The following is a 230,686-nucleotide window of genomic DNA, read 5'->3' on the forward strand; positions in this document are numbered from 1 at the left end:
TGATAATTGTGGTGCTGGTGAAGTTACCCTTACAGCCAGTGGTTGTAACGGTGGTACACTTAACTGGTATGATGCTGCTGAAGGTGGCAACCTGGTATATACTGGTGACAGTTATACTGTTGCACTGACAGAGACTACCAGCTTCTGGGTATCCTGTACCTCTGCCGATGATTGCGTTAGTCCAAGGGCAATGGTAACCGGAACGATCTATACAGCTCCTATTTGTTCAATTGAAGGAGAAGATCTGACATGTAGCAATGCATCAACAAGCTTCACAGCTTCAGGTGGTGTATCGTACAGCTGGACTGGTCCTGAAGGATTTGAACCAACTACTGGTGCAACAATCAGTGGTTTGACAATTCCAGGTGAGTACACAGTTGTTGTTACAGATGCAAATGGTTGTACAAGTACTTGTAGCAAAACCTTGAATGTAGGTGGTGAACTTATCCTTACCTATAAGAAATGTGATGTAACATGTAATGGTGGAAAGAATGGTTGGATTAATCTGACCGTTGAAGGTGGTTCAGGAACTTACACTTATTTGTGGAGTAATGGTGCAACAACTGAAGATATCAATGGCGTAGCTGCTGGTGTTTATTCAGTAGAAGTAACAGACTCAAGAAGTGGATGTAAAGGAACCACAACAGTGGTTATCACACAACCAGCTGAGATCGTTTGTAATTTCAGTCCATCTTCTAATATCAATGTTTATGCAGGTGGAACAACAAAAGTTAGCGTGAACCCAACTGGTGGCACTGGTCCATATACCTACTGGTGGTGGATTGCAAGTGGTTCTGGTTCAATTGTTGGCGGACAAGGTACCAATGAAGTATCTGTTAAAGCTGGCAGCACTGTAGGAACAATTGTGCTGAAAGTAAGTGTTACTGATAGCAAAGGTTGTTGTAAGGTTTGTGAAATCAGCATTAAGGTGAACGCTTGTGTTTGTCCTTCTAAGCCGGTAGTACATTGTTCTTACACCCAGGGCTTCTATGGCAGCAAGAATGGTAAAGCCTGTACCCCACAGGGTAATAAGGTTAATGCCGTTGAGCTGATCACACAGAGCATTAATAATATGCCTGGTCAGATCCTGTTCCTCGGATCTAATACTAAGAACTTCTCTGTTCCGGTTCGTCATGCTGCATTGCTGAACAGCATAATGCCTGGTGGTGGACCAGCAGCGGTTCTTGGAAGTAACTATTCCGTTTACACAGTGCCTAAGAAGAATGGCAGGATCGATAATATCCTCCTGTCTCAAACAGTGGCACTAACCCTGAATATCTTCATGACACCTGATAGGAAATTGGGTCAGTTCATGCTGCAGGGTGGTAAATATCTTGTAACGCAAGCCAAGGATCCATACTCTGATTGTGGTGCACCAAAGCCACAGAATTGTATGGTCAACGGAATGGCAACAAACAGTATTCAAAGCTGGTATATGCCTGCAAACGTTGTGAATTCGCTATCGTACAAATCAGTGTATGAATTGTACAGGTTAGCAAGCAGAACTTTGGGAGGTACACCATTGCCAGCCGGCGTTTCTTTGGGAGATCTTGTTAAAGCGATAAGTGCGATCAACGAAGCATTTGATGAGTGCCGCTTCTTCCTGAGGTGGTCTAACACTGCAGTTAATTGCACAAACAATATCCTGACAGATGCTCCGATTGTAACTGCTCCTGCTAACATCTTCGGTCTTGACGGATCAATCAGCACAGTTGGTGCTACCGTTAGCCAGCCGGAAGTAAGTGCAGCTACTGTTAAAGCATATCCAAATCCATTCTCTGACCGCGTTCAGTTCCAGGTTAGGGCAGTGGAAGATGGTAAGGTTACACTTGAAGTATTCAACCTTACTGGTCAGCGTCTCGCTTCTGTATTTGATGGCATAATGCGTAAAGGAGAGGTTCAGAACCTTATCTATACGCCAAGGCAAAACGTTACAGATGGCGTATTGTACAGAATTACTTCGAATGGTAAAACGTTCACAGGTAAACTGATACATAACAGCAAGCCAGGAAATTAATACTTCCAATTCTTAACAACTTAAGGTTGCCGGATCATCCGGCAACCTTTTTTTATGTTTATTTCCTCTATTTATTCTTTTGTATATTGTCATTAAACTCTGTAGCTGATGAATAAATTCTTCCTGCTTATCTGTCTCGTTTTCCTGTCTGTTTCACTTAATGCGCAAACCGGATTTAAATGGTCGGATGATGGTAATGGTTATTACCGGATCGAGGAGGGAAACCTTGTATTATATCAATTACCAGGAATGAATAAGTCTGTTGTAATAGATAAAGTGAATCTTAAGGACGGCGATAAGAAATTGATAATACAATCCTACCAGTTTAGTAATGACAAAACGTCGATACTGATTTTTACAAATTCGGTTAAGGTGTGGCGTTATGAAACAAAGGGTGATTACTTTATCTATTCAATTGGGTCGAAACAATTACAAAAAATTGGCTCGCACTTTCCTCCATCATCATTAATGTTTGCTAAGTTTTCTCCTGATGGAAAGAAGGTTGGATATGTACATGCAAATAACATTTATGCCGAAGAAATAGCAACTCAAAAGGTTGAACAGCTCACCAGCGATGGAACAAGAAAGCTTATTAATGGCACATTTGACTGGGCATATGAAGAGGAGTTTTTTTGCAGAGATGGATTCCGATGGAGCCCTGACAGCCGCTCTATCGCTTTCTGGCAGATAGATGCCCGCGGTACTAAGGATTACCTGATGGTGAACAATACTGATTCAATCTATCCTACTGCAATTCCTGTAGAATATCCAGTAGCGGGTGAATCTCCTTCTCCATTTAAGATTGGTGTAGTTGAGTTACAAACGAAACAATTAAAGTGGATGAATATCCCATATGACCATTCAATGGGCTCTTATGCTCCGCGAATGGAATGGGTAAATGCAAATCAGCTTGTGGTTCAACACCTCGATCGCAAACAGCAGCAATCAACCTTGCTTCTGACTGATGTGAAAACAGGGGTTGCCAGCAACTTGTATAAAGAATATGACAGTGCATGGATAGATATCATGCCTTCCTGGGACCAGGATTATGCAAACGGGGGTTGGGATTGGCTCAATGGGGGCAGGGAGTTTCTTTGGGCAAGTGAAAAGGATGGATGGAGACATATTTACAGGATATCAATTATTGGGGGAAAGGAAACGCTCATAACCCGGGGAAACCTCGATGTGATGGATATTGTACGGGTTGACGAAAAAGGGAACTATCTGTATTTTATGGCATCGCCTGAGAATGCCACCCAACTCTATCTCTACCGTTCGAGGCTTGATGGTAAAGGAGTTGCGGAGAGAGTAACACCGAGAGATCAGCCAGGAACACATCGGTATGAAATTGCCCCCGGCGCTATTTATGCCAAACATTCATTTAGTAATCATTATATAAATCCTGCGGAAGAATGGATCACTTTAAAGGATCATAAGTCAATGGGGGTGGGAGAGTCGGTTGCCGCTAAGATCGCTGCAGCAGGTTCTGGCGATAAGCGTATCGAGTTTGTAAAGATCCGCACTTCTGAAGGCGTTGAAATGGATGCCTGGGTGGCTAAGCCCTCAAACTTCGATCCTTCCAGAAAGTATCCTGTAGTTTTTTATGTATATACCGAACCATGGGGACAAACTGTAAAAGATGAATATGGTGCAGGTAGAAATTTCCTTTATAATGGGGATATGGCAGCTGATGGGTATATATATGTATCAGTTGATAACAGGGGCACTCCTGTGCCAAAAGGGAGGGCCTGGCGGAAGATCGCTTACAGAAAGATCGGGCAGGTCAATATTAGTGATCAGGCCATGGCTGCAAGGGAAATCCTGAAATGGCCTAATATCGATAGTTCGCGGGTGGCAGTTTGGGGATGGAGTGGCGGAGGTTCTGCTACGCTTAATCTGATGTTCCAGTATCCGGAAATTTACAAAACAGGCATATCAATTGCTGCAGTGGGCAACCAGCTGACATATGATAATATTTACCAGGAAAGATATATGGGCCTTCCACAGGAGAACAGGCAGGATTTTGTGATGGGTTCTCCCATTACGCATGCAAAAAACCTTCGCGGGAATCTTTTATATATACATGGAACAGGAGATGATAATGTGCATTACAATAATGCCGAAATGCTTTTTAATGAACTTATCAGGCATAATAAACAATTCCAGATGATGAGTTATCCCAACCGTACCCATAGTATATCTGAAGGGGAGGGAACTTATCTGCATCTTTCAACATTGTTTACCAATTTCCTCCGGCAGCACTGTGAGCCAGGGGGAAAATAACCGGCAAATGAGTACCTATATATATGCTATAAGTTTGGGTATTGCCCTGAGCGCTTGTTGTGGTTTCAGGGTCTTCCTTCCCTTGCTGGCAGCCTCACTCGGTGCATACTTCAAATGGATCCCACTCAATGAGGGAATGGATTGGATGGGCACTCTTCCGGCCATTATTAGCTTTGGTACAGCCGCATTGCTGGAAATCGGCGGCTACTACATATCATTTGTGGACAACCTGCTTGATACGATAGCTACCCCGCTGGCAGTAGTTGCAGGTACGGTTGTTGCAGCATCATTCCTGCCAATTGGTGAACTGGATCCTTTGTTGAAGTGGGGATTGGGGATTATTGCCGGGGGAGGCGCGGCTGGAACCATCCAGCTTGGAACAGGGTTGTTGCGTCTTTTCTCAACAAAAACCACGGCAGGCACGGCAAACCCGGTGCTGGCAACAGGAGAGAATCTGGCTGCTATTACCGGTTCGATAGCAAGTATCCTGATACCAATTGTGACTGCCCTTTTGCTGGTATTGCTTGTTTTTTATATCCTTTACAGATTGCTCGGGAAGGGTCTTCGCAGCAAATAGTAGAATGGTGACAGAATTATTTTAAGTTTTTGTGCCATAAAACCAGAAAATCTTACAAAATTCTTTTGCAGGAAAGAAAACTACCGTTACCTTTGCACTCCCAATTAAAGTTTTGGGATAATAGGTATGTCACAGCGAATCAGAATAAAATTACAGTCTTACGATCACAGTCTGGTGGACAAATCAGCTGAAAAGATCGTGAAAACAGTTCGTAGTACAGGTGCCGTGGTAACGGGTCCTATTCCTTTACCAACGCATAAGAAAATCTTCACCGTATTGCGTTCTCCCCATGTGAATAAGAAAGCCCGTGAGCAGTTCCAGCTTTGTACGCATAAGCGTTTGCTGGACATCTACACTTCTTCTTCCAGGACTGTAGATGCACTGAGCAAGCTCGATCTCCCTTCCGGTGTGGAAGTGGAAATTAAGGCATAACAGGTCTGGGTTTAAACCGGATCGCTGAAAAGCAAAATTAGTTCTTATAAATAACTGCCCTATCTCTCAATCCTGTCATAAGCGGGAGAAAAGAGCGCTGGGGTTGGGTGAAAAGGCAAATCCAAAGGAAATCCTTTATCATCCATTAATTAGTAAAAGTAAATATGAACAAGCCGTTCAGGGTTTGTTTACTATTGGTACTTCCATTGACAGCCGAAGCTTTAGCATAGGCTGTCAGCAACCACCCGACTTCGCTAAAGCTTCGGCGGGTACAAAAGGAAAAGGTCAATAGCAAACGGGGATTGAAGTCCATCCTTCAGTTACGCATCGTCGTAAACAGTTGGATTGTCCTTTTAACCATGCGGCACAAATGGTAATTAAATGAAAGGAATTATTGGAAAAAAGATTGGGATGACCAGCATCTTCAGTCCCGATGGTAAGCAAACAGCTTGTACCATCATTGAAGCTGGTCCATGTGTAGTTACCCAGGTAAAGACAAAAGAATCTGACGGGTACAATGCACTTCAGCTTGCGTTCGGCGATAAGAAAGAAAAGCATGCAACCAAAGCCGAGGCAAATCACTTCTCAAAGGCACAAACCGCTGCCAAACGTTTCGTAAAAGAATTTCGCGATTTCTCAATAGAAAAAGCACTGGGTGAAACCATTACTGCTGAAATCTTCGCTGAAGGCGATCAGGTTGAAGTAGTAGGAAATACCAAGGGTAAAGGTTTCCAGGGTGTTGTTAAGCGTCATGGCTTCCATGGTGTGGGTGAGGCTTCTCACGGTCAGCATGATCGTCAGCGTGCCCCGGGTTCATTGGGTAACTCTTCAGATGCATCTCGCGTTATGAAGGGTATGCGCATGGCCGGCCGTATGGGTAATGAGCGTGTGAAAATGAAAGGTCTTAAAGTCCTGAAAATATTCCCCGACAAGAATTATATCCTGGTTAGTGGTTCAGTTCCTGGCCACAACGGTTCTATCGTTTTTATCCAGAAGTAAACCATTTAATCTGAAGTACGATGCAAGTAGATGTATTAAATATACAAGGACAGAAGACCGGCAGAACAATTGAGCTGCCGGAAGAGATCTTCGGTATTGAACCGAATGACCATGTGCTCTATCTTTCTGTAAAACAATTCCTGGCTGCACAGCGCCAGGGTACACATAAAGTGAAGACCCGTATGGAAGTTAAGGGTGCTAGCCGTAAGCTTCACCGCCAAAAGGGTACAGGTGGTTCACGTAAGGGTAACCTGCGTAACCCGCTCTATAAAGGTGGTGGTAGCATTTTTGGACCTATGCCCCGTGATTATAGCTTCAAGCTGAACCGTAAGGTGAAGGATCTGGCCAAAATGTCAGCTCTTGCTTATAAGGCTAAGGAAAATGCAATTGTAGTTATCGAAGATATTACCCTCGATACTCCAAAAACCAAAACTTTCACTGGTGTATTGAAGGCCCTGAACATTGCTGATAAAAAAGCACTGTATATCCTTCCGGAGAATGGTGAGAACCTTTACCTGAGCCTTCGCAATATTCCATCTATCAATGGAACATTGCTGAGTGACATGAATACTTACGATATCGTTAATGCCCAGGTATTAGTGATGAGTGAAAGTGCCGCTAAGGTATTCACTGAAGCAGAAGTAGAAGAAACCGCATAATTATCATTTTAATAAATAGAAAGAAATGAAACTTTCTGAAGTTTTGATAAAGCCGATTTTAACTGAAAAGGCAAACGCCCAGCAGGAGACCCTGCGTCGCTTTGCATTCAAAGTTGCAAGGAAGGCTAATAAGCTGGAGATCAAAAAAGCAATAGAATCCTTTTATGGTGTTACTGTTGTTGACGTGAACACTTCAGTTATCCCTGGAAAAAATAAGACCCGTTTTACAAAAGCAGGTTTCATCCAGGGCCGCAAGCCTGCCTATAAGAAGGCATTGGTAACCGTTGCAGAAGGTGAAACCATTGACCTTTACGGAGCGGCATAATTAGCAAACAAATTATAGTATTGCGACGCTGAAAAGTTCGCAGAAAAAAGAAACGAAAATGGCATTAAGAAAGTACAAACCGATGACAGCCGGTACGCGTTGGAGAATTGGAAACGCGTATGCTGAGATCACATCTGATACTCCTGAAAAAAGTCTCCTTGAGAAGAAGACAGGAACTGGAGGACGTAACGCCCAGGGACGCAGGAGCATGCGCTACATTGGTGGCGGTCATGCACAGAAATATCGTATAATAGATTTCAAGCGTAATAAGAAGGATATACCTGCAAAGGTTGCTTCTATTGAATATGATCCAAACCGTTCAGCTTTCATCGCACTGCTTAATTATGTGGATGGAGAGAAGCGTTATATCATCGCTCCGCAGGGTTTACAGGTTGGTGCTGAAGTGATCAGTGGTGATACAGTTGCCCCTGAACTTGGAAACGCATTGATGTTTAAGAATATGCCTCTTGGTACTGTTGTTCACAATATTGAATTGCAGCCAGGGCAAGGTGGAAAGATTGCACGTAGTGCCGGTACTTCTGCACAGCTGAGCAACAAGGAAGAGAAATATGCGGTATTAAAAATGCCTTCAGGTGAGTTGAGGAAAGTATTGATCAATTGTTATGCAACAGTTGGAGTTGCTTCAAACAGTGATCATAGTCTTCAAAGCATGGGTAAGGCTGGTAGGAATCGTTGGAAAGGCATCAAGCCACGTACTCGTGGTGTTGCGATGAACCCGGTTGATCACCCGATGGGTGGTGGTGAAGGAAGGGCTTCAGGAGGTCATCCAAGGAGCCGTACCGGTAAATATGCAAAAGGTCTTAAGACACGTAAGCATAAGGGTTCTGACAAACTGATCATTCAGCGTAAGAATGGTAAGAAGTTAGCCAATTAATCCACATTCAACAACTACAAGCTAAAATTTAGATATGGCTCGTTCAATTAAAAAAGGTCCTTACGTAGACGTAAAACTGGAACAGAAGGTACTGGGAATGACCGAAGGCAAATCCAAGAAAGGTGTTATCAAAACCTGGAGCCGTCGTTCAACTATTACTCCGGATTTCGTGGGTCACACTTTTGCTGTTCATAATGGTAACAAGTTTATCCCGGTTTATGTAACGGAGTTCATGGTAGGGCACAAGCTCGGTGAGTTTGCTCCCACGCGTAACTTCAAAGGACACTCAAGTAAGAAAATGTAATTCAATAACGATTCGGGTAGCCTGAATCAAGAATAGTATAAACATGGAAGCAGTAGCTAAACTTAAAAATTACCCCACATCACCCCGGAAAATGCGTTTGTTGGCTGACCTGGTGCGTGGAATGGAAGTAGAAAAGGCGCTGGCAGTACTGGAGCATAATGCCAAGCATCCGGCTGTTCCTTTGCGTAAGCTGGTGGTAAGTGCTATCAATAACTGGAAACAGTCTAACGAAGGTGGAGATGAATCTACACTGGTGGTTAAAACCATTTTTGTTGACGGTGCCCGGATGTTGAAGCGTATGCGCCCGGCACCACAAGGTCGTGGTTACAGGGTACGTAAGCGTAGCAATCACGTCACTGTAGTAGTAGATTCTAAATAATTCAATCGTATAAACTTAATATACCAAACAAATGGGTCAGAAAACAAATCCTATTGGTGCAAGGTTAGGAATCATCCGCGGTTGGGAAAGCAATTGGTTTGGCAGTAAGAAAGATTACTCCACGAAATTGATCGAGGATCATAAGATCCGTACTTACCTGATGGCGCGTATTAATAAAGGAGGTATCTCCAAGATAGTTATTGAGCGTACGCTCGGTAAACTGATCGTTACCATCCATACGTCCAAGCCTGGTATCATCATAGGAAAAGGTGGTGGTGAGGTTGATAGGATCAAGGAAGAGTTGAAGAAACTAACCGGCAAGGATGACGTTCAGATCAATATCCTCGAGATCCGTCGCCCTGAACTGGATGCGAACATCGTTGCTGATACCATCGCTAAACAAATTGAGAACCGTATCAACTATAAGCGTGCTATCAAGATGGCGATTGCTTCTGCTCTCCGAATGGGTGCTGAAGGAATCAAGGTTAAGGTATCAGGCCGCCTTGGTGGAGCTGAGATTGCTCGTTCTGAAGAAATCAAGCAGGGTCGTACCCCGCTGCACACTCTAAGAATGGATATCGATTATGCCAACCTCTTTGCACAGACCGTGTATGGTAAAATAGGTATTAAAGTATGGATCTGTAAAGGTGAAGTACTTGCCAAGCGTGATCTCAATCCGAATTTCCTTGGTGGAAAGGAGGGCAGTATGGGAGACAGGAGGGAAAGCCGTGGTGATGACCGCAGAGATTTCCGTGGTGGTGGCGACCGCAATCGTGGCGGTGGTGGTGGTGACCGTAATCGGGGTGGTGGAGAGAGAAGAGATCGTAGAAACTAAACAGTTTGATGGTCAATGGTCAATGGTGAATGGAAGCCATGTGCCAGGCAACCATTTAACCATGATAACAAAATTGAACATTTTCAAATAGAATAAAAGATGTTACAACCTAAAAGAACGAAACACAGGAAGCAGCAGAAGATGCCTGTAAAAGGTAATGCAAAACGTGGTACCAGCCTGTCATTTGGTTCATTCGGTCTGAAGGCTTTGGAAACGGTATGGATGACCGATCGCCAGATTGAGAGTGCCCGCCAGGCGATGACCCGCTCCATGAAAAGAGAAGGTAATGTCTGGATCCGCATTTTCCCTGACAAGATTGTTACCAAGAAGCCTGCCGAAGTGAGGATGGGTAAAGGTAAAGGTAACCCGGATCATTGGGCTGCCGTGGTGAAGCCGGGAAGGATCCTTTTCGAATGTGATGGTGTTACAGAAGAAATTGCAAAAACAGCAATGGAACTGGCCGCACAAAAGCTTCCCATCAAAACCAAGTTTGTAGTTCGCCGTGAACTGCAGGCATAAGATTATATAAATTTTAAATCGTCCATACGATGTCAAAGAAAATCGATTTCGTTACAAGCCTGAAAGACATGAGTCTGGAAGACCTGAAGGCTCGTATCCAGGAAGATGAACTGCGCCTGAAGAAGCTGGAGTTTGCCCATGCAATAACGCCGCTGGAGAACCCAATGAGCATCCGTGATCTTCGCCGTGATTTAAGTCGCCTGAAAACGGAATTAACCAAAAAACTGGCTACTGCCTGATAGCAGCAACCAGGTGTACTCAACAAGCGAATAAGCTAAAACGAATAACAATGGCTGAAAGAAATTTGCGTAAAACAAGGATTGGTGTAGTAACCAGCAACAAAATGGAAAAGACCGTTACCGTTGCAGTTGAAAGAAAGGTGAAGCACCCTATCTACGGTAAGTTCGTGAAAAAGACCACCAAGTTCCATGCACACGACGAGAAGAACGAGTGCAGCATTGGTGATACTGTCCGTATCATGGAAACCCGCCCCCTCAGCAAAACTAAGCGCTGGAGGATGGTGGAAGTACTGGAGAAAGTGAAGTAATCCCTCTGTTTTACATTACTAATTGATAAACTAATTAAAGATGATTCAGCAAGAAAGCAGATTGAATGTAGCTGATAACAGTGGTGCCAAAGAGGTGCTGGTTATCCGGGTGCTGGGTAACAGCGGACAGGATTATGCCAGGATCGGCGATAAGATCGTGGTCACTGTTAAAGATGCTATACCTGCCGGCGGCATCAAGAAGGGTACCGTTACTAAAGCGGTTATCGTTCGCACCAAAAACAAATTGCGCCGTAAAGATGGTTCTTATATCCGTTTTGATGACAACGCTGTAGTGTTGTTGAACAACTCAGATGAGCCTCGCGGTACGCGTATTTTCGGACCAGTTGCCAGGGAACTGCGCGACAAGGGATATATGAAGATTATTTCTCTTGCTCCGGAAGTATTATAATCGTACCTTTGCGCCCCGATTAGGGAGCATGGGCTAGTAACAAAAGTGAAAAATAGATAAATAGAATCTACATGAGCACAAGATTCAAAGCGAAATATAACATTAAAAAGGGCGACACGGTAGTAATAATTGCCGGTGACGATAAGGATCTGAAGAAACCCCGCAAGGTTCTCGAAGTGATCCTCGACAAAGGTCGTGTATTGGTTGAGGGTGTAAACATCATCACCAAGCATACTAAACCTTCTGCCCAGAACACCAAAGGTGGCATCGTTAAGACCGAAGCACCAATCAACATCTCCAACATAATGCTGTGGGATGCTAAAGCCGGGGCTGCTACTAAGGTTAAGCGTTCCCGCGACAATGGTAAACTAGTTCGTGTCTCTAAAAAATCAGGGGAGGTAATTAAATAATGAGTACCGTTAAATATACTCCACGCCTGGCAGACAAGTACAAGAATGAAGTTGTACCTGCCTTAATGAAGAAGTTTGGTTATGGCACTGTTATGCAGGCCCCCAAGCTCACCAAGATCTGTCTTAACCGTGGTGTGAATGGCGCCGTGGCTGACAAGAAGCTGGTAGACATTGCAGTAGATGAGCTCTCTAACATTACTGGTCAGAAAGCAGTACCTACCATGTCAAAAAAGGATATCTCTAACTTCAAACTGCGTAAGCATATGCCCATAGGTGCACGTGTTACTCTCCGTGGTGTGAAGATGTATGAGTTCCTTGATCGACTGATTGCAGTATCACTGCCACGTGTACGTGACTTTAAAGGTATTAGCGAAAAGGCTTTCGATGGTCGTGGTAACTATACACTGGGCGTTACAGAACAGATCATATTCCCGGAGATCGATATTGACAAGGTCAATAAGATCACTGGTCTGGATATCACTTTTGTGACAACAGCTAATACAAATGAGGAAGCTTACGAATTACTCAGAGAATTGGGTATGCCGTTTAAAAATATTAGAAAAGGCGAAAGCCAACAGTAAAAAATAAAATAAGATGGCTAAAAAATCGATAGAAGCCAGGCAAAGGAAGAGAGAAGCCATGGTTGCCAAGTTTGCTGAGAAACGTGCTGCTTTAAAAGCTGCAGGTGATTACCAGGGTTTGGATCAACTTCCAAAAAATGCTTCTCCTGTTCGTCTGAAAAATCGTTGCCAGTTAACAGGACGTCCTAAAGGTTACATGCGTTACTTCGGTCTTTCGAGGATAATGTTTCGTGACATGGCCCTGGCTGGAAAGATTCCTGGCATAACAAAAGCAAGCTGGTAAACTCGCTAAGGCCAGTGAGGTTCCTTGTTTTTGTAGATATCAAATAGGATATCGCATTGTAAAACAATTATCAAACAACAACTTATTAATAACAATGGTTACTGATCCTATAGCAGATTTCCTGACCCGCATTCGTAATGCACAAATGGCTGGTCACCGTATTGTGGAGATTCCTGCTTCTAACCTGAAAAAGCGTATCACCGAGATCCTGTATGATAAAGGATATATCCTGAAGTACAAGTTTGAAGATGATAACAAACAAGGTGTAATTAAAATTGCACTTAAGTACGATCCTCTAACGAAGCTGCCAGCTATTAGTAGCTTGGAAAGGGTTAGTCGCCCCGGTCTTCGCCAGTACTCTAAACCTACAGAATTTGCCCGCGTTAAGAACGGTCTTGGTGTTGCCATCATTTCCACTTCAAAAGGGGTAATGACTGATAAGGAAGCCAAGACTCAGGGTGTAGGTGGTGAAGTACTTTGCTACATTCATTAAAAACATTGCGCACTTATTAGGTGCGCAATAATAATATTACTGGTTGATGATACATTAAGTCGTCCTATACCCGACTGACCGATCCAGCCAGAAACAACAAACACAAACAAAACTTATTTGTATGTCTCGTATAGGTAAAAAGCCGATCACCGTTCCTGAAGGAGTTACTGTAACTGTAGGGAAGGATAATGTGATAACAGTAAAAGGACCAAAGGGTGAATTGAAGCAAACAATTGATCGCGATATCATTGTTGAAGTGAAAGATGGTGAGATCCTTATCAATCGTCCAACCGACCAGATCCGCCACCGTGCAATGCATGGTTTGTATCGTTCTTTGCTGAGCAATATGGTAAAGGGTGTTACAGAAGGATTTAAGGCCCAGATGGAATTAGTGGGTGTGGGTTTTAAAGCTGCTAATACCGGAAATCTTCTTGACCTCTCTCTAGGTTATTCTCACAATATCTTATTTGAGATCCCTAGCGAACTTAAGGTTGCTACACTTACCGAAAAAGGACAGAATCCAAAGATCATCCTTGAAAGCATTGATAAGCAATTATTAGGTGCTGTTGCGGCTAAGATTCGCAGCATGCGTAAGCCTGAGCCGTACAAGGGTAAAGGTGTTCGTTTTGTTGGCGAAGTTGTACGTAAGAAAGCTGGTAAGTCGGCTGGTAAATAATAAATAGTTCTAATTTCTCCCGGCAGTATCGGGAACTTAAAATAGAAAAAAATGGAAACGAAAGTTATAAGGAGACAGAAGATCCAATACCGTATCCGCAAGAAGGTGAATGGATCAGCGCAGAAGCCGCGTCTGTCTGTGTTCCGCAGCAATGCTGACACTTATTGCCAACTGATTGATGATGCAAACGGAGTAACACTTGCTTCCGCATCCACACGCGATAAAGATATTCAGGCACAAAAGGTTACCAAAACGGAAAAAAGCAAATTGGTTGGTGAAGCGATTGCCCGTAAGGCAAGTGAGCTTGGATTGAAAGAGGTTGTGTTTGACCGTGGTGGTCGCCTGTATCATGGCCGTATAAAGGCTGTTGCTGACGGTGCCCGTGAAGGTGGTCTCAATTTCTAATTCATCACCTGTTATTATAATCTATTACAAATTAATTTCTGCAATAAATGGCACAAGTAATTTTAAACAAAGTTAAAGCTGGCGACCTTGAACTGAAGGAGAAAGTGGTTGCTATCAACCGGGTGGTGAAAACAACCAAGGGTGGTAGGGCTTTCAGCTTCTCAGCGCTCGTGGTTGTTGGTAATGAAGCAGGTGTGGTAGGTCATGGCCTGGGTAAAGCAAAGGAAGTGCAGGAAGCCATTACAAAAGGTATTGAAGATGCAAAGAAGAACCTGATAAAGGTTCCGGTAATGCATGGTACCATTCCCCACGATCAACTGGCAAAAGAAGGTGCAGCCAAAGTACTTATCAAACCAGCTGCGCACGGAACAGGTGTAATTGCCGGAGGCAGTATGCGTGCAGTTCTGGAAAGTGCTGGTATCACTGACGTACTTGCCAAGAGCCTGGGTTCTGCTAATCCTCATAATGTGGTGAAAGCAACTTTTAAGGCACTCGCTACTTTGCGTGAACCAATCCAGGTTGCGAAAACACGTACTGTTAGCCTGAAGAAAGTATTTAATGGTTAATCTGTTGACAGGAATTCTGTTGACTAGAAACATAGACTAATGAAAAAGATCAAGATCACACAAGTAAAGAGTGCTATCGACAGGCCTGAAAGCCAGAAGCAAACGTTGAAGGCGCTGGGTCTTAGAAAGATGAATGCTTCAAAAGAAGTTGAAGCAACTCCACAGATCCTCGGCATGGTTCGTAAAGTTGAACACCTGATCAAGGTGGAAGAACTTGCATAATTCATTTTAAAAAGCGAGGGGTGATTCCCCGTTAAGTAAAAAATCAGAAAACGATGAAACTTCACAATCTTAAGCCTGCAACAGGCGCAACGCACAGCGAAAAACGTATTGGTCGTGGTGAAGCCTCCGGTAAAGGTGGTACTTCTACAAAAGGAAATAAAGGTGGACAAAGCCGTGCGGGATATTCAAGCAAGAGAGCATTTGAAGGTGGTCAGATGCCAATCCAACGCCGGGTTCCAAAGCGTGGTTTTAATAATATCAACAGGGTTGAGTATAAAGTTTTCAACCTTGGTCAGATCGATCAGCTTGCAGAAAAATACAGCATTACAGAATTCAGTCTCGAAACATTGTATATCAATGGCCTGATCGGGCATACAGATAATGTGAAAATACTTGGTACTGGTGAGCTTAAATCTAAACTGACTTTCAAAGTAAATGCAGTTAGCGAGAAAGCAAAAACAGCTATCGAAGCAGCAGGCGGATCCGTTGAAATTGTAAAGTAATTTTCTTTATCTTGCGCGGACGCATTTATAAATGCGTCCTTTTTATTTGAGGCTCATTTAAATCTCAGAAAACCCGTGAAGAAATTAATTCAGACACTGAAGAATATCTGGAGCATTGAGGAGTTAAGGAGTAAGATCATAACCACACTGCTGCTAATCCTTATTTATCGTATCGGTGCACACATTGTATTGCCCGGTTTGGACCCATCAAAAATTGACCTCGATAGTGCCAAGTCAGGTGCTCTAGGTCTGATTGATGCATTTGCTGGTGGAGCTTTCTCACAGGCTTCCATTTTTGCACTGGGCATCATGCCATATATATCTGCTTCCATTTTCATGCAATTGATGACCATTCTGGTTCCTCAGTTCCAGAAGATCCAGAAGGAAGGAGAAAGTGGCAGAAAGAAAATCAACCAATGGACGCGTTACCTGACAGTAGCCGTTACTGCAGTACAGGCTGGAGCTTATGTTGCCTACCTGCGCCAGGTAAATGGTTCTGCAATGCTCGAAAGCTATGCGCCGTTCTTCTGGTTATCAACAACTATCATTCTCACAGCAGGTACACTGTTCGTGATGTGGCTTGGAGAAAAAATCACCGATAAGGGTCTTGGTAATGGTACCTCACTTATAATCATGGTAGGTATTCTTGCCCGCTTACCTCAGTCAGCTATCCAGGAATGGGCAGCGAAGAGCAACCGCGGTGGTGGCGGACTTCTAATCTTCATTATTGAGATCGCTGTACTGGTTGCTATTATTATGGGGTTGATTGTTTTGGTACAAGGTGTTCGTAAGATCCCTGTTCAATATGCAAAGCAGATTGTTGGTAACAAGCAATTTGGTGGAGCACGTCAGTTCCTTCCTCTTAAAGTGAACGGAGCCGGTGTTATGCCCATTATCTTTGCACAGGCTATCATGTTTCTTCCAACTTTGTTCTCTTATACAAGTTTTGAATCAGGACAGGGTATCGCCAAAATTTTTGCTGATCCACGGGATGCCTGGCATATGGTTATATATGCAGTGATTGTAATTGCCTTCACCTTCCTCTACACTGCATTGATATTTAATCCGAAACAAATTGCAGAAGACCTGAAGCGAAACAATGGTTTCATTCCAGGTGTAAAACCAGGTCAGCCTACCGCTGATTATATTGGTGCTGTAATGGATAGGATAACCTTACCGGGTGCAGTATTGCTGGCGCTGGTAGGTATTTTACCCGGATTTGCACAGCGTATTGGAATAACCCAGGGATTTGCTTCTTTCTTCGGTGGTACATCACTGCTGATTATGGTGGGCGTTATTCTTGATACACTGCAACAGATCGAAACACAATTGTTGATGCGTCAGTACGATGGACTCATGAAAACAGGTCGTATCCAGGGCCGCCAGACAGTTAGCACTACGCCTATTTAACTTTTGATATCTATAATATTGACCCGGCAAAAGACTAACTTTGCCGGGTTTTTATTTAGGGTGAATCAATATTACACCGTATGATTTATTATAAAACAACCGCCGAAGTAGAGTTGATGCGTGAGAGTGCATTACTTGTCAGCAAAACACTGGCAACAGTTGCCAGGGCTCTTAAGCCCGGTATTAGTACACTTGAAATAGACGCGCTGGCTGAAAAGTTTATTACTGAAAATAATGCAAAGCCTTCCTTCAAGAATTATAAAGGATTTCCATTTACCTGTTGTATCAGCGTAAACGATGCAGTAGTTCATGGTTTCCCTAATGATGTTGCATTAAAAGAAGGAGATATAGTTTCTGTTGATGTGGGTGTATATAAGAATGGGTTCCATGGTGATAGCGCATATACATTCGCTATAGGAGCAATCAATGAAGATGTTCAGCGCCTGATGCGTGTTACCAAACAGTCATTGTACCTGGGTATAGAAAAGGCGGTTGCTGGTAACAGGGTAGGTGATATTTCCTTTGCCATACAGGAATTTGCCGAGCGTAAACACAAATATGGTGTAGTAAGAGAATTAGTAGGACATGGATTAGGGAAAAGCCTTCATGAAGATCCTCAGGTGCCCAATTATGGGAAAAGAGGGAGTGGTGCAAAACTGCACGATGGACTTGTAATTGCGATCGAACCCATGATCAACATGGGTGTTAAGGAAGTTTGGTATGAGGAAGATGGGTGGACTGTTAAAACAAAAGACGGCAAGCCCGCCGCTCATTATGAACATACTGTTTGCATAAGAAGGGGGAAGGCTGATATTCTGTCTTCATTTGAAGAAATTGAACTTGAAGAGAAAAACAATCCTCATTTATTTGATGCGTATTGATGTAAGTGAAAATTAATAAGTCATAGTTCTCCACTGGTATTAAAATACCGTTTTTGAACCTGGTCAGATAGGGTGTTTTCACTCCTGACCAGGTTTTATTTTTTTCCAATGTTTGTTCCAGCCAATTAATGTTATGGCTGCCATTTTTCATTATAAAATAATCAGCAATGAACTGGAACAACCTGGAAGAAGAAGACTGTTTTGATGAGGACCCTGCCTCAAATTTGCGCATCGAGAATGAGATTTCAAAACTAAAACTTCGCGCAGAATTTGGAGCAACCATTAATAGTTATGCAGAATTGCCCCCGGAAGTAGAAAAGGAATTTCTTGAGATGATTCGGGAAGTTGAAACGAATGAGTTGGTTGCGCCCATGATCTCCGTTTATAATTTTATCGGGAGCCCATCATTTATTCCTGCGGCATCCTTATCTGACCACTCTATAGCAGTTGAGCTCGAAAGGCTCTTTCATTTATTAGGTGAACATGACCTATCGTTAGTGGTTCTGAAAGAATATCATCCCAGGATAATTTATCGGTTTATTACGGAAGAGCTTTTCAACGAAGAGATCCGTGATGTTAGAATTCCTGGATTGGTTGGAGTTTTTTGTTATGAAGAATTTCATTCGCATCCCGAAATTGAAATTGAAATGCAGACTGCTTATTTCATGGATGGTTGGCAGCAGCAGAAATGGAATAGTCCGGAATGTATGTTGGCCGATTATGCTGTAATTCCCGATGGGAGGATTCTTGAATACAAACGATTTAGGGATAAGCTGTTAAATCAGGTTGGAAAATACAAAGCCGTTTTATCGCTGAAATTTGAGGTTTCCGATATTTCATACGAATGGAAAGATGGTGATTTTGGACTTGGTTACGCTGAAGGACATATACGTTATGAAGCTATAAAAGAGGATGGTAATTCCGAATTGTTGGAAGACGATTTTAAAATTTATTTCAGCAATACCGGTGACCACTGGAAAATTACCTTTTTCTTTCTGCCTGGCTTTGATTGGGACTGAAACAACAGCATTTGCCTTTATTTTTGCTGTCATGCAAAAGAGTACGCTGGTTGTGGTTGGTGGTGGTGCTGCGGGTTTTTTCTGCGCCGTGAACGCGGCAAGGAAACTTCCAAACCTGAGAGTGATCTTAATTGAAAAGAGTAGTAAGCTTTTGTCTAAAGTCAGAATCAGCGGAGGTGGGCGATGCAATCTCACACATGCATGTTTTGAAGCAGGTGTGTTAACAAAAAAGTATCCAAGGGGCGAACGTTTTCTTAAGAAAGCATTCCGGCATTTCTCGCCTGCTGATACTATTTCATGGTTTTCGGATCGTGGGGTTGAATTAAAAGAAGAAGCAGATGGCAGGATGTTTCCCATAACGGATGATTCTGCTACTATTGTTGACTGCCTGTTAAGGGAAGCTAATTTATTTGGTGTTGAGATCCTGCTCAATAATGAGGTTAAGTCAATTAAGAAGACCGGATCAAGGTGGAATATCAAAACAAGCAGGCAGGAAATTGTTGCCGAATATTGCTGTATTGCCTGTGGGGGCTATCCAAAAGATTCAATGTTTTCATGGCTCACCAGCACGGGTCATACTATTGAAACGCCGGTACCTTCTTTATTCACGTTTAACCTCCCGGGTAATGAAATTAATAGTTTAATGGGTGTAGTTGTACAAGATACCCAACTTAAGATCAGTGGAACTAAGTTGATAGAAAGGGGACCTGTTCTTATTACACATTGGGGTATCAGTGGTCCGGCGGTTTTAAGATTAAGCGCCTGGGGAGCCCGTCATTTGGCTGGTCTTAACTGGCATTTCAAGGTTATAGCTAACTGGGTGCCTTCGTATAATGAAAACAGCTTACTGGCATTTATTCAAAAGTATCGGTTTGAAAAGGCCTCCCAGAAATTAGGCAATCGAAATCCATTTAACCTGCCTCAACGATTTTGGGAATATATCCTGGTTGCGAGTGGAACCGATGCTGAAACCCGATGGAGTGATCTGCCCGGAAAGGAACAAAATCGCCTGGTAAAAAATCTTAATGCTATGGAACTGGCAGTTAGCGGAAAAACAACCTTTAAGGAGGAATTTGTAACTGCAGGAGGTATCAAATTGGAAGAGGTTGATCCGGATACAATGATGAGTAGAATTCATCCAAACCTCTTTTTTGCCGGCGAAATACTGGATGTGGATGGAATTACAGGCGGTTTCAACTTCCAGCATGCCTGGACCAGTGGCTGGATCGCTTCAGAATCAATAGCGGCAAGCGAAAATCAGGAGGTAAAAAAGGGTGATTTTATTGAATTTTAGCCTCCAAAAGCCAGTACAGAATTGGATTTTGCCTATCTTTGCAGCCCCGAATAAAACCATCGGGAATTTTTTATGTTTCAAAATCTTTTTGTAAAACAACTAAACGCTGATGATCAGGAGTCTGCAGCTGCACCAGCAGAGGCAACTACAGCGACAACAAATGCACCTGAGCTTGCGCCTGAGCCGGCACCGGAACAGGTTGCTGTTGCTACTGCCCACGATGATTTCGACTGGAGCATCGACAAGCGCAATGTATCAGCCTATAGCGCTGATGAGAAGGCAAAGTATGATAAAGTTTATGACCAAACCTTTGTCGCCATTACTGATGGTGAACTAATCAGCGGATTGGTTGTGGGCCTTACTAAAACAGATGTTGTTCTGAACATTGGTTTCAAGAGTGATGGTCTGATTTCCCTCAATGAATTCCGTGACCTGCAAGGCCTCAAAATCGGCGACGAAGTTGAGGTAATGGTTGTTGAGAAGGAAGACAGGCAGGGTCATCTGCACCTGAGCCGCAAACAAGCTCGCATTACCCGTGCCTGGGAGAAAATTGTTGAAGTACACAAAACTGGTGAGATCGTTACCGGTACTGTTACCAGCAAAACCAAAGGTGGACTTATTGTGGACGTATTTGGAATGGAAACCTTCCTTCCAGGTTCACAGATCGATGTGAAGCCGGTAACTGATTACGATCAGTTTGTTGGTAAAACAATGGAATTCAAAGTGGTGAAGGTTAACGAAGCCATTAAGAATGCAGTTGTTTCACATAAGGCACTTATTGAAAGCGATATCGAAGCACAACGTGCAGAGATTATGGGCAAATTGGAAAAAGGACAGGTTCTGGAAGGTACAATTAAGAATATCACTGATTTCGGTGCGTTCATGGATCTTGGCGGACTTGATGGTCTCCTCTATATCACTGATATCAGCTGGGGCCGTATCAATCATCCATCAGAAGTTCTTAAGCTCGACCAGAAACTGAATGTGGTTGTACTTGATTTTGATGATGACAAGAAGCGTATCAGCCTTGGTCTGAAGCAACTTACTCCACATCCGTGGGATGTACTTGCTGAAGGTGTTTCTGAAGGTAATGTAGTGAAAGGTAAAGTCGTAAACATTGAAGATTACGGCGCATTCCTGGAGATCATGCCAGGTGTTGAAGGATTGGTACACGTAAGCGAAATCACCTGGGCTAATACCCCGATCAATGCGAAGGAATTCTTCAAATTGGGTGATGAGTACGAAGCCAAGATCGTTACACTTGATAAAGATGCCCGCAAGATGAGCCTCTCAATCAAGCAAATGACTCCTGATCCCTGGAACGAGATTGAAAACAAATACCCTGTTGACAGTCGTCATAGCGGACTTGTGAAGAATATAACTCCATATGGAGTGTTTGTAGAACTGGAGCCAGGCATTGGTGGAATGATCCATATCAGTGATCTTAGCTGGTTGAAGCGATTCAATCATCCTTCTGAGTATACTAAAGTGGGTGAAAGAATTGACATTATGATCCTCGGTATTGACAAGGACAACCGTAAGCTACAACTTGGACATAAGCAACTTGAAGAAGATCCATGGAATACACTGGAAGATACTTTCGCCATTGGTACAATTCATGAAGGCACTGTTATCCGTAAGGATGATAAAGGAGCTGTTGTTCAACTACCTTATGGACTGGAAGGATTCGCGCCTAACCGTCACCTGAATAAAGAAGATGGTGGCCAGGTAAACGCCGAAGAGAACAACCAGTTCATGGTTATTGAATTCGATCGTAATGAAAAGCGTATCGTTATCAGCCATACCCGCACCTGGGAAGCTGCTAAGGCAGAAGAAAGAGAAGCAGTGAAGAAGGAAGCTAAAGCAGATGCTGATAAAACCAAAAAGGCCGTTAAGACTATCCAGGGCAAAGTTGAAAAAGCAACCCTCGGTGATCTTGGTGTTCTTGCTGAATTGAAAAAGAAGATGGAAGGTGGTGAAGGCGAAAACGCCCAATAATACATTCCCTGAAAAAGAAGAGGCTGTCCCAAAAGGACAGCCTTTTTTGTTCTTATGCAGAACTGGTTTTCAAAGAAGGCCTGCCTTGATATAACTACTGAATAAGTAAACCTAGAAGGGTAACTGCTGATTTCATAAACATTCTCCTGAATAAGGCCAAATGATACTTAATCCCCCTTCGCTACTACGCACAAGTGGCAATCAAAGCAGGCATGTGTTTTTACTGTATTCCCAATCACAGGGATACGGCCTGTTAAAATGCATCATACATCGTCAGTACTTAACGCTCTTCAGGTTTGGGGTCGGGTAGGTTTTTGGATAATGGACGGCGGTTCGGCCGGTCATTCGGTGGATATCAGAAAAAAAGAAAGTTGATTGACATTGGATTCACGGAATGTTCATAGAATATTGAAAAATAGTTCTGGACGGTTGTAATTGGACATTGGATGGTTTGAGGCTGCGATCCGTCAATCAACTTCTAATACAAATGTACAGGGTATGTAACAAGGGTACAAGAGCGGAAATGCTGAATTTCACTACTTCGGAATTTACTCCCCCTTTCGTAGATCTACCAGTTCGGAAAAGATAAGTTACGTTAGAAGGCAATCGTAAATATATTATTCCAACTCGTAATAGTATATTCCGAAACGGTATATTTACGTATTAATACCATAGTGAATGTTCAGGAATTTTCTCATTTTGCATTCCGTAAAGGTCACGCACCCGGCCTCCAATATCTCGTAAAATTCACCGTATGAAAAAACCAGACCCCAATAACCCAATTAAAGTTGCCATAGCGGATGACCATGCCTTATTCCGCGCAGGTGTAAAGACTGCTTTGTCGGCCAAAAAAGATGTGGAACTAATAGCTGAGGCCGACAATGGTATGCATCTTCTTAACCTTCTCAAGCATATTGAACCGGATGTGATCCTGCTCGATATCCAGATGCCTATAATGGATGGCATTGCTACTCTGCCTGAAATCAGAAAGGTAAATCCCCATGTTAAAGTGATCATTTTATCTATGCATAATGATCACTCCATGATATCAAAACTCATGGAGATCGGAGCCAATTCCTATCTCACAAAGAATTCCGATTCAGAAACAATCTACCAGGCAATAAAGACCTGCTACGAACAGGAGTTTTACTTCAATGAGCTCACTAATAAAGCACTACTAACGGGGCTCCGTACCCGCAAAAATGAGCCGGAAGGATTGATAGACACCCAACTCAGTGATAAAGAGATCAGGATCCTTAAATTGATGTGTGAAGAAAAGACAACTAAAGAGATCGCAGACATAGTTGATATCAGTCCCCGCACGGTAGAAGCAATACGCGACAAACTGAAAACAAAGACCGGCGCAAAATCAATGGCCGGGCTCGTCATGTATGCTGTCAAAAAAGGATTTGTACAGGAACCATAAGAGTGACCAGGTGCCTGTTTAAACCAGGTTCCTGTTTTCTATCGCTTGTAAACTTTTCCGGTACCACTTACGGTTTGTGAAAATACAGTTGGCTCACCTTTGTAATAAATATTTCCACTTCCGCTAATAGTACATTGAAGTGATTCAGTACTGCGCAATTCAATATTTCCAGATCCTGAAATATTTGCTTTCACTATTTTAGATTCCATCTCATATCCATAAAGAAAGCCTGATCCGCTGATCGTATGATCTGCATTTGTTGTTTCTCCATTCAGGAGGATTTTGCCCGAGCCGGAAATATTAGTTGACAGATCATCCATATTGCCTTGCCACCTGATTTCACCACTGCCACTGATATTCAGGAACAGATCCTCGTGGTTCCATTCTCCGGTACTTTCTATATTACCACTTGCATTATCATGAAGGCCGGTAATTTCCGGGCAGGATATCGAAATAACTACCGTCCTGTGCTTTGGCCTGGTATTGTCTCTTTCATAATAAATTTTTAATCGACCATTCTGAACACTAGTTGTGATCTCGGGTAATACATTGTCTTCACCGGTCATGGTCACTGATCGCACGGCTGCCTGTTGAACCATTATGCGGAATGGTCCACTGTTTTCGATCTCAGTAAATGCGCCTACTGATCTTTCTTCAGTGATTATTTTGCCAGACCCTTTTAATACATTCTTTGTGCAGGCAGTAAGGGTAAGAATAAGAGCTAAAACAATTAGCTGGGAAATTCGATTTAGAATCATGATGATAAGGTTGTATCACATTTGACTACATGTGATCAAAAAACGTTGCACCTCAATTAATGACCAGAGTCATCCCCGGCTTTGAGAACTGTCAGTGGTAAACAGGAAACTGAAATCGAACTTTATAGAAACGATAAAAAATGAGCCAGCTTACAAAGTCAGTACTGGAGTTACATGTAGACAATGAACTCTGGATAAATGAATTAAAGTTTTATAAGGATGAGATCAAAATTCTCGATAAATACCTTGTAGAAATCGCGGGTAAGAATAATACCAGGGATACGATGGTTGGATTGGAACAGTTCCAGAACAGAATGTTAAGACAACGTGAAGTGCTTGATGAATTGATGCATGACATCCGCATTGATGAAGATGCACTTACAGGAAATGTGCTACATGTTAATGATATACAGGCACAGAAGATGAAACTTCCTGATCATCCTGAAGCACGCGACAGGGTTATCACTTTTAAAAAGTTATATGCTGAATTCAAACAGGATCTGATGCAATTTATCGGGAAATGGATGTGAGGATTTCAGCCATATTTATCCCGGAATGACTCTCATCATAAATACAGGCTCCATTTTCGATAATAAGGATCTGGGGTGATTCGTGCCACACATCAAAATCTTTCGCTACCTGGTCTGAAACGGGCCGGTAACGTATAAGGTCGAGGTAATAAAAATCTATCCCTTCAGGAGGGCTGGATCTTTCGAGCCTCGACTTTGCCATTGAACTGATTGAGCATCGGGTGGAATGCTTGAATATTACAAGAGGCCGCTCAAATGATTTTTTATGGAGCTCCGCTAACTGAGCAGAGCTGTTGAGTTCTTTCCAGTCCATTTTATCACTTGTAACCTACCATTCCAGCTGACATCTTGCATCCGCCCTGTGAAGTGGTGCAGGAAGTGAAACCAAGCGCAAGTACAACTGCCAGAAGGGTGATGATGAATCTAGTCTTCATATATTTCTAAGTGTTTGCAGGACTAAGCAAATCCTATACCATACCCGGGGGTATTTTTTGTTGGTTTAGGGTAACGAAGGCCTTTTTTAAAAGCTGCCAAACGACAGATGATGCAAATTAATAATAAAAAATCTGAATCTGCAAGGTTTCAATCATTGGTCAGGAGAGATAAACGTACATTTGTACCTTATCTTAGGCTCATTAGAATAACTTTATCATGGCTTTACAACTTCAAAGACCGATCGCCTTTATTGACCTTGAAACAACCGGAACCAACCTGGGGACCGACAGGATAGTGGAAATTGCAATTGTTAAAATTGGAAAAGATGGCTCTAAACTGGTTAAGAGAAAGCTCATTAACCCTGAAATGCCAATTCCTGCAGGAGCTTCGGATATCCATGGAATAACCGACGAAATGGTGAAGGACGCCCCGCTTTTCAGGCAGGTGGCCAATGAGTTGAAACAATTCCTGGAAAACTGTGATCTGGCGGGATATAATTCAAACCGTTTTGACATCCCTTTGCTGGTAGAGGAGTTTCTCCGATCCGGACTCGATTTCGATATGAATAACAGGAGAATGCTGGATGTTCAACGCATCTTTCACATGATGGAGCAACGCACACTTAGCGCAGCATATAAATTCTATTGCAATAAGTCCCTTGACGGAGCTCATAGTGCCGAAGTTGACGCCACTGCCACATGGGAGGTTCTGGAGGCACAAATGGAACGCTATCCGCAATTGGGCGATACAGTAGAGTCGATTGTAAAATTTACCGGTGAAGACCAGGTTGTTGATTTTGCCCGGAGATTCATTTTGAGCAATGGAATCGAGATCTTCAATTTTGGTAAACATAAGGGTAGACCTGTTGCTGAAGTACTTAAAGCAGAACCACAATACTATGATTGGATGATGAAAGGTGATTTCCCTTTACATACCAAACAGAAACTCACGGAAATACTTAACCGAACGCTTCTTAAGAAGAATTAAATAAAGCTAATTTAGCAGGTCAATTTGCGTAGTGGAAAAGATAGTTATCATACCAACCTATAATGAGAAGGAAAATATTTCCAGTATAATAAAGGCAATATTTGACCTCAATCAGGATTTTCATATCCTCGTTATTGATGATGGTTCCCCTGATGGCACTGCATTGATCGTTAAAGATCTTCAATCAACTTATCCGGGAAAGCTTTTCCTTGAAGAGCGTAGAGGAAAACTGGGCCTGGGCACTGCTTATATCCATGGCTTCAAATGGGCGATCCGTAAAGGGTACCAGTTCATATTTGAAATGGATGCCGACTTTTCCCACAATCCAAAAGATCTGCAGCGTTTATATGAAGCCTGTAAATCAGGAGGTGCCGATGTTGCCATCGGTTCAAGATATGTGAAGGGTGGTGGTACAGTAAACTGGCCCTGGGATCGGATCGCATTATCAAAAGGTGGAAGTCTGTATACCCGGATGATCACCTGGATGCCGGTAAAAGATACTACAGCCGGATTTGTGTGTTATCGCAAAGAAGTGCTTGAAGCCATCAATCTTGATGGAATCAGGTTTTTAGGCTACGCATTTCAGATAGAAATGAAATTTGCGAGCTGGAAACTTGGATTCACCATAAAAGAGGTCCCGATTATTTTCGAAGACCGTAAATACGGTGTTTCTAAAATGCATAAAGGCATTGTTAAAGAAGGAATTCTTGGAGTACTCAAATTAAGATGGGAGAGTCTTTTCAAGGATTATCACAGCAGGATTAAGAATGTTGAAGGTGAAGAAGCCGCCGCATGAGAGCAGCATTTATTAAGCTTCACCTGGCCGTGTTCCTTGCCGGTTTCACCGGTATACTTGGGAAATTAATAACACTAAATGAGGGCTTACTGGTTTGGTACCGACTTCTTATCAGTGCGGTAACTTTATGGTTACTGTTTGGCCTGAATAATAAAATTCAAAAGGTCTCCCTCAAACAAATCCTGCAGATCACCGGTGTAGGGTTCATTGCTGCATTGCATTGGGTCACCTTTTATGGGTCAATCAAGTATGCGAATGTATCTGTAGCGCTTGTATGTTTTTCGGCAATCGGATTTTTCACCGCAATCATTGAACCATTACTTAACCGGCGTAGGATAATACTGCAGGAGATTTTATTAGGGTTGCTTGTGATTGCCGGTATCTATATAATCTTTCATTTTGATCCCAGGTTTAAAACAGGCATAATAATCGGGATGATTTCCGCTTTTCTTGCAGCAATCTTCCCTGTTATCAACAGGCAACTATTAAAGACGGTAAGCGTGGAAACACTAACCACATATGAACTTAGCGGCGGTTTCCTGACATTGTCGCTTATACTCCCATTGTGGCTTCAATATTCACCGCCAACTCACATTATTCCAACATTACCTGATCTTGGATGGCTTTTATTTCTATCATGGATCTGCACCGTATGGGCCTTCCAGTTATCTGCTCATGCGCTCAAAAAAATATCTGCCTTTACCGTGAATCTGAGCTTTAACCTCGAACCAGTTTATGGCATCCTGCTGGCATTCATTGTGTACCAGGAAAACAAGATGCTGGGATGGAATTTTTATGTGGGTTTATTTATCATCATTCTTGCAGTTTGCATACAGATGTTAAGGGTTTACCGGAACAGGGCTAAAGCTGTAGCCTGATCAGAATTCCACTATGAACCCGATTGTTGGAATAACACTTGGATCATCATTTCCGAGGAGGATCGGTATGGCATTTGATCCATCTGCTTTTACAGGCTGCCCGTCGGTAGTTTCAAATGCAGAATTGTCGGCTGTTCTCCTGAATGTATATTGTGGATAGGCGGGAGAAGCGGCTCTGTACCAGTTTGAAACATCAAGAAACAGGTTTAAACTAACCCGGTTGAAATTCCATTTCTTATCGATCCGAACATCACTTACATTAAAAGCATTCAATCGTCTCTCATTTAATAATGAATAGTCAGGAATTCCCGTTCCCTGCGAGAGGTAATTGATCCTGGATGCTATCTCATCAAATGGTGTATAAGGTGCACCACCCTGGTACCTGAACTTCAGTCCCAGTTCCCAGTTTCGCGGAAACTTATATCCCCATGTAATACTCAGTAAATGCCTGTTGTCCCAGGAAGATGGAACAAGTATTCCGTTTGATCCGCTATATCTGCTCCAGAATAAAGTGTAGGATAGAATGCCGAAAAATCGGTTGGTCAGTTTTCGTTGTGCAAAAAATTCTATTCCATAGGCTTTGCCTTTTCCGTCAGTACGAACCTCTTCATTTCCCAACACATTAAAATCACCCCCTTCATTGGATAATGAAATACCATTCCGTACAGAAACAGGAACATTATCATACCATTTATAGAAACCTTCAATAGTAAATCTTGTCACTTCATTGGGGATATATTCGAACCCTGCTGCAAGGTGATCATTGCGCAGATAATCCGCTCCCCTGTTTACCAGATAACCTCCTGCATCAGCATAACCAAGTATTGTAAATGGCGGCAGTTTAAAATATCTTCCTGCAGAAAAATTTGCTGTCCAGTTATCATCAAGTACATAGGAGAATGATACCCTTGGAGATATTGTTTTCAATAAGTTCATCCCCTCATCCGTGTAACTGTTTCCATCGGCTCTTATTCCTGCACTGATTGCAAGCCGTTCATTTGCGAATCGTTTACTGGCCTGCCCATATAACCCTGTTTTGAAGAAGGGATCGATAGGTGATTGGAAATTGATAGTATTACCCGGCTGAACAATTTCTCCATTTTCATCCTCAATTGGTTTTCGGATCACATTGAAGGTGCTGTTTTTGAAATCTACATATTGTGCCATTGCTCCATAGGTGAATTTCCAGTCACCAACCGATCTGCTCAGATCAAAGCGTAGCTTGTTTTCTGTTTCTGAAGATCGCACTCCAAGTATTCTTTCTTCTTCGCTGGGAAGATCATTGTTCTCAAATTTATCCAGCTCATTATTCAGGTAATTTCGGGAAAGCGCCAGCGTCCAGAAACCCCTCGCTATATTTTTTTTGAGTGATAAGCCCAGCGTATAACTCTGTTGCTGGATAGATGGGTTGGAATTTATCACGTACAATTTTTCAGGCGTCGCATCTTTTGGCTCAGCAAAACTGAATTCATCTAATGCACCAATGCCAAGAAAGGTCAGCGTGGTGTTTTTATTGATAGGGTAGTTGATCTTGGCCTGGAAGTCCCAATAATTTGGTCGTATTGGAAGATCGATGGCCTGGAAAAGAAATTGAAGATAGGATCGTCTCACAGAGGCCAGGTAAGTGATGGCTTTTTCTTTGTGCAGTGGCCCATCAAGCGTTAGCGCAAGTTCTGTTGCACTCAATCGCAGGTTGCCCTGCGTTCGTTGTGTATTGCCATTCTTCTGCTTGAACTGGAATACGCCAGATAAGGCATTATCATATCTTGCATCAAAGGCAGAACTGCTTAATTTGACATCTTCAATAAAAGAAACATTTAGTATGCCGGTTGGTCCGCCCGCACTTCCCTGGGTGGCGAAATGATTGATGACAGGGATCTCTATTCCATCGAGGTAATAAACATTTTCATTAGGTGCACCTCCCCGGATGATGATATCATTCCGAAAACCTCCAACGCTTCCTGAGGTACCTCCCACGCCGGGGAGCGATTGTATAACCCTGCTGATATCAAAGTTGCCGCCGGGATTGCTCTTTATTTCCTCCGTCGTAAGTCTTTGTACAGAAAGTGGCGTTTCAATGGAAGCAGCCCTTACCGTTCTTTTCCTGCCACTTACTATAACGGTACTAAGCACCGAAGCTTCAGGCTCAAGTTCAAAACTTATTACTTGTTCATTTCCCGAACTGATTACCAGGTTATACCTGGTGGTTGATTTATATCCCAGCGCTGTACAGGTAATATTATAGGAACCGGTTGGGATATCGGTTGCCCTGAACCGGCCATTACTATCAGCAACAGCTCCGCTCGTAACTTTATCAATGGTAATGGTGGCGCCCGCCACGGGTAATAGGGTAGACCTGTCAGTTACAGTGCCTGACACAGTTCCTGTGGACTGTGCGATGGAAAAAACAGCTTCAAATACAAACAGGATAAGCAGGAGTAGTTTATTTTTCATAACTATTGATCAATCTGATGCTTCAACAAAACCATCTGAACAAAGTTTGGTTTATTTTTAGTTTTAACTTCCACCTTATGCAGATACGATTCTTATTTATTGCCCTTGTATTATTTAGTAGCGTAACCCTTGCCCAGAAAAAACCACTTGATCATTCTGTATATGATTCCTGGCAGCAGGTAGGCGAGAAGCTGGTTACTGATGATGGTCGATACCTGGCTTATGGGGTAAATGTTCAGGAAGGTGATGGCGAAATGATTGTTAGGTCGGCCGACGGTAAGTATAGCCGCGTTATTCCCCGTGCCTACCAGGCTGTTTTCAGCGGGGATAGCAAATACCTCGTTGCCAGGATCAAGCCATTGTTTAAGGATACAAGAGAAGCAAGAATCAAAAAGAAACCAGCCGCTGATATGCCTAAGGATTCTCTGGTGATTGTTTACCTGGGGATGGATAGCATCAGAAAGATACCCGACATTAAATCTTACAAAATGCCGGAAGAGGGAGGGTCATGGATTGCTTACCACACAGGAAAATCTGCCGGAAAAGCAGCTGCTCCCGATTCTTTAGAACAGCTTAAAAATTTATTGAGGAAAGCAGATAGCCTGGCAAGAGTGGCTGATAGCTTAAGGAATAAAGTAGCAGAGGCTAATCAGAAAGGACTGTCTGTATTAAAACCCACGAGAACCGGTGATAATGCCGGCAGTAAAAAAGATGAGAAGATAGAAGAAGGAACGGACCTGGTTTTACTTGACCTTAATTCAGGAAAAGAGATTCGCTTTTCTTTGGTGAGCGAATTCTATTTTAATAAATATGGAAATGTTTTACTCGTTGAAACCACTGGAAAGAATGGTGATAATAAAACACCGCCTTCTTTACTACGTCATGACCTGGCCAGCGGCGTTACTAAAACCATTCTGAACGATTTCAAGGATGCAAAAGGTTATGCCATTTCAGAAGATGGAAACCGGGTGGCTTTTGTGGCTGACCGAGACAGTTCACAAAAAGCGTTAAAGAAATTTTATTCCTTGTTTATCCATGATAAAGGATCGGATACAGCAGTAAAAAAACTTGATGCCTATAGTAGTCTACTTCCTACCGGATGGGTGATAAGTCCGCATTTTACCAATTATTTCAGCAAAGATGGGAAACGATTATTCTTTGGAACTGCACCGGCTCCGTTGGTAAAGGATACTACGCTGGTAGATTTCGAAACGGCAAAACTTGATATCTGGCATTATAAAGATGATTACCTGCAACCGCAGCAATTGGTGCAGCTGAATAATGAACAAAGAAGAAGTTATCTCACGTTATGGGAAAATGATAAAATGACGAGGCTGGCGGAAGATACACTTGAACTGGTGACTCCATCTGCCGAAGGGGTGGGACGATTTGCCGTTGCCAGCAGTTCAAAAGGGTACAGGGTTCAACAGCAATGGGCAATGGATGGAATGGTGAAGCTATATGTTGTTGATCTCAATACAGGTAATCGAAAACTGATCGCTGATAAAGTAAGGGGAGGAGGGCGGATATCTCCTGCAGGAAAATATATTTACTGGTACGACCGTGATAAAAGAAACTGGATGGCTTATGATTGTAACGCATCCACAATAAGGAATATGACTAAGGGTATCACCGTGCCTTTATTTGATGAAGAGGATGATCATCCGGATTCTCCGCCACCTCATGGATTGATGGGATGGCTCGAAAATGACGAGGCAGTTTTTATCTATGATAAATATGATATCTGGAAATGTGATCCTGCCCAGGCATTGGCTCCCCTTTGTATTACCGGAGCCAGCGGACGGAAAAATCAAATAACGATACGATACGTAAATACAGATACGGAAGAAAAATTCATTAAGAAGAACCAGAAGATACTTTTGAACCTTTTTGATAACCGTTCAAAGGGTTCGGGTTGGGAGGTTCATACGCTTGGATCTTCCTTCCGCTTTAGTTCAGGAAAGCCTGCTATACAACAGGCCTACGTGGCCGGGGTAAGAAAATCGAAGAACGCTGAAACAATAATATTTGACAGGCAGACGCCTTCTGCTATTAATATTTATCAATCAACATTTACAGGCATTACAGACTCTGCAAATGCAACCTTAATCAGCGATCTTAATCCACAGCAGAAACAGTATAACTGGTTTACGGTGGAGTTATTAAAATGGAAGATGTTCGACGGGAAAATGAGCGAGGGTTTGCTGTATAAGCCAGAGAATTTTGACCCATCAAAGAAATACCCGGTTATATTTTACTTCTATGAAAAGAATGCAGATAACCGTTTCCGTTATATAGAGCCGATGCCGGTAAGGGCTTCGGTGAATATTGCCTATTACACAAGCAATGGATATGTTGTATTTGATCCGAATATTTATTACAAGACCGGTCAGCCTGGTGATGATGCATATAATTCTGTAGTATCTGCAGCAAAGCATCTGGCCCGGTTTAAATGGGTTGATTCAACCAAAATGGGATTGCAGGGTCATAGTTGGGGCGGTTACCAGATCGCCTATATTGTAACGCGCACCAACATGTTCGCCGCTGCTGAAGCCGGTGCGCCCGTCAGCAATATGACAAGTGCTTATGGAGGCATTCGCTGGGGAACGGGTATCAGCAGGCAGTTCCAGTATGAGCGTACACAAAGCAGGCTGGGAGCTACCCTCTGGCAGAAACCTGATCTTTATATCAAGAACTCACCGCTGTTCAAAGCCGATAAAATAAAAACACCCTTACTGATTTTGCATAACGATAAAGATGATGCTGTTCCCTGGTACCAGGGTATAGAATTATTCAGTGCAATGCGCAGGTTAGGGAAGCCTGTTTGGATGGTCAATTACAATGATGAGTTACATGGAATAATTGAGAGAAGGAACAGGAAAGACTGGACAATTCGCATGGCGCAGTTCTTTGACCATTACCTGAAAGATGCTCCTGCTCCAAGGTGGATGGCAGAAGGGATACCGGCAACTAAGAAAGGTATCGACTGGGGATTATCCGATTAAGAAATATACCTTACCAGGCACCTTTTGGCAATAGGTAAAAGGGTTTCTTCGAGTGGAAAGGAAAGAGCTGCTTCAATATTGTATACAGCAGGATTGGGCAGCTCTTTTTTTTCTTTTATAAGCGTCACTTTCATATTCTCAAAACTATTGCTGATTGATCGCTGCCATTCAGTTATATAAGTTGTTTTAATGGCACGGTATTGTTCATCATGCTTTTCGAATATGCTTAAACGATAGTAATAGATCTGTGTTGATTTTCCGGATCCCGTACTGAGGAAGAAATAGCCTTCTTTATTGTCGAGCGGAATGAGACCTACCGGCTCGATCTGTATCTTCTCTTCTACAAACTCATAGATCTGGGAACCATTCTGTATGGTCCCTTTTATCTGCCCTTCAGCATATCCGATTATATTTTCCAGTTCTTCCATTAGTTCATCATCCTCTATCATTTGTTCGTAGAGCAACTGAAGATTTTCAATCTGAACACCACTTAGTTTTTTGGGAAATTGTTCCTGCAGGAATTTTTTATTCTCACGGAAACGCACAAGGTTATGATAATGAAATATTACATCCGCAAGCTGGGGGTAAAGCCGGTTTTCATTAAAGTTGCGATTCACCTCCTGCAGGTAGGCCAACAGTGTATACTTTTTTAGCTCAAAGTCAATATATCCTTCTGCAAACCATGTTTGAGATAATGTTTTCATGGCAGATGATTTTTAGGATAATTTACTGAAATTGCCGTTAAAGTAAAGTTATGCGGCAATTTTTTCCTTTCCTTATCCTCTTAAGTATCCTCTCTATAACGAGCTGCACTCAGAAATATTACATAGTTCGCCATGCAGAGAAAGCACAGGCATCAGACGGAATGGTAATGAATACACCCAATGATCCACCACTTTCAGCGGCAGGCAACCAACGCGCAATTGCATTAAAAGAAAGGCTTTCTGCCGAAAAGATCGATGCCATCTTCTCAACGAATACAGTCCGCACATTAACTACCGCCGCTGGTGTTGCCTCTGACAAGAAGCTGGAAGTTCAACAGTATGCAAAAGTTGATAGTATTTTTCTCAATAAATTAAGGTCCCAGAAAGGCAATGTACTTATTGTAGGACATAGCAATACCGTGGATGATCTTGTTAATGGTCTAATGGGAAAAGAGGAGTTTAAAGATCTGCCCGATAGTGCATACGACAATCTTTTCATCGTTTTGGTAAAAGGAAAAAGGCTGACCTTTCTGCGGGAGAAATATGGTCAGCCTTCACAATAATTATATCGATCAGATACTCCTGTTAGGGTCAAAATTTTCTAGTTCCCTTGCTACGGCGGTAAGAAAAGTAGCACCCAAACTACCGTCAATGATTCTGTGATCATAACTCATGCTCAGGTACATCATGTGGCGGATAGCAATAGAATCTCCCTGTGCTGTTTCAATAACAACCGGCCTCTTCTTGATAGCACCTACAGCAAGGATGGCAACCTGTGGCTGAGGAATAATTGGCGTTCCCATCAGGCTTCCGAATGTGCCAACATTGGTGAGGGTAAATGTTCCACCCTGGGTATCATCCGGCTTGAGCCTGTTGTTGCGGGCATTCTCTGCCATCCCGTTCACCTGCTTAGCCAATCCAACAAGGTTGAGCTGGTCGGCATTCCGGATCACCGGAACTATCAGGTTTCCATTTGGGAGAGCTGTTGCCATGCCGATATTAATATCCTTTTTGACAATGATCCTGTCACCATCAACACTGCTGTTGATAAGGGGATATTTTTTAATACATCTGACAATCGCTTCAATAAAAAGAGGGGTAAAAGTTATTTTGCTTCCTTCCTGTTTTTCAAACTGGCTCTTTACTTTATCGCGCCATAATACAAGATTGGTAACATCCGCCTCTGTAAAACTGGTTACATGGGGACTTGTATGTTTACTCCTGACCATATGGTCGGCGATCAATTTTCTCGTACGATCCATTTCAATGATCTCAACATTGCCAAGGGATGCCAAAGAACTTTCAGCACGCACGGAAGGTGCCTGAGTTGCTGCTGGTTGTTGAGCAACTGGTACCGATGCAGGAGCCTGGGCTGCTTGAGGCATTGTAACAGGAGGCTGTTCCGATTGTGCTGCAGGCTGATTACCAGAACGCTTTTCCTGCACAAATTGCAGGATATCTTTTTTTGTGACTCTTCCTTCATTTCCAGTACCCGCCATTGATTCCAACTCTACCATGGAAACGCCTTCACTGGCAGCAATATTCAGTACAAGAGGAGAATAGAATCTATTGCCTGCTGACTGAATTGTATGAGGTGTGGAGGAAGGTATCGTTTCAGAATAATCGGGAGTATAGGAGGCAGGGGCTGACACCTGCTCCGCTCGTTCCGTTTCATTGATAACAGGAGGATTGGATGGCGCAGCCACGGTGTCTTCTGCGTTTGTACGCACCCTTGCTATTACAGTTCCCACGGGAACCACATCATTAACATTGTATAATAATTCTTCAATAACACCTTCGGCAGTGCTTGGAACCTCACTGTCCACTTTGTCTGTTGCAATCTCCAGAAGGGTTTCGTCCTGGGTGATTTTATCGCCGGGATTTTTAAGCCATTTCAGGATAGTGGCTTCCATAATACTTTCTCCCATTTTTGGCATCAGAAGGTCAACAATCGCCATAAATATCTTATGATTTGTGGCCAAAGGTAAGGATTTGGCACTAATGTTAATGACTGTTAGTTTTTTAGATCTTCCCCTGATCTATAATGAATTTTCGGAGAAGGTTTAAGGCATTTGCCGCTGCCATTTCAATATTTCTTTTCCTGTCATAGCGGAAATGGAATTTCTGGGTGATGATCTCATTGGCGTCACCAACAGCTATCCATACAGTACCAACGGGTTTCACCTCGCTGCCTCCATCAGGACCCATGATCCCGGAAGTTGCCAGTGCAAAATCGGTCTTCATTGTTTCAAGAACCCCAACTACCATCTGCTTTACAGTTGCCTCGCTAACTGCACCATCCTTTTCAAGTGTTTCCACAGGAACATGAAGTATGCGTTTTTTAATATCATTAGCGTAGCTGATCACCGACCCTGTATAAAACCGGCTTGATCCAGGCATGGAAGTTATCAGGTGAGCAATATAACCTCCGGTACAACTTTCTGCAGTAGCAAGGGTTTTGCCTGCAGCAACCAATTGTCGGGCTACTACCTGCTCAAGAGATTCATCCTTGTTTGTTACCAATACATCAGATAGCTGCAACTGTAAATTATTGAATTGGTCATCCACCTCTTTTGTTAAAAGCTCGGCGTCATAACTGCTAGCACTCAACCGCAGCCTCACCATGCCATAATGTGGCAGGTATGCAAGTTTAATATGATCCGGTAAAGCCTGTTCAAATTCACTTATCCGTTCTGCAAGAAATGATTCTCCAATTCCTGAAGTAAGTAATGTTCTGTGCAATATAACAGGACGCTTAAATATTTTGATCAGTTCAGGTATTACTTCTTCCGTCATCAGTCCTTTCATTTCATGCGGCACCCCGGGAAGTGAAACAACAATGCAGTTGTTTTTTTCGAACCACATACCTGGCGCAGTTCCCCTGCTGTTATGTAGTACTTTACAGACATCAGGTACTTCTGCCTGCTTTGCATTTCTCTCTATCATTGGTCTTCCCAGAACATTTTCAAACAGGTGGGTAACATGCGCCAGTACCCGCTGATCAGTGATCATCTTCCCCCCAAAGAATTTGCATAGCAGGGGCTTGGTTATATCATCTGCCGTTGGACCCAGCCCTCCTGTTATTAAAATTATTTCAGCCGATCTCATTTCTGTTTCAAGAGTATTCCAGATAGCATCCCACTCATCGCCCACCGCTACTCTTCTTCTCACACTAATGCCTGCTTTATTGAGTTCCTGGGCCATCCAGGCACTGTTGGTATCAATTACTTGTCCGATCAGTAATTCATCCCCAATTGTTATAATGGTAGCGTTGATATTTTGCATTGTGCTTTATATGGTTTCAAAGTTAATTCCATTTAATGATGCTGCTGCATCCACAGGAAATACTAATTTCCCGCCATGCAAATAAACCTGTTCAAATACCTGCTTCTATTCGTGATGGTTCTGACAACTGCCATAGGATCAGTTTATTCACAACCATCCTCACTCGCGGCAGGGGCCAAAAAGTTTTCTGCCGATCCTCAACTTAAACACGCAACCTGGGCAATGGTTGTTGCAGATGCTTCCACAGGCAAAATAGTTTTTGATCATAATGGACAAGTGGGATTAATGCCTGCCAGTACCCTCAAGGTTTTGACAAGTGTATCCGCATTTGAAATGCTGGGTAAAACTTATCGTTATAAAACAGTATTCGGGTATAGTGGTACTATAGCGAACCAGTTGTTAGATGGTGATATGATCATCAGTGGCAGTGGCGATCCGAGTTTAGGAAGCTGGCGTTATGAACAAACTAAGCCAGCCCGCATACTGGATAATATCATTGCTGCTCTTAACCGTGATGGCATAAAAAAGATAAAGGGAAACATAATTACGGATACAACGGGATGGAATCATGAAGCCGTTCCTGATGGATGGATCTGGCAGGATCTCGCAAATTATTATGGTGCGGGTGCACATAAAATTAACTGGCATGAGAACCAGTTTGATATTTTTCTGCGCTCTCCAAACCAGGTAGGCGCTGCTGTTGAGATCGTTTCAACCTCTCCCGAACTGAAAGGGATACAATTAGTTTCCATGCTTCGTGCCGGAGCTAAGGGAAGCGGCGATAACGCATATGTTTATTTTATTCCAGGTACTTCCTCCGGTTTAATAAGGGGAACCATACCTGCAGGCGAGAACCGGTTCTCTATATCAGGTGCGCATCCATTGCCACCATTGCAATTGCATGAAGAACTGCATGCGGCATTGGATATGTCCTCAATAGAAGTTGAGAAAAATAATAATGGGGTACAAAAGGAAGAGCTTAAGGAATTATATATTCATCAATCACCGCCGCTTGACAGCCTGGTTTATTGGTTCATGCGGAAAAGTATAAATCTGTATGGGGAAGCCTTTGTGAAAACAATTGGATGGAAAAATAAAGGAGAGGCTTCTACCAGTGCAGGCGTTGATTTTATAAGATCATATTGGGAAAAGAAGGGAATTGAAGCTGATGCCATCAATATTGTTGATGGCAGTGGTCTCTCACCCCAGAACAGGATCACTGCCATGGCTTTGGTTCAAAGTCTGCAGTATGCCCGCAAAGCTTCCTGGTATTCGTCTTTTTATGAATCACTCCCTGTGTATAATGGCATGAAACTAAAAAGCGGTTCAATAAATGGTGCCAGGGCCTATGCAGGATACCATAAAGCATCAAACGGTAAAGAGTACACGATCTCCATCATGGTGAATAATTATTCCGGCAGCTCCGCTACGGTTGTAAAGAAAATGTTCCAGCTTTTGGATCAGTTAAAATAACCCTCGAGTTTTTCAAAGAGTTTCTTTGGCATGGTTGTTTTCTTCATGGTGCCGGCTTCCACGAAATATAATACGATCCTTCCAATGGTCAATAGTTTCTGATCATGGTTGAACACTTCATGATGAAACTCGATGCGGTGATCTTGCGGCAATTCCTTTAACGTTGTTCGAATGGTTAACAGATCATCATAATGGGCCGGCCTCAGGTATTTAATATGTAATTCAACCAGGGGCATGATGATCCCCATTTTTTCCATATCCTTATAGGTGAATCCGAGATGCCTTATACTTTCGGCACGTGCCACTTCAAAATACTGGGCATAATTACCATGGTACACCACATTCATCTGGTCTGTTTCTGCATACCTTACCCGAACCTGCGTTTCTGTTATGTACATATTCTATGATTATTTTCCCATCATACTGTCGATGCTTGCCTTGCCCGGACCACAAAGTAAAATGGATAGAAATCCGGTAAAGAATAGTGCCGACTTTTCTCCTTCATTGAAGTCATGATTATGTGCCATGAAAAATGCAACTCCCATTGCTATAACAAGTGGGATGGCTGCAAGCCTGGTGAAAAGTCCGGCGATCAGTAAGATGGAGCAAAAAACTTCAGCAAATATCACCAATAAGAGCGACGGTTGTGAACCTATATTGAATGGATCACTGAATTTGTATTGAAGGTTAGGATATTTGACAAGTTTCTGAAATCCGTGATTTACCAGCATCAGGCCTCCAAACGTAAGCCTCAGCAGAAACATCATGGTATGAAATGCCCAGTCCTGGTAATTAGTTGAAAGTAATTTCTTCATTAGATCCTTTTTCGCCAAAATTAATGGTTGGAGACAAAGAATTGTTAATCATTTCAATTATCCACAGTTGTTTGGAATGTTATTTGGTCACTATCAAAATAATTAAAATCTTTACTAGGTTTCCATTGACCTTTGAAAATTAAATCTAATACAAGTGAGAAGAGTCGTCACAACGATAGTCTGCTGTTCGCTACTTCAGATTGCCCAGGCACAGCAAACAAGTATTTTCACTGATCCCCAGGTGGGGCTCAAACAGGCAAAAGAATTTTATCAACGCGAGCAGTACAGTTTAGCATACCCGATTTTCAAAGAACTCAGTCAGCAGTTAAGACCTTCTGACAGAAGCGGCCAGGCTTTGAATTACCAGGATATTCGGTATTATACCATCGCATGCGGATTAATGCAGAATGAAAAGGGTGCGGTAGATCAGGCGGTTGAGTTTATTGATCTCGATGATAACCAGAGCCGGGTCGAAATGATGAGCTTCCATTTGGGAGAATATCATTTCAGGCAGAAGGATTATTACCAGGCTGTATCTTATTATGAAAAAACAACTGTTGAGCACCTTAGCAATAAAGAAGTTGCTGACCTGAAGTTTCACCAGGGTTATAGTTATTTCAACCTCCAGCGATTTGCAGAAGCAAAACCATTGCTGGATGCGGTACGCCAGATCCCTGATAATCCCAATTATGCGGCTGCCAATTATTACTATGGATTCATTGCTTTTCAGGATAAGCAGTATAGTGAGGCCCTGAAGTCATTCATGGTGGTGGAGAAAGACGAGGAGTACGGCCAGGTGGTTCCTTATTATATTGCAACCATCTACTATATCAATGGTGATCAGGAAAAGGCACTTACCTACGCAGAAGACAAACTGAAAACCAGGAGTGGATTATATGACACGGAATTAAGAAAATTGGTGGGTCATGGATGGTTCGAAAAAGGAGATTACCAGAAAGCATTGCCATACCTCGAAGCTTATGCGGCCAAGGCGCCCTCTCTAAGCAGGCAGGACCTCTATGAACTTTCCTATAGCTACTATCATACCGGTAAGTATGAAAAATCAATCGACGGATTCAAGCAGCTAAGTGGTAAAGAAGATTCTCTTGCACAAAATGCAATGTACCTTCTTGGTGATGCCTACTTGAAAACCGGTCAGAAGGCAAATGCACGGAATGCCTTTTTATTCTGTGCGCTGAACAGCAGTAATCCAACACAACAGGAAATTTCAAAATTCAATTATGGAAAGCTTTCCTATGAATTAGGATATCATGATATCGCACTTACTGAACTGCAGGATTTTATTCAACGCTACCCCGCTTCTGTTTATCAAAAGGAAGCAAGGGAAGTATTGATCGGTGTAATGACAAAAACAAGTAATTACAAAGACGCCATTGTAATGCTTGAAACCATTAAGAATCCTTCTGAACAGGTAAAGGCCTACTATCCACCAATACTCTATGGCAGGGCCACAGAGCTTATTAATGATGGTATGCTCAGCGAAGCGGAGGAGTTATTGGATAAAGCATTAAGTGCTCCTCAAAACCAGCAGGTCTTACCCCTGGTACAATTCTGGAAAGGAGAACTGGCCTTCAGGAGTGGAAGGTATGATGAGGCCATACGTTACTATCGCGAGTATCTTTCTTCCGGTACCGTTAATGGAGAAGTGAACCCGGCTAATGCAAATTATAACCTGGGATATGCTTACCTGAAAAAAGAAATGTATGCTCCGGCATTTACAGAATTTGAAAAGGTTGTAAAACTTCCTTCCGCCCGTTCAACGGCGGTTGAGCAGGATGCTTTCCTGCGTTCTGCCGATGCACAGTATATGCAGCGTAGTTATGGAAAAGCTGATGTTATGTATGACCAGGTGATAAGGATGGGCTGGGCCGCCAGCGATTATGCCAGTTTCCAGCGTGCAATGATTGCAGGTATCAAGAACAGTGCTGAAAAAATCAGGTTGCTCCAGCAAATGCAACGCAACTATGCTTCCTCATCTCTCGTGCCCGATGCAAATCTTGAGATCGCCAATACACTACTTTCCAATGAACAATTCCGGGAGGCTATTCCATACCTTAATGCAGTGCTTAAAGATTCAAGAAGTGAAGCGCTCAAGCCAGGTGCCTACCTGAAGGCAGGTATTGCGCATTATAATCTCGGTAATAATACTGAAGCACTTTCGCAGTACAATACCCTTCTGCAACAGTACCCAAATTCTTCTGAGGCAGAAGAAGCGCTCGACAATGCCCGCTCTATTTATGTGGAAGAGGGCAGGAGCGGAGAGTATGTAGATTTTGCCAAGAAGATGGGACGCGATATATCTGGTGCACAAGCCGATTCATTGGCTTATGCAGAAGCGGAAGTGCAGCTTAGCAATGGCAACTTCACGAATGCTTTACAGCGCTTTGAATCTTATCTCTCACGTTATCCGCAGGGTCGTTATTTCATAGAAGCCAATTATTATAAGGCGGAAATTCATCTTGGTAAAAAAGAATGGCCAAAAGCTGCCGAAGCTTACCAGGCAGTTGCCGACAGGGCGCCCAATCGCTTTGGTGAGAAATCGCTTCTGCAGGCAGCTAGGCTTAACTTTTTCGAATTGAAGAACTATGAAAAGGCAGCCACTTATTATACCAAACTCAAAGAGTTCGCCAGCTCCGAGGAGAACAAGCTGGAAGCCGCGCGTGGCTTGTTAAGAAGTCAATACCAATTGGAACAGTGGGTGGAGGCAACTGCCAATGCCAAGGAACTGCTTCTGATGAAAGGTGCCAATGCCGATGATAAACTTCTTTCCAATATGGTGCTGGGAAGATCAGCTCAAAAAGAAGGGCAATATGATCTTGCGATATCTTATTATAAGGCAGCTGCTGCAGGCAGTAAAGGTGCATTGAGTGCAGAGGCAAGATATGAGATCGCCAACAGCCAGTTTAGTCAGTCAAAATGGAAAGAAGCAGAGAAGAGTGCTTTTGAAGTAATCAATAAAAGCGGATCCTATGAATTATGGGTTACCAAAGCATACATCCTGCTGGGAGATATTTATATGAAGCAGCAGGATTATTTCAATGCCAAGGCCACCTTCCAGAGTGTTGTTGAGAATGCAGCCATTCCTGAACTGAAAGAAGAGGCGCAAAGAAAACTTAATGAAGCATCAGAGGCAGAACGCACCCAGTCAAAAGTTTCCGGTAATGATTGATCAAACAATTGAAATGGTAGCTATGAAAAGCAAAAGATATTTCAGGTATTCATTTGGATTAATATTTTTTATAGGTGCCTGTGGTATCACCCAGGCACAGGACACAAGTAAAAGGAAAACAATAGATATCACCTCCACGTATAAGCCAGTACTCAGAGATGCGGTAAAGCTGAATTTCCCGGCTGCATTGCCAAAGCTTGATACAAGCAGGCCCTTATTGAATTATGATATTCCAAGGCAACAGGTAAGGGTACCTTATCAACCCGGAACCCTCAAACCAATTGCACTTGAAACAGATTCTATGCTCGCATGGAAAGATAACCAGTACCTCAAGATAGGTGCCGGCAATTATCACCTTCCTTATTTACAGGGTGCTGCAAGCTTTGGTGACGGTAGCCGTGCATTCATGAGCGCCTATGCTGAATATTACAGTTCAAAAGGTAAACTGCCCTTCCAGAAAAACAACCTGGGTGATTTCCAGTTAAGAGGTTCGTATAAAGTGAGTGACGATCATGAACTTTCAGGAAAGCTTGGTTTTAAAGGCGAAGACTATTTTCTATATGGTTACCAGCCAACCACCCTTGAGTTTTCAAAATCAGATCTCAAACAAAGATTTCAAACCGTTGACGGTTATATAGGATTTCGCAATACCAACCCAACGGAATATGGGATCAGCTATTCTCCCACACTAACCTTCGATGCCTTCGCCGGTAAGAATGATGGCAATAAATCAACCGAGAATAATTTTGTATTCAACCTGCCGCTGCAAAAGACTTTCGGCAAAATGTTTGGCTTTAACCTTGGGTTCATGGCCGACCTCACACGCTATAAACCCGAATCAGGTGATGATATCAAGAACAACCTGATTACGGTTTCACCCGCATTGCTTTTGAAGACGCCTAATGTATATATCCATACAGGTATACTTCCTTCATGGGATAACAAGGAATTTACCATGTTACCCAATATTATGGCTGAGCTAACAACAAATGATCAGCGCTTTACACTCCAGGGAGGATGGATCGGCTATTTCAATAAAGGATCATACCAGCGTTTTGCCGGTATCAATCCATGGATCGCCCCACCGGATGAATTACTGAACCACCGGATACGTGAAGCATATGTAGGTTTCAAAGGGAACCTTGCCAGTGGTTTTACTTTCAATGCAAAGGCTGCTTATTCAGAACAGAAAAATGTAAATCTTTTTGTGAACGACCAGGTTGATGGAAAAACATTTTTAACCGTGTATTCCCCTTCAATGGAAGTATTACAGCTTCATGGCGAGTTGGGGTATCTGAGGGGAGAGGAATTCAGTTTCACCACGGGACTGACCTATAACAACTTCACTAAAATTGGAGGACAAACAAGGGCATGGGGATTGATACCCCTCGAGGTGAAAGCCGCCCTGCGGTGGAAAGTGCTGAAAGATCTCAGCTTTAAGGCCGACCTTTTTGCCTGGGATGGCCCTGCATACAGAACTAAGGAAGGCAATGCCCGCAAGGGGGATAAGGCCTTTGACCTTAATGCGGGACTCGATTTCAGGGTTTCAAAGAAGCTCAATCTCTGGCTCCAGACAAACAATATCTTCAACAATAATTACCAGCGCTGGAACCAGTATGAGGTCTTCGGCTTTAACCTGCTGGGAGGCGTCATATTCCGCTTTGGCCAGAATTAGTAACCTTAATTTTGCCAGTCAGCCTAAATATGGTTCTTTTGCGATGGTCAACCGATTGATAGATGGAGATATTAAATAGTTATTTATTCCAGCACAAAAGTGTGAGCATACCCGGACTGGGTACTCTCCATATGGAGCGTATACCCGCGCGTACTGATTTTGTGAACAGGCAACTGCTCCCTCCCGGATTTACCTTTCGCTTTGATAAATATTTTGATGCACCTGATAAGGATTTCTTTGGATACCTGGCTTCACGTAAACGTGTTGCAGATCATGAAGCAATGAAATGGTATAATGAGTTCGCATATGAACTTCGCACCAGGATAAGAAATCGCGAAAAGGCAGAGTGGCCTGGATTGGGATTTTTTCATACAGATGATGATGGTGAGATCTTTTTCGAAGCTGATCAGGCATTGGTGAGGCCATTGAAACCAGTTTCTGCTGTAAGGATCTTAAGGGAGAATACTGAGCACCAGATATTAGTAGGTGATGTGGAAAGAACCAATACTGAAATGCCTGAGCTCTTAACCGGTGTTCATGTAGAAAGAGAATCATGGTGGACATATGCCATCATCATAGCCGCAGTAGCACTTAGTATTTGTTTCTTCCAGTTTTTCAAAAATGGTTTTAACGCAGCTGCTGCCGGTAACCAAACTGTTGTGCCCGCGAAAAAGATGCCTGAACTGAGTCGTTAATTCTTCCCCGTATTATGCCTGTAATTCATTACCAAAATTGCCCGGTTTGCGGGGATGCAGCCATCCAGCCGGTGATGGAAGCAAAAGACCATACAGTGTCAGGAGAAATCTTTTCGATCTGGCAATGTAACAACTGCAAACTTCGCTTTACACAGGATGTTCCCGATGCAGGATCAATTGGTCCTTATTATCAATCGGAGAATTACATTTCACATTCTGATACAAAAAAAGGACTGGTGAATTCGGCCTATCACCTTGTTCGTCAATATACACTTAAGCAGAAGCGTAAGCTTGTACAGAATACCAGTGGAAAAAATACAGGCAGCATACTTGACCTTGGCGCAGGCACCGGGGCTTTTCTCAACGAGATGAAAGAGCATGGTTGGACAGTAACAGGGCTGGAACCTGATGCAGGTGCACGAAAGCATGCCCATGATCGCTATGGATTGAGTTTTGCTGATGCAGAGAATCTTTTTAAACTAAATGAAAAGAGCTTTGATATCATCAGCATGTGGCATGTGCTGGAACATGTGCATGACCTGCATGCTTATATCAATCAGATCCGCACGCTGCTGGTAGAAGGAGGATTATTTATCCTTGCATTGCCTAACTATACATCCGATGATGCGGCATATTACAGATCACACTGGGCTGCTTATGATGTTCCCCGGCATCTTTATCATTTTTCACCCCTTTCTGTAAGAACCTTGCTGGCACAGCATGGGCTGGAAATAAGATCGATGCATCCAATGTGGTTCGACAGTTTTTACATCAGCATGCTGAGCGAGCAATATAAAAAAGGGAAACAGGGATATATAAGCGCTTTTGTAGAAGGGATCAGATCCAATAAAAAAGCGCTTTCAAATACTGAAAGCGCAAGCTCCATTATATATTGTGCCTTCAAATAATTTACTGCAGCGTGATCTCAAATAACTTTGGCCATAGTTTACCTGTGATATAAATTTTGTTTGTGGCAGCATCATATGCAATGCCGTTCAGTACACCTTCCCCATTATTGTATTTATCTTCTTTTGCATTCTCCTTTGCATACTTTTCAAGAAGTCCTCCCATATCTGCCCTTCCCACCACCTGTCCGTTTGATGGATCAATTTTCAGGATATAATTCGATTGATATTTATTGGCATAAATGAATCCATTGATAAACTCAAGCTCATTTAAATTATTTACCGGGCCGTTATTATCATTTACACCCAGAATTTTTACAGTTGAAAAATCTGTTGGATTAAGATAATAAAGATTACTGCTGCCATCAGAAACAATAAGATTTGTACTGTCTGTTGTAATACCCCATCCCTCAGTTTTCAATGGGAACTCCTGGATTTTTTTCATGGTGGCGAGGTCATAAATAAAGCCCTTTTTGCTTGTCCAGGTAAGCTGGTATAGCTTATCTCCCAACACCGTTATACCTTCCCCAAAATACTGGTTCTCCAGGGGAACTTTGCTGGTAACCTTGCCCGATGGCAGGTCAACCTTACCCACCCACGATTTATAGTGTGAATACTCCGGACTTCCACCGGTTCCTTCATAAAGCTGGCCATTATGAACCATCAGACCCTGTGTGTAAGAGGTAGTATCATGGGGGTAAACATTCAGTACATTATATTGAATAGCAGCCGGGGCGGCTACATTACCAAAATTATTGTCACCCTGTGCTGTGTTTCCCTGGTCAACCGTGTTGCAGGCGAGGATCATAAAGGCGGAAAGGGCGATAAAAACTGTTTTCAGACTGGACTTCATGCTGATTTAATTAGGGTAAAAATACAATGCCTGGCTCTTGATATGACCAAACAAAATCAAAAATATTGTCAGAAGGCTTTGATTTATAAAGAAAAATATGTTGCTTTACCCTCTATTCTTTGCAATATCCTACCGAAAGCGCTGAAATCTACCCAATGAATTGCTGTTGATCCAGCTATGAATGGCCGTCCACCAAATGAAAATTTTAATGAGACGGATCATTGCAGTACTCTTTTCGCTTTTCGTACCCATTTTGATGAAGGCACAAAAAACCTGTCATCAATCTGGCTCAATTTCGTACACTCTCCATTCTGACGGAACCAATGCTGTTCCGGCAATCAGCAATACAATATATTCAGGCAATTCGCAGTCAATTAATGCAAACCGGGAGATCATCATTCCTGTAGTGGTGCATATTCTTACCAACAGCATCACCAGCATTTCCGATGAGCAGGTGTATTCACAGATTGAAGCATTGAACCGCGATTTTGGTGGCCGCAATGCCGACCTGGCTAATGTTCCCGAGCGCTTCAAAGGAGTAGTTGGGAAAAGCCTGATCCGTTTCGAACTCGCCAAAATTGACCCTGCAGGAAATCCAACATCAGGAATCGTTCGAAAGAAAACAAATATCTCCATGTTCAGTCTTGATGACCGTATCAAGTATAGCTCAAAGGGTGGTGATGATGCCTGGACAAAAGATCATTATCTCAATATTTGGGTAGGCAGTCTTTTAAATAGTGTATTGGGATATGCTAGTGTTCCGGGTGCACCGGCTTCTACTGATGGAGTTGTATTGAATGAAATGGTTTTTGGTACCATCAACAAACCGGGTAGTTATAATATGGGTCGCGTAGCCGTGCATGAGATCGGCCATTGGCTTGGACTTAAGCATATCTGGGGTGACGGATATTGCGGTGATGATGGTATTGATGATACACCTTCCCAGAAAAGTTATAACAGGGGTTGCCCTTCAGGAGTTGTTCAAACTTGTGGTAATGATGCAAAGGGAGATATGTACATGAACTTTATGGACCTGACAGATGATGCTTGTATGTTCATGTTCACGGAGGGACAAAAAAGAAAAATGCGCAGTCAGTTTGAAACAGGAGCACCACGCCAGGCACTATTATCTTCAGGTGCGCTCGGTGCGCCAGGAACTGTACTGGATGCTAACTGGAACGGTGCTTCAAAAGTTTCTGAGATTGCCGTGTCTGCTTTTAAAGTATATCCTGTTCCCGCTACAAGTGAGATCACTATTGATGTTTTATCAGGATCAAAAATTACCCAGCTCACTGTTTACAACATGATCGGACAGGCAATGCTGACTGTGCCGGTTAATAAGGCACGGGCTGTTGTTGATATTTCGGGATTACGCGCCGGACAATATATGATCAGGGCCGATCAGCCAGGAGCATCAATTGAAAGATTTGTTAAGTTATGATCTTTTAGAAGCGGTAGCCAATAGATATTCCCGACCTGATACCCGGTAACAATCCTTTATATTTTCCTGTTACTGTTTTGGTAGAACCATTCACATCAACTTCTATCTTCTTACCGATCAGGGGAATATCCTGCAGTACATCTTCAATATCAGCTTCTATCTCCGTTGCATCCTGTTCAGACCAATCACTTGATGTTATATCGCGGAAACTACTGTTTATTTTTCCACTGTTCAATTCCGGTCCAAGCAGGAACCAGTCGAGCACAAGTTTCTTTCCGATAATAAATTGAACGCCCAGTTGTGCACCCAGCCCTATTCCATTATAGTCCGAATTATAATCGAGTAAAACAGATTTTGGTCCAAGTGTTCCTTCCAGAACACCTTCTCCCTTGTGATTGAGATATTTTATAAATGGTTCAATATAGAATCCTTTCATGTTCTGCTTTTTGAGGTAGTACCTGTAACCTCCCATGATGGAAAATGTTTTTGAACCAACCTTGCTCACATCTTCATCAAAGGAAACATTACCTGTTTTATTGAATGGTACACCCACATAAAAGGTGAGTGATTTTCTTTCACTATATACATATTCACCACCCAGCGATACTTTACCAAACATGATTGCTGCTGGCGCTATTTTGATGGCATAGGTGCGCAGGGGAGGGCAGGGTACCCGCGTAACCTCCTGTGAGTAGGAAGAAACAGTTATCATGATCATCAGGGAGAGGAAAAGAATTTTTTTCATATGCTGACTATTATGCCCAATAAAAAAGGTTCCATAAAAATATGGAACCTTTTTTCAATGCATATAAATTGTTTACAGGTGGATAGCTTCACCATAAGCAACCTCAATGGCATCTTTGATGCTTTCACTGATGGTTGGGTGAGGATGGATACTATTCAACACCTCATGATATGTAGTCTCCAGTTTACGCGCCACAACAGTTTCAGCAATGAGTTCGGTTACATTATAACCGATCATGTGTGTGCCCAGCCATTCGCCGTACTTGGCATCGAAGATCACTTTTACAAAACCTTCTGTTGCTCCGGCAGCAGATGCTTTTCCTGATGCACTCAATGGAAACTTACCAACCTTGATCTCATAGCCGGCTTCTTTTGCAGCCTTCTCCGTGAAACCAACGGAAGCGATCTCAGGTGTACAATATGTACAGCCCGGCACATTTCCATAATCCAGTGCTTCCGGTTGATGGTTGTATTTTTTCTCATTGTATCCAATGCTCTCAACACAGATGATGCCTTCCTTGGAAGCTACGTGCGCAAGCGCCTGACCAGGAACACAATCCCCAATGGCATAAATACCCTGAACACTTGTCTGGTAGAATTTATCAACTACTATACGACCCTTGTCTGTTTTAATACCAGTTTCTTCCAGTCCGATTCCTTCAATATTAGCAGACACACCAACTGCACTCAGAACAACATCTGCTTCAAGCGTGATCTCGCCAGTTGCTGTCTTCACCTTTGCTTTAACGCCATTGCCAGAGCTGTCGAGACTTTCAACAGATGCATTGGTCATGATCTCAATGCCCTGCTTCTTGTATTGCTTTTCCAGTTCTTTAGAGATGTCATCATCTTCAACAGGAACTACACGTGGCATGAACTCAACGATGGTAACCTTAGTACCCATGCTGTTATAGAAATAAGCGAACTCAACACCAATGGCACCACTTCCAACAACGATCATGCTTTTTGGCTGGGTTGGCAATGACATCGCTTCACGGTAACCAATAACTTTCTTTCCATCCTGCTTAAGGTTGGGAAGCTCACGGCTACGGCCACCCGTAGCGATGATGATGTACTTTCCTTCTACAGTTTCCTTATTGCCATCTGCTTTCGTTACTTCAACTTTTCCTTTCCCTTTCACCTTTCCAAAACCCATGATCACGTCGATCTTATTCTTCTTCATCAGGAACTGAACTCCCTTACTCATTTTATCGGCAACACCTCTGCTGCGCTTTATAACAGCTTCAAAATTGTGGGTTCCTGTGGCTTCTATACCATAGTCCTTTGCGTGCTTCACATATTCCATAACCTGGGCACTCTTCAGGAGTGCTTTGGTTGGGATACATCCCCAGTTAAGACAAACGCCACCCAGGCTTTCCTTTTCTATAATAGCTGTTTTAAAACCCAGCTGGGATGCACGGATAGCAGCCACATACCCACCCGGGCCGCTACCTATGACGATAACATCGTATGCCATATTGAATTATTTAGTTATTTATTGATTTGAGTATTTGCGAATCTACTTTACCGACCTCAATTGGCCAAACCTCAACGGCTGCTGGCATCATTCATACGGATCCTGCGACCCTTGTAAGTTTTGCCATCAAGTGCTTTTATCATCTTGTTGGCAGATGACTTATCGATCTCGATCCAGCTGTTCATTTCCTTCATATCGATCCTTCCAAGTGATTCTTTTTTGATCTCACTCAGGTCGAGGATGTATTGCAGGAAGCTTGCTTTATAGAAACCATCTTTCGTGCCAAGGTTAACAAAGAGCTTGGTATAATTTCCTGTTCCGGCAAACTCACGGCCACGTGTATCCCGTGTACGGGCCTGGTCGCGGCCAGCACCATCACGCATTGGAGAAACCCTTGTTCTCTTATCATCGCGGAGGTTCAGGTCTTCCGCATTATCATAATATTTCAGGAAGCGGTCAAACTCCATCGCGGCAACACGCTTAAGGATATCTTCCTTGCTGATGTCAGCGAATTTTTCTTCCAGCATGGGAACATAGGTCTCATAATTGCCATGACTGATATCGGTCTGCAACAATTTATCCATGAAATAGAAAAACTGCTTGCGACAAACATCCTTACCCGTTGGTATTTCCATTTTATGGAATGGTGCCTGGATAAGTCGCTCTATCTGTCGGAGGCGGAATGTTTCACGGCTATGTATGATCGACATACAAACGCCTGTCTTACCTGCTCTTCCTGTACGGCCACTTCTGTGGGTATAAACTTCCATATCATCTGGAAGCTCAAAGTTGATGACATGGGTTATACCCTGTACATCAATACCTCTTGCGGCAACATCAGTAGCAATCAGTAACTGGAGGGTCTTATCACGAAACTGTCCCATTACCTTATCACGCTGCGCCTGGGTAAGGTCACCATGCAATGCATCAATATCATAACCTTCCCTGGTAAGCTTCTCGGCAATATCCTGTGCATCCAGCTTGGTACGGGTGAAGATGATGCCATACATGCCCGGATTGAAATCGATAAGTCTTTTCAGTGCGTCATAACGGTGCTGGGCACTCACAACAAAATACTGATGGTCAATGTCCTTGTTACCGGTGTTCACTTTTCCAACCTGTACTTCTTTCGGATCCTTCATGTACTTTTTGCTCACCTTTTTAATTTCGGTAGGCATTGTTGCACTGAATAACCAGGTGCTCTCACGCAGGGGCGTGTTCTTCAGGATGAATTCAATATCATCCTGGAAACCCATGTTCAGCATCTCATCCGCTTCATCAAGAACAACATATTTGATCTGGTCCAGGTTGATCGCTTTGCGTTCTATTAGGTCGATCAGACGGCCTGGTGTAGCCACCACTATCTGAACGCCACGCTTGATTTCGCGGATCTGTCCGCCAATAGGTGTGCCTCCATAAACAGCTACCAGGTTAATGCCTGTCATATGCTTTTTAAAGGACTCCATCTCGTTCACGATCTGCATGCAGAGTTCGCGGGTGGGACAAACGATCAGGGCCTGTGGATATTTGTCGGTAGCCTTTATCAGTTGTAATAGGGGAAGTCCGAAGGCCGCCGTTTTACCGGTGCCGGTTTGGGCCAGACCGATAAAATCGGTTGTGCCGCTCAATAATACAGGAATTGCTTTCTCTTGTATGGTAGTAGGGTTAATGTATCCAAGTGCTGAAGTAGCTTTTACCAATCGCTCATCAAGACCTAACCCTTCGAATGTAATCATATATCAAAATTTGCGCAAAGGTAGGATAATAAACTCAGTACATTTGCACCCTATGAAACTAGATATTCTGGCAATAGGTGTACACCCCGATGATGTGGAGCTCGGATGCTCCGGAACCATCATCAATGAAATAAAAAATGGAAAGAAAGTGGGGATACTCGACCTCACCCAGGGTGAACTTGGAACCCGGGGAACAATCGAAACCCGATATGCAGAAGCAGCCGCGGCTGCAGGTATAATGGGTATCCATGTTCGGGAGAACCTCAAAATGAGGGATGGCTTTTTTACAAATGATGAAGCACACCAGATGCAACTGATCCGCGCCATCCGAACTTACCAACCAGATATAGTATTGGCAAATTCACTGGAAGACCGTCATCCTGATCATGGCAGGGCGGGAAAGCTGATAGCCGATTCCTGTTTTCTTGCCGGACTGGTAAAGATTGAAACCGTTGATCCGAATGGTAAGCCCCAGGAACGGTGGAGGCCCAAAAACATCTTCCATTATATCCAGGACCGCCTCCAGGAACCACATTTTTTAGTGGATATCAGCGATGTCTTTGAACAGCGGATGCAGGCTATTGAAGCCTATACCACACAGTTCTATAATCCTGACATGGAGAATGAAGGTCTCCAGACCTATATCTCAACTCCCGATTTCAGGGATAGCGTGGTGGCGAGGGCAAGGATGCTGGGGAAAAGAATAGGGGTGAAATATGCGGAAGGGTTCAGGACACAAAAGACATTGGGAATCAGCAAGTTAGATGCTATTATCCAGAATGAAACCTAGTGTCCGTTTACCATAATACTGTCATAAATTAATCAAAACAGGGTTTTCTGCCACCATTGCCCTTAATTTCGCATCTTAATATCCAACAAGAACTCATTTTAGTCTAATGGTTACTCCAAAATTCTCCAATTCCGCTCAGTCATTTCATGCGGAGTTAAAAAAGCGTATCAACAATTATTTCGAAGAAAGAGGTAAGTCCACTACCGGAAACATGACGCTCTATACCAAGGCCATCATATTACTGATTGCTTTCGTATTCGTATATGTTCACCTTGTGTTCTTCACCCCTGTGATATGGCTTGCCGTACTTGAGTGTGTGGCACTTGGTGGAATCGTTGCCGCTATCGGATTCAACGTTATGCATGATGGAGCCCATGGAAGCTTCAGTAAGTATAAGTGGATCAACAGGCTCGCAGCGCTCTCTCTCAATATCCTCGGAGGTAATCACTTTATGTGGAATGTGAAACACAATGTTATTCACCATGCCTATACCAATGTGGATGGAATTGATGACGATATCAATATCCAGCCCTGGATGAGAATGAGCACTACCCAAAAGAAATATTCATTTCATAAGTACCAGCACCTTTATTTCTGGTTGCTTTATTCCCTGCTCTACATCCTTTGGATATTTTTGCTTGACTATACCAAGTATTTCCGCAGCAAGATCGGCAGTATGCCCCTTAAGAAAATGAAAGTTGCCGACCATATTACTTTCTGGTCGTTCAAGGTTGTTAACCTCGCACTCTATGTAGGTATACCTATTTATATGGTTGGGTTCCAGACCTGGCTGGTTGGATTCCTTATTTTCTCAACACTTGCAGGTTTCATCATCAGTATAGTATTCCAGTTGGCACATACCGTTGAGCATACTGCGTTTCCAATGCCGGATGCTGAAACCGGAAGACTTGAAGATGAGTGGGCTGTTCACCAGTTGAAAACAACTGCCAACTTTGCTACTAACAACAAAGTGGTTAACTGGCTGGTGGGTGGACTCAATTTCCAGGTTGAACACCATCTTTTCCCTAAGATCTCTCACGTGCATTATCCTGCTATAAGTAAGATCATTCGCAATACCTGCATTGAATATGGTATTCCTTATATAGAATATCCAAAAACACGCTATGCCATCGCATCGCATGTATCTTTCCTGAAGCAAATGGGTAGGGCCTAGTAAGGAGAAGGCTTACTTCATTCACATGTCTTACATTTGGTGCTCAATTTGAGCCTTATGTCGAATGTTAAAGTAGGCCTGGTACAGATGAGTTGTACCGCCAATAAAGATGAGAATTTATCAAAAGCCATCAGCGGAATAAGGGATGCGGCCTCAAAGGGTGCGCAGATCATTTGCCTGCAGGAACTTTTCACCTCTCTCTACTTCTGTGATGTAGAGGATTATGAAAATTTCAAACTGGCAGAACCCATCCCTGGTCCCTCAACCGAATCTCTCAGTTCTGTTGCAAAGGAACTGGGCGTGGTAATAATCGCCTCCCTCTTTGAAAAAAGAACACAGGGGATCTATCACAATACAACAGCGGTATTGGATGCAGATGGTTCTTACCTGGGGAAATATCGAAAGATGCATATCCCCGATGATCCTTCTTATTACGAGAAATTTTATTTCACTCCAGGTGATCTTGGCTATAAAGTTTTCAAAACAAAATTTGCCACATTTGGCGTCCTGATCTGCTGGGATCAATGGTATCCTGAAGCAGCGCGTATCACTGCCCTGATGGGTGCTGAGATCCTTTTCTATCCAACGGCCATCGGTTGGGCCACCTCACAGGAAGAGGCCACCAATACAGAACAATATAATGCCTGGCAAACAATACAGAGAAGTCATGCTGTTGCCAATGGCATACATGTAGTGAGTGTAAACCGCGTAGGATTTGAACAGGAAGGCGCGATGAAATTCTGGGGAGGATCATTCATTGCCAATCCATTCGGTACCATTCTTTATAAAGCCTCGCATGAGCAGGAAGAAGTGCATGTAATGGAACTGGACCTCGGCAAAACAGACCAGTATCGCACACATTGGCCATTCCTGCGCGACCGTCGGATAGATTCTTACCAACCCATCACTAAAAGATTTATCGATGAAAACTGATCCGTATAAAGGTCTGCAGCAACCTGCCCCAGGCGATGCAGGATATTATTTCCCTGCTGAGTTCGATCCCCATGTTGCTACCTGGCTGAGCTGGCCACATAAGGAAGCATCCTGGCCTGGAAAGATCAATACCATCTTCCCCTATTATGCGCAATTCGTAAAGGAACTGACAAAAAGTGAGCGGGTATGCATCAACGTTAATAACGAAAAAATGCAGGCCTTCGCTGTTTCTCATCTGCAGCAGGCAGGTGTTGATTTAGATAAGGTCGAGTTTTTTATGCATCCTACCAATGATGCATGGTGCCGTGATCATGGTCCCGCTTTCCTCATTAATCCAACTGCCGATATAAAGAAAGTGATCGTTGACTGGAATTACAATGCATGGGGAGGGAAATATCCTCCTTATGATCTTGATGATATTATTCCAACCCTGATTGCAAGGCATTATGATATACCGGTTTATTATCCGGGTATTATCATGGAGGGAGGCTCGGTAGATTTCAATGGTAAGGGAACGCTGATAACATCAACAGCCTGTTTGCTTAATCCAAACCGGAACCCTGAATTAAAACAGGAAGAGATTGAAGAATACCTTGTGAAGTATTACGGTGTGGAACAGGTGCTATGGGTGGATGATGGTATTGTTGGAGATGACACCGACGGACATATTGATGATACGGTACGTTTTGTGAATGAAGACACCGTACTGGCAGTGGTGGAAGAAAATAAAGCTGATGAAAATTATGAGTTGTTACAAAAGAACCTTAAGCAACTCAATTCAATGCGACTTCTCAATGGCAAGCAGCTGAATATTGTTGAACTGCCTATGCCCGACCTCGTTATATACGATGACCAACGCCTTCCTGCCTCTTATGCAAACTTCTATATAGCCAATAACTCCGTGATCGTACCAACCTTCCGTTCGCCAAAAGATGAGAAGGCCATCAGCATCATAGCCGGTTGCTTTCCCGATAGGGAAGTAGTTGGTATTGATTCAACAGAGATCATCTGGGGACTTGGTTCTTTCCACTGTTTAAGTCAGCAGGAACCATTGATCTGAAAGAAAAGATGATCAGCAGATTTGCTGATCATCTTTATTTATTACTTCTTCTTCAGTGTAATAGTTTTAACGCGATTATTGGTGGGAGATACATTATCCCTGTAAGTAGCCACTACCATTGTATCAGCCAGTGTACTCACTTTCATGGCAACATCTCTCTTAGTGCCATCGAGGTAAAGACTGTCGGTGGTTTCATTGAATGACCATGTTCCCTTATCAAATCCAAAAACTGTTGAATCACATCCCGCAGTTGAATTGTCTTTGAGATCAAAACTCATCCCGGTATAAAGATGAATGGTTGCAGCATTGATACAATCTTTCATGATAGAGCTGTCCTGCTCAGGATTCACCGTGCTCTTGGTTGTTAGCGACTGGATCTTCCACACTTTTGAGGAAAGGATTTTTTCATCCGGACTCAGGTTGTCGTTATCATCTTTATTACAGGCAATAAGAAGTAAGCCGCCCGCAAAGGCAGATAATGTCAGTAAGGTTTTCATTATAATTTTTTTGTGATTTAAAGATTCACCGCGGCTTGCAGAAATTGACAGCGGCTATATCTTAACCGTTGCATGCTTTTTTTCGCTCCCTGAAATGAGGGTATGGATTTATTGTTTAAGCAGTCACGATTGGCCACATAATAAACTACTAAACAGAAGAAAAAATTCTGTCAATATATTTCTTTAATCCCGCTATGGACGAACCTTTTGCGCGATAGTCCGTTTATTAATTCAATACCCCACCAAGCTCTTAACCTGGAAATTTTAGTTGCACCCGGAGAACTGTTTTAATTAAAAAAATTTATCAAAAAGAATTGTATGAAAAAGATTTTTCTTTCCATGATGGTCACTGCCATGTCATTATTTTCTGTGAATCTTGCTATGGCCCAATCAGGTGATGTTGTTGACATCGCAATCGGAAGTGCTGATCATAGCACATTGGTTGCGGCAGTGAAGGCAGCTGATCTTGTTGGTACTTTAAAAGGCGCGGGTCCATTCACAGTATTTGCTCCAACCAATGCAGCTTTTGCCAAATTACCAAATGGTACAGTGGAAGGGCTTCTTAAGCCTGAAAGCAAAGCAACCCTTACGAAGATCCTTACCTATCATGTTGTTGCAGGCAATGTAGATGCAGCCGCTGTGATCAAGGCTATTGAGAAGGGTGGTGGTAAAGCATCTCTTACAACTGTAAGTGGTGGAAAGCTGGTGGCTTCACTGGATGGCGGTAAAGTAAAGCTTACCGACGAAACAGGTGCAGTTGCTTATGTAACAGCTGCTGATATCAAAGGAACAAATGGCGTGATCCATGTAGTAGATGGTGTTGTATTACCAAAGTAATTAATCCATTATTTCTCTTTTTCTATAAGGATAAATAATTCTGCGTCTTTTCTCGGATCAATGGAGTTGTAACAAGGCTCCATTGATTTTTTTTTGAATTCAGCTGAGAACAACTCTTCATATTCAGCTTTGCTTCCACCAAATGGTGGTCCTCCCACAAATTCACGATTAAATAATACACCGGCGATCTTACCCCCGGGTTTCAGAAGCCGGTGCATGGTTCTCACATAATCTTTCCTTCTATATAGGGGGAGTGCACAAAAGAAGGTCTGTTCAAGAATGAGATCATAGCTTCCCACCAGTTCAAAAAAATCACCGGTAATTATTGTTAATCTCTTGCCTTCCTCTTCCCTGAATTTTTCGCGCAATCGATCAGTCAGCAGTGGTGATATATCTATGGCTGTAATATTCCGGAACCCTTTTTCCAGGAGATAGCCCACTTCATAAGCATTGCCACAGCCGGGTACAAGGATCTTTATATCGCGGTCATGCAGTTGATCGATATAAGCCTTCATTGGTTCTGTTACCTTACCCGTATCCCATCCTGTTTCTGCATTGCGGTAACGGGCATCCCAGAAATCAGCATCCAGCCTGCTCATCTTATCATCGTTTTCATTCATGCCAGCACATTTTAAATTGAAGCTAACCACAGTGGCTTAGGAATTAGTGCAATTACACGATTTTTTTAAAATTTCCTGCTAACAGTTGTTAGTTGAATACTGTTTTCGGTTATTTTTGCTCCACTTTAATCAGGCATATGCATTTCCAGTTAAGCGAAGAACATTTGATGATCCAGCAGGCGGCACGTGATTTTGCACGGAATGAATGTTTGCCGGGGGTGATAGAAAGAGATGATAATCAGAAGTTTCCGCGTGAACAGGTAATGAAGCTTGCTGATCTGGGTTTTATGGGCATGATGGTAGATCCGAAGTATGGCGGCTCAGGAATGGATACCATCAGCTATGTGCTTGCTATGGAGGAGATCAGTAAGATCGATGCCAGTGTGAGTGTATGCATGAGCGTTAATAACAGCCTGGTTTGCTGGGGACTTGAAGCATACGGATCAGAAGAGCAGAAGCAGCAATACCTCACACCGCTGGCACAGGGGAAGAAGGATGGTGAACTCTATATTGGGGCATTCCTGCTCAGTGAGCCGGAAGCAGGCAGCGATGCTACCTCGCAGCGCACTACTGCTGAAGACAAGGGCGATCATTACCTGCTGAACGGTACAAAAAACTGGATCACCAATGGTTCTTCGGCATCCGTTTACCTCGTGATAGCCCAAACAGATGTTAACCAGGGTTCGCATGGAATAAACGCCTTTATTGTTGAGAAGAACTGGCCCGGCGTTTCAGTGGGTGCCAAAGAAAATAAAATGGGAATCAGGGGTAGTGATACACATAGTATCTCTTTCACCGATGTGAAAGTACCTAAGGAGAACAGGATAGGGGCGGATGGATTTGGATTTAAGTTTGCGATGAAAACGCTTGCCGGTGGCAGGATCGGCATTGCCGCACAAGCCCTGGGTATTGCAAGTGGTGCCTATGAACTTTCACTGGCATATTCAAAACAGCGCAAGGCTTTTGGCAAAGAGATCATGCATCACCAGGCCATCCAGTTCAAGCTTGCAGATATGGCTACTAAAGTTGAGTCTGCCCGGTTGCTATGCCTCAAAGCAGCCTGGGAGAAAGACAATAATATCGATTACACCATTAGTGGCAGCATGGCAAAAGTGTTTGCTTCAGAAGCAGCCATGTGGATCTCAACCGAGGCCGTTCAGGTACATGGAGGATATGGTTATGTAAAAGAATATCATGTTGAGCGACTGATGCGCGATGCCAAGATCACCCAGATCTATGAAGGAACTTCAGAAGTGCAGCGCATTGTTATCAGTCGATCCATCTTAAAATAAGTTTTTGGTTTTGCTTGCTTGACAGCCTCTCCGAAAGGGGAGGTTTTTTTATTTCTGTTTGAAAATTTCATTTTATATTAGTTTCAGAACAAGTAGCAAGAAGGGATTTCTCAATCCTGTTTAAGTTTTAAGGCCTGATAGATTGTTTTATTAAACAAATCTAAAAATCAGGGAATATGAAGAAGCTAATCTATGCGTGCTTTACGTTTTGTTCTATCATTTTTTTTACTAACTGTAATCCACCGCTGAACACGGGCGATACAAGCCAGAACTCACTCGACTGGAAAGGTTCCTATAGCGGCATGGTACCCTGTGCCGATTGTGAAGGTATACTTACCAGGATAACTTTAGGTGATAACAATACCTATACATTACAGACCCGCTATTTAGGTAAGAGCGAAGATGTTATTAGTTCTACCGGAAGTTTTGAATGGAATAAAGAAGGCAATCAGATCAAGCTTAAGAATATAAAGGAAGGCACTGCACCTATTTATTATAAGGTGGGAGAGAACCAGCTTACACAATTGGATCTGCAGGGTAATGCCATCACCGGGCAGAATGCCTCCATGTATGTATTTGCAAAGGAAGGAGGCAACAGCCTCAATAAATACTGGAAATTAATAGAAGTGAATGGGAATGCAGTTACTGCTTCGGGTAGTGGTAAACGTGAGCCACATATGTTACTCCATACAGCTGATAACAGGGTAACCGGCAGCGGTGGTTGTAATAGCTTCACAGGATCATTTAATATGGCTGCAAATGATCGCCTTTCCTTTTCAGGCATAGCGTCTACCAAAATGTTTTGTAACGATGCACAGCAAACGGAAGACCTGATGTTCAAAGCGCTTCAGAATACTGACAGCTATTATTTGAGTGGCGATACATTACAACTTATAAGGGCAAGAATGGCTCCGCTGGCAAAATTTGTTGCTGTCTATCTGAGATAAAATGCATTAATGTATTTTCCTCATAAACCGCTCTAACTCGCCGTTATCAATTAATACTGGACCATGTCCAAAACAAAGTATTTTAGGATTCAGTGCAAATAATTTTTTGATCGATGAAATATTTCTCTTCTTATCGGTTGTAAAAATTGCTGGAGGGTGATGAAGTCCCGGCACGGTAGTTACTAAATTCATATTTACAAGCGTGTCGCCTACAATCAATACTCTATCCTTTTCCCGGTAAAACGAAATATGCCCTCTTGAATGGCCCGGGGTTTCAATAACGGTAAAGCTGCCAACAGTATCACCTTCCTTCAGGATCTTTGAAACCTTAAGCCCTCCGCCCGCCCAGTATTTTCGCTGAAATCTTGCTATAAGATGTTTTTTATTGGGATACTCATCTGTAACATTTCCGGATTCCGCATTTTCCTTTTCAGGTTCAGATGTCCAGAGCGGGATATTCAAAGTGTTACATACAACACTGCTGCTTCCCTGGTGATCAGCATGTGCATGTGTTAAAGCATGTTTTGTAATTTTTTTTCCTTTCAGCGCTCTAAATATGTTATTGGCGGAGCTTCTGATACCAGCATCTATAAGTATATCATCTATAACATAACAATTGATACTGTTTCTTGGTAGCAAAGGGATCTGGAAAACATTTTCAGCTATTAGTTTCATTTTTCTTGTTGTTGACACAAAAATGAATCATAACTATTCCGCGCTGTTTGATAAATGTTAAGAAATTTCTTTCCTTATCCTGCTCAGCGATTCAGGTGTTATTCCCAGGTAAGATGCAACATGGATCAACGGCGTTCTTTTGACAATTTTTTCAGGCGAAGTTTTTAAAAATTCGATATACTTTTCTTTAGCCGGTACAGATTGAAGTTTTAAGAGCCGGTCTGTAAGGCAGAGAACATTTTGTTCAGCCAGTATCCTTCCTATTTTTTGCCAGCCCGGAACCAGTTCGTACAGGCTCTGCATATCTTTATAGTTGATGGAAAATGTTTCGCTGTTTTCCAGGCATTGAATATTCTCGTAAGATCTTGTTTGATAGAGAAAGCTTGAATAGGACGACACAAAACCATTATCGCTTGATAAGTAGGTCGTAACTTCCTTTCCCTCATTTAAGTGGAAGATTCTTACCAAACCGGTTTCAACAAAATGTATCTGGTTCGAAATCTGTCCCTGCCGTAGTATGAATTCTTTCGACTTAAAACTATTGTGAGCAAATTTTGATTCGATAATTTCAACGTCGGCCTCTGATAATGTACAGTAGGTATTGATCTGGTTCACTAAGTTTTCAATGCTCATTTTGCGAAAGGTTTTGTTCCTATCTATTTTCTCCATGTATAAAAATATTTGAACTCCTGCTTTCTATTTGTAAAAATTTCCTGCACCCCAAAAACCAACTATTGGAAAAACCTCCTGCGCCAGTTTTCATACCTCCCGCGCATCAATTTCTACCTCCCGCGAATTTTATTTGGATCCTATAAATCATCTCCGTATTGTTGTTATGTAAAATCCTATCATTACCTCATCAAAGCCTAAGGCCCTTATAGATCAAAGCGAATTGCCCTTATGCACCAAACCCCGTCAGAGTGCCTTGAGAGTGCCTAGAGAGTGCCTAGATACTCCTTAAAAACCCTGCAAAAACCCTATAAAAACCCCTTAGAAACTACGGTGGGAGTATTGTAAACTGTCACGAATAGCACCCCCCGTCTGGCACGAATGACCTGTTTTTACTGATTTTTCATCTCTTTTTTCCAGTTCCACCGCGGTAAGCTGTCACGAATGACCTTCTTCTCCACGGGATTTCGGCCTAAATTGCACCATGTCTGTGAACCTGGCCAACTTTAAAAATATCCAAGAACGCTGCCAGCAATCCAATGCCACCCTGGTAGCCGTTAGTAAGATCAAACCAATTGCTGATATCCTCGCCCTGTATTCAGCCTCCCAAAGAGATTTTGGTGAAAACTATGTGCAGGAACTGGTAGATAAACAATCCCGTCTCCCCGCCGATATCAGCTGGCATTTTATCGGCCACCTGCAGTCCAATAAGGTTAAATATATCGCCCCCTTTGTGCACCTGATTCATGGGGTCGACAGCCTCAAACTGCTGAAGGAAATTAGTCGCCAGGGCCAGAAGAACAGCCGCGTCATCAACTGCCTGCTCCAGGTTTTCATCGCCACCGAAGAAACCAAATTCGGACTCGATGAATCAGAATTGGAAGAGATCATCCAGGCCGTCCACAATGATCCAGCGGCATTCAGCCATGTCCAAATCCGTGGACTCATGGGCATGGGCTCTTTCAGCGATGACCTCACCCTCGTTCGGAATGAGTTTAAAAAGCTGAAAGCATTATTCGATAGCAAGAAAGAAAGCATCCCCGCACAGCCATGGGATATTCTCTCCATGGGCATGAGCGGTGATTACACCATAGCATTGGAAGAGGGCAGTACTATGATCAGGGTGGGCAGCCTCTTATTCGGGGCGCGTTTATGAGCCCGAACTGTTGCAGGGAAAGTTTTTGAAAAGGTAGTAAATTCGCCATTCCAAAGGATTCAACAGTATGAGCGAACACAAAAAGGAAGAAGAGAAAAGCCTCAATTTTATAGAAGAGATTATAGAAGCCGACCTGGCAGCAGGAAAATATGATCATATCGTAACCCGTTTCCCCCCCGAGCCTAACGGTTACCTGCATATAGGACATGCGTCCAGTATCTGTCTCAATTTCGGACTAACAAGAAAATACCCTGGTTATACCAATCTTCGTTTTGATGATACCAACCCGGTTACGGAAGAAACCGAATATGTTGAGAGTATCAAGGATGATATCCGCTGGCTTGGATTTACCTGGAAGAATGAATTATATGCATCTGATTATTTTGGCAAGCTCTATGATTTTGCCATAGTCCTGATCAACAAGGGACTTGCATATGTAGATGACTCCACATCAGAGCAGATAGCATCGCTGAAGGGTACCCCTACAGAACCCGGCGTTAATAGTCCCTACCGCGATCGCAGCCGCGAAGAGAACCTCGACCTTTTCATGCGCATGAAGAACGGTGAGTTCCCCGATGGTAGTAGAACATTAAGGGCTAAGGTAGATATGGCGCATCCAAATATGATCATGCGCGATCCGATCTTATACCGTATTAAACATGCCCATCACCATCGCACCGGCGATGAATGGTGTATTTACCCGATGTATGATTTCGCACATGGACAAAGTGATTCTATTGAAGCAATCACCCATTCACTTTGTACAATGGAATTCATTCCGCACCGTGAACTCTATGACTGGCTGATCAATAAACTGGAGATATTCCCTTCACATCAATATGAGTTTGCACGCCGTAACCTCAACTACACGGTTACCAGTAAACGAAAATTGCTGCAGCTTGTAAATGATAAACATGTAACCGGATGGGATGACCCACGAATGCCTACCATCACTGGTTTGAGAAGAAGAGGATATACGCCGGAAAGTATTGTGGATTTCTGTGACCGCATAGGAATTGCCAAGCGGGAGAACCTGATCGATGTATCGCTGCTTGAATTCTGTATCAGGGAACATCTTAATAAAATTTCGCACAGGCGGATGGTGGTGTTTGATCCGCTTAAAGTTATCATCACGAATTATCCTGAAGGCCAGGTGGAGATGCTGAAGAGCGAGGACAATCCCGAAGCTGAAAAAATTGAGTACCGCGATCTTCCTTTTAGTAGGGAGCTTTATATTGAAGCGGACGACTTTATGGAAGTGGCGCCGAAAAAATATTTCAGGCTTGCACCCGGACAAATGGTGCGGCTGAAGAGTGCATATATCATCAAATGCGATGAGGTCATTAAAGATGAAAGCGGTAAGATCACCGCATTGCATTGCAGTTATATTCCTGAAAGCAAGAGTGGTGAAGACAGTTCCGGCATCAATGTAAAGGGAACCCTGCACTGGGTTAGTATAGCCCATGCCGTTACTGCCGAAGTAAGATTGTATGACAGGCTATTCAGGGTGGAGGATCCTTCCAGCGAGGAGGGCGATTTCAAGGATTATATCAATCCCGATTCATTGAAAGTAGTGGAAACGGTATTTGCCGAACCATCTTTGATGAAATCAGGATTTGATGACAGGTACCAGTTTTTACGTAAAGGATATTTCTGCCTCGATAAAGATTCCAATGAGGAGAAATTAATTTTCAACCGGACTGTCACCCTCAAAGACGCCTGGGCTAAAGAGCAGAAGAAAAATTAAGCATTATCATTCCAATCCCATAACACCACTAACCAATCATCCGTTTGGTCGTGGTGTTTATGGATGGTCCTGAATCCCACTCTTTCATGGGCTCTTATAGATCTTGTATTGTTGACAGATATCTCTGTGATCACAAAATCATAGGATGGTGAGAACAAACGCTTATGCATGTTGTAGAGTCCATCAAAGACGCCCTGGCCGCGGTAGTTGCTATGTACACAAACCTGTCCCATTACATAGTAACTGTATGAACTCAGCGGTTTGTCTTTATATTCCAATGTATCGAACTGGCTGAACATGGGTTCCAGCATGGGGATCAACTCTCTCGCACCAACAGGCATCACCAATGCATAGCCGATAACTTCATTTTGGTCAGCAGCAATCACTGAGGGGCATAGATCATGCATCGCCTTGAGCGTGTCAAAGTCATGTTTGATAGTAAGAAATCCCTCCCGGCTTTTCACCTCAGCAGGAAGATTATCCTTTAAATTATTTTCCTGCAAAGCCAGAATACCTTTCAGCTCATCAATAGTTGAAACTGACCTGTAGGTTATCATTTTCAGAATGCTTTCTTTGATGCCGCGGCAGGTTTCATTTTAGCGTGCTGGCTGGCATAATCTACCACGAGATAGCAGAATGCTTTTACGCCTACATCAAGCTGGCTGTCATCAATGGCAAATTCAGGAGTATGATGGCCTGGTGCTTTGGCAGGATCCATTCCTTTGGGCATACCACCGAGGTTAAAGAAAAGGGCTGGAGCTTTTTCGCCAAAGAAGGAGAAGTCTTCAGCGCCTGTTGTCCAGGGCTGCGTGCTGACATTGGCAACACCTGCAGCTTTTGCAAATGATGGCGCCATCAGGCTGGTAAGTGTTGAGTCGTTTGATGTAACCAGTGTTTTGGTATCGATCGTTACTTCTGCAACTGCACCAGAAGCCTCCGCAATGCGTTGTGCAGTATTTTTAATGCGCTGGTGCACATCTTTCTGCATATTGCCATCAAGGGTCCGAATAGTGCCTTCCAGTATTGCTTCTTCCGGAATGATATTATTTCTTACACCGCTATGAAACTTGCCGACGGTAATTACCACGGGTCCTTTGATTATGTTTGACTGTCGGCTCACAATTGTTTGTAGTCCATTGATGATCTGGGTTCCTACAACTATCGGATCTATGCTTCCCCATGGGGCTGAGCCATGCGCCTGCTTTCCCTTGATGCGGATTGTAAACCAATCGGATGATGCCATGAATGGTCCGGGCTTGTATTTAATGGTACCGCTTTCGGTAGTAGAATTAATATGCAGTCCGAAGATGGCATCCACCCGTGGATTGTCCATCACACCTTCCTTTACCATCAGGGGTGCACCACCTTCCTCATCACCGGGAGGACCTTCTTCAGCAGGTTGAAAGATGAATTTGACTGTTCCTTTCAGGTCTTTTTTCATCGACGCCAAAACTTCGGCTGTTCCCATCAGGATGGCAACATGACTATCATGCCCACAGGCATGCATAACCGGAACAGTACCTCCCAGGTATTCAGCTTTTACTGTCGATTTGAAAGGTATATCAACACGCTCCTCCACTGGTAACGCATCCATATCGGCTCTCAGCGCTACAACCGGCCCTGGCTTATCACCTTTGAGCAGGGCAACCACGCCGGTTTTGGCAACATTGGTCTGCACTTCCAGTCCAAGCTTGCGAAGATGCGCGGCAACATATTCCATCGTTTTAGTTTCCCTGTTACTTAACTCGGGATTTTGATGGATATGCCGCCGCCACTCAATCACACTGGGGAGAATAGCTTTTGCTTTCGATTCAATGAATGGATTGGTAGCGGTTTGGGCCAATGCCATGCCATGGAAACTGGCGAGCAGCACCAACGTATAGACCAGACGATATAGCATATAAGAATGATTGTAGCAGGAAATTAACTAAAATCTAGCGATGCTCACCATAAACACTTCGGAGTTCATCTGCAATTTCTCCCAGGGTGCATTTATTTTCAACGGCCTCAATTACAACAGGCATAATATTCTCATCACTCGATGCCCTGTCGTTAAGGGTTTGAAGCACCCGGTCGATGATGGCGGGATCACGCCGGTTGCGGAGCGATGCCAGCTTCGCCGTTTGTACCTGCCTCAATGAGTCATCTATGCGGAACACGGGGATCTTCGCTTCATTGTTAACCTGGAACCTGTTAACACCCACAATGATCTTTTCTTCGCGCTCTATCTGGCGCTGGTAATCGAATGCACTTCTTGCTATCTCATCCTGTATAAAACCGGCTTCAATAGCACTTACACTTCCTCCCATGCCATCAATACGCGCCATGAGTGCCAGAGCATGCTCTTCTATTTCTGCGGTGAGTGATTCTATAAAATAAGATCCTGCCAGGGGATCAACGGTATCTGCAACGCCACTTTCAAAAGCCACGATCTGCTGTGTGCGCAGTGCGATCCTTGCGGCTTCTTCAGTTGGGAGACCAAGTGCCTCATCATAACCATTGGTATGCAGTGATTGCGTGCCTCCTAAAACAGCAGCAAGCGTTTGTACGGTAACCCGACTGATATTATTCAGGGGCTGTTGTGCTGTGAGGGTGCTTCCTCCTGTTTGGGTATGAAAGCGGAGCATCATGGCCTTGGGATCCGTGGCACCTAACGACTTCATGATCTTCGCCCACATGCGCCTGGCAGCCCTGAATTTGGCTACTTCTTCAAAGAGGTTGTTATGGGCGTTAAAGAAGAAGGATAGCCTTCGGCCAAATTGATTGATATCCAATCCACGATCCAGCGCGGCCTGCACATAGGCCTTACCGTTACTAAGGGTGAAAGCAACTTCCTGCACCGCCGTTGACCCGGCTTCCCTGATATGATAACCTGATATGCTTATCGTATTCCATTTGGGAAGTTCGGCACCGCACCATTCAAAGATGTCGGTGATAATGCGCATGGAAGGTTTGGGCGGATAGATATAAGTACCACGGGCAGCATACTCTTTGAGGATATCATTCTGAATGGTACCGGTTAGTTTTTTGAGGTCGGCTCCCTGTTGTTTTGCAAGCGCCACATATAGACTAAGCAGTATATATCCCGTGGCATTGATGGTCATGGAAGTACTAACCTCTTCGAGTTTTATGCCTTTGAATAGTTCCTGCATATCCTCGATGCTGTCAATGGCCACACCAACTTTTCCTACTTCCCCTTCTGCAAGTTCATGATCACTGTCGTATCCGATCTGCGTGGGAAGGTCAAATGCAACACTAAGTCCGGTAACGCCCTGCGACAGTAAATAATGATATCGCTTATTGCTTTCTTCTGCGGTGCTGAAGCCGGCATACTGCCGCATGGTCCATGGCTTGCCCCGATACATATCTGGCTGCACCCCGCGGGTAAAAGGAAATTCACCCGGGTCTTCCTGCGAATCGAATGATGCGGGAAGGTTCTCCTTTTTATAAAGTCGCTTGATCTCTATACCACTGTCGGTAAAACATTTTTTCTCAGACATGACAATCGTTTTGCAATGAACCCGGCGATCAGTTCATTAGTTTTCGGGCCTCATAGCTGAGGGCTTCCTGTACCATGGTATGCATGGAGCCCTGGGGCTGATTCATGATGAACTCAACGATCTTTTTGTTCATTTCTATTCCAGAAATATCTTCCGGTAATATGGTGGCTACCTGGTTGATGATATGGATGTTTTGTTCTTTCAGGTTGCGGATGGCTTCCCAGGCTTCGGGACTAACATAGATCTGCTGTGATAGATTATAGTCAAACTCCTGCTTAATGGCAGCAGTGAGCAGTTGCTGCATATCTCTTTTGCCGAGGGAGGGTTCATTGTTCCGGCTGATAACACTTGGGAGCGATATCCTTTCTGCCAGTATCACCAGTCTTTCATAAGCTTGCAAACGGAGTTGCTTTGAATGAATGTTTTCATTTTCCGCGCCCCCGGTGGCTACAGGAAGACTCTCCTTTTTATCCTTATTGTAATAATAGTAATAAAGTCCGCCGATAAGGCCAAGAAGTCCGGCTGCTACTAAGATCATGGTAGTTGTATCCATTCTGGTAAGATTAGGTCAGCAAATTTAACGGCTACTGATTCTTAACAAATTTTTTTATTGAGCTGGCCTCCATATTTAGCTCAGTCTCCCTATCGCTGAACCCTTTTGGTGGGGAATTGTTATTTTTGTATAAATCAGGAATCAATGGAAACTACTATATCTGCTCCCGTTCAATTAACTGAAACCGCTATTGCCGAGGTACGCCGGTTGATCCAGGAACCTGGATTTGACAGCACACAGCTCCTGCGCTTCGGTGTAAAGGGTGGAGGATGCTCCGGATTGAGCTATGTTCTCGGCTTCGATACACCCACTGCAGATGATGAGCATTTTGAAATTGAGGGTATCTCCTGCATCATGAATAAATCACATGGTATCTATCTCGCAGGAATGCAAATAGACTGGCAGGATGGACTCAATAGCAGAGGGTTCACCTTCACCAATCCCAATGCAAGCAAAACCTGCGGTTGCGGAACTTCCTTTGCTGTTTAATTTACCAGTATCGCTTTCGTGTATTGTTTACCGTTGATATCAACAACTATATAGTATTGCCCGCTAATGAGGCCGGCTGGTTTCTGCATGGTTATCCTGCGTCCATTTACCATAGGTGATGAATTTGTCTGGATAATTCTTCCGGAAATATCCGTCAGTGCTATAGATACTTTATCTGTGCTATTATAACTGCCTAATTCGATATAATAGGTGCTTTCAAAAACAGGATTGGGATATACCTTCAGGAACTGCGTATTGGGCTGATTGAAATTGATTGGCACAAAAGCTGAATAACCAACCTGCCCATCTTTCTCTATCCATTTGAGTCTGTAATAGCTCTTCCCTGATAACGGTTGCGGATCAATGGCAACATATTTATTCCCGTTACCATTTCCCTTTGATGGAATGTTTGCAACTGTTTCATAACTGCGGTTATCAACTGACCTTTCCAGCAGGAAGTGATCTATATTTTCTTCTCTTTCCGTATCCCAGTTTGCAATCACTTTATCTCCTGATTGTCTTGCAGTGAATGATCCAAGGAATAGGGGAAGGGCAGAAAAATCTGTTTCTGAGATTATTTCAATTCCGGAGATCTTGGCATTGTTTTCCAACCGCTCCAGCGTAATGGTCATAAAACCATCGGTTACTGTAATGCCGTTATATTCAACCGTGTCGGCCAGTAATCGGCCACCACGTCTGGCTACTATATCATAATTCAGTAAAGCCGCCTGGCCATTTTCCAGATTCACATTAAAGATGCGCTGTCCTGGATTCTGGAAGGTGAATATCTCGGCAAAATGTAGTCTTACTTTATAGATGCCATTTATCACCGGCACGTTATAACTGAAGTTTCCCCATCGCTCAGATTGGTATAGCAAATCATTGAGCGTGTTATTGATAGGTTGACTTACTGAATAGGTGCTGCCACCGGCAGTAAAGAACTGGTCGGCCAACCAATTCTGTCCGTTAAAATTAATGGCCCCGCCACCGCTGTTGATCCTGGTAACCCTGATCAGGTTCACGATAATATCATAGCTGGTGGCATTTCCATCTTCATCTGTTGCAACTACCGTGAGTACACTATAACCAGCCTGTGAAGCTGCAAAGGAGAGGTTGAGTTTTTTATCTGCGATGCTGGCTGATGTTACAAGGGCGGGATTAGAGTTATTAGCAAGTGAGAGGCTAATATTTGAAGGGCCTTTATCATCTGCAAAAAGATTAGCGATATCAATTGATCTTCCGCCAGTATTAATTTCAATATCCTGGATAGGTAGAGGATTCACTACGATCGGGGCTCTCGATTCAAGAATGTTCAGGTAATCCCATGCCGCGGAGAATGAATTGGGAGCCGTGCCTTTGCTGGCGATGATACCCACCGCTACCGCCTGCGGACCCTGTAGGGTAGCAAGTAAATTTCCCTGGAGCTGAACCGGACTACCGATATCCTGCAATTCATCATTGATATCGGTTATATATTTCGGTTGTACTGAACCGGTAGCCGGATCAACATCTATATAAATATAAATGCCTGATGCGGAAAGAATATTCGCTACTGGGTATACCTGCTCCGTAACAACACCATTATTCTCCATTCTTACCACGAAACCCGGGTTGCCATTATTGGCAGCCAGTGCTATCATGATATAATTATCCTGGTCACCATTTCCGATATAGATGCCATGTGTCTGGTTTTGTAATTGTTGTAAAGGAAGTCCGCCAAAGAATGGTGAAACAAGACTTGTCTGTATAGTAAATCGTGGGGTTGAAGAATTGATATTCACTCCAAACTGGAATGCATATTCCTGGTTATTGGTAAGAGCAGAACCACTGGAAGCAGGCAAGCTTGCCAGGCCAACTGCTCCGCCCATGATCAAGCCTGAATTTTCAGCTTCATAAGCATTGTCGGGGTCTGTATTTCCATTTGACATGAGTCCCGTGAAACCAAGACCAAATAGTCCCGTCCCCGGATCGGCATTCAGGAAAGGATAGATGACCGGTAAGTTTTTCGTAGTTCCATTTGATGCATCGAGGTGGAAAACATCCGTGATATCGGGTATACCGTCACTGTCATCATCCGGGTCGATCTTGTCTGATAATTTATCTCCATCAAAATCTGCCGGCTTACTCGATACCAGGCATCGGTTTGACTGGTTGAGTGTTTCATCTCCATTGCTATATCCATCGGCATCATCATCAATGGTGAAACTGTTGGGGTCGCCGGTGCAACTGATAGATGCAAGATATGTTTCCATAGAGGTCAGTTCATTACCTCCGCCCTGGCTTCCGTTACCTGAGGCAATATAAATGGATGCATTATATACCAATGCCTGTGTGCCATGTCTTCCTGTTATCAGGTTTTCTTTTTGCTCCCAGGTATTGGTTATGGGATCAAGCACTTCGGTTTCGTTATGCGCAAGGCTCTGCTGGCTTTCTCCACCTATCACCCATACACGATTATCCAGTACAACAGTGCTGGTACCTGCCCTTGGTGTGGGAAGGTTTGCGGAAGCAGGGAGGGTTGACCATGTATTGGTTGCAATATCAAATACGTCAACAGTAGGTTCTGTATTTCCAAAAAGGGTTCCATCAAAATTTGTTCTTCTTCCACCTGCGGCAAAGATTTTACCATTTGTAACAGCAGCCTGGAAGTGATCCCTTGCATGCGGCGCATCGGGTAAGCTGGTCCACTGTAATGTTGCCGGATCAAATACATCCAGCCAGTTTACCCAACCGTTAGTATGGCCATTGGTGATTCCTCCTACTATATAAATTCTATCATTGTAAACAACGGCTCCTGTTGATCCACGTCTTCTGTTAGCTGGAATCGCATTTTGCAGCACTGACCAGCTGTTTGTTTCGGAATCAAAAACATAAATATCCGCTACTGGTGTTTCAGTAGGGAAGCCTCCTGTAAACGCGCCGATGATATAGATCTTTTTTTGGTAGGCCACTGCCTGGAAATGGTTTATCTCAATATTTCCCGGCAATGCTGCAGCGGTTGTCCATGTACTTGTTTGCGGATCATAAACATTCACGGGCCTGCTGCCTCTGCCGCCAATTAGATAAAATTTGTCGGATACTTCTGTGAAAGCACATTCATGTCGCGCCACAGGTACTGATGCGTCAGCGCTGACCACTGGCTGCCATGTGTCTAAGTTTTCTGCCGGCTCAAAAATGAAAATATTGTTGGCAATGAAGTCTGCCACCCAGATGGTGCCATCAAAAATTTCATTATTACCCTGGGCGGTAACATCAAGGGGGATCTGACCAAAATTTGACGCGAGGATCTCTTTTTTGGTGACCTGGGTTCCCGCTGCATTCAATTGCATTCTCCAGAGAATTCCATCAAATGAAACTGCCAGCAGATCACCAGCCATCTGGCCACCAAAAGCATTGGTGGATGTATATTCTTTCATCCCGTTGGTGGATGCGGTAAAGGTGGTTAATGCACCATCATTTACACCGGGGTTTCTATAATCACCTTCCACCGGATTGGCCATTGAGAGGGGCAGGGGAGGCCAGTCGGCGGTTGGCGACAGACTAAAATTGGCAGTGCCTGTTATGTTATCAAACCAGTATAGTCCGGCCCCTGAGGGGTTAGCCCTCACAGGGTTTGGATGACCTCCATAAATGGGGGCAAGGCCCTGCGCCGAAACAAGGTGCAGGTTATCCAGGTTATTGACCTGTGCGTCAGATACCCCCGGACCACTTGAACCCGGTTCTCCCGGCACATAATTATTGGTGACTGATGTTGTGAGCGGATTCCCGGATGCACCTTCATTTTGCGGATAGCCACCCCATCCAAGGTTGGGACCATTATCAATGGTATACATCCTGCCTGCTTTTCCCAGGGTTCTTGTGATTACAAGGTCATATGGATTTCTATAACCGGGTGAATAGATCTGTACCGGTCCATCGGGAACAAGCCTTGCCTGGTTGAGTCCATCATTCCCCCCGAAAGGGTCATTGATATCCATTGTGGGTGATGAACCCGGGAGGGCTGCATTATAATCGGGATTGGCAATATCAGCGCGGGCGGGATCATTTAAGGTTGGCAGGTCATATTTATATTTTGTATTGCCTGATCCGCGGGTAGGTAATGATTCGATCAGATCAAGGTCAATGGAAATGATCGCGGCCGATAAAGTATACTCTGTTATAAAAGCAAAATTGGTAGATGGCGATCCTGCATTCGTATTGCCACCCATTGCGAGGTATAGTGTATTAGTGGCTGCATCAAGCTCCATTCCATTATTGGAATGGTTCTCCTCCGAGCGCGGCAATCCTCTTACCAGATCAGTTTTATCCCAACTGCTGCCATTCCAGGTCAGTTTTGATACTATACCCGAATTCGTATCAAGGTTAACATCGCCGGTAGTTGTTCCACCACCTATTCTTGGGTCACTTGAACTCACATAGATTATTGGATTGGCAGCCGTGCCGGCAATAAGTATTCCTGTGATCTGCCGGTTACTGGTGGTAGGTGCCGCTGAGCCGTTATCATTACGGTTAGGCAGTTGCTGAACCAGGGTGATCACTTCCTTTGCAGTGACAGTATAATTTCCCGGAGAGGTTTTCTGGATCGTGAAAATATAGATAAGGCCAAATTGATTGGCCACATAGAGTCGGCCATCAGGTCCAAACTGTAATGTGGTTGGGTTTATGAAATCATCTCCCACGCCGGAGAGTGTACTCGTGTTGAATACCACCTGTGCCCTTGAATCATTGGACTTAAACAATAATAACGAGAGTAAGAGGCAAAAAATTCCTGTATACTTTTTAAGTATCACATATCTGTTCATAACCCATTTTCGGATTGGTGAATAATTCTGCTTAAACAAAAGCCTGGATGGGTTATCCGTAGAGGAATTGAATAGAAAATCGATCAGATATGTTCGTTAGAAAGGGTAATGCAATATATAAAAAAAATGCAATCCTTTTCAGGGATTGCATCTTTTTTAATCTGTTAAACGGTGTTTATGATTTTGCCACAACAGGCTTAACAAGTTTACTGTCTTTTACTTCATCAATTTCGTGAGACTCACCCAGTGGTTTTGATTTTGCAAAATCCATGAGTACCGGGGTCGCTACAAATATGGTTGAATAAGCACCTGTGATAACACCGATCAACATGGCGAAGGCAAATCCTTTTGTTACTTCACCACCTACCAGGAACAATATCAGCAGGGTAAGGAATACCGTTACTGAAGTCATGATAGTTCTGCTCAATGTATCGTTGATGGATTTGTTGATGATGGTTGCTTTGCTTGCGCCTTTCATCAGGTGACTGTTTTCACGGATCCTGTCAAATACGATAACGGTATCATTCATGGAGAAACCAATTACCGTCAGGATCGCCGCAATGAAGTGCTGATCTATTTCCAGTGGGAATGGAACAACATTTTTCAGGTAAGAGAAAACGATTAGTGTCACCAATGTATCGTGCAGCAAGGCGAAGATGGTACCGATTGAGAATCTCCAGTCGCGGAAACGGATGAAGATATACAATGAGATCACCAGCAGTGACCAGAATGTAGCCCACTTGGCACCTGTCTTCAGGTCATCAGAAATGGTAGCATCCACTTTCTTTGATCCAAGCATATGCTTTGTATCAAAATCCTCTGCAGAGATACCTGCGGGAAGGAAAGGTTTCAATCCCTCAAATAATTTACCCTGCACTTCATCATCCACTTCCACGCCTGATTTTTCGATCAGGTAATCAGTAGTGATATCAAGTTGATTGTTACTACCGTAAGTTTTGATGATAGGCGATTTACCGAAGGTTTGATCAAGCGCATTCCTGATCTCTTCAATAGGAGCGGGCTTATCGAATTTCACGATATAACTACGTCCGCCGCTGAATTCAACACCCTGGTTAAAGCCGTTGAAGAAAGTTCCGATACCCAGCAACAGTATCACAGCAGAAAGCATATAAGCATACTTGCGATACTTGATGAAATCGTACTTCGCGTTCTTGAAAATGTTGCGGCTTACAGAAGTGAAATAGTTAAAGTGACGCTTCTTGTTGGTCCAGAAATCAGTAACCATGCGGCTCAGCAGGATACCGGTAAAGAGGCTCAACAAGAGACCGAGTATTTGAGTGGTAGCGAATCCAAGAACAGGACCGAGACCAAAATAGAATAATATAATCGCAGTAAGTAAACTGGTGATGTGACCATCCATAACAGGTGCAAGTGATCGGCTGTAACCATCGTTAACTGCCTGCTGGTAGGTTTTACCACGGTTGAGTTCATCTTTGATCCTTTCAAAGATCACGACGTTTGTATCAACCGCCATACCGATGGTAAGTACAAGACCCGCAATACCTGCTGCAGTAAGGGTTGCATTGAGTGCACTTAATACACCGAGTGTAAACAGGAGGTTGAGGGATAATGCTATATTGGCAACCCATCCCGCTGTATTATAATATATCAGCATGAGGATGAAGATCACTGCAAATGAGATCAGGAATGCAAGGGTACCGCCCTTGATGGCTTCATTACCCAGTGTTGGTCCAACCACCTGCTCCTGAACAATTTTAGCCGGAGCATCCAGCTTACCACTTTTCAGGATATTGGAAAGATCCTGTCCTTCCTGAACAGAGAAAGATCCTGATATCTGTGAGTTACCACCACTGATGGGTTCGTTCACATTAGGGGCAGAATAAACGATATCATCAAGCACGATGGCGATGGCCCTTCCAACGTTATCGCCGGTCATTTTAGCCCAGATCTTCTCACCCTGCTTGTTCATGGTCATATTAACCGTAACCTGGTTGGTAACGGGATTAAAATCCTGGTAAGCATCAGTGATATACTCACCTTCAAGTTTAGCCTTATCAGTTCCCGGAACTTTTTTGATTGCATAAAGGGGAACAAAATCAAGTACTTTACCATCCTTATCTTTTTCAGCCATTCCATACAGGAATTTCACATCGCCGGGCATATTGCCAAGCACTGCCGGATTGTTGAGATAAGATGATACAAGCGAAGTATCTTTTGTTGGAACATAACCAAGGTTGGGAGCATATTCCGGACGACCATCCTTATTAGCATCCTGAGGAGGAATGAACTGAATGACGCTTAAAAGCGGGTTTGCATTTTGAGTAGCAAGAGGTGTTTGACCAACTGTTTTACTTGTATCAGACCCTTTAAGAACATCGGCAAGTGATTTGTTGGCAGTATCGGCAGGCGTCTTAGCTGATGTTGTGTCAACAGGAGATGGCGTTGGCTGGGGGGCTGCAACAGTATCACCCTTAAGTACAACCGCTAATGCCTTATCAGAAGCTTCGAGACTTCTGTCGAGTTCACCAATTGTATATACTTCGTAGAACTGGAGGTTGGCAGTAGACTGCAGATATTTACGAACCCTTTCAGGATCGCTGGCACCGGCAAGTTCAACTGTAATGATACCTTTATTTTCGTCTAAACTGATATTTGGCTGGGCAACTCCGAATTTGTCGATACGCTTTGTCAATACATCATAGGTCTGCTTCATCGCTGCATTTGCCTGCTCGCGGATATAGCTCACAACAGACTCATCACTGGCATCAACTTTCAATTTGTTGCGGGTGCTGTTGGCAAACAACGGAGCCATTTTAACGCCGGCGTTCACATCTTTGAAAGACTGTGCAAACAGGGTTATGTAATCAGCATCAGAGTTCACTTTTCTTCTTGTAGCTTCATCAACGGCCTTCTTCAGGTTGGGGTCATTGGGATTATTACTCAGCCCTTTGATCAGACCATCCAAAGCAACGTCCATGGTTACGTTGATACCGCCCTGAAGGTCGAGTCCCAACAACAACTCATTCTCTTTTGCCTTCTGATAGGTATGTCCCCACCAGGTGATCTTCTGATCGCGTGTACTGTCCTGTAATCTGCTAACCCGGGCCTTCTTTATTTCGTCCAGGGTATCCTGGTACAATAACTGCATGTCTTTGTTACCGGCATACTTTTGTTCGGGTGTAGGGTAGGACTTCACATACCGCATTGCCTTTTCTTCAATCGACTTCTCGTGTTTGTTGACAAACCAGGTGAAGGAAAGCTGGTATAAAGAAATCATAATTAGGATAGCAGCAAAAATGCTTACCAGACTTCTCATCGCAATACTTGTTTCGTTTTATGTTATTTTTTAAAGAGTGGCAAATATAGGATTTACGATTAAATATTGACAGGATGGTTTGTGAATTGTAGGAAATGGCCGCAATCCTTATGCCATCTGCATTACGGCCGGGAGGAGGGGGATTTGGGAGACCATGAAAACCAGGCTGGTATTATATATAAGAACAATATGTTCTATGCTGCCGGAAGGAGTGTTGTAGAGCTATGGTCGGAAATTTGCTAACATTGCGATGAAAACCACAAAAAATGCCCACTAAATATATTCCAGGGATCATTGTTCTGCTTTTCTTGTCAGCGCTCACCGGCTGCCTCAAGCAGGATGATGACACCAAAACGGGTCCAAGGGCACAAATCGCCATTATCAATGCCTCGTTGGATAGCGAACCCCTTTTCCTGCTGGTGGATGGCGCCAAGGTAAATGAGGAAGGTGTGGCCTTTGGCGAGGTGAGCGGAACTGCAGGGAATGCTTATATCCCCCTTCGTCCCGGGGTTCGGAATACGAGCTGGATGATGGGAACCGGCCCGGCATTGGAAGAAAAGCTATTCCCCTGGGAACCGGGAGCCTACTATACCATGATCCAGTTTGATACGGCTGTAAACAAACAGGCGCCAACAATCCTCTTCAAGGATGTACTAAATATAAATGACAGTGTTGGAAGGGCAAGGTTTTTCAATACAGTTGCCGGAAATGATTCGCTAAGCCTGGTAGCGGTAAGAACAAGGGATACCGTGCGGATCGCCAGCAGGCAGCCCTTCATCGCAAATGTTTCTTCTGTGACCACCAATTTTGCCAGTACCCTTCGTGCCGGTGGATGGCGGCTCGATTTGTTGAATAAAGACAGCGTAGTCATCTACACCAATGAAATTCTCATTGAAGAAAATACGGTCTATTCTTTTATTGCCACAGGAGAAACAGGAGGGGTGGGCGAAAAGGCTCCGTCTCTTTTACAGGTGGTTCACCGTAAATGATTATTTTTACTGGTTGTCAAGCAAACGTTTAAAAAACCAACCAATTTTTACAAAGAAATGTCATTATCATCGCGATTGCAGCGTTTCGCCGAACCCGAAACATTGCGTATGGCCAAAATGGGCCGTGAATTAAGAGCCAAAGGATTTGATGTGATCGACCTTAGTTTGGGAGAGCCTGATTTCGATACTCCCGAACATATTAAGGAAGCCACCAAGAAAGCAGTGGCAGAAAACTGGAGCCATTATCCCCCCGTGGCTGGATATCCTGAGTTGAGAGAAGCTATCTGCACTAAATTAAAGAGGGATAATAATCTCGATTATAAACCGGAAAATATCCTGGTATCTACAGGTGCAAAACAAAGCATCGCGAACCTGATCATGGCACTTGTAGACACTGGTGATGAGGTAGTGATCCCTACACCTTATTGGGTATCCTATTCAGAGATCGTGAAGATGTCAGAAGGCGTTCCCGTTATGATCCGCACCACGGCTGAATCAGGTTATAAGGTAACACCTGAGCAGGTTGAGGCTGCCATTACTCCCAAGACCAAACTATTCATGTTCTCTTCGCCCTGTAATCCAACAGGAGCAGTTTATACAAAGGAAGAGTTAGAAGGACTGGCAGGGGTATTCAAAAATCATCCGGATGTTTATATCATGAGTGATGAGATCTATGAATACATAAACTATGTAGGCAAACATGAAAGCATTGCGCAGTTTGATGAAATAAAAGACAGGGTGGTGATCATCAACGGACTCAGCAAAGGTTTTGCGATGACGGGATACAGGCTTGGTTATATTGCCGGCGCTCCTGACATAGTAAAGGCCTGTGAAAAGATACAGGGGCAGATCACCAGCGGTGCAAATGCTGTTACACAAAGGGCTGCCATTACCGCATTAACATCAGACCTTTCTTCCAGCAAGGCAATGGTGAAAGAATTTGAGCAAAGAAGAAATGTGATCCTCGAATTATTGAAAGATATTCCGGGTGTTTGTTGCTATGAGCCCGATGGAGCTTTCTATGTGTTTCCTGATGTGTCATCCTATTTTGGAAAATCTGATGGAACAACCACAGTGAATAATTCGGATGAGCTTTGCTTTTATATTCTGGAGAAAGCTCATGTTACCACGGTAACAGGAAAAGCTTTTGGCGAGGATAAATGTATCCGGATTGCTTATACAAATAGTCTCCCCAAGATCAGGGAGGGGATGCAACGAATTAAAGATGCACTTTCACAATTGAAATGATAGATTATAAAAAGCTGCTCTCCGGGGCAGCTTTTTATTTTTTAGATGCTGCTAGTAGGAGTAGCTCATCGTGAAGCAGGAGTACCTGGGGTATTACCAGTTGCGCATCATCATTGATGATAACGTGATCGCATAAACGCATTTTGATCGTTTCACTGATCTGGTTATTCATTCTTTTGAGTACATCTTCCCTGGTTACATTATCACGTTGGATCACTCGTTGAATACGGATATGCCTTGGTGCTGATACACCGATCACCAGGTCGAGTTGGCCCTGTGTGCCGCTTTCAAATATGAGAGCCGCTTCCTTGATGGCATAAGGGCTCTCTTGTTTTTTCATCCATGTTTCTCCGTCACGGATGGTGACGGGATGCACCAGTGCATTGAGTGCTTCGAGTTTATTATGATCCCTGAAAACCACTGATGAAATATAAGAGCGGTTGAGCTTTCCATTCAGGTAAGCCTCTTCACCAAAAAGAAAACTGATGGAAGCCCTGAGTTCAGGATCCTCTTCCATCAGTCTCTTTGCCGCTGTGTCAGCATTATACACCGGTATACCAAGGTTTTCGAAGACCCTGGCTACAATAGATTTGCCGCTACCGATTCCACCGGTGATGCCTACGCGTAGCATTATTTTTTATCAGCGATGGTGGCAGCTGCTTTGTTGATATTCTGTGTCCACTCAAGGGAGATAGCAGATTTTTCGATCTTCATATAACTACCCGGACTGGTTTCCAGCATCAGTGTACCATCTTCGTTCACCTTATTAACTGTACCGTGAATACCGGCGATGGTAACGATCTTATCACCCTTCTGCATATTTTCCTGGAATTGCTTGGCAGCTTTTGCTTTTTTAGCCTGGGGGCGAATCATGAAAAGCCAGAATACGAGGATCATACCACCGAGTAACACTAATTGCATGGTTGCCGCAGATCCGCCGGCCGCCTGTAAGAAGAATAGATTGGTCATGTGAATTGTTGTTTGAAATATAAAGTTATTGATTAGGAAATAGTCAGTTTTTTTCTACTTCCACTTTGAATACGAGGTTATGGTTGGTGGTTCCGAAAGTATTTGTGTATACACCAATTGATTTTTGGTTTGTACCAACACGACCCTTACTGTCAAAGCTCGCATTTATTACACCTTCCGCACCCGGCAATATAGGTTCTTTGGGTGGCTCTGCCGCCGTGCATCCGCAGGCCGGGTTTACAGAATAAATGATAAGAGGTTTTTTGCCTGTGTTGCGGAACCGGAAGGCCACATCCACTTTCTGGCCTTCTTTCACTTTGCCAAGGTCGAGATCATTATCGAGCCATTCAATTTCGGTGAACATCGAGCTGTCCTCTGAAACAGTCCCGGCATTTGTGGCCATGGGAAATTCAGTTCCGTTAGCTGTTTCATTCCGGGTGATCTGGTGGCATGAACCAAGCAGGGCCGCCACCATAAATGATAAGATCAGTTTACGCATGGATTCGATCAATTTTAAGTTCACTATTTTTTGTAGGTTACTTTCTGAAATTTGTCATCGCGCAGCAGGTCTTTATGTATGCTGTCTAATATACCATTGACAAATTGTCCGCTTTGCGGAGTGCTGTATTCCTTTGCCAGGTCGATATATTCATTGATGGTGACCTTTGGTGGAATGGTTTCGAAATAAAGGAATTCACAAACTCCCATTCTCATCAGGATCATATCAAGGGTAGCGATCCTGTCGGGATCCCAGTTTTTAAGTTTGGGTTTGATAAGATCCAGTGTGAGTGCGTCTTTATCAAGAACTGTTTCGACCAGGCTTTTGGCGAATTGCCATTTGTCCGCACTCAGGATCTCATTGAAATTATAGGTGCCGGGTTTGCTGAGGTAGTTCTGAACAAGAAGGTTAACCATCTCGCAATCATCATCCCAGTTATTGAAATGTTCTTCGAGGTGGCTGGTGAAGGCCTCATTGGTGATAAGTAGATTACTATAAACATAATCTATCAGTGCCTTCTCGGTTTTTGGATCACGGCTCTGTTCAGAGATGTATTCCTTATATATATCTGAATCGGCGAGCTGGTGGTATATTTTCCGGATAAGTTCTTTGTCGAGATACCTGTCAACCATTTCTTCTTTCACTGCAGTTGAGAAAGATTGGTCTTCAAGAATTTTCCAGAGGAGGGAGTTGCCTGCGATCTTGGTATTCACAACCAGGTCGGCGGCGCTGGGAAGATGTTTTGATGCGCGGTTCCTTGAATCGGTTTCAGCATATCGGGCAACTTCTGTAAGGAAATGGATCACATAAACCAGTAACTGTCGGGTCTGGTCAAATTGTCTTTTCAGTAACCTGACCGGTTCTCCGGGTTTTGCGGCCTGGTCCATCGAATCCAGTGCATAGAGGGTTTGCATTACTTTTACCCGGATATTTCGTCTGCTGATCATACCTCTCAAGAGCTTTGTTGAAGCGGCAAATCTACAGGATTTCAGGGCAGCGACCAAACAGATTGAAAAGGGTTATTTGGGACGGATATTCAGGATCCTTACCTGCTCAAGGCCGGTGCCCTGTTCGAGGCTTGATTTTTTACCCGTTTTTTTGAATTTGACGATAACCTCGGCATCGTCTTGTTGAAAATTCGGAGGAAGTGCATCAGCTTCAAAGGCAGTTCCGTTTTCAAGCTCAATCACCCAGGCGGCAGCCTCACAGGAAGTTCCGCAGCTATATCGCCACCATTGGATGGTTGCATCCTCTTCATTGATGGTAAGGTTGGGATCATCTGCAACAGATTTGCTGCAGGAATACAGGGTAAGGGCTGTGAAAGCCAGTAGGATGTATTTCATGGTATGGGATCGGATAGGAGATAAACATACAAAAGGACTGTCGTACTTACAAGCCCACCGGAAAAATTGGCACGACTATTCCGGCATTTTTCGATAAACGGACAAAACGAGACCGACAGAAGGTGTTAAAACTGCAAATATGGCTTCTATCAGGGTTTTTTAACGTATTGGCATATAATTCGTTCTCTTTGCAATCCTTGAGGAGCAACGCTCCAATTAATAATTCACTTAATTTAAAACCAAATAATATGGCTAAGAAGTTGAACATTACTCCTTTGCATGACAGGGTGGTTGTTAAACCAGCCCCTGCTGAAGAGAAGACCGCAGGTGGAATCATTATTCCTGATACTGCAAAAGAAAAGCCCCAGCGTGGAACAGTAGTAGCTGCCGGTACTGGCAAAAAAGATGAGCCCCTTACAGTAAAAGTGGGTGACACAGTTTTATATGGCAAGTATGCCGGAACCGAACTCCAGGTTGATGGAGGCGATTACCTGATCATGCGTGAAAGCGATATTCTCGCCATCGTATAACACCAAATTCCAAATAACAAACCGCAAACAATTTAATATTATATAGTTATGGCAAAACAGATATTCTTCGATATCGAAGCACGTAACCGCATGAAGAAAGGGGTTGATACCCTGGCCAATGCGGTGAAAGTAACGCTTGGACCAAAGGGTCGTAACGTAGTTATAGAAAAGAAATTCGGCGCACCACAGGTTACTAAAGATGGTGTTACAGTTGCAAAAGAGATTGAACTGGAAGATCCGATCGAGAACATGGGCGCCCAGATGGTGAAAGAAGTTGCCAGCAAAACTGCAGATGTTGCAGGTGATGGTACAACTACCGCTACTGTTCTTGCACAGGCCATTATTACTGAGGGTTTGAAGAACGTTGCTGCAGGTGCCAATCCAATGGACCTGAAGCGTGGAATTGATAAGGCTGTTGAAAAAGTAATTGTTGCGCTGAAAGAGCAAAGCCAGACTGTTGGTAATGATACCAAGAAGATCGAGGCTGTTGCCACTATTTCTGCAAACAATGATCCTGCAATTGGTAAGCTGATTGCTGAAGCGATGGCGAAAGTTGGTAAGGATGGTGTAATTACTGTTGAAGAAGCAAAAGGAACTGACACAACTGTAGAAGTTGTAGAAGGTATGCAATTCGATCGCGGTTATATCTCTCCATACTTTGTTACCAACAGTGAGAAAATGGAAGTGGAATTGCAGAGTCCTTATATCCTGATCTACGACAAGAAGATCAGTGCAATGAAAGACATTCTTCATATTCTTGAGAAAGTTGCACAGGGTGGTCGTCCTTTGGTGATCATTTCTGAAGATCTTGAAGGTGAAGCATTGGCTACATTGGTAGTGAATAAACTTCGTGGTACGCTGAAAGTGGCTGCTGTAAAAGCTCCTGGCTTTGGTGACCGTCGTAAGGAAATGCTTCAGGATATCGCTATCCTTACAAAAGGTGTGGTGATCTCTGAAGAGCAGGGTTTCAAACTGGAGAATGCAGACCTGAGCTATCTCGGTCAGGCTTCTTCCATCACCATTGATAAGGATAACACTGTTATCGTTGGTGGAAAAGGTAAGAAAGAAGATATCACTGCACGTATCAACCAGATCAAGGCGCAGATCGAATCAACAACTTCCGATTACGATCGTGAGAAGTTGCAGGAGCGTCTTGCAAAACTGAGTGGTGGTGTAGCTGTTCTGAATATTGGCGCAGCCACAGAGGTTGAAATGAAAGAAAAGAAAGACCGTGTGGATGATGCCCTTCATGCAACACGCGCAGCGGTTGAAGAAGGTATCGTTCCAGGTGGTGGTACTGCATTCATCCGTGCTATCAGTGCGCTGGATGGTTTCCGCAGCAGCAATGAAGACGAGAAACTTGGTGCACAGATCGTTCGTCGTGCGCTGGAAGCTCCCCTCCGTATCATTGTTGAGAATGCTGGCCTTGAAGGAAGCGTTATCATCAACAAAATCCGCGAAGGAAAAGGTGATTATGGTTTCAACGCCCGCACCGAAGAATTCGAAAATCTCTTTAAATCAGGCGTTATTGATCCAACTAAAGTTGGTCGCGTAGCGCTTGAGCATGCAGCTTCTATTGCTGGTATGTTGCTTACAACTGAATGTGTTGTTGCCGACAAACCTAAGAAAGAAGATGCTCCTGCTATGCCAGGTGGTGGCATGGGAGATATGGGTTATTAATAGTCTCAGCCATTTTTATAGGAGCCCCGTTGCTTGTGCAGCGGGGCTTTTTTGTAACCAAAACTTGCACCGGTTAAATAGTTTTTATTTATTTGCCCGATAGACCCAAGAAGTAATGAGAAAATTGTCGATAGTAGTCCCGGCTTACAATGAAGGTCCAACCATACACCTGATCCTTGACAGAATTAAAGCGGTAGAATTATTGAATGGCGTTGAAAAAGAAGTGATCATCGTTAATGATTGCTCAACGGATGATACCGAACAATCCATTCAGAGATATCTGGAAGCAAATAAGGATCTTCCTCTTACCTATATAAAACACGAGGTCAATAAAGGCAAAGGTGCCGCACTGCATACTGGCATTGCAAAGGCAACCGGCGATTACCTCATTATACAGGATGCTGACCTTGAATACGATCCTGAAGAATACAACCTGCTGATAAGTACTGTAAACAGGAGTGGGGCAGATGTTGTTTTCGGCTCAAGGTTTATGGGAGGGCATCCACACCGGATACTTTTCTTCTGGCACTCATTCGGGAATAAATTCCTGACCTTTCTTTCCAATATGTTTTCCAACCTGAATCTGACTGATATGGAGACCTGTTATAAAATGTTCAGGACGCCCATTATTCAAAGTCTCGATTTAAAGGAAAAGCGTTTTGGATTTGAACCGGAGGTTACGATGAAGGTAGCCAGGATTCCCAATGTTAAGGTGTACGAGGTGGGGATTTCTTATTTCGGAAGAACCTATGCCGAAGGCAAAAAGATTGGATGGCGGGATGGTTTCAGGGCAATTTATTGCATCCTGAAATACGGGTTGTTCAAATAATTAAACTCAGTTTATGACGCATATAAAGCGGGGAGCTTTTGGAAACCCCTGGTTGGTTTTCCTTCCTTTTTTGTTATTATATGTCGTTATTGTTTTTCTTTTCCATCGTGATGCACTGGAGGGCGATGAATTACGCTATTATATGTTTGCTGAAAACATCCTCGATGGTTCTTATTACAAGCCTGAAGGGATTCAGCGATTATGGAACGGTCCGGGTTACCCGCTGCTTATAGTTCCTATCGTTTTGTTCAAACTGCCTTTTATCACGGCCGGATTGATGAATGCCTTTTTCCAGTATGCATCTGTTGTATATCTGTATAAAAATCTTCGCTTACTCACGAGGTATAAGGCCGCGTTGGGGTTATCGGTTTTCTGGGGTTTATATTTTTTGGCATATGAAGAGATCCCGGATATGTTGACTGAACCGCTTACTGTTTTCCTGATAACATTGTTCGTGTATGGAGTGCATAAGATCTACCTGCAACCACGAAGAAGGGATATCATTCTCACCGGACTTTTATTTGCCTTTTTGATTTTAACCAAGGTTATTTTTGGGTATGTATGGCTTTTACTGCTGGGTATTTTTGGGGCAATATTTCTACTTAGGAAAAAACTGCAGCCCGCCTCCCAGATCTTTAGTAAAAATATTTCTTTCCTCCTTTTGGTTGCCTTGATCGGGATTTCCCCCTATCTGATATATACATATACCATTAGCAGGAAAGTCTTTATGCTGGCGGATAGTGGGGGAATGTCACTCTATTGCATGTCAACCCCCTTTGAAAAGGAGTATGGGAACTGGTTCAATCTACCGGTGATGAGAACAAGAGACAGTTCAACGTTGTCGGAAGGGTACCGGGAGTTGTTACGGAATCATAAACCCGCAATGGATTATGTAGACAAATTTGAGGGTCTGGAAAGAGACCAGGCCTATAAAGAATTGGCGTTCAAAAATATACGCAATCATCCTGTCAAATATGTGAGGAATATCATCTCTAATGCCGGCCGGTTGTTGTTTAATTTTCCGGTTTCCTACCAGGTACAGTCCGATAAAGCAATGATACGCATCGTCCTCAATTCATTTTTCCTGGTAGGTATTTTAGCTGCTTTATTTATATATATATATCGATTCAGATTATATAATCTGTTTGATCATTACCTCTCGAGCTTTATAGGGTTTTACTTTGGTATAACGCTGCTTTTGAGCGCTTACCCCCGATTTTTCAATGTGATGGTCCCGATTTTGATATGCTGGATTATGCTGGTGATCGGGAGGGGAGTACAAGTTACCTGGCGTAAAAAAAATGGGTCCTTAATATCGTAAAAACACGATGTGGAACTACGATAAAAGATTGCTTTTCAGGCAGGATGAGATGGTTGTATAATTTGCATAATATCCGGTAATTATCCAATTGTCAATAAATACTGAAAAGCTTTTCCTGTAAGGATTTCATAATGTGAAAATTAGATATACCTTTGTATGTCTACCTATTTAATCCGTCCAACCTTCCTACCTGAATTCCATTAGCTTATTTTTTGAAATTAACAATTGACATTACGATGAGTCAGGTGAAATTTTTGTGCACGTACCTCCTGGTAACTGTACTTTTTTGTACCCTTGGAACAGGTGTGTACGCGCAATTTGAGGTGTTGGATAGCTTTCCGCAAAACCTACAACTCTATCCCAGAAATCTACAGACAAATAATGGGACGGTTAGGATAAAGGGGACTTTGGCGGTGGGCACACCATATCAATCCTTGAGGCTGCTAATAAATAGGGATAATAATAAATCAGAAAACAGCTCCAACTATTCATTCAATGTAGCCATTATAGAAATTCCTTTAAATAATCGCTCATTTAAAACAGAATTTCAATTGCCTGCAGAAATGAGGGCCTATCAGTTTCAATTATTTGGCATTCAGAATGGTGTTCAAAGCACATTACCGTTGGTTCAGGCGGACAATGTAGTAAGTGGTGACGTATTCATGATACAAGGTCAATCGAATGCAGCAGGAACTGGTCGCGCGCCATATAATAGTTCGAATAGTGCAAGTGATGATCCCGAAGTAATTGAATTTAGAAGATTTATCAGAGCATATGGGCGTTCATCTCAGATAGAAGACGGACCTTATTCAAATATGCCAAAACAATGGTTTACAGGGAATGGTAATGCAGTATTTACTATGAATGGAAATGTTGGACAATGGGCAATGTGGATGGCAACAAATATTTGTAGAACGGAGGGAATACCAGTAGCTATTATTAATCATGCAGTATCTGGAAAGCCCGTTTCATATTATAAACCAAACCTGGCCGATAAATTTGATCTTAATACGTCTTACGGCAGGGCACTAATGCGGTCAAAAGATGCCGGGGTATTGGATAGTATAAGGGCATTTTTCTGGTTCCAGGGTGAGAGTAACTGGGGTGGTGGAGGTGGTATAATTTTGAATTCAGATGAATATAAGGCAGAACTTGAAACGATCATTTCAGAAATTCAGAATGATATACCAAGCCTTAGAAAAGTTTACCTGTTTCAAACACGTTGGGGTTGTTGGGGATTAGAAAACGACGCCGCTGAAATCGCTGATGCAATACGAAGAGTCGCTATAAATACATCTTACAATAAGGTTGTTCTTATATCTACTAATGGTATTCCTCAGGCTTTTGAAGACTCATACTGCCATTATTATTACAGGTCTGGATATCGAAAAATTGGAATAAGGGCTTTCAATAATCTTGAGCGGGATATTTACGGTAAAACTTTTCCTGCCGGGTCAATAGATGCCCCCATGCCTAAAACAGTATACTTTTCAACTGATAATAATGGAAATGCAACAGAGCTAGTTCTGGAATTGAACAGTACTGATGATTTTAGTTTTAGTGCAGTCCCCATTGCACAAATAATTGCGTTGTTCACTCTGAATGGAGGTAATTATACCATTAACTCATTAGCTATTGATAATGGCCCGGTAGGTAACAATATAATTCCCACAAAAATTAGAATTAATTTTTCCCGAAATGGTGGAACGCTTAATAACCCAACGTCAATTAGTTTCAGAACTTATAGAGGAGGTTATTCAACACCTGCCTCATCAAATGAAACGTTGTTACCCGAACCTGTTGTTCCGGCAATAATAAATTCTTCAGGTATCGGGTTGGTTAGCTTTAATAATTTCACTACCGACGGTATTGGCATCCTCCCCATTGACCCATTGTCTTTATTTGTTAGGCGTACAGGAAATACCAATAATGTAAAGTGGGAAGTGGAAGAGAATAGTGATTTCGTTCGGTTTGCAGTGGAGCGTAGTACAAATGGAACCAACTTCAGCATGTTAACTGAATTATTTGGCAAGGCTACCAGTGGTAAGGAGGTTTATAATTATGCAGATGTCAATATAACCGGCCAGGTTTTTTACCGGATCAAAGCTACCCGCAAAACCGGTGGGGTTGTTTATAGCCAGGTGGTGCGGATCAATGATAATGGTTCACTCAGACCAGGTTTGACAATTTCTCCAAACCCTGTAATCAACCAGGCGTTTATCAATGTGACGGTTGCTGAGAAAACTTCTGCCTCCATTCAATTATTTAATCTGCAGGGTGCAAGGGTTTCTCAAAGAAATGTTGAACTCTTAAAAGGTTCCAACAATTTCTCCCTTGGTGAAATGCTCGATCAGTTACCCGGAGTGTATATGGTAAAAGTTGTTACACCACAAGAAGTATTCACATCGAGGCTAATAAAACTCAGATAAAAAGTTTACATATAAAATCAGAAGGCCGTCTCAAATAATTTTGAGACGGCCTTTATTGTAATGGAAAAAATAGTCGTAGACGATTTTATAATTTAACTGGCTCATCTAACAGGAGGAGGGCGACCGTTCTATTACCAGGTCGATCAAAGGCTTCTACCTGTACCTGATTTCCAGAGAGAGATAAAATGTCTTTCTGGGCTATATAACTCCATTGATTTTCCTTTTCTGTAGGCATAGCTTTGCCGGTTTCCAGTGGAATTCCGTTGGAATCCAGGATAGTGAACACAACTTCCATAACCTGGAAATTGTCCGTTGCAATTACCATTAAATTTTGGCCGGCAAGTCCTGTGTAACCATTCTGATCAATGGATTCAATTATCGGTGGCACCATTCCGTCTGTAATGGCCATAACATATTCACTTTGTTTCAGCAGTTCCCTGAAAGGAGTGTAAAATGCTTTACTGGCCGGGTCATGTGCCACCATGCGAGCATAAATGTTGGCATCTTTAAATCTTAATTGATTTTTTTCCTCGTCAGGTTTTTTCTTGTGGCCGGCGCGGTCGGGATTCTTTTTTAGGTATTGCCGATCGCCCCTGATCTGGAGATAATGTGATTTTAGGTACTTGCCACTAAAACCGTCAATTTTCTTGTTAGAGTTGTTTTTAGGCATTTTCTTGCAGGTTTTGGATTAATAATCACAGGAATTCTTAGCTATCTCCTAGCGCGAACCATACTCGGGGTCCCTATCTGGTCCCTATCTGGTCCCTATTTTAAGCCCCTTGAGGTAGTTGAAAATGGCTCCGAATTCCAGTTAATTGAAATTTACAAAAAAACATATTATCAACAAAAAGCATACCTGAATAAAAAAGGCCGTTTCATAAAATGAAACGGCCTTTTCTTTAAGAAAAACTTTCTTATCAGAGTTTTTCAATCTTAGTTGTCATAGGTGCATCACGTTCGGTAGTAGCCTTTAAAACATACATTCCCGGTATCAATTTCACGAGGTTGATCTTCTTTGTAATACTTAGCTGGTCTTTGTTGAATACTTCCTGGTGAACCAGTAATCCTACCATATTATAAACCTGGATCGTTGTTTTACCCAGAGAAGGGGTATTCAACAGTAAGGTCAGGTTATTACTGAATGGATTAGGATAGGTCTTAAACTGGGTGGTTGTATTAACGGGTGATGTTACCGTGGTGGCTGTAGTGGTCGTACTTGTGGTGGTGGTACTTGTCTGCTCCATTCCCGATGAAACTGAAGTGTTAGAACTGGAAGTGCTGGAACGAACAATTATGCTCTTGGTATCTGAACTCGACATTCCCTTATCATCTGTTATCGTTAACCGGAAGGTATAAGTGCCAGCAGCGCCAAGTCCACCTGCTGCGGTTCTTGCCAGATGAGTGTCAGTTATAGAAGCTGTTGACGGACCAGAGATCTGGGTCCAATCATACCTTACTATAGTTCCATCCGGATCATATGAACTTCTGCCATCCAGGTATGACCAGTTTGTTGGCAGGGTTATGCTTGCATCCGCACCTGCATTAGCAATGGGAGCCTGACCAATAATCTGATTAGATGGAGCTGCGAGAACGGTGATGCTCTTTTGTGCTGTAGCAGTGGCCCCACTGTTATCAGTAACCGTTATTCTGTAAGTATAGGTGCCAAGGGTTGTTAGACCTGTTACATTAGTGGTTGAGCTTGCCGGGGACTGGATAACTGATCCTGCAGGACCAGAAACAAAAGTCCAGGCATATTTACTGATTGTTCCATCAGAATCTGCAGCTGAGCTTACCAATGTAACAGAACTTGTAGGCTGTACAATATTTACATTGCTTCCAGCACTAACGGTGGGTGCCTTGTTTGCAGTAGATGTACCATTTACCACCAGCGTAAAGCTGCTGGTTCCTGTACCTCCATCATTATCCCGAACAGTTAATTGGAAAATATAAGTACCTACACCAACGAAAGTTGCTGTTGTTCTGGACGCTGTTGCACTACCGATCTGGGCTGCGCTTGGTCCCGAAACCTGCGTCCACTGGTAAGAGGTGATTGTTCCATCCGGGTCATAAGATGACCTTCCGTCCAGGTAGATCCAGTTTGTTGGTGAGGTAACCGTCTGGTTTGGACCTGCAACTGAAACCGGGCTTGCATTGCTTGAGAGTGCCTGGGCAACATTTATCTGAACATCATCAATATCAGTTGCATTCGCATTATCGCGAACAGTTAACCTATATACATATGTACCTGCTGTAAGGCTACTTATCGTGGTGGTGCTGGCGGAAGGCGATTGAATAGTACCACCTGATGGGCCTGAAATTTTAGTCCAGGTATAGCCTGCTATAGACCCATCCGAGTCTGTTCCACTACCTGTAAGAGATACAGAACTTGTAGGCAGGGAGATCGATTTATCAGCACCGGCATTGGCTGTTGGTGCATTATTAGCTACCACCGTTTGGGTGCCTACTACAATTGTTGTAGTGGCAGAGGCGGTTGCACCAGCATTATCCTTTACGGTCAGCCGAAAAGAATAGGTTCCATTTGCCAAACCACCTGCTGTTGTTCTCGCTATCGTGGGTGAGGCTATTGTGGCAGTGGTAGGTCCGGAAACCTGTGACCACTGATATGTACTGATTGTACCGTCCGGATCACTGGAAGCCCGGCCGTCGAGATAACCCCAACTTGTGCCCGATGCAAGATTCTGGTTTACCCCTGCATTTGCAATAGGAGCCAGGTTGCCGCTTGTAGTAGAGCTGGAAACTATAACCTGAACATCATCTGTATCAGTGGCGCCAGCATTATCTTTTACTGTTAGTCGAAAGACATATGTACCCGCCGCAAGAGATGTGATATTTGTACTGGCACTGGAAGGGGACTGAATTGTTCCTCCTGTTGGGCCAGACACTTTAGTCCATGCATAAGATGCAATACTCCCATTCTGATCAGTTCCACTACCCGTTAGCGTGGTAGATGTAGTGGGCAGGGTAACAGTTTTATCAGCTCCTGCATTAGCCACAGGGAGAGTATTGGTAGTGGTAGTTGATCCGCCTGCAGGTGAAACATCTGCAAGCGTAGCGGTACTATTACCAATTTTAAATTCATCGATATATACAACCCTGCGCTTGGCAATGGTATTTCCCCATGAAGTATTCCAGCTTGCAAGCCAGGGCCATTTGTAAATGCCCACCTTTATATATGGTACTTTCGCGAAATTACCACCATACCAGTTTGGACCGGTGTAATTAACTACCAGCTGGCCATTCTTATAAACTTTTACAAAACCGTTATCTGCGGTGGTCCAGTTACGGTTAACTGCCCAATCAGTCCATTTATCAAGGTCAACAGGGCCAAGATCGTACTCAATGGATTTGATAGTGCTTCCACCGTTAGCCTGCACATCATTTTTATCATAACTGATAACACAGATCCAACGGTTATTCTGGATACCAATTCGCATGGGATTTGTCCACCTTGAACTGGTTCCGCATGGCAAAGGTTTATCGTGAATATTAAAACCCAGGCTTTCCGGAGCTCCTTCTGCGTATTGGTAGCTCCATCGGGGGATATATAAGGAAAGAGCAATCCAACGCATATCCAGGGTCTGATAATTGCAGGCATTATTCCAGATCAATTCTGCGCCAGCATGCTCACGCTCCTGGTTGTAAGGTGAATAAGGTTTATCGAGTTGAAAACGCGCACTATAAGATCCGGCGCGTCGGAAGGAATCACTGCGGACCATCTTACTAAATGGCTGGGAGATACTGATACTGTTAACTTCCTGCCATGTGTTTAACCAACCGGTAGTAGGAACACCGGTGAGACTGGGAAAACTACTACTTTCAACACCGTCCTGGAAGATCAGTTTCTGACCAACCACCGGTAATTGAAAGCAAAGGATAAAAAAGAGTAAAAAAAGCTGCAAACCCATGGGTCGGGCTTTGGAATTGGGTAAATTAATCAGCGACATAACCTGGTTTTTATAGGAAAAGCCAGAAAAAGGCAAAACTCATGCCACCCATTTTTTTTTATTGTGTATGTGAATAATTTGTGTAATTATCTTGCAGATTTTTATAATGTATTCTAATTCAAGAATTTATAAAGAGAATCATTGATAATGTACATATTAAACATTAACAGTTGTTTAGCACTTATATTATGATTATAGTTAATGTTGCGACATAAAAAAGCCTGATTTCTGGTGGAAAATCAGGTTTTTTCGTTTTTAGAAAAAGTAAAAATTCTTTAGAGCTTTCGTATTTTTCCGGCTATGGGTGAGGGTTGGTCATTGATTCTTACACTCAAAAAATAAGTTCCCGATTGCAACGATCTTATATCAACAGGACGGGAAATAAGTGCTGTTTCTTTGGTGAATACTTCCTTATATAATAATACCCCTGAAACAGCGTATACCAGCACCTCGCATTTACCCGTGGCAGGGGTTTGCAGTTTAAACTGGAAGTTGCCATTATTTGGATTGGGGAATAACTTAAGCTGATTGTCAGTCATAGAACTTACGGCATTTACCACAATATTTTTATCAGCTGTAGCGCCGAGGTTATCCGTTACCGTTAGGCGGAATGAATAGTTTCCGGCCTGCAGACCACTTACTTTAGTCTCCTTTGCTGAACTCTCATGTACAAGCGCCTGGGTTGGGCCTTCCAGCAGATCCCATTTGTACCTGACGATTGTTCCATCGGGGTCATAGCTGGCACTGCCATCAAGAGTAATATCATTTATCATGCTTATATCTGCCTTAAAAGTGGAGGGCATCATAATCTGAGGCTTTTTATTGGCAATGGCTTCCGCCCTTACCTCCACCGTTACATTCGCGCTTGCGGATCCTCCGCGGTTATCAGTTACCGTTAACCGGAAGGCATATTTGCCACTGGTTAACCCGGTAATATTGGTAATTGATGAGGTAGGCTTTTCGATTTTGGTATTATTGGGTCCATTCACCTGCTGCCAATTATAAGTGTTGATGGTGCCATCCGGATCCACTGAAGCCGAACCATCTATTGTGGTCCGGTTAATTGGTAAAGCAATAACCTGGTTCTGCCCCGCGTTTGCGAGGGGATTTATATTGGCCGCAACTGCGTTTATGGGGTCTACCAAAATGCTGACTGTATCACTGTCTGCTGCACCCGTATTATCCCTTATGGTTAAGGCGAAACTATAGTTTCCTTTCAAGGGGAAGCTAACAGGTGATTTGGCCTGGCTGGTATTGGAAATTACCGCGTTGGTGGGGCCGGCCACCTGTGTCCACAAGTAGTTGGCTATAGATCCATCCGGGTCTGCAGATGCTGTTCCATCGAGGTAGGCAGTTGCTGCAATGTCATTGATTGTCTGGTCGCTGCCTGCATTTGACACCGGGGGGAGATTCACCACAGTAGCATTAAGTACAGTTAAATTGACATCATCACTGGCTTTGCCTCCCTGGTTATCTGTTACGGTGAGCCTATAAGTGTAGGAGCCATTAACGAGGCCGGAAATGGAAGTGGAAGCGTTGGTTGGGGTAGCGATTATGGAGCCGGAAGGTCCTGTGACGAGTGACCATGCGTAGGAACTGATACTGCCATCATTATCATTTGCTGTTCCGGTAAGTGTTACATTGTTTTTTGGCAGTTGAATGGTTTGATCGCTACCTGCATTAACAGAAGGTAAGGAGTTGGGCGTTGGAGCCACCTGATCAGGATAGAGAAAATCCTGCAGCGTAGCTTCACTTGTACCCATTTTTATATCATCTATATATATTGCTCTTTTCCTTGAAATCCGGCTTCCCCATGCTTCATTCCAGCTGTTTAGCCAGGGCCATTTGTAGATACCCATCTTAATATATGGGAGTTTGGCAAAATTACCTCCATACCAATTGGGTCCTCTATGATCTACAAGGAGTTTACCATTCTTATAAACTTTCACGAACCCATCATCAGCAATGGTCCAGTTGCGGTTTATGGCCCAATCTGTCCATTTATCAGTTTCGATTGGTCCCATATCATACTCCTTTGTTATCAGTGTTGCTCCCGAATTGGCCTGAACATCATTTTTATCAGCAGTGATGGTTAGTATCCAACGGTTATTTCTCACCCAGATGTTCATCGGGTTAGTCCAGCGTGAACTGGTTCCGCAGGGGAGGGGATAATCATGCACATTAAATACGACGCTTTCAGGAGCGCCTTCAGGAATTCCATAACACCATTCAGGAAGGTAAACGGATAAAGCCATCCATGCAAGATCATAATCAGGGTTTTTGCATGCATCATTCCATATCAGTTCAGAACCTCCATTGATTCTTTTTATGTTGTCGGGATATTCAGCCCTGTCGAGCTGAAAGCGAGCACTGTACTTACCTGAGCGGGATACAGAATCAGTTCTCATCAGGGTGCTGTAAGGTTGGGAAACAAACATGCTGTTGGTTTCCTGCCAGTATTTTAGCCATCCTGTTGTTGGATCTGAGGAAAGAACAGGGAAGTTAATATCTTCAACCCCCTCCTGGAAGATGAATTTCTGCGCATTAGCAGGCAAAATTTTCAACAGCACAAGGCACAACACTACAAAGGATTGCAAAATAGTTTTGCGGACCTTTTGTTCGATGCAGGGTACATGCATAAACAAGGTTTTTACAGGGATTCGGATTAAATTCTATTGGTATTAACGCCAAATGAAGCATTTTCGTATCAGAGATGGAATGGGCAATACCCAGATTCATTGATTTTTATGGTAAAAGCAATAGATTCTATATTTATTCCGTTTGAATAAGCTTGATAATCAATTAATTTTCGGTTTTTTACCTTGTTGTTAGCTATATAAATAAATAAGGCCGTACCAGTATTTTTTTTAATATTAGCAGATAATGAAGTTGCGTATGCCCTATACAGTTTTCAGTGTTAGAAATTTATTTGTTTTGAGTCTGGTTATTTTGACGGTTTCGTGTGCGAGTCCGGAAAAAGCCAGGTATTTTAATAAACTGGGGGATGAGACATTTCCCCGCCAGGAGCTGGTTTCGGCGCATGTTATACGCAAAGCTGATATACTTAGTATTAATGTTAGCAGCATCAATATTGAAGAGAACCAGATTTTCAATGCACCCAATGTAGCGGTAGTACCCGGGCTCGTAAATGAGAATCCAACACATGGTGCGGGATACCTTGTTGATAATGATGGGATGATCAGTTTCCCGATGATCGGAAATGTAAAAGTGGAGGGCCTCAATAAAAAGCAGGTTTCCGAGTTGATTCGCGAGAAACTTATTTCAGCCAAACTGATGCTCGATCCTATTATCGCAGTTCGGATCCTAAACTTCAGGGTCACCGTTCTTGGTGAAGTAGCCAGCCCCAAAATCATAAATGTTCCCAACGAAAAGATCACCTTAATGGAAGCATTGGGTATGGCGGGTGATATGACGCTGTATGCTAAAAGAGATAATGTACTTCTCATTCGCGAGGAAGGTGACGAAAAGATCACAAGAAGATTAAACCTGAATAATAAAGAATTACTTGAGTCGCCATATTATTACCTGAGAGCAAATGATGTGATTTATGTAGAATCAAATAGCGTAAAGCTTCAGAATACCAGCAGGCTAAATCAATTACTGCCTACCGTGCTCAGCGGATTGGCATTCCTCGCAATTATCATTGACCGATATCGTTAAGACTTCAACTTTAAGCTGTATACCTACAATGTCAAATGACTTTTCATACGACCCAAGAGAATCCGGATCGAACATCATAACCATAATAAAGAGGAAATTTCTTCCTTACTGGCCCCTGTTATTCCTATTGGTGGGTGTGGCACTGGTATTAGCAAACCTTTATGCAAAGAGCCTCACACCTGTTTACCAGATTTCTTCCTCCATTCTTATAAAGGATGAAAAGAAAGGGATCAGCGAGTCGAAGATGGTGGAGAGTATTGATTTTTTCGAAATGAATAAGATCGTTGAGAATGAAATCGAAGTACTTCAATCGCATACCCTTATGCGAAAAGTAGTGGAAGACCTTGGGCTCTATTGTACTTATTATGAAAATGGCGAAGGTAAATTGAAATCCGCCTATGCGACCGTGCCGGTGAAGATGAAACTTAAAGAGGTTTTGAAATCTACAGAAGGAAGCCCTATACCATTTATTATAAATGAGAATGCAACTATCGTTACTATCAATGAAAAGCAATATCCTGTAAACCAGTGGGTGCAAACAGAATGGGGCAATGCTTATTTCTACAGTGCCATCCGCGACAGTGCCGATCTTCAATGGAAGAACAAGAAATTTTACTTTACGCTGGTAGATCCTAAAGTGGTGGAGAATGGTTTATTGGCCGGCCTCAAAGTGGCAGCAATTAATAAACTTGCCACTGTAGTTCATCTGAATATGAAAGACCCTGACCCGAGGAAGGGTGAAGATATTTTGAATGGATTAATCAAGGTATATCTGCAGGCTGAAGTTGATGATAAAAACCAGGCTGCGCTTAATACACTTGCATCTGTTGAAGGCCGTCTCGACTTTGTTGTTGGTCAATTGGATTCAGTTGAAAATGCTATTCAGAAATTCAGGACCCGGTCAGGGGTAATTGATATCAGCCAGCAGGGCAGACAATATCTTGATGCAATCGGAATGTATGACAGACAGTTGCAGGATATAAATATTAAAATGTCTGTACTGGATGAAATTGAAAACTATGTTGCGGATGGATCGAATGCAAGCAATATAATGCCTTCCACTATTGGGGTAAATGATCCCGCTCTAACACAGTTGATGGGAAGATTAAACGATGCACAACTTCAGTTCGAGAAACTTAAGCATACAACTGGAGAGAATAGTCCGGTTCTACTGGCGGTAAAAGACCAGATAAAACAGATCAGACCATCTATTCTTGATGCGGTCAAGAATCAGAAAGTGAACCTTACCATTGCAAAATCAAATCTCAGTACTGCTTCCAGTAAGTATTCATCCCTGTTAAGTTCAATCCCGCAAAAAGAAAAACAATTGCTTGAGATAAGCCGTCAGCAATCTATAAAGAACCAGATATATTCCTATCTGCTGCAGCGAAGAGAGGAAGCAGCACTTTCCTATTCTACCACAGTAGGCAATACAAGGGTCATTGATTATGCAAGGTCATCGCTTGCTCCTGTTAGTCCAAACCGGCTTTTGCTGATGGTCATTTTCTCTTTACTGGGAATAATAGCATTCATTGGATTTGTATTTTTTAAGGAAGATATCTCTTCGAAGATGCTTTTCCGTAAGGATATTGAATCCATTTCTGATTATGCTGTGGCAGGTGAGTTGTGGAAACATCCGGGAGGGATGACAGGTAAAAAAAATTCACGGGTTGGGCAAGTGGTTGAGGAGCAGGTCAGGTTATTACGTAATCAGTTTTTCCTGAGTGATATTAAAGCAGACAGGTCACTGCTGATAACTTCAGCCGTTGGAGGAGATGGTAAATCTTTCCTTGCCAGGAAACTAGCTTCCAGCCTGGGTGCCATTGGCAAAAAAGTACTGTTAATAGATTTTGATACAGTAAACCAAAAGCTGACCAATGAATTCAATATGAGTGGCAGGAAGGGGCTGGCTGACTTTTTGAATAAGAAGGCAACAATGGAAGAGTTAGTTCACAGTGTTGATAATGATGGAGAGTACTATGTGCTTCCTGCTGGTACCCGTGTTTTTGAAAGTGATGAATTGCTGGTTGAAGAATTGATCCCCATGCTTCTTAAAGAACTTGAAACCCGTTTCGATAATATTATTGGTGTAACCGCCCCGCTTGAAAAAGATACAAATATGGTTTTGCTTAGCAAGCATTTTTCCAACACCGTTTTTGTATTGAAACAGGGGCATACCCCAAAGGCGCAGGCTGCCCATTATATCGGCAGAAATCAGCCTTTGTTACCCTCTGGAGCAAAGATTATTTTTAATGCAGTGCCAAAGAGAGGAATGGGTGCCTGGGGAGAAGAATTTGGATATGGATATTACTATACTACTACGTAAGTATTATAGTAAAAATCCTATTTATAAGTAATATATACGATTAAATGTCGTTTTATAATGAACCTCTTTAGTACCCTTATGTGACTGAAGTGGCGAAGCTTTTGTGTAGACTGGAATAATTTCGAATATTTATGAATTGGTTTGTTACGAAATGTGAACGTGATCAGTTAAAATCTGTATCCAGGAATCTTGAAAGGTATGGTTATGATATATTCAGTCCATACCTGATTGCGACCAGGAATAACAACAAGCACTTCATCCGTGGAAATGTGGAAAAGGATTTTTATCAGTTGTTGTTTATAGCAGGCGATAACTATCCATCGGATAAGGAACTGAAGAATTCAGGTGCCATACATCCTATGTATTATCTGAAGGAGAGGGCAATGATCACTGAGAGTGAGATCTCTATTCTCAGATTATTATTTCAAAAGACAGTACCCCTCATTGTTGAAAAATGTCCTGTAAAATTCGATAATGCTGAATTTTCATATGGTCCATTTCTAATGAACCAGGAAATTGATATTGAAGTTGATAATGTTTATAAGATATCTATTCATCGCCTGGGGTTTTGCCTCCTTATAATAGATCCGCTTAAAAATCTGGTAAATGATATTGAACAAATGATCAGAAGCAAATCGTCTGAGAACGTGATTAGGATAGTCTGATAGTCATTTATTTCAATCAAAATTACCATTAATGTTTTCAGTACTGCTTCCGGCTTTCAAGCTCACCTATCTTCGGGAAGCTATTGATAGCGTGCTGGCTCAAAGCTTCCGGGATTTTGAACTTATCATTGTTAATGACCGATCTCCGGAAGATATTGCCGGCCTGGTAGCCACATATTCAGACAATAGGATATCCTATTTTGAGAATGAGTTTAACCTGGGCAGCAAGAATCTTGTTTATGCCTGGAATCGCTGTGTTGAGCTTGCAAACAGGGAATATGGTATCATTTTCTCAGATGATGATATTTTGCATGAACGGTTTCTGGAAGAAATTTCCCTACTTATAGCAAAATATCCGGCTCATGATCTTTTTTATACCCGACCAGCAGTTATAGATAAGAATGGTGCACTGTTGCGTTTGACCACCTCATCGCCTGAGTGGGAAGATGTTTATGATTTTATCTGGCATCGTGTAAGTGGTAAAAGAGACCTGTTTGCACAGAATTTTGTTTTTCGCCTCTCAGCCTTAAAATCCATTGGTGGGTTTGTTGACTTCCCAATGGCCTGGGCTTCTGATGATGCCACCTGGTTCCTTCTTTCTAAAGCGAAGGGAGTGGTAGCTTCCAGCAAGGCCCTGGTTTACTGGAGATGGAGTGAGATCAATATTTCAAATACAGGAAATTTCAAGCACAGACTTGAAGCTGTTAAACCGTTTCAAGAATGGTGCCATAATTTTGTTGAAGGCCTGGATGATTTAAGCGGAGAACATCAGTTTATTAAAAACCAGATTCTCCGGCAATTGCCCCTTCGGACCGTTCATTCCGAGCAGTATCTTTTATCGAGATTGTTCAGAACGAAAGGATCTCTCCGGGGCATTTTATTTTATATCCGGAACAGGAATCAATTTGGATTTGGTTTCAAAGGAATGTTGAAATTAATGTTTAGGGCCTGACAACTATGTTGCAATCGCTTCAGAAAATAGTCTTTTACCTTGTATTGTTACTGACAGCTATCAATATAGGCGTGTTTTTTTGTCCCTCCCCATATATCTATCTCGCCGATGCATTGAATATTGGATTGCTTGGTTTATGCGTATGGCATAATAAAAAATTAGGTGCACTTCCTGGTACTGTAATACAGGCATGGAGTATTTTATCAGTTTATACACTTGTTCTGGTAATGAACACCGAAAATATTGTGAACTTATCCAGCGGTATTGCGGCAATGAGATCTATGTATCCATATTTTCTTTTTTATTTCATTGCTTTATTGATCAGGAAGGAGGATATACCACGATTCATTGATTATATAAATTTGTTTTGTCTTTCAGGTGTTGTATTGGCTGTTGTGCAGAGTTTTTATGGACAGGAGCCTTTATTTTCACCTGGAGGTTTCTATAATACCGGGCATTGGGCAGGACAGCAAATGATGATAAATGGGTTCATGGCAAGGGTTATGTTGCCTACGCTTTATACAATACTGATCATGTTTGTTTTCAGTGTCACATACCTTTTGGTGGTTCGATTTAAACTGAAGTATGTACTGTTAGCTTTATCATTTCTGATTGCAATTTTTATAGGATATGCCCGCTCACAATGGATTGCAACAATAGTGTCAATGATTCTGGTCATGGCACTTATATTCGGATACCGGCAGAACAGGATCATCATGGTTCTTTCAGTGTCTGCATTAAGCATAATTACTCTTTTATTCATTTTAGCGAATATTGAAATTCCAGGTTTAAGCGATCTTTCCCAAAGCCTTACGGAGCGAGTTCAAGAGTTAACCTTTGATATACAAAATAGGGAGGGAAACCTTGGCTCCAGAATAAGAACAGTTGAAAGGAGTATGCAAATATTTCAACGCAGCCCATGGTTTGGTGTAGATTATAATTTCCCTGCCATTTATGAGATGACTGAACTGACAGATGTAGGATTTACGTATGTGCTGATCACAACCGGAATAATTGGAATTTCCCTGTTTGCATATCTTTTCTTTATTGCATTGCGGGGTGCCTGGTTAATGTACAAGCAAAGCTTTCGTGCAAATGATATCCTTGGTTTACTGCTATCCATTCTGGTAATTGGGAATATCATTTTGTTTATGATTACACAATCGTTCAATCAATTTTATTTTGTTACTGCAACGTTTGCAATAAGCTTCGGGCTTTATTGTAATTATTTTTCCCGGGAGAAAAAAATAGGAATCAGCTAGAGTACAGGAATCATGCAGAATATTGAAAACATAAGCTCCGTCGGGTTAAGAGGAGTTCTCGGAAAACTATTTAAGAATAAGGTTTTTAAGAATTTCTCTGTTCTAAGTGCCAGTAACGTTCTGGTACAGGCGCTAACTATTTTTTCCAGTATTAAGATTGCGAGGAGTCTCGGACCCGGAGATTTTGGAAAATATGGCTATTTCATTACGCTGAGTGGAATTTACAGTGTATTTGCTGGTTTTGGGCTTCGTACTGTCATAACGCGTTATGTTTCAGCGAGAAATTATAATGGCATAAAGCTGGTACGGAACGTAATGTTAATGCGGGTTTTATTGCTTATTCCTATCAGCGTTATAATTTTTGTTCTAAATGCCATAAGTACTGAGTTGGTATTTGATGAACTGCTTGTATTTGTACTCATTGGCTATATATTTTCACTGCTTGCCTGGGATGCGCTTGAGGCATATGTTTTCGGACAGCAGAAGATGAGCTTTTCCTCTGTCGTAAATCTTTCCAGTGCTGTTCTATGGGTGTTAATTGTTCTGCTTATCCCTAAAGCACATATAACGGTAACACTATTATTAGTTATAACCTTTTTATTGGCATTACTGAAATCAGCATTTCTGTTTTTTCGTTTAAGGACCAATTCAATGTTGTCTGTTGCAGCAGTAAATGAAGAGATCAGTTTCATGGACCTGGTAAAAGAAGCATTTCCTTTTTTCTTACTCGCGGTATTCACAGTTTTTTCAACTAAGGTTCCATATACCTTCCTGGCAATGAACTCAACAAAGGAAGAGGTTGGATTCCTGAATATTGCTTTAAGAATTGCCAGTCCACTTCAGATGCTGGTACTTACCATGATGTCGGCAGTATTTCCAAATATTAATAAGAAATTTAATGAGGATCGGAATTCATTCATTGGAAGTGTTTCCTCATTGCTGGTACTGGTTGTGGGTGTGGGTATGGTGGGAGCTTTTGTAATAAGCATTTTCAGCAACGAAATTGCATTATTGATTTATGGAAAGCAATACCTGCCAGCAGCTGATGTAATTGCATCGCAGGTGTGGTATACCCTATTGTATGCCATTCTATGTTTTATCGGAACTATTTTTAGTGTGCTTCACGAGCAGAATCTTATGGCAAAGTTGTCGTTTGTGAATGCTGTTCTATGTTCAGTCGTACTATATATTTTCTCCTTTCAGGGGGCTGTTGGACTCTCGAATGGTTTTATCGTGGCATCAGTTATAGGAATAATTTTTCATTGGTATTATTTGCATCTGAAAATGCCGGTGAAAATTTCCATCACTCTTGTTTCAATGCTTGGAATAATTATGGCTTTACTTTATGTTGTGTCAATCCTTTTTGCAGATACCAGTTTATTAATAAGATTATTGGTTGCTGCAGCAGCTTCGGGTATTATTGGAGTTGTGCTCTATAATTATTTTATCAGGAATAGTTTAAAGTTCCGTTAATGAAGATCTGTATAGTTACTAATTATCACGAGGAAGCTACTTCCTATTTGTATAAGCATCTGGCTGAACAACATGACGTGTCTATTATTTACCTGGTTAATTCAGGAAATAAGAAGACGCATATTTTTGATTTAAGTATAGTTCCGGAAGGTCATTATGGTCTCGTGGAGCCGGCACTTGCAAAAGCTGTTCTGGAACCATATACCAGCTACCTTACGAATACCAGCAAGATCCGGTTTTACGTATTTTCTAACAAAGGCTATAGTTCAGGTATAAATTATAAGCTTTTTTCTAAGCTATCCAGGATCATTAAGCAGGAGAGGTATGAACTGGTGCATATTATAGGCCAAAACCCTTTCCTGATGGTTCTACATTTGGGATTGGGCAACACTCCCATAGTTCAAACCTTACATGAGAGTTATGCTCATCTGGGTAAAACACACTGGAGTACCCGGCTATTCATGCGTTATCTTAAATCTGGTAACGTTAAAATGATATTTCATTCTGAAAATACGCGTAATCGGTTTTATCGGGGGAATGTAAAAAGATACCATGAATCAGTTGTAATACCGCTCGGATTTCATGAGATACTAGGTGTATTCCGAAAGAATTCTTTACCCACCCTGAATAAGACAATATTATTTCTAGGATATGTGAAACCATACAAGGGTGTGGAGTATCTTATTGATGCCTTTAATCAGGTAAGAGAGCGTATAACGGAAGCGCATTTAATGATAGCCGGAAAGTGGTCGATGCCCGAACTGTATGAATCAATAAAGGACAGGAAGGATATCACTGTAATAAATAAAGTAGTTGACGTTGAAGATATGGTTGCCCTGGTGCAGCAATGTTATTTTATTGTTTGCCCATATGTTACAGCTTCACAAAGTGGCGCTCCATTAACTGCATTTGAATTTGATAAACCTATTATAACCACTGATGTAGAAGGTTTATCTGATATGGTGGAGAATGGTATTAATGGATTTGTAGTAAAGAAGGAGAATGCCGCAGCTCTTGCTGATGCTATTGAGGAGCTTTTAGTTAACGAGGGGCTTTATTCAGAATTTATTTCTAACATCAATAAGTTCAGGTTGAATTCTGGCAGTTATACTGAATCAGTAATTAATAAAACGGTTTCGGTATATAGAAACGCAATGGGGATTTCATCTTTAGATCATGACTGATTATTCTATTGCCTATATGGGCACTAAAGGTTTCCCTTTTGGCTTTGCTCAAATTGAAAGGCAAAAACTGATAGCAAAAGGATTGATCCAAAATGGTGCAGAATTGATCATTGTATCAAGGTATGGGATCCATAATTCTTTTCCATTTCAATATGAGCAAGGGGTTAATAAATATGAGGGAATACCTTTTGTTTATTGTTCGGGGCAACCCATTCGGCCAGGCGGAATGCTGAAACGCACCAGCCTTAAAATACGCGGTCTTTTAAATGAGATTCGTTTTGTTATGAAATGGAAGGGGGATAAACGCATTATGCTTGTATCAACCAATTATTTCAGGAATATACTGTACTACAGGGTTCTGGCATCATTAAGCGGAGCAACCATGGTGGTAGATAATGTTGAATATTGGTCATCACATAAGAGAAAAGCATCCATACTTACTAAAATGGATAATTTTCTATATGACAGGTTCAGTCATAGGTTGGCTGATAAGGTTATATGTATAAGTGACTTCCTGGTTAAAAAGGTACAGAAGGCGGATCCTTCAAAATTGTGGATTAAGATTCCCTGCATTGTTGACTACAGCATTTTTGATGCTTTACCCGTAAAGAGGGAAAAAAGGATTTTATATTGCGGCTCATTGAATTACCTGGAGGTAATATATTTTGTAATAGATGCATTTGAACACAGTGGCATAAATGATCATACACTTACACTGGTAGCAAATGGCTCAAAAGAAAATTCTCTACTGTTACAGGAAAGAATACAAAAGTCGCCTGTATCAGACAGTATAAAGGTTTATCAGAACATGAAATATGCCGGGCTGGTAGAACTTTATAAATCAAGTTTGGCACTGGTAATTCCATTGAGGAATTCAGCGCAGGACGTTTCCAGGTTTCCTCATAAGATCGGTGAATATTGTGCAGCTTCCGCTGCGATCATTTCCACTAATATTGGAGAGATTAAAAATTATTTTACAGATGGCAATAATGCGTTGATTGCTGCCGATTATAATACCGGGCAAATAGCTGCAAAAATGAAATATGCCACAATGTATCCCGATAAAGCCATTGAAATAGGAAAACATTCTTACTTAACGGGTAAGAAATACTTTGAGATGAACGCTCTGGGAAATGAGTTAATGGAATTTTTCGGATTAAAAGGATCCACTAAATGAAAGTGCTTTTTCTAATTCCTGATTTTCCGATGAATCCTGCCAACATAAAAGGCGGGGTACATTCATCATTGGTTAATTTACTTCAAGCTTTCAGAGAAGCAGATGCAGAAATATTGGTGATTACTTATTCAAAATCGGTAACTGTGCCTGCTACCTTACAAATGTCCAATAATGTTAAGGTGGTACATTATCCTAAAAGCTATTCATCGTTTCCCTTCATTCCTTCACTATTAGCTGCGGGAAAGGACCTTAAAGAAGCTATCCGAAGTTTTGCTCCTGATATTGTTCATTTTCAAATGGGCGGAATATTTCTTTTGTTCAGGTATTTCATTGATCCCTCCATTCCAGTGATACTCACCATTCATGGTATGTCCAAAATGGAATTAAAAGATGCGAAAGGATGGAAAAAGAGATCCCAGCTTTTTTTACATAACCAGGTATCAAAAATCACGATACCCGATAATCTGATACATCTTTCGGAGTCTTCCCGCCAATTGTCAGGATTCACTGAGGCAAAAAATCTTGCTATTATTCCAAACCCGGTAAGTCCGGTTTTTTTTAAGAATGCCAGTTCCAGTTTCAATCCTGGAAAATTATTATACCTGGGTGCAATCAATCCAAGAAAGAATTTGATTTTATTGTTGAAAGCCTTAGCAGAGTTAAGATCACAAGGGTGTTTGTACGAGCTTACTATTGTTGGTGATTACCAGGAAGAAACCTATCGGAAAGAAGTTGAGTCAGTTATAAGCAGTTTGAAATTGGAAGATAGTATTAGCTTTTTGGGATGGCAATCGCAGAAACAGATCCTTGACATCATCAGGGAGATTGCAATTCTTGTAATGCCTTCAGAACAGGAAAATATGCCAATGGCAGCGTTGGAAGTAATGGCTTCAGGTAAACCGGTAATAGCAACTAAAGTTGGAGGAATACCTGAGATCATCGATGATGGTCGTACTGGCTTTCTCTTTGAGAAAGGGGATAGCAAAACATTGGTAGAAATCCTTAAAAAATTGTATCATAATCCCGGAATGATAATAGAAGCGGGTAAAGCAGCAAAGGAAAAAATGGAAGAATCATATAAGGCTGAGAGAATAGCCTCCCGGTTATTACAATATTATCAGGATGTAGTAAAAAAAGAATCCGGACAATGAAAATGCTAAAGGATAGCTTTGGTTTCTTGCTTTATAAAATTGGAAGATTATTTCCATTTGATCATACCACTAAAGTTCTTTCGCTTTATTGTCACCGTCCTTCTGTAACATTTTTTGAAAGTCTGATATTATGGTTAAGGGAAAATGGTTTCCGATTGATCAGCCTTACGGAGTTGGAAAAATTGCTTGAAGAGGGAATTGCAAAAGATAAATGCGTGGTTATTACACTGGATGATGCGCATATATCGAATAATGAATTATTGCCCTCCATAGAGAAATATAAAGTGCCTGTTACTATTTTCGCACCTGTGGATCCTCTTTATGAGGGTTCTTATTGGTGGGACTATGTTTATGCAAATACTGAAGGCATGAAAGCAAAGCATTTGCTGAGGAAATGGAAGATGATGGATGTCAGTTCATTCGATGTTATGATGGCTGATTTGAGATCTCAAATATCAGTTCCCAGAACGTCCATGACTGTAGAAGAGCTGCAGAAAGCTGCCAATGTAAAAACAATAGAGATCGGGGCTCACACAGTATCTCATCCCATATTAACTCAATGTGAGGATGAAAGGATCAGGATGGAACTGGAAGGTGGAAGATCAAGATTGTATGAAATAATTGGAAAGCAAATTAAATATCTTGCCTATCCAAATGGAAATTATTCAGAGAAAATAAAATTAATGGCCAGGTCTTCCGGATATAAACTGGCATTTACTGTTGAACAAAGGCTGATAGATCTGAAGACTGATGACTGGCTGGCCTTACCCAGGTTTGCTCTTAATGAAGAAGGTGGACGTTTTGAAAATCTGGCTCGGGTGATGGGAACCTGGCAAAAGTTTTTTTTCTGGAAGTTCTGAAATTCTAATAGTAGTTTTTTAATAAAATAATTATGGCTTTATTGAGGAAGAGATTTTTATTTCTGGATGTAAATGAATATTGGTACACATATAAGGAAGGATTATCAAATTGGATCACTTTAACAGCATGCTGTCATATGAAAATGCCTTTCAGGAACAGTGGCCTGATGAAAGAATCCCGTTCCTGGACTATAGAGAATGATCTTACATTATCCGAAGAAGAGACATTGGCCGGATATTCAAAATCTTTAAGGCAGCAGATAAGACAGGCTAAAGAAGGCGGTGTAATTATTGTTTTTGAAAAAGAGATTAGTGAGTTTGTTGCGTTCTTCAATGATTTTGCAGAACGTCATAACCTTAACCCAACCAGTAAAAGAAGGTTGGAGGAACTGGGAGAAAATTGCCTGTTCAGCTATGCAGTTTATGAAGGGCAGAAATTATCCGCACATTCTTACCTGATTGACCGTCCCAATAAAATAGTTCGTTCATGGCAATCAGCCTCTGGCAGAAGTATAGAGGGGGCTGACAAAAATCTTGTTGGGAAAGCAAATAAATTGTTGCATCATGAGGATATGAAATATTTCAAAAGCCAGGGGTTTGAGGTTTATGATTTTGGAGGCTATGCCATGGATCCACCCACAGATTCGCTGGCGGGTATAAATAGTTTTAAAGCATCCTTCGGTGGAAAAGTAGTGGAGTGCAAAGATTACTATTCATATCCTTTTGTTTTCCTGAAATGGTTAGGAGGTTTGTTTGGGCTGGTTGGTCGGGGATGACCTTCACCTATGCAAAGATTCAAAGTAAGTATATATGCTTTTTAATTCCATAGAGTTTGTTTTTTTCTTCATAATAGTTACGGGACTTTATTTCCTGTTACCACACAAGTACAGATGGTTCCTGTTGCTGGCAGCGAGTTGCTATTTTTATATGGCATTCGTTCCGGTATACCTGCTAATACTGGCTTTTACTATTGTAGTTGATTATTTCGCCGGAATTTATATTGAGAATAGCAGGGGACATAAAAGGAAACTATTGTTGATTGCAAGCCTGATTGCCAATATTGGTGTTCTGGCTGTATTTAAGTATTATAATTTCATCAATGATAATATAACTCATATCCTGGGAAATTTCGGCATACCGAATAATATACCTTACCTGCAGATCCTTTTGCCCATCGGACTTTCCTTTCACACATTCCAGGCGATGAGTTATACCATAGAAGTGTACAGAGGCAATCAGCCTGCTGAGCGTCATTTTGGGATATATTCCCTATATGTTATGTTCTATCCACAATTGGTGGCCGGACCAATTGAAAGACCCCAAAACCTTCTTCATCAGTTTTATACCAAACACAAGTTTGAATACAATAATGTGGTAAGTGGACTAAGGTTGATGTTATGGGGATTCGTAAAAAAGCTTTTCATAGCAGACAGGCTGGCCATTTATGTTAATGCGGTTTATGGCAACCCCGAGGAGCATACAGGGATCACATTAATAGTAGCCACCGTATTCTTTGCTTTTCAGATTTATTGCGATTTTTCAGGTTATTCTGAAATAGCCATAGGCTCGGCGAGGGTGATGGGCTTTGACCTGATGAAGAATTTTAATCGACCATATCTGGCTCAGAATATCTCCGAATTCTGGAAAAAATGGCATATTTCACTTTCAACATGGTTTAAGGATTACCTGTACATTTCTCTTGGAGGTAACAGGGTATCCCTGCCGCGTGTATATCTTAATCTGTTCATAGTTTTTCTTATAAGTGGACTATGGCATGGAGCTAACTGGACCTATGTTATCTGGGGCGGATTGAATGGAATTTACCTGATCACAGCCATGATGCGCAGGAAATATATAGATCAGTATATTGAGAAAATAATACCGGTGAATAACAGGTTCATCAAGGTTATAAATATTCTCATCACATTTATCCTTATCTGTTTCTCCTGGATATTTTTCAGGGCTGAATCACTGGACGATGCAATGCTAATAATAGGTCGTGTGTTTACTTTTTCGGGCCCTTTATTTTATTACAATCCTTTAATGGCTTATTGTGTAATGGCCATTGCATTCCTGCTGATTTCTGAAATTTTGCTTGAAAGGCATGGTGCTATTATATGGAAGACCTATAATAGCAACCGCTTTCTTCGCTACTCAAGTTATATAGTCCTTGTATTGATCATTTTGTTATTTGGAGTGTTTGATGGGGGGCAATTCATTTATTTCCAGTTTTAACTCCAATGAAATTCAATAGTATTAACTCGGATATGAAAGCGTTCTTCAAGAATCTTCTGATTGTTTTATTTTTTATGGTATTGGCCGACCAGGTGGTTGGTGCAATGCTGAGATATTTCTATTTCCGGCAGGAATCTGGACTGGAGTACCAGACCATATACTCAATGAACAAAACAAGTGAAGATGTACTTATATTCGGCTCGTCAAGAGCAAGCCATCACTATATACCCTCAATCATTACAGACTCAACTGGATATTCATGTTATAATACAGGCAGGGAGGGGAATTTTACGTTGTATGAACTTGCAATATTGCGTGGAGTTTTGAAACGTTATAAACCAAAGTTCATAGTAGTTGATTTTACAGTTAAGGAGTTCCTTGAATTCCCGGGCAGCTATGATCCTTTATCAAATTTGCTACCCTTTTATAGGGGAAATCCCGATATACATGATATTATTAAATTGCGTGGCGATTATGAACCATTAAAGCTCAACTCCGCTATTTACCCTTTCAATTCTTTGATGCCTGTTATCTTAGTCGGTAATTTGGAGTATAACAAAAAGCGGAAGGCGAATGATAAGGGATATTTTGCCCTTCATGGGAAAATGAAACAGCCACCACAGGCATTACAACTGGACAAGAAGTATCCGGTGGACAGTAACAAGGTTAATGCTTTTCGTTCGATTCTTGACCTATGTAATTCTAATAACATTCCGGCAATGGTTGTGGTTTCTCCTTATTATGATAAATATTCATCACAGGATTATTCCGTTGAACTGGCAAAAGAAATTGCAGCCAAACATGATGTTCCTTTTTATGATTTTTTACAATATTCTACGATAGCAGGAAACCCGGAAATGTTTCATGATAAAGACCACTTATCATATTCAGGTGCCAGGATATTAAGTGGAAAAATTGCGACCCTAATTCGGGAGAATATTTCTAGCAGCAATGAGTGATAAGAAAAGGATTTTAATTACTGGACCTGTATTTCCCCCGGCTGGTGGTGTGAGTATACACCTGAAGCGATTATATGAATTTTTTTCGGGCAGCTTTGATATAGACTTTGCAGATGAATCCAGAACAATAAAACCAGGCATCTTTAATATTCGTTCATTCAGGCCCGGTCCTTATTTCAAGATGATCAACAAGTCTGATCTTGTATTTATTCATAGTGGAAGCCAGCTATTGCGCTTTCTTCATATTCTCGTTGCAAGGTTATTCCAAAAGCCGGTTCTGTTAACTTTTCATTCTTATCCGGCAACAAGGTATGGTTTAGCTAAAAAACTCGAATCACTTTTTTTAGCTAGTGTAAATATGATAATCGCCGTAAATGAAATAATTGCAAAACGAATAGATCTTCCGGAAAAAACCATTGTCAGGCATGCCTTTCTTCCCCCATTATTAGGTAAGGAGCCGGAATTGCCGGAAGTAGTACTAAAATGGATTAATAATAAAAGGGAAGAAGGATTCCAACTGGTATGCAGTAATGCCTCTCAATTAGTTATGTTTAATGGAGAAGATCTTTATGGTTTGGATCTCTGCATTGAATTAGCGCATAGATGGGAATTACAAAATAAGAAGCTGGCAATGGTCTTTGTAGTTTCATCGCTGGAAAAGAATGAGGAATATTATAATGAATCAGCGGCAAAGGTTAGAAGCCTGGGTATTTCAGACCGATTCCTTCTTGTTAAGGAACCAATTTCTTTTGTGAGTCTGATCAGGCAGTCTGATATCGTCTGCCGGCCAACAATGTCAGATGGGGATTCATTGACCGTTCGGGAGGCAATTGCTTTGGGAAAGCCGGTTGTGGTTTCAGATGCAGTGGAACGTCCTGAATGGTCTATCCTGTTCCGTTCGAGAGATATCAATGATCTTGAAAAAGTGATCGCCCAAACAGCAAACGAAAAGCTGGGTGGCCTCAATAAAGAAACAGTAAGTTTTGATGGATACTATAAGCCATACGAAATGCTATTCAATGAACTTACGGGTGGGAAAAAGTATGAAGAATGAAATTCTGGAAGCTTTCGCTAAGCTGAAAACTTATTGTATTAAGGAAGGATTCAAGGGCTATGATCCTTACGATGGGTTAAATAGTAAATTATTTAACTCAATACCTGTTTTTTCAAAGAATCGTTTAGCCAGGCTTGCGTGGATCCAATTTTTTAAAAGGTTTCCTTTTAATCTGAGGCCATTGGCAGGTATTGAAAAGGATTATAATCCCAAAGCATTGGGTTTATTTCTTTCAGGTTATTGCCGCATTTTCAGAAATGACCCTGATCCGGAAAATGAAAAGTTGGTTCGATTTCTTGCAGATAAATTAATTGAACTCCGTGCAGAAGGGTGGAGTGGTGCATGTTGGGGTTATAATTTTGACTGGCAGGCCCGTGCTTTTTTTCAGCCGCGCAACACGCCCACAGTGGTTGCCACCAGTTTTATTGCCCATGCCTTACTCGATGCTTATGAAATTTTTAAGGAAGACCGTTGGTTGCAGACGGCTATTTCCTCCGCTGATTTTATATTGAAAGACCTTAATCGCACAATGGGAGAAAACGATGAATTTACTTTCTCGTATTCTCCATTGGACCATTCCGTAGTTTATAATGCAGGCTTACTGGGCGCGGGGCTTTTAGCCCGGATATCAAGTTATACTGGTGATAAAAAATTGGTGGGTATATCGCGGAATGTTGTGGCATTTAATACCAGGAAGCAGCAGCAAAATGGAGCCTGGGCATACGGAGATCTCAGCTATCATCAATGGATAGATAATTTTCATACAGGATTTAATCTTGAAAGTATAGCCAAATACCGGACTTATACCGGAGATCAAAGTTTCAATCCGGCATTAGAAAAAGGTCTGGATTACTATTTGAACACATTTTTTACTCCCGAAGGCATTTCCCGGTATTATAGTCATAAAACATATCCGGTGGATATTCATGCACCTGCGCAGTTGGTTGCAACCATTGATGCACTCGAAGAATGGGAAAGGGCAGGAGGAATTATTGAGTCTGTTCTTGGCTTCACCATTAAGAATATGCAACATCCGGAAGGATATTTCAGTTACCAGTTAAACCGCTTTATCAGGTCTGAGGTTCCCTATATGCGCTGGGCACAGGCCTGGATGTTCTATGCGTTTTCGATTTACATAAATCATGAGAAAGAGGTATGCGAGTAACTATTTGTGATATTCCTATTGATGCCCTTACAATGGCAGAAACATTGGGGAAAATTGATCAGGCAATAACCAGGAATGAAAGGATTCACCATGTTGTTGTTAATGCTGCAAAAATGGTGAATGCACAGCATGATGCAGCTCTTAAAGCCAGCATTGTTGATTGTGATATAATAAATGCAGATGGACAATCAATTGTTTGGGCATCGCGTCTTCTCAACCAACCACTTCCTGAAAGGGTTGCTGGAATAAACCTGATGGAGCAATTGGTGGAGCTTGCATTTATGAAGGGTTATAAAATATTTTTCCTTGGAGCCCGAGAGGAGATAGTAAAAAAAGTGGTTACTGTTTACACCCAAAAGTATAGTTCAGATATAATTGCCGGATACAGAAACGGATACTTTGGGAGAGATGAAGATAGCGTGGTAGCAAAGCAGGTAGCAGATTCAGGGGCTCATATCCTTTTTGTTGCGATTTCATCACCCCGAAAAGAGATATTTCTCAATGAATACAAAGATATTATTCGTACACCCTTTATTATGGGAGTAGGGGGAAGTTTTGATGTTGTAGCAGGTTTTGTAAAAAGGGCACCCATATGGATGCAGGAGTGGGGACTGGAATGGTTTTACCGGGTTATACAGGAACCCAGACGCATGTGGAAACGCTATCTTGTGGGCAATACCAAATTCATCCTACTTATTCTTAAGGAAAAATTCAGAAAGAGCTGACCAATGAAAATTACAATCGTAGCAGGAGCAAGGCCAAATTTTATGAAGATCGCCCCTATTATCAGGGCAATAAAAGAACATAATAATGAGGGACCTCAAATTGAATTCAGACTGGTTCATACCGGGCAGCATTACGATAAGAAGATGAGTGATGATTTTTTTGAGCAATTGCGAATCCCTCAGCCGGATAATAATCTGGGTGTGGGAAGTGGAACCCAGGCTGCACAAACCGCGGCAATTATGGTGGGCTTTGAAAAGGAACTTCAGGAAAATCGTCCTGATCTTGTTCTGGTAGTTGGGGATGTGACTTCTACTATGGCTTGTGCAATTACGGCAAAAAAACTTTGCATTGATGTTGCCCATGTGGAAGCAGGTATCCGTTCGGGTGACCTCACCATGCCCGAGGAAATTAATAGAATAGTTACCGACTCCATTACAGATATATTCTTCACTACAACTCAGGAAGCTTCCCAAAATTTGGAGGCTTCCGGTAAAACAGCAGACAGCATATATTTTGTAGGTAATACAATGATTGATACTTTATTCCAGAACCTTCAAAATTTGCAGGCACCCGCCTGGTGGAATGAAGAGGAGTTTACTTCAAAGGAATATTTCCTGGTAACACTGCATCGTCCGGCAAATGTTGATGATATGAACAACCTTGTGAATCTGTTGCAGAATATAATGAAAGGAACATCTCCTTCCCGTGTTATATTCCCCGTTCATCCACGAACAAAAAAAGTAATAGATCAATCCGGGTATGCTCATCCCGACCTTTACTTAACTGACCCATTGCCCTACCTTGAGTTTTTGTATCTTGTCAAAAATGCTAAAGCTGTTATTACCGATTCCGGCGGAATAACTGAAGAAACTACCGTGCTATCAGTTCCATGTATGACATTGAGGAATAGTACGGAGAGACCTGAAACCATAACCATTGGTTCCAATGAACTTGTAGGAACAGATCCTGTGAAACTGGTACCTTTTCTGGTAAAGGTTAATGAAGGAAAATGGAAAAAAAATTCTATCCCTGAATTATGGGATGGCCACACATCCGAAAGAATAGTTAAGATCATTGCTGACCGTTATCAATAGCCGCTTGTTATTATGAATAAACTTTCCTTCATTTTTTACAGGTCAATATTATGGTTGTGGGACCTTATATCATTGAATGCCGCTCTGCTGCTTGTAAGCCTGAATGTTGAATGGGCCGATTTATTTGCTAAAAGGGAATACCATGTTTATATGGCCTTCTTCAATATAGCCTGGCTTTCAGCGGGGTTTCTCTCCTCCCTTTATCTTAGTAAGCAGTGGCTTGACTTCTCTGTTTTTATAAGAAAGACCATTAAGAGCTTTGTAATAACAATTGTTTTTTTACTGGTTTTTCTCTATCTGTACGAGTTCCAGTTTTCAAGATTCTATATAATCTCGTCTATTGCTTTATTTGGCCTTCTTACTCTTATCAACAGGATTCTATTCAATGTGCTTGTTATGGCACTTCGGAGTAGATTCCGCATGGAGAAGAAAGTGGTTATACTGGGATACAATGATATTTCAAAAAGACTGATCAGGTATTTTAGAAGCGAGTCAAAACTGGTAAAGGTTTCTGGTTGTTTTGAAGATAAAGAAAGAGTCAATGAGCTTTCTGATTTTCCCATCCTTGGCGGGTTACAGGATTGTCTTGAATATGTAAAGACAAATAATATTGCAGAAATTTATTCAACCCTGGCTCCGGAGAAATATCCTTATTTATATGACCTTGCCAAAGAAGCGGACAAGCTATTTGTACATTTCAAATTCGTTCCTGATTACAATGTGTTTGTGAACCGGAATATCTATGTTGACTTTGTTGATAATATTCCTGTTCTTTCCCTGCGTTCTGAACCATTAGAGGATACAGGCAACCGCATTAAGAAACGTCTTTTTGATATAGCCTTCAGCCTTTTTGTAATCATATTTATATTATCGTGGCTGGTTCCCATTGTTGCTATACTGATAAAATTGGATTCAAGAGGTCCGGTTTTCTTTATCCAGCAGCGTTCCGGTAAAAATAATCGACCCTTTGCCTGTATCAAATTCAGAAGCCTTCGTGTCAATGATGAATCAGATACCAAACAAGTAACAAGGAATGACAGAAGAATAACTTTTTTTGGGCGATTTCTGCGGAAATCAAATATTGATGAACTCCCTCAGTTTTTTAATGTATTAATTGGAGATATGTCGGTTGTAGGACCAAGGCCGCATATGTTAAAACATACGGAGGACTTCTCCAATATTTATAAGAAATACATGATCCGGCATTTTGTAAAACCCGGACTGACGGGATGGGCCCAGGTGCACGGCTTCAGGGGTGAAATCACCAACAATGAATTATTACGCCGAAGAATTGAATATGATCTATGGTACCTTGAAAACTGGACTATTTTCATGGATGTGAAAATTATATTCATGACGATAATGGTAACGATCAGGGGCGATGAAAGGGCCTATTGAGTTCTTACTCTACAATAACCTTTTTGCTGTTATAGAAAAGCTTTAACGAATCCCTGATCCGTGCGGTATCTGATGGGCTTGCCGGCAAGCTGAAGTATAATTTGTAGGTAACTGAATCACTGGTTTCCATTAAGATAGATTTACCCATTGTTTTCAATTGGTCAAATCGCCTTAGAGCCCGGCCCCTGGTTGCTTCTTCTATAATAAATTTCCAGCTTCCTGTTTCACCGGAACCAGCCAATGTTACAGGCCTTCGGCTGATAGAAGTATCTGAATTCCGAAGGCTATCAACGGGATTCATAATTGTATTAGAATCAGGAATAATTTTCAGGCTGTCCTGTACTGGTTCGGATATAGGAACTGCTGTTTGTTCAGGTAAATTAGTCTCACTATTTTGTTTGAATAAATACCATGCTCCCCATCCTACCAGACCAATCGTGAGCACTACCAGAAGTATTACAATTAATCTGGACGCAACATTTTGCTGGTCATATCTCGGTGCAGTTTCATCAAATGCCGAAGGTTGAGTTGGTCTTAGGTCTTCCAGCCTTTCTGTAACTACGCCCCCCGGGGTGAATTCAAAATTTCCTTCCTTTGTTTTTACAAGTGTTCCGATACCTTCCATGTACAATGCTTTCCCGATATTCAGAAACTGCTTATTAAGCATGATAAAAGACTCAAGGTCTGAAATGGCAAGGGATTGCATTTTTCCAGTATGTGTCTTTATGTAATTAACCAGGTCCTGGCTTAACTCCTTATCAGAATTATTATCAAATTGTACAGATCCGCCGTCAGTAGTAAAAGTTCCGATTCCAGGCAGGCTCAATCTCTTATGCTGGTATAAAAACTGGGTAAGTAAATTATCAACTTTCAAAGCTGGTTAGATTGGTTTGACACAAAATAAGGAAAAATCGGCTCTTCCTGCTATTACCCATTTAACGCAAGGTAATGGGCCACTGAATGTTCTTAATTTTGCAAAAAAAGGTTCATGCTTACACAAGAGGAAAAGGATTTCATAGTGTATTGGGAAGCAAATCGTTTGAAACAAAAGAAATATTTCCGTTCATGGTTGGTGGGTTTACCGGTGGGACTTCTTTTTGGTATACCCATCATTCTTAACTATGCAACTGGTTGGTACAAAAGAGCAGCTATGGTAGCAGGCTCCAAATTCAATCCCATGGTCCTGATAGTAGCGATTCTCCTTATTATAACATTTTCTGCCATATTTTACCGCCAACACCAGTGGGAGCAGCATGAACAGAAATACAGGGAATTAAAGCAACAGGAAGGCCTTTAGGCATTCATTTTGATGTGTGATGCAACAGATAGGTCTGAAAAGGGGTCATTATCAGGTCAACTACTATATTTGCGCATAATTTAAAAAAAATGGTGAAGAAAATCGGTTTTGTTTTTCTGGTAATGATGGTTGTGCTGGGAACCTGGCATTGTTCCAAAAGTGATACCAGCTGTAATCCTGTTCCCCCGCAAAATGAAGAATCTGCAATTTTACAATACATAGCAACCAATAATATTACTGCTGTTAAAGATCCTTCCGGCCTTTATTACCAGGTTATAGAAGAGGGTTCGGGTTCTGCCCCCACAGTCAATTCCAGGATCGCTGTTACCTACAGCGGTTACCTTACGAATGGCAATAAGTTTGATGAAATGACAAGTCCAATCCAGGATCCAACAAAATGGTGGCCATTGGGGGGATTGATACAAGGTTGGCAGATCGGAATTCCTAAAATCAAAAAAGGGGGAAAGATCAAGATGATTCTCCCATCTGCCTTAGCATATGGATGTACCGGGGCGGGATCCATTCCAGCCAACTCTATTCTTGTTTTTGATGTAACGCTGGTGGATTTCAATTAATTCCATTTACATTAATATTTCAGGGCCCCTGCTTAGCTGCAGGGGCTTTCCTTATTTTCGCATTAAACCAGAAAGCTTTGCCAAACGAACCGATCTCTGTATTCGATATTTTCAAGATAGGTGTGGGGCCATCGAGTTCACATACACTTGGACCATGGCGCGCGGCCCAATATTTCACAGCATCATTGGATGCTGCCGGCAAACTTGAACTTGTTACCCATGTGCAGGTTTTGTTATATGGCTCACTCGCTAAAACCGGGAAAGGTCATGGAACTGATATCGCAGTACAAATGGGGCTATTGGGTGAAGATCCTGTGACCTGCGATGTAGACGGGATCGCTCAACTAATTCGTAATCTTCAGAAGGATAAAGAACTCATCCTGGCAAAAAAACATTCTATCCCCTTTGATCCATCAACAGATATTATTTTCCTGATGAAGGAAACACTTCCTTATCATCCTAATGCCCTCAGTTTCCTCGCAATACTTTCTAATGGAGAGCATATTTCTGAAACATATTATTCAGTAGGGGGGGGATTTGTTCAGCAGGAAAATGAGCGGATAGATTCACGGAACCAGGTGCAACTGCCATTCCCGATCGATAAGGCAGATGACCTCCTGCATTGGTGCAGGAAAACGGGACTGGGTATTCATGAGATTGTACTGGAAAATGAATCAGCCTGGCGCTCTCCGGAAGACACACGTAAAGGCCTTGTTCGGATATGGAATGTGATGAAGGATTGTATGTACAGGGGATGTCATCATGAAGGTGTACTACCCGGTGGATTAGAGGTGAAGCGAAGAGCAGCAGCCCTCAATAAAAAATTACTTGCAGGAATAGAATACTCTGGATATGATGAATGGATCAATGCAATAAGGCAGGGAGGGAATGATTTTAAGTATATTCTTGACTGGGTAAGTTGTTTTGCACTGGCCGTAAATGAAGAAAACGCTTCTTTCGGAAGAGTAGTAACAGCGCCTACCAATGGTGCTGCCGGTGTGATTCCTGCAGTGCTTCAATATTTTGTTGTTTTCTGTAAAGGCGATTCAGAAGATGCAATTCTGCAGTTCCTGCTTACTGCATCAGAGATCGGAAGTATATTCAAAAAGGGATCTACTATTTCAGCGGCCATGGGAGGATGCCAGGCTGAGATTGGTGTGTCTTCTTCCATGGCTGCGGGAGCACTCACTGAAGCTACAGGAGGTACTCAAAGGCAGGCTTTAATGGCTGCTGAAATTGCCATGGAACACCACCTTGGATTAACATGTGATCCAATAGGCGGACTGGTTCAGGTTCCCTGCATTGAAAGAAATACTATGGGAGCCATAAAAGCTATAACTGCCTCCCAGCTTGCGTTGCAAAGTTCGCCTGATTTCGCAAAAGTATCTCTTGACGCCGTGGTAAAAACTATGTGGGATACTGCCCAGGATATGAGCAGTAAATACAAAGAAACATCCGATGGTGGCCTGGCACTTAATATCCCCCTGAGCCTTCCTGAATGCTGACCAAATCTCAATTGTGAATGGGGTTCACCTGTTGGTCAACAATGACGGAATCAGAATAATCATTTATCACATTATAAAGCGTGTCCCTTTCAACCGGCTGTCTCTTAACCTGCCTGATAAGACTCACTAGTTCTGCAGTGGTCATAGAAGGAGATTGTTCCTCTGAACCTGCCATTGAATAGATCTTTGTTGAATCGTCAATTGTGCCATCCAGATCATTAACTCCAAAGGATAAAGTAAGCTGGGCACTATTTCTCCCAAGCATGGGCCAGTAGGCTTTCAGGTGTGGGAAATTGTCCATATAGATCCGCGCCACTGCATACATTTTCATGTCTTCCACAATGGTACTTTCCTTGATATGACTCATCTCATTATCCTTATTCCGGAACTTTAATGGGATGAATGTATTGAAGCCCCTTGTTTTATCCTGCAGGTTTCTCAATCGCTCCATATGATCAATACGGTGATGGTATGATTCTATATGACCGTAAAGCATTGTAGCATTGCTATGCATACCCAATGCATGCGCCACTTCATGTATCTTAAGCCATCCTTCCGCATCAACTTTGTCGGCACAGATCTGCTCCCTGATATCAGCACTGAAAATTTCGGCCCCACCTCCCGGTAAGGATTGCAGGCCCGCATCGAGTAGATACTTCATTCCTTCTTCCACACTAACTTTCGCTTTCCTGAACATATAATCCAACTCAACCGGTGTAAAGCCTTTAATATGCAGGTCGGGTCGGTGTGATTTTATTTTACGAAGAAGATCGGCAAAGAACTCCAATGTTAATTTGGGATGTACACCACCAACAATATGCACTTCCGTAACTGGTTGACCATCATATTTTCGAACTATATTGAGCATCTGTTCGGTTGTGAGTTCCCAGCCCTCTTCCTTGTGAGCATACAATCTTGAATAAGAACAGAACTTGCAACTAAATACACAAACATTAGTTGGCTCAATATGAAAATTCCTGTTGAAATAGGTTTTTTGTCCATGAAGTTTTTCCCTCACATGATTTGCCAGACTACCCAGCCAGGAAAGGGATCCTTTTTCAAATAATATCACTCCTTCTTCAGGGGTTATTCTTTCTCCCGCAATTACTTTCTCCCCGATCTTTCTTAATGACTGATCCGTAAGAGTAATATTCAATTGCTCGAATTCTATATTGGTCATATTATCTGTTGGTCTTTATGATTCTGGTTGTTCTAACCTTATTATTGTAAATCAATCGTACAATGTAAATACCTGCTGGTTGTCGGGATATATCAGCATACACCAGGCTGGATGCATTTCCATTGTAACTGGTTGCCCAAACGCGCTGCCCCACCATATTGATCACCTCTATTTTCTTCAGATTTTCGAGATCGAGATAATGTCTTATCTGAATATTTCCGGTAGTGGGATTTGGGGTTACGAGCCAACCCTGTTCCTTCAATTTAGTTGGCAAAGTTACAGCATAGAGCCTAATATCATCCAGATAAAGATTGTTGTTGCGGTTACTGGTGTTTCGGAAGATCACCTGTATAATATCATTTTCCTGCACAATTCCGGTAAGATCTACTGAATCGGTTCGCCAATGGGCTTTTTGGGTGGGCTTAAATTCTACTGTGCCAGGGAAATTAGGGTCCTTAGCTGTCTGTAATTCAGTGCCCCATTTTTTATAGACTAGCTGGAGTGGTAAGCCACAATTTCGGGTTACAAATATTTCTAATGTATCGGTGGGGTCGCCTTCCGTCCTGGAAGCAATATGAGCCACATCAAATCGGAGAAAAACAGAATCCGGATTTGCAAAATTGATTGGCGAAGAATAGAGTTCGTCAACATCCCCTGGAACAGGATTAATATAATTACGGATAAGTGCCGATCTCGAACCATTCGTGGCAGCTTCGGTACTTAATTGCCATCCAATACCACTATCGGGGTTTGTTACATTCCAGTTAACGGGGGGGAATGAATTCTGTTCAAAACTTTCCTGCAGGGGAGGCTGTTCAATGCGGAATAAAAATACCTCCTGGGTAAGAGTATCATTTAAAGGTTGTTGGTCATCGCTTCCATTGGGTTTTGATACCCATACCCGAAATAGATTGCTTCCCAAATTAGTTGCATTAAATAAACTGTCGTAATCTAACAGGTAAAGCTGACCGGTATTGATATTTATCCCCTCAATCAGACGGCTTAGGATTTCACCATCATTCCATTGTAAACTTACCATGAAAGACTCTACCGTTTGAAGTCCGTTATTACGAATCTCAATCAATGGTTCAAAGTTTCCCCTGCACTCATTGGGTAAAGGACTAATCAGTTTATTGATACTGATGTCTAATTGAGGTAGCGTATATGCCTGCACGTTAATATCATCTAGATATATATTCTGTCCGAATTTATTGACCGATACCCATGCGAATGAAACATTTTCTGCACCCCCAAAATAACTCACCGGAAGCCGGATTGAATTATCAGCCCATTCATTGTCACCCGGTACCCAGTTAATATCTCCGGTAAATCCGGCGGTGCTTGCTAATCCTGTTCCTCCTTCTTTCCAAAGTACGTTGGTAAAGCTATTTCCACAATCAAGGGAGGCCATCAGTTTCAGTGTATCGGCAAAACTAGAGGAACCCGAATATGCTTTATAGGCATGTGAGAAACTGATAAAAACAGAATCGGTATTTATTAAAGAGATTCCCGGCGAAACCAGGTAATCCTCATCACCAATAGCATTATAATTAAACAGATTCATGTAAGCGGAGGCAATTCCGGTTCTGCTGGCATTAAGTGTTCTTGTCCAGGTAACTGAACCTGCATTTGGATTTAATACAGTCCAGCCATTTGGAGGAAACACAGGATCTTCAAATCCCTGGAAGAATGATCCGGTTGCAGGTTGACGTACAGTAATATTTACTGAAAGAGTATCATTAGAATTTCTTTGATCAATACTATTATTAGGATTGGTAATAAATATTTTTATGATAAAGGGCCCGGTACCGGTAATAGTTATCGGAAGGGTAATTTCTTCCGATTCGCCATAAGCCAGTGAACCATTCCAATTGATCATTTGAATGCTACCATTGTTGATTTGCCAGTTAATACGTGCAGAAGTGAGTGTGGTATTTCCGCTATTCCCTATACGAATTCTTGAAACTAAATCGGCGGCATCGCAAAACACTTCGCCATTGAGAGGAGACAGTATTGTATAAAGTTTGGCATCCAGATCTTTATTGGCAGCCAGTTTAACTGAAGCAACTTTTGTTCTCCACCCGCCCGGGTCACCATACATGGAGGTGAGCCAGAATATTGAATCATTTACAGGGTCGGGCGCTATCATATTATAATCCCCCCATCGTGAGGAGAAGGTGCCATATCCTGTTCCGTTCACAACCATAGTTTCATCTGCTGGCAGGCTGCCTGGCTGGTCATTTGCATTTCGGCCTGTCACTGTAATAGAGGGCCAGATGGTTGATGAAGAACTGTTGTAAACGGACATTATCTGTCCAAAAGCATTCATATTCATCGAGGGGTAAAACCGATGTGTATCATCCGGTGAATAGGTGCCTTCCTGGAACAACTGCCAATCACCTGAAGTTCTGCGTAATTCGTGCCATCGAATCCCTGCGATGCCTGCTCCACCAGCATTTACAGTGTGATAAACAAGTATCGATTCATGGGAATCGTACTTACGCCAAATGGGTTTGTCCATCACAAAAGAAGTTGTTGCCATGAGTTTACTATTATTACCAGGGGTGGTAACACAAGCCTGAAAATAACCGCCCTCATTACATAAGGTAGTGTTGAAAGGTGCTGTAAGGTGAGAGCTTAAGGTATAAAAATTACTGTTGGAAGGATTTTGAAAATCAACATCAAAAGCGAGCAACACCACACTGTCAGCATCAGCTGCAATAGTTCTTCCATCATCATTACGAAAGGTGAACAATCCCGGTGAACCCTGAGTGGGTGCGGATGGACCAAATGCATTGATTGGTGCGGCTCCATCATATTTCTCCGCATCGGTAAGCCTCACCCGCTGCAATTGCACATTGGGTTCGCCAGCTATCATTTGGGATTTATTGAATGCATAAAATGAAATCCCGGCAAAATTATTATCGGGTAAAGTAAAATCGCGACTGGTTGCGAACCAGGCATCCGTCCAAACTGAGAACTTGGGATAATCAGGGAAATAACCCGGGTCAGTGAATTTATATATATACCAGCTACCGAGTGGATTATTAGTAGCAGATACAAACATCACGATTGTATTAATGTCGGTACTTCCATCAGGTGTTCCAAATTCTGTCATAACAAATCTGTCAGCATATTGGTCGTAAAGGCAAATCCCATCACCTGCGCCACTGTAACCTGCTCCATCAACAAGGTTATCTAAATATATTGCGTCTGTAATAGCGTTTCCCGATTTGTCATACACCTGAAAATAAGCACCGGATGGCCCATTCACCATTTGAATGATATTATCTGGTCCAACACATAGGGTGGGGTCGGCCGGAGTAATTCCGGTTGATCCAATGCCCTCCCTGTTGGTGATAAATTCAGGTGATAATGTTTTGTTTTCACCAAGCGTTTGGGAAGGCCGGCGTAGAGATCGGTTCCGTAAAGGATCTTCATTAAGGTAAACAGCTTTTGGATCATTACTGATCACAGGTGTCTTTCGTTTACCACGATTCCACAATAACCCTTTGTTATCCCGGACAATGGTATTCTTTTTTCCCCTTTCCGGAACAAAGCCCCTGAGTTCACGGGTAGTACCTATCCGCTCACCATTTGTGATCACGATCTTACCTTGCTGGGCCATGAGCCATGGGGATAGCAGGATGAGGGGAAAGATAAGGAATAAAATATTTTTTATCATTGGGGCTGGGCCTGGCAGAAATACAAATATAACTGCATGTGACCAAGCTTACAACAATGCAGGAGGCTAACAGTGCGATTAAACCAAAATCTTTTATCTTTCCTGCCAGTAAAACTTCAACTGCATGGGTCGCTTTCAGGGAATCATTGGAATAATTCTGATATTAGGTATTGCTTATCTGTTCTCCAATAATAAAAAAAAGATCAACCTGAGGGTTATCGGAAGTGGTATCGCACTTCAACTGTTGATAGCTATCCTTGTTTTAAAAGTTCCGGCTGTTACTAATTTTTTCCAGATACTCGGAAAGGGCATGGAAAAGATCGAAATATTTGCCCGTAAGGGCGCCTCTTTTGTTTATGGTGGCATAGCAGTAGCACAGCCAGATGGTACTGTGGGTAATTATCTCAATTCAGGTTTTGTATTCGCATTCAATGTTACTGCCACGATCATTCTTGTTTGTGCACTTGTTGCGATCCTCTATCATTTTGGGATCATGCAAAGGATTGTAGCAGTGATCGCTAAAGCAATGAATTGGGTAATGAGGGTAAGTGGGGCAGAAGCGCTGAGTAATGTAGCGAGTGCATTTGTTGGACAGGTAGAAGCCCAGGTGATGATCAGGCCTTACCTGCAAACTATGACCATGAGCGAACTTCTTGCGAGCATGAGCGGTAGCCTGGCCTGTATTGCTGGTGGCATTCTTGTTGTTTATGCTAACATGGGTGCCCAGGCAGGGTTTGATCTTGCTCCCAAATTAATTATGGCATCGCTGATGGCTGCTCCTGGTGCATTGGTCATTTCCAAGATTGTGTACCCCGAAACGGAGGAAAGCCAAACAATGGGACGCGTAAAGCTTGAAGTAAAAAGTCATTATACCAATGTAGTTGATGCCATTTCTCATGGTGCGGGAGATGGTTTTAAGATCGCCATGAATGTGATTGCCATGTTGATCGGCTTCATTGCGGTGATTGCATGCGTTGACTGGATTCTAATAAAAGCGGGACATATCTTTAATCCCAACTTTGATTTGAGCCTCAACTTTATTTTTGGTAAAATATTCTATCCTTTTGCGTGGGCAATGGGAGTTCCCATGGATGATGTTGACAGTGTGGCCACATTACTTGGACAAAAACTCACTATCAATGAATTTGTTGCATTTCAAAATCTGACCAATAATTCGGTTCCTGTTGTTACTGATAAAGGATTATTAATAGTGAGTATTGCCATTTGTGGGTTTGCGAATTTTAGTTCAGTTGGAATGCAGATAGGCGGTATCGGAGAGATAGCTCCGGGTAGAAGGGCCGACCTGGCGCGGCTTGGAATGAAAGCACTGCTTTGCGGTACTCTTGCTTCTTACCTGAGCGCTACCATTGCAGGAATTTTAATGTAGGATCAGAATCTCCTCAATATTTTAAAATGGATGGAGAAAGGAATGATTTTTCCAGTACTACCATCCCGAAGTTTGCCTGAACAACTACCCTTTATAAATTCCCCGGGCGCTCCATAATCTGTAACTGCCATCGCTATAACACCTGATGGAGTAAACTGCAGTTTTTCCTGTCGGATACTCAATGTGCTTACAGGATAATTTCCCGGCTTGGGTGCACCAGCAAATGTAAAGCTCACTGCCTCTTTATTCTTATCAGCCTCCTTATAACAAAGTATTGTGGTCTTATTTTCCTGGTTGATTGCTGCCTGAACCAGTGAATCAGTTGGCGCTTGTAGGAGATAGTTAGTGCCATTGATTGTGTAACTAATATATTGATCGGTCTGCTTGTTACAGGCACTGATTTCTATATTGTCATAACGGCCACTGCTTACTTCCTGTTGAAATGGTTGGCTCTCCATACCTCCTGCATCATCAACAACTATAAGAGTAGCTGTTGTTATTTCTTTGGTGCATCTTGGAAGGCTGATCTCAAAAAAACCATCACTTATACTTGCCCTGAATAGTTTACCATCAAGCATTATTTTTACATATCCTGAATGAATAGGGGCATTCTTGCAATTCATCATTTTTCCGGATAGCACTACTGTAGTTGATTCGGTATTTTCTGAACCTAATTTCCCCAGCCAGATGGTGCCTGTACCGGTTCCAAATTTTTTGGTGGCAATTACTGAACCACAGTCATCTGAAACTTTCATCAGAAGCGAATAGTTGCCATGAACAGGCATATTAATATATCCCTTATCATCTGCACGAAGAATACCGGAAAGAGCACTGCCATCATTTGCATCAAATAACTGAACCCTTGAAAATGAAAGTCCGTTTCCAGACCTGTCAGTGACGTTAGCATTTAATTTTGCCATTGGTTCACCTAATGCTACCGACCATGTTGCTATTCTGCTCAGATTAGCTTTGTAGATATTTCCTTCTTTAATTGCCTTTCCTTCTTCAATCCATTGCCCCTTAACTTCATCATAATACCATAATGAAGCTGTTGCAGGCGCATTGGCTGCATCAGCAATCGGAAATTTAACAGATAAGTGGTCGCCTGCAGAAATTTCAAGTGGTTGACCGGATGATCCTGTGAGGTCAAGCAGTAGCAAACTGAAAAATCGAAGAACCGCGTCTGATTTGTCTAAACGGAGACCCCTTATTGTGGGAATAAGCGAATAGAATGATGCTGATGATGGTTCAATAATGAATCCATCCATTCTTGTATTTCCTGAATATGAGGTATTGCTGACCTTATCAATGATCACGCCCGAAGGGATAGAAATCTCTCCCTCTTTTTGAAGCAATAACGTTCCCCCGGATTCTGCACCAAACAAAAGATGTTGGTCTTTCTGCTTTAACGTTATGCTGGAATATTGTGTCGACCCATCAAGCACTTCAAGTGACTTATAATCCCGAAAATATCCCTGGGCTTCCACTTCTATCATAGTGGCGTTTGCATTTGTATAGATAGATGAGAAATTGTAATGGCCATTTCTATCTGTTTGAGTAAGCTGGTTGCCAGCTCTCACAAAAGCATTACTTACGGGTTCGTCTTTCTCATTGGTTATTCGTCCACTGAGGCCAATCCTTGCATATTTTGTAATTGATTTATTAACAGACGGGGAATCAGGGAGCGAATCTTCATTCACTCCGGTTTTGGAGCAGGCATTGGTAAGCAGCACCAATAGGGCCAGAAGCAGGCTGGCACCTGGAATTGGACGTAACATAGGCTTGGATCTAACCCTCTAACGAAAAATCATCATCTTTCGTATGTATGCCTGACCAATTACAAATAGGGGGATAAACTGCTGCTTTCAATTAAAAGCGCCGGGTATTTCCCGACGCTTAAAATAGTATCTGACTTAGGTATTTATATCTGTCTGACATCTGTCATGACGAGCGTCAGACGGATTAAATGTGTGCTTCTATTTTTTTGATGAAGTTAGCCTTAGGCTGGGCACCTACAAGTTTGTCCACAACCTGCCCGTTCTTCACAAACAAAATTGCAGGAATGGACGTAATTCCATAATTAATAGAGAGTTGTGGGTTGTTGTCCACGTTCACTTTACCGATTTTCACCTTACCATCGTATTCTTTGGAAAGTTCCTCAATAACCGGCCCGATAGCGCGGCAGGGGCCACACCATTCAGCCCAGAAATCGATTACACTGAGTTTATCTGATGCCAGTACTTCATTCTGGAAGTTGGCGTCGGTGAATTCTAATGCCATAATTATTGTTGTTTGTTTTGTTTTTATAAGAACGCAAAAATAGTTCCCTTGGTTTAAATGAGCTGTTATGACATCCCTAATTGTTAAGTGCTGTTAATTTGTATCCACTTTTACTTCCATTTCTGGCATATCCAGAAGCCAATCGGTCAATTCGTCATTCATCTCCAGACCATTCTCTATACTATAAAGGCTTGTTATTGATTGGGTCCTTTGTTCCATTAAATTTATTCGCAGGCCTGTTTTGCCCGGGAACTTTCTAATATTGCTCTCCAAAAAGCTGATTATTTCAGTGGAGAGATGCCTGGGTTCAACATAAAGCACCAATTGTTTGGTCAGAGAAACCTTAATGGTTTCCAGCAGGTTTATTCGCTCCACTTTGAATTCATATTTTTCACTATTGAATCTCGAACGAAAGCTGCCCACTACAAAAAGGTTTTTCCCTTTATCCAGGTAATCTTTGAACCTCATATAATCATCCCCCCAAAGCATTATTTCAGTTTTTCCGGAATAATCTTCCAGGGTGAGCGATCCGAAATTTCTCCCGGTGCGGGTCATGCGGTGCTGGCCTTCTATTACTAATCCAGCCAAACGGAACTGTTTTCCACTTGCCTGAAGAAGGGGATTCTCTGCGACTTCATTAAAATCGGCCAGCGACATAATATTATAATGGCGCATTTCGAACTTGAAATGATCAAGGGGATGGCCGCTCATGAAGATACCCGTTACTTCTTTTTCATGGTCGAGCCTATCGGTGAGCGACCATTGATCGCAGGCAGGGATCTTTGGTGAAGGCAGGTCTAAAACAGCTGGCAGGTCACCAAAAAGAGTATTGGTACTGCCCTGCGATTGCGCCTGGTAAACATTACCGAATTTGATTATCTTTTCTAACCCGGTAGTTGTATCACCGGCAGGAATATGAAAATACTGCGCGCGGTGCAATTCAGGGAAACAATCAAATGCTCCTGCATAGGCAAGACTTTCAAGAGTTTTCTTGTTTACTGCTCTTTGATTGATCCGTTTGATCATATCAAAAATGGAGGAGTAGGGCCCGTTTTGCTGGCGTTCACTTATAACACCCTCTACCGCAGCTTCACCTACACCTTTCAGTCCACCCAGTCCAAAACGAATAGCACCCCCTTTGTTTACTGCAAAACCCTTCAATGATTCATTGATGTCGGGTCCCAGCACTTCAAGACCCATTCGCTTACATTCCTCCATGAAGAATGTGATCTTTTCAATGCTGCCCGCGTTGTTCAGAACCGCTGCCATATATTCTGAGGGGTAATGAGCCTTCAGGTAAGCAGTCTGGTATGCTACAAATGCATAACAGGTTGAATGTGATTTGTTAAAGGCATATTGTGCGAATGACTCCCAATCGGTCCATATTTTTTCAAGTTTGTCGGCCGGGTGGCCTTTTTGAACGGCACCTGCCACAAATTGAGCCTTCATTTTATCAAGTACTGACTTTTGTTTTTTACCCATCGCCTTTCGAAGGACGTCAGCATCGCCCTTACTAAATCCACCTATCTTTTGCGCCAGTAGCATTACCTGTTCCTGATATACCGTGATTCCGTATGTTTCTTCCAGGTATTCTTTCATTTCTTCCAGGTCATAGGAGATAGCCTCTTTACCATGTTTCCTGTCGATGAAATTTGGGATATATGCCAGCGGACCCGGACGATATAAAGCGTTCATAGCAATCAGATCGGCAAACTGGTCGGGACGAAGGTCACGGAGATATTTCTGCATTCCGGGACTTTCAAACTGAAAGGTCCCAATTGTATCAGCACGCTGATATAATTCAAATGTCTTCAGATCATCCAGTGGGATTTCATCAATCTCGATCTCTACACCGTGATTGGCTTTGATCAATGCCAGGGCATTCTTGATGATGGTAAGCGTTTTCAACCCTAGGAAGTCCATCTTAATAACACCGGCATCCTCAATGATACTACCTTCAATCTGCGTTACCAGCAATTCCGAATCCTTTGCAGTGCAAACCGGAATAATATTCATCAGGTCATCTGGTGCGATGATAATACCTGCTGCATGTAAGCCTGTGTTTCTAACTGAGCCTTCTAGGCGTTCTGCTTCCTTGAGAACATGTGAGCGGATATCGGTACCATTGTAGATCTCCCGCAGCTTTTTAACATTGTCAAGGTCCTCCGACTGAAGTTGCTCTTTTTCCTCTAATGATTTTGGACCATCTTTTACTGTTAGAGGAGCTTTTAAGACACGGCGAAGTTCGATTCCGGGCTTATCAGGCACCATCTTGGCGAGGGCATTTGATTCGGAAAGAGGAAGATCGAGAACCCGAGCCACATCCTTTATACTCATTTTGGCGGCCATAGTACCATAGGTAACGATTTGAGCCACCTGGTTTTTACCATATTTCTGAACAACATAATCGATAACCTTCTGCCGGCCATCATCATCAAAATCAGTATCAATATCCGGCATGCTTTTCCGATCGGGATTCAGGAAACGCTCGAAAAGAAGGTTGTATTTAATGGGATCGATATTGGTTATGCCAATACAATAAGCTACTGCCGAGCCCGCGGCAGACCCCCTTCCCGGACCAACAAATACGCCCAACTCACGTCCGGCGCGTATAAAGTCACTCACAATAAGGAAGTACCCGGCAAACCCCATTGTTTTGATGGTGAATAATTCAAAGTCAAGCCGCTCCTGGATAGCAGGAGTGAGGTCGTTGTAGCGGTTCCTTGCCCCTTCATATGTCAGGTGACGCAGAAACTCCCACTGATTGAGGTTGGAATCTCCATGCACCTGGAATTCTTTTGGAATGGGAAAGGCAGGGAGAAGGATATCTTTTTTCAGGTTAAGCAATTCCACCCGATCAACGATCATATTGGTATTGTCAATAGCCTCCGGAACATCGCTGAAGAGTTTTTTCATCTCATCAGTGCTCTTGAAATAAAACTGGTCGTTGGGAAATTTGAATCGCCTGTTCCGGATATTGGCATCATCATTCACGAAGTCGTCAAAACCTGGAGTGCTCTGTTTTTCACCAGTATTTATGCAGAGAAGAATATCGTGTGCGTTGGCATCATCTTTATCCGTATAGTGACTGTCGTTGGTAGCAATCACGGGTACATTATATTTTTTTGCAAACCTCAGCAGGCTCTGGTTGATGATTTCCTGCTCCTTCATTGCATGACGCTGCAGTTCTATGAAATAATCTTCGCCAAACATGTCAAGCCACCATTTGAACTCTTTCTCCGCAGCATCTTCACCTTCATTTAATATTGTTTGCGGAACATATGCGCCGATACAACAGGTTGTTGCTATAAGACCTTCATGATATTTTTCTATAAGTTCCTTATCGATACGAGGGTATTTACTATACATCCCCTCTGTAAAACCCAGGGATGTCAGTTTTATCAAATTCTGGTAACCAACTGCATTTTTTGCGAGTAATACCTGGTGAAATCGCTGGTCTTTCTGTTCCTTAGTAAATGTTTTTCGATGCCTGTCCTTTACCACATAGAATTCGCATCCTACTACAGGTTTCACAAGTGGATTCCCATCCTCTCCCTTATGCTTATACGCTTCCGCAACAAATTCAAATGCACCAAACATATTACCATGATCTGTAATGGCAATAGCGGGCATTTTATCGTTAACCGCTTTCTTATAAAGTGACTGTATAGAAGCTGCACCGTCTAGCAGCGAATATTGCGTATGACAATGAAGATGTGAGAAGCTGGACATAGTCCTGCAAGTAACAAATTTTCCCCTTTCGGCCATAAAATCAGAAATCGTTATTTTTGCACCAATTCATCCCATGACAAAACAGATATCCTTAAAGAAAATCATATATGTACTGACTGTATGCATAATTGCATCAGCCTGCGGCACTGCAAAAAATGCAGAGGGCAGGGGTTCTTCCACAGTGAAACGTACCAGGCATTCAACTCCCAGATTTATCGAATCAATTAATATGACGCCGGGTGGCGAAGCACCTGGAAGCGGTAATGAGGCTAATACCGGAATGCTTAATGGGCCATCATCCAAAAATACTTCTGGCTTATATACCAATATTGAAAGCAGTACTGAACTTCAGTTTAAATATGCAGTGATGTTAAATGAGACGGTTGAGAATCTCAACAATTTATCACTACTTCAATTTATCGAGGAATGGTATGGAACAAGGTACCGGTATGGTGGTTCTACCCGAAATGGCATTGATTGTTCGGGGTTTACCTGCAATTTAGCCAATTCAGTTTATGGCAAAACACTACCAAGGACTTCACGTGAGCAATTCGAGCGAAGTCAGAAAATTCCGGTTGAATACCTGCAGCAAGGTGATCTTGTTTTCTTTAATACAAGCGGTGGTGTTTCACATGTAGGCGTTTATCTAACAAACAACAAATTCGTTCATGCCTCAACTTCAAGTGGTGTAATAATAAGTGACCTTAACGAAGATTATTACAGGCGCAGATTTATTGGTGCAGGAAGATTATAGATTAACCATAAAACCGGTTAGCTTTTTTTCACGGCAATATAAAAATTCCTGTCCGCCTTTAGGGTAGCCGGATTTCCCTTTTTCTTTTTCCAGGATGTTGTTGCTGATAACCAGGTTTCCTTACCATCAAGAATCACTTTAACAGGCATGTCAAATCCAGGCACTGCGTTTTCCCATCGGTAAAGCATCTTTTTGCCTTTTGGTTTATAAGCAAGTTGCGGAACCTGTGTTGTTCTCAGATACTGTTCAAAAATTTTCGAAAAGTCCCTTCCACAATAATCACTAATGTATCTTTCCAATACAGAAGAACTGACTGTCTGGTGGTAAAATTGCTTATTCATATCGCGAAGCAATGACCTGAACTTCTGATCATCATTGATCACCTGCCTGATATTATGTATCATATTGGATCCTTTATAATACATGTCGCCACTGCCTTCCCTGTTTACTCCGTATGCTCCTATGATTGGGATATCATTCTGAATATTTTTTCGGATGCCGACCAGGTAATCTGTTCCTGCCTCTTTTCCAAACTGGCATTCAGTGTAAAGGGTTTCACTATAATTGGTAAAACTTTCATGCACCCACATATCCGCAATATCATTTGTAGTGATATTGTTGCCAAACCATTCGTGGCCGGTTTCATGGATGATGATAAAATCCCATTTCAATCCCCAGCCTGATCCGGAAAGATCGCGTCCCAGATAGCCATTCTTAAATTTATTACCATAAGCAACAGCACTCTGGTGTTCCATTCCAAGATGTGGTGATTCAACCAACTTATAACCATCTTCGTAGAAGGGGTAAGCACCAAACCAGCTTTCAAAACATGTCATCATTGGATGTACCTGGCTGAATTGCTTTTTTGCGCTATCAAGGTTTTCCTCAAGCACCCAATAATCAAGATCGAGAACTCCTTTCTCCCCTTGATGTTTTTCACTCCAATGAATGTATTTTCCTATATATGGAATGATATTATAATTATTAATTGGATTTGTTACTTCCCAGTGCCAGGTGCTGCTACCATCGGGCATGGAATCAGTTTTGAGCAATCTACCATTACCCACACCTGTAAGCCCGGCAGGTACTGTAATAGCAAGAGATGCGCCATTATCAGGTTCATCAGACTGATGGTCTTTGCAGGGGTACCACACACTTGCACCCAGCCCCTGGCAGGCCACACTCATCCAGGGATTACCACGACTGTCCTGGCGCCAGATCCATCCACCATCCCAGGGAGGCCTGATGGCCTCAGTAGGTTTTCCAGAAAATGATAAACTGATAGATTGTGAAGAACCCTTTTCAAGGACCTCGTTTATGTTTATATGATAAACATTTCCCTCTCTGTTGAATTTCAACTCCTTTCCATTTAGAAAAGCCTCATCCAGTTGCATGGGCTGCTGCAGGTCTATCTGCATCATATTCCCTATTTCCTTGACTGTAAATTTCATGATAACCTTACCACTGATGGTCTTGCCGGCATAGTTGGGCGTAACACTGATATCATATCGTGTTACATCCCACCATGAACGTTCATTATTAATACTGCCTCTAAGACTATCCTGCCTTGTTGGAATGGCGTTCCCTGTTCCGATCTGGGCTGTAGCACCCAATGCAATAGAAAATGTGATAAGGGATGTGATAAATGATCTGGCGATTGATGTAAGTTGCATAGATGCAAAATAAACATAACTGTTTAATTCTGTTGTTCGCCGGATTGTTTGTTTTCCTGGTTTCCTGCAGTAGAACCGGGAAGCAGGAAGAAGGTTTTTTTCTATATAATGAATCATCCGGTATTGCCTCCTTAGATCCGGCGTTTGCTAAGAATCAAAGTATCATGTGGGCTGTTCATCAATTATATAGCACATTGGTGGAAGTAGATTCAGCATTGAAGATAAAACCATCTGTAGCCCGCTATTGGGAGATTTCAGAAGATGGGCTTACATATACTTTCAACCTCCGAACAGATGTTTTCTTCCATGATAATGAATGCTTCCCAAACAGCAAAGGCCGGAAACTAGTAGCAAAGGATGTCGTTTACAGTCTCAATAGGATTATGGACCCCGTAACCTCAAGCAGTGGGGCATGGATATTCAATGATCGTGTGAAGAGGGAGAATGGTTTCAGGGCTTTAAATGATTCAGTATTTCAGCTTGAACTGATCCGTCCATTTCCTCCAATTCTGGGTATACTAAGTATGCAATACTGTTCAATTATTCCACAAGAAGCTGTTGTACATTATGGTAGTAATTTCCGGGAACGCCCTGTGGGGTCGGGACCCTTCCGGTTCATAGCTTTGGAAGAAGGGCAGTCGCTAATAATGCGAAAACACGAGAACTATTTTGAAATTGACAGCGTTGGAAATAGGCTGCCTTATCTTGCTGGAATAAAGGTTAGTTTTTATGATAGTAAAGCAACTGAATTTCTTTTGTTCAGACAGAAAAAATTGCATTTCATAAATGATATTGATCCCTCCTTTAAAGATGAGGTTCTAAGCAAGCGGGGACAATTGCGGGAAGACTGGAAGGGAAGAATTATCCTTTCAAAGTATCCATACCTTAATACTGAATATCTGGGTATCCTTGTTGATAGCACAAATTCTGCAATGAAAAATTCTCCATTACGATTCCGCGAAATCAGGCAGGCAATCAATCACGGATTTGACCGTAAAAAAATGATGCTCTATCTGCGTAATTCAATTGGCCTGGCTGCTGAAAGTGGATTCATACCTGCAGGTTTACCATCTTTTAATGCGGAAAAAGTAAAGGGGTATTCATATGATCCGGAGCGATCCAAAGAATTGATTCGAAAGGCTGGATTCGCCGATGGCAAGGAACTGCCTGCCATCACCCTGCTAACCATTCCAATATATGCAGACCTTGCAAGTTATATAGCCCGTGAACTTGAAGAGACTGGTATTATTGTTAAAGTGGAAGTAGTACAGAAGAGCCTCTTGCTTGAACAAACTGCACAAGGAACTGCGGCTTTTTTTCGCGGCAGTTGGATCGCAGATTATCCTGACGCAGAAAATTATCTCAGTGTATTTTATTCAAAGAATCCAGCCCCACCAAATTATACACGGTATAAGAATAAAGACTACGACCAATTATATGAAAAAGCGTTGCAGGAACCAAATGATAGCAGTAGATATACTTTGTATCAGGAGATGGACGCTATTTTAATGAATGATGCGCCCGTAGTTCCTTTATGGTATGATGAGGTAATCCGGTTAGTACAGCCCGGAGTATCAGGATTTTATCCCAATGCACTTAATCTTTTAGAGCTCCGGACAACAGTTTTAACTAGATAAATTTATTTTAATGTTGTAACTTTGCACCTTAATTTTTGTCTTTAATAGTGCAGCATGGCAGTTATTCTCATTTTCTTCTTTACACATTGGTTCCTCTCTTTGTTTTTCCATACTTTTTTCCTGCATCGATATGGTTCCCACCAGATGTATACAACAAGTAAAACCTGGGAGAAAATATTTTATCTGGGTACGTGGATCACGCAGGGTTCATCATATCTTGTTCCCCGGGCTTATGGGGTTATGCATCGCATGCACCATGTGTATAGTGATACAGAGAAAGATCCGCATAGTCCGCATTTTTTTAAAGATGTATGGGGGATGATGATGCATACGCGGAATATCTATAACAGTTTCGTGACACGCACCAATATGCCGGAAGAGCAATTCACTAAAGAATATCTACCTGTTTGGGAAAAGCTTGATCGCTTTGCAGATCATTGGATAGTGCGCTTGAGTTTCGGGATAATTTATACGCTTATATATGTATTTTTCGCACCAAGTTTCTGGTGGTTCCTATTGCTGCCAATACATTTCCTGATGGGTCCAATACAGGGTGCAATAGTTAACTGGTGTGGTCACAAATATGGATATGCGAATTATGAGAATGGCGACCATTCAAAAAACTCGGAGCCATGGGGAATATTCCTGCTGGGAGAATTGTTTCAGAATAATCATCACAAGCAGGGCACCAATCCAAATTTTGCGCGTAAATGGTTTGAGATGGACCCCACTTTCATAGTTATGAAACTTATGAATGCGGTGGGTATAATAAGGTTAAATAAACAATAGGAGCTTTTTCCTATTGTTTATTCGTTTGAGCCTGGTTTGTACGTTTCAATTTATCGCGGAATACCTTTTCAAATTTTTCCACTTTAGGACGAATAACAAAATAACAATAGGGCTGGGCGCCATTGTTTAAATAGTAATTCTGGTGTTCGGCTTCTGCTACGTAGAATCCTGTAAAAGGCGCTATTTCTGTGACAATTGGATCCTTCCATGCACCGCTTTTATTGAGCTGGTCCTTATAGTATAATGCTTTTTCTTTCTGCTCCTCATTGTGATAAAATACAGCACTTCGGTATTGGGGGCCAACATCATTACCCTGCTTGTTGAGGGTGGTGGGATCATGTGTTTGCCAGAAAACTTCCAGGAGTTCATCAAACGTAATTACAGCGGGATCAAATACGATCTGTATAACCTCTGCATGACCTGTATTCTTTGCACAAACCTGTTCATAAGTGGGATTCTTCACATGGCCTCCGGAATAACCAGAAGTCACTTTATGAACACCGTCTAATTGCTGGAATAAGGCTTCCACGCACCAGAAACATCCTGCACCAAGGGTGGCAGTATCAGTACCGGGCCTGTATCCGGCATAGGCGACATCATTACTCATGCTTTTATTTGGGTTTTCTTTCTGTGCACAACCCGGGAGCAGTTGCGAAAGGGAGAGAAGCACTAATCCTAGGTATAAATTCAATCGCTTCATAGTGACTTTAATGATAACAATGCAATTTACGATTGCCATCCCTTACGGGATGACAGTACTTGTTAATTCCGCAACCTTTAGGAAAGCCTTAACGCAGCAAGGAAATAAAAAAAGGGAGCGGTGGTTACCACTCCCCTGAATTATGAGTTGGTCAGATAGCATCAAAAACAACAAGAAGGGCCAGAATAACGGCCGCCAGCCATAGGAACCAGCCACCAAAGAAGATTGGCAGGATCAAAATAAGACTCACCCAGAATTTCCAGGTAAGCGCTCTTTCTTTTAGGTAGATGGCCAAAGGAGGAAGTAGAATAGCCAGGATCGCCAACAATATAAGGTTGGTGTCTGCATCCATTAACCTGCCGGCTTTTTTATCAGCCTTAAGGTCTTTGATCATTTTTTTAACTTCCTTAAAACGGCTCTTTTTTTCTTTTTTATTCAGTCCGTTAAATTCTGCAACCGCTTTTTCCAATTCAGCCTGGGCAGCCAGGTCGGGATTGGTGGCCGGTTTTTCTGTAGACATCTTCACAGGCTCAGTTGCCACTGCAAACATAACCGGAGCAAAGGCCAGCACCAGCAAGGTGGTGATAAGGATGGAGAGTTTCTTCATAGTGTTAACATTTGATGCCATGAAAATAGGTCTTTTCACAATATATTTGCAACCTCTATGACACAAGAAAATTTGAAAACATTACGGGAGCGGGTTTCGGTTCTAAGGAGGTTTCTTTGACGTCGCTAATAGAAACGACAAACTCCAGCAAGACAAACAACTAACCCTGGCCTCCGGCTTCTGGGATGATAACCAGCGGGCCACTGCCATTTTAAAAGAGATTAAAGTTCAGGAATACTGGCTCGGCCTGTTCAACAATGTTGATACGGCCGTGGAAGATTTTGCCATTCTGCATGATTTCTGGAAAGCTGGTGAAACATCTGAAGAGGAAGTGAAAGAGGCTTATGACAAGGCTCTCGAGATGATTGAAGAGGCTGAATTCAAGAGTTCTCTTAACCAACCTGAAGATGAATTGCCTGCTGTTGTACAGATCAATAGTGGGGCAGGAGGAACAGAAAGCCAGGACTGGGCCCAGATACTTTCACGCATGTACAGAATGTACGGGGAAAAACAGGGCTGGACAGTTACTGAACTCGATTGGCAGGATGGTGATGGCGCCGGTATTAAAAGTGCAACATTCCAGTTTGATGGTCCTTTTGCTTATGGATTCCTCAAAGGAGAAAGTGGCGTACATCGTCTCGTTCGTATTTCCCCTTTTGATTCCAATGCACGCCGACACACTTCATTTGCTTCAGTATTTGTTTATCCGCTGGTAGATGATACCATTGAGATAGAAATAAAAGATAGTGAGGTAAAAATGGAAACGGCCCGGAGTGGGGGTGCAGGTGGACAGAACGTGAACAAAGTTGAAACAAAAGTGATGCTGACGCATATTCCTACCGGTATTGTGGTAATCTGCCAAACGGAGCGTACCCAGCTAGGTAACCGCGAAAAGGCAATGCAGATGTTGAAAAGCCGCCTTTATGAGGAAGAACTACGCAGGCGGGAAGAAGCCAAGAATGCAACCAACTCTACCAAGAAAAAAATCGAGTGGGGTAGCCAGATCAGGAGTTACGTATTCCATCCCTATAAAATGATTAAAGACCACAGAACAGATTTTGAAGTGGGTAACGTTCAGCCGGTTATGGATGGAGAACTGGATGGTTTTATTAAAGCTTATCTGATGAGTCAGGCTGACGAAGTACCTTCTAATTAATAAATAAAAAAATCTAACATGAGTTTAGGTTATTTCTCATACCCTATGCCCGCCAATGAGCCGGTATTGAATTATGCTCCCGGTTCACCCGAGAAAGCAACACTAAAAAAAGTGCTGGCTGAGCTTAAGAGAAAAGAAGCGGATATACCAATGTATATTGGAGGTAGAGCAGTACGCACCGGAAATAAAGTAAGTATCCATCCTCCGCATGAAAGAAATCATGTTCTTGGTTATTTTCATGCGGGAGAAAAGAAACATGCGCAGCAAGCGATTGATGCAGCACTAAAAGCAAAAGCTTCCTGGTCGGTAATGACCTGGGAAGAGCGTGCTGCAATATTTCTTAAGGCCGCTGACCTGATTGCCACAAAATATCGCCCTTACCTGAACGGTACAACCATGCTTGGACAAAGCAAAAGTGTGTATCAGGCAGAGATTGATAGTGCATGTGAGATCATTGACTTTCTCCGTTTCAATGTTCATTTCCTAAGTGAAATTTATAAGCAACAGCCGATTAGCGGAGCAGGTATGCATAACCGTATGGAATGGCGACCACTGGAAGGATTCGTACTTGCTGTTACCCCTTTCAATTTCACAGCTATTGGAGGCAACCTGCCTACCTCAGCAGCCATGTGCGGTAATACAGTTGTTTGGAAACCTGCCAATACACAGATTTATTCTGCCCAAATGTTTATGCGCATTCTCCTGGAAGCAGGTTTGCCAGACGGCGTTATCAACCTTGTTTATGTTGATGGACCTACTATTGGTGAAGTATGTTTCAATCATCCCGATTTTGCAGGCGTACATTTCACCGGCTCTACGGGAGTATTCAATCATATGTGGGCAACCATTGGAGCTAATATGCCAAAGTATAAAAGCTACCCCAGAATAGTAGGGGAAACCGGTGGTAAAGATTTCGTTATCGCACATAGAAGTGCAGATCCTGATGTTGTTGCAACAGCACTTGCCCGTGGTGCATTTGAATACCAGGGACAGAAATGTTCTGCAGCTTCAAGGGCATATATCCCTTCCAACATTGCAGACGCAGTTAAGAAAAAACTTGTTGATCAGGTATCTCGTATGAAGATGGGAACCGTCGAAGATTTCACCAATTTTGTGAATGCAGTTATTGATGAGAAAAGCTACGATAAACTTAAGAAGTATATTGATAATGCCCGGAAAGATAGAAAAGCGAAGATCCTGGTAGGTGGGAACTGCGATAAGAAAAAAGGATTTTTTATTGAACCGACAGTTATTGAAGTGAAAGATCCCAGGTATGTTACCATGTGCGAAGAATTGTTCGGACCAGTTCTTACCATCTATGTGTACGATGCCAACCAGTTTGAAAAAGCACTTGACCTTGTAGACAGCACTTCACCGTATGCTTTAACCGGATCAATAATTTCGGTTGATCGCAGTGCAGTAGAACTGGCCACCAACAAACTTCGAAACGCTGCCGGTAATTTCTATATAAATGACAAGCCCACTGGAGCAGTTGTAGGTCAACAACCTTTCGGAGGCGCACGTGCAAGTGGTACTAATGATAAGGCGGGTTCAATGTTGAACCTTTATAGGTGGCTTAGCGCGAGAACCATCAAAGAAACATATAATCCACCAACAGATTTCGGGTATCCATTCCTGCAGGAATCCTGATAACAGTATATAACAGTGTATAGTAGAAGAGAAGCGCCTAAACGCTTCTCTTTTTTATTATACATATTCGTGCCTGGAAATTTCGTAACTTAATATGGTGATTATTTTACATAAATCCTAAACCAACATGTATGAAAAAGCTCTTACTTCTCTGTGCAATTTACCTTTGCACAATCCCCGCATTTTCTCAGAAAGGTCATAATCAGTTAGGCATCGGTGTCGATGTTGCCTTTCCTACCGGAGATTTCGCCGATGGGGTTAAAACTGGCTTTGGTGGATATGTTAAAGGCCTGTTAGGAGTTGGAACCAATGGGCAATTGACTTTTACAACCGGTTACACTTCTTTTGGATGGAATGATGATGAAATTGGGATTGATGTTGATGGAAGTTTCAGCGTTATTCCTTTATTGCTTGGATATCGCCAGAACTTTAGTGGTTTTTACGTTGAGCCCCAATTAGGCTTGGGTATTTACAATTCCAAAATAAAATTTATGGATGAAAGTGAATCTGATTCCGAATCGGCATTCACCTGGGCTATCGGACTTGGATATGTGATCAACCAGGCATTTGATATTGGATTCAGGTACCAGAGTGCTACAAAAGACAGTGAGGAATTGAATCATTTTGGGCTCAGGTTGGGATATAACTTTAATGTGGGTGGAGGGAAATAAAGTATTCATGATCCCTTTTCAATTGATCATTAATTGATTTCTGCAAAAAATATCCCAAAAATAACGGTCCTTGAAAATAATTGAGAACCCTTTTCGTTTATACCTTCGAGTAACAAAAAATCTACTTATCATGAAAAAATTCTTATTGGTCTTTATGTTTGCTGCTACTGCCGGTGCAGTTAATGCACAGGTTCAGTTTGGCGCAAAAGCAGGTGCAAATTTTGCTACCCTTACTGGTGATGATGTTGAAGACGCCAAAACTAAAGTTGGATTGAATCTTGGCCTTTTTGCGCGTTTGCCTCTTACAGAGAGTATCAAACTTCAGCCTGAATTGGTTTATTCCATGCAAGGTGCTAAGGATGATACAGAGGGTGATGCATCATTGAACTTTAATTATATCAATGTTCCGGTGATGTTCCAGTATCATACTACTTCAGGTTTTTTTGTGGAAACAGGTCCACAGGTTGGATTTCTTACATCTGCAAAATTTAAGTTTGAAGATGAAGATGTAGATATCAAAGATGAATTTAAAGGAGTGGATTTTTCCTGGGGATTCGGACTTGGTTATCAACTTCCTGCTGGTTTTGGAGTTAATGCCCGTTATAATCTTGGCCTAAGCAATATCGCTGAAGACTTTGAGGGTGAAACACCAAACATTAAAAACAGTGTAATTCAGGTAGGTGTGTTCTATACCTTTGGTAGTGGTGGAAACTAATGCCCCCTTACAATTTTTTAAAGGAGCCGCTTGCGGCTCTTTTTTATTTAAAAGGACGATACATTAATTTAGCTGAAATTTGAAGAATTGAAAACCATACTAAGTGATCAGCAGCTTGCCATAACCATCAAGCGGCTTAGTCACCAGATTCTCGAAAATAATGATGATCTCAGCAATACCTGCATAATAGGGATCCAGCCCCGTGGGGTGTGGTTCAGCAACCGTATTGCTAAAGAGATCAGAGCCATTGCTCCAGATACCAGTTTGGAATATGGAATTCTGGATATAACCTTCTACCGTGATGATGTCAGAAACGAGCTTCATATTGCAAATCAAACCGATATCCCCTTTTCCATTGAGGGAAAAAATGTGGTGCTGATTGATGATGTTTTATATACGGGTCGCACCATCAGGGCAGCCATGGATGCACTGATTGATTTTGGTCGTCCGCGTAAAGTGGAGCTCTGTGTACTTATTGACAGGCGCTTCAGCAGAGAGTTACCCATCCAACCCGACTATTCCGGTAAGGCCATAGATTCTATCATTTCGCAGAAAGTTAAAGTCTGCTGGCAGGAAAATGAAGGAAAGGATGAAGTGGTATTACTGTAACAATTAACTTTGCACCCTAATGCAACTTAGCACAAAACATCTTCTTGGCATTAGAGACCTTCTACCGCAGGATATCCAGACCATTTTAGACACTGCCACACAGTTCAAGGAAGTATTACAGAGACCTATCAAGAAAGTACCCTCACTCCGGGATGTGACTATAGTCAATCTTTTTTATGAGAACTCCACCCGAACAAGGATATCTTTTGAACTTGCCGAAAAAAGGCTTAGCGCCGATACAATCAATTTTTCATCCAGTGGTTCTTCCGTTTCTAAGGGCGAAACGCTTTTAGACACGGTGAACAATATCCTAAGCATGAAGGTTGATATGGTTGTGATGCGCCATAGTGCCAGCGGAGCCCCTCATTTTCTTGCCAAACATATTCCTGCCGCCATTGTAAACGCGGGTGATGGTATCAATGAACACCCTACACAGGCGCTCCTTGATGCATTTTCAATCCGTGAAAAACTAGGCACCCTGGAAGGGCGTAAGATCGCTATAATTGGAGATATTATGCATTCAAGGGTTGCCCTCAGTAATATCTACCTGCTTAAAAAAATGGGAGCTGAGGTTACGGTAGCTGGTCCTCCCACACTGATCCCCAAACATATGGCAGAGGCTTTTGATGTTAGGGTAGAGTACAACCTGAAAAAAGCATTGGAGTGGTGTGATGTTGCCAACGTGCTGAGGATACAACTGGAACGACAGAACCAGGTGTTGTTCTCATCCCTTCGTGAATATAATCTGGCCTATGGTGTTAAAAAAAGTATGCTCGATAACTTTAACAAGGAGATACTGATAATGCACCCAGGGCCTATTAATCGCGGAGTTGAATTGGACAGTGATGTGGCTGATAGCCATCATAGCCTGATTCTGCAACAAGTGGAAAATGGGGTAGCCGTCCGTATGGCAGTTTTATACCTGCTGGCAGGTAGAGGTGAGTCGTAAGGCTTGAGGTCATTAATAATTATTTACACAAATTCTGATTATGGAGCGTATTTGCTTGTTTCCCGGAACATTTGATCCTATTACCCTCGGTCATGTTGACATCGTTACAAGGGCGCTCCCATTATTTGACAGGATCATCATCGGTATTGGACTTAATGCAGCCAAAGCACCCATGTTTTCACCAGAACAGCGGTTACTCTGGATCAGGGAAATATTCAAAGGGGAACCACAGGTGGAAGGAGCCATTTATGAGGGACTCACTATAAAATTCTGTCAGGATATCGGTGCGCAGTTCATCCTGAGGGGGATCCGTTATGTGAGTGATTTTGAATATGAGAAGACGATTGCAGATGCAAATCGCACGATGGACAAAAAAATTGAAACCATCTTCCTCACGGGTGAGCCTAAATATACATCCGTTGCCTCTACCATTGTGCGCGATATTATTCGTAATAATGGTGACGCATCACCTTTCATTCCCGATGTTGTATTCAATAGTTTACAAAAAAGCAGCTAATCATGTCCGTTATTTGGTTCGATCCCGGTCTCAACATTGAGCAGCTACGCTTATTATCGACAGACACGATGGGTGATCACCTTGGTATAGAATGGATTGAAGTAGGTCCGGATTATATCAGTGCTCGTATGCCTGTTGATCACCGTACCAGGCAACCTTATGGCCTACTACATGGAGGAGCATCTGTTGCCCTTGCCGAAACATTGGGAAGTGTTGGAGCAGCAATGAGTGTGGACAGTTCAAAGTTCATTGCCGTAGGAATGGAGATCAATGCAAATCATGTAAGAAGTGCAAGGTCAGGGTATGTAACGGGTACCACAAAGGCCCTGCATCGAGGCGCTACCAGCCAGGTATGGGAAATTCGTATAGAAGACGAGAAAGGCAGACTGATTTGTATAAGCAGAATTACCGTAGCAATTCTTAAAAGGAAAGATCAGGACTCTATTACACCTTCTTCAATTCATCCAGAACATCCCTGATACTTGGGAAAGTATTCTCCATGATCTCTTTCCATCCGGAGGGCATTAACCATTTGATGGCATGGATATCTTCTTCTGTCTGGGGATTGAGTACCTGTTTCCCATCCACTTTCATTTCAAACCAGAAAGATTCTTTCAGAATATGCTTACCACTCTCATAGTATGTATGATACGTGGTTATTAATGGTTTTGTTATTACAGGATTTTTAAGTCCTGTTTCTTCCTCCACTTCACGGATGGCACATTGTTCAATAGTTTCTCCTTCATCCAGTTTGCCTTTTGGCAAATCCCATTTCCCCCGTCGGAAAATAAACAAAATCGCACCATCTTTATCCCAAACTGCTCCACCACCAGCTTTTATAAGCGTGAATTTTTTCCAGAATGCCAATTTCAGCGCTTTCAGGTCATTATGTTTTAATATACCCGCATGAATATGTGGGAGATCCATTTCATAAATCATCGATTTTAACGCCGGAGTAGAAAATTCATCTATAAAAACTGCATCATCATGGTGGAGATAAGGTTCCAGCTCAGGGGCAATCTCATCACATAAGAAAAGAGGCTTATCGCCAAAATAGATTTTGATGTACATAAAGGCTATGGGTATTTTTGCGGCGGTTTAAAAATAAAGATACTATGAAGTCGAACGAAAAAGCTGTAGCTGAGAAGTTGTTACAATGTAATGCTGTGAAGTTGAGTCCCGAACATCCATTTACCTGGGCCAGCGGCTGGAAAAGCCCCATTTATTGTGATAACCGCCGGGTTTTATCCTTTCCCTATGTGCGTGATTTCATTAAATCCGAAATGTGTAATATCATTTTTGAATCTTTCCCGGAGGCCGACATGCTGGCCGGAGTAGCTACCGCAGGGATAGCCTGGGGGGCAATGGCAGCAGATCAGTTAAAGCTTCCCTATATCTATGTTCGTCCTAAACCCAAAGAGCATGGTCTCGGTAACCAAATTGAAGGATATTATGAGCCGGGGCAGAAGGTAGTAGTCATTGAAGACCTTATATCTACAGGAAAGAGCAGTTTACAGGTAGTGGATGTATTGCGGCAAGCTAACATAGAGGTGGTAGGTATGGTTTCTATCTTCACTTATGGATTTGCGGTGGCTGACAAGGCTTTTGAGGCTTCAGGTGTACCTTACCGCTCACTTACCAACTACAGCAATCTTATACAGCTTGCATTGGAGAAGGGAATAATTAGCGCATCAGTAGAACCCATATTGTTAAATTGGCGCGAAGACCCGGCTAACTGGACAGGAGTTTAGTAAATTAGCTCAAAATAATTTTCATGAAGAAGATCTATATGTTGGTTCTGGCCCTATTTGCCATTGGGGGCACAGTTATGGCCCAGGCGAAAAAAGCCCTTCAGACAGTTACAATAAGTACACCATCGGTTCAGTGTGAGAGTTGTAAAAAGAAAATAGAATCCTTCCTGTTGAGGGAAGATGGGGTTACCAAAGCAACAGTTGATTATAAGCGCAAACAGACCAAGGTGAGCTTTTATACCGATCGTACCAATGTAGAAAACATTAAAACGGCAATTGCCAATGTAGGCTATGATGCTGATGATGTCACTGCCAATGAAGAGAGCTATAAAAAGCTCCCAAAGTGTTGTAAAAAACCTGAAGACGGGGGAGGGATGAAGCAATAATTCGCAATGGACAACAGGCAATAGTCAATAGGCAATTGAGAAATCATACTAAAAAAGCTACCGCATTACGGTAGCTTTTTTAATGCCGGTAACATACGATTAAGTTCTTTCCATCCCTCCATCCCTCCACATCACCATTGCACCTGCTGCTTACCCGAATAGTTAACGGGCATATTAAAAAAGACCCCCGACTTCCCCAGTTTAACTGTACCATTTACTTTAACGTCAATCTCCGAATTCACTAATAATGCAAGTGCATTATTGAATAGCTGCTTCATATCCACCTTCATTTTAACTGGCAATAGAAAGGTGTCTTTCCTGGGTATTGTAATTAGCGTATCCAAAATACTTCTCCCTACAGCTTTATTATTTAGCGTAACACCCAGATCAGCCCCTTTAAGTTGAAGGGCAAAATCATTCGGATTATAATATTTAAGGTCTGCCGAAACGACAGATTCTTTTAATCCCACGGAATTGATCCTGAAGTTCTCAAAAGCCTGGTATTCGGGTATCTCGGGTTGCCGGCAACCTGCCATTACCAGAATAGGGAGTGCTACCATTATCAATTTAAGCCATTTACAGCGAGAACGTTTCTGTTTGATCATAATACCGGCAAAATAGGGGAAAGGTCAATTATCAGCAAATTCAATTTGCAATATTGGACTATCTTTAACGCCAATAAATTTGGGAAATCCCCTAATTATCTCCCATTTAAAGTAAATATTCATAAACTATAAATTTTAGTATTTAAATATTATGTTCATTAGATTGATTAACAATTAATAACAGCATAAATCAATTTATTTTAAGTTCTATTTTACAGGGGAATATTACATTATTCAGGTAAAAATTTGCTATTCTTAAAATGTATGACAATCATGGGTAATTCAAAAGTATTAATAACTGATTTACAATATTTTGCAAGTGTTAATTGGTATATAAATGCATATAAATATAAAAATGTCATAATTCATTTATATGAGGCACATTCAAAGATGAGCTTTAGGAACCGATTGTGGCTTGCAAGTGGTGATGGAAGGCTTACGCTGTCGGTACCGGTGAGTGATGCCCGAAATGAAAAGCAACTTTATCGCGACTTGAAGATTGTACCTGGCAGATGGCCAATTGAACATTTACGGGCCATAATATCATGTTATAACAGAAGCCCCTGGTTTGAGTATTATCGCGACGAATTGGCAGACTTATACTCAAGACCTTTTCAATTTTTGATAGATTGGAACTTTGCCTGTTTTGAATGGATGGAGAAATGTTTGGGTAAAAAGGTTGGGCTGACAATGGTAGATCTGCATAATGAAAGTGAAATTCAGGAGCGTTTCAACGGTGCAGAAATGGTGGATGAGAGAAATCTTATTCGTCCCTCAACCCTTGATCAGTTATCAGGAAACCAGGATGGAGTGCTCAGGTATAGACAGGTGTTTGAGGACAGGGTAGGATTTATCCCGGGCTTGTCGATCCTCGACCTTTTGTTTTGTGTTGGCCCAGCTGCGAATGAAAAGTTAGCAGGATGATATCAAAGTCAATAAGCTTAAAAATGAATCACTGTTCCGGGGAGTTTCATGCTTCGGGCACTCTTGATCCTATTGGATTGTGTGGTTGTATCTATTTGGTCAAGTGCCTGGAAACTGTTCCTTGGAACATAGGGGAGCCTTGCGCCATAGGTTATTGTCTCTGGTAATATGGGTTCCGGCGATGTACTCAGGGTAAAGTCGATCTCCATGCGTTCAACGGCTCTTACTGCGATGATACTGGCGTACTCGGTAGTTTGCTTAACAGTAACTACCGGTACTTTAAAAACAGAGGTGTCCGTTTGTTGGTGATCGGGAATGGGCTTTTCAACCATTGCCTGAAGATCTGTTTCTCCCTTTTTAGGAATTAATGTTCGGGAAGGGTTTGAGAAAGATTTTTTCGTGACGGTAGCTGGCAATAATGCTGGTTTTACAGGAAGATCATTTGTGGCGCTTGTAATGGCCCGTGGTATTTCGTGCGTTACTATATTATCAGGCTCTAAAATCGTGGAAGAAGTGTAAGCTGGTTTAATTAGTGGTTGAATACTTACTCCTGCTGTTAATATGCCGATAAATAATACTGGAATATATATGTAAGACTTTCTTGCTGAATTATTTATCGGTATGTTAAGCATTCTTTGAACCCTTGCCAGAAGCAATTGCTTATTATTTCCTCCTGCGGCCAGCAGTAGACCGGAACGAATATTGCGATCCTGTTCCAATTTCAATAATGCGATCGCATAATCATGGGGGATGAAAGGAAATTGTAATACCCAGTCATCGCAGGCATGTTCTCTTTCTTCCTGAATAATTCCAATTAAGCACCTGACGAAAGGGTTAAAAAAGAAAATCATACCGGCAATTGTAACCAGGATATTCCAGAAATAGTCATTTCTCTTAATATGTGCCAGTTCATGAATCAAAATGGCTTCTACCTGATCAGGAGATAGTTGGCTGGCTAGTGAAGCAGGCAATAATATAATTGGCTTAAGCCAACCGGTTATTACTGGTATATCAATAAGGTGAGAGACTTTAATATCCACAAAGCGGCAAATATTCATATGTCCGCACATTTCCTGCAGATACAAACGCCACTCAACTGGTGCTCTTTCCAACCTTTTTGAACGAATTATTTCATTGTGGTAGAATGATCGCCACAATCCCATGCAACTAAATACCAGCCAGATCAAATAGGCGAAAGATAACCAGGGAAGGATTTTCGAGATATTATTCCGCCACTGATAAAAGGTTTGCACTAATTCATCATTGTGTAGTGAAATCGTAGGAGTGGGGATTGCATCCCGGGTTAATGGAAGTAATAATCCCACCACAAACCATATGACCCCTATGCCCAGCAGTAATCTCGCCAGATTATAGCGGGTTGCGGCTGACCGTAGCGGCAGGAGCCATTTCAAAAACAGATACAATACCCACAGAATCCCAAATTGCCACCAACTGTTCAGAAGTGACCAGCCCAGCGCCTCCAGAAACATTGCCTGGGGCAGATGCGGCATATCAGTGCTTTTTAAGGTTGTTTAATAAATCCTGTATTTCCTGTAATTCCTGCTCAGAGGCCTTATGGTTACCCAGGGCCTGAAGTATTAGTTGGGTAGGTGAACCCCCAAAGAGTCCATCTATCATTTTTCCTAACAAATGCTTCTGGGTCTTTTCACGACTAACAGCTGCCTGGTAAATATGTGATTTTACAGAATCATCGCGTTTCACCAATCCTTTTTCATTCATGATCTGCATTAGTTTGAGCGTAGTTGTGTATCCCACATCTTTGGTTTGTGACAACTCTTCATGTACTTCCCGGACACTGGCCAGGCCTTTAGCCCAGAGTACCTGGAGAATTTCCAGCTCACTTTCAGTTGGTTTGATGTATCTGGTTGCAGCCATAGCAGGTGATTTGATTTCGAATATACGATTGTTTTCGTAAACAAAAGTTAAGAGAAATTAAAATTCCACAACCCCTGCTTTATAAAATTAAAAAAACAAAATTGATATATCAAATATATTTGGGTCAAATAAAATAAAAATGCCACAAGAGAAGCTGTCGGTGACCTTTTTTTATTTTCTTGAAAAGGCAATCAGGGACTATCGTCAATATGCGCAGCGAAATATACGCGCCGGTTTTGGGGATATTACCCTCGACCAGTTGCTTGTTTTAAGGATGATTCAGGATCAGCCCGAACTTTCCCATCACCAGATTGCAGAAGCTGTATTTAAAGACTATGCATCAATAACCCGAATAGTTGATTTGCTCGTAAGGAAGGGACTTCTATTCCGCCTTGGCAATGATCGCAATCGACGGGAATCAGAACTCACTGTGAGTCCGGCTGGCGATGACCTCCTGGTCGCCATTCAGCCAATAGTTGCGAAGAACCGTTTCATTGCACTTCAGGGGATCAGTCAGGAGGAAATAGAAATCGCTAAATCAGTGCTGGCAAAGATCATTGAGAATTGTAATGAAAAATCAAATGGATAGAAAAGAAAAAAGCCCCGGCGTAGACACGTCGGGACTTTTGGTATTTGGATCTGATTAGTTTCTAAAACAAATGTAGGAGTTATTTCTCATCTACATTGATCGAAAAGGATAATTCCTTATCTGAATCAAGAAATTTTTCATATTTCTTAACTACTTCAGCCGATTGTTCAGTACCGTTTACTACAAGCTGTCCGCCTTTGTAGGCTACAGCCAGTTTGCCATCTTTACTGAAACCATCACGCTGTAAAGCTTCTACCAGGCCATTTAAAGCCTCATCCGCATTTGATCCGCTGATCTGAACTTTTGCTTCAGAATTTCCATTTGCATCAACGCGTATTTCCATTTTTCTCTCGATCTTCTGGGCAACGGCCACCGCTTCTCCACGTGTATTGTGGAGGTCGGCCAGTGTGGGAGCTATCACCAAAGAAACAATACTCATAAGCTTGATCAGGATATTCATGGAAGGTCCTGAAGTATCTTTAAAAGGATCTCCCACCGTATCTCCTGTTACAGATGCTTTATGTGGTTCAGATTTTTTGTAGTACATCTCTCCATTAATTTCAACCCCTTTCTCAAAGGATTTTTTCGCATTATCCCATGCACCCCCAGCATTATTCTGGAACATTCCCATCAATACACCACTCACTGTAGCACCAGCAAGAAATCCACCTAATGCTTCAGGACCAAATGCGAACCCAATGATAAGAGGAGAGATGATGGTTATAGCGCCGGGAAGCATCATTTTCTTAATAGATGCATCCGTTGAGATGGCAACACATTTATCATATTCCGGCTTTCCCGTTCCTTCCATAATTCCAGGAATAGTGCGGAACTGTCTGCGTACTTCTTCCACCATTGCCATGGCAGCTTCTCCAACGGCACGGATGGCGAGTGAAGAAAAGATGAATGGGATCATACCACCAACAAACAGGCAGGCCAGCACGTCTGCTTTATAAATATCAATTCCATCGATGCCGGCTACGCCCACAAAGGCAGCAAAAAGCGCAAGAGCAGTAAGGGCGGCAGAAGCGATGGCAAACCCTTTACCGGTTGCCGCAGTGGTATTTCCAACTGCATCCAGTACGTCTGTTTTTTCCCTAACCTCTTTTGGTAACTCACTCATTTCAGCAATACCACCTGCATTATCTGCAATGGGTCCGAATGCGTCGATGGCAAGTTGCATTGCTGTGGTGGCCATCATACCTGCAGCTGCTATTGCAACACCATATAATCCGGCGAAATAATGTGCTCCGTAAATTCCTGATGCCAGCACAAGGATGGGAAGGAAGGTAGATTCCATACCAACTGCCAAACCTCCAATAACATTGGTAGCATGACCTGTTGCTGATTGCCTGATGATAGATTTCACCGGGCGTTTACCCATGGCCGTGTAGTATTCAGTAATGATACTCATTAAAGTTCCTACCACCAGTCCAACTACTATAGCATAAAAAACATCCATGCGGTTGAACTCAAACCCACGAAGGCTCATTGTCGTTTCCGGAAGAATATATTGTACAAGGAAGAAAGATGCGATTGCTGTTAAAACGATAGAACCCCAGTTTCCCATGTTCAATGCTTTCTGCACGGCATCGGTACTGATTCCGGCAGAATCAGAAATGCGGACAAACCACGTTCCCACAATTGAGAAGAGAATTCCAACACCCGCTATCAGCATGGGAAGTAGAATTGGAGAGAAACCAGCAAATGAATCAGTTGCTATGGTCTCCTGCCCAAGTACCATGGTAGCCAGCACAGTTGCAACATAAGAACCAAAAAGATCAGCGCCCATACCTGCAACATCACCCACGTTATCACCCACGTTATCTGCTATGGTCGCGGGGTTACGGGGATCATCTTCAGGAATACCTGCTTCTACTTTTCCTACAAGGTCAGCACCAACGTCAGCAGCTTTAGTATAAATACCCCCACCCACTCGCGCGAAAAGTGCAATTGATTCAGCACCTAACGAGAAACCTGTCAGCACCTCAATTGCTTTGGCTACCAATTTATCATTGGCTCCCAGGCCAGGTGCGAAATACTGAACCAGCACAATAAAGAGTCCACCAAGACCCAATACTGCAAGTCCGGCAACACCCAATCCCATAACCGAACCTCCTGTAAAAGAAACGTTCAGCGCTTTGGAAAGGCTGGTACGTGCTGCCTGGGCAGTGCGTACATTGGCTTTGGTAGCAATGCGCATTCCGATATAACCGGCCAGGGCACTGAATACGGCCCCAACAATAAATGCCAGTGCGATAGTCCAGTGTGAATGTTCATTACGGCTTGCCATGAAGCCTAGCAGGATTGAAACGATCACAACGAAATAACCGAGGATCTTCCACTCTGCTTTAAGAAAGGCCATGGCACCTTCAGCAATATAAGTGCTGATCTCTTTCATGCGGTCATTGCCAGCATCCTGTTTGGAAACCCATGCAAATTTCACAAAGGTGTACAGCAAGCCGATGACACCCATTGCAGGGACCAGGTAAAACAATTTGTCCATAATAGATTCTTGTTAACAAAAATTTTAGAGTGGGCAAAAATAGGGGAGAAAAGCCAAAAAAGGCATTATTGCTGTTTTTGGGTTGTATCTACAGCCGGCTTTTTCTTTTTGAGGATGTCCTTAATAAGGCCTTTTGCAGCATCTGAAGCTTTTTTCGGAGCCTGTCCGCTACTGGTATCCCTGGCCACAAGTGTATCTTTTGCAGAGGTGCTATCCCGGCCAAATATCTGTTCCTTCACTTTTTTCTTCGCCTCCTGTACCGCTTTCTCACGGATTGCTTCCAGCGAATCCTTTGCAGCCTGTTTGGCCACACCAAGCGCACTGTCAGCCTTTGCTTTCTGCTCCATGGCAAGATCACGCACAAGGTCTTTCATTTCCGTCGCCAGGCTCTCTGTGGCATCCTGGAGATTATAACTGAGGGTTGGACTTTTAATACTGCCTCCCATTTTGACCTTAAGGCTTACTGTTTCTCCAAGTTTTACGGGAATTCCTTTTTTGGTCAATTCACCTACCAGGCCATCAACCACCTGGTTGGCACCAGTTCCAAGTTTGGAGCGGGGTACTTTGAGGTTGATAATATAATCAAGTGACTGGTCAAAACCATGCATCCCTCCAATTTCCATGTCTATGTCTTTTACCTTAACCATGAAGGGCTTTACAAGAACCTTCCCATTAACGAATTCAAAATACTGCTTTACATCCTTGAAACTTATATTCTGCAGCGACTCAATCTTAAGTTTATCGGCAAGAACTTCCAGCGGCTTGAATTTGCTCAGAAATCCTTCTATTAATAAGATCATCCCATTACCTGTGAGTGACCCGAGATCCGGCATCATTTCCTCCCCAAGTGTTCCATTGACTGTGAGTCCCGAACTTAATTTTCCGGTTATGAATTCACCTATCGGCATAAGGAATTTGACTGTATTAAATGCGTTAAAGGTTTTTTGCACATCCAGGTTTGAGAGCTGGAAGGCCAGGCTGATCGCTGGTTTGGCCTTATTCAGGCGAGTGGAATAGGAACCATTAAGATTGATACCACCATCAAGTGCCTGCATAGTGAGATTATCAAGACTAACGGTTTCGTTGGCAATTGTAAGTCCCCCCTTTACATCTTTGTAAGAAACATTATCATATACCACTTCATCAATATCAGTACTAATGTTGAAACGGATATTGCCTGGCACTTCAAATGGTTTCGTTGCAGCTTGCGATGTTTTGGTGCCGGCAGGTGTTGTACCCATCCATTTATTAAGATCAACTTTCCCCGCCTTCAGATTCATTGTACCGCTCAATGGTTCATCCTTAAGTGCATAACCTATGGCATTATGAATTTTTCCATTGCCATTAAAGTTGGTTTGCATAAAACTTCCATTCGCATTACTTATCTCAATATCCTTTGGAGCCAGGTTTAAGACAGCATTTTTCAACAAAAAACCATCCTGGTATTCCTGGGTCTTGTAGATGAGGTCCTTAACTACAATTGTACCAGATGATTGTATGGCATCATATTTCTCCTGGTCAACAAAGGATTTTTTCCCCCGGATCCGCATATCCGCATCGAGATGGCCATCAATACTAGTTCCGGGTTCGAAAGTATAGAACTGCTTCACACGGTCGAGTTGGAAGCCCCCTTTTGCACTTACATCAAAATTTGGATCAGTGGCAGGGTTAGTAAGCAGCAGGCTGAAATCTATTTTATCTGTACCAAATTCTGCATGACCTGCAGGAATTTTCACCACAGTATTATCGGCTATGCCATCTGTATTGCTTACTAATATCGTTGCACTCGTATTCCGGATAGGTTGAGGAAATTCCTTTGAGGCATACAGAAGATTACTTAATTCAAAGAAGCCATTTGCCTGGAAGGGTCCTGGCTGTTGTTTTAATACAACATTCAGGTTTCCCTTTCCTGAAATGTCGGCTTTTACCTGGCCCGACAATTTTGTACCCTCTTCCAGTTTCACAAACTGTCCAATTGTGCCCAGATCAAGATTTCCTTTGGCAGCAGCATCAATGTACTGTATAGTTTCAGGATTTTTATAGAGCACCCGAAAACTGAAAGGCTCCTCACCAAATTTCAGGGTTGCATTGCTTATATCAATTATGGTATTATCCGGTTGACCATCTACGTTAGAGGCCTTCAATTGAAGGTTAATTTCCTTTACTGGTTTTGGGAGATCAGGATATTGAAAGAAACCATCTTTTATAATGGCATTCACTGAATATGCGGGAATTTTCCCAGGTGCATATATTCCTCTTACAAACCCTTCAAAAGCTGCTGTCCCCTTTGTGGTAAGATCCTTGAAATCTTTTTGGTATATCGCTGGTACCAGTGAAAGTATATCCCTGAATTCATTAGAAGGAGTTTTGAAAACGATATCCATATTATAGGTGGAATCGTTCACCAACTGGAAAAACCCATCCCCATCAATCTTTAGTTCGTTGATAGTGGCTTTAGCTTTGGCGAAACTGTATTTGTTCTGTGGAAGGTTTACGTCAATAGCTGCATCTATTGCGGTTTTTGTTTTTACCAGGTAGGGTATTCCAGCATAGGTAAAGCTGGCTTCTCCAGCAGTGGTAGCCGTTTCCAAAAGAAAATTATCAGCTGTAAAATTTCCACTTCCTATATGATTAAGTTGCGATAGGTCCATATGCATGTCAGCCTGAACATCATCATAACGCAACCTTCCGTCAATAACCTCATAGCGGTTTAATTCGACAGAAACTTCTGAAGCCGAAGTATCTTTTGCTCCTGTTTCTTCTGCAGACTTCATTATATCCCAGTTAACCTCTCCTTTTTCATCAACCATCAGGTGAATGGAAGGTTTGTTGAAAACTACATTATTAACTTTTACAGGACCAGAACCAAAAAGGCTGAAAAGGTTTATGGCAATATCCATCCTGTCGGCAACCAGGAGGGTATCGGAGGAAAAGTTACCCGGCCCACCTATATACAACTGTTCAAGGCCAACACTAAGCTTTGGAAAGTTGCGAAAGAATGATATGGAAACATCTTTGAATGAGGAATTTGCCGTTAGTTGTTCATTAAGCTCTTTTTCCGCGATCTTCTTAAGCTTGTCCCCAAACAAAAAGGGGACGGCTGCTGCAAATGCCAGCATGGTTCCCAGTATGATGGCCGTGATCAGTAGTATTTTCTTCCCCATATTGTTAAATGTTTATACGTAAATATTGATTCTCTTAAATTGCGATCATGAAGCAGGTCGCGCTTTTATTGTTATTATTCTTTGCCTGTGTTTGCAGCCAGGCTCAGATGGTAAAGAAAATTTCCATTGATGAGCTTGACAATTATATACGGAACAGCCATAAACCAATGGTGGTCAATTTCTGGGCCAGTTTCTGCAAGCCTTGTATAGAGGAGATCCCTTACTTCCTTGAATCAGCTGCCAAAAATGATTCAGTGGAAATGGTGCTTGTTAGCCTTGATCTGCCTGACTTTTACCCGGCAAAAGTAGAATCCTTCCTGAAAAAAAGAAACTTCTTCGGAGCTACCCAGTTCTGGTTGAATGAAACCAATGCAGATGATTTCTGCCCACGCATCGACCCTTCCTGGCAAGGTGCTATGCCGGTTACATTATTTGTTAATAATAACCGTGCTTACCGAAGGTTTGTTGGGCGCCCTATGACGCAACTCCAGGTTATCGAAGCATTTGACTTGTTAACAAAATAAGAGATCAGCTTTTCCGCTTGATGCCACAACCCACAGACCTTGTTTCCTTTACAGTAACGTCTTTTCCTGCAATAGTTTCGTTGATGGCTTCACGAAGATGCGTACGCGAAATTTTGGATTCATCGGCGGGACTATCATCAATGGCGCCATGATATACCAGTTTTCCATCACCGTTAAACAGGAAAACCTCAGGTGTTCTTGCTGCACCGAATGCGTCTGCCAACTCATTGTTACTATCAATGGCATAAGGCCAGTTATACCCCTGCTTTTTAGCGTAGGTTTGCATGGCATTATAGGAATCAGCTTTGGAACGTTCACCTTCATTGGAGTTCAGAAGGACCACACCAATATTTTTTTCCAGCGCATATTTGCTGATCTCGCGGGTGCGCTCCTGGTTTTTTACAACGTATGGACAAGTATTGCAACTGAACATTACAAGTAATCCATTGGGTGTTTTTATATCAGCAAGGGAAAGGATCTTTCCGGAAACATCCTTCATCTTAATATCCGCTTTAGGAATATCTGAGCCTATGGGCAATGAACCTTGTTGCATAGTGAATGCAAAAGCAGTAATAGCAATTGCGGCAAGCATCAGTAATTTTTTCATGTCCTTTATTTTTAATAAATACCGCAACCCCGTTAGGGGTTCATTCTAAAGTTCGTTAAAATTTTTAAGATTCCTTCTGCTCAAGGGCTTCTTTACGGGCTCTTTCAGCCGCCATCATCTTGAGTGAATGGATACTAACGTTGAGTTCATATCCAATAAGCAGTACCAGCGCGCTGAAATCGATAAGAACCATCAGGATCATTATTGTTCCGATAGAGCCATATACTTTGTTAAAGCTTCCGAAAGTATTCACCCAAAAGGAAAAAATCAGTACTGTAAGGATAATTAGCCCGGTGGCGAGGATGGTACCCGGGGAGGAGAGCTGCCAACGTTCATGTATAGCCGGAACATATTTGTAAATGATGGCTATACTATAATATACAAGCGCAACAATAAATACCCAGCGAAGATTAGCCACAAGCCATGAAACAAGCGGCGTGTTAATATCCAGTTTATCAAGTATCCAGTGCAGGAAAGTACCCTGTGCTATCAACAGTATGATAACAATGAAGATCATTAGGATAAGAATGGTTGTGATCTTCACTGCCACCCATCTGCTCAAAAGAAAATTCCGGCTGGTAGCATAGAGAAGTGATTTATTAAATGTTCGCATGATGCCCAACACTGCGTTTGAGGCATAGAAAACTGCTATGAAAAAACCGAGTGAAAGTAGTCCGGAGCGTGGTGTTTCAAGAAAGTCCACCAAAAAATCTTTCACCATCACATAGGTGGTCTGGTTAGGTGTGAGGTCGCGGGTTAACAACAATAGTTCTGCCGTAATCTGTTTAGAAAATGGCATATAGGGGATAAGGGTACAGAGAAATATTGTAGCAGCAGGAATCGCCATCAGCAGATTAAATGAAATGGCCGCCGCCCTGTCATTCAATCCCACTTTTTTAACCTGTTGCAAAAAAAACACGATCACATCATAAAGGGGCAGGCCTTCAAATCCCGGTAGGGATATCTGCTTGCTTTTGCTCGTCAGGAAGCGCATCGGCGCGCTTTCGAGTATGATGCGTTCCAGTTTGATCATTTGCCGTTATTGCCGGTATCTTCAGGTTGATTCTTTTTCTTCATATAAGTATCCAATGCCGATTGATATGCCTTCGCATATTGCAGGTGTTGATTATAATTTTCGGCAAACACATGATAACCTGAGAAATCGGGCCTTGCTACAAAGAAAAGGTAATTTGTTTGTGGTGCCCTCAGAACCGCATCAATTGTCACTTTTTGCGGCGTGCAAATGGGGCCTGGTGGCAAACCCGCCACCCTGTAAGTATTATATGGTGATTCAACCGCAAGATGCTTGTTGTATATGCGCTTTAGCCCGAAATCACGGAGTGCGAATTTTACGGTTGGGTCTGCGCCAAGACGCATCCCTTTGTTGAGCCTGTTAATATAAACGCTGGCTATAGTATCTTTTTCATCATTTTTATTTGTCTCCTCTTCCACAATGGAGGCAAGGATAACTACCTGCTCTGGACTTAGTTTCAAACCTGTGGCTTTCTGTTTGCGCTCCTCATTCCAAAAGCTTTCCCGGGAACGCATGATCTTTGCTATCACCTTTGAAGGAGTTGTATTCCAGAAATAAGTATAAGTATCTGGCATCACTCCTGTCATTACGGTATTACTATCTAACCCATATGCTTTAAGCGAATCATTATTATTAAGGAAACTGATCATTGCGATGGAATCAAATTCCAGCTTTCGGGCTGCGAGAGAGGCAAGGTCTTCTTTGGTTCGCAGTTTTGTGATTACCAGGTTCACAGCATCCTGCTGCCCGTTTCTAAGCTTGCGGATAATACTGATCAGGCTGCTGTTTGCCGGGATGGAATAACGCCCCGCCTTAACCTTCTCAGGATAATCGAGTTGTGTGGCGATAACCCCGAATAAGGACGGATTCTTAACAACGGTATCTCTCTTTATTATTTTCATTACCTGCTCATAGTTACTGCCAGTAGGAATCTCCAGGTAATATGTTTTTGCGGTGAAACCCGTAGCAGGGCCTAAAACTTTCCACGCAACAATTGCTGCGGCCAGCACTACTAATAACATCATTATCAAAAGGACTCTTTTCATGGATCTTCGATTGCTTTGTAAAATAAAGAAAAAACCCTGCCAGTGGCAGGGTCTTTATAACTAAGCTTATCAGATTATTATTTTGTAGTATCTGTTGTAGCAGGAGCCGGAATAAGGGGTTGTGCATTCTGCGCAGGAGGTGTTTGTGCAGGTGCAGTTGCTGCTGGTTTTGTATTCAGTTGCTCAAGCAGATTGTTGTTGCTGGCAGTGGTCTTCGGAATGAACATAGCACTGAAAAGGCAAAGCAAAGCAACAACGGTTGCAAAAATCCAGGTGCCTTTTTCAAGTACATCAGTAGTTTGCTTAACACCCATAAACTGATTACTGAGCCCCGCAACACTGCCGGCCAATCCGCCGCCCTTTGGATTCTGTACGAGAATAATAAACCCCAGTATCACACTAGCCAGTATTACTAATATCAGGAAAAGAATTGTCATCTTATCTATGTTTTAAATTTTCAATTCGTGCCGCAAAATAAGCGGATTTGTCGGGATAAGCCAAACTTAATTTGCGGTATATATCGATGGCGCGGGCCTTATTTCCCTGTTTTAACAATACCTCCGCCATGGTTTCTGTCACAACTTCCTTCATTTCAACCGATCCGGCAGCCATGGCCACAATATTGTCACCATTGCTGGTATCAAGCAGTTGCTGTTCAATTTCAGTATTTGGAAGCCTTTTCATTGTGCGTATCCACTCAGTGAAACTTTTTAGCTGCTTTCCCAGCTTATCCCCAGGCTTTATATCCTGGCCAAGTTTGATGCCCTGCGAGGCGAAATAATCTATAGTATGGTAAGGCTCAAACACCGGCATCTCGTCGGTTTGTGGATTAATATCACGCAACGAAGGGATAGGGATAGGGGATTCCATCCTGAGCAGGTCGGTACGCAGCGGTGGCTCGGGGGTGTCGTCATGTTGCTGCTCAGAAAACTCCTCTGATTCTATGCCGGCCTCTGAATGTGGCTCGGTTGCAATTTCAGTTTCTTCTTCTTTTGTTGGCTCCAACTCCAATAACTGCTCCTGCTCCTTGAGCTGAACTTCCTCCATCTCCGCATGATGTGCTTGCTCGCTCTCAATTTCTGGCCCCGGTTCAATCGTTATAAGTTCCTGATCAGGCTTTTGTTCCTCCTGTTCCTGAACAACTGGCACCGGTTCCCTTACAAAAGCAGAGGTAAAAATTCCCTGCTCAGGTCGATCCCTTAAAACACTATCGATCTGGTAAATATTGGGAACAAACAATGCGGCCTTTGCATATTGCTCATCTGTTTGACTCAATTTCAATTGTTGCTGCTTTTTCAGTAACAACAGCTGAAGCGCTCCCACATAGGGATAACGTTCGGTTGCCCGACGGATCTCATCAATATCAACCACATCCAGATGCGGCTGGTGGAAAAAATGTTGTATGGTTTTATTCAATTCCATTTAACTGGCGGAGCAATATACTGGCTTATTACCAGTTGGAGAAAATACGGTTGAAAATTTCATCACTGAGGTTGTTCACAATTGTTTCACTCAGTTGTGTTTCTGCCTGGGGTAAACTCAGGCTGGCATTAAAATCAAAATTGCGGGTTATATCTGCCTCAAAATCTTTCTTCTCATCAAGCCTGTTCTTAAATATAATATGAACAGTTACATTCAAACGGTTGCTCGCGGCCTGCTTATCTGAAATACCTGAAGTAGTAAGGGAGTAATCAGTTATGGTCGCACTGATATCATAATGCGCCTCCTCTCCCTGGATCTGTGTCAGCTTGGTTTGGTTGTTTACTTTCTGACGCAGTTTGTCAGTAAGCTGCGGACTCAGCAATGGATTAATATACCGGGCTTTATTTTCAATGAAATTGATTCGAACCGTCTTAACCTCCGGCGGAATGGAGATATCGCGGAATGAATAACAACCACTTAAAAAGAATATGGATGCAATTAGTATAGTGAGCAATCTAGTCATTGATATCATATTCTTTTAGTTTTCTGTAGAGCGTTCTTTCACTAATGCCCAGGTCAGAGGCGGCGTCTTTTCTTTTTCCTTTATGCTTTTTGAGTGCTTTTTCAATCAACTCCTTTTCCTTGTCCATAATATTGAGCGACTCTTCTACCTCTTCGTGTGCATAGATATCATCATGTGGCATGATCATGGCCGGCTGCTGAACAGCGGGTTGCACATAAGAGGAGGGCAGTACCGCAGTGGCTGGTTGTTGTATCTCCATATTCATGGGATATTCACGCATCAGGCTCTCCTTGGTGTATGCCACTGCAGCAGAGGCTTCTCCCGGATTCTGGAGTATCTCTACAAACATCTTCTTCAATTCTGTTACATCTTTTTTCATGTCGAAAAAGAGCTTGTATAATAGCTCCCTTTCATTACCGAATTCCTGCTTGTTGCCGTGCATGGGACTATTAACGAGCATGGGTAATCGATTCTGGTTCGTCTCCGGCAGAAAACGCCGAAGCCCCTGCGCGCTGATGATCTTGTCAGTTGACAATACAGAGATCTGGTCCGCAATATTTTTCAGTTCCCGAACATTGCCCGGCCAGGGATAATTTACCAGGATCTGCCTTGCATCATCATCCAGTTGTACAGGTGCGGTCTTATATCGTTCAGCAAAATCAACAGCAAACTTTCTGAAAAGTAGAGGAATGTCTTCCTTCCTGTCCCGGAGCGATGGAACCCTGATTGGTACAGTACTCAGACGATAATAAAGGTCCTCCCTGAATTTTCCATTCTGCGTAAATTCCAGCAGGTCTTTATTAGTGGCCGCAATAACCCTTACATCGGTCTTCTGCACCTTTGATGATCCCACACGAATAAACTCGCCTGCTTCCAACACCCTGAGAAGCCTGGCCTGGGTACCGATTGGGAGTTCACCGATCTCATCGAGGAAAATTGTGCCCCCGTTCACTGTTTCAAAATATCCCTTTCTGCTATCCACTGCACCAGTGAATGCGCCTTTCTCGTGTCCAAATAATTCAGAGTCGATTGTACCCTCAGGGATGGCACCACAGTTTACTGCAATAAAGGGATTATGTTTTCTGGCAGAAAGTGCGTGTATAATTTGTGAAAATGCTTCCTTACCAACACCGCTTTCTCCCACGATCAGCACACTTAGGTCAGTGTTCGCCACCTGGGCTGCTACATTAAGCGCATGGTTGAGGGCAGGGGAGTTGCCTATTATGCCAAACCTGTTTTTTATACTTTGAATCTCCATGTTTATTCGTCAGAAGGTCTATAGTTCAATTAACGATCAATTCTCCGAGTAAAGTCGCCTGGGTGCATTCGGATACTTTCACCCATGCATAATCACCAGCGTTTAAATCACCTGCTTTCGGGAAAACCACCACTTTATTATGACTGGTTCTTCCCATCCATTGCTGGTCACTCTTTTTGCTTTCTCCTTCGATAAGCACCTTGAAGGATTTGCCCAGGTCTCGCAGGTTGCTTTCCCTGCTAAGCCTGCCCTGAAGATCAACGATTTCCTGCAGGCGTCTTTTCTTGACAGCTTCCGGAATATCATCCTCAAAACGGCGCGCAGCAAGGGTTCCGGGGCGCTCACTATAGAAATACATATAGCTGAAATCATACTTGCTATACTCCATGATAGAAAGTGTATCCTGGTGGTCCTCCTCCGTTTCTGTACAAAATCCGGCAATAACATCAGATGATATCCCGCAATCAGGCATCACCTCCCTGATACGGTCAACTTTTGCCATATACCATTCGCGGGTATAGGTGCGGTTCATAAGCTGCAAGAGGCGCGAACTTCCGCTCTGTACCGGCAGGTGGATATAACGGCATATATTCTCATGGCGTGCCATGGTATGCAAAACTTCATCCGTAATGTCTTTGGGGTGGGAGGTAGAGAACCGAACCCTTAGTTGCGGCGATATAAGAGCAACCCTTTCAAGCAGCATGGCAAATGTGACGGGAGCTTCCATCTGCTCGTTCACGAAATAATAGCTATCTACATTCTGCCCAAGCAGGGTTACTTCTTTATAACCATCTTCAAATAAATTCCTGCATTCGGCTACAATACTTTCCGCGTCCCTGCTTCTTTCCCGGCCCCTGGTAAATGGTACCACACAGAAAGAACACATATTATTACAGCCGCGGGTGATGCTTACAAAAGCTGTAATGCCATTGCTGTTCAACCGAACAGGTGAGATATCGCCATAGGTCTCATCCCGACTCAGCATTACATTCACCGCTTTCTGGCCCGTGCCGGCTTCTTCAATAAGGGCGGGAAGTGTTCGGTAGGCATCCGGACCAACAACCATATCTACCAGCTTTTCTTCTTCCAGTAGTTTTGATTTAAGTCTTTCTGCCATGCATCCCAATATACCAACCAGCATACCCGGCCTTGCTCTCTTGGCTTTTTTAAACTCTGTAAGTCGCTTCCTTACCGTCTGCTCAGCCTTCTCCCTTACTGAACAGGTATTGAGTAAAACCAGGTCGGCCTCTTCTGCATTCCGGGTAGCACCATAACCATATTCATTAAGGATAGACGCCACCACCTCGCTGTCTGCGAAGTTCATGGCACAGCCATAGCTTTCTATATAGAAATGCTTTTTGTAGCGGTTCGGGTCCATGGCAAATGGAGCAAATGCCTCGCCCTGCCTGGCCTCCTCATGTTCTTTTTGGATCATCAAATCCCCCATTCAACTCAAATTAAGAGGGCAAAAATAGCGAAAATGAGGGATTAGTGCCAAATTGACAGACCACATTCCTTACCAAAGCGGTTTGCCCTGGTAATAATCGAGGATCTTAGCCCTCAACACATATTCATAGCGGGCTATGATGAGGTTATTATTGGCGCGGTCGAGGTTATTCTTGGCCACCAGGTAATCTACCGAATTAAGGACTCCCTCATTGAACCTGGCTTCTGTTCCCCTGAACGATTCTTCAAAAGCCGCCACCTGGTTCAGCAAGGCGTTATACCTGTTGTAAGTGGCGGTCATATTTAACCATGCCTGCTCCACGGCCTGCTGAAGCCTGATCTTCGTCGTTTTTTCCTCATAGCTGGCATTTTGCACCACCAGCCGGGCCTGACTGATGCGGTTTCGGTTCTGCATGGCATTCAGGATGGGAATCCGAAGACTTAAGTTGATATTGGTGCTATAGTTATTCCTGAACTGATCACTATATGGAATTTTGACCTGATCATAATAATCCACCGTAGTGAACACGGGCGACTTGGCGCCATTCATTAAGACATAGTTGTTGGTGGCGATATCTTCTGATCTCAATAAATTCTGCGTGCTGGCGGCATTTGAATAATTCGTGAACAGTCCGGCATTAAGGCTCAGGGTTGGCCAACGCGCTCCTTTTCTTGCCTTAAGACCCTGCTCCGCACTCTGCGTGCGTAATACGGCGCCTTTAACAATTGCCAGTTGCTGAAGGGCAACCTGGTAGATACTGGCGGCATCTCCCTGGTAGCTGGAAAGAAAATTTTCTGCTTCTATCCTTTCCAGGCTTAGATTGGTATCATAGGGCTGGTTCATCAGCTGGGCAAGCTGCAGTTTAGCTGCCTCCAGCAGGTTCTTTGTATTTACCAGACTCACTTCATCATTTGCCAATTGACCCTTCAGGTCAGTATATTCTGAAGGGGTAATAGTGCCTTCATCATTCAGGATCTTAAGCCGCTCCACCTGCCTTCTGCTCAACTCTACCTGGCGGTTGATCTGAACCAGCTGGTCCTGGTTGCTTAATACCTGCAGGTAGGCCACAATGATCTGCAGGGTAAGATTGTCCTTCTGCTGCTGAACATCCATCTGCGCGGCCTCATAGGCATAGCGTTGCTGTTTAATGGCCTGCTGGTATACCAGTCCGCTAAAGAGAACCACGCCACCTGATAATCCATAATTGGCATAGTTTATATTCTGGTTCAGGTAGGAGTTGGTAAAGGGATCAATGCTTCGTCCCTGGTTGAGACCATGCTCAGCAATACCATTCACTAAAGGCAATAAATTCTGCCGGCTCTGACGATAATCTATCTGAGAAGAAGCCGATTGAAGTTCTGCCTGCTTCAATTCAAGATTCTGACGGAATGCTATCTCCACACATTCCTGCAGGCTAAGACTGTTGGTTGAATCCTGCGCAATTGTTTCTGAAATAACCAGCGCCAGCATTACTAAAACGGCAGTTGTCCTTAACCGGTATATAGCGATCTTTTTCATATTCGTTTATGCATGATGGTTAATGCGGCCGTCCAGGAGGTTGATAATCCTATGGCCGTATGCAGCATTTTTTTCTGAGTGGGTCACCTGAACAATAGTGACGCCATCTTCTTCATTTAATTTCTTAAAGATCTCCATGATCTCTTCTCCCTGCTTTGAATTCAGGTTGCCAGTGGGTTCATCTGCGAGGAGTAATTTTGGCTTGGCGATGAGTGCTCTCGCAATACCTACAAGCTGTTGCTGCCCTCCGGAGAGTTGGTTGGGGAAGAGATCCTTTTTGCCAACTATATTAAACCGGTCGAGCATATCAGCCACCAGGGCTTTCCTTTCTGAAGATTTTGTGTCCTGGTATAGGAGAGGTGTTTCAATATTCTCATAAACCGTTAACTCATCAATCAGGTGATAGGCCTGGAAAACAAATCCGATATGTTGCTTGTATATTTGTGCCCTTTGTTTTTCTTTGAGTTCGTGAATGGGCTGACCAAGGAAACTGTATTTGCCCTCATCTGCATCATCAAGCATACCGATAATATTCAGCAGAGTCGATTTGCCCGAACCGGAAGGTCCCATCACAGACACAAATTCCCCTTCATTGATATCAATGTTAATATCCTTCAACAAAAACACCCGGTTACCACCATTGGTCACCCATTTTGTTATGTTCTTTAAGTTTATCATTTGAATACTATTCAGCTTTTAAACTGTTCACGGGCTTGGCCAATGCCGCACTGTATGCCTGGAATCCTATAGTCATAAGTGCGATCAGGGTTACCAATAAGCCCGCAGATACAAAGATCCACCAGCCTATCTCAGTGCGGTAAGGATAGTTCTCTAACCATTTATTGGTAGCCCACCATGCTATCGGAAAAGCAATTAATGCAGCCACCAGTACCAGCTTCAGGAAATCAAGGGATAGGTTTCTTACAATGCCATAAACAGATGCTCCCAATACTTTCCTTATGCCTATTTCCCTGGTTCTTTTCTGTGCCGCAATGGTTGCCAGTCCAAGTAACCCGATACTGGAAATAACAATAGTTAAGATTGCACCCATCGTTATGATCTGCTTCCACTTTGCTTCAGATTCATAAGCAGCAAGGTTTTCATCCTCCTTGAATTTTACGGAATATGGTCTGAAGGGAAAGAATGATTTGAACGTTTTCATCATATGGTCCTGTGCTCCGGCTAAACTACCTGAACTGATCTTCAGGTAAACGTCATTATATGAATGAGAAGGATGAAATGTAAAGAGCTGTGGCTGGATGGTTTCATTTAAGGAAGCATAATGGTAATCACGAATAACCCCAACTACTTTCATTTTCCGGTTATGGTAAAAGAAATCTACTTCCTGGTCGAGCGGATTTTTCCAGCCTGCCTTCTTCACGAAACTCTCATTCACTATTACACCATTAGCAGTGTCAAGGGGAAAGGAAAAATTCCTGCCTGCAATCACAGGTATTTCAAACAACGGAAGATAGGTTTCATCAATGTATTTATAGTCAAAAGTTATGTCTGTACCATTATTAATTCTTGCCCCGGTAATCCAGCCGCCACCCTGGTCGGCAGCTACTTTTTCTATACCGGGATACTTCATCAGTTCAGTTTTCAGTACGTCAAGTTTAGCTTTGTCCATCCTGCCTGCCGATACATGTGCCACACCCTTATCATTATAGCCGAGGTCATAACGGGTGAGGTAATTGAATTGTGTATAGATAGTTATAACAGCTATTATCAGGAAGGTGCTGAGGGTGAACTGGAATACCACCATCCCTTTTGCCAGATAGTTTTTTCCTTCATAGGTTGCCCTGCCATAAAGGGTTTTCACCGGATTGAAACCCGACAATACCAGTGCCGGATAAAAACCTGCGAGGAAGGCTGTTATACATAACAGCAAGGCATAACCCAGAACCAGTTTTATATTGAAAAGATAACTGAATGAGAGCGCCTTATTGGCCAGCGTATTGAAATAAGGGAGCACCAGATTTACCAGCACCAATGCAAACCCAAAAGCGATCACAGATACGATAAAAGATTCTCCAATAAATTGTACTATGAGCTGGCTTCTTTGTCCCCCAACACATTTTCTTATGCCTATCTCACGGCTTCGCTTAAGCGACCTTCCGATTGTCAGGTTTACAAAATTGATACAGGCGATCACCAGTATCAGAATCGCAATTGCAGATAGTATATACGAATAAACCGGGTTACTGGCATCATAGAGCCCATTCATAGCCTGGAATCGCGTGCTCAGGTGCATATCAAGCAGCTGCTGCAAGCCGAAACTTACCTTCTCCTTAAAGCCATATTTTTCGGCATTTACCTTTAATTGCTCAGCTGCCTCCCGTTGGAATACCTGCTGGAATTTGTTTTCCACCGCCGCAATATTGCTACCGGGTTTCAGTGCCACAAATGTGTTGAGGTAAAAATTGATCCACTCCGTATCCTTGTTTCTTGACTCGGCAAATTTCATCGGCAGCAGCACCTTTATTTTAAGCGATGAATTCTGCGGCGTTGTTTTAGTTACACCTGCTACCTGGAAGGGCTCGAAATCTTCGCCAAATTTTAATTCCAGCGTTTTACCCATGGCATCACGGGTCCCGAAATATTTAATGGCAAGCTCTTCAGATAGTACAACAGATCTGAGGTTGTTAAATACAGTAGCCGGGTCGCCGCTTAATAATGGGAAACTGAAGAAATTGAAGAAGTTTTCATCAACATATTGTGCATCCTGGTCATACACCTCATTGTTATGGCGAATGGTTAGTCCCTCATTTTGTATCCGTACATAACTCTCTATTTCGGGTATACTATTTTTGAAAGCAGGTCCGGGCATCATGCCTGTAATTCCTGTTTCATTTTTCGTTCCATCAGGTGATACTATTGTTGATGTAATGCGGTAGATATTCTCTTTATTGGCATGAAACTTATCATAGCTGAGTTCATCCATGGTGTAGAGATATATCAGCATGCAACAGGCAAGTCCGATACTCAATCCAATGATATTGATAGCGGAAAACACTTTGTTTCTCCAGAGATTCCGGATACCTATTAAGAAATAATTTTTTAGCATGGGATTGGTTTTACTCTGATCGCAATGATTGTGTGGGATTGTTAAGTGCAGCGCGGAGGGCCTGGAACCCAACCGTGAAGAGGGCTATCAAGGCGGCCATCAATCCGGCAACAATAAACACCCACCAGCCGATATCAATGCGGAAAGCAAAGTCCTGCAGCCATTTGTTCATTACCAGCCAGGAGATCGGGAACGCCAGACAGGCTGATATAGCCACCAGCTTCAGGAAATCCTTTGACAACAAAACCATGATCTGGTTTACCGAAGCCCCCAGCACCTTCCTTACACCGATCTCTTTGGTGCGCTGCTCTGCCATAAATGCCGCCAGTCCAAACAGCCCCAGACAGGCGATCAGTATTGCAAGCACAGCAAAGCTGAACGCCAGTTTACCCGCCTTTTCTTCAGCCTTATACATTTCATTGAAAGACGCATCGAGAAATGAATACTGGAAAGGGAAGCCGGCTGCCTGTGCATCAAATTTCTTTTCAACCTCTTTAACCATGGTGGGAATACGCGCAGCATCCACTTTCATGGCAATGGTATAGTCGGCCCTTCCCAGCCGCATGCAAAGCGGACCGATCTGTTGCTTCAACGATTCAAAATGGAAATTTTTCACTACTCCTATAATGGTGTACGCCAACAGCTCCGATTGCAGATTGCTATTGCTCTTGTATATTTTTTTTCCAATAGGATCCTCATATCCCAGCATCTGGGCGGTGGTTTCATTGATCAGTAATGCCATGGAATCGGACTGGAAATCCCTTGAAAAATTACGTCCCTGTTTTAATTCCATTCCAAGAACCGGTATATAATTTTCATCAATATTCCATACCTGCATGTTGAATCCATTTTTCATATCCATCACCGCTTCTTTCGAAAAGGTGTTGTCATTTCTGCTGCTATTATCTACCGGCAGGTATCCACCATCTGTAACCATCTTCACCCCGGGAATGCGTAAAAGTTCATTCTTGAACGCCTTTGTGCCTTCTCCAAGAACCTGTGTATTATGGATCACCATCACCTGGTCTTTAACGAAGCCAAGTTTTTTCTGCTGGATATATCCCAACTGACGGTATACTACAATGGTACCCACAATCAGTAATATCGCCATTGAAAACTGGAGTATTACCAGCACACTCCGCAGGTTGCTCTTTTTACTGCCTCCACTGAGCTTCCCTTTCAATACAGTAATCGGTTTGAAAGAGGATAGGTAAAATGCGGGATAGATACCTGCCAGCAATCCTATCACAAAGGGTATGGAAATTAATACTACCAGGAACAAAGGCTGGAAAAATTGGGAGGCACTTATCTGTTTTCCTGCAATACTATTAAAGAGCGGCAGGGCAAACACTGCTATTGCAATGGCAATTACCAGCGAAAAGAAAGATAGTAGTGTTGATTCTGTGAGGAACTGCCTGATAAGTGTCTGGTAAGTGGTTCCTAATACTTTTCTTATGCCAACTTCCTTTGCCCGGTTGGCAGACCTTGCCGTACTCAGGTTCATAAAATTTATACACGCAATCAACAGGATGAAAATGGCCACCGCCATAAATATGTATACATACTGTATATCACTGTTGATCGACAATTCAGCTCTTCTTCCTGAATGCAGATGTATATCTTTTATCGGCATCAGGCTATAGGTTAAACTGTTGCCTGATTTTTTCATATCATCCAGGCTTTTGATCTGCATCACCTGTTGCAAAACAGGGAATATATGCCTGTTCATATAATCAGGGAACTTAGCCTCCAGACTTTTTGCTGTAATACCAGGCCTGAGCAACAGATAAGTCGCGAAATTATGGCTCATATGATCGCCGAAACCATATTGCAGGTTATCCATGGAGAAGAGAAAATCATATCGGAAATGCGATTGCTTTGGCATATCCTTAATTACCGCAGTAATCTTATAAAGGGTGCCGCCATTTTCGTTTACATCCAGCGTTTTTCCTACTACATCAAGACTGTTGAAATATTTTTTTGCTGCTGTTTCTGAGATCACCACAGTGTTGGGTTCATCCAGTGCGTTTTTGAGATCGCCTGCAACAGGCTGAAAACTGAATACTTCAAAAAATGTGGAATCAACATGGCATACCTGCATCTCTTCCAGGTAATCACTGCCTTTTTTTATAAGCCTTGAACCATTGGATGCATATATCCTGGTAAATTGCTCTACTTCGGGATAGTCTTTTTTCATGGTTTGACCCATCATGTCAGAACTTACTGCCAGGGCCATACTATTTCCTCCAAATAAAATATCTGAGTTGACCCGGTAAATGCGATCAGCTTTCTCATGATATCGGTCATAACTCAGTTCATCAATCACATAAAGGGCAATCAGCAGGAAACAGGCAAGGCCCGTTGCCAGTCCGATAATATTAAGCAGCGAAAAGAACTTATTCTTGATAAGTGTTCGCCACGCGATTTTAAGATTGTTGAATAACATAGAATTGGTTTATTCGGAACGCAATGATTTTACCGGATTGCTCAGCGCCGCACGGGAGGCATTGAGACTAATAGTTATAAAGGCAATGAAAAGGATTATCAGGCCTACCAGCACAAACACACCGGCACTGATATTTACACGGTATTCGAAATTGTTCAGCCACTCTTTCATGGCCCACCACGCTGCGGGTATTGCTATAAGGAAGGCAAGCCCTATAAGCACCAGGAATTCTGTTGACATCAACAACAACAACTGCTGCAGACTGGCACCCAGTACTTTCCTTATGCTGAGTTCTTTACTTCTTCTTTCGATGCTGAAGGCGAGCAGACCGAATAACCCTAAACAACAAACGAAGATGGCAAGCGCCGAGAAGATAAGGGCCAGCTTGCCTATGAGTTTCTCATTCGTGAATTTCTCCTGGAACACCTCATCCATAAACCTGTACTCAAATGGATTTTCCGGATTATGCCTGGAGAACACCTGCTCAATTTGTACCAGGGCTTTCCTGATATCCACTCCCTGGTTCAGGCGGATATTTATCTGGTTCGACCAGTTGGGTTCGTATACGATCATGGCCGGACTCGCACTGGTATAAGGCGAGTTCACCACCATATTTTCTATCACACCACTGATGATGCGTCTCCGGCCTGCCCACTCAATTTCTCTTCCTACCGGATCCTGTATCCCCATAACCTTAATTGCTTCCTGGTTAAAGATCACATGGTTGGTATCATTGAGCCGGAAGTCCTGCCCCGAAGCCATCCTGGCACCAATGGTCTTCGCCAGGTCATGACCCGCAAACATGAACCCGATCACCAGGTTATTGCTCTCAGGAGCCCCCGGCCAGCGGATGCCTGAAGTAAATCCGAAGATATCACTCACGGCGCTGCTGGTATGGGTTACAGATTCTACCATTCCTGTTGTGCGCAGGTCATTGCGAATGGCCTCAAGATTTCGATGTGCCTGACCTGATGAACTTACCAGCACCAGATTATTGACATCATACCCAAGCTCACGGTTACGCACATGCTGTAATTGCTGGTAAATGATCAGTGTAGCGGAGATCAGCAATATTGAAATTACAAACTGCGCAGTAACAAGGATCTTCCGCGGCAACAAAGCTTTCTTGCCGGGAAGGAAAGTACCTTTCAACACTTTCACCGGCCTGAAACTGCTGAGGTATATCGCCGGATAACTTCCCGCGATAATGCCGGTTAATAATATAATGGAAAGGATGATGATCCAGATGGATGGTTCGTTAAAGGGAATATTAATTTCCTGGTTGAGCAACTGTCCGAATGCCGGCAATACTAACCAAACTACCAGCGATGCAAGGATAAATGCAATGATGGCGAGCAATACCGATTCAGTAATGAATTGCAGCAACAACTGCTTCCTGCCTGATCCCAGCGTTTTGCGGATACCTACTTCTTTTGCCCGCTTTTCAGATCTTGCTGTAGAGAGATTCATGAAGTTGACGCAGGCGATCAGCAATATGATGATGGCTACCCAGGTAAATAATTTTACATAAGCAATACGTCCTCCTGTATTTCGGCCATCCCTGAATTCTTCATAGAGCCTCCATTTGCTCATCGGATGTAGTATGATAGAACCACGCGTAGTCACGTTTTCGCTGGATGCATTCTTCCTGATTAGCTCTAAGGTCTTTTTTTCCAATGATGCGATATTGGCACCCGGCTTCACAAGGAAGAAAACGCGGTTGCCACAGTTCACCCAGTCTGTTTGCGCCTCGCGGTATTGTGGAGTTGATTGATTGAAGGGTTGCAGTACTTCAAATCGGACTGTTGAATTTTCGGGAAGATCTTTTACAACTGCCTTTATGGTTGCACTGCGGCCATTATTCACTTTTACCGTTTCACCTATCACCCTTGTATGACCGAAAAACGCTATCGCAGTACTTTCTGTTACCACCAGCGCATCCGGATCCTGCAATACTTTTGCACTTCCTTCAATGAATTGCGCACTGAAAACATTAAAGAATTCGGGGGAGGTGGTAAGGGTTTGCCGGCGGATCATTTTATCGCCAATGGTAAACAGGGGATTGCCTCCAAAATCCACGATCACTGCCTCTTCCACTTCCGGGAAACTGGCCCTGGCAGCGGCAGGCAGCGGAAACATCATATCCGGACCAGAAGTGATCTGCCCGTTGAAATCTCTGTTCGCATACACATGGTAAACATCCTGGTAATGTTCATTCTGCTTGTTCCAGGAGCGCTCATGGTACACCCATAAAAAGATGAGCATTGTTGCCGCCATCCCTATGGTGAGTCCCGCAATATTCACAAGCGAAAAGATCCTGTTCTGCCGGAGATTGCGAAACGCTATTTTGAAATAATTGAATAACATGGATAAGGTTTAATGATTATACCATTATATTCTGCATAACAGTTTGTCCGTCGAGCATCCTGATGATGCGATGGCTATATCGGGCATCATGCTCACTATGCGTTACCATAACAATTGTGGTGCCCTGCTCATTGAGGTCGGTCAGTAACTGCATCACTTCATTGCCATTACTTGAATCAAGATTACCGGTTGGTTCATCTGCCAGTATAAGCTTGGGATTGTTCACTACAGCCCTTGCTACGGCTACGCGTTGCTGTTGTCCGCCCGATAATTGCTGTGGATAGTGATTACGTCGATGCATGATCACCATCTTGTCAAGCACTTCCTCCACGATCTTTTTTCTCTCCGCCGGTTTAACGCCGGTATAGATCAGGGGCAGCTCTACATTCTCGAAAACAGTGAGCTCATCAATCAGGTTGAAGCTCTGGAAAACGAAGCCAATATTATGTTTGCGAAGATCGGCCCGCTTGCGTTCGTTAAAACCTGCCACTTCAATGCCATTGAAAAGAAAGCTTCCGGCATCGGGGTCATCCAGCAGTCCAAGAATATTCAGCAGCGTGCTCTTGCCACATCCCGAAGGGCCCATCACTGCAACGAATTCTCCTTCTTTTACTTCAAATGATAGTTTGTTGAGTGCTACCGTTTCTACCTCTTCGGTCCGGTAAATTTTTTCCAGGTTGGAGATCTTGATCATATTATGGGGTTGAATATTTTAGATATAAAGTAATACGGATAGGGGGGAAGCGGCTTCTTCAGGAGCTTCTTCATATTCTGCATCGGGCAGATCTGCCGGTAACACTGTTGGTTTAGGCATGATGCCGGCCACACAATAGTGTTCACCACTTTTGGTTTCCGCAGAAACAACCAGGAGCAGTGCAATTGCCAGGCTGATTTTTAAAATGGACTTTCTCATAAAAAAAGGTTCAATGGTTAATGGTTGTTTGGTTGCCTATTTATTTTTCAGGATCAGTTCCTGGTTGTTTCCGAAGTTTTCATAACTGCTGGTGATCACTTTATCGCCGGGATTCAATCCCTCAAGCACTTCATAGTAATCCGGACTCTGCATGCCCAACTGTATATCAACACGGTAGGCCTTGCTGCCATCCTCGCTCACCTTGTAGATCCAGTTTCCACCGGTCTGCTGGTAGAACCCACCCTTGGGCAGCAGGATGGCCTGCTTCTCCTCACTCAATGCCAGTTTCACCTGCAATGTTTGTCCGCGGCGAACGCCCTTCGGCACTTCACCTTCAAATTCCATATCCACCTGGAAGCGTCCACCTGATACCTGCGTATATACCTTCCTGATAGTAAGAGCATAATCCTTTCCTGCAAAGTTGAAACTGCCTTTCAGCCCGGTAATGATTCGACTTATATAATGTTCATCAATATCCGCACGTACCTTGAATCCACTAAGAACATCGAGTTGTCCCAGCCGCTCACCTTTGTTCTTCTGCTGACCGATCTCGGCATCCAGGGAGGTTAGCTGTCCATCCACCGGGGCACGAACCACCAGGTCGCCCACCTTGCGGCGCATCAGTTGCAGTGCATTCTGCATGCGCTCAAATGATTGCTGCATTTGGTTCAATTGCTGGCGGCTGGAGATAGAATCCTTGCGCAAAATGTCAACAGTAAGTGCCTTGCGTTTCTGCTGGTACTGGTGCAGGTTCTCCGACGATTTATATTCCTGAGAACCTATCGCCTTCTGATCGTAGAGGCGCTTGTTGGCCTGGTATACACGCTCGGCTTCTTTAAGTGCATTATCAACTTCTGCCATCTGGTTCAGCCGGGTGATGGTATTCTGGTCGGCATTGTTGCGCGATATCTGCATCTGGGTAAGTACATTGAAAACCTGTGTTTCCTGGTTACTCAAACTCAGTTCCAGGTCGGTATTACTGAGCCGCAGGATAGGCTGGCCCTTGGTCATGATGGCGCCATCATCTACATATTTCTCTTCCACCCGTCCACCTTCAATGGCATCGAGGTAGATGGTGGTAACCGGGAGAACAATACCATTTACCGGGATGGTTTCCTGGAAGGCGCCCTTCTTTAATTCATTGATGGAGATACGCTCGGTATCAACATTCAGGCGACTGGCACCGGCGGTATAAAAATAACTGGCACCAATAAGCGCCACCAGCGCGGCTATTCCGATGATCGTCCAGATCTTCCGGGGAGTCCATTGCTTTTTTTCGATTACTCTGTCCACTTTATTAGAATTGATTGTTTGGCTGCAATAATGCTTATGCAATGGCGTGCCAATTTCTAACTGATTTAAAATGAGGCATTTATATTCTTATCATGAAAACAACTGTCCGCTTTTGATACAGTCACTGTCCGCTTTTGCTGCACGCGTACAGTGCAAATAAATCCTATCATTGTGCTTTCAATTATGACACTGAAAGAAGCCACCATACTGGTAGTTGATGATGATACCGATGTACTCACAGCGGTGCGCCTCCTGCTTAAAACGGAAGTAAAAGAAGTTGTCACGGAAAAGAATCCCGAGAACCTACCCAGCCTCCTGGCGGCAAAACGTTTTGATGTGATCATGCTCGACATGAATTTCACCAGCTCCATCAACACCGGCAATGAGGGAATTTTCTGGCTGCGCCGTATCAAGGAACTGAAGAGTGATGCAGGGGTTATCATGATAACTGCTTACGGGGATGTTGACCTGGCGGTGCAATCACTTAAGGACGGTGCGGCCGATTTTGTGGTGAAGCCATGGCATAATGATCGCCTGGTGGGAACCATCAAAGATGTGTTGCGGAAAAGAGCCGGCATAAAATCTACTGATAGTGTTGATACCAAATCTATCATTGGCAATGAACTGCTGGGCGAAAGCGAACAGATGCAGGCCATCTTCTACAAGATCGAAAAGATCGCACCCACCGATGCTAATATTCTTGTGCTGGGAGAAAATGGAACGGGAAAGGATCTTATCGCCAAAGCCATCCACCAGCACAGTCTCAGGGCCACTAAACCTTTTGTAAAAGTGGACGTGGGAGCACTTACCGATTCACTTTTTGAAAGTGAATTATTCGGACATGTGAAAGGCGCGTTTACTGATGCCCGTGAGGATAGGGTGGGTAGGTTTGAATCAGCCAGCGGTGGCACTATCTTCCTTGATGAAATTGGAAATATTTCCCTCCAGCAACAAGCCAAACTCCTCAGTGTATTACAGAACCGGCAGGTGACAAGACTGGGCTCCAATACTCCCATACCGGTTGACCTTCGATTGATCTGCGCCACCAACCTGCCCATTGCCGAGCTGGCCAATGAGAACCGTTTCCGAAAGGATCTTATCTACCGGATCAATACCGTCGAGATCATTGTACCACCGTTGCGCAGGCGCGGCCGCGATATCCTCTTGCTGGCAGATCATTTTAACCGTATCTATAGCAACAAATATTTCAAGCCCCTGCTGAGTTTTGATAAAAGTGCAAGAGATAAACTATTGCAATACCCTTTCCCCGGTAATGTGCGCGAGCTGCAATACACGATAGAGCGCGCAGTGATCATGGCGGAGGAGGAGGAACTTACTGCCGACGATCTGCTTTTCTCTCCCATAGAGTCGGCCATGGAAAAGGAAGAGGAGGCAACCGACACCAAGCTGAGTGCGGTGGAGAAGAATGCAATCCTCAAGGTGATTGAGAAACACAATGGAAATATCACGCGGGCCGCAAAAGAACTGGGACTCACACGTACGGCCCTTTACCGCAGACTAAGCAAATATGATATTTGATAAATTCGAAACCAGGCTTGCCATCAGGGTATTACTGCTTTTCGCAGTGCTCTTCGCTACCTCCTGGGTATTAGTGAAAGGCGATTACCGCTTCCTGATAATGGCAGTGCCCATTTTATTATACCAGCTTTTTGACTTGTACCGTTCGCAGCGCAAGGCACAGGATGAACTAAAACAGTTTGTGGAGTCTGTGCATTACCGTGACTTCTCCCGTTATTTCGATGTAAAGCACGCCCCCATGGAACTGCAGCCGCTGCGCCAGGGCTTCAATGATATCAATACCGCCTTTAAAGGGATCAGCAAGGAGAAGGAAACACAGTACCAGTACCTGCAGCGCATACTGGAGCTGGTTGATACAGGAATACTTTCTTATGATACAATAACCGGTGAGGTGGAATGGATGAATGAATCGCTGAAGAAGATGTTGCAGATACCTTATCTCAAAACAATTCAAACTTTAGCACGACGTGATGCCGAACTGGCTGCTGCTATTGAGACGATCAAACCCGGTGAAGTAAAGATCGCCACGGCACATATAGAGAAAGGGAGCTTCAAAGTGCTGGTATCCTGTTCCGCTTTTCAAACGGAGGGAAAGATCTATAAGTTGATAGCATTCCAGAATGTAAACGAAGCCCTTGATGAAACGGAAAGTCGCGCCTGGTCGAGACTGCTGAGCGTCATGACCCATGAGATCATGAACAGTGTTGCGCCGATTTCATCATTGGCCGACACATTAAAGAATCGCCTGCATAAGGTGGCCGAAGAGATGAAAGAGCAGTCGGGTAGTTTCGATGACCTTGAGTTGGGCATTGATACAATCAAGCGGCGCAGTGAAGGGCTGCTGCGTTTCGCGGAAACCTATCGCAGCCTTAATAAGATTACCACGCTCAATCTCACCAGGGTGAAAGTGCTGGACCTCTTCCAGAACCTGAATCTGCTGATGCAGCCAAAGCTGGAGCAATTGGGTATTGAGGTGGAGGTAATACTTAAAGAGCCGGAAATAGAGCTGGAGGCCGATACCAACCTGGTTGACCAGGTGATGATCAACCTGTTGGTGAATGCCATGGATGCGGTGAAAGATCGTGAGCAGCCGCGCATTGTACTTTCTGCCAGTAAGGATAGCAACAATCGAACGCTGATCAGGGTGGCCGATAATGGAGCCGGAATGCCGGCGGAGGTGCTCGACAAAATCTTCATTCCCTTTTTCAGCACCAAGAAAAGTGGGAGTGGAATCGGGCTTAGTTTATGCAAGCAGATCATGATGCTCCACAAGGGGAATATCCAGGTGCAGAGTGTGGAGGGAGAAGGGACAGCCTTTATTCTGCAGTTTTGAGAAATTAGGTATAGTGTTTTGATCTATATTGAAAGCCCTTATTTTAAATCATTTTAATGATTAGTTTATGGTGCATTGATAGAGCAACGATAGAGCAATGGTGGTGCAATGATAGAGCAATGGTTAAATCAGCATTATTTTGGCTTAAAATATCACCAGTAGGACCTGAAACTTTATGATCAAAGAGATGGCAGGGAATGAACTATTAGTTTGATCAAAAACGGAAAAAAAGCCTTTTACCATAGTCTAATAGTTGTCTAATCATTGTCTAAACCTTGTCTGGTGTAGTACTCAAATGCCCTGCTGGAGCGGGTTTAGACTTATTTTACCCTGTTTATATGCGTTGGGAGCGGGGTTCAGGGTGTAGTCAAAGGTCAGCGATATGGAGGCTAATTTGCTAAATTTACTGGAAACAACCCCGGATGCCAACCATTAAAGAACTGATTCTAACCAGGGATTATGCCGGACTGGAAAAAAGTCTGTCGGAGAACCCGGCTCTTGCCAATGAAGGCATTCCTTATGATGAAATAAATACCTCGGAAGCTCATCCCCTTCACAGAATCTGCGATGGCGTTTTTTCTGGCCAATACACTGATGATGAAGCGGTTGAAATGGCAAAGATATTTTTGGCAAATGGTGCAGAGGTAAATGGCAGGGATTTGACCCCCAATAAAGATTCACCGCTGGTAGCTGCGGCAAGCCTGCATGCTGACAAAGTTGGGATGCTTTTTATCGACAGTGGTGCCAACATTCAGCATGCGGGATGCCATGGTGGAACGGCACTGCATTGGGCTGCATGGTGCGGAAGGCCAGAGTTGGTGGAAAGGCTTATTAAGGCAGGGTCGGAGATCAACCGGCTTTGTACTGATTTCAAGGCGACCCCGCTTTTCTGGGCAGTACATGGATTGAAAAATGGCGGCAATAAGGATAGTAAAAAGTATTTGGTAGTTGTTGATTTGCTTTTAAGCGCAGGCGCCGATAAGGCAATTACCAACGGCGATGGTTCCTCTGTTTTTGACCTGCTGCAGGAAGAGGATAGGGAGATAAGGGCGTTGTTGGAGAAACGAGTCTGAAATCTCCATTATTGTCAAAGCAAAAGCGGGATAGGATAGATACCTTTATATACCTAAATCTTATGTTATGAAGGAAAGTCGTTCAACCCCCATCAATATGGATATTGAGGAGTTCAAGGCTATCGGGCATCAATTGATCGACAAGATTGCTTCTTTCCTGGATACCATCGAAGAAAGACCCGTTACATCGGGTGAAACACCAACACAAATCCAGGCAATTCTGGGTAATGATAAATTGCCTGACCAGGGAATTTCAGCAGATGGATTAATGGCTAAGGCAACAGACATGGTACTGAACCATTCCCTCCTTAACGGCCATCCCAAATTCTATGGCTATATCACTTCATCCCCTGCACCCATCGGCGCCCTGGCCGATTTACTAGCAGCATCTGTTAATCCAAATGTTGGTGCCAATGTATTGAGCCCTATGGCCACCGCCATTGAAAAGCAAACGATAAAATGGCTGGCAGAATTTATTGGTATATCTCCCAGTTATGGAGGGGTTTTGGTAAGCGGGGGAAACATGGCGAATTTCACAGCATTCCTGGCAGCAAGAACAGCTATAGCGCCCAGGAATTTCAAGGAAGGTGGACTAAAACAACTGCCCGGAGAAATGGTGCTATATGCTTCAAGGGCTACACATACCTGGATTGAAAAGGCTGCAGTACTCTTTGGACATGGAACCAGCGCGATCCGCTGGATAGATACTGATATCAATAACCGGATGAACACTTCGCAGTTGAAAGAAACTATCGAGGCAGATCTCATGGCGGGTAAAACACCTTTTATGGTGGTGGGTAATGCAGGCGATGTGAGCACAGGCGCTGTAGATGATCTAGGCAAAATAGCAGGCGTATGCCGCAGTTATAATCTATGGTTTCATATTGATGGTGCCTATGGTATTCCTGCAGCGGTAATACCTTCGCTCAAATGGATGTTTGCCGGACTGGAAGAAGCTGATTCCATTGCCCTTGATCCACACAAATGGTTATACGCTCCTCTTGAAGTGGGCTGTACGCTGGTGAAAAATCCACAGCATCTCATCGATACATTCAGTTCTCATCCTGTCTATTATAATTTTGACAGCCTGGCAGAAGAACCATCGCTAAACTTCTATGAATATAGTCTGCAGAACTCCCGTGGATTCCGCGCGTTGAAAGTATGGCTCGCATTACAGCAGGTCGGAAAAGATGGATACCAGGAAATGATCAGCGAGGATATTGAGTTGTCGAAGCAATTATTTATGGCTGCAGAAAAACATCCGGAACTGGAAGCTGTCACGCAAAATCTGAGTATTGCTACTTTCAGATATAGCCCTTCTTCATTTATGGAGGACGATGATTCGCGCGACAAATACCTGAATGAATTGAATGAGAAACTTCTTAATGCACTTCAGCAGGGGGGCGAAGTGTTTTTATCTAATGCAATGGTATCAGGGAAATATTGTCTAAGGGCATGCATTGTGAATTTCAGGACATCTGAGAAAGATATAGTTGAGACGATTGACATCATTGTTCGCGAAGGCCGGAAAATGCACCAGCAACTGCAGAAGGAAAATTTTGAAGTTGCTTAAGTTATAATCAAGGTATTGACATTTTTTTAAACTTAATGTATCTTTAAAACAGAACTGAATCTTCTATTCTTACCCCTTCTAAACATTTTCATTTTCGTATATAGTTACTTGTGAAAGCGCTTATCACTAAAAGCTTTCTGCATGAAACCTATCCTGAAATGGGCAACTGGCTTTCTGCTTGTTGTTCTGTTATTTAATGCCTGTAAAAAGGAATATTCCTGCGAAGGATGCTTAACATTTGGCGAACCTCCCATTGCTGATGCGGGCATTGACATGAGTATTACACTGCCAAAAGACAGCGTGTTATTGGATGGCAGTGCATCTGCAGATCCTGATGGTAGTATTACAGAATACAAATGGTCAAAAGTTGCAGGTCCTCCTTCATCTTTCATTACCAATTTTTCTTCCGCGCAAACTATGACTACCGGTCTTGAACAGGGTGTCTATCAATTTGAATTAGTTGTGACCGACGATGAGGGATTTCTCGATAAAGATACAGTACAGGTAACTGTTCTCTCTTCCACCAACCAACCACCCGTTGCAAATGCAGGTGCAGATCAAACAATAGTATTGCCTGTTAATTCCATTGAACTTGATGGCAGCGCTTCCTCAGATCCTGATAATAATATAAGTTCTTATACCTGGATAAATATTTCCGGTCCGGGTTCCAATACAATAGTGAGTAATAGTTCAGTCAAAACGGAGGTTAAAGAGCTCATTGCGGGCACTTATCTGTTTGAGATAAGGGTAACGGATGCGGAGGGATTGTTTTCATTGGATACCATGCAGGTGATTGTTTCAGCAACTGTAGGGATAAGCAATTGTGATATAAGCGACCGCCCCCTGGTATATACAAAAATGAGTTTTGAAAAGGAACTATCCAGTTTGAGAAGTCGTTTCACTGTTGCGTATGCAAATAATAAATTGGTAATAGCTGGTGGAATAAATCCGGATGGGTCATTATCATCAAGAGTAGATATATGGGATCTTTCATCGAATACCTGGACAACTGCCGAGCTGAGTGAAGCTAGGTATGATATGGCATCAGCAGTTCTGGAAAATAAAATTTTCTTCGCTGGGGGGTTCAATGAATTGCATCATATCACTTCTGATAGAGTGGATATCTATGATGTTGTTACAAATTCCTGGTCAACATCAACCCTTGGTCAGAAAGGAGCATTTAAAGTTGGAGCAGCAGCTGGTAATAAAGTATTGTTTGCAGGCGGTTTGGGCGAAGGAACCGGAGTAGGATCAGAAAGCATTCATGTCGATATTTATAATGTCACTACTAATACCTGGTCTGCCACAACTTTAGCGGGGAGAAGTAATTCTGCAGGACTGGGAATTACAGCAACGGTTATAAGGGATAATATTTATTTAGCGGGTGCTACAGGCGACTGGTTCGCATGGGATTTTGGAGGAGAGTATTCATCCACAATTAATATTTATAATACTGTAACAGATTCCTGGTCTGTCTCCCACCTTAGAGAAGAAAGAGGTGCAATGGGGGGGATTGCTATTGGGAATATTAATTATTGGGCTGGTGGGCGAGAAATATCTTTTAATCAGGAAAATATTCCATCAGATATTTTTGAAGTTCGTGATATGCAATCGTCAGTCAGCACATACCATTGTTTATTCCAGCCCAATAATCAACCAGGTGTGGCACAACAGGGCTCCCGTATTATTATTTTTACCTCTACACCGTGGCATTATACTCACATCCATCCTTCCATGGTAACCGATAAGTTTGATATCTATGATATTTCTACCAATTCATGGTTCATCGGATTATTGCCAATGAATATTTATGATGCATCAATAATCTCTATAAACAACAATCTTTATGTTATCGGAGGTATAGTTGATGGTTCACGCTCATATACAATCTGGAAATTGGAATTACAATAACCTGGTTACACATCTTAACTCTATGCATTTGGTTAAACAACAGTCTTCATCCTGCTCTTCAACCAACTATCCTTAACCGGTACTATCCAGTTATTTTCCAATGCCGCTTTTGTATCTACAAGATTGTTGAAATAAAGTGTATCCTGGGTAATGAACTGGTTCTCCACCGCATGGCTGAACTGGGCCAGCGGTAATAGCTGTACCTTATCTTTCACCACGAAGGCAAGCAGTTGCCGGTCGAATAAGTTCACCCCAAACTTCTGCTCAATGGCCTTAATTAATCTTACCGAACTGTCAGTACTGCAACCACTAACACCAGTAGCCGTTTCGTCGGCCATCAGTATGATGAACTGGCCAAAGAAAAGGTTGGAATAACCTTTTACAGGATCACCATGGGCCTGCCAGCTATCTACAAAACTGTTGAGCATCTTTTCCAGTTCCAACGCTTCCATAAGCCCAAAAATGCGGTTGCTCTGATAGATCCAAACCCTTGAACTGGGATGGAAATTATTGGGGAGTAGATTCTTGTATTCCAGGTTCATGCTACAAAGGTAGGAACTACTACCGATTATCGGCTTTGCAAGCGTTGAGGCATTATCGTATATTTAGTTATAGGCATGTATTAATTAATGATTGTAAAACTTTCATAATGCTTAATAAATTATTAATCCTGTTGCTTGTCGCCTCTCTTACCGGCTGTTCTGCCAGCCGCATCAATACAAAAGCAGAAGAAGAAAAACTTATGGAAGTCAGCAGGGAGTGGTCAAGAGCCGCTTCTGCCCAGGATATTGACCACATTGTGAGTTACTGGTCAGATTCCGCTTTTTTCCTATCACAGGGCCAACCCGCCATCCAGGGTAAGGCAGGCATCCGCGCCATGGTGGAACAGAGCAGTAAGATTCCCGGCTTCAAAATCAGTTGGGAACCCATCCGCGCCAGTGTATCTAAAAGCGGTGATATGGGCTACCTGATTGAAAGAAACCAAATGTCAATGAACGACCCTTCCGGCAAAACCATAACTATACAAGGCACCGTTGTAACAATCTGGAAAAAAGATGCCAGTGGCAACTGGAAAAACGTGGTTGATATCGGCGTGCATGATCTGCCCAATTGATATAACCCATACATGAATGTATCTGTTCCCATACCTGAAAATATAGCTAGGAATGATCGCAAAACGATCAACGCCTGGGCCATGTATGATTGGGCCAATTCCGCCTATGCACTGGTCATTACTTCTGCAATCTTCCCGGCTTATTATAATTCAATAACAAAAGTTAATGGCAATTCCAGGATAGATTTTTTCGGTACCAGCATTGAAAACACTGCTGCTTATTCCATCAACCTGGGCATTGCATTTGGTGTTGTCGCCCTGATCTCTCCTTTGTTATCTTCTATTTCAGATTCCGGAGGCAACCACCGCAGCTATATGAAATTTTTCTGCTACATGGGAGCCATCGGATGCATGCTGCTTTTCTTCTTTAACAATCACCAACAGGTTCACCTGGCCCTGGGAGGTATGATGCTGGCTACTATCGGTTACTCCGGCAGCATGGTTTTTTATAATGCCTACCTGCCGGCTATTGCAACGGAGGACAGGCAGGATAAAGTGAGTGCACGGGGATTTGCATTCGGGTATATTGGCGCCACTACCTTGCTGCTGCTGAATCTGTTGTTTATCCTCAACCAGGAAGCCCTTGGCGTTTCAGATGATACCCTTTTCCCAAGACTATCATTCCTGCTGACCGGACTCTGGTGGTTTGGTTTTGCACAGATCCCTTTTCATGTATTGCCCAAAGGCATTTATAAGGCAAAAGCTGAAGGTGATAGTTTCATGAACGGCTACCGCCAACTGGCTAAAGTCTGGGGCCAGTTGAAATCAATGTATATCCTAAGAACTTTTTTAACCGGCTTTTTCTTTTATATCATGGGTGTACAAACAGTAATGTTCATGGCCTCTTCCTTTGGCGATAAGGAAATTCATTTAACGATAACACAACTTATCATCACTGTTTTGCTGCTCGAATACCTGGGCATCGCCGGTGCTTTTCTATTCGCATGGATCTCCAAAAAAATAGGAAATATTCCAGCCCTGATGATTGCTGTAACCATGTGGATAATGATCTGTGCCGGCAGTTATTTTATTATTACCCCCATACACTTTTATATAGCTGCATTCTTTATCGGGCTGGTGATGGGAGGCATTCAATCCCTTAGCAGATCTACTTATGCCAAGATGATTCCCCAAACCCATAATAACGCGGCCTACTTCAGCTTCTATGATGTATGTGAGAAAACTGCCATGATGTTCGGACTGGTAATGTGGGGCTACCTCGATAATCTCACCGGTAGTATGCGCAATTCAATCGTGGCACTGGGTATATGGTTTACCATCGGGTTGATATTTTTATTCCTGGTAAATGGAAGGAGATCAGCCCATCAACTTATAATCCATGAGTGATAATCCCGAACAATATATTCCGCCCAAAGGGGAAGATGCCGAACAGATCCTGGATCAGATAAGGAAAATGAAGGAAGAAGATGTGCACTGGAAGGAGGGAAGGGCGTGGAGCCTGGTGTATTATGTAAATGAAGAACACGACCAGCTTCTAAAAGCAGCCAGCAGCGAATTGTTCAGCGCTAACTATCTTAACCCTTTTGCCTTTAAAAGCTTGCACCGCATGGAACAGGAAGTGGTGCATATGACTGCGCATATGCTTCATGGTAATAAAGATGCAGTTGGTGTGATGAGTTCTGGTGGAACGGAAAGCATCCTCCTCGCAATGTTCTGTTACCGGCAGCGTGCAAGAAAACTTCATCCCCGCATAGTTAATCCGGAAGTAGTGGCGCCGCTAACTATTCATCCTGCTTTTGATAAGGCTGCCATTCTATTCGGTATCAGGATTCGTAAAGCAAAAGTGGATGAAAACCAGGTTGCCATCGCGGAAGACATGGAGAAGCTCATCAATGCAAATACCATCCTCCTTGTTGCATCTGCCCCATCTTATCCAAATGGGGTATTGGATCCGATAGAAACAATTGGTGCCGTAGCTTCGAAACATCAGCTTCCTCTGCATGTTGATGCCTGTATCGGTGGGTTCATGTTGCCATGGGTAGAAAAGCTTGGTTACAATATCTCCCCATGGGATTTCAGGGTGCCCGCCGTTTGCTCCGTTTCCGCCGATGTACACAAATTCGGTTATGGGGCTAAAGGTGCCTCCGTGCTTGTATATAAGCATATGGATTACCTGCATCACCAGTTTGTGATCACCACCGATTTTCCGGGCGGCATTTATATTTCCCCTACCTTATTGGGAACAAGGCCCGGAGGCCCGATTGCTGCTGCATGGGCTGCATTGAAACACCTGGGTGAAGAAGGTTATTTATCCCTCGCCGGCAAACTGATGGAAGGCATCCGGAAGTTAAGAACAGGCCTCTCTGCAATTCCTGGAATCACAATTATCGGACAGCCCTGCATGAACCTTGTTTCCTACACAACAGTTAATAACAGTCCGGATATTTTTATCATCGCCGACCAGCTTGAAGATAAAGGTTGGATGGTAGACCGCCAGCAACTTCCCAACTGTATTCATCTTACCGTGCTGCCAACCAATGTTGAAGTGATCGATCAATATCTCCTCGACCTTAAAACCGCGATTATGTATGCCAGTGAAAACCCCCGTGCCGCAGCTAAAGGCAATGCTGCCATTTATGGATTGATGGCCAGGATACCATTCAGGGGAATGGTGGAAAAATCAGTGAAGAAAATAATGGTCGACATGTATGGCGCGCCACAACCATATGAAGTGGATACCAATGGTAAAAAGCATTCAACTATATCTGATCGTCCATCGTGGATGGGCTTCATCAACCGGGTGCTCGCCGCCTGGGGAAGGTTCAGGGGATTAAAACTGCTCTGCCTATTATTGCTTTTGCATTCTGAACTCGCAGCACAACCTTATGTGGATCCCCTGCAGGTGCGATATACACATGGATTTCGCAACAGCAATGCTGATGCTACTCCATTCGATCATTTATGGATAGGATCAGACCTTCCCATCAAACTCAAAGAAAATACTTACCTGCTGCTAAGTCCCTTTTATGAACAATGGCGTATTGACTCTGCCGACAAAAAAGGCATATTCCCAACAGTAAAAAGTATAGTATTGCCGGTGGGATTGATGTTGCCTCTTGGCAGTTCAAAATGGTCACTAACGGTCATCCCTATGGTACGTACCAACGGAGAGAAACTTTTTGGTGATAAGACCCTTCAGGTTGGTGGAGCAAGCTTTGCCAGCTATGCCAGAAAACCAGATCAAAAGTTCCGCTTTGGGCTTTATGTCAATTCCGAATTCACCGGTTTCTTCTTCTGGCCGTTGCTGGGGGCCGACTGGCGGCTTGATGAAAAGAACTATATTTTTGGCCTCTTACCAGGCCGGCTTACTTATGAACATAAATGGTCGGAGAAATTGTACGGCGGGGCTTCCTTCCGCGCCATCACCAACAGCTATCGGCTGCTCAATGGTCAGTTCCTTCGCATCGAGGATAACCAGGTCTCCATTCACCTCGATTACTATCCCGTCAAAAAACTCTGCCTCACCCTCGAGCCGGGTTATGGCGTTCTCCGGAAAATGCGAACCGGCATAAATAACAAAGACTATATCAGAGATGATAATATGGGGGATGGCCCTTTTATAAGGCTGAGCAGCTCCTACAGGATAAGGTTATGAATAGGGCGGGAGCTTTCAATTAATAATATGACCTTTAGGAAGAAAAATATTACACCATGATCAGATTACTTGCCTTCTTCCTGAGTTGCTTTATTATTACCGCTTCACAGGCACAATCACTTGGGGAGCATATTAAATCAAGGATAGGTATCCAGGCCTATACTTTCCGGAACAGTTTCAAAAATGATATTCCAGCCACCCTGGATACCATTAAGCAAATGGGACTGACCAATCTTGAACTCTATACCCTTTGGGGAAAGTCGGCTTCCGAATTGAAGCAATTGCTTGATTCGAAGGGAATGACCTGTACATCCCTGGGGGCAGGTTATGAAGATGTGGTTTCAAAAACAGATGAAGTAGGCAGCAATGCTAAAACATTAGGCGCATCCTATGTGATGGTAGCCTGGATACCTCATCCAAAAAATGGCTTCAATGCCGAAGTGGTTAAAAAAGCAGCCGCCGATTTCAATAGGGCAGGAAAGATCCTGAAAGAGAAATATGGAGTGACGCTCTGTTACCATAATCATGGTTATGAATTTATTCCACATGGTGACGGCGACCTGTTTGATCTGCTCGCGGCATCTACTGACCCTAAATGGTTAAGTTTTGAGCTGGACCTGTTATGGGCACAGTTTCCGGGTGTGGAACCTGCGACGCTGCTTGAAAAATATGGCCCGCGGATAAAACTCCTGCATGTAAAAGATCTGAGGGTTGGCGTGAAAGGGGATTTCTCCGGCGGAACCTCCACAGAAAATGATGTTACAGTTGGTACCGGACAAGTGAATATCAGGGCCGTGATGGAGGCTGCCCGAAAAGCAGGCGTTGCTTATTATTATATTGAAGATGAAAGTAGCAGGATACACCAGCAGGTACCGCAAAGCCTGGCTTTCCTGTTCAGCCTCTGAACCAAACAGGAATGATAATTGTACATATAACACAAATCTTCAGAATTATGCGGCAGCTAATGTATGTAATGCTTTTTATTTTAATTGCTATCAATACCCAGGCACAGAGTGATACTTTCACAACCGCCAAAGGTTTACTGGTAGTGAATCCTGTTTATCATGGATCACTCTGGATGAAATGGAATACCCTCACCATTGCAGTTGATCCCTATGGCGGGGCAGAGCGCTATGCTGCCATGGGTAAGCCGGATATTGTTGTTATCACAGACATCCATGGCGATCATATGGACAGCAGCACTCTGGTGAATTTAGATCTCACAAAGGCAACACTTGTTGTTCCCCAGGCCGTTCAGGAAAAGCTGGTTAAAATTCTTCCCGCCGGTACCAAAATGGAATTGCTTGGCAACGGTGGTAGTAAATCATTACAGGGTATTCATATCAGAGCCCTTCCCATGTACAATCTTCCTGATACTCCCGGCATAAGACATCCAAAGGGTAGGGGTAATGGTTATATCCTTGACATGGGAGGTAAAAAAGTTTATATCTCCGGCGACACGGAAGACATTCCCGAAATGAGGGCATTAAAGGGTATCGATATCGCCTTTGTTTGTATGAACCAACCATACACGATGGATATCAACCAGGCGGCAAGTGCTGTGCTTGAGTTTAAGCCGGCTATAGTTTATCCTTTTCACTTTCGCGGACAGGGTGGATTCAGTGATGTGGAAGAATTCGCCAGATTGGTTAAGGCGGGAAGTCAGCCAATTGATGTGCGTCTCCGAAAATGGTACTAATCACTCAAAGAAGAAGCCGTCTTCCATTTTAAAACAGGAGACGGCTTTTTTCATTTATATAGAAATATCTCAGCTTATTTCTTTGGCATCAGAACAGCATCGATAACATGGATAACCCCATTGGTTCCTGCAAGATCAGCGGCAGTTACGTTGGCGCCATTGATGCTTACCTTACCATCTTTAATGGCAACGGTGAGTTCTTCACCCTGTAGGGTTTTTACTTTTTGTCCATCAGTAAGATCAGCAGCCTTAACAGATCCTGCTACAACATGATAAGTGAGGATCTTGGTGAGGTCGGCCTTCTTCTCCGGTACAAGTAATCCATCTACAGTTCCAGCAGGCAAAGCATTAAATGCTGCATTGGTTGGAGCAAAAACGGTGAAAGGACCAGCACCTTTTAAAGTTTCCACCAGTCCCGCCGCATTCAGCGCTGCTACCAGTGTTGTATGATCAGGAGAACCCACAGCAATATCAACGATATCTGTTGTTGTTGCAGTAGTTGCAGCCACCGTATCCTGAGTTGCTTCGGTAACTACTGTTTCTTCCGTTGTAGTTTCATTTCCACAGGAAATAATTGTGGTTGAAATAAAGGCCATCGCCAGGATCGCCATAAAATTCTTTCGCATAAATAGTTTTTATTTTAAACATGAACACTCGCTAGCGGCAATGGTTCTTTGTTTTATCCCCTTTCGTATCAAAGATTTTTGGCTGTTGAACATATTCCACTTAGATCATAATAATAATTAAACCAGCAAAATCCTCACGGCAGCCTTTCCTTTTTAACGGCCTCCCTTTATAAGTATGGAAATATTAAATCATATCCTTATATTAGGGAAGGCCTTTTGCATTTCTCCTGTCCAGGGCCCTAAACTCTAACTGATGTTAATTAATCCTAAACCGGTTCGGCATTTGTTGCTGGCCCTGGCATCTTTTTTCATAGGCATAATTTTGTTTATCCCCTTACTGCTTACCGCGCAATCTGCAGCAGAAGCCGGGATGCCCATCATAACGAACTACACTACCCGCATTTATAAAGGGCATCCCCAGGTATGGAGCATTATTCAGAATGATGAGGGATTGATGTTTTTTGGCACATCTTCCGGTATCACCGTTTATGATGGCGTTAACTGGCGGCAGATCAAGACTTCACAAGGACTTGGATCTTTTAATGTAAGGTCGATGGCAAAAACTCCGGATGGCAGGATATGGTTTGGAACAATCGGAAATATCGGATACCTGGAAACAGATTCGTTGGGAAAATATAAAACAGTTTCCCTTGCCCACCTTATCCCGAAGGAGCATAAGGATTTCAATGATATCTGGTCTATCCATTACAGCGGTAATCATATTTATTTTCAGGCGCGGGAAACTATTTTTCGGTTAGACAGTAAGGAGGGAAAGAACGGCAGATCAATCAAAGTGTGGAAGCCCGAAACGGAATTCATGTATGCTTTTTTCCAGAACGGAATTTATTATGCTCACCAGGTCGATAAGGGCTTATTCAAACTGATAGATGATGAATTCATGTTAATTGCCGGCAGTGAGTTTACCGGGAAGAGCCGTATGCAGGTCATGCTGCCTTATCCCGGTGAAGAGACGAATAAGGATAAATTCATGGGTAGCAATTTTGAGGGTGGATTCTTCTTGTACGATGGCAAAAGTTTCAAACCTTATCCAACAAAATTTGATGGTCATTTAAGCAATGCCAGGGTATATAAAGGGGGCTTGCTATCCAATAATCAAATAGCCATTTCACTTGTTGGCGCGGGTGGGGGACTTATACTCAGCGACCAGCAAGGGAAAGTGTACAACCTCATCAATAGCAAGTCTGGTTTGCAGGATGAGTCTATTTATGCCATATACCAGGATCGGTCGGGTATGCTCTGGCTGGGTCTCGATAACGGTATTGCCAAAATGGAGTTGAATTCACCCATCACCACTTTCACACAGCAGTCGGGATTGAACTCAGGCGTATTATCCATACTAAGGGCCAATGATATTTTATATGTTGGAACACCCGTTGGACTCTATGCATTTGATACAACGGAAAGAAAATTCAACCTCGTTAAAGGTGTATCGCCGGCCCAGATATTTTCACTGCGAAAATCAGGAGATGATGTTTTTGTTGCGGGTGAAAGAGTAGCCCTTTTGCGGAATAATAAAGTACAGAACCTGCAGGCAGGTTTATCTGCAGGCTTTAATGCAGTTAGCTTACTGCTCTCAAAAATTCATCCTGGTATACTTTACACAGGGGGCGTAAATGGTGTTTCTGTTTTCATAAATACGGATGACAAAAATACTCCCTGGCATTTTGGGGGATATTTTCCAAATACATCCAAGGAGATCTGGACGCTTTCTGAAGATGCGGATGGCACGCTATGGTGTGGCACACAAAACAGTATTGTCTATCGCGTAAAACCTGTTGTGGATGAAAATGGGAAAATAGATATAGCGAGAAGCGATGTGAAAACCTATGGCCCGGAATCGGGTCTCCAAAATGCACCCGGCTCGGTATTCTCGATCAAACGAAAATCTTATTTCCCCAGTCTGGGTATGATGCTCACTTTCAATGCCGCTAAAGATCGTTTTGAACCCGACAGTACCTTTGGCCGCATTCCGGAGAATATTACCCTTACTGAAGATTTCATATTGGTGGAAGATAGCATGGGCAGGGTATGGATGCCCCTTGGCAATAAGATCAGGCTGGCAACGCCAAAACCTGGTGGTGGTTATTTACTGGAAGATGACCTTTTCAATGCCTTCCCCTGGGAGAATATCACAACTATTTATCCTGAGAAAAATGGACTGGTATGGCTTGGTAGCGGACAGGGATTGATACGCCTGGATGAGCGCGTGAAAAAGAAAACAGAACAGAAATTTGCAGTCATATTAAGACAGGTTAGTACAGGCAAAGATACCCTGAGTCACCTGGATGCATCGGCACAGAAGCCCTCTTTAAAGCACCAGCGTAATTCTCTCCGTTTCACCTATGCGGCACCGTTCTTTGAACAGGAAGACAGAACAGTATACCAGACCATGCTGGAAGGTTTTGATAAGGAATGGTCGGAATGGGATAAGAACTCTTATAAGGAATACACCAACCTGCCATCCGGTAAATACACCTTTCGGGTAAGGGCAAAAAATAATTACAATACCATCAGTGAAGAAGCGAAATATGCTTTCAGCATTCTGCCACCATGGTATGCTACCTGGTGGGCCTATGCGCTTTATTTAGCGATAGCGGCATTATTGGTGTACCTGGTAGACCGGTTCCAGCGCAAACGCCTGCAGGCTATAGAAAGAAACAGGACCCGCGACCGTGAGCTTGCCCAGGCAAAGGAGATCGAGAAGGCCTATAATGAACTGAAGGCAACACAGAACCAGCTTGTACAATCAGAGAAGATGGCGAGTTTGGGAGAACTGACAGCAGGCATTGCACACGAGATACAGAACCCGCTGAATTTCGTCAATAATTTCTCTGAAGTAAACACCGAATTGATCGATGAACTGGAACATGAATTAAAGAACCAGAACTATGAAGAAGCAGGAGCACTTGCTAAAGACATCCGTGAAAATGAAAAAAAGATCAACCACCATGGTAAAAGGGCCGATGCCATTGTAAAAGGGATGTTGCAGCATAGCAGAACAAGTACCGGCCAGAAAGAACTAACAGATATCAATGCGCTGGCTGATGAGTACCTCCGATTATCATATCACGGATTACGCGCCAAGGATAAATCTTTCAACGCAAATTTTGATGCGGATCTTGATCCAACGCTTGGTAAAGTGAATGTGATACCGCAAGACCTTGGACGGGTTATTCTTAACTTATTGAACAATGCATTTTATGCTGTTACAGAGAAAAAGAAAATGGACCTGGGGGGATACCAGCCTAAAGTGAATATTAGTACAAAAAAACTTAACCATCGTGCCGGGAGGGGAGAGCTGGTAGAGATCAGGGTTTCTGATAATGGGAATGGTATTCCACGGAATGTGATGGACAAAATATTCCAGCCTTTCTTTACCACCAAGCCCACAGGAAAAGGAACCGGGCTGGGATTGAGCCTCAGTTATGATATAATTACCAACGGACATAGTGGCGAGCTTAAGGTTGAAACCAAAGAAGGAGAGGGCACCACATTTATTATTCACCTTCCAAATAATAGTGCATGAAAATTTTAGTAGTGGATGATGAAACAGATATCCAGGGACTTTTTGAACAGCGCTTCAGGAAGGAGATAAAAAATGGAGAGATAGATTTTGCTTTTGCATTTTCTGGTGAAGACGCGCTTGTTTATATGAGTGCACATCATCATGAGGCGGTGCTGATACTTTCTGATATTAATATGCCCGGCATGAGTGGCCTGGATCTATTGAAGCATATCAAGGAAAAATATGAAAAGCCTCCCCCGGTTGTGATGATGATAACTGCCTATGGCGATAGTGAAAATTATAATAAGGCAATGCAGCTGGGAGCAGATGATTTTCTCAGCAAACCGGTTGATTTCACTTCATTGAAGGAAAAACTTAAAGCACGTGTACAATGACGAAAATTTTAGTAGCAGATGATGAAGCAGATCTTGAAATACTGATAAGGCAGAAATTCCGTAAGCAGATAAGAGACAATCAATATGAATTCGTGTTTGCCCAGAACGGCATTGATGCCCTTGAAAAATTACTGGAACATCCTGATGTGGCAATCATTCTGAGTGATATCAATATGCCTGAAATGGATGGACTTACCCTTCTTACCAAATCATCGGAAACATCTCCACTCACAAAAACGGTAATGGTATCGGCTTATGGTGATATGGAAAATATTCGCATCGCCATGAACAGGGGCGCTTTTGATTTTGTGACCAAGCCGGTAAATTTTGAAGACCTGGAACTAACCATGCAGAAAACAATCCAGCATGTAAACCAGCTCAGGGCTACATTACAAGCCATTAAGGAGAACAATATCCTGCGCATGTATGTGGATGCCAATGTGCTGAATTTTATGGGCACAAAAGAGTATGAACATTCACTCAACAATAATGAAACAGTTGATGCAACGGTAGCATTTATAGATATCTGCGGATTTACCTCTATCAGCGAAACAGAGAGTCCGGATACCGTTGTGCAACTACTGAACCGCTATTTTGACGTTATGGTTAAGGAGATCATCGCGCAGGGTGGGATGGTTGATAAATTCATTGGTGACTGTATCATGGCGGTTTTCAGGGGTGAGTACCATCTCGACAGGGCATTGGATACAGCGCTGGCCATACGGCTTAAGATCGATGACCTGCCTGATATCGGAAGTTTTATGCCTAAGGTTTCAATAGGCATCAACAGTGGTGAGATGGTATCAGGTAATATAGGGTCTCACAGCCTTCGCAGGCTCGATTACACCGTGATTGGCGATACGGTGAATACAGCACAACGATTACAGAGTGCGGCGGGTATTGGACAAATACTGGTAAACGAAGATTGTTATATTAAGATCTCCCATGCATTCAATTGCAGGAAAGTGGGAGAGATCAATCTTAAGAATAAATCGAAGCCGATGATTGTATATGAAGTTTTAAATTAATGAAGCAGCTATCATTTCCGCAATATCAAGTACCTGGATATTATCCTCTTTCTCTTTTGTTTTGATGCCATCCGTCATCATGGTATTACAGAATGGACAGGCGGCAGCAATTACAGATGCCCCGGTATTGATAGCTTCATCGGTACGTTCCCAGTTAACGCGTGTTTTTCCCTTTTCTTCTTCCTTAAACATTTGTGCTCCACCTGCTCCGCAACAGAGTCCGTTGGAACGGCAGCGTTTCATCTCAACCAATTCTGAATCCAATGCCTCCAGTACCTTTCGGGGTGCCTCATAAATATTATTGGCGCGGCCCAGGTAACAACTATCATGGTAGGTGATTTTCTTTCCCTTAAAAACACCCTCTTCTTTGAGCCTTATTTTGCCTTCATCAATAAGCTGCTGCAGGAAACTTGCATGATGGATCACTTCATAACTGCCACCCAGCTGGGGGTATTCATTCTTTAGTGTGTTAAAACAATGGGGACAGGTGGTAACGATCTTTTTGATACCATAACCATTCAGGATCTGGATATTCTGGTAGGCCATCATCTGGAACATGAATTCATTGCCAGCGCGCCTGACAGGATCGCCTGTGCACATTTCTTCCTTACCGAGTATTGCAAATTTTACCCCTACCACCGTTAGTATATGCGCAAAGGCTTTGGTGATCTTCTGAGCCCGCTGGTCAAAGCTACCGGCGCAGCCCACCCAGAACAATACTTCGGGCGACTCGCCACTGGCCATCATATCAGCCATCGTTGGAACCTGCATGTAACAACTATTTTTTGTAAATCTATAGGAAATGGTTCAATCCTCCGCAGGAGGTTAAGCTTCAAATTGAGTAATTTGCTGCAAACCTTCTGCAAAATGGGAATGGAAGAGCAATTATTGCTGATCCGTAATTACGACCTCTGGGTAAATATCAGCGATGAGGAATATGAAGAGCTGAACCTTATTCATCACTTCATTGAAGCAAAGAAGAATGATTATATCTACTTTGATTCGCATTACCATAATAAATTATATTTTCTCAAAGAGGGATTTATTAAGATCGGTTATATCGATGATTCAGGTAAGGAAGTAGTGAAAGAGATCATTCAGAAAGGAGAGGTATTCGGTCAGATAACACTTGAGCGAAACAACCTGCAGGGAGAGTTCGCCAGGGCCTTTAAAGGGAATGTGAGCCTCTGTGCTTTTAATATCAATGATTTCGAGAAGATGCTTCATACCAAACCATCCATCGCACTCAGGTTTTCAAAAAAGGTAGGTCATCAATTGAAAAATATTGAAAACCGGTTGGTAAGTCTGCTTAACAAAGACGTGAAAACAAGGCTTATAAATTTTTTTCTCCTGCTCCTTGAAAAGGAAAATATAAAAGAAAATACTGTCAGCATCCCCAACTTCCTGACCCATGAAGATATTGCAAATCTTATCGGCTCTTCCAGGCAAACGGTAACCTCTTCCATTAATGATCTGGAACAAGCAGCGCTCCTCCAGTTCACCCGTGAACAGATAATAATACCTGATGTTAAAGCCCTGCAAAAGCTGGTAAATGTCAGCTAGGCGACCAAAAGGGATGATGCAGTGAGTATAGCTTTATAGCTTAAACTAACTGTATGCGCCTGCTGATACTGAGTTCACTGGTTTTAATTTCTTTTCATGCTTTTGCACAACAGCCCGGCATGGCCAACAATTGGAATCTCCCGAAAAACATTGCCCTGGCTGGGTATGATGCGGTTGCCTATCACCGTGATCAAAAGGCAGTAAAAGGCGATCCCCGGATCATAGCAATACATAAAGGTGTAAAATGGCTGTTCCGTTCTGAAGACAATAAAGCCATCTTCCTTAAAAATCCTTCTGTTTATGAACCCGCATATGGTGGATGGTGTGCCTACGCAATGGGCGCCACAGGAGAGAAAGTTGAAGTTGATCCGGCCACCTTTAGCCTCATAAATGGGCGTCTCTATCTATTTTATAACAAGTACTTCAACAACACGCTGAACAGCTGGAATAAAGATCCAAAGAATTTACAGCGTAAGGCAGATATGAACTGGCAGAAAATCATCCAATCAACTAAAAATTAAGTTTATGAAACATCCCTGGTTGCAAAGACTGCTGCGATGGATCCCCGCACTTATAATGTTACAGACACTGTATTTTAAGTTCACCGCGCATCCACAATCTGTAAAACTCTTTACCACACTCGGAATGGAACCATGGGGGCGCATTGGAACAGGTGTTCTTGAACTGATCGCTGCGGTGCTTTTATTGATTCCTTCCACAGCTGTATATGGCGCACTGCTGGCAATGGGACTAATGAGCGGTGCTATTTTTTTCCACCTGACTCAGCTGGGGATAGTGTTTGATGGCGATGCAGTTTTGTTCATCTATGCAGTAATTACATGGCTTGCCGCCGCCATAATTGTATGGCAACGCAAACAACAATTCCTGAAGTTGTTTTCACCATTGTTTTTTTTGGTGGTGATAAGCATGGCAGGCTGCAATAGTTCAAAGGATACGCCCATGCTTGCCATTAATGACACGATACCGGTAACGGGGATGGTATTGGCAAGTGCAGAGCTGATGTCAGCAGTTCATCCAACCAGCGGCTCAGCTCGTATCTTAAAAGATGGCGATAAGTGGTACCTGGCTTTGGAGAATTTTTCAACTGATTCAGGCCCCGATCTGAAAGTATACCTGTCGTCAAACCTGTCGGCGGCACAATTCATAAACCTGGGCGCTCTGAAATCTACCCGCGGTAATCAGGTCTATGAGATCACAGGTATGCCATCGCTGATGGAATACCCTTATGTTTTAATCTGGTGCCAGCAATTTGCAGTATTGTTTGGATCCGGAAAATTGAATCAATAAACCAAAACAAAACAGTTGAAAACACTCTTAATCGCTGCCTTTGTATACCTGATTCCGGTTATGGCATCAGCGCAGCAAAAAATTATACACAAGTTAGATCTGGCGTCGGCTATCGGAGAGTCGCAGGGTACCATAAGTGGCTCAGCCTGGCATCACTGGCGTGTGGGCAAAAAGAAACGACTTGAACTGGGTATTGGTGCGCGACTGAGTACTTATTTTGGTAATAAGAAGGATTTTATCACCGCACCCGCCGATATAGCCCGCGGTTCATCAGTGCCCTTTCTTGTTGTGATATCATCCCAGGAAACCCAGAACTGGGATACACTTACAGTACAACAGCCAGGGGTAGCCGCAGTTAATGCCGCCATCAGCCTTGCCTATCATTTTACACCCCGCTGGAGCGCTGGCGCTAATATTGACCTGGTTGGATTTACCATCGGTAATAAATCCACCAGCATCTTCACGGCAAATGGCCAACAACAAACAGTGGATGCACGTGCCGCTGCCTTTAACCTGCTGCTTACTGGTGATCTGGATAAAGGCAGTCTCAACTCAGAATTCTTTGTTAACTGGAAGTTCAGGGAGAGATGGTCGGCGCGCGCTATCTACCAGTTCTTTTTTGTGGAGTATAAAACGGATCGTGCTGTTCAACAAATTCCCAAATCCAATGACCGTTTTCGCAACAAAGCTAATATGCTGGGGATCGGTGTGTCATATTATTTAAACTGACCCTATGAACAGGTTGGTAATTTTATTATTGATGCTGACGGGATGGATCCACGAATCGAAAGCCCAATTCTATCAGCCTGTCGATAGTGAATCATCCGTGCGATTCTATATCAATAATTTCGGATCGCAGGTGGAAGGAAGTTTTCGTGGATTGAAGGGGAAGATATCATTCGATCCTCTTCATCCGGCCAGTACAATAATGTATATGTCTGTTGATGCAGCATCTGTAAAAACGGGGATAGCTATGCGAGACCGCCACCTTAAGCAGGAGAAATATTTCCATATTGATCAATATCCACATATAACTATAACGGGTTCGGGTATAAAACCTGGCAAACTGCCGGGAACCTATATAATGGCCGCCGCGGTAACTATAAAATCTGCTACCCGAACGGTGGAAATCCCTTTTAAGGCTAGCCGCCAGGCTATGGGCTGGCTTTTTGAAGGCCGGTTCACCATCAACCGGCGGCATTTTGATGTAGGGGGTGGTAGTATCTCCTTATCAGACCCGGTAACCGTTGAGCTTAAAGTGTTGGCGCAACAATAAATACAAACCTATATTTGCAGGGCCCGGAAAAATATTAAATTCGGTATTTAACTTTATTTGCATGCAGTTAGCGTACGCTGTCAGAAATGCTTTCGACCAGTTACAGGATATCCTGCAACAACTTTCACCGGAACAATACACCCAATCCTGTTCCACCCTTTCAGGTGCTACCATTGGCCAGCACAATCGTCACATCATTGAGATGTATCAATGCCTTCTGGAAGGATATGAAAATGGCAAAGTGAATTACGAGGAAAGAAGAAGGGATATCCGTATTGAATCAGACCCTGTCCTGGCTGTTGAACTCCTCGAAAATATCTGTAAAATGCTTGAACGTTCCAATAAGCCGATGAACCTGCATGCAGGTTATGATGCTGCAACAATGGAAACAATTCAACTGGAAACAAACTACCATCGGGAGATCGCCTACAACCTGGAGCATACCATCCACCATATGGCGCTTATCAAAGTGGGATTGCTTGACCTGCCCGGCATCCGCATTCCGGAAGGTTTTGGGGTGGCGTCCTCCACCATGAAGTATAGAAACGCATGTGCACAGTAAGCTACCTGCCAATGGCCCAGGGGGCCCTGATCACCTCCAACCGTGATGAAAAGATCGGCCGCTCACTTGCATTGCCACCGCAATGGTATGAGATCAATGGTGATAAACTATTATTTCCCAAAGACCCCGATGCAGCAGGAACCTGGATCGCGATGAAGCCATCCGGACAAATGGCCGTTTTGCTCAATGGGGGATGGCAGAAACATCAGCCAGTGTATCCTTATCGTAAAAGCAGGGGACTTGTATTTCTTGACATTGTTTCAGTTAATGATATGTTCGAGGGATTCCGCCAGGCCGACCTCCACCTTATTGAACCTTTCACGATACTTCTTTTCCAGGATGGTAAACTGGAAGAAAACCGCTGGGATGGCAATATGAAATCTTCCCGCTTCATGGATACAACTGTTCCACATATCTGGAGTTCGGTTACCCTTTACAGCGAGGAGATCATTGAACAACGGCGTGGATGGTTTTCTGAGTGGCTTGAATTGAACCCTCAGCCCACCGCAGAATCAATAAGGCAATTTCACCTGTTCGGTGGTAAGGGTGATGAAGAAAATGGAATCCGGATGAATCGCAATAATGAAATGCTGACAGTTAGCGTCACCTGCATGGAGAAAATAAATAATAAGGCAGCAATGCATTATACCGACCTTCTTCTCGATGCGCATTATGAAACGCAGGTGAACATAAATACCGTACACGAAACTTTTTCATGAACATCATACAACGGCTTCTTCACAAGCCTTTTTTCATAAGGTTATTAAATTGGGAATATTGGAGTTTCAATACAGTTTATGCACCCATCATTCCCATCTGGCTTCTTCTTTGCGTGAGGGCCCGATCCCTTTTCTTTTTCTCCGCCTCAAATCCAACTATCATGAACGGGGGATTCCTGATGGAATCAAAGAAGGAGATCTATGACCTGATTCCTCAGCAATATTATCCGCGCACCCATTTTTTTGCCCTGCCTGCCGAACCACACCATGTTATCTCAACGCTTAAAGCTCTGGGATTTAAGTATCCGCTGATAGGTAAGCCCGATGTTGGATGCCGCGGAATGGGAGTGAGGAAACTGAATGATGAGCAGGCACTTGCCGGCTATTGCAAAGAGTCACCACTTGATTTCCTTGTGCAGGAGTATGTGCCTTATGAAAAGGAGGCCGGCATTTTCTATTGTCGAATGCCGGGAGAAGAAAAAGGGCGTATAACCGGTATAGTTAGTAAAGAATTACTCGGTATAACAGGCGATGGCTTAAGTACTATCCGGCAGCTCGTAATGAAAGAGAAACGGTTCATTCTTCAACTGGATGCACTGGAGGCTATGCATGGCGAATTCCTGGAAACCATCCCGCAAAAAGGGGAGAAGGTTGAACTGGTTCCTTATGGCAACCATGCAAGGGGAGCAAAGTTCCTTGACCACAGTCACCTCAATGATCCTGAGCTGGAATACCATATTGATAATATCAGCAAAATGATCCCTGGCTTCTATTATGGTAGGCTGGATGTTCGTTATAACAGCTGGGAAGAACTTCGCCAGGGGAAAGCCCTGTCAATCATTGAACTGAATGGGGCAGGTTCAGAACCTACCCATATTTATGATCCGCATCATTCTATTTTCTTCGCCTGGAAAGAGATCATCAGGCATTGGATAATGCTGCTTCGTATCAGTATGCGCAATCATAAAAATGGCATACCTTATATGCGTTTTCGCGAGGGACGAAAGATGTTCCGCGACAATACTGAATTCGAAAAGCAGATAGCAAAACTCTATGTTTAGCCTTGTCAAGATCTATTTTGCCGGCATGCTGATTAGTTTCCTGGGGAGTCTTCCTTTGGGAACACTCAATATCACTGCCATGCAGATCGCTATCCAGGAAACCCTGAAAAGATCGCTGCTTTATGCACTTGGTGTGGCCATCGTAGAAATTCTATATGTGAGGTTATCGCTTAAGGGTATTGATTGGATCCTCAGCAACCAGAAGGTGTTTTATATACTGGAATGGATCACAGTTGGTTTGTTCTTACTGCTTGCTGCCAGCAGCTTCTGGACGGCAAGGAAAAAAAATTCCACCCAAAAACATATTCTACTCAATAATAAGGTCAACCGATTCCTGTTGGGCTTAGGCATGAGTGCAATGAATCCCGTTCAATTGCCATTCTGGTTCCTCTGGAGTAGTTATCTTTTCAGTACAGGTATTCTGGAGTCGTCTACCATTTCATTTAACGTATATACATTGGGGATAGGAACCGGCACAATTATAGGATTGCTCTTTTTTATTTTTGGTGGCAAATGGCTGGTTCGGAAATTAAATACAGGGCAACGCACCATCAATATACTGGTGGGACTGGTATTTTTAATATCCGCAATTATTCAACTCACCAGGGTCATCAGTAAACCCATGGAGCAAAGGTTGAAAACTGGATTTCATCAAAGTCATAAAACAGGAACGCCGCTATAATTAGCGGCGTTCCTGTTTAAATCATTAGCACCAATATCAGAACTGGTCACCCATATTCTGGTTATCACCACTCGGCCTCATATTCTTACGCTTGAATAGTGAGGTGTCAAATTTTCCAAAGCGGTAACTGAAGTTCAATCGCGCTACCTGTGGATCACGTAACCTCCAGGTATTCTGTTCAAATCCAGGTGCTGAAGAATATACATCGTTAACATCAGTACGGAAGATATCAGAGATGGCAAGAGTCAGGTTAGCCCTGTTCTCCTTCAGGAAATCAAGTCGCAGCGCGGCTTCGATCTCATACTTGGGACGAATATATCCCTGCGCCGTTGTTTGAGTTGCACCCCACATTCCACCGCCACCACCGCCGCCAGGAGGAAGGATGGTCTTGGAAGTATAATCACCTGAAAGCTGGAGTGTCAGCTTCTTGCCGAGCTTAATATTGTTGTTCAGTTTTATAAAATAACTGGTGATGGCTTCCTGGTCGGGTATACCCGGCTGACCAGCATTAATTTTTGATTGATACAGGTTGAAGTTTGAAATAAGTTCCCACCACTTGGTGATCTTGTTTCGGCCGATCAGTTCAAGTCCGGAGATATAACTATTATCGGCATTGATATAACTGATCACAATTTCTTCTTCCTTGGTATAAGGATTCACATCACGAACCTGGTTACGCGTTATCAGGTTATTGGTATGCTTATAATAAACGCTGGCTATGAATGAATTTGCCTGACCATATTTCTTTTGGTAACTCATTTCTGCAGATGCCGTGAACTCTGGCTTCAGGTTTGGATTTCCCCTTGTAAGGTTCAGTGTATCAGAATAATCAGTGAAGGGGAACAACTGGAAGAAGTTCGGCCTGTTAATCCTGCGTGTAATATTCAGCGCCAGCTCATCATTATCACTTAGCTGGTAAGTGAGGAATGCACTTGGAAAAAAACTGATGGGAAAACTGTTGCCAGCATTCAGCAAAGTATCCTTACTATTTGGTGGGGCAGTGGTGGTAAGCACCTCTCCATCATATTCGGAACTTTCTGCGCGTAGTCCTACCTGGTAGCCCAGTTTTTTCCATTTGCTGGTATAAGTTACATATCCTGCATAAACCTTTTCGGTATACTCAAAATTGGAGGAAAGGGAAGGCACCAGAACTGGTTGACCATTACCACTGATAACACTGATCTCATTGATATTTTCGCGGGTGTTGGCGTTGAGACGGAAACCGGTTTCAAGTTTGCTATTCTCATTCAACGGGTTAACAAAATCGGTTTGGAATGTCAGATTGCTACCGGTTCCATCACCTGTATTTAACTGGCCATAGCGCCTCGTTTCACTACCATTATCACCACTCAGAAGAATGTTTTTAATATTCGTATTATTCAGGTTACTATTCCGGCTTAAGTTAAGGTCTGCGGTGAGTTCCCTTCCCGGTTTAGTGAATAATCTCTTATAATAGATCTGTGATCCGAAGTTCCGGAATTCACGATCGCCATCAGACAATCTTTCACTGAATGCAGATTGTATTCCACTGTCAAATAAACTATCAGTACGGATGGCGCTTTCATTATCGAATTTGAACTGCCCCCTTACTGCATTCACCGCAACACCTATGGTATTACGATTATTCATGAAATAATCGAAGCCGGCTCTTCCAAACATGAAACTACCAGTGTTCACACTATAGTCGTCCTGGTTCAGTCGAGTGGTGGGATCTTTGAGAAAGGTCGTTCTGTTGGTATTTCCTTCTGAGATAGATTTGCGCGTGCGGTACATACCACTCACAAACATATTCACTTTGCCCTGCTTCACATTAAGGTCGCCTCCGATATTTGGTTTCCAACGGCTATCAATACCCGCACGTATACTTCCATTATAACCAGCTTTCCGGTTCTTCTTCAAAACTATATTAAGGATACCTGCTGTTCCGCCCGACGCATCAAATTTTGCAGAAGGGTTGGTGATAAGTTCTACGCTTTCAATAGCATCGGCAGGTATCTGGTCGAGCGTGAGGGTAGTAGGCCTTCCATCAACAAATATCTGCGGCGCGCTGTTACGAAGGGTAACATTACCATCTATATCAACGGAGATGGAGGGAATATTCCTCATCACATCTTCTGCGGTTCCGCCGGTAGATACTAAATTTTTATCTACATTGAAAACCTTCCTGTCAATACCCATCGACATCAATGGCTTGGCAGCTGTAACTGTTACACCTTCCAGCAGTTTAGGGTCGGTTTCCATTTTAAAATTGCCAAGGTCTTTATCAATTGCATTGAGTGCGGCCTGCATATCACCACCACCCATCTTAATATTGAAGGCAACTTTCTCTTCGATATCTTTAAAACCAATTGCCGTAATACGCATCCGGTATTGTGCCATTACATTCAGGCCTTCAAAAGTGAACTCACCTCTTTTATCGGTGAACATACCGGCCACAACTGTATCTTTTCTTTGCTTGGAAACTGTATCAAGTTTGGTGGTAACGAGCTGAACGGAGGCAGCCTCGATTCCTTTATTACTGGCAGCGTCGATGATCCTGCCATAAAAACGACCCATGTTCATATTTGCACCGCCGGCCCTGCCGCGGGGTGCACCGCCTTGCATAGTGGGCATCTGGGCATAACTAATACTGCCTGCCAACACGGCAATGGCTAAAAAGATCTGTTTAAGCATTTCTAAGGTTTTCTCTGAGTGGCGCAAAGTTCCGGAATGGTTTTTTCCCGACTCCCCGCATTATGATGAATGGTATTAGACAACTAAGTCGGGCTAATGTTTACCGGGTGGGATAAATGGGGTTATAAAGGTATAAATGGTAACACTTAGCCTGATCAGGCGGCAAAATAGGTAATGGCAACCTGAACCATTCCGATGAGCAGTCCCACAACACCGCCAAGTATTTCAACGAAACGAAACTCTTTGGCCATGATCTGGAGTAATATCTCTTCGAGTTTATCACTGGAAAAAGATCTCACCTTTTCAACAACTATTTTTTCAAGGTCAAGTTGCTCCTGCAGGCTCACCATATATCTTTCCATCAGGGTTGGGAAAAGCTCCCTGAGTTCTTCCACAAACACCGCCTTTAATTGCCCTACTGTTTTATCCCCAATGAACATGCCAACAACCGGCATCGACTCCTTGAGCTTTACCTTGAGGAAATTATCTATATGATCCTCAACATAAGGAAGCAATTGGTCGAGGTTGGAAGGATCTGTGATCTTATGTGAGATATCCTTAAAGGACAGTAGTTCTTCACTAACCAGCTTTCCGAGTTTTTCTGCGAACTGCTGCTGCCGCTTGGGAAAGATGCCCTGGATGGTAAGTCCAAGGAATTTAAATGGCTCCCTTGGATGAAAGAGCATTTTGATCGCGATCCAGTTGGTAAACCAACCAATAAAGGCAGAGATGACGGGGATGAGTAATAGCCAGTAATTCATGCTTCATTTAAATTAAAATCCCTCACCGAAGTGAGGGAAAGATGGGAGGCTGATGGGTCTCGAACCCACGGCCTTCAGTGCCACAAACTGACGCTCTAACCTACTGAGCTACAACCTCCAGGATCCTTTCAGAAACTTGATTATTTCCAAAGGGGCACAAAAATAGTCAAAAATTTGAAACAGTTGCAAGTTGATAGAAAAATATACGCTGCCATTCATCATAATCACATGTTAATTGCCTGCCTATGGCAACAAGCCGAGATGATTTATCGTTATTTTTGATACAATGCAAAAACTGGTTGATTATATGTTCAGTAAAAAAAGCTTACCCGTGCTGGCGGTCTTGTTGATTGGTGCTCTTTTCTTTGGTTTTAGTTCTATGGGAACCAATAGTGCCAATCCTCCCGGCAAATATGAAAAGATTCTTCACAACGTAGGTGACATCCTCCAGGAAGTACACTACAGTCCTAAAAAAGTTAATGATGATTTCTCCCGCGAAATCTTCACCAAGTTCCTTGGTGTGGTAGATGCGGAAAAGAATATCCTTATGCTGCAGGATGTTCAGCAATTGAAAAAATTCGAGACCTCGCTTGATGATGAGATCAATGGCGCGGAAGTAGCTTTTGTGCCGGCAGTTTCTGCTCTCTATAAAAAGAGGATCCTGGAAGCTGAAGCATTCACCAAAGAGATTTTATCAAAGCCCTTTGATTTCAGTACCGATGAAACAATCGTAATGGATTCTGAAAAATTAGAGTTCACCAAAGCGGATGCTGAAAGAAAAGAAAGATGGCGTAAGCGCTGGAAATATATGACGCTGGAAAGATTTTCTGACCAGCTGGAAGTACAGGAAAAAAATAAGGGAAAGCAGGGATTTGAAGTTCGCAGCAATGCCGAGCTGGAGAAAGAAGCCCGTGAGAAAGTTGTTCGGATTGCAACCAGGATGTTTGATCGCCTCAAGCTTAAATACAGTGACGACGACCGTTTCAACCAATATGTGAATACGGTTACCAATGCGATGGATCCCCATACCACCTTTTTCCCTCCGGTTGATAAAAGATACTTTGACGAGCAGATGAGTGGCCGGTTCTTTGGTATCGGTGCATCCCTCCGTGAGGAGGATGGCAATATCAAGATCGCCTCTGTGATTAGTGGAAGTCCCGCCTGGAAAACAGGTGAGATAACAGTGGGGGATGTTGTTCTTAAGGTTGCCCAGGGAGCGGAAGAGCCCGCTGACCTTGCGGGATATGCAGTGGAAGATGCGGTTAAGATCATACGTGGTAAAAAAGGAACTGAGGTGCGTCTGCATCTTCGTAAAGCAGACGGGTCAGTTAAGATCGTTACCATCATCCGCGACGAGATCGTTCAGGATGAAACCTTCGCACGGAGTGCTATTGTAGGAAATGGTAAGAGCAAGATCGGATATATATTCCTCCCTGAATTCTATGCTGCATTTGATGATCCTAAAGGGGCAAGAAGTGGCGCTGATGTGGCCAAGGAAGTGATCAAACTTAAAGAGCAAAAAGTTGATGGTATAATCATCGACCTTAGAAATAATGGTGGTGGTTCTTTATATGATGTTGTTCAGATGGCCGGACTCTTTATTGAAGAAGGCCCTATCGTTCAGGTTAAAGACCGTGATGGAAGACCAAGTGTTTTGCGCGACCGTGATAAGTCACTCCTCTATGATGGTCCGCTGGCTGTAATGGTGAATGAGTTCAGCGCTTCTGCTTCAGAGATATTTGCTGCCGCCATCCAGGACTATAAACGTGGTATCGTGCTGGGAAGCACCACCACCTATGGTAAGGGAACCGTTCAGCGGAATATTGGGCTGGATAAGGAAACCGGCATGTTCACTTCCAATAGTGAGCTGGGTACTATTAAGCTTACCCTGCAGAAATTTTACCGCATCAATGGCGGCTCTACCCAGTTGAAAGGTGTGAGCTCAGATATCATCCTGCCGGATATATTTGAAAAGTCGAAGCTGCGTGAAAAAGATGATCCGGATGCACTGCCATGGGATGAGGTTGCTAAAGCACCTTACATACTCTGGAAAGCTCCTTATGATATGGAAATGGTTAGTAAGAACAGCCAGGTGAGAGTAGATAATAACCCGGCTTTCAACCTGATCAAAACCAATACCGATTGGCTGGCTGCACAGAATGATAAGGTCTATTCACTCAACCTGCAGAAGTTCAGGGAAAACAAGCAGAAGATAAGTTCTACCGTGAAGCAACTCGAAACACTTAATAAGCTCTCCAAGGAGCTTACTGTTGACGATCTTCCCGGTGCGCTCGACCGTTTCTCTTCTGATGCCGATAAACTTGAGCGTTACAAGAACTGGAAGAAAAATCTCCGCAATGATATCTATCTGGATGAAACGATCAATGCCGTGAATGATATGATCTTCCAGAAGAACCTCGCATTTGGAAAGGAATAATTCGAACTGATTTTAGATAGTATAGTTGAAAAACAATAGGCCGTCTCAATATTGAGACGGCCTATTGTTTTTCAACCGGAGAATAGGGACCAGATAGGGACCAGATAGGGACCCCGGGCAAGGTTGTTGCTACAGATAGCGTTCCTTCAATATATTCAGGTGATGTTCTGCATGGCCGGCAATGATAAAACAGAGGGCGGCTACACTGATCTCTTTTTCGCTGGCAGTGCCGGTTGCAGCCAGTTCTTCTTTGGAGAAGGAAGCAACCATCTGGATATTGCTCTTGCGCAACTGACTGAATTCGCGCAGCATCTCCTTCCATCCCCTTGCCGATACGTCAGCATTTTCAGCCCATTTGTTCTCATCAAATCCGGCGAGGGGTGTTTGGTCATATCGTGCAAATCTTAAAGCCCTGTAGGCAAATACTCGCTCAGCATCAATCATATGCTGAACCAGTTGCTTGATAGTCCATTTTCCTTCCCCATAGGCGTAATCGATTTTTTTACGGGGTATATTCTCAAGCACGCTGATTAGATCTTTTGTATTCTGCTTAAGCGCCTTTGAGATCTTTCCATGTTTGGTGGCAAGTTGGATATAGTTTTCATAGAAAGGCGCATAGAGGAGATGGTAGGTGGACATAAATATTGGGTATTAATTGTTTTTGAATCAGTAGGACAACAAATTTAATATTTTAAATGCTGTAGCAATGTTATCAAACAGGCTGATGCCAGAGGGTTAGCAGTCCATCAGGGCGACCTGGGTGAGAGTCCTTTGAGAGTGCCTTGAGAGTGCCTGGGTAGTCCTTAAAAACCCTATGAAAACCCTATAAAAACCCGGGCGGGAGTCAGGGAGAACCCAGGCGGACTGTCACGAATGACACCCCCCGTATGGCACGAATGACCTGTTTTTGCAGCATTCACTCCCTTTAAAACAACATGCCCGCCGGTGGGCGGGCATGAATGACATTTTTTTATGCGGTCACTAGCCTTTATTGCCCTTTTTCAAGGTTGATTTAGGCGTTGTTTTTGGTGGTGCTGTTGCATTTAAAGAAGCTGCCAGTTTGGTTGCTTCAAATGCATTCAACAATCCCCCTGATTTGCTTATAGATGCCAGGTCAGTGATCTCATCTGTACCCGGAATTTTCACTTTGATATCGGGAGTGGTAGCTGACTTTTCAATCACCATCTTTACCTGCTCAGGGGTAAGGTTAGGGAAATAACTCAACAGGAAGGCAGCTACACCTGCAACAACAGGAGAAGCCATGCTCGTTCCCTGCGCATTGCCATAGGTATTACCGCCGGGAATGGTAGAGTATATTTTAGTGCCCGGAGCGAATACATCAACTTCAGCTTTACCATAATTGGAGAAGGAAGCTGTTACACTCTTGAACTGGGGCTCTGCAAGCGGATCACTGCTGGCACCAACTGTGATCCAGTTGGATGCACGCTCGCCGAGGTGCTTGAGCGTTGCATTCGGGAAATTATCTACCGAATCAACATTGGAGCCATCGTTTCCTGCAGCATGTACAAGGAGAACTCCTTTGCTGGCGGCATATTTTACCGCTTCATCCACCCACTTCTTTTCGGGGGAGAAACTTTTTCCGAAGCTCATGTTCACCACCTTGGCGCCATTATCCACTGCATACCTGATGGCAAGGGCAACGTCTTTGTCGTGCTCATCACCATCCGGAACAGCCCTGATGGCCATAATGCGAACATTGTCTGCTATACCATCCATACCAAGACCATTATTTCTTTTTGCGGCAATGATTCCGGCCACGTGGGTACCATGGAATGGAGTATTCGCCATCACGTCATTATTGCCGTAAAAGCGATCATTAAAATCATAATAATTGTCTTTCACGATCTCGCCGCGATAGTCTTCCGGCGCCTTATCCATCGCCTCTTTCTTTCTTTCTTCACCACTTACATAATCTTCAAATCCTTCCAGGAATTCAGTATTAGGGGTTTCCATCATATTGAAAGCTTTCAGGATATAGAGCATGCCTGATTTTGCTTTCTGTCCCTCCGGAGTGGAAGGGGAGAAGCTTTCAAGATCCTTACCTGTATAGCTGGTTTTGCCCATGGCCTGTTTTACCAGACTGTCATTTTTTAAACTGCTTTCCAGTGCGCGCTTCATGAAAACAAGGTCAGCACCACCGCCGCCGGCATCGCCTTCCACTTTCATTTTCGCTTTAAGCCACATGGCATATTCTTCCTGCTCTTCCTTGTTAAGATTATTTGCATCCATATCGGGCTTGTCAAATTTTGCCTTGCCATTATGGTATACACGAGCCGCCTCATAGCTGTCTTTCTTAACGTTTCTACCGTCTTTGCCACCCAAAAAATTCCAGCCATGTACATCATCTACATAGCCGTTCTTATCATCATCAATACCATTACCGGGTATTTCTTTTGAATTGACCCAAAGCACGGGCTTAAGGTCTTCATGAAGTGTATCGATACCTGAATCAATCACGGCAACAACAACTGTTTTAGAAGTCTTGCCTTTAACAAATTCATAGGCTTTATCGAGGCTGATTCCATAAAAGCCATCTTTTTCCTTGTCGGAAAGATGCCAGCCTTTAGGGAGATCTTTTTTCACGGGGGCGGTGCTGCCCTGTCCGGATGCCTGTCCCACACTGAGGGCGGCGAGGAGAATCCCGGCAGGGATTAGGAGAAATTGCTTCATGCAGTCAAAAATTTAATTTACTAATACAAAGAGACGCTTAATTTGAAAAAATAGTTTACCGATCCAATAATTTTTACATTTTATCAAAGGTCGAACTTTATTCCCTGGGCCAGTGGAAGGCTGGTTCCATAATTGATCGTATTGGTTTGCCTGCGCATATAGGCTTTCCATGCATCGCTACCACTTTCCCTACCGCCACCTGTTTCTTTTTCGCCGCCAAAGGCTCCACCGATCTCTGCCCCACTGGTTCCAATATTAACATTTGCTATTCCACAATCACTTCCGCCATGTGAAAGAAACAGTTCAGCCTCCCTGAGGTTCAGCGTCATGATGGCCGAGGATAATCCCTGCGGCACCCCGTTCTGGTAGGCAATGGCCTCCTCAAGGGTACTATATTTCATGATGTACAGGATAGGAGCGAAGGTTTCATGTTGTACGATCCTGAAGTGGTTTCCTGCTTCTGCAATGCATGGCTTCACATAACATCCACTTGCAAATTCCGGGCCTTCAACAACGCCTCCTTCAACAATAAAATTGCCTCCCTCAGCCTTGCATTTGTCAATGGATTCAAGATATTGTTTTACAGCATCCTTATCTATAAGCGGACCAACATGGTTATTCTGGTTAAGGGGATCACCGATACGCAACTGGCTATAGGCTTTCACCAGTTTTTCCTTAAAGCTGTCATAAACCGACTCATGAATGATCAGCCGGCGGGTTGAAGTGCAACGCTGACCGGCAGTTCCCACAGCCCCGAAAACTGCCCCGATCAGTGACATGTCGAGGTCTGCATCTTTTGAAATTATGATGGCATTATTTCCGCCGAGTTCGAGGATGCTTTTGCCTAAGCGGGCGCCAACGGCTGCACCAACAGCCTTTCCCATGCGGGTAGAGCCTGTGGCAGAAATGAGGGGAACACGATTGTCATGGGAAAGCCATTCACCTAATTCGCGGCCTCCATTAACAATTGAACTTACCCCTTCAGGAACATTATTCTTACTGAAAACTTCATTCACTATATTCTGGCAGGCTATAGAGCAAAGCGGAACTTTTTCTGATGGCTTCCACACACAAACGTTACCGCAAACCCAAGCCAGCATAGCGTTCCAGCTCCACACAGCCACGGGAAAATTAAAGGCGCTGATAACCCCCACAATACCCAGCGGATGCCATTGTTCATACATCCTGTGGCTGGGCCTTTCACTGTGCATGGTAAGTCCATGGAGTTGCCTTGATAGTCCAACAGCAAAATCACAGATATCGATCATCTCCTGTACCTCACCCAGACCTTCCTGTAAACTTTTTCCCATTTCATAGGAAACCAGTTGCCCGAGTGATTCTTTGTTTGCTCTTAATGCTTCGCCGATCTGCCGAACGATCTCACCCCTGCGTGGTGCAGGCCATGTACGCCATTCCAGAAATGCCTGGCTGGCAGTTTCTATGACCTGGTCATATTCTTCGCGGGTGGTTGAAATGACTGTTCCGATCTCTTTACCATCGGCAGGGGAGTAGGAAATGATTTTTTCTCCTTTTGATTCTATCCATTCTGATCCTGTAGAAGTGCCTTTGTTAAGCCCTTCTATTCCCAGTGCTTTGAGAAATTCCATGACAAGCTATTTTTTAGCCGTCAAATGTACGCTTTAGGTTTCAGTATTGCTCCTGTTCATTCGGGAAATCATGGCTGCGTACATCCTCGATATAATGCTGCACCGCAGCAATCACCTGGTCGTGCATATTCAGGTATTTGCGCAGGAAACGGGGATTGAAATCATTATTTATCCCAAGCATATCATGCATTACCAATACCTGGCCATCGCAGAATTTACCGGCACCAATACCAATAGTGGGGATATGCAGACTTTCAGAAACTTCTTTAGCGAGTTGTGCCGGAATCTTTTCAAGCACAATAGCGAAGCATCCGGCTTCCTGGAGGAGAAGGGCGTCTTTGCGGAGCTTCTCAGCCTCTTCCTCTTCCTTTGCCCGAACAGTATAGGTTCCGAATTTATATATCGATTGTGGTGTGAGTCCAAGGTGACCCATAACCGGTATGCCTGCCCTTACAATGCGGCGAATGCTCTCAACAACTTCTTCACCGCCTTCCAGTTTAATACTATGCCCTCCCGTCTCTTTCATCACCCTGATAGCAGAGGCGAGGGCAATGTCGGGGTTCGACTGATATGTTCCGAAAGGCAGATCTACAACAACCAGGCATCGGTCTATTCCCCTTACCACACTCTGGGCATGGTAGATCATCTGTTCAATAGTGATAGGCACTGTTGTTTCATGCCCTGCCATAACATTGCTGGCCGAGTCACCTACCAATATCACATCAATTCCCGCTGCATCAAAAAGACGGGCAAAGGAATAATCGTAGGCGGTGAGCATGGATATCCTTTCACCGGCTGCTTTCATTTTAAGCAGCGTATTTGTCGTTACTTTTTTTACTTCAGTATGAACAGACATGGAAAACTTTTGATGATGTTATTTTTTTCGTTTTTCTCCTTTGATCTTCTCATAAAGAATATGGATAAGACCATCTGCCAGGCCAATCTTAGGAACATAGATTTCTTTGGCATCTGCCCAGCGCATAACATTCACGTATATACTAAGTGCAGGTACTATCACGTCGGCACGGTCTTCCCGAAGATTATAGATGCGCATCCTGTCAACTACAGAAAAACTACTCAGTTCCTTGTAATAATCTTTCAACAGCTCCGCCGGCAATGGCTTTCCATCTTTTTTCTTAGACATGGAGAATACCTTGTTGATATTACCGCCCGAGCCAATACAGGTGATCTCTTTAAAGCCTTTTACCTTACTGCGGATAAAGTCTTTCATCTCATCCCATTTCTTTTCTTCCACCTGGTTTTTCAGCAAACGGATGGTGCCAATATTGAAGGATTGTTTAAACACAAGTTGACCGTCACTGAAAAAAGTTAGTTCAGTGGATCCGCCACCTACATCAATGTACAGGTAGGAGTGATCCTTATCGAGGTTTTCAGCAATATGATTCTCATAAATAAAAGAAGCCTCTTCATCGCCACTGATAACTTTGATTTCTATTCCCGTATCTTTTTTTATATGCTCTATTATTGGCGCTGCATTCTTTGCATCACGCATTGCCGAGGTGGCGCAGGCGATGTATTCAGTAACGCCATAAACATCAATGAGCGCCCGATAGGCTTTTATGGTCTTGATGATATGTTCTTCTTTTTCAGGAGAGATGGTCTGCGTTTCGAACACATCAAATCCCAAACGCAGTGGCACCCTTACCAGGTTAAGTTTATTGAACCTGTCTTTACCGTCGGCATCCTGCACCACTTCAGTGATCAGTAACCGGGCGGCATTGCTTCCTATATCGATTGCGGCTAATCTCAATTTGTTTTTTCGGTTTTATCAATTAACCTTGAATAAATGACAGGTTCCGTTAATGGGTCGGCCTGCAAGATCATTTTGGTCAGCTTAGCCTGCAGGTAGTTATATTGTTCTACCTGGCTCCTCACCTTATTTCCTTCAGTTCTCACATATTTATTGCGAAGTGAATTATCAAGGATCCTGGCTTTTACATTATCACTAAGCTGGATGGAAAGCATATTTTTCAACACTCTTTTAAGGTCTTCATCAAGTATCGGGCAGGTGATCTCTACACGGTGATCGAGGTTGCGCACCATCCAGTCTGCCGAAGATATATAAACTTTCTCTTTGCCTCCGTTGTGGAAAATGAAGACCCTTGCATGCTCCAGGTATTCATCCACGATGCTGATAGCTTTGATGGGACGTTTATATTTTTTACTCTCTGAAAACATACAGAATATTCCCCTCACAATCAGTTGAACTTTTACACCTGCTCTGGCCGCTTCATAGAGTCTTTCTATCAGCGTTTCATCTGACAGGGAATTCATCTTGAGCAGTATACCTGCTGGCTTTTTCTTTTTCGCATATCGTATTTCTGCTGCAATTAACTTTAGTAGTTCTCTGCGAAGGATGAGGGGGCAGGGTAGAAGTGTTTTGCACCCTTTTAAAATATCAGGTTGTGTTCTGTGTTTTTCAAGATAAAGGAAGAGCCGGTTGATATCGGCCATAATGCCCCGGTGTGAGGTGAGCAGGCAATGATCACCATAAACTTTTGCCGTGCTTTCATTCATGTTGCCCGTGCTTACAAATCCATATTGAATGGTGCGGTTCTGTATCCTTTTTCTAATGATGCAGGCCTTCGCATGCACTTTCATATTCGGTATGCCGATAAGTACTTTCACCCCCTCCAGCTCCAATCTGTCTTTCCATTCAAGATTGGCTTCTTCTTCAAAACGTGCTCTTAGTTCAATCATTACCGTTACCTGCTTACCATTGCGCACGGCATTGATAAGTGCATTGATAATCCTTGAATTCTCTGCAAGCCTGTAGGCGGTAACTTTTATAGAAACAACGTCAGGATCAATGGCTGATTCCCTAAGGAGGTCAATTACCGGGTTAAAGGAATGATAGGGAAAACTGAGGAGGATATCTTTCTCAAGGATCACATCAGTAACCCTTGCTGTTCCCGCCAGCAATTGGTGCTGGAAAGGCTTTTTCCTTTGTGAACGCCGTTGAAAAATATCCGGAAAATCCATGAAATGTTTAAAATTATGGATCCTTCCTCCGGGTATGAGATTGTCCTTTCGCGTGAGATTCATCCTGCGCATCAGGTATTCAAGGAGCGTTGCATCCATCTCCTTATCGTATACAAACCGAACTGGTTTTCCTTTTCGACGGTTCTTAACCCCTTTCTCAATTTTTTGGATCAGTGTAGTGCTTACATCATTATCGATATCTATCTCAGCATCTTTTGTAACCTTGAATACCCAAGCCTCAAATCTTTCATATCCGAAATAGGAAAATACTGCCGGAAGGTTGAATCGGATCACATCTTCCAGAAGAATGATATGCTTTTCTCCAGCAGGTGCAGGAAGTTGAACAAATCGGCCCAGCGCTTTTGTTGGCACTTCAATAAGTGCATATTTCTGCTCAAAATGGCTGCTTTTCCTGCTCATCAAAACACCCAGGTAAATGGATTTATCGCGGAGGTAAGGCAGTTGCGGAATATGTTCGATCATGAGCGGAATAGTATTGACCCTCACCTCATCTTCAAAATACTGTTTCACGAAAACCCGCTGTTCTTTATTGAGTTGTTTTTCGTTGATGAAAAAGATCTTCTCTTTTTCCATTTCCCGCCTGATCTGCTCCCAGATCTGGTTGAATTCATTCTGCTGCTGCAGAACAGTGATCATTATATCTTCCAGGATCTTTTCCGGGGCCTGCTCTAAGTGCATATTGATGCGCACTTTTTTGCTTCCCAATTCTATCATTCTCCGGAGGGTGGCTACCCTTACCCTGAAAAATTCGTCCAGATTATTGGAGAATATTCCCAGGAAACGGATCCGTTCGCGAAGGGGAACAGTAGCATCGGCTGCCTCCTGCAATACCCTGCCATTGAATGATAACCAGCTGATATCCCTCGCAATTGTTTTTCTTTTTCCATCCATGTCAATCATTATCAGCCATTTAAAACCCTTGAAGGGGGCGGCTGCGGATGGTTGAAATTAGGTAAAAGCGCTGAATGGGCGAACCACCCGCATTCACTATCTTTGCCGCGCGGCAGGAAAAAATTGCAGAAATGAATTTTTAATTACGGGATTTTCTCCTACCTTTGCCGTCCTAAATTTTGACAGTCATGGCTAGAGTATGTCAGGTTACGGGTAAGACGCCGATCACTGGTCACCGCGTATCTCACTCGAATATTAAAACAAAACGCAGGTTCCTTCCGAACCTGTTGACGAAGCGCTTTTATTTGGCAGAAGAAGATAAGTGGATCACACTTAAGCTTTCTGCAGAAGGACTGCGTACTATCAACAAGAATGGTCTTTTATCAGTTGTGAAGGATCTGAGAGCGAAAGGAGCGAAAATCTAAATTAGAGTAGTCCGCCTAACCGCGGGTAACTATAAAACCGATCAACAATGGCAAAGAAAGGTAACAGAGTTCAGGTGATTATGGAATGTACCGAGCACAAAACAAGTGGTCAGCCGGGCACAAGCCGTTATATCACTACCAAGAACAAAAAGAACACTCCTGAGCGTCTGGAGTTGAAAAAGTACAACCCGATCCTGAAGAAGGTAACTGTACATAAAGAGATCAAGTAAGACGCGTCAACCTGATTTACTCATTTTCTAATTCATTATACAATGGCAAAAGCAGCAAAAACGGCGATCAAGACCAAAGACCAGAAGGCAGCAGCAGAAGCTAAGAACTGGACTAAGGTCATCAAAGCTGTTCGCAGTCCAAAGACTGGTGCATACACCTTTAAGGAGTCGATCGTCCACAAGGAGAAGATCAAGGATTTCCTGGGTGAAAAATAATTAAGGGTTCCATTGGTACTCTTTTTGAGCTGTTCTGTATTATACCGGACAGCTTTTTCTGTTTTATCCCGTATAACATTTATTTATCCTAACAATTTACCGGCAATGGGATTTTTTGATAAGATATTCGGCAAGAAGGAAAAGGAAACACTCGACCAGGGATTGCAGAAAACAAAAGAAAGTTTTCTCAACAAGATCACTAAAGCAGTAGCAGGAAAAACAACTGTTGATGAAGAAGTGCTCGACAGTCTGGAGGAGGCACTTGTTAGCGCTGATGTGGGTATTGATACCACGGTTCAGATCATAGACAGGGTTGAAAAAAGAGTAGCGCGTGATAAATATCTTAATACATCAGAGCTCAACGGAATTTTGCAGGATGAGATCCGGGGAGTTCTTGTAGATGCGCCGGAAAGCAATAGTTATTCTTTCCAATCAGCATTGCCATCAAAACCTTATGTGATATTAGTGGTTGGCGTAAATGGTGTTGGTAAAACCACCACCATTGGTAAGCTCGCTTATAATTTCAAGAAAGCTGGTAAATCTGTATTGCTTGGTGCTGCCGATACATTCAGGGCAGCAGCAGTTGACCAGCTTACTATCTGGAGTGAGCGGGTGGGTGTACCTATTGTAAAGCAGGCTATGGGCTCTGATCCTGCGGCAGTGGCATTTGACGCTGTAGCCAGTGGTGTATCGCGCGAAACAGAAGTGATCATTATTGATACCGCTGGTCGTCTTCATAACAAGGCACACCTGATGGAGGAACTTGCTAAGATCCGCCGTTCTGTTCAGAAGGTGATTCCTGATGCTCCTCATGAGGTTTTACTTGTACTGGATGGATCAACCGGCCAGAATGCATTGGAGCAGGCTAAACACTTCACGGCAACTACTGATGTTACTGCTATAGCTATCACTAAACTTGATGGTACCGCAAAAGGTGGTGTTGTTCTTGCCATTGCAAATCAGTTCAAAATTCCAGTTAAGTTCATCGGCATGGGTGAGAAGATGGAAGATCTTCTGGTATTCGATAAACATGAATTTGTAGACAGCCTATTCTCCTTAGGCTAGAAATCTTATAAATAAAAATGCCCCATTGCTGGGGCATTTACTTTTCATTATCAGGCTCTGATTAAAAAGTATAACGTACTGCGAAACCACCCCAGTTTCCGAAATGGGGATACTTGGCGATTTCAAAATATGGCTGCCAGTCAATACTCAGGTTGATAGGCGCACTCTTGATCTTATAATCAAGTCCAAGTACTCCATCTATACCAAATGACATGTCGCCATCACCATAATACTTATCCTCGTCATCCCTGTAATACCAGCCCTTGTTGTAAACACCGAGGTGGGCACCTGGACCAACATACCATTTTAGTCCGGGAGCACCATTAATGTCTCCATGTATTTCATAAAGGCCGGTAAAACGGAAGCCATGCTTCCAGAAAGAGGCAATACCTTCCAAAGCACGGTTATTACCGGTAAAGTGCTTGAGGGTTAAGGCTCCCGGATAGAATTTTACGCCGAGTGCTGTGCGGTACTCACTGCCCATTGCTTGTGCGTTTGCATTCTGAGCCAACGCCAGGCCTGCTACAACAGTCAGGGCCATCATCCATTTTTTCATATCAGTGGTTTTGAAAGAGGTGTTAAAAAAATTATGCCAAATATTTCCCAATAACGGTTTATGATCTCTTTAATTGCATGATTTCCTATATTTTATGGGTTATAATATGATGGATTCAGGTTATATGCTAACGATGAAAATGGTTACCTTTGCAGCCAATTTTTAAATGGCATGAAAGTCAGAACGCTCAGGAATAACAAGGTTAATATCATTACACTCGGTTGTAGTAAGAATATGGTGGATAGTGAAGTGCTGAGTGGACAGCTTATGGCTAATGCTATTGATGTTGTTCATGAGAATACCAAACTCGATCATAATATAGTGGTCGTGAATACCTGCGGCTTCATTGATAAAGCAAAGGAAGAATCAGTTAATACCATTCTCGACCAGGTTTCGCTTAAGAAAAAAGGTAAACTTGATAAAGTTTATGTTACAGGCTGCCTTAGCCAGCGCTACCGCGATGATCTGGAAAAAGAGATCCCTGAAGTGGATGCCTGGTTTGGTACTATGGAACTGCCTCTTATCCTGAAAGAAATGGAAGCCGATTACAAGGCTGAATTGTTGGGGGAAAGAATGCTTGCCACACCACGTCATTACGCCTATCTGAAAATATCAGAAGGCTGTAATCGTACCTGCTCCTTTTGTGCCATCCCGCTGATGCGTGGAGCGCATGTAAGCCGGCCTATTGAAGAGTTGGTGAAAGAAGCGGAAGGCTTAGTGAGAAAGGGTGTTAAAGAAGTAATGCTGATTGCGCAGGAACTTACCTACTACGGATTGGATCTTTATAAGAAAAGGCAATTGAATGAACTATTGAACAGTCTTGCAGATGTGGAGGGACTTGAATGGATCCGTCTCCATTATGCCTATCCATCAAAGTTTCCCATTGAGATGCTTGATGTGATGCGTGAGCGGAAAAATATCTGCAATTATCTCGATATGCCTTTACAGCATGCTTCCAATAATATGCTGAAAGCTATGAAGCGTCAGATCACACGTGAAGAAATGGAATTATTGATTGCAGATATTCGTGCAAAAGTTCCAGGTATATGTATACGTACAACGCTTATAGCTGGCTTTCCTGGTGAAACAAGGGAGGATGTTGAAGAACTGAAAGATTTCCTTCGTCGCATGCGGTTTGACAGGGTTGGTATATTCACCTATTCGCATGAGGAGAATACAAGCGCACATGGCTTGGTGGATGATGTTCCTGCCGAAGAAAAAGAAGCGCGTGCACAGGAGATCATGGAAGTGCAGCAGGAGATCAGTCTGGAGAAAAACCAGGAGAAAGTTGGGCAGGTTTTAAAAGTGATCATTGATAAGAAAGAAGCAGGCCGATATCTTGGACGTACTGAATTTGACAGTGTGGAAGTAGATAACGAAGTTGTGATTAATACGGGCAAGAAATTGCCCATCGGGGAATTTGTAATGGTGCGCATTACAAAAGCTTTTGATTATGATCTGGAGGGAGAGGTGGTGGACATGTAAGAGGTAAGGGGTAAGGGGTAAGGTAAGAGGTAAGAGGTAAGAGGTAAGATTTAGTAAATTGAGGATATGAAAATATTTATTTTGTCAGGGTTGGTGGTTCTTCTGGCTTTAATAGCGAGTTCATTTATACAGAATCCGAAGGCTCAAAGTATAACAAGAGGGAAGGAGGTTTATACTGCAAACTGCCAGGGTTGTCATATGGATAATGGCGCCGGTGTGGAAGATGCATTCCCCCCGCTCGCAAAGTCGGATTATTTGATGAAAGATCCGAAACGTGCTATCACCATCATTCTTAAAGGGCAACATGAGGAGATTACAGTAAATGGTAAGGTATACCATAACCTTATGCCTGAGCAGAGCTACCTGCCTGATGAAGAGATCGCTGATGTTGTAAATTATATAACAAATAGTTGGGGCAATAAATACAAGGAATTCATCACTCCGGCCATGGTTAAGGCAAAAAGAAATTAAGTATTTATTATTTGCCACGAGCATGCTTGATCGCTTCTCTCCTTGCAAGACCGGTTATGCCTGCAGCTTCTACAAATTCTTCCACTGATCTGGGATCGGTCCGGTAGTACTGTCTCAAACTCCAGCCAATTGCTTTCTGGATAAAAAAGTCCTTTTTATGAAGAAGTCTACGGATTATCCGGTACAAAAACCTGGCATCTGTTTTCTCTTTGTAATTGAGCTGAAATAGAATGGCAGTGCGGTTTTCCCATAAATCCGCTGATGCTGTGAATCTTTTCATTTCTTCCGGTTCAGTTACCTGAGCCAACGAATCACCGATAAGTTTGGTTGCAATAAAATCCACTGTATCCCACCAGGGTTTTCTTGTAACCAGACCAAGGAAAAACGGAAGGAAATTGTTATCCCATTTTTTTCTGCTGTTGTATAATAATTCAAGTGCTATATATTGAAATTCCCGTTCTTTCTTTTCCCATAAAGCATCCGCAATATCAAGGATTTCTTTATTATCTAATAAACCTGCTTTTTTAAGAAATTGGGATGCCAGTTTCTTTCTTTCTGGTTGTTTGATGCCAAGAAACAGGAAGTTGTTTTTCATATATCCTGCCATTGGAATAGCCAGTTCATGGTTTGCGGCAGAGATTAAATCACTTTCAAGTTCTGCAATAAGATTGCGCGGCTTTTTATTCATAACCTAAATTTCCCACCACCGTTCTGAAGGGTATATATTATCAATGATCAACGGTTCGCCTATCATGGGAGTAGTGATAAGGATTCCTTCTTTATTCGCTGCCTCAGTCACCCTGTTCACCGGCTCTTTCCAGCCATGGTATGCGAGCGCGAATTTACCCCAATGCACCGGTAGCAGCGCCTTTGCTCCAAGGTCAAGATGAGCCTGCACCACCTCCTCCGGCATCATATGAATATGAGGCCATGCAGTATTGTACTGGCCACATTCCAGAATTGACAGATCCGCGTCACCATATCTTTCTCTTATAGCTCTGAAATGAGTATCATAACCAGAGTCACCCCCGATATAAATCGATTTTCCAAAAAGGGAAAGCCAATATGAATTCCACAGTGAGCCCCCTCTTTTGATTCCTCTTCCTGAAAAATGCCTGGCAGGGGTTGCGCTGATCCTGACATGATCTTCCAGTTTATGATCTTCCCACCAGTCTAATTCTGTTATTGCAGCTTTATCTATTCCCCATTTGTTCAACTGCCTGAATAACCCCAATGGTGCGATAACTTTTTTCAAGGCGGGGGCCATTGCTTTGATGGTGGATTTATTAAGATGGTCGTAATGGTTATGGGTTATTACCAGGTAGTGGATTGGTGGGAGATCGTTGGTCTCATAAATATTGGTTCCCGCAAAAGCTTTTACCAGAAATGGAAGCGGCGAAGCCGATCGATCGAACACGGGGTCAACAAGGATATTAAGTCCATTGCAATGTATCAGGTAAGAGGAATGGCCAAACCAGATAATGAGGGGACTGCTGCTATTGAGGTTTTGCAGGTTTGTTTTGATGGATGGAAGGGGTTCTGCCGGACTTGAATCAGCCGGTTTGTTGAAAAAATCCCAGAACATTTTCCTGTAACTGGCGTCTTCTGCCATCACGGATGTTTCTGAAAGATTTCGGAAAGCACCGGCTTTAAAGTTGGGAGAGTCAATAACAGAACGCATTGAATACAATATTTTAGGTGTTTTCACGTAATTCAATATAAGCAAAGCCTTGTATAATCATTAACTTGGCCGCGTTAAATTGAGGAAGATGAAGAGAATCCAATACCTGATGTTAATGATCCTGTGTGCCTGGAGTATTCAAATACATGCGCAGGAAGGATGGAAGCATGGTCGACTGCGGGTTAGCGGCGACGCGCACTTTCTTGAAACAACCAAAGACATACCCTTTTTCTGGCTAAGTGATGCCGCCTTTGATATTTTCCAGAAACTTAGTTTTGAAGAGATCCGGCTTTATCTTAAAAACCGGCAGTCCAAGGGATTTAATGTGATCCAGGCTGCTATCCTTGCCGAAAACAATGGCCTGAAGGCCCTTAACCGCTATGGATCTGTGCCGCTGGTTGATGAGAACCCAAATGCTCCCAATGAAAGATATTTTGAACTGGTTGATACCACGGTAAAAGTTGCTGCGCGACGCGACATATTTGTTGCCCTCTATCCAACCTGGGGCGATAAAGTGACTGAAGGGTGGGGTAGCGGTCCAGCCGTATTTACATCAAGAAATGCTTATAACTATGGCCGCTGGCTTGGAGAAAGATATAAAAACGATGAGAATATCATCTGGGTACTGGGTGGTGACCGCCCCCCGGTGAAGGACGCTTCCGACTGGCTTCCTATCTGGCGGGCCATGGCAAGAGGGTTACAGGAAGGTAGCAGCTATAAGGCTTTTATCACCTATTATCCCCCCAGCGGTGAAAAAAGCAGCTCACAATACCTGCATAATGAAACATGGCTGAACCTGAATATGATCCATGGCGGAAATGAAAAATACAACCTGCCGGTATGGCAATGGGTTGAGCGTGATACCAAACTGCCTTCAGCAAAACCTACACTGGATGGAGGAATCAATTTTGAGGATCATCCTGTTGGAAATACAGCTGGTAAAAGCTTTACAGATTACGATGTGCGAAAGCAGGCTTATCGTTCTGTTTTTGCCGGTGCATCGGGTGTGGGATATGGCAATCAGGCAGTGTGGCAATTCGCTGGTTCTGTTGAAAGCGGGGCTGGACAAATGGGTCTATACTGGAAAGATGGACTTGACCGGCCGGGTGCATTCAGTGCAGGCTATGTTCGCAAACTGATAGAATGCCGGCCATTTATGGGAAGGGTTTATGATCCCTCAATTATTAAGGAGGGGCAGGAAGAAGGTGACAATTTCATCACTGCTTTTCGGGGAAAGAATAATGATTATGCAATGGTTTACCTGCCTGTTGGCAAAACCATTACGGTAAATACCAGTTTCATGAAGAGTGATGATATCAAGATCTGGTGGTACGATCCGAGGATCGGCCTGATGGTTCGGGGGATATCAGTTTACAGGCGGGGCCTTCTCCAACTTACGCCTCCAACACTTGGAGTTGGTCAGGATTGGGTGCTTGTACTGGATGATCCGGAGTACCAGTATCGTCCTCCCGGCGACTGGATCAGTGAGCGTGCGCAGCAAATAAAAGAAATTGACGATATTCCCGAACAATAGTCAATCAAAACAGGAATACATGAAGCAATTTGCTGATGCAACAATTGATGAGATAAATGAAGTGATGGAGAAAGCGGCGGTTGCATTTGAAGAATATAAAAGACAATCAATTTCAAAACGTGCTGCCCTGATGCGTAACATCGCTGCAGCACTCGAATCAACCAGTGATGAACTGATACAGGTTGCGATGCGGGAAACAAATCTCCCGGAAGCAAGGCTGCGGGGTGAAAGAGCTCGCACTATATTTCAACTTAACAGTTATGCAGATGCCTGTGAACAGGGCCATGGCCTTGAAGCAAGGATCGATACGGCAATTGAAACAAGAACTCCACCAAGGCCTGATATTCGGAAGATGATGGTTCCTCTGGGGCCGGTAGTTGTTTTTGGAGCAAGTAATTTTCCTTTCGCCTATTCTACCGCAGGTGGCGACACGGCATCGGCGCTGGCTGCCGGCTGCAGCGTTGTTGTTAAAGCACATCCCGCTCATGCAGAAACATCAGAAATGGTTGCTGCTGTTATTCATAAAGCCCTGGCTGATTCGGATCTCCCAAAAGAAGTGTTTTCGCATGTACATGGGCGTTCGTTTGATATAGGGAAGGCTCTTGTATTGCATCCGGAAACTAAAGCCGTTGGATTCACGGGATCATTTACAGGAGGAAAACAATTATTCGACTGGGCAGCAACAAGACCGGTTCCCATTCCAGTTTTTGCAGAGATGGGAAGTGTAAATCCTGTATATCTTTTTCCCGCAAAACTTTCTGCTGAAGCAAAAGATATAGCTGAGATGTATGCTGCTTCAGTTACACTCGGTGTGGGACAATTTTGTACCAATCCCGGATTGATCATAGGTATAGAGGATGATGCATTGCATCGGTTTATCAAGTATTTGGGCGATGCCATAACAAATGCCTCGCCGGCCAGAATGTTGCATGCAGGTATCGCTGAGGCCTATGCGAAAAATAAAGCTGTGGCATTGTCACAGCAGGGTGTTGAAGTAGCCGGATCAAGTTCTGCAGCTGCCGGTGATGGAGAAGGATCAGCAGCAGTTGCCAGCGTTGACGCAAAAACATTCCTTCAAAATTCATTGTTGCATAAAGAGGTGTTTGGACCTTTTACACTTCTAATCAGGTGTTCTGATCAATCGGAGATGATGAAGGTAATAAAGCAGATGGAAGGTCAGCTTACCTCTACAATCATGGCTACACCAGAAGAATTAAAGAATAATGATTCCATCACAAGGGCAATTGCTGAAACCTGTGGAAGGCTGATCTTCAATGGCGTTCCCACAGGTGTGGAAGTATGCTGGAGTATGCAACATGGAGGCCCCTTTCCAGCGTCCACTGATAGCCGGTTTACGGCGGTTGGTCCCGATGCCATCAAAAGGTTCTGCCGGCCCCAAAGCTTTCAGTCATGGCCCGATGCATTACTTCCCGAAGCATTACAGGATTCAAATCCACTTCAAATCTGGAGGATGCTAAACAATGACTGGACCCGTGCTGCGGTGACGGTAAACAAACCAGCCAACAATGCCCGTTGACACTACAAAATATAATAGCAATAATGGCGTAACGAGTGATGAATATCGGGAAGCACCAAACCAGTCGCCGTAGAAATACAGGATACCTAATCCCAGTATATTCTTGATCGTTTCCCAAACTATGGCAGAAGAATGTTTATCCATCAGCTCTGTGTAGGCATATACCATCAGGAAAACATATAGTCCATAAATAAACATGGCAGGCATTCCTATTGAAGCAATATTCCCAAAAAGATAGCTGATGAACAGGAGGCATGCTGTGATCTGAAACCAGCTCCAGGCCTGCAGTGCAGGCGATGATTCAGGATCGTATTTTTCAAAATGGTAAGGATCAGAAATTTTATGAACCGGATATTTTTCCTCCATATCATTTGGTCTCCACCCCGTTGGCGCCAGCCAGATTCGAAATTTGTCACGCCAGTTTGCAGTATGCCATGCATCTTTTATAAGTAACCATAGGTGCATGAAATTGATGCGGATCGGGTTCCATGTTTGCACGGGTCTGGTGATCCCATACACAGGGGGAATGTCTTCACGTTCTTCCTGGAAAGTTCCAAAGAGCTTATCCCACCAAATGAAGATCTGGGAATAATTCTTATCGAGGTATTCAGGATTGAGTGCATGATGTACCCGGTGATGGGAAGGAGTAACGATGATCTTTTCAAGGAAACCCATTTTTCCAATATGCCTTGTATGGTACCAGAACTGGGCAAAAAGATGGAGGGGAGCAATGATTGCAATCACTTTTTCAGGAACGCCGAGAATAGCAGCGGGCAGGAGGAAAATGGTAAACAGTTTTACTATGGAAGAAATACTTTGCCTTAAGGCGCAGGCCAGGTTGAACTCCTCGCTGCTATGATGGATGATATGGTTATTCCAGAAAAAATTGTACTCATGCGCAATGCGATGGGTCCAGTATCCTGCGAGGTCAAGCGCCAGGAAAGCTACCACATAAGTCATCCATCCATCCGGCACGCTTACTATTGCAAGATTTTCCACCAGCCAACCATAGCTGACGATAGCGATACTCAATCCCAATACATCTTTGGTCACATTTGTGATGCCAGAACTCAGACTCGATATCATGTCCATATTGCGGACAGTATCAAAGCCTTTTCTCCAGCCATACCATTTCTCGAAAAGTACGAGAAGCAGAAAGGCAGGCATCGCGATCAGCAATATCCTTCCATAAGTTTCCATATAGCAAGCATCCTTTCCTACGAATTTAAATCAATTTTGTGTTTTGAGTTTTACATTTGATCACTATGCAGGCAATTGTAATCGGAGCTGGCATTATTGGCCTGAGCTCAGCACTTTATCTTAAGCAATCGGGTTGGGAAGTAACGGTCATAGAAAAAGAAGATCAACTTAACAACTGTAGTTATGGAAATGCAGGGTATATCTGTCCCTCTCATTTCATACCACTTGCAACACCTGGTATTATCAGGCAGGGTATGAAATGGATGACAAATCCACGTAGTCCATTTTATGTTCAGCCTCGTTTAAGCTGGTCGCTGGTAGACTGGGGATTGAAATTCATCCGCAGTGCTACAGCAGAAAAAGTGGAAGCTGCTGCCATTCCACTGAGGGATATAGCGCTGTTAAGCCAGCGGTCCTATGAAAGTTGGAAAGTAATACCGGAGCTGGAAATGGCTTATGAAAAGAAAGGCATACTGGAATATTTTCAGACTGCTGAAAAAGAGGAGCATGCTAACCACACTTGTGAAGAAGCGCTCAAACTCGGTATTGATGCAGTGATGCTATCTGCGGCGGAGGTACAGGCAATGGAACCCCAAACCAGGTTAGTAATGAATGGCGCTCTCTATTTCCGGACCGATTCACATGTATATCCTAATAAGGTTATGCAGTCATTGCAAAAATATCTGAGAGATATTGGTGTTGTTTTTAAGACGGGAGAAAAAGTGAAAGGTTTTGAAAAAAGCAAGGGACGAATTCAAAAAGTGCTCACAGATAAGGGTGTATATTCTGCCGATACAGTTGTGTTATCTACCGGATCCTGGAGCAGGGAACTGGCTTCAAAATTATCGCTTAAACTGCCCCTGGTGGGCGGAAGAGGTTATTCAGTAACACTTGAAGATTCGCCTTATAAACTGAATCATCCGGCCATCCTGATGGAAGGAAGAGTTGCCATCACGCCCATGGACGGCAATAAGATCCGGTTTGGAGGTACAATGGAAATAACCGGTCTGGATGAACCTCCCCGAATGAAACGTGTGGCTGGCATACTCGATGCGGTGAAAGCTTATCTTCCCGAGTTCCAGATTCCTTTTCCGGCGGAGAAAGATATCTGGTATGGATACCGTCCCTGTTCAGCCGACGGCCTTCCTTATATTGGCAGAAGCAGGCAATTCAATAACATGATCATTGCTACCGGACACGCCATGGTAGGCATGAGCCTTGGAGCAGGCACTGGTAAGCTGGTATCTGAAATTGCCAATGAAGAGCAATTATCCGTGGATATAACTGCGTTTGACCCGCAGCGATTTGACTAGTGGTGGAATTGTTAAACCCTTCCACAAGCTCAGAGAATTCATAACTTTAATCGTTCATCACTGTTAAGACGCATATCCGCTACAATTTTTAAATAATGGACTGTACCAGCACTGCAATAAATTATTCCCAGACAGGATATTATAACCAGATAGTAACTGATTATGTAGCAGGAAGCGATGAGCTTCGTTCTTTTTATGAACACCCTGTATCAGAAGAGGGAATAAGGGCAGCCATCGCTGCAAGGCAGAACTTTCCTACAGATCGTGCTGCCCTGGTAGGTTTCCTGCAAAAACAATATGAAGGCATCCCCACTTCCGAATCGGTAAAATTGAATATTTCACGAATCAGTAATAACAACACCTTCACTATTTGCACAGCCCATCAGCCTAATATATTTACAGGATACCTTTATTTTATTTACAAGATCATTCATGTGATCAAATTAGCTGATCATTTCAGGGAAACTATTCCTTCTTATGATTTTGTTCCGGTTTTTTACCTGGGTAATGAAGATGCGGACCTTGAAGAGCTGGGAAAGATTTTTCTGAATGGAGAAAAGCTGGTTTGGGATACCAAACAGAAAGGAGCGGTGGGCAGAATGAAAACCACCGGTATAGAGAAACTCATCGCCCGTATTGACGGTGAATTATCTGTGCAGCCCCATGGAAAAGAGCTTATGCAACTTATTCGGAATGCATATATAGGGGCTTCCAATATACAGGAAGCCACTTTCCGTTTGGTTAATGAATTGTTTTCTTCTTTCGGGCTGGTTGTTCTCGTTCCTGATGATGCTGCATTGAAAAAAAAGATGGAGCCTGTATTTAAGGATGATTTACTGCGACATATTCCGTCGCAGGTGGTTGCTGAAACTACTTCGCGTTTGGCAGAAAATTATAAGGTACAGGCGAATCCACGCGAGATCAATACTTTTTACCTGCGTGATGATATCCGAAACAGGATTGAGAAAAAGGATGACTTCTTTCATGTAGTGGATACTGATATAAAGTTTACGGAGCAGGAACTGTTGAAAGAGTTGGAACTGCATCCGGAGCGCTTTAGTCCCAATGTAATTCTTCGCGGCCTTTACCAGGAAATGATCATGCCAAATATTGCATTTGTTGGTGGGGGTGGAGAACTGGCATACTGGCTGGAACTAAAAGATCTTTTTCATCATTATAAAGTACCTTATCCGGTGCAGGTGTTGCGTAATTCATTTTTACTTATCGAAGAGCAATGTGAAGAGCGCATAGCTAAACTCGATTTTGTGCCGGAAGATTTTTTCCGGGAGCAAAGGCTGCTACTTGATGAACTGGTTAAACGTGATAGTGCCGTGCAGGTGCATCTTACCAGTGAGATAAGGGATACAAGAGCATTTTATGAGCACCTGAGGTCAATTGGAACAAAAGTTGATAACACGCTCCTGACGCATATAACAGCACTTGAAACCCGGATGATAAAGCAGTTACAGAACCTGGAGAAAAAATTACTGCGTGCTGAAAAAAGGAAATTCAGTGACCAGTCGCGGCAGATAGAAACTATTAGAAAGACATTATTCCCTAATAATGGACTCCAGGAAAGAGTTGACAATTTCATGCCCTGGTATGCGAAGTATGGGGCAGGGTTTCTCAACCATATTTATGATCATTCACTTTTACTTGATCAGAAATTTATTTTGTGTAGTGTAAAGGGAGAAAAGGATCCGGCAACGCAAAGAATGCTGGCAACCACCATTCAAAAGAGTTAGTGGTCAAAATCATTTGGCTGTCCGGCAGATTTCAGTTTCTTCACTTTTTTGATTACCTCAGCTTCAAGGTCTGCTTTATATGCAGCTACACTATCTCCAATGCTTTTATCAAAAGCACCAAGCATGGATGCTGCCAGAATACCTGCATTTTTAGCGGCATTGAGTGCAACCGTTGCAACAGGAATTCCATTTGGCATTTGCAGAATACTCAATACTGAATCCCATCCGTCAATAGAATTAGAAGATTTTATTGGAACTCCTATAACTGGCAAAGGGGTTAAAGATGCAACCATTCCAGGCAAATGGGCTGCTCCACCTGCGCCGGCGATGATCACCTTAAGGCCTCTCTCACGCGCCGTGCTGGCATAATCTACCATTCTGTGTGGAGTGCGGTGGGCCGATACAACTGTCAACTCATAACCTATTCCAAACTCTTTAAGAATATCAGCAGCAGCCTGCATGATGGGAAGATCAGAATCGGAACCCATAATTATTCCAACGAGTGTTGATGTGGGATTGCCTCCTGGTTGTTGTGGTTGTACTTCCATGTTTTTGATCAGTTCTTGCACAAAAGAACTGTTTTTTTACTAATAATTAATTCTTCCGGCAAAGGTCGGGCACAATTACTTTAATATCTCTCCCTTCAAACGCATAAGTTCAACTTCGGCCACCTTAGCATTGTAGCGGGCAGCAATGAGCCTGTTATAACCATCATTTAAACTTATCTGTGCTTCCCGAAGCTCTATATAGGTGCTTACGCCAAGCCGAAACCTTTCCAATGCAATGGTTACATTTTCTTTG

General features: G+C 43.1%; 208 protein-coding genes and 1 tRNA gene (1 of these 209 cut by a window edge). 130 read left to right on the plus strand and 79 right to left on the minus strand.

Features of this window, described 5'->3' with window-relative positions:
* The 30 genes from V6M43_RS08750 to V6M43_RS08895 form a co-directional block, all read left to right on the plus strand.
* On the plus strand, positions 1-2,017 hold a 2,017-nt coding region (locus tag V6M43_RS08750), incomplete at its 5' end, for an Ig-like domain-containing protein (protein WP_332734387.1).
* 108 nt (positions 2,018-2,125) lie between these two features.
* A complete protein-coding gene (locus tag V6M43_RS08755) occupies positions 2,126-4,300 on the plus strand; it encodes a S9 family peptidase (protein WP_332734389.1) in 2,175 nt (724 codons plus the stop codon).
* Between the two features lie 7 nt (positions 4,301-4,307).
* Positions 4,308-4,877 carry a DUF4126 domain-containing protein gene (locus tag V6M43_RS08760; protein WP_332734391.1) on the plus strand — a complete coding sequence of 190 codons (570 nt, stop codon included), beginning with the start codon at positions 4,308-4,310 and terminating at the stop codon, positions 4,875-4,877.
* Between the two features lie 126 nt (positions 4,878-5,003).
* Entirely contained in the window at positions 5,004-5,309 is a 306-nt protein-coding gene (rpsJ, locus tag V6M43_RS08765) for a 30S ribosomal protein S10 (RefSeq protein WP_018610945.1), read from the plus strand.
* Between the two features lie 381 nt (positions 5,310-5,690).
* Entirely contained in the window at positions 5,691-6,308 is a 618-nt protein-coding gene (rplC, locus tag V6M43_RS08770; RefSeq protein ID WP_039132474.1) for a 50S ribosomal protein L3, read from the plus strand.
* Positions 6,309-6,328: 20 nt separating this feature from the next.
* Positions 6,329-6,967 carry a 50S ribosomal protein L4 gene (gene rplD, locus V6M43_RS08775; protein WP_332734399.1) on the plus strand — a complete coding sequence of 213 codons (639 nt, stop codon included), beginning with the start codon at positions 6,329-6,331 and terminating at the stop codon, positions 6,965-6,967.
* Between the two features lie 25 nt (positions 6,968-6,992).
* Positions 6,993-7,292: a 50S ribosomal protein L23 gene (rplW, locus tag V6M43_RS08780; RefSeq protein ID WP_039132471.1), complete on the plus strand. Its 300-nt coding sequence runs from the start codon at positions 6,993-6,995 to the stop codon at positions 7,290-7,292.
* Between the two features lie 58 nt (positions 7,293-7,350).
* Positions 7,351-8,187 (plus strand): 50S ribosomal protein L2, encoded by an 837-nt coding sequence (gene rplB / locus V6M43_RS08785; RefSeq protein WP_332734402.1) that lies wholly within the window; start codon positions 7,351-7,353, stop codon positions 8,185-8,187.
* Positions 8,188-8,221: 34 nt separating this feature from the next.
* Positions 8,222-8,491: a 30S ribosomal protein S19 gene (gene rpsS / locus V6M43_RS08790; protein ID WP_039132467.1), complete on the plus strand. Its 270-nt coding sequence runs from the start codon at positions 8,222-8,224 to the stop codon at positions 8,489-8,491.
* Between the two features lie 43 nt (positions 8,492-8,534).
* Positions 8,535-8,870 carry a 50S ribosomal protein L22 gene (gene rplV / locus V6M43_RS08795; RefSeq protein WP_052324094.1) on the plus strand — a complete coding sequence of 112 codons (336 nt, stop codon included), beginning with the start codon at positions 8,535-8,537 and terminating at the stop codon, positions 8,868-8,870.
* A 31-nt stretch (positions 8,871-8,901) separates the two neighbouring features.
* The gene (rpsC, locus tag V6M43_RS08800; RefSeq protein ID WP_332734405.1) at positions 8,902-9,705 is read left to right on the plus strand and encodes a 30S ribosomal protein S3; all 804 of its coding nucleotides are present in this window, start codon (positions 8,902-8,904) and stop codon (positions 9,703-9,705) included.
* A gap of 99 nt (positions 9,706-9,804) precedes the next feature.
* Positions 9,805-10,224: a 50S ribosomal protein L16 gene (rplP, locus tag V6M43_RS08805; protein ID WP_039132462.1), complete on the plus strand. Its 420-nt coding sequence runs from the start codon at positions 9,805-9,807 to the stop codon at positions 10,222-10,224.
* 29 nt (positions 10,225-10,253) lie between these two features.
* The gene (gene rpmC / locus V6M43_RS08810) at positions 10,254-10,463 is read left to right on the plus strand and encodes a 50S ribosomal protein L29 (RefSeq protein ID WP_039132461.1); all 210 of its coding nucleotides are present in this window, start codon (positions 10,254-10,256) and stop codon (positions 10,461-10,463) included.
* Positions 10,464-10,513: 50 nt separating this feature from the next.
* A complete protein-coding gene (gene rpsQ, locus V6M43_RS08815) occupies positions 10,514-10,771 on the plus strand; it encodes a 30S ribosomal protein S17 (RefSeq protein ID WP_039132459.1) in 258 nt (85 codons plus the stop codon).
* Between the two features lie 40 nt (positions 10,772-10,811).
* Positions 10,812-11,180, plus strand: a complete 369-nt coding sequence (rplN, locus tag V6M43_RS08820; protein ID WP_039132458.1) for a 50S ribosomal protein L14 — start codon at positions 10,812-10,814, stop codon at positions 11,178-11,180.
* 71 nt (positions 11,181-11,251) lie between these two features.
* Complete coding sequence (rplX, locus tag V6M43_RS08825; RefSeq protein WP_039132456.1) at positions 11,252-11,590, plus strand: 50S ribosomal protein L24; 339 nt, start codon at positions 11,252-11,254, stop codon at positions 11,588-11,590.
* Complete coding sequence (gene rplE, locus V6M43_RS08830) at positions 11,590-12,171, plus strand: 50S ribosomal protein L5 (protein WP_332734410.1); 582 nt, start codon at positions 11,590-11,592, stop codon at positions 12,169-12,171. Before rplX ends, rplE begins: the two co-directional genes overlap by 1 nt.
* A gap of 13 nt (positions 12,172-12,184) precedes the next feature.
* A complete protein-coding gene (rpsN, locus tag V6M43_RS08835; protein ID WP_332734412.1) occupies positions 12,185-12,454 on the plus strand; it encodes a 30S ribosomal protein S14 in 270 nt (89 codons plus the stop codon).
* Positions 12,455-12,548: 94 nt separating this feature from the next.
* The gene (rpsH, locus tag V6M43_RS08840; RefSeq protein ID WP_332734414.1) at positions 12,549-12,947 is read left to right on the plus strand and encodes a 30S ribosomal protein S8; all 399 of its coding nucleotides are present in this window, start codon (positions 12,549-12,551) and stop codon (positions 12,945-12,947) included.
* 121 nt (positions 12,948-13,068) lie between these two features.
* Positions 13,069-13,623 carry a 50S ribosomal protein L6 gene (gene rplF / locus V6M43_RS08845; protein ID WP_332734416.1) on the plus strand — a complete coding sequence of 185 codons (555 nt, stop codon included), beginning with the start codon at positions 13,069-13,071 and terminating at the stop codon, positions 13,621-13,623.
* Between the two features lie 51 nt (positions 13,624-13,674).
* Positions 13,675-14,028 carry a 50S ribosomal protein L18 gene (gene rplR / locus V6M43_RS08850; RefSeq protein ID WP_332734418.1) on the plus strand — a complete coding sequence of 118 codons (354 nt, stop codon included), beginning with the start codon at positions 13,675-13,677 and terminating at the stop codon, positions 14,026-14,028.
* Between the two features lie 47 nt (positions 14,029-14,075).
* The gene (gene rpsE / locus V6M43_RS08855) at positions 14,076-14,594 is read left to right on the plus strand and encodes a 30S ribosomal protein S5 (protein ID WP_332734420.1); all 519 of its coding nucleotides are present in this window, start codon (positions 14,076-14,078) and stop codon (positions 14,592-14,594) included.
* Between the two features lie 39 nt (positions 14,595-14,633).
* Positions 14,634-14,816: a 50S ribosomal protein L30 gene (gene rpmD / locus V6M43_RS08860; RefSeq protein ID WP_039132442.1), complete on the plus strand. Its 183-nt coding sequence runs from the start codon at positions 14,634-14,636 to the stop codon at positions 14,814-14,816.
* Between the two features lie 53 nt (positions 14,817-14,869).
* Positions 14,870-15,319, plus strand: coding sequence for a 50S ribosomal protein L15 (gene rplO, locus V6M43_RS08865; RefSeq protein ID WP_332734423.1), 450 nt, complete (start codon positions 14,870-14,872; stop codon positions 15,317-15,319).
* Between the two features lie 75 nt (positions 15,320-15,394).
* Positions 15,395-16,729, plus strand: a complete 1,335-nt coding sequence (secY, locus tag V6M43_RS08870) for a preprotein translocase subunit SecY (protein WP_039132438.1) — start codon at positions 15,395-15,397, stop codon at positions 16,727-16,729.
* An 80-nt stretch (positions 16,730-16,809) separates the two neighbouring features.
* A complete protein-coding gene (map, locus tag V6M43_RS08875) occupies positions 16,810-17,610 on the plus strand; it encodes a type I methionyl aminopeptidase (protein ID WP_332734424.1) in 801 nt (266 codons plus the stop codon).
* 167 nt (positions 17,611-17,777) lie between these two features.
* Complete coding sequence (locus V6M43_RS08880; RefSeq protein WP_332734426.1) at positions 17,778-18,629, plus strand: hypothetical protein; 852 nt, start codon at positions 17,778-17,780, stop codon at positions 18,627-18,629.
* 31 nt (positions 18,630-18,660) lie between these two features.
* Positions 18,661-19,923 carry an NAD(P)/FAD-dependent oxidoreductase gene (locus V6M43_RS08885; RefSeq protein WP_332734428.1) on the plus strand — a complete coding sequence of 421 codons (1,263 nt, stop codon included), beginning with the start codon at positions 18,661-18,663 and terminating at the stop codon, positions 19,921-19,923.
* 72 nt (positions 19,924-19,995) lie between these two features.
* Positions 19,996-21,921 (plus strand): 30S ribosomal protein S1, encoded by a 1,926-nt coding sequence (rpsA, locus tag V6M43_RS08890; RefSeq protein ID WP_332734430.1) that lies wholly within the window; start codon positions 19,996-19,998, stop codon positions 21,919-21,921.
* Positions 21,922-22,675: 754 nt separating this feature from the next.
* Positions 22,676-23,347 carry a response regulator transcription factor gene (locus tag V6M43_RS08895; protein ID WP_332734432.1) on the plus strand — a complete coding sequence of 224 codons (672 nt, stop codon included), beginning with the start codon at positions 22,676-22,678 and terminating at the stop codon, positions 23,345-23,347.
* A gap of 38 nt (positions 23,348-23,385) precedes the next feature.
* Here V6M43_RS08895 and V6M43_RS08900 read toward each other — a convergent pair whose 3' ends face one another.
* Positions 23,386-24,105, minus strand: coding sequence for a head GIN domain-containing protein (locus V6M43_RS08900; RefSeq protein ID WP_332734434.1), 720 nt, complete (start codon positions 24,103-24,105; stop codon positions 23,386-23,388).
* A gap of 140 nt (positions 24,106-24,245) precedes the next feature.
* Between V6M43_RS08900 and V6M43_RS08905 the strand changes: the two genes are divergently transcribed.
* Complete coding sequence (locus V6M43_RS08905) at positions 24,246-24,635, plus strand: hypothetical protein (protein WP_332734435.1); 390 nt, start codon at positions 24,246-24,248, stop codon at positions 24,633-24,635.
* Here the strand turns inward: V6M43_RS08905 and ytxJ are convergent.
* Positions 24,616-24,948 (minus strand): bacillithiol system redox-active protein YtxJ, encoded by a 333-nt coding sequence (ytxJ, locus tag V6M43_RS08910; RefSeq protein ID WP_332734436.1) that lies wholly within the window; start codon positions 24,946-24,948, stop codon positions 24,616-24,618. The two genes, V6M43_RS08905 and ytxJ, sit on opposite strands and share 20 nt — an antisense overlap.
* A 338-nt stretch (positions 24,949-25,286) precedes the next feature.
* Between ytxJ and V6M43_RS08915 the strand changes: the two genes are divergently transcribed.
* Genes V6M43_RS08915 through V6M43_RS08925 form a run of 3 tightly spaced genes read left to right on the plus strand, consistent with a single transcriptional unit; the run spans position 25,287 to position 27,731 of the window.
* A complete protein-coding gene (locus tag V6M43_RS08915; protein WP_039132424.1) occupies positions 25,287-26,057 on the plus strand; it encodes a 3'-5' exonuclease in 771 nt (256 codons plus the stop codon).
* A 31-nt stretch (positions 26,058-26,088) separates the two neighbouring features.
* Positions 26,089-26,853: a polyprenol monophosphomannose synthase gene (locus V6M43_RS08920; protein ID WP_332734438.1), complete on the plus strand. Its 765-nt coding sequence runs from the start codon at positions 26,089-26,091 to the stop codon at positions 26,851-26,853.
* Positions 26,850-27,731, plus strand: a complete 882-nt coding sequence (locus V6M43_RS08925; protein ID WP_332734440.1) for a DMT family transporter — start codon at positions 26,850-26,852, stop codon at positions 27,729-27,731. The genes V6M43_RS08920 and V6M43_RS08925 overlap by 4 nt, the downstream gene beginning before the upstream one ends.
* On the opposite strand, the gene V6M43_RS08930 is transcribed toward V6M43_RS08925, so the two are convergent.
* Positions 27,732-30,185, minus strand: a complete 2,454-nt coding sequence (locus tag V6M43_RS08930; RefSeq protein ID WP_332734442.1) for a TonB-dependent receptor — start codon at positions 30,183-30,185, stop codon at positions 27,732-27,734.
* A gap of 77 nt (positions 30,186-30,262) precedes the next feature.
* On the opposite strand from V6M43_RS08930, the gene V6M43_RS08935 reads away from it, so the two are divergent.
* Positions 30,263-33,190: a S9 family peptidase gene (locus V6M43_RS08935; protein ID WP_332734444.1), complete on the plus strand. Its 2,928-nt coding sequence runs from the start codon at positions 30,263-30,265 to the stop codon at positions 33,188-33,190.
* Here V6M43_RS08935 and V6M43_RS08940 read toward each other — a convergent pair.
* Positions 33,187-33,894 carry a hypothetical protein gene (locus tag V6M43_RS08940; protein WP_332734446.1) on the minus strand — a complete coding sequence of 236 codons (708 nt, stop codon included), beginning with the start codon at positions 33,892-33,894 and terminating at the stop codon, positions 33,187-33,189. The two genes, V6M43_RS08935 and V6M43_RS08940, sit on opposite strands and share 4 nt — an antisense overlap.
* Positions 33,895-33,944: 50 nt before the next feature.
* Between V6M43_RS08940 and V6M43_RS08945 the strand changes: the two genes are divergently transcribed.
* The gene (locus V6M43_RS08945; protein WP_332734448.1) at positions 33,945-34,457 is read left to right on the plus strand and encodes a SixA phosphatase family protein; all 513 of its coding nucleotides are present in this window, start codon (positions 33,945-33,947) and stop codon (positions 34,455-34,457) included.
* A 9-nt stretch (positions 34,458-34,466) separates the two neighbouring features.
* Here the strand turns inward: V6M43_RS08945 and V6M43_RS08950 are convergent, their stop codons facing one another.
* Entirely contained in the window at positions 34,467-35,852 is a 1,386-nt protein-coding gene (locus V6M43_RS08950; RefSeq protein ID WP_442902313.1) for a dihydrolipoamide acetyltransferase family protein, read from the minus strand.
* Between the two features lie 64 nt (positions 35,853-35,916).
* Positions 35,917-37,179 (minus strand): CinA family nicotinamide mononucleotide deamidase-related protein, encoded by a 1,263-nt coding sequence (locus V6M43_RS08955; protein ID WP_332734451.1) that lies wholly within the window; start codon positions 37,177-37,179, stop codon positions 35,917-35,919.
* A gap of 75 nt (positions 37,180-37,254) precedes the next feature.
* Here V6M43_RS08955 and dacB point away from each other — a divergent pair, with 75 nt between their 5' ends.
* Positions 37,255-38,652: a D-alanyl-D-alanine carboxypeptidase/D-alanyl-D-alanine endopeptidase gene (gene dacB, locus V6M43_RS08960; protein ID WP_332734453.1), complete on the plus strand. Its 1,398-nt coding sequence runs from the start codon at positions 37,255-37,257 to the stop codon at positions 38,650-38,652.
* Here dacB and V6M43_RS08965 read toward each other — a convergent pair.
* Both V6M43_RS08965 and V6M43_RS08970 read right to left on the minus strand, forming a co-directional pair.
* Entirely contained in the window at positions 38,640-39,050 is a 411-nt protein-coding gene (locus V6M43_RS08965; protein WP_039132413.1) for an acyl-CoA thioesterase, read from the minus strand. The two genes, dacB and V6M43_RS08965, sit on opposite strands and share 13 nt — an antisense overlap.
* Before the next feature lie 9 nt (positions 39,051-39,059).
* Positions 39,060-39,467 (minus strand): DoxX family protein, encoded by a 408-nt coding sequence (locus tag V6M43_RS08970; RefSeq protein ID WP_332734456.1) that lies wholly within the window; start codon positions 39,465-39,467, stop codon positions 39,060-39,062.
* A gap of 154 nt (positions 39,468-39,621) precedes the next feature.
* On the opposite strand from V6M43_RS08970, the gene V6M43_RS08975 reads away from it, so the two are divergent.
* The 4 genes from V6M43_RS08975 (at position 39,622) to V6M43_RS08990 (ending at position 45,935) form a co-directional block, all read left to right on the plus strand.
* Positions 39,622-42,657, plus strand: a complete 3,036-nt coding sequence (locus tag V6M43_RS08975; RefSeq protein ID WP_332734458.1) for a tetratricopeptide repeat protein — start codon at positions 39,622-39,624, stop codon at positions 42,655-42,657.
* Positions 42,658-42,679: 22 nt separating this feature from the next.
* Positions 42,680-44,332: a hypothetical protein gene (locus tag V6M43_RS08980; protein WP_332734460.1), complete on the plus strand. Its 1,653-nt coding sequence runs from the start codon at positions 42,680-42,682 to the stop codon at positions 44,330-44,332.
* 62 nt (positions 44,333-44,394) lie between these two features.
* Positions 44,395-45,027, plus strand: a complete 633-nt coding sequence (locus V6M43_RS08985; RefSeq protein WP_332734462.1) for a hypothetical protein — start codon at positions 44,395-44,397, stop codon at positions 45,025-45,027.
* Between the two features lie 14 nt (positions 45,028-45,041).
* On the plus strand, positions 45,042-45,935 hold the full coding sequence (locus V6M43_RS08990; protein ID WP_332734464.1) for a class I SAM-dependent methyltransferase: 894 nt from the start codon (positions 45,042-45,044) through the stop codon (positions 45,933-45,935).
* Position 45,936: 1 nt separating this feature from the next.
* On the opposite strand, the gene V6M43_RS08995 is transcribed toward V6M43_RS08990, so the two are convergent.
* Complete coding sequence (locus V6M43_RS08995; RefSeq protein ID WP_332734466.1) at positions 45,937-46,785, minus strand: glutaminyl-peptide cyclotransferase; 849 nt, start codon at positions 46,783-46,785, stop codon at positions 45,937-45,939.
* Positions 46,786-46,993: 208 nt separating this feature from the next.
* Between V6M43_RS08995 and V6M43_RS09000 the strand changes: the two genes are divergently transcribed.
* Positions 46,994-48,226 carry a M43 family zinc metalloprotease gene (locus V6M43_RS09000; protein WP_332734468.1) on the plus strand — a complete coding sequence of 411 codons (1,233 nt, stop codon included), beginning with the start codon at positions 46,994-46,996 and terminating at the stop codon, positions 48,224-48,226.
* Positions 48,227-48,230: 4 nt separating this feature from the next.
* On the opposite strand, the gene V6M43_RS09005 is transcribed toward V6M43_RS09000, so the two are convergent.
* The 3 genes from V6M43_RS09005 to V6M43_RS09015 all read right to left on the minus strand — a co-directional run bounded on the left by V6M43_RS09005 (position 48,231) and on the right by V6M43_RS09015 (position 52,183).
* On the minus strand, positions 48,231-48,971 hold the full coding sequence (locus V6M43_RS09005; protein ID WP_332734470.1) for a DUF3575 domain-containing protein: 741 nt from the start codon (positions 48,969-48,971) through the stop codon (positions 48,231-48,233).
* Positions 48,972-49,043: 72 nt separating this feature from the next.
* Positions 49,044-50,447 (minus strand): dihydrolipoyl dehydrogenase, encoded by a 1,404-nt coding sequence (gene lpdA / locus V6M43_RS09010; RefSeq protein ID WP_332734472.1) that lies wholly within the window; start codon positions 50,445-50,447, stop codon positions 49,044-49,046.
* A 71-nt stretch (positions 50,448-50,518) separates the two neighbouring features.
* Entirely contained in the window at positions 50,519-52,183 is a 1,665-nt protein-coding gene (locus V6M43_RS09015; RefSeq protein WP_332734474.1) for a DEAD/DEAH box helicase, read from the minus strand.
* 52 nt (positions 52,184-52,235) lie between these two features.
* On the opposite strand from V6M43_RS09015, the gene bshB1 reads away from it, so the two are divergent.
* The 4 genes from bshB1 (at position 52,236) to V6M43_RS09035 (ending at position 56,140) form a co-directional block, all read left to right on the plus strand.
* On the plus strand, positions 52,236-52,973 hold the full coding sequence (bshB1, locus tag V6M43_RS09020) for a bacillithiol biosynthesis deacetylase BshB1 (RefSeq protein WP_332734476.1): 738 nt from the start codon (positions 52,236-52,238) through the stop codon (positions 52,971-52,973).
* A 106-nt stretch (positions 52,974-53,079) separates the two neighbouring features.
* On the plus strand, positions 53,080-54,147 hold the full coding sequence (locus V6M43_RS09025) for a fatty acid desaturase family protein (protein WP_332734478.1): 1,068 nt from the start codon (positions 53,080-53,082) through the stop codon (positions 54,145-54,147).
* Positions 54,148-54,204: 57 nt separating this feature from the next.
* Positions 54,205-55,080, plus strand: coding sequence for a carbon-nitrogen hydrolase (locus tag V6M43_RS09030; RefSeq protein ID WP_332734480.1), 876 nt, complete (start codon positions 54,205-54,207; stop codon positions 55,078-55,080).
* Entirely contained in the window at positions 55,070-56,140 is a 1,071-nt protein-coding gene (locus V6M43_RS09035; protein WP_332734482.1) for an agmatine deiminase family protein, read from the plus strand. Before V6M43_RS09030 ends, V6M43_RS09035 begins: the two co-directional genes overlap by 11 nt.
* Before the next feature lie 41 nt (positions 56,141-56,181).
* On the opposite strand, the gene V6M43_RS09040 is transcribed toward V6M43_RS09035, so the two are convergent.
* Positions 56,182-56,637 (minus strand): hypothetical protein, encoded by a 456-nt coding sequence (locus V6M43_RS09040; RefSeq protein WP_332734484.1) that lies wholly within the window; start codon positions 56,635-56,637, stop codon positions 56,182-56,184.
* Positions 56,638-56,955: 318 nt separating this feature from the next.
* Between V6M43_RS09040 and V6M43_RS09045 the strand changes: the two genes are divergently transcribed.
* A complete protein-coding gene (locus V6M43_RS09045; protein ID WP_332734486.1) occupies positions 56,956-57,474 on the plus strand; it encodes a fasciclin domain-containing protein in 519 nt (172 codons plus the stop codon).
* 8 nt (positions 57,475-57,482) lie between these two features.
* Here V6M43_RS09045 and V6M43_RS09050 read toward each other — a convergent pair whose 3' ends face one another.
* The gene (locus V6M43_RS09050; protein ID WP_332734488.1) at positions 57,483-58,094 is read right to left on the minus strand and encodes a methyltransferase domain-containing protein; all 612 of its coding nucleotides are present in this window, start codon (positions 58,092-58,094) and stop codon (positions 57,483-57,485) included.
* 137 nt (positions 58,095-58,231) lie between these two features.
* On the opposite strand from V6M43_RS09050, the gene V6M43_RS09055 reads away from it, so the two are divergent.
* Positions 58,232-59,386, plus strand: a complete 1,155-nt coding sequence (locus V6M43_RS09055; protein WP_332734490.1) for an acyl-CoA dehydrogenase — start codon at positions 58,232-58,234, stop codon at positions 59,384-59,386.
* A 176-nt stretch (positions 59,387-59,562) separates the two neighbouring features.
* Positions 59,563-60,333, plus strand: coding sequence for a copper resistance protein NlpE N-terminal domain-containing protein (locus V6M43_RS09060; protein WP_332734492.1), 771 nt, complete (start codon positions 59,563-59,565; stop codon positions 60,331-60,333).
* A gap of 6 nt (positions 60,334-60,339) precedes the next feature.
* Here the strand turns inward: V6M43_RS09060 and V6M43_RS09065 are convergent, their stop codons facing one another.
* Entirely contained in the window at positions 60,340-61,008 is a 669-nt protein-coding gene (locus V6M43_RS09065; RefSeq protein ID WP_332734493.1) for an MBL fold metallo-hydrolase, read from the minus strand.
* Between the two features lie 57 nt (positions 61,009-61,065).
* Complete coding sequence (locus V6M43_RS09070) at positions 61,066-61,677, minus strand: Crp/Fnr family transcriptional regulator (RefSeq protein ID WP_332734494.1); 612 nt, start codon at positions 61,675-61,677, stop codon at positions 61,066-61,068.
* Positions 61,678-62,161: 484 nt separating this feature from the next.
* Between V6M43_RS09070 and V6M43_RS09075 the strand changes: the two genes are divergently transcribed.
* Both V6M43_RS09075 and V6M43_RS09080 read left to right on the plus strand, forming a co-directional pair.
* Positions 62,162-62,833 (plus strand): YggS family pyridoxal phosphate-dependent enzyme, encoded by a 672-nt coding sequence (locus V6M43_RS09075; RefSeq protein WP_332734496.1) that lies wholly within the window; start codon positions 62,162-62,164, stop codon positions 62,831-62,833.
* A gap of 67 nt (positions 62,834-62,900) precedes the next feature.
* Positions 62,901-64,580 (plus strand): glutamine--tRNA ligase/YqeY domain fusion protein, encoded by a 1,680-nt coding sequence (locus V6M43_RS09080; protein WP_332734498.1) that lies wholly within the window; start codon positions 62,901-62,903, stop codon positions 64,578-64,580.
* On the opposite strand, the gene V6M43_RS09085 is transcribed toward V6M43_RS09080, so the two are convergent.
* Genes V6M43_RS09085 through V6M43_RS09100 form a run of 4 tightly spaced genes read right to left on the minus strand, consistent with a single transcriptional unit; the run spans position 64,577 to position 68,633 of the window.
* Positions 64,577-65,137, minus strand: coding sequence for a GNAT family N-acetyltransferase (locus tag V6M43_RS09085; protein WP_332734500.1), 561 nt, complete (start codon positions 65,135-65,137; stop codon positions 64,577-64,579). The genes V6M43_RS09080 and V6M43_RS09085 overlap by 4 nt on opposite strands.
* A 2-nt stretch (positions 65,138-65,139) precedes the next feature.
* Entirely contained in the window at positions 65,140-66,480 is a 1,341-nt protein-coding gene (locus V6M43_RS09090) for an amidohydrolase (RefSeq protein ID WP_332734502.1), read from the minus strand.
* 34 nt (positions 66,481-66,514) lie between these two features.
* Complete coding sequence (locus V6M43_RS09095; protein WP_332734504.1) at positions 66,515-68,080, minus strand: acyl-CoA mutase large subunit family protein; 1,566 nt, start codon at positions 68,078-68,080, stop codon at positions 66,515-66,517.
* A gap of 28 nt (positions 68,081-68,108) precedes the next feature.
* Positions 68,109-68,633 (minus strand): DUF7935 family protein, encoded by a 525-nt coding sequence (locus V6M43_RS09100; RefSeq protein WP_332734507.1) that lies wholly within the window; start codon positions 68,631-68,633, stop codon positions 68,109-68,111.
* A gap of 144 nt (positions 68,634-68,777) precedes the next feature.
* Between V6M43_RS09100 and V6M43_RS09105 the strand changes: the two genes are divergently transcribed.
* Complete coding sequence (locus V6M43_RS09105; RefSeq protein WP_332734509.1) at positions 68,778-69,122, plus strand: HesB/IscA family protein; 345 nt, start codon at positions 68,778-68,780, stop codon at positions 69,120-69,122.
* On the opposite strand, the gene V6M43_RS09110 is transcribed toward V6M43_RS09105, so the two are convergent.
* Together V6M43_RS09110 and secDF are read right to left on the minus strand one after the other, a co-directional pair.
* Positions 69,119-73,924: a Kelch repeat-containing protein gene (locus tag V6M43_RS09110; RefSeq protein WP_332734510.1), complete on the minus strand. Its 4,806-nt coding sequence runs from the start codon at positions 73,922-73,924 to the stop codon at positions 69,119-69,121. The genes V6M43_RS09105 and V6M43_RS09110 overlap by 4 nt on opposite strands.
* A 175-nt stretch (positions 73,925-74,099) precedes the next feature.
* Positions 74,100-77,222 carry a protein translocase subunit SecDF gene (secDF, locus tag V6M43_RS09115; RefSeq protein ID WP_332734512.1) on the minus strand — a complete coding sequence of 1,041 codons (3,123 nt, stop codon included), beginning with the start codon at positions 77,220-77,222 and terminating at the stop codon, positions 74,100-74,102.
* Between the two features lie 266 nt (positions 77,223-77,488).
* On the opposite strand from secDF, the gene V6M43_RS09120 reads away from it, so the two are divergent.
* Both V6M43_RS09120 and V6M43_RS09125 read left to right on the plus strand, forming a co-directional pair.
* Positions 77,489-78,211 (plus strand): DUF4397 domain-containing protein, encoded by a 723-nt coding sequence (locus V6M43_RS09120; RefSeq protein WP_332734514.1) that lies wholly within the window; start codon positions 77,489-77,491, stop codon positions 78,209-78,211.
* A 57-nt stretch (positions 78,212-78,268) separates the two neighbouring features.
* Entirely contained in the window at positions 78,269-79,459 is a 1,191-nt protein-coding gene (locus V6M43_RS09125; protein ID WP_332734516.1) for a pyridoxal phosphate-dependent aminotransferase, read from the plus strand.
* Positions 79,460-79,493: 34 nt separating this feature from the next.
* Here V6M43_RS09125 and coaE read toward each other — a convergent pair whose 3' ends face one another.
* The 5 genes from coaE to V6M43_RS09150 form a co-directional block, all read right to left on the minus strand.
* Positions 79,494-80,090: a dephospho-CoA kinase gene (gene coaE, locus V6M43_RS09130; RefSeq protein ID WP_332734518.1), complete on the minus strand. Its 597-nt coding sequence runs from the start codon at positions 80,088-80,090 to the stop codon at positions 79,494-79,496.
* Positions 80,090-80,428, minus strand: coding sequence for a preprotein translocase subunit YajC (gene yajC / locus V6M43_RS09135; RefSeq protein ID WP_332734520.1), 339 nt, complete (start codon positions 80,426-80,428; stop codon positions 80,090-80,092). The genes coaE and yajC overlap by 1 nt, the downstream gene beginning before the upstream one ends.
* Before the next feature lie 43 nt (positions 80,429-80,471).
* Positions 80,472-80,927, minus strand: a complete 456-nt coding sequence (locus V6M43_RS09140) for a DUF1573 domain-containing protein (RefSeq protein ID WP_332734522.1) — start codon at positions 80,925-80,927, stop codon at positions 80,472-80,474.
* 23 nt (positions 80,928-80,950) lie between these two features.
* Positions 80,951-81,874: a transcription antitermination factor NusB gene (nusB, locus tag V6M43_RS09145; protein ID WP_332734524.1), complete on the minus strand. Its 924-nt coding sequence runs from the start codon at positions 81,872-81,874 to the stop codon at positions 80,951-80,953.
* Between the two features lie 72 nt (positions 81,875-81,946).
* Entirely contained in the window at positions 81,947-82,270 is a 324-nt protein-coding gene (locus V6M43_RS09150; protein ID WP_332734526.1) for a hypothetical protein, read from the minus strand.
* 248 nt (positions 82,271-82,518) lie between these two features.
* Here V6M43_RS09150 and V6M43_RS09155 point away from each other — a divergent pair, with 248 nt between their 5' ends.
* From V6M43_RS09155 to V6M43_RS09175, 5 genes are all read left to right on the plus strand, one after another.
* Positions 82,519-82,800, plus strand: coding sequence for a co-chaperone GroES (locus tag V6M43_RS09155; RefSeq protein ID WP_039132358.1), 282 nt, complete (start codon positions 82,519-82,521; stop codon positions 82,798-82,800).
* Between the two features lie 48 nt (positions 82,801-82,848).
* Positions 82,849-84,480, plus strand: coding sequence for a chaperonin GroEL (gene groL / locus V6M43_RS09160; protein WP_332734528.1), 1,632 nt, complete (start codon positions 82,849-82,851; stop codon positions 84,478-84,480).
* A 115-nt stretch (positions 84,481-84,595) separates the two neighbouring features.
* Positions 84,596-85,309 carry a glycosyltransferase family 2 protein gene (locus tag V6M43_RS09165; protein WP_332734530.1) on the plus strand — a complete coding sequence of 238 codons (714 nt, stop codon included), beginning with the start codon at positions 84,596-84,598 and terminating at the stop codon, positions 85,307-85,309.
* 13 nt (positions 85,310-85,322) lie between these two features.
* Positions 85,323-86,630 (plus strand): ArnT family glycosyltransferase, encoded by a 1,308-nt coding sequence (locus tag V6M43_RS09170; protein WP_332734532.1) that lies wholly within the window; start codon positions 85,323-85,325, stop codon positions 86,628-86,630.
* A 434-nt stretch (positions 86,631-87,064) separates the two neighbouring features.
* On the plus strand, positions 87,065-89,059 hold the full coding sequence (locus V6M43_RS09175; protein ID WP_332734534.1) for a T9SS type A sorting domain-containing protein: 1,995 nt from the start codon (positions 87,065-87,067) through the stop codon (positions 89,057-89,059).
* A gap of 85 nt (positions 89,060-89,144) precedes the next feature.
* On the opposite strand, the gene V6M43_RS09180 is transcribed toward V6M43_RS09175, so the two are convergent.
* The 3 genes from V6M43_RS09180 to V6M43_RS09190 form a co-directional block, all read right to left on the minus strand.
* Entirely contained in the window at positions 89,145-89,729 is a 585-nt protein-coding gene (locus V6M43_RS09180; RefSeq protein WP_332734536.1) for a hypothetical protein, read from the minus strand.
* A gap of 247 nt (positions 89,730-89,976) precedes the next feature.
* Complete coding sequence (locus V6M43_RS09185; RefSeq protein ID WP_332734538.1) at positions 89,977-93,024, minus strand: PKD domain-containing protein; 3,048 nt, start codon at positions 93,022-93,024, stop codon at positions 89,977-89,979.
* A gap of 275 nt (positions 93,025-93,299) precedes the next feature.
* The gene (locus tag V6M43_RS09190; RefSeq protein ID WP_332734540.1) at positions 93,300-95,663 is read right to left on the minus strand and encodes a PKD domain-containing protein; all 2,364 of its coding nucleotides are present in this window, start codon (positions 95,661-95,663) and stop codon (positions 93,300-93,302) included.
* A 295-nt stretch (positions 95,664-95,958) separates the two neighbouring features.
* Between V6M43_RS09190 and V6M43_RS09195 the strand changes: the two genes are divergently transcribed.
* From V6M43_RS09195 to V6M43_RS09280, 18 genes are all read left to right on the plus strand, one after another.
* Entirely contained in the window at positions 95,959-96,705 is a 747-nt protein-coding gene (locus V6M43_RS09195; RefSeq protein WP_332734542.1) for a polysaccharide biosynthesis/export family protein, read from the plus strand.
* Positions 96,706-96,733: 28 nt separating this feature from the next.
* The gene (locus V6M43_RS09200) at positions 96,734-99,031 is read left to right on the plus strand and encodes a GumC family protein (protein ID WP_332734544.1); all 2,298 of its coding nucleotides are present in this window, start codon (positions 96,734-96,736) and stop codon (positions 99,029-99,031) included.
* A gap of 131 nt (positions 99,032-99,162) precedes the next feature.
* Positions 99,163-99,696 carry a hypothetical protein gene (locus V6M43_RS09205; RefSeq protein ID WP_332734546.1) on the plus strand — a complete coding sequence of 178 codons (534 nt, stop codon included), beginning with the start codon at positions 99,163-99,165 and terminating at the stop codon, positions 99,694-99,696.
* A gap of 31 nt (positions 99,697-99,727) precedes the next feature.
* A complete protein-coding gene (locus V6M43_RS09210; protein WP_332734548.1) occupies positions 99,728-100,648 on the plus strand; it encodes a glycosyltransferase in 921 nt (306 codons plus the stop codon).
* Between the two features lie 5 nt (positions 100,649-100,653).
* A complete protein-coding gene (locus tag V6M43_RS09215; RefSeq protein WP_332734550.1) occupies positions 100,654-101,910 on the plus strand; it encodes an O-antigen ligase family protein in 1,257 nt (418 codons plus the stop codon).
* A 12-nt stretch (positions 101,911-101,922) separates the two neighbouring features.
* Positions 101,923-103,383, plus strand: coding sequence for an oligosaccharide flippase family protein (locus tag V6M43_RS09220; RefSeq protein WP_332734552.1), 1,461 nt, complete (start codon positions 101,923-101,925; stop codon positions 103,381-103,383).
* The gene (locus V6M43_RS09225) at positions 103,383-104,567 is read left to right on the plus strand and encodes a glycosyltransferase family 4 protein (protein WP_332734554.1); all 1,185 of its coding nucleotides are present in this window, start codon (positions 103,383-103,385) and stop codon (positions 104,565-104,567) included. Before V6M43_RS09220 ends, V6M43_RS09225 begins: the two co-directional genes overlap by 1 nt.
* On the plus strand, positions 104,560-105,744 hold the full coding sequence (locus tag V6M43_RS09230) for a glycosyltransferase (RefSeq protein ID WP_332734556.1): 1,185 nt from the start codon (positions 104,560-104,562) through the stop codon (positions 105,742-105,744). The genes V6M43_RS09225 and V6M43_RS09230 overlap by 8 nt, the downstream gene beginning before the upstream one ends.
* Positions 105,741-106,895: a glycosyltransferase family 4 protein gene (locus V6M43_RS09235; RefSeq protein ID WP_332734558.1), complete on the plus strand. Its 1,155-nt coding sequence runs from the start codon at positions 105,741-105,743 to the stop codon at positions 106,893-106,895. Before V6M43_RS09230 ends, V6M43_RS09235 begins: the two co-directional genes overlap by 4 nt.
* The gene (locus tag V6M43_RS09240; RefSeq protein WP_332734560.1) at positions 106,892-107,755 is read left to right on the plus strand and encodes a polysaccharide deacetylase family protein; all 864 of its coding nucleotides are present in this window, start codon (positions 106,892-106,894) and stop codon (positions 107,753-107,755) included. Before V6M43_RS09235 ends, V6M43_RS09240 begins: the two co-directional genes overlap by 4 nt.
* Before the next feature lie 32 nt (positions 107,756-107,787).
* Entirely contained in the window at positions 107,788-108,531 is a 744-nt protein-coding gene (locus V6M43_RS09245; protein WP_332734562.1) for a hypothetical protein, read from the plus strand.
* 34 nt (positions 108,532-108,565) lie between these two features.
* The gene (locus tag V6M43_RS09250; RefSeq protein ID WP_332734564.1) at positions 108,566-109,990 is read left to right on the plus strand and encodes an MBOAT family O-acyltransferase; all 1,425 of its coding nucleotides are present in this window, start codon (positions 108,566-108,568) and stop codon (positions 109,988-109,990) included.
* 32 nt (positions 109,991-110,022) lie between these two features.
* Positions 110,023-110,949: a hypothetical protein gene (locus V6M43_RS09255; RefSeq protein ID WP_332734566.1), complete on the plus strand. Its 927-nt coding sequence runs from the start codon at positions 110,023-110,025 to the stop codon at positions 110,947-110,949.
* Positions 110,942-112,003: a glycosyltransferase gene (locus V6M43_RS09260; RefSeq protein WP_332734568.1), complete on the plus strand. Its 1,062-nt coding sequence runs from the start codon at positions 110,942-110,944 to the stop codon at positions 112,001-112,003. Before V6M43_RS09255 ends, V6M43_RS09260 begins: the two co-directional genes overlap by 8 nt.
* The gene (locus V6M43_RS09265; RefSeq protein ID WP_332734570.1) at positions 111,993-113,168 is read left to right on the plus strand and encodes a hypothetical protein; all 1,176 of its coding nucleotides are present in this window, start codon (positions 111,993-111,995) and stop codon (positions 113,166-113,168) included. Before V6M43_RS09260 ends, V6M43_RS09265 begins: the two co-directional genes overlap by 11 nt.
* A complete protein-coding gene (locus tag V6M43_RS09270) occupies positions 113,159-113,893 on the plus strand; it encodes a WecB/TagA/CpsF family glycosyltransferase (RefSeq protein ID WP_332734572.1) in 735 nt (244 codons plus the stop codon). The genes V6M43_RS09265 and V6M43_RS09270 overlap by 10 nt, the downstream gene beginning before the upstream one ends.
* A gap of 3 nt (positions 113,894-113,896) precedes the next feature.
* On the plus strand, positions 113,897-114,988 hold the full coding sequence (gene wecB / locus V6M43_RS09275; RefSeq protein ID WP_332734574.1) for a non-hydrolyzing UDP-N-acetylglucosamine 2-epimerase: 1,092 nt from the start codon (positions 113,897-113,899) through the stop codon (positions 114,986-114,988).
* Between the two features lie 12 nt (positions 114,989-115,000).
* Positions 115,001-116,386 carry an undecaprenyl-phosphate glucose phosphotransferase gene (locus V6M43_RS09280; RefSeq protein ID WP_332734576.1) on the plus strand — a complete coding sequence of 462 codons (1,386 nt, stop codon included), beginning with the start codon at positions 115,001-115,003 and terminating at the stop codon, positions 116,384-116,386.
* Between the two features lie 4 nt (positions 116,387-116,390).
* Here the strand turns inward: V6M43_RS09280 and V6M43_RS09285 are convergent, their stop codons facing one another.
* Positions 116,391-117,260 (minus strand): hypothetical protein, encoded by an 870-nt coding sequence (locus tag V6M43_RS09285; RefSeq protein WP_332734578.1) that lies wholly within the window; start codon positions 117,258-117,260, stop codon positions 116,391-116,393.
* A 114-nt stretch (positions 117,261-117,374) separates the two neighbouring features.
* Between V6M43_RS09285 and V6M43_RS09290 the strand changes: the two genes are divergently transcribed.
* The 3 genes from V6M43_RS09290 to V6M43_RS09300 all read left to right on the plus strand — a co-directional run bounded on the left by V6M43_RS09290 (position 117,375) and on the right by V6M43_RS09300 (position 119,763).
* A complete protein-coding gene (locus V6M43_RS09290) occupies positions 117,375-117,683 on the plus strand; it encodes a hypothetical protein (RefSeq protein WP_332734579.1) in 309 nt (102 codons plus the stop codon).
* Between the two features lie 89 nt (positions 117,684-117,772).
* Positions 117,773-118,258, plus strand: a complete 486-nt coding sequence (locus tag V6M43_RS09295; RefSeq protein ID WP_332734581.1) for an FKBP-type peptidyl-prolyl cis-trans isomerase — start codon at positions 117,773-117,775, stop codon at positions 118,256-118,258.
* Between the two features lie 77 nt (positions 118,259-118,335).
* Positions 118,336-119,763, plus strand: coding sequence for an L-serine ammonia-lyase (locus tag V6M43_RS09300; RefSeq protein ID WP_332734583.1), 1,428 nt, complete (start codon positions 118,336-118,338; stop codon positions 119,761-119,763).
* Positions 119,764-119,770: 7 nt separating this feature from the next.
* Here V6M43_RS09300 and mqnE read toward each other — a convergent pair whose 3' ends face one another.
* Together mqnE and V6M43_RS09310 are read right to left on the minus strand one after the other, a co-directional pair.
* Positions 119,771-120,943 carry an aminofutalosine synthase MqnE gene (mqnE, locus tag V6M43_RS09305; protein ID WP_332734585.1) on the minus strand — a complete coding sequence of 391 codons (1,173 nt, stop codon included), beginning with the start codon at positions 120,941-120,943 and terminating at the stop codon, positions 119,771-119,773.
* Position 120,944: 1 nt separating this feature from the next.
* Positions 120,945-124,571, minus strand: coding sequence for a T9SS-dependent choice-of-anchor J family protein (locus tag V6M43_RS09310; RefSeq protein WP_332734587.1), 3,627 nt, complete (start codon positions 124,569-124,571; stop codon positions 120,945-120,947).
* Positions 124,572-124,752: 181 nt separating this feature from the next.
* Between V6M43_RS09310 and V6M43_RS09315 the strand changes: the two genes are divergently transcribed.
* Positions 124,753-126,015, plus strand: coding sequence for a NupC/NupG family nucleoside CNT transporter (locus tag V6M43_RS09315; RefSeq protein ID WP_332734588.1), 1,263 nt, complete (start codon positions 124,753-124,755; stop codon positions 126,013-126,015).
* A gap of 2 nt (positions 126,016-126,017) precedes the next feature.
* Here V6M43_RS09315 and V6M43_RS09320 read toward each other — a convergent pair whose 3' ends face one another.
* The 3 genes from V6M43_RS09320 to dnaE all read right to left on the minus strand — a co-directional run bounded on the left by V6M43_RS09320 (position 126,018) and on the right by dnaE (position 132,027).
* Positions 126,018-127,793 (minus strand): carboxypeptidase-like regulatory domain-containing protein, encoded by a 1,776-nt coding sequence (locus V6M43_RS09320; protein WP_332734590.1) that lies wholly within the window; start codon positions 127,791-127,793, stop codon positions 126,018-126,020.
* A gap of 184 nt (positions 127,794-127,977) precedes the next feature.
* Entirely contained in the window at positions 127,978-128,376 is a 399-nt protein-coding gene (gene trxA, locus V6M43_RS09325) for a thioredoxin (RefSeq protein WP_442902314.1), read from the minus strand.
* 12 nt (positions 128,377-128,388) lie between these two features.
* Complete coding sequence (dnaE, locus tag V6M43_RS09330) at positions 128,389-132,027, minus strand: DNA polymerase III subunit alpha (protein ID WP_332734592.1); 3,639 nt, start codon at positions 132,025-132,027, stop codon at positions 128,389-128,391.
* Between the two features lie 73 nt (positions 132,028-132,100).
* On the opposite strand from dnaE, the gene V6M43_RS09335 reads away from it, so the two are divergent.
* Positions 132,101-132,781 carry a C40 family peptidase gene (locus V6M43_RS09335; protein WP_332734594.1) on the plus strand — a complete coding sequence of 227 codons (681 nt, stop codon included), beginning with the start codon at positions 132,101-132,103 and terminating at the stop codon, positions 132,779-132,781.
* Positions 132,782-132,798: 17 nt separating this feature from the next.
* Here the strand turns inward: V6M43_RS09335 and V6M43_RS09340 are convergent, their stop codons facing one another.
* Positions 132,799-134,454 carry a M1 family metallopeptidase gene (locus V6M43_RS09340; protein WP_332734596.1) on the minus strand — a complete coding sequence of 552 codons (1,656 nt, stop codon included), beginning with the start codon at positions 134,452-134,454 and terminating at the stop codon, positions 132,799-132,801.
* A gap of 2 nt (positions 134,455-134,456) precedes the next feature.
* On the opposite strand from V6M43_RS09340, the gene V6M43_RS09345 reads away from it, so the two are divergent.
* Both V6M43_RS09345 and V6M43_RS09350 read left to right on the plus strand, forming a co-directional pair.
* Positions 134,457-136,091 carry an ABC transporter substrate-binding protein gene (locus V6M43_RS09345; protein WP_332734598.1) on the plus strand — a complete coding sequence of 545 codons (1,635 nt, stop codon included), beginning with the start codon at positions 134,457-134,459 and terminating at the stop codon, positions 136,089-136,091.
* Positions 136,092-136,145: 54 nt separating this feature from the next.
* Positions 136,146-136,880, plus strand: coding sequence for an acyl-CoA desaturase (locus V6M43_RS09350; protein WP_332734600.1), 735 nt, complete (start codon positions 136,146-136,148; stop codon positions 136,878-136,880).
* Between the two features lie 10 nt (positions 136,881-136,890).
* On the opposite strand, the gene msrA is transcribed toward V6M43_RS09350, so the two are convergent.
* Positions 136,891-137,580: a peptide-methionine (S)-S-oxide reductase MsrA gene (gene msrA, locus V6M43_RS09355; protein WP_332734602.1), complete on the minus strand. Its 690-nt coding sequence runs from the start codon at positions 137,578-137,580 to the stop codon at positions 136,891-136,893.
* 151 nt (positions 137,581-137,731) lie between these two features.
* Positions 137,732-138,187 carry a hypothetical protein gene (locus V6M43_RS09360; protein ID WP_332734604.1) on the minus strand — a complete coding sequence of 152 codons (456 nt, stop codon included), beginning with the start codon at positions 138,185-138,187 and terminating at the stop codon, positions 137,732-137,734.
* 57 nt (positions 138,188-138,244) lie between these two features.
* Between V6M43_RS09360 and prfB the strand changes: the two genes are divergently transcribed.
* The 8 genes from prfB (at position 138,245) to V6M43_RS09400 (ending at position 144,933) form a co-directional block, all read left to right on the plus strand.
* A protein-coding gene (prfB, locus tag V6M43_RS09365; protein ID WP_442902312.1) for a peptide chain release factor 2 occupies positions 138,245-139,343 on the plus strand; the annotation gives its coding sequence in 2 pieces (ribosomal slippage) (positions 138,245-138,295 and positions 138,297-139,343; 1,098 coding nt in all).
* 18 nt (positions 139,344-139,361) lie between these two features.
* Positions 139,362-140,993, plus strand: coding sequence for an L-glutamate gamma-semialdehyde dehydrogenase (gene pruA, locus V6M43_RS09370; RefSeq protein WP_332734608.1), 1,632 nt, complete (start codon positions 139,362-139,364; stop codon positions 140,991-140,993).
* Between the two features lie 131 nt (positions 140,994-141,124).
* Positions 141,125-141,664 (plus strand): outer membrane beta-barrel protein, encoded by a 540-nt coding sequence (locus tag V6M43_RS09375; protein ID WP_332734610.1) that lies wholly within the window; start codon positions 141,125-141,127, stop codon positions 141,662-141,664.
* A 130-nt stretch (positions 141,665-141,794) separates the two neighbouring features.
* Positions 141,795-142,379, plus strand: a complete 585-nt coding sequence (locus V6M43_RS09380) for a porin family protein (RefSeq protein ID WP_332734612.1) — start codon at positions 141,795-141,797, stop codon at positions 142,377-142,379.
* A gap of 87 nt (positions 142,380-142,466) precedes the next feature.
* Complete coding sequence (gene pyrR / locus V6M43_RS09385) at positions 142,467-142,988, plus strand: bifunctional pyr operon transcriptional regulator/uracil phosphoribosyltransferase PyrR (protein WP_332734614.1); 522 nt, start codon at positions 142,467-142,469, stop codon at positions 142,986-142,988.
* A 19-nt stretch (positions 142,989-143,007) separates the two neighbouring features.
* The gene (locus V6M43_RS09390; RefSeq protein WP_332734616.1) at positions 143,008-143,937 is read left to right on the plus strand and encodes an aspartate carbamoyltransferase catalytic subunit; all 930 of its coding nucleotides are present in this window, start codon (positions 143,008-143,010) and stop codon (positions 143,935-143,937) included.
* A gap of 40 nt (positions 143,938-143,977) precedes the next feature.
* Positions 143,978-144,454, plus strand: a complete 477-nt coding sequence (gene coaD, locus V6M43_RS09395; RefSeq protein ID WP_039132256.1) for a pantetheine-phosphate adenylyltransferase — start codon at positions 143,978-143,980, stop codon at positions 144,452-144,454.
* A gap of 2 nt (positions 144,455-144,456) precedes the next feature.
* Positions 144,457-144,933 carry a hotdog fold thioesterase gene (locus tag V6M43_RS09400; RefSeq protein WP_332734617.1) on the plus strand — a complete coding sequence of 159 codons (477 nt, stop codon included), beginning with the start codon at positions 144,457-144,459 and terminating at the stop codon, positions 144,931-144,933.
* Here the strand turns inward: V6M43_RS09400 and V6M43_RS09405 are convergent.
* On the minus strand, positions 144,899-145,525 hold the full coding sequence (locus V6M43_RS09405) for an NUDIX hydrolase (RefSeq protein WP_332734619.1): 627 nt from the start codon (positions 145,523-145,525) through the stop codon (positions 144,899-144,901). The genes V6M43_RS09400 and V6M43_RS09405 overlap by 35 nt on opposite strands.
* A 44-nt stretch (positions 145,526-145,569) precedes the next feature.
* On the opposite strand from V6M43_RS09405, the gene pyrE reads away from it, so the two are divergent.
* The gene (pyrE, locus tag V6M43_RS09410; protein ID WP_332734621.1) at positions 145,570-146,205 is read left to right on the plus strand and encodes an orotate phosphoribosyltransferase; all 636 of its coding nucleotides are present in this window, start codon (positions 145,570-145,572) and stop codon (positions 146,203-146,205) included.
* Between the two features lie 23 nt (positions 146,206-146,228).
* Positions 146,229-146,591, plus strand: a complete 363-nt coding sequence (locus tag V6M43_RS09415; protein WP_332734623.1) for a heavy-metal-associated domain-containing protein — start codon at positions 146,229-146,231, stop codon at positions 146,589-146,591.
* Between the two features lie 131 nt (positions 146,592-146,722).
* On the opposite strand, the gene V6M43_RS09420 is transcribed toward V6M43_RS09415, so the two are convergent.
* Entirely contained in the window at positions 146,723-147,196 is a 474-nt protein-coding gene (locus tag V6M43_RS09420) for an LEA type 2 family protein (RefSeq protein WP_332734625.1), read from the minus strand.
* Positions 147,197-147,469: 273 nt separating this feature from the next.
* Here V6M43_RS09420 and V6M43_RS09425 point away from each other — a divergent pair, with 273 nt between their 5' ends.
* Positions 147,470-148,120 (plus strand): WbqC family protein, encoded by a 651-nt coding sequence (locus tag V6M43_RS09425; protein WP_332734627.1) that lies wholly within the window; start codon positions 147,470-147,472, stop codon positions 148,118-148,120.
* Positions 148,121-148,137: 17 nt separating this feature from the next.
* Here the strand turns inward: V6M43_RS09425 and V6M43_RS09430 are convergent, their stop codons facing one another.
* On the minus strand, positions 148,138-149,631 hold the full coding sequence (locus V6M43_RS09430) for a M56 family metallopeptidase (RefSeq protein WP_332734628.1): 1,494 nt from the start codon (positions 149,629-149,631) through the stop codon (positions 148,138-148,140).
* A gap of 1 nt (position 149,632) precedes the next feature.
* Positions 149,633-150,016: a BlaI/MecI/CopY family transcriptional regulator gene (locus V6M43_RS09435; protein WP_332734630.1), complete on the minus strand. Its 384-nt coding sequence runs from the start codon at positions 150,014-150,016 to the stop codon at positions 149,633-149,635.
* A 139-nt stretch (positions 150,017-150,155) separates the two neighbouring features.
* Here V6M43_RS09435 and V6M43_RS09440 point away from each other — a divergent pair, with 139 nt between their 5' ends.
* Positions 150,156-150,605 (plus strand): MarR family winged helix-turn-helix transcriptional regulator, encoded by a 450-nt coding sequence (locus V6M43_RS09440; protein ID WP_332734632.1) that lies wholly within the window; start codon positions 150,156-150,158, stop codon positions 150,603-150,605.
* Positions 150,606-150,684: 79 nt separating this feature from the next.
* Here the strand turns inward: V6M43_RS09440 and V6M43_RS09445 are convergent, their stop codons facing one another.
* Together V6M43_RS09445 and V6M43_RS09450 are read right to left on the minus strand one after the other, a co-directional pair.
* A complete protein-coding gene (locus tag V6M43_RS09445) occupies positions 150,685-153,111 on the minus strand; it encodes a sodium-translocating pyrophosphatase (RefSeq protein ID WP_332734634.1) in 2,427 nt (808 codons plus the stop codon).
* Between the two features lie 65 nt (positions 153,112-153,176).
* A complete protein-coding gene (locus V6M43_RS09450; protein WP_332734636.1) occupies positions 153,177-156,275 on the minus strand; it encodes an AsmA family protein in 3,099 nt (1,032 codons plus the stop codon).
* Positions 156,276-156,322: 47 nt separating this feature from the next.
* On the opposite strand from V6M43_RS09450, the gene V6M43_RS09455 reads away from it, so the two are divergent.
* Positions 156,323-156,799 (plus strand): TlpA disulfide reductase family protein, encoded by a 477-nt coding sequence (locus V6M43_RS09455; RefSeq protein ID WP_332734638.1) that lies wholly within the window; start codon positions 156,323-156,325, stop codon positions 156,797-156,799.
* Positions 156,800-156,803: 4 nt separating this feature from the next.
* Here the strand turns inward: V6M43_RS09455 and V6M43_RS09460 are convergent, their stop codons facing one another.
* The 16 genes from V6M43_RS09460 to V6M43_RS09535 all read right to left on the minus strand — a co-directional run bounded on the left by V6M43_RS09460 (position 156,804) and on the right by V6M43_RS09535 (position 175,739).
* Entirely contained in the window at positions 156,804-157,406 is a 603-nt protein-coding gene (locus V6M43_RS09460) for a thioredoxin family protein (RefSeq protein ID WP_332734639.1), read from the minus strand.
* A gap of 64 nt (positions 157,407-157,470) precedes the next feature.
* Positions 157,471-158,439 (minus strand): YihY/virulence factor BrkB family protein, encoded by a 969-nt coding sequence (locus V6M43_RS09465; protein ID WP_332734641.1) that lies wholly within the window; start codon positions 158,437-158,439, stop codon positions 157,471-157,473.
* Positions 158,436-159,485 carry an endolytic transglycosylase MltG gene (mltG, locus tag V6M43_RS09470; protein WP_332734643.1) on the minus strand — a complete coding sequence of 350 codons (1,050 nt, stop codon included), beginning with the start codon at positions 159,483-159,485 and terminating at the stop codon, positions 158,436-158,438. The genes V6M43_RS09465 and mltG overlap by 4 nt, the downstream gene beginning before the upstream one ends.
* Positions 159,486-159,562: 77 nt before the next feature.
* Positions 159,563-159,922 carry a preprotein translocase subunit SecG gene (gene secG, locus V6M43_RS09475; protein ID WP_039132226.1) on the minus strand — a complete coding sequence of 120 codons (360 nt, stop codon included), beginning with the start codon at positions 159,920-159,922 and terminating at the stop codon, positions 159,563-159,565.
* Between the two features lies 1 nt (position 159,923).
* Entirely contained in the window at positions 159,924-160,907 is a 984-nt protein-coding gene (locus V6M43_RS09480) for a hypothetical protein (protein ID WP_332734646.1), read from the minus strand.
* A 28-nt stretch (positions 160,908-160,935) separates the two neighbouring features.
* Positions 160,936-161,430: an LPS assembly lipoprotein LptE gene (gene lptE, locus V6M43_RS09485; protein WP_332734648.1), complete on the minus strand. Its 495-nt coding sequence runs from the start codon at positions 161,428-161,430 to the stop codon at positions 160,936-160,938.
* A complete protein-coding gene (locus tag V6M43_RS09490; protein ID WP_332734650.1) occupies positions 161,423-162,688 on the minus strand; it encodes a sigma-54 interaction domain-containing protein in 1,266 nt (421 codons plus the stop codon). Before V6M43_RS09490 ends, lptE begins: the two co-directional genes overlap by 8 nt.
* Positions 162,689-162,713: 25 nt before the next feature.
* Positions 162,714-164,123, minus strand: coding sequence for a tRNA (N6-isopentenyl adenosine(37)-C2)-methylthiotransferase MiaB (gene miaB, locus V6M43_RS09495; protein WP_332734652.1), 1,410 nt, complete (start codon positions 164,121-164,123; stop codon positions 162,714-162,716).
* Positions 164,124-164,204: 81 nt separating this feature from the next.
* Entirely contained in the window at positions 164,205-165,653 is a 1,449-nt protein-coding gene (locus V6M43_RS09500; protein ID WP_332734653.1) for a TolC family protein, read from the minus strand.
* A gap of 6 nt (positions 165,654-165,659) precedes the next feature.
* Complete coding sequence (locus V6M43_RS09505) at positions 165,660-166,331, minus strand: ABC transporter ATP-binding protein (RefSeq protein ID WP_332734655.1); 672 nt, start codon at positions 166,329-166,331, stop codon at positions 165,660-165,662.
* 7 nt (positions 166,332-166,338) lie between these two features.
* Positions 166,339-168,720, minus strand: a complete 2,382-nt coding sequence (locus V6M43_RS09510) for an ABC transporter permease (protein ID WP_332734657.1) — start codon at positions 168,718-168,720, stop codon at positions 166,339-166,341.
* Between the two features lie 10 nt (positions 168,721-168,730).
* Positions 168,731-171,166: an ABC transporter permease gene (locus tag V6M43_RS09515; protein ID WP_332734659.1), complete on the minus strand. Its 2,436-nt coding sequence runs from the start codon at positions 171,164-171,166 to the stop codon at positions 168,731-168,733.
* A 9-nt stretch (positions 171,167-171,175) separates the two neighbouring features.
* The gene (locus V6M43_RS09520) at positions 171,176-173,533 is read right to left on the minus strand and encodes an FtsX-like permease family protein (protein WP_332734661.1); all 2,358 of its coding nucleotides are present in this window, start codon (positions 173,531-173,533) and stop codon (positions 171,176-171,178) included.
* Positions 173,534-173,549: 16 nt separating this feature from the next.
* On the minus strand, positions 173,550-174,227 hold the full coding sequence (locus tag V6M43_RS09525) for an ABC transporter ATP-binding protein (RefSeq protein ID WP_039132208.1): 678 nt from the start codon (positions 174,225-174,227) through the stop codon (positions 173,550-173,552).
* 18 nt (positions 174,228-174,245) lie between these two features.
* Complete coding sequence (locus V6M43_RS09530; RefSeq protein ID WP_332734664.1) at positions 174,246-174,446, minus strand: hypothetical protein; 201 nt, start codon at positions 174,444-174,446, stop codon at positions 174,246-174,248.
* Positions 174,447-174,482: 36 nt separating this feature from the next.
* Positions 174,483-175,739: an efflux RND transporter periplasmic adaptor subunit gene (locus V6M43_RS09535; protein WP_332734665.1), complete on the minus strand. Its 1,257-nt coding sequence runs from the start codon at positions 175,737-175,739 to the stop codon at positions 174,483-174,485.
* Between the two features lie 183 nt (positions 175,740-175,922).
* Here V6M43_RS09535 and V6M43_RS09540 point away from each other — a divergent pair, with 183 nt between their 5' ends.
* From V6M43_RS09540 to V6M43_RS09560, 5 genes are all read left to right on the plus strand, one after another.
* Positions 175,923-177,278: a sigma-54-dependent transcriptional regulator gene (locus tag V6M43_RS09540; RefSeq protein ID WP_332734667.1), complete on the plus strand. Its 1,356-nt coding sequence runs from the start codon at positions 175,923-175,925 to the stop codon at positions 177,276-177,278.
* Positions 177,268-178,611 (plus strand): sensor histidine kinase, encoded by a 1,344-nt coding sequence (locus V6M43_RS09545; protein ID WP_332734669.1) that lies wholly within the window; start codon positions 177,268-177,270, stop codon positions 178,609-178,611. The genes V6M43_RS09540 and V6M43_RS09545 overlap by 11 nt, the downstream gene beginning before the upstream one ends.
* A gap of 422 nt (positions 178,612-179,033) precedes the next feature.
* Positions 179,034-179,684 (plus strand): ankyrin repeat domain-containing protein, encoded by a 651-nt coding sequence (locus tag V6M43_RS09550; protein ID WP_332734671.1) that lies wholly within the window; start codon positions 179,034-179,036, stop codon positions 179,682-179,684.
* A 67-nt stretch (positions 179,685-179,751) separates the two neighbouring features.
* Entirely contained in the window at positions 179,752-181,257 is a 1,506-nt protein-coding gene (locus V6M43_RS09555) for a pyridoxal phosphate-dependent decarboxylase family protein (RefSeq protein WP_332734673.1), read from the plus strand.
* Positions 181,258-181,398: 141 nt separating this feature from the next.
* Complete coding sequence (locus tag V6M43_RS09560; RefSeq protein WP_332734675.1) at positions 181,399-183,168, plus strand: Kelch repeat-containing protein; 1,770 nt, start codon at positions 181,399-181,401, stop codon at positions 183,166-183,168.
* 32 nt (positions 183,169-183,200) lie between these two features.
* On the opposite strand, the gene V6M43_RS09565 is transcribed toward V6M43_RS09560, so the two are convergent.
* Positions 183,201-183,710 carry a hypothetical protein gene (locus V6M43_RS09565; RefSeq protein ID WP_332734677.1) on the minus strand — a complete coding sequence of 170 codons (510 nt, stop codon included), beginning with the start codon at positions 183,708-183,710 and terminating at the stop codon, positions 183,201-183,203.
* 107 nt (positions 183,711-183,817) lie between these two features.
* On the opposite strand from V6M43_RS09565, the gene V6M43_RS09570 reads away from it, so the two are divergent.
* From V6M43_RS09570 to V6M43_RS09590, 5 genes are read left to right on the plus strand one after another with little or no spacing between them, the layout of a single operon-like run.
* Positions 183,818-184,282 carry a YybH family protein gene (locus V6M43_RS09570; RefSeq protein WP_332734679.1) on the plus strand — a complete coding sequence of 155 codons (465 nt, stop codon included), beginning with the start codon at positions 183,818-183,820 and terminating at the stop codon, positions 184,280-184,282.
* A gap of 12 nt (positions 184,283-184,294) precedes the next feature.
* Positions 184,295-185,629, plus strand: a complete 1,335-nt coding sequence (locus V6M43_RS09575; RefSeq protein WP_332734681.1) for an MFS transporter — start codon at positions 184,295-184,297, stop codon at positions 185,627-185,629.
* Positions 185,622-187,898, plus strand: coding sequence for a pyridoxal phosphate-dependent decarboxylase family protein (locus V6M43_RS09580; protein WP_332734684.1), 2,277 nt, complete (start codon positions 185,622-185,624; stop codon positions 187,896-187,898). Before V6M43_RS09575 ends, V6M43_RS09580 begins: the two co-directional genes overlap by 8 nt.
* Before the next feature lie 56 nt (positions 187,899-187,954).
* Entirely contained in the window at positions 187,955-188,803 is an 849-nt protein-coding gene (locus tag V6M43_RS09585) for a sugar phosphate isomerase/epimerase family protein (protein WP_332734685.1), read from the plus strand.
* Positions 188,804-188,850: 47 nt separating this feature from the next.
* Entirely contained in the window at positions 188,851-189,597 is a 747-nt protein-coding gene (locus V6M43_RS09590; protein ID WP_332734687.1) for an MBL fold metallo-hydrolase, read from the plus strand.
* 74 nt (positions 189,598-189,671) lie between these two features.
* Here V6M43_RS09590 and V6M43_RS09595 read toward each other — a convergent pair whose 3' ends face one another.
* Entirely contained in the window at positions 189,672-190,223 is a 552-nt protein-coding gene (locus tag V6M43_RS09595) for a fasciclin domain-containing protein (protein WP_332734689.1), read from the minus strand.
* A 253-nt stretch (positions 190,224-190,476) separates the two neighbouring features.
* Between V6M43_RS09595 and V6M43_RS09600 the strand changes: the two genes are divergently transcribed.
* From V6M43_RS09600 to V6M43_RS09610, 3 genes are read left to right on the plus strand one after another with little or no spacing between them, the layout of a single operon-like run.
* On the plus strand, positions 190,477-193,770 hold the full coding sequence (locus V6M43_RS09600; RefSeq protein WP_332734692.1) for a sensor histidine kinase: 3,294 nt from the start codon (positions 190,477-190,479) through the stop codon (positions 193,768-193,770).
* Positions 193,767-194,144 (plus strand): response regulator, encoded by a 378-nt coding sequence (locus tag V6M43_RS09605; RefSeq protein WP_332734694.1) that lies wholly within the window; start codon positions 193,767-193,769, stop codon positions 194,142-194,144. The genes V6M43_RS09600 and V6M43_RS09605 overlap by 4 nt, the downstream gene beginning before the upstream one ends.
* Positions 194,141-195,172 carry an adenylate/guanylate cyclase domain-containing protein gene (locus V6M43_RS09610; protein ID WP_332734696.1) on the plus strand — a complete coding sequence of 344 codons (1,032 nt, stop codon included), beginning with the start codon at positions 194,141-194,143 and terminating at the stop codon, positions 195,170-195,172. The genes V6M43_RS09605 and V6M43_RS09610 overlap by 4 nt, the downstream gene beginning before the upstream one ends.
* Here V6M43_RS09610 and V6M43_RS09615 read toward each other — a convergent pair.
* Positions 195,164-195,943 (minus strand): (Fe-S)-binding protein, encoded by a 780-nt coding sequence (locus V6M43_RS09615; RefSeq protein WP_332734698.1) that lies wholly within the window; start codon positions 195,941-195,943, stop codon positions 195,164-195,166. The two genes, V6M43_RS09610 and V6M43_RS09615, sit on opposite strands and share 9 nt — an antisense overlap.
* 75 nt (positions 195,944-196,018) lie before the next feature.
* Here V6M43_RS09615 and V6M43_RS09620 point away from each other — a divergent pair, with 75 nt between their 5' ends.
* The 9 genes from V6M43_RS09620 (at position 196,019) to V6M43_RS09660 (ending at position 202,343) form a co-directional block, all read left to right on the plus strand.
* Positions 196,019-196,735, plus strand: coding sequence for a Crp/Fnr family transcriptional regulator (locus V6M43_RS09620; protein WP_332734700.1), 717 nt, complete (start codon positions 196,019-196,021; stop codon positions 196,733-196,735).
* Positions 196,736-196,788: 53 nt separating this feature from the next.
* Positions 196,789-197,256: a YHS domain-containing (seleno)protein gene (locus V6M43_RS09625; protein ID WP_332734702.1), complete on the plus strand. Its 468-nt coding sequence runs from the start codon at positions 196,789-196,791 to the stop codon at positions 197,254-197,256.
* Between the two features lie 4 nt (positions 197,257-197,260).
* Complete coding sequence (locus tag V6M43_RS09630) at positions 197,261-198,043, plus strand: DM13 domain-containing protein (protein ID WP_332734704.1); 783 nt, start codon at positions 197,261-197,263, stop codon at positions 198,041-198,043.
* A gap of 15 nt (positions 198,044-198,058) precedes the next feature.
* Entirely contained in the window at positions 198,059-198,772 is a 714-nt protein-coding gene (locus tag V6M43_RS09635) for a hypothetical protein (RefSeq protein WP_332734706.1), read from the plus strand.
* 4 nt (positions 198,773-198,776) lie between these two features.
* Positions 198,777-199,319: a YceI family protein gene (locus V6M43_RS09640; protein ID WP_332734708.1), complete on the plus strand. Its 543-nt coding sequence runs from the start codon at positions 198,777-198,779 to the stop codon at positions 199,317-199,319.
* 61 nt (positions 199,320-199,380) lie between these two features.
* On the plus strand, positions 199,381-199,881 hold the full coding sequence (locus V6M43_RS09645; protein ID WP_332734710.1) for a hypothetical protein: 501 nt from the start codon (positions 199,381-199,383) through the stop codon (positions 199,879-199,881).
* Positions 199,869-200,600, plus strand: a complete 732-nt coding sequence (locus V6M43_RS09650; RefSeq protein ID WP_332734712.1) for an NRDE family protein — start codon at positions 199,869-199,871, stop codon at positions 200,598-200,600. Before V6M43_RS09645 ends, V6M43_RS09650 begins: the two co-directional genes overlap by 13 nt.
* Positions 200,597-201,661, plus strand: coding sequence for a hypothetical protein (locus tag V6M43_RS09655; protein WP_332734714.1), 1,065 nt, complete (start codon positions 200,597-200,599; stop codon positions 201,659-201,661). The genes V6M43_RS09650 and V6M43_RS09655 overlap by 4 nt, the downstream gene beginning before the upstream one ends.
* Positions 201,654-202,343: a LysE family translocator gene (locus V6M43_RS09660; protein ID WP_332734716.1), complete on the plus strand. Its 690-nt coding sequence runs from the start codon at positions 201,654-201,656 to the stop codon at positions 202,341-202,343. The genes V6M43_RS09655 and V6M43_RS09660 overlap by 8 nt, the downstream gene beginning before the upstream one ends.
* A 36-nt stretch (positions 202,344-202,379) precedes the next feature.
* Here V6M43_RS09660 and V6M43_RS09665 read toward each other — a convergent pair whose 3' ends face one another.
* From V6M43_RS09665 to V6M43_RS09675, 3 genes are all read right to left on the minus strand, one after another.
* Entirely contained in the window at positions 202,380-205,016 is a 2,637-nt protein-coding gene (locus tag V6M43_RS09665; RefSeq protein ID WP_332734718.1) for an outer membrane beta-barrel protein, read from the minus strand.
* Positions 205,017-205,171: 155 nt separating this feature from the next.
* Entirely contained in the window at positions 205,172-205,777 is a 606-nt protein-coding gene (locus V6M43_RS09670; RefSeq protein ID WP_332734720.1) for a DUF445 domain-containing protein, read from the minus strand.
* Positions 205,778-205,821: 44 nt separating this feature from the next.
* Positions 205,822-205,895: transfer RNA gene (locus V6M43_RS09675), tRNA-His, on the minus strand.
* A gap of 168 nt (positions 205,896-206,063) precedes the next feature.
* Between V6M43_RS09675 and V6M43_RS09680 the strand changes: the two genes are divergently transcribed.
* On the plus strand, positions 206,064-208,214 hold the full coding sequence (locus V6M43_RS09680; RefSeq protein ID WP_332734722.1) for a carboxy terminal-processing peptidase: 2,151 nt from the start codon (positions 206,064-206,066) through the stop codon (positions 208,212-208,214).
* Positions 208,215-208,343: 129 nt separating this feature from the next.
* On the opposite strand, the gene V6M43_RS09685 is transcribed toward V6M43_RS09680, so the two are convergent.
* The 6 genes from V6M43_RS09685 to ppk1 all read right to left on the minus strand — a co-directional run bounded on the left by V6M43_RS09685 (position 208,344) and on the right by ppk1 (position 216,436).
* Positions 208,344-208,853: a DinB family protein gene (locus tag V6M43_RS09685; protein WP_332734724.1), complete on the minus strand. Its 510-nt coding sequence runs from the start codon at positions 208,851-208,853 to the stop codon at positions 208,344-208,346.
* A 342-nt stretch (positions 208,854-209,195) separates the two neighbouring features.
* Entirely contained in the window at positions 209,196-210,905 is a 1,710-nt protein-coding gene (locus tag V6M43_RS09690) for a S8 family peptidase (RefSeq protein ID WP_332734726.1), read from the minus strand.
* Between the two features lie 83 nt (positions 210,906-210,988).
* Complete coding sequence (amaB, locus tag V6M43_RS09695) at positions 210,989-212,512, minus strand: L-piperidine-6-carboxylate dehydrogenase (protein WP_332734728.1); 1,524 nt, start codon at positions 212,510-212,512, stop codon at positions 210,989-210,991.
* 40 nt (positions 212,513-212,552) lie between these two features.
* On the minus strand, positions 212,553-213,368 hold the full coding sequence (gene panB / locus V6M43_RS09700) for a 3-methyl-2-oxobutanoate hydroxymethyltransferase (RefSeq protein ID WP_332734730.1): 816 nt from the start codon (positions 213,366-213,368) through the stop codon (positions 212,553-212,555).
* Positions 213,369-213,386: 18 nt separating this feature from the next.
* Positions 213,387-214,283, minus strand: a complete 897-nt coding sequence (locus tag V6M43_RS09705; RefSeq protein ID WP_332734732.1) for a Ppx/GppA phosphatase family protein — start codon at positions 214,281-214,283, stop codon at positions 213,387-213,389.
* The gene (gene ppk1 / locus V6M43_RS09710) at positions 214,280-216,436 is read right to left on the minus strand and encodes a polyphosphate kinase 1 (RefSeq protein WP_332734734.1); all 2,157 of its coding nucleotides are present in this window, start codon (positions 216,434-216,436) and stop codon (positions 214,280-214,282) included. Before ppk1 ends, V6M43_RS09705 begins: the two co-directional genes overlap by 4 nt.
* 179 nt (positions 216,437-216,615) lie before the next feature.
* On the opposite strand from ppk1, the gene rpmB reads away from it, so the two are divergent.
* The 4 genes from rpmB to ftsY all read left to right on the plus strand — a co-directional run bounded on the left by rpmB (position 216,616) and on the right by ftsY (position 218,363).
* Positions 216,616-216,852 (plus strand): 50S ribosomal protein L28, encoded by a 237-nt coding sequence (rpmB, locus tag V6M43_RS09715; RefSeq protein ID WP_039132550.1) that lies wholly within the window; start codon positions 216,616-216,618, stop codon positions 216,850-216,852.
* Between the two features lie 47 nt (positions 216,853-216,899).
* Positions 216,900-217,082: a 50S ribosomal protein L33 gene (gene rpmG, locus V6M43_RS09720; RefSeq protein WP_039132552.1), complete on the plus strand. Its 183-nt coding sequence runs from the start codon at positions 216,900-216,902 to the stop codon at positions 217,080-217,082.
* Positions 217,083-217,124: 42 nt separating this feature from the next.
* Complete coding sequence (locus V6M43_RS09725) at positions 217,125-217,298, plus strand: DUF4295 family protein (RefSeq protein WP_072037623.1); 174 nt, start codon at positions 217,125-217,127, stop codon at positions 217,296-217,298.
* Between the two features lie 105 nt (positions 217,299-217,403).
* Positions 217,404-218,363, plus strand: a complete 960-nt coding sequence (gene ftsY, locus V6M43_RS09730) for a signal recognition particle-docking protein FtsY (protein WP_332734737.1) — start codon at positions 217,404-217,406, stop codon at positions 218,361-218,363.
* Between the two features lie 61 nt (positions 218,364-218,424).
* On the opposite strand, the gene V6M43_RS09735 is transcribed toward ftsY, so the two are convergent.
* Complete coding sequence (locus V6M43_RS09735) at positions 218,425-218,919, minus strand: hypothetical protein (RefSeq protein ID WP_332734739.1); 495 nt, start codon at positions 218,917-218,919, stop codon at positions 218,425-218,427.
* Positions 218,920-219,090: 171 nt separating this feature from the next.
* On the opposite strand from V6M43_RS09735, the gene rimO reads away from it, so the two are divergent.
* The gene (rimO, locus tag V6M43_RS09740) at positions 219,091-220,404 is read left to right on the plus strand and encodes a 30S ribosomal protein S12 methylthiotransferase RimO (RefSeq protein ID WP_332734741.1); all 1,314 of its coding nucleotides are present in this window, start codon (positions 219,091-219,093) and stop codon (positions 220,402-220,404) included.
* A gap of 66 nt (positions 220,405-220,470) precedes the next feature.
* Positions 220,471-220,875, plus strand: coding sequence for a c-type cytochrome (locus V6M43_RS09745; RefSeq protein ID WP_332734742.1), 405 nt, complete (start codon positions 220,471-220,473; stop codon positions 220,873-220,875).
* A 7-nt stretch (positions 220,876-220,882) separates the two neighbouring features.
* On the opposite strand, the gene V6M43_RS09750 is transcribed toward V6M43_RS09745, so the two are convergent.
* The gene (locus V6M43_RS09750) at positions 220,883-221,563 is read right to left on the minus strand and encodes a DNA alkylation repair protein (RefSeq protein WP_332734743.1); all 681 of its coding nucleotides are present in this window, start codon (positions 221,561-221,563) and stop codon (positions 220,883-220,885) included.
* A gap of 3 nt (positions 221,564-221,566) precedes the next feature.
* Entirely contained in the window at positions 221,567-222,556 is a 990-nt protein-coding gene (locus V6M43_RS09755) for an MBL fold metallo-hydrolase (protein WP_332734744.1), read from the minus strand.
* Between the two features lie 88 nt (positions 222,557-222,644).
* On the opposite strand from V6M43_RS09755, the gene V6M43_RS09760 reads away from it, so the two are divergent.
* Together V6M43_RS09760 and V6M43_RS09765 are read left to right on the plus strand one after the other, a co-directional pair.
* On the plus strand, positions 222,645-224,090 hold the full coding sequence (locus V6M43_RS09760) for a glycoside hydrolase family 140 protein (RefSeq protein WP_332734745.1): 1,446 nt from the start codon (positions 222,645-222,647) through the stop codon (positions 224,088-224,090).
* A 19-nt stretch (positions 224,091-224,109) separates the two neighbouring features.
* Complete coding sequence (locus tag V6M43_RS09765) at positions 224,110-225,627, plus strand: aldehyde dehydrogenase (NADP(+)) (RefSeq protein ID WP_332734747.1); 1,518 nt, start codon at positions 224,110-224,112, stop codon at positions 225,625-225,627.
* Here V6M43_RS09765 and V6M43_RS09770 read toward each other — a convergent pair.
* Positions 225,565-226,827, minus strand: a complete 1,263-nt coding sequence (locus V6M43_RS09770) for a sterol desaturase family protein (protein WP_332734749.1) — start codon at positions 226,825-226,827, stop codon at positions 225,565-225,567. The two genes, V6M43_RS09765 and V6M43_RS09770, sit on opposite strands and share 63 nt — an antisense overlap.
* Before the next feature lie 65 nt (positions 226,828-226,892).
* On the opposite strand from V6M43_RS09770, the gene V6M43_RS09775 reads away from it, so the two are divergent.
* Entirely contained in the window at positions 226,893-228,140 is a 1,248-nt protein-coding gene (locus tag V6M43_RS09775; protein ID WP_332734751.1) for an NAD(P)/FAD-dependent oxidoreductase, read from the plus strand.
* Between the two features lie 95 nt (positions 228,141-228,235).
* Positions 228,236-229,885 (plus strand): bacillithiol biosynthesis cysteine-adding enzyme BshC, encoded by a 1,650-nt coding sequence (gene bshC, locus V6M43_RS09780; RefSeq protein ID WP_332734753.1) that lies wholly within the window; start codon positions 228,236-228,238, stop codon positions 229,883-229,885.
* Here the strand turns inward: bshC and purE are convergent.
* A complete protein-coding gene (purE, locus tag V6M43_RS09785) occupies positions 229,882-230,454 on the minus strand; it encodes a 5-(carboxyamino)imidazole ribonucleotide mutase (protein WP_332734755.1) in 573 nt (190 codons plus the stop codon). The two genes, bshC and purE, sit on opposite strands and share 4 nt — an antisense overlap.
* A gap of 54 nt (positions 230,455-230,508) precedes the next feature.
* Positions 230,509-230,686, minus strand: partial view of a TolC family protein gene (locus tag V6M43_RS09790; protein ID WP_332734757.1) — the 3' portion only. The gene runs 1,142 nt beyond the window's last position; 178 of the gene's 1,320 nt are visible here — the last part of the coding sequence; its start codon lies beyond the right edge, outside the window — the gene reads right to left on this strand; it ends in the stop codon at positions 230,509-230,511.

It is taken from the genome of Flavihumibacter sp. (assembly GCF_036676075.1).
Taxonomy (GTDB): domain Bacteria; phylum Bacteroidota; class Bacteroidia; order Chitinophagales; family Chitinophagaceae; genus Flavihumibacter.

Bases quoted from the DNA above. Each gene is read 5' to 3' on its own strand.
- V6M43_RS09105 (WP_332734509.1), top strand. From the start codon at position 68,778: ATGGAAACTACTATATCTGCTCCCGTTCAATTAACTGAAACCGCTATT.
- V6M43_RS08905 (WP_332734435.1), top strand. From the start codon at position 24,246: ATGAGCCAGCTTACAAAGTCAGTACTGGAGTTACATGTAGACAATGAA.
- V6M43_RS09670 (WP_332734720.1), bottom strand. From the start codon at position 205,777: ATGAATTACTGGCTATTACTCATCCCCGTCATCTCTGCCTTTATTGGT.
- V6M43_RS09215 (WP_332734550.1), top strand. From the start codon at position 100,654: ATGTTGCAATCGCTTCAGAAAATAGTCTTTTACCTTGTATTGTTACTG.
- ytxJ (WP_332734436.1), bottom strand. From the start codon at position 24,948: ATGGACTGGAAAGAACTCAACAGCTCTGCTCAGTTAGCGGAGCTCCAT.
- V6M43_RS09490 (WP_332734650.1), bottom strand. From the start codon at position 162,688: ATGGAGATTCAAAGTATAAAAAACAGGTTTGGCATAATAGGCAACTCC.
- V6M43_RS08915 (WP_039132424.1), top strand. From the start codon at position 25,287: ATGGCTTTACAACTTCAAAGACCGATCGCCTTTATTGACCTTGAAACA.
- V6M43_RS09505 (WP_332734655.1), bottom strand. From the start codon at position 166,331: ATGATAAACTTAAAGAACATAACAAAATGGGTGACCAATGGTGGTAAC.
- miaB (WP_332734652.1), bottom strand. From the start codon at position 164,123: ATGATCCAAAAAGAACATGAGGAGGCCAGGCAGGGCGAGGCATTTGCT.
- pruA (WP_332734608.1), top strand. From the start codon at position 139,362: ATGAGTTTAGGTTATTTCTCATACCCTATGCCCGCCAATGAGCCGGTA.
- V6M43_RS09605 (WP_332734694.1), top strand. From the start codon at position 193,767: ATGAAAATTTTAGTAGTGGATGATGAAACAGATATCCAGGGACTTTTT.
- rplV (WP_052324094.1), top strand. From the start codon at position 8,535: ATGGAAGCAGTAGCTAAACTTAAAAATTACCCCACATCACCCCGGAAA.
- V6M43_RS08990 (WP_332734464.1), top strand. From the start codon at position 45,042: ATGCCTGTAATTCATTACCAAAATTGCCCGGTTTGCGGGGATGCAGCC.
- dnaE (WP_332734592.1), bottom strand. From the start codon at position 132,027: ATGTCCAGCTTCTCACATCTTCATTGTCATACGCAATATTCGCTGCTA.
- V6M43_RS08895 (WP_332734432.1), top strand. From the start codon at position 22,676: ATGAAAAAACCAGACCCCAATAACCCAATTAAAGTTGCCATAGCGGAT.
- V6M43_RS09360 (WP_332734604.1), bottom strand. From the start codon at position 138,187: ATGAAGAAACTCTCCATCCTTATCACCACCTTGCTGGTGCTGGCCTTT.
- V6M43_RS08925 (WP_332734440.1), top strand. From the start codon at position 26,850: ATGAGAGCAGCATTTATTAAGCTTCACCTGGCCGTGTTCCTTGCCGGT.
- V6M43_RS08970 (WP_332734456.1), bottom strand. From the start codon at position 39,467: ATGAAGAAATTACTTTCAACTAATTACCAGGACTGGGCATTTCATACC.
- V6M43_RS09735 (WP_332734739.1), bottom strand. From the start codon at position 218,919: ATGAAAAAATGGATGATGGCCCTGACTGTTGTAGCAGGCCTGGCGTTG.
- V6M43_RS09440 (WP_332734632.1), top strand. From the start codon at position 150,156: ATGCCACAAGAGAAGCTGTCGGTGACCTTTTTTTATTTTCTTGAAAAG.
- V6M43_RS09665 (WP_332734718.1), bottom strand. From the start codon at position 205,016: ATGCTTAAACAGATCTTTTTAGCCATTGCCGTGTTGGCAGGCAGTATT.
- V6M43_RS09400 (WP_332734617.1), top strand. From the start codon at position 144,457: ATGTCCGTTATTTGGTTCGATCCCGGTCTCAACATTGAGCAGCTACGC.
- rpsS (WP_039132467.1), top strand. From the start codon at position 8,222: ATGGCTCGTTCAATTAAAAAAGGTCCTTACGTAGACGTAAAACTGGAA.
- V6M43_RS09520 (WP_332734661.1), bottom strand. From the start codon at position 173,533: ATGTTATTCAATTATTTCAAAATAGCGTTTCGCAATCTCCGGCAGAAC.
- rpsN (WP_332734412.1), top strand. From the start codon at position 12,185: ATGGCTAAAAAATCGATAGAAGCCAGGCAAAGGAAGAGAGAAGCCATG.
- V6M43_RS09260 (WP_332734568.1), top strand. From the start codon at position 110,942: ATGAGTGATAAGAAAAGGATTTTAATTACTGGACCTGTATTTCCCCCG.
- V6M43_RS09530 (WP_332734664.1), bottom strand. From the start codon at position 174,446: ATGAGAAAGTCCATTTTAAAAATCAGCCTGGCAATTGCACTGCTCCTG.
- V6M43_RS09245 (WP_332734562.1), top strand. From the start codon at position 107,788: ATGGCTTTATTGAGGAAGAGATTTTTATTTCTGGATGTAAATGAATAT.
- V6M43_RS09680 (WP_332734722.1), top strand. From the start codon at position 206,064: ATGCAAAAACTGGTTGATTATATGTTCAGTAAAAAAAGCTTACCCGTG.
- rpmG (WP_039132552.1), top strand. From the start codon at position 216,900: ATGGCAAAGAAAGGTAACAGAGTTCAGGTGATTATGGAATGTACCGAG.
- rpmB (WP_039132550.1), top strand. From the start codon at position 216,616: ATGGCTAGAGTATGTCAGGTTACGGGTAAGACGCCGATCACTGGTCAC.
- V6M43_RS09525 (WP_039132208.1), bottom strand. From the start codon at position 174,227: ATGATCAAGATCTCCAACCTGGAAAAAATTTACCGGACCGAAGAGGTA.
- V6M43_RS09545 (WP_332734669.1), top strand. From the start codon at position 177,268: ATGATATTTGATAAATTCGAAACCAGGCTTGCCATCAGGGTATTACTG.
- V6M43_RS09110 (WP_332734510.1), bottom strand. From the start codon at position 73,924: ATGAACAGATATGTGATACTTAAAAAGTATACAGGAATTTTTTGCCTC.
- V6M43_RS09345 (WP_332734598.1), top strand. From the start codon at position 134,457: ATGCAAAATAAACATAACTGTTTAATTCTGTTGTTCGCCGGATTGTTT.
- rpsE (WP_332734420.1), top strand. From the start codon at position 14,076: ATGGCACAAGTAATTTTAAACAAAGTTAAAGCTGGCGACCTTGAACTG.
- ppk1 (WP_332734734.1), bottom strand. From the start codon at position 216,436: ATGATTGACATGGATGGAAAAAGAAAAACAATTGCGAGGGATATCAGC.
- map (WP_332734424.1), top strand. From the start codon at position 16,810: ATGATTTATTATAAAACAACCGCCGAAGTAGAGTTGATGCGTGAGAGT.
- V6M43_RS09435 (WP_332734630.1), bottom strand. From the start codon at position 150,016: ATGGCTGCAACCAGATACATCAAACCAACTGAAAGTGAGCTGGAAATT.
- V6M43_RS09070 (WP_332734494.1), bottom strand. From the start codon at position 61,677: ATGGAGAAAATAGATAGGAACAAAACCTTTCGCAAAATGAGCATTGAA.
- bshC (WP_332734753.1), top strand. From the start codon at position 228,236: ATGGACTGTACCAGCACTGCAATAAATTATTCCCAGACAGGATATTAT.
- V6M43_RS09235 (WP_332734558.1), top strand. From the start codon at position 105,741: ATGAAAGTGCTTTTTCTAATTCCTGATTTTCCGATGAATCCTGCCAAC.
- V6M43_RS08955 (WP_332734451.1), bottom strand. From the start codon at position 37,179: ATGCAAAATATCAACGCTACCATTATAACAATTGGGGATGAATTACTG.
- V6M43_RS08935 (WP_332734444.1), top strand. From the start codon at position 30,263: ATGCAGATACGATTCTTATTTATTGCCCTTGTATTATTTAGTAGCGTA.
- V6M43_RS09420 (WP_332734625.1), bottom strand. From the start codon at position 147,196: ATGATCAAACAGAAACGTTCTCGCTGTAAATGGCTTAAATTGATAATG.
- V6M43_RS09220 (WP_332734552.1), top strand. From the start codon at position 101,923: ATGCAGAATATTGAAAACATAAGCTCCGTCGGGTTAAGAGGAGTTCTC.
- V6M43_RS09615 (WP_332734698.1), bottom strand. From the start codon at position 195,943: ATGCAGGTTCCAACGATGGCTGATATGATGGCCAGTGGCGAGTCGCCC.
- V6M43_RS09625 (WP_332734702.1), top strand. From the start codon at position 196,789: ATGCGCCTGCTGATACTGAGTTCACTGGTTTTAATTTCTTTTCATGCT.
- V6M43_RS09380 (WP_332734612.1), top strand. From the start codon at position 141,795: ATGAAAAAATTCTTATTGGTCTTTATGTTTGCTGCTACTGCCGGTGCA.
- V6M43_RS09000 (WP_332734468.1), top strand. From the start codon at position 46,994: ATGAGACGGATCATTGCAGTACTCTTTTCGCTTTTCGTACCCATTTTG.
- V6M43_RS09165 (WP_332734530.1), top strand. From the start codon at position 84,596: ATGAGAAAATTGTCGATAGTAGTCCCGGCTTACAATGAAGGTCCAACC.
- V6M43_RS08985 (WP_332734462.1), top strand. From the start codon at position 44,395: ATGGAGATATTAAATAGTTATTTATTCCAGCACAAAAGTGTGAGCATA.
- rplD (WP_332734399.1), top strand. From the start codon at position 6,329: ATGCAAGTAGATGTATTAAATATACAAGGACAGAAGACCGGCAGAACA.
- V6M43_RS09200 (WP_332734544.1), top strand. From the start codon at position 96,734: ATGTCAAATGACTTTTCATACGACCCAAGAGAATCCGGATCGAACATC.
- V6M43_RS09055 (WP_332734490.1), top strand. From the start codon at position 58,232: ATGCATTTCCAGTTAAGCGAAGAACATTTGATGATCCAGCAGGCGGCA.
- amaB (WP_332734728.1), bottom strand. From the start codon at position 212,512: ATGGAATTTCTCAAAGCACTGGGAATAGAAGGGCTTAACAAAGGCACT.
- rpmC (WP_039132461.1), top strand. From the start codon at position 10,254: ATGTCAAAGAAAATCGATTTCGTTACAAGCCTGAAAGACATGAGTCTG.
- V6M43_RS09430 (WP_332734628.1), bottom strand. From the start codon at position 149,631: ATGCCGCATCTGCCCCAGGCAATGTTTCTGGAGGCGCTGGGCTGGTCA.
- bshB1 (WP_332734476.1), top strand. From the start codon at position 52,236: ATGAAACTAGATATTCTGGCAATAGGTGTACACCCCGATGATGTGGAG.
- rplO (WP_332734423.1), top strand. From the start codon at position 14,870: ATGAAACTTCACAATCTTAAGCCTGCAACAGGCGCAACGCACAGCGAA.
- coaE (WP_332734518.1), bottom strand. From the start codon at position 80,090: ATGCTACGCGTAGGCATCACCGGTGGAATCGGTAGCGGCAAATCTATT.
- rpmD (WP_039132442.1), top strand. From the start codon at position 14,634: ATGAAAAAGATCAAGATCACACAAGTAAAGAGTGCTATCGACAGGCCT.
- V6M43_RS09450 (WP_332734636.1), bottom strand. From the start codon at position 156,275: ATGGGGAAGAAAATACTACTGATCACGGCCATCATACTGGGAACCATG.
- V6M43_RS09310 (WP_332734587.1), bottom strand. From the start codon at position 124,571: ATGGCCCAGCAAGGTAAGATCGTGATCACAAATGGTGAGCGGATAGGT.
- rpsA (WP_332734430.1), top strand. From the start codon at position 19,996: ATGTTTCAAAATCTTTTTGTAAAACAACTAAACGCTGATGATCAGGAG.
- V6M43_RS09155 (WP_039132358.1), top strand. From the start codon at position 82,519: ATGGCTAAGAAGTTGAACATTACTCCTTTGCATGACAGGGTGGTTGTT.
- V6M43_RS09580 (WP_332734684.1), top strand. From the start codon at position 185,622: ATGAGTGATAATCCCGAACAATATATTCCGCCCAAAGGGGAAGATGCC.
- rimO (WP_332734741.1), top strand. From the start codon at position 219,091: ATGAAAGTCAGAACGCTCAGGAATAACAAGGTTAATATCATTACACTC.
- V6M43_RS09585 (WP_332734685.1), top strand. From the start codon at position 187,955: ATGATCAGATTACTTGCCTTCTTCCTGAGTTGCTTTATTATTACCGCT.
- V6M43_RS09100 (WP_332734507.1), bottom strand. From the start codon at position 68,633: ATGGATACAACTACCATGATCTTAGTAGCAGCCGGACTTCTTGGCCTT.
- V6M43_RS09405 (WP_332734619.1), bottom strand. From the start codon at position 145,525: ATGTACATCAAAATCTATTTTGGCGATAAGCCTCTTTTCTTATGTGAT.
- V6M43_RS09295 (WP_332734581.1), top strand. From the start codon at position 117,773: ATGGTGAAGAAAATCGGTTTTGTTTTTCTGGTAATGATGGTTGTGCTG.
- V6M43_RS09770 (WP_332734749.1), bottom strand. From the start codon at position 226,827: ATGGAAACTTATGGAAGGATATTGCTGATCGCGATGCCTGCCTTTCTG.
- V6M43_RS09150 (WP_332734526.1), bottom strand. From the start codon at position 82,270: ATGAAATACATCCTACTGGCTTTCACAGCCCTTACCCTGTATTCCTGC.
- V6M43_RS09610 (WP_332734696.1), top strand. From the start codon at position 194,141: ATGACGAAAATTTTAGTAGCAGATGATGAAGCAGATCTTGAAATACTG.
- V6M43_RS08940 (WP_332734446.1), bottom strand. From the start codon at position 33,894: ATGAAAACATTATCTCAAACATGGTTTGCAGAAGGATATATTGACTTT.
- V6M43_RS08760 (WP_332734391.1), top strand. From the start codon at position 4,308: ATGAGTACCTATATATATGCTATAAGTTTGGGTATTGCCCTGAGCGCT.
- V6M43_RS09350 (WP_332734600.1), top strand. From the start codon at position 136,146: ATGGCAGTTATTCTCATTTTCTTCTTTACACATTGGTTCCTCTCTTTG.
- groL (WP_332734528.1), top strand. From the start codon at position 82,849: ATGGCAAAACAGATATTCTTCGATATCGAAGCACGTAACCGCATGAAG.
- V6M43_RS08980 (WP_332734460.1), top strand. From the start codon at position 42,680: ATGAAAAGCAAAAGATATTTCAGGTATTCATTTGGATTAATATTTTTT.
- V6M43_RS09090 (WP_332734502.1), bottom strand. From the start codon at position 66,480: ATGCTATATCGTCTGGTCTATACGTTGGTGCTGCTCGCCAGTTTCCAT.
- V6M43_RS09630 (WP_332734704.1), top strand. From the start codon at position 197,261: ATGAAACATCCCTGGTTGCAAAGACTGCTGCGATGGATCCCCGCACTT.
- V6M43_RS09050 (WP_332734488.1), bottom strand. From the start codon at position 58,094: ATGAATGAAAACGATGATAAGATGAGCAGGCTGGATGCTGATTTCTGG.
- V6M43_RS09065 (WP_332734493.1), bottom strand. From the start codon at position 61,008: ATGAAACTAATAGCTGAAAATGTTTTCCAGATCCCTTTGCTACCAAGA.
- V6M43_RS09455 (WP_332734638.1), top strand. From the start codon at position 156,323: ATGAAGCAGGTCGCGCTTTTATTGTTATTATTCTTTGCCTGTGTTTGC.
- rplP (WP_039132462.1), top strand. From the start codon at position 9,805: ATGTTACAACCTAAAAGAACGAAACACAGGAAGCAGCAGAAGATGCCT.
- V6M43_RS08900 (WP_332734434.1), bottom strand. From the start codon at position 24,105: ATGATTCTAAATCGAATTTCCCAGCTAATTGTTTTAGCTCTTATTCTT.
- wecB (WP_332734574.1), top strand. From the start codon at position 113,897: ATGAAAATTACAATCGTAGCAGGAGCAAGGCCAAATTTTATGAAGATC.
- V6M43_RS09240 (WP_332734560.1), top strand. From the start codon at position 106,892: ATGAAAATGCTAAAGGATAGCTTTGGTTTCTTGCTTTATAAAATTGGA.
- V6M43_RS09080 (WP_332734498.1), top strand. From the start codon at position 62,901: ATGAGCGAACACAAAAAGGAAGAAGAGAAAAGCCTCAATTTTATAGAA.
- V6M43_RS09655 (WP_332734714.1), top strand. From the start codon at position 200,597: ATGAACATCATACAACGGCTTCTTCACAAGCCTTTTTTCATAAGGTTA.
- V6M43_RS09745 (WP_332734742.1), top strand. From the start codon at position 220,471: ATGAAAATATTTATTTTGTCAGGGTTGGTGGTTCTTCTGGCTTTAATA.
- V6M43_RS09040 (WP_332734484.1), bottom strand. From the start codon at position 56,637: ATGAAAACCTTACTGACATTATCTGCCTTTGCGGGCGGCTTACTTCTT.
- dacB (WP_332734453.1), top strand. From the start codon at position 37,255: ATGCAAATAAACCTGTTCAAATACCTGCTTCTATTCGTGATGGTTCTG.
- V6M43_RS09075 (WP_332734496.1), top strand. From the start codon at position 62,162: ATGTCTGTGAACCTGGCCAACTTTAAAAATATCCAAGAACGCTGCCAG.
- V6M43_RS09060 (WP_332734492.1), top strand. From the start codon at position 59,563: ATGAAGAAGCTAATCTATGCGTGCTTTACGTTTTGTTCTATCATTTTT.
- msrA (WP_332734602.1), bottom strand. From the start codon at position 137,580: ATGAAGCGATTGAATTTATACCTAGGATTAGTGCTTCTCTCCCTTTCG.
- mqnE (WP_332734585.1), bottom strand. From the start codon at position 120,943: ATGACCAATATAGAATTCGAGCAATTGAATATTACTCTTACGGATCAG.
- secG (WP_039132226.1), bottom strand. From the start codon at position 159,922: ATGACAATTCTTTTCCTGATATTAGTAATACTGGCTAGTGTGATACTG.
- V6M43_RS08880 (WP_332734426.1), top strand. From the start codon at position 17,778: ATGAACTGGAACAACCTGGAAGAAGAAGACTGTTTTGATGAGGACCCT.
- V6M43_RS09205 (WP_332734546.1), top strand. From the start codon at position 99,163: ATGAATTGGTTTGTTACGAAATGTGAACGTGATCAGTTAAAATCTGTA.
- V6M43_RS09425 (WP_332734627.1), top strand. From the start codon at position 147,470: ATGGGTAATTCAAAAGTATTAATAACTGATTTACAATATTTTGCAAGT.
- V6M43_RS09315 (WP_332734588.1), top strand. From the start codon at position 124,753: ATGGGTCGCTTTCAGGGAATCATTGGAATAATTCTGATATTAGGTATT.
- V6M43_RS09460 (WP_332734639.1), bottom strand. From the start codon at position 157,406: ATGAAAAAATTACTGATGCTTGCCGCAATTGCTATTACTGCTTTTGCA.
- rpsJ (WP_018610945.1), top strand. From the start codon at position 5,004: ATGTCACAGCGAATCAGAATAAAATTACAGTCTTACGATCACAGTCTG.
- V6M43_RS08965 (WP_039132413.1), bottom strand. From the start codon at position 39,050: ATGTACATAACAGAAACGCAGGTTCGGGTAAGGTATGCAGAAACAGAC.
- V6M43_RS08885 (WP_332734428.1), top strand. From the start codon at position 18,661: ATGCAAAAGAGTACGCTGGTTGTGGTTGGTGGTGGTGCTGCGGGTTTT.
- rpsH (WP_332734414.1), top strand. From the start codon at position 12,549: ATGGTTACTGATCCTATAGCAGATTTCCTGACCCGCATTCGTAATGCA.
- V6M43_RS09375 (WP_332734610.1), top strand. From the start codon at position 141,125: ATGAAAAAGCTCTTACTTCTCTGTGCAATTTACCTTTGCACAATCCCC.
- V6M43_RS09225 (WP_332734554.1), top strand. From the start codon at position 103,383: ATGAAGATCTGTATAGTTACTAATTATCACGAGGAAGCTACTTCCTAT.
- V6M43_RS09390 (WP_332734616.1), top strand. From the start codon at position 143,008: ATGCAACTTAGCACAAAACATCTTCTTGGCATTAGAGACCTTCTACCG.
- V6M43_RS09170 (WP_332734532.1), top strand. From the start codon at position 85,323: ATGACGCATATAAAGCGGGGAGCTTTTGGAAACCCCTGGTTGGTTTTC.
- rplB (WP_332734402.1), top strand. From the start codon at position 7,351: ATGGCATTAAGAAAGTACAAACCGATGACAGCCGGTACGCGTTGGAGA.
- V6M43_RS08755 (WP_332734389.1), top strand. From the start codon at position 2,126: ATGAATAAATTCTTCCTGCTTATCTGTCTCGTTTTCCTGTCTGTTTCA.
- V6M43_RS08930 (WP_332734442.1), bottom strand. From the start codon at position 30,185: ATGAAAAATAAACTACTCCTGCTTATCCTGTTTGTATTTGAAGCTGTT.
- rplN (WP_039132458.1), top strand. From the start codon at position 10,812: ATGATTCAGCAAGAAAGCAGATTGAATGTAGCTGATAACAGTGGTGCC.
- lpdA (WP_332734472.1), bottom strand. From the start codon at position 50,447: ATGGCATACGATGTTATCGTCATAGGTAGCGGCCCGGGTGGGTATGTG.
- V6M43_RS09340 (WP_332734596.1), bottom strand. From the start codon at position 134,454: ATGCAACTTACATCAATCGCCAGATCATTTATCACATCCCTTATCACA.
- rpsQ (WP_039132459.1), top strand. From the start codon at position 10,514: ATGGCTGAAAGAAATTTGCGTAAAACAAGGATTGGTGTAGTAACCAGC.
- V6M43_RS09660 (WP_332734716.1), top strand. From the start codon at position 201,654: ATGTTTAGCCTTGTCAAGATCTATTTTGCCGGCATGCTGATTAGTTTC.
- V6M43_RS09230 (WP_332734556.1), top strand. From the start codon at position 104,560: ATGACTGATTATTCTATTGCCTATATGGGCACTAAAGGTTTCCCTTTT.
- ftsY (WP_332734737.1), top strand. From the start codon at position 217,404: ATGGGATTTTTTGATAAGATATTCGGCAAGAAGGAAAAGGAAACACTC.
- V6M43_RS09180 (WP_332734536.1), bottom strand. From the start codon at position 89,729: ATGCCTAAAAACAACTCTAACAAGAAAATTGACGGTTTTAGTGGCAAG.
- V6M43_RS09120 (WP_332734514.1), top strand. From the start codon at position 77,489: ATGCCCACTAAATATATTCCAGGGATCATTGTTCTGCTTTTCTTGTCA.
- rplF (WP_332734416.1), top strand. From the start codon at position 13,069: ATGTCTCGTATAGGTAAAAAGCCGATCACCGTTCCTGAAGGAGTTACT.
- V6M43_RS09560 (WP_332734675.1), top strand. From the start codon at position 181,399: ATGAAACCTATCCTGAAATGGGCAACTGGCTTTCTGCTTGTTGTTCTG.
- V6M43_RS09140 (WP_332734522.1), bottom strand. From the start codon at position 80,927: ATGCGTAAACTGATCTTATCATTTATGGTGGCGGCCCTGCTTGGTTCA.
- rplW (WP_039132471.1), top strand. From the start codon at position 6,993: ATGAAACTTTCTGAAGTTTTGATAAAGCCGATTTTAACTGAAAAGGCA.
- V6M43_RS08950 (WP_442902313.1), bottom strand. From the start codon at position 35,852: ATGGCGATTGTTGACCTTCTGATGCCAAAAATGGGAGAAAGTATTATG.
- coaD (WP_039132256.1), top strand. From the start codon at position 143,978: ATGGAGCGTATTTGCTTGTTTCCCGGAACATTTGATCCTATTACCCTC.
- V6M43_RS09600 (WP_332734692.1), top strand. From the start codon at position 190,477: ATGTTAATTAATCCTAAACCGGTTCGGCATTTGTTGCTGGCCCTGGCA.
- V6M43_RS09555 (WP_332734673.1), top strand. From the start codon at position 179,752: ATGAAGGAAAGTCGTTCAACCCCCATCAATATGGATATTGAGGAGTTC.
- V6M43_RS09515 (WP_332734659.1), bottom strand. From the start codon at position 171,166: ATGTTATTCAACAATCTTAAAATCGCGTGGCGAACACTTATCAAGAAT.
- nusB (WP_332734524.1), bottom strand. From the start codon at position 81,874: ATGATCAGCAGACGAAATATCCGGGTAAAAGTAATGCAAACCCTCTAT.
- yajC (WP_332734520.1), bottom strand. From the start codon at position 80,428: ATGACCAATCTATTCTTCTTACAGGCGGCCGGCGGATCTGCGGCAACC.
- V6M43_RS09320 (WP_332734590.1), bottom strand. From the start codon at position 127,793: ATGTTACGTCCAATTCCAGGTGCCAGCCTGCTTCTGGCCCTATTGGTG.
- rpsC (WP_332734405.1), top strand. From the start codon at position 8,902: ATGGGTCAGAAAACAAATCCTATTGGTGCAAGGTTAGGAATCATCCGC.
- V6M43_RS09575 (WP_332734681.1), top strand. From the start codon at position 184,295: ATGAATGTATCTGTTCCCATACCTGAAAATATAGCTAGGAATGATCGC.
- V6M43_RS09270 (WP_332734572.1), top strand. From the start codon at position 113,159: ATGCGAGTAACTATTTGTGATATTCCTATTGATGCCCTTACAATGGCA.
- V6M43_RS09250 (WP_332734564.1), top strand. From the start codon at position 108,566: ATGCTTTTTAATTCCATAGAGTTTGTTTTTTTCTTCATAATAGTTACG.
- V6M43_RS09280 (WP_332734576.1), top strand. From the start codon at position 115,001: ATGAATAAACTTTCCTTCATTTTTTACAGGTCAATATTATGGTTGTGG.
- V6M43_RS09645 (WP_332734710.1), top strand. From the start codon at position 199,381: ATGCAGTTAGCGTACGCTGTCAGAAATGCTTTCGACCAGTTACAGGAT.
- V6M43_RS09480 (WP_332734646.1), bottom strand. From the start codon at position 160,907: ATGGAATTGAATAAAACCATACAACATTTTTTCCACCAGCCGCATCTG.
- V6M43_RS09030 (WP_332734480.1), top strand. From the start codon at position 54,205: ATGTCGAATGTTAAAGTAGGCCTGGTACAGATGAGTTGTACCGCCAAT.
- V6M43_RS09095 (WP_332734504.1), bottom strand. From the start codon at position 68,080: ATGTCTGAGAAAAAATGTTTTACCGACAGTGGTATAGAGATCAAGCGA.
- V6M43_RS09565 (WP_332734677.1), bottom strand. From the start codon at position 183,710: ATGAACCTGGAATACAAGAATCTACTCCCCAATAATTTCCATCCCAGT.
- V6M43_RS09035 (WP_332734482.1), top strand. From the start codon at position 55,070: ATGAAAACTGATCCGTATAAAGGTCTGCAGCAACCTGCCCCAGGCGAT.
- V6M43_RS09510 (WP_332734657.1), bottom strand. From the start codon at position 168,720: ATGCTAAAAAATTATTTCTTAATAGGTATCCGGAATCTCTGGAGAAAC.
- V6M43_RS09265 (WP_332734570.1), top strand. From the start codon at position 111,993: ATGAAGAATGAAATTCTGGAAGCTTTCGCTAAGCTGAAAACTTATTGT.
- rplC (WP_039132474.1), top strand. From the start codon at position 5,691: ATGAAAGGAATTATTGGAAAAAAGATTGGGATGACCAGCATCTTCAGT.
- V6M43_RS09760 (WP_332734745.1), top strand. From the start codon at position 222,645: ATGAAGAGAATCCAATACCTGATGTTAATGATCCTGTGTGCCTGGAGT.
- V6M43_RS09125 (WP_332734516.1), top strand. From the start codon at position 78,269: ATGTCATTATCATCGCGATTGCAGCGTTTCGCCGAACCCGAAACATTG.
- V6M43_RS09255 (WP_332734566.1), top strand. From the start codon at position 110,023: ATGAAAGCGTTCTTCAAGAATCTTCTGATTGTTTTATTTTTTATGGTA.
- V6M43_RS09190 (WP_332734540.1), bottom strand. From the start codon at position 95,663: ATGCATGTACCCTGCATCGAACAAAAGGTCCGCAAAACTATTTTGCAA.
- V6M43_RS09015 (WP_332734474.1), bottom strand. From the start codon at position 52,183: ATGATTACATTCGAAGGGTTAGGTCTTGATGAGCGATTGGTAAAAGCT.
- V6M43_RS09550 (WP_332734671.1), top strand. From the start codon at position 179,034: ATGCCAACCATTAAAGAACTGATTCTAACCAGGGATTATGCCGGACTG.
- V6M43_RS09210 (WP_332734548.1), top strand. From the start codon at position 99,728: ATGTTTTCAGTACTGCTTCCGGCTTTCAAGCTCACCTATCTTCGGGAA.
- V6M43_RS09765 (WP_332734747.1), top strand. From the start codon at position 224,110: ATGAAGCAATTTGCTGATGCAACAATTGATGAGATAAATGAAGTGATG.
- V6M43_RS09185 (WP_332734538.1), bottom strand. From the start codon at position 93,024: ATGTCGCTGATTAATTTACCCAATTCCAAAGCCCGACCCATGGGTTTG.
- rplR (WP_332734418.1), top strand. From the start codon at position 13,675: ATGGAAACGAAAGTTATAAGGAGACAGAAGATCCAATACCGTATCCGC.
- V6M43_RS09005 (WP_332734470.1), bottom strand. From the start codon at position 48,971: ATGAAAAAAATTCTTTTCCTCTCCCTGATGATCATGATAACTGTTTCT.
- V6M43_RS09025 (WP_332734478.1), top strand. From the start codon at position 53,080: ATGGTTACTCCAAAATTCTCCAATTCCGCTCAGTCATTTCATGCGGAG.
- V6M43_RS09570 (WP_332734679.1), top strand. From the start codon at position 183,818: ATGCTTAATAAATTATTAATCCTGTTGCTTGTCGCCTCTCTTACCGGC.
- V6M43_RS09685 (WP_332734724.1), bottom strand. From the start codon at position 208,853: ATGTCCACCTACCATCTCCTCTATGCGCCTTTCTATGAAAACTATATC.
- rplE (WP_332734410.1), top strand. From the start codon at position 11,590: ATGAGTACCGTTAAATATACTCCACGCCTGGCAGACAAGTACAAGAAT.
- V6M43_RS09725 (WP_072037623.1), top strand. From the start codon at position 217,125: ATGGCAAAAGCAGCAAAAACGGCGATCAAGACCAAAGACCAGAAGGCA.
- lptE (WP_332734648.1), bottom strand. From the start codon at position 161,430: ATGACTAGATTGCTCACTATACTAATTGCATCCATATTCTTTTTAAGT.
- V6M43_RS09500 (WP_332734653.1), bottom strand. From the start codon at position 165,653: ATGAAAAAGATCGCTATATACCGGTTAAGGACAACTGCCGTTTTAGTA.
- pyrE (WP_332734621.1), top strand. From the start codon at position 145,570: ATGAAGTCGAACGAAAAAGCTGTAGCTGAGAAGTTGTTACAATGTAAT.
- V6M43_RS09595 (WP_332734689.1), bottom strand. From the start codon at position 190,223: ATGCGAAAGAATTTTATGGCGATCCTGGCGATGGCCTTTATTTCAACC.
- secDF (WP_332734512.1), bottom strand. From the start codon at position 77,222: ATGAGAAGTCTGGTAAGCATTTTTGCTGCTATCCTAATTATGATTTCT.
- V6M43_RS09290 (WP_332734579.1), top strand. From the start codon at position 117,375: ATGCTTACACAAGAGGAAAAGGATTTCATAGTGTATTGGGAAGCAAAT.
- V6M43_RS09750 (WP_332734743.1), bottom strand. From the start codon at position 221,563: ATGAATAAAAAGCCGCGCAATCTTATTGCAGAACTTGAAAGTGATTTA.
- V6M43_RS08945 (WP_332734448.1), top strand. From the start codon at position 33,945: ATGCGGCAATTTTTTCCTTTCCTTATCCTCTTAAGTATCCTCTCTATA.
- V6M43_RS08995 (WP_332734466.1), bottom strand. From the start codon at position 46,785: ATGAAGTCCAGTCTGAAAACAGTTTTTATCGCCCTTTCCGCCTTTATG.
- V6M43_RS09650 (WP_332734712.1), top strand. From the start codon at position 199,869: ATGTGCACAGTAAGCTACCTGCCAATGGCCCAGGGGGCCCTGATCACC.
- V6M43_RS09590 (WP_332734687.1), top strand. From the start codon at position 188,851: ATGCGGCAGCTAATGTATGTAATGCTTTTTATTTTAATTGCTATCAAT.
- panB (WP_332734730.1), bottom strand. From the start codon at position 213,368: ATGTCTGTTCATACTGAAGTAAAAAAAGTAACGACAAATACGCTGCTT.
- V6M43_RS09755 (WP_332734744.1), bottom strand. From the start codon at position 222,556: ATGCGTTCTGTTATTGACTCTCCCAACTTTAAAGCCGGTGCTTTCCGA.
- V6M43_RS09540 (WP_332734667.1), top strand. From the start codon at position 175,923: ATGACACTGAAAGAAGCCACCATACTGGTAGTTGATGATGATACCGAT.
- V6M43_RS09045 (WP_332734486.1), top strand. From the start codon at position 56,956: ATGAAAAAGATTTTTCTTTCCATGATGGTCACTGCCATGTCATTATTT.
- V6M43_RS09335 (WP_332734594.1), top strand. From the start codon at position 132,101: ATGACAAAACAGATATCCTTAAAGAAAATCATATATGTACTGACTGTA.
- V6M43_RS09465 (WP_332734641.1), bottom strand. From the start codon at position 158,439: ATGATCAAACTGGAACGCATCATACTCGAAAGCGCGCCGATGCGCTTC.
- rplX (WP_039132456.1), top strand. From the start codon at position 11,252: ATGAGCACAAGATTCAAAGCGAAATATAACATTAAAAAGGGCGACACG.
- V6M43_RS09690 (WP_332734726.1), bottom strand. From the start codon at position 210,905: ATGAAGCAATTTCTCCTAATCCCTGCCGGGATTCTCCTCGCCGCCCTC.
- V6M43_RS09445 (WP_332734634.1), bottom strand. From the start codon at position 153,111: ATGGACAAATTGTTTTACCTGGTCCCTGCAATGGGTGTCATCGGCTTG.
- V6M43_RS09640 (WP_332734708.1), top strand. From the start codon at position 198,777: ATGAACAGGTTGGTAATTTTATTATTGATGCTGACGGGATGGATCCAC.
- V6M43_RS09085 (WP_332734500.1), bottom strand. From the start codon at position 65,137: ATGATAACCTACAGGTCAGTTTCAACTATTGATGAGCTGAAAGGTATT.
- mltG (WP_332734643.1), bottom strand. From the start codon at position 159,485: ATGAAAAGAGTCCTTTTGATAATGATGTTATTAGTAGTGCTGGCCGCA.
- V6M43_RS09415 (WP_332734623.1), top strand. From the start codon at position 146,229: ATGAAGAAGATCTATATGTTGGTTCTGGCCCTATTTGCCATTGGGGGC.
- V6M43_RS09775 (WP_332734751.1), top strand. From the start codon at position 226,893: ATGCAGGCAATTGTAATCGGAGCTGGCATTATTGGCCTGAGCTCAGCA.